The organism is Thiocystis violascens DSM 198 (assembly GCF_000227745.2).
Classification (GTDB): Bacteria; Pseudomonadota; Gammaproteobacteria; order Chromatiales; family Chromatiaceae; genus Chromatium; species Chromatium violascens.
The window spans coordinates 2092501-2323186 of sequence record NC_018012.1 but is presented as its reverse complement, the minus strand read 5'-3'; the positions used below and the strand labels follow the sequence as shown (position 1 = coordinate 2323186).

General features: G+C 62.2%; 206 protein-coding genes, 1 tRNA gene and 5 pseudogenes (2 of these 212 running past the window's edge). 121 read left to right on the top strand and 91 right to left on the bottom strand.

Features of this window, described 5'->3' with window-relative positions; genetic code table 11:
* From THIVI_RS10255 to THIVI_RS10220, 8 genes are all read right to left on the bottom strand, one after another.
* A protein-coding gene (locus THIVI_RS10255) for a prephenate dehydrogenase (protein WP_014778527.1) crosses the window boundary here: on the bottom strand, window positions 1-293 show its 5' portion. It extends 574 nt beyond the left edge of the window; 293 of the gene's 867 nt are visible here — the first part of the coding sequence; the start codon lies at window positions 291-293; its stop codon lies off the left edge, out of view.
* Window positions 290-1402, bottom strand: coding sequence for a histidinol-phosphate transaminase (hisC, locus tag THIVI_RS10250; protein ID WP_014778526.1), 1113 nt, complete (start codon window positions 1400-1402; stop codon window positions 290-292). Before hisC ends, THIVI_RS10255 begins: the two co-directional genes overlap by 4 nt.
* Window positions 1403-1723: 321 nt before the next feature.
* Window positions 1724-2818, bottom strand: coding sequence for a prephenate dehydratase (gene pheA / locus THIVI_RS10245; RefSeq protein ID WP_014778525.1), 1095 nt, complete (start codon window positions 2816-2818; stop codon window positions 1724-1726).
* A 16-nt stretch (window positions 2819-2834) separates the two neighbouring features.
* Window positions 2835-4004, bottom strand: a complete 1170-nt coding sequence (locus tag THIVI_RS10240; RefSeq protein ID WP_014778524.1) for a phosphoglycerate dehydrogenase — start codon at window positions 4002-4004, stop codon at window positions 2835-2837.
* Window positions 4004-5086: a 3-phosphoserine/phosphohydroxythreonine transaminase gene (serC, locus tag THIVI_RS10235; RefSeq protein ID WP_014778523.1), complete on the bottom strand. Its 1083-nt coding sequence runs from the start codon at window positions 5084-5086 to the stop codon at window positions 4004-4006. Before serC ends, THIVI_RS10240 begins: the two co-directional genes overlap by 1 nt.
* A gap of 128 nt (window positions 5087-5214) precedes the next feature.
* Window positions 5215-7872, bottom strand: a complete 2658-nt coding sequence (gyrA, locus tag THIVI_RS10230) for a DNA gyrase subunit A (RefSeq protein WP_014778522.1) — start codon at window positions 7870-7872, stop codon at window positions 5215-5217.
* Window positions 7873-8266: 394 nt separating this feature from the next.
* A complete protein-coding gene (locus tag THIVI_RS10225) occupies window positions 8267-8473 on the bottom strand; it encodes a hypothetical protein (RefSeq protein WP_041446939.1) in 207 nt (68 codons plus the stop codon).
* Window positions 8474-8779: 306 nt separating this feature from the next.
* A complete protein-coding gene (locus THIVI_RS10220) occupies window positions 8780-9889 on the bottom strand; it encodes an IS5 family transposase (protein ID WP_041447215.1) in 1110 nt (369 codons plus the stop codon).
* A gap of 80 nt (window positions 9890-9969) precedes the next feature.
* Here THIVI_RS10220 and THIVI_RS10215 point away from each other — a divergent pair, with 80 nt between their 5' ends.
* The 5 genes from THIVI_RS10215 (at window position 9970) to THIVI_RS10195 (ending at window position 18441) form a co-directional block, all read left to right on the top strand.
* A complete protein-coding gene (locus THIVI_RS10215; protein WP_014778521.1) occupies window positions 9970-10365 on the top strand; it encodes a phospholipase A2 family protein in 396 nt (131 codons plus the stop codon).
* A 115-nt stretch (window positions 10366-10480) separates the two neighbouring features.
* The gene (gene recQ, locus THIVI_RS10210; RefSeq protein ID WP_041446938.1) at window positions 10481-12697 is read left to right on the top strand and encodes a DNA helicase RecQ; all 2217 of its coding nucleotides are present in this window, start codon (window positions 10481-10483) and stop codon (window positions 12695-12697) included.
* Between the two features lie 71 nt (window positions 12698-12768).
* Window positions 12769-13377, top strand: coding sequence for a Uma2 family endonuclease (locus THIVI_RS10205; RefSeq protein ID WP_014778519.1), 609 nt, complete (start codon window positions 12769-12771; stop codon window positions 13375-13377).
* 74 nt (window positions 13378-13451) lie between these two features.
* Window positions 13452-15839 (top strand): phosphoketolase family protein, encoded by a 2388-nt coding sequence (locus THIVI_RS10200; RefSeq protein WP_014778518.1) that lies wholly within the window; start codon window positions 13452-13454, stop codon window positions 15837-15839.
* 106 nt (window positions 15840-15945) lie between these two features.
* A complete protein-coding gene (locus THIVI_RS10195) occupies window positions 15946-18441 on the top strand; it encodes a glycogen/starch/alpha-glucan phosphorylase (RefSeq protein ID WP_014778517.1) in 2496 nt (831 codons plus the stop codon).
* Between the two features lie 195 nt (window positions 18442-18636).
* On the opposite strand, the gene THIVI_RS10190 is transcribed toward THIVI_RS10195, so the two are convergent.
* Window positions 18637-20700: a putative bifunctional diguanylate cyclase/phosphodiesterase gene (locus tag THIVI_RS10190; protein ID WP_014778516.1), complete on the bottom strand. Its 2064-nt coding sequence runs from the start codon at window positions 20698-20700 to the stop codon at window positions 18637-18639.
* A gap of 121 nt (window positions 20701-20821) precedes the next feature.
* Entirely contained in the window at window positions 20822-22318 is a 1497-nt protein-coding gene (locus tag THIVI_RS22755; protein WP_052315005.1) for a sensor histidine kinase, read from the bottom strand.
* A 92-nt stretch (window positions 22319-22410) separates the two neighbouring features.
* Between THIVI_RS22755 and THIVI_RS10180 the strand changes: the two genes are divergently transcribed.
* From THIVI_RS10180 to THIVI_RS10155, 6 genes are all read left to right on the top strand, one after another.
* Window positions 22411-22611, top strand: a complete 201-nt coding sequence (locus THIVI_RS10180) for a hypothetical protein (protein WP_014778514.1) — start codon at window positions 22411-22413, stop codon at window positions 22609-22611.
* Between the two features lie 12 nt (window positions 22612-22623).
* A complete protein-coding gene (locus THIVI_RS10175) occupies window positions 22624-25401 on the top strand; it encodes a sensor histidine kinase (RefSeq protein WP_014778513.1) in 2778 nt (925 codons plus the stop codon).
* Entirely contained in the window at window positions 25398-25772 is a 375-nt protein-coding gene (locus THIVI_RS10170) for a response regulator transcription factor (protein ID WP_014778512.1), read from the top strand. Before THIVI_RS10175 ends, THIVI_RS10170 begins: the two co-directional genes overlap by 4 nt.
* Before the next feature lie 50 nt (window positions 25773-25822).
* Window positions 25823-27283: a DUF294 nucleotidyltransferase-like domain-containing protein gene (locus THIVI_RS10165; RefSeq protein ID WP_014778511.1), complete on the top strand. Its 1461-nt coding sequence runs from the start codon at window positions 25823-25825 to the stop codon at window positions 27281-27283.
* Between the two features lie 72 nt (window positions 27284-27355).
* Window positions 27356-27964 (top strand): hypothetical protein, encoded by a 609-nt coding sequence (locus tag THIVI_RS10160; protein ID WP_014778510.1) that lies wholly within the window; start codon window positions 27356-27358, stop codon window positions 27962-27964.
* Between the two features lie 227 nt (window positions 27965-28191).
* The gene (locus tag THIVI_RS10155; protein ID WP_014778509.1) at window positions 28192-28770 is read left to right on the top strand and encodes an isochorismatase family protein; all 579 of its coding nucleotides are present in this window, start codon (window positions 28192-28194) and stop codon (window positions 28768-28770) included.
* On the opposite strand, the gene waaA is transcribed toward THIVI_RS10155, so the two are convergent.
* From waaA to hldE, 3 genes are read right to left on the bottom strand one after another with little or no spacing between them, the layout of a single operon-like run.
* Window positions 28763-30097 (bottom strand): lipid IV(A) 3-deoxy-D-manno-octulosonic acid transferase, encoded by a 1335-nt coding sequence (waaA, locus tag THIVI_RS10150; RefSeq protein ID WP_014778508.1) that lies wholly within the window; start codon window positions 30095-30097, stop codon window positions 28763-28765. The two genes, THIVI_RS10155 and waaA, sit on opposite strands and share 8 nt — an antisense overlap.
* Window positions 30097-31731, bottom strand: a complete 1635-nt coding sequence (locus tag THIVI_RS10145) for a methyl-accepting chemotaxis protein (protein WP_014778507.1) — start codon at window positions 31729-31731, stop codon at window positions 30097-30099. Before THIVI_RS10145 ends, waaA begins: the two co-directional genes overlap by 1 nt.
* Window positions 31732-31740: 9 nt before the next feature.
* Complete coding sequence (hldE, locus tag THIVI_RS10140; protein WP_014778506.1) at window positions 31741-33198, bottom strand: bifunctional D-glycero-beta-D-manno-heptose-7-phosphate kinase/D-glycero-beta-D-manno-heptose 1-phosphate adenylyltransferase HldE; 1458 nt, start codon at window positions 33196-33198, stop codon at window positions 31741-31743.
* 333 nt (window positions 33199-33531) lie between these two features.
* Between hldE and THIVI_RS10135 the strand changes: the two genes are divergently transcribed.
* Window positions 33532-35157, top strand: coding sequence for a methyl-accepting chemotaxis protein (locus THIVI_RS10135; protein ID WP_014778505.1), 1626 nt, complete (start codon window positions 33532-33534; stop codon window positions 35155-35157).
* Between the two features lie 161 nt (window positions 35158-35318).
* Here the strand turns inward: THIVI_RS10135 and THIVI_RS26055 are convergent, their stop codons facing one another.
* The 7 genes from THIVI_RS26055 to THIVI_RS10095 all read right to left on the bottom strand — a co-directional run bounded on the left by THIVI_RS26055 (window position 35319) and on the right by THIVI_RS10095 (window position 48847).
* A complete protein-coding gene (locus THIVI_RS26055; RefSeq protein WP_217160980.1) occupies window positions 35319-43397 on the bottom strand; it encodes a beta strand repeat-containing protein in 8079 nt (2692 codons plus the stop codon).
* A gap of 543 nt (window positions 43398-43940) precedes the next feature.
* Window positions 43941-44663, bottom strand: coding sequence for an IS1 family transposase (locus THIVI_RS23655; protein ID WP_014776653.1), 723 nt, complete (start codon window positions 44661-44663; stop codon window positions 43941-43943).
* 107 nt (window positions 44664-44770) lie between these two features.
* Window positions 44771-45493, bottom strand: a complete 723-nt coding sequence (locus tag THIVI_RS23650) for an IS1 family transposase (RefSeq protein ID WP_014776653.1) — start codon at window positions 45491-45493, stop codon at window positions 44771-44773.
* A gap of 45 nt (window positions 45494-45538) precedes the next feature.
* Complete coding sequence (locus THIVI_RS10110; RefSeq protein WP_014778503.1) at window positions 45539-46324, bottom strand: DUF4347 domain-containing protein; 786 nt, start codon at window positions 46322-46324, stop codon at window positions 45539-45541.
* Between the two features lie 54 nt (window positions 46325-46378).
* Window positions 46379-46672: a hypothetical protein gene (locus THIVI_RS25725; protein WP_014778502.1), complete on the bottom strand. Its 294-nt coding sequence runs from the start codon at window positions 46670-46672 to the stop codon at window positions 46379-46381.
* A gap of 198 nt (window positions 46673-46870) precedes the next feature.
* Window positions 46871-48262: an FAD synthase family protein gene (locus THIVI_RS22750; RefSeq protein ID WP_014778501.1), complete on the bottom strand. Its 1392-nt coding sequence runs from the start codon at window positions 48260-48262 to the stop codon at window positions 46871-46873.
* A 96-nt stretch (window positions 48263-48358) separates the two neighbouring features.
* The gene (locus THIVI_RS10095; RefSeq protein WP_014778500.1) at window positions 48359-48847 is read right to left on the bottom strand and encodes a peptidylprolyl isomerase; all 489 of its coding nucleotides are present in this window, start codon (window positions 48845-48847) and stop codon (window positions 48359-48361) included.
* A gap of 446 nt (window positions 48848-49293) precedes the next feature.
* Between THIVI_RS10095 and urtA the strand changes: the two genes are divergently transcribed.
* From urtA to urtD, 4 genes are all read left to right on the top strand, one after another.
* Window positions 49294-50592: an urea ABC transporter substrate-binding protein gene (urtA, locus tag THIVI_RS10090; RefSeq protein ID WP_041446935.1), complete on the top strand. Its 1299-nt coding sequence runs from the start codon at window positions 49294-49296 to the stop codon at window positions 50590-50592.
* A gap of 161 nt (window positions 50593-50753) precedes the next feature.
* Window positions 50754-52382 carry an urea ABC transporter permease subunit UrtB gene (gene urtB / locus THIVI_RS10085; RefSeq protein WP_014778498.1) on the top strand — a complete coding sequence of 543 codons (1629 nt, stop codon included), beginning with the start codon at window positions 50754-50756 and terminating at the stop codon, window positions 52380-52382.
* 3 nt (window positions 52383-52385) lie between these two features.
* The gene (gene urtC, locus THIVI_RS10080; protein WP_014778497.1) at window positions 52386-53468 is read left to right on the top strand and encodes an urea ABC transporter permease subunit UrtC; all 1083 of its coding nucleotides are present in this window, start codon (window positions 52386-52388) and stop codon (window positions 53466-53468) included.
* Entirely contained in the window at window positions 53468-54277 is an 810-nt protein-coding gene (gene urtD / locus THIVI_RS10075; protein WP_014778496.1) for an urea ABC transporter ATP-binding protein UrtD, read from the top strand. Before urtC ends, urtD begins: the two co-directional genes overlap by 1 nt.
* A gap of 30 nt (window positions 54278-54307) precedes the next feature.
* Here the strand turns inward: urtD and THIVI_RS10070 are convergent, their stop codons facing one another.
* Complete coding sequence (locus THIVI_RS10070; protein ID WP_014778495.1) at window positions 54308-54598, bottom strand: type II toxin-antitoxin system TacA family antitoxin; 291 nt, start codon at window positions 54596-54598, stop codon at window positions 54308-54310.
* A gap of 481 nt (window positions 54599-55079) precedes the next feature.
* On the opposite strand from THIVI_RS10070, the gene urtE reads away from it, so the two are divergent.
* The 9 genes from urtE (at window position 55080) to cysS (ending at window position 62231) form a co-directional block, all read left to right on the top strand.
* Window positions 55080-55775: an urea ABC transporter ATP-binding subunit UrtE gene (gene urtE / locus THIVI_RS10065; protein ID WP_041446934.1), complete on the top strand. Its 696-nt coding sequence runs from the start codon at window positions 55080-55082 to the stop codon at window positions 55773-55775.
* 10 nt (window positions 55776-55785) lie between these two features.
* Window positions 55786-56610, top strand: a complete 825-nt coding sequence (locus THIVI_RS10060; RefSeq protein ID WP_014778493.1) for an urease accessory protein UreD — start codon at window positions 55786-55788, stop codon at window positions 56608-56610.
* A 35-nt stretch (window positions 56611-56645) separates the two neighbouring features.
* Window positions 56646-56948: an urease subunit gamma gene (gene ureA, locus THIVI_RS10055; RefSeq protein ID WP_014778492.1), complete on the top strand. Its 303-nt coding sequence runs from the start codon at window positions 56646-56648 to the stop codon at window positions 56946-56948.
* Between the two features lie 27 nt (window positions 56949-56975).
* Entirely contained in the window at window positions 56976-57296 is a 321-nt protein-coding gene (locus THIVI_RS10050) for an urease subunit beta (protein ID WP_014778491.1), read from the top strand.
* Window positions 57293-58996, top strand: a complete 1704-nt coding sequence (gene ureC / locus THIVI_RS10045; protein ID WP_014778490.1) for an urease subunit alpha — start codon at window positions 57293-57295, stop codon at window positions 58994-58996. Before THIVI_RS10050 ends, ureC begins: the two co-directional genes overlap by 4 nt.
* Window positions 58996-59463 (top strand): urease accessory protein UreE, encoded by a 468-nt coding sequence (gene ureE, locus THIVI_RS10040; protein WP_014778489.1) that lies wholly within the window; start codon window positions 58996-58998, stop codon window positions 59461-59463. Before ureC ends, ureE begins: the two co-directional genes overlap by 1 nt.
* Window positions 59450-60127 (top strand): urease accessory protein UreF, encoded by a 678-nt coding sequence (locus THIVI_RS10035; protein ID WP_014778488.1) that lies wholly within the window; start codon window positions 59450-59452, stop codon window positions 60125-60127. The genes ureE and THIVI_RS10035 overlap by 14 nt, the downstream gene beginning before the upstream one ends.
* Window positions 60128-60146: 19 nt before the next feature.
* Entirely contained in the window at window positions 60147-60776 is a 630-nt protein-coding gene (ureG, locus tag THIVI_RS10030) for an urease accessory protein UreG (protein ID WP_014778487.1), read from the top strand.
* A 66-nt stretch (window positions 60777-60842) separates the two neighbouring features.
* A complete protein-coding gene (gene cysS / locus THIVI_RS10025) occupies window positions 60843-62231 on the top strand; it encodes a cysteine--tRNA ligase (RefSeq protein WP_014778486.1) in 1389 nt (462 codons plus the stop codon).
* A gap of 4 nt (window positions 62232-62235) precedes the next feature.
* On the opposite strand, the gene THIVI_RS10020 is transcribed toward cysS, so the two are convergent.
* From THIVI_RS10020 to THIVI_RS25720, 3 genes are all read right to left on the bottom strand, one after another.
* On the bottom strand, window positions 62236-62634 hold the full coding sequence (locus THIVI_RS10020) for a hypothetical protein (protein WP_014778485.1): 399 nt from the start codon (window positions 62632-62634) through the stop codon (window positions 62236-62238).
* Between the two features lie 175 nt (window positions 62635-62809).
* Entirely contained in the window at window positions 62810-63631 is an 822-nt protein-coding gene (locus THIVI_RS10015; RefSeq protein ID WP_245537423.1) for a transposase, read from the bottom strand.
* Window positions 63625-63864, bottom strand: a complete 240-nt coding sequence (locus THIVI_RS25720) for a hypothetical protein (protein WP_245537422.1) — start codon at window positions 63862-63864, stop codon at window positions 63625-63627. Before THIVI_RS25720 ends, THIVI_RS10015 begins: the two co-directional genes overlap by 7 nt.
* Window positions 63865-64165: 301 nt before the next feature.
* Between THIVI_RS25720 and THIVI_RS10010 the strand changes: the two genes are divergently transcribed.
* The gene (locus tag THIVI_RS10010) at window positions 64166-64705 is read left to right on the top strand and encodes a hypothetical protein (RefSeq protein WP_014778484.1); all 540 of its coding nucleotides are present in this window, start codon (window positions 64166-64168) and stop codon (window positions 64703-64705) included.
* Here the strand turns inward: THIVI_RS10010 and THIVI_RS10005 are convergent.
* From THIVI_RS10005 to typA, 7 genes and pseudogenes are all read right to left on the bottom strand, one after another.
* Window positions 64693-65592, bottom strand: a complete 900-nt coding sequence (locus THIVI_RS10005) for an AAA family ATPase (RefSeq protein WP_174284509.1) — start codon at window positions 65590-65592, stop codon at window positions 64693-64695. The two genes, THIVI_RS10010 and THIVI_RS10005, sit on opposite strands and share 13 nt — an antisense overlap.
* Window positions 65550-65963 (bottom strand): AAA family ATPase, encoded by a 414-nt coding sequence (locus THIVI_RS25230; protein WP_174284508.1) that lies wholly within the window; start codon window positions 65961-65963, stop codon window positions 65550-65552. The genes THIVI_RS10005 and THIVI_RS25230 overlap by 43 nt, the downstream gene beginning before the upstream one ends.
* Before the next feature lie 49 nt (window positions 65964-66012).
* Window positions 66013-67275, bottom strand: coding sequence for a DASH complex subunit SPC34 (locus tag THIVI_RS10000; RefSeq protein WP_014778483.1), 1263 nt, complete (start codon window positions 67273-67275; stop codon window positions 66013-66015).
* Window positions 67276-67489: 214 nt separating this feature from the next.
* On the bottom strand, window positions 67490-67927 hold the full coding sequence (dtd, locus tag THIVI_RS09995) for a D-aminoacyl-tRNA deacylase (RefSeq protein ID WP_014778482.1): 438 nt from the start codon (window positions 67925-67927) through the stop codon (window positions 67490-67492).
* A gap of 31 nt (window positions 67928-67958) precedes the next feature.
* Window positions 67959-68921, bottom strand: coding sequence for a prolyl aminopeptidase (gene pip, locus THIVI_RS09990; protein WP_041447491.1), 963 nt, complete (start codon window positions 68919-68921; stop codon window positions 67959-67961).
* A gap of 42 nt (window positions 68922-68963) precedes the next feature.
* Window positions 68964-69260 (bottom strand): annotated as a pseudogene (locus tag THIVI_RS25715) (nucleotidyltransferase family protein); the annotation flags it as partial.
* A 134-nt stretch (window positions 69261-69394) separates the two neighbouring features.
* Complete coding sequence (typA, locus tag THIVI_RS09985; protein WP_014778480.1) at window positions 69395-71209, bottom strand: translational GTPase TypA; 1815 nt, start codon at window positions 71207-71209, stop codon at window positions 69395-69397.
* Between the two features lie 771 nt (window positions 71210-71980).
* On the opposite strand from typA, the gene THIVI_RS09980 reads away from it, so the two are divergent.
* From THIVI_RS09980 to THIVI_RS09940, 9 genes are all read left to right on the top strand, one after another.
* Entirely contained in the window at window positions 71981-72940 is a 960-nt protein-coding gene (locus THIVI_RS09980) for an AAA family ATPase (protein ID WP_041446933.1), read from the top strand.
* A 101-nt stretch (window positions 72941-73041) separates the two neighbouring features.
* Window positions 73042-74769, top strand: coding sequence for a GIY-YIG nuclease family protein (locus THIVI_RS23645; RefSeq protein WP_014778478.1), 1728 nt, complete (start codon window positions 73042-73044; stop codon window positions 74767-74769).
* A 141-nt stretch (window positions 74770-74910) separates the two neighbouring features.
* Complete coding sequence (locus tag THIVI_RS09970; protein WP_014778477.1) at window positions 74911-75441, top strand: REP-associated tyrosine transposase; 531 nt, start codon at window positions 74911-74913, stop codon at window positions 75439-75441.
* A gap of 52 nt (window positions 75442-75493) precedes the next feature.
* Complete coding sequence (locus THIVI_RS09965) at window positions 75494-76411, top strand: DUF58 domain-containing protein (RefSeq protein ID WP_014778476.1); 918 nt, start codon at window positions 75494-75496, stop codon at window positions 76409-76411.
* A 10-nt stretch (window positions 76412-76421) separates the two neighbouring features.
* On the top strand, window positions 76422-76970 hold the full coding sequence (locus tag THIVI_RS09960) for a DUF4381 domain-containing protein (protein WP_245537421.1): 549 nt from the start codon (window positions 76422-76424) through the stop codon (window positions 76968-76970).
* Complete coding sequence (locus tag THIVI_RS09955) at window positions 76963-78003, top strand: VWA domain-containing protein (RefSeq protein WP_014778474.1); 1041 nt, start codon at window positions 76963-76965, stop codon at window positions 78001-78003. The genes THIVI_RS09960 and THIVI_RS09955 overlap by 8 nt, the downstream gene beginning before the upstream one ends.
* Window positions 77996-79072, top strand: coding sequence for a VWA domain-containing protein (locus tag THIVI_RS09950; RefSeq protein ID WP_014778473.1), 1077 nt, complete (start codon window positions 77996-77998; stop codon window positions 79070-79072). Before THIVI_RS09955 ends, THIVI_RS09950 begins: the two co-directional genes overlap by 8 nt.
* An 89-nt stretch (window positions 79073-79161) precedes the next feature.
* Window positions 79162-80844, top strand: coding sequence for a tetratricopeptide repeat protein (locus tag THIVI_RS09945; RefSeq protein WP_014778472.1), 1683 nt, complete (start codon window positions 79162-79164; stop codon window positions 80842-80844).
* Complete coding sequence (locus THIVI_RS09940) at window positions 80838-82493, top strand: DUF3824 domain-containing protein (RefSeq protein ID WP_014778471.1); 1656 nt, start codon at window positions 80838-80840, stop codon at window positions 82491-82493. Before THIVI_RS09945 ends, THIVI_RS09940 begins: the two co-directional genes overlap by 7 nt.
* Window positions 82494-82694: 201 nt before the next feature.
* Here THIVI_RS09940 and THIVI_RS09935 read toward each other — a convergent pair whose 3' ends face one another.
* Window positions 82695-83465 (bottom strand): hypothetical protein, encoded by a 771-nt coding sequence (locus tag THIVI_RS09935; protein ID WP_014778470.1) that lies wholly within the window; start codon window positions 83463-83465, stop codon window positions 82695-82697.
* 66 nt (window positions 83466-83531) lie between these two features.
* Between THIVI_RS09935 and THIVI_RS09930 the strand changes: the two genes are divergently transcribed.
* Window positions 83532-84479 carry a hypothetical protein gene (locus THIVI_RS09930; RefSeq protein ID WP_014778469.1) on the top strand — a complete coding sequence of 316 codons (948 nt, stop codon included), beginning with the start codon at window positions 83532-83534 and terminating at the stop codon, window positions 84477-84479.
* A gap of 98 nt (window positions 84480-84577) precedes the next feature.
* Here the strand turns inward: THIVI_RS09930 and THIVI_RS09925 are convergent, their stop codons facing one another.
* From THIVI_RS09925 to THIVI_RS09915, 3 genes are all read right to left on the bottom strand, one after another.
* Entirely contained in the window at window positions 84578-85687 is a 1110-nt protein-coding gene (locus THIVI_RS09925) for an IS5 family transposase (RefSeq protein WP_041447215.1), read from the bottom strand.
* A gap of 526 nt (window positions 85688-86213) precedes the next feature.
* Window positions 86214-87416, bottom strand: a complete 1203-nt coding sequence (locus tag THIVI_RS09920; RefSeq protein ID WP_014778468.1) for a TraB/GumN family protein — start codon at window positions 87414-87416, stop codon at window positions 86214-86216.
* Between the two features lie 9 nt (window positions 87417-87425).
* Window positions 87426-87875 (bottom strand): hypothetical protein, encoded by a 450-nt coding sequence (locus tag THIVI_RS09915; protein ID WP_014778467.1) that lies wholly within the window; start codon window positions 87873-87875, stop codon window positions 87426-87428.
* Between the two features lie 311 nt (window positions 87876-88186).
* Here THIVI_RS09915 and THIVI_RS09910 point away from each other — a divergent pair, with 311 nt between their 5' ends.
* The 4 genes from THIVI_RS09910 to THIVI_RS25705 are packed head-to-tail and all read left to right on the top strand — an operon-like array spanning window position 88187 to window position 89785.
* Window positions 88187-88378 (top strand): CopG family ribbon-helix-helix protein, encoded by a 192-nt coding sequence (locus tag THIVI_RS09910; RefSeq protein WP_014778466.1) that lies wholly within the window; start codon window positions 88187-88189, stop codon window positions 88376-88378.
* Window positions 88375-89118, top strand: coding sequence for a PP2C family protein-serine/threonine phosphatase (locus THIVI_RS09905; protein WP_245537420.1), 744 nt, complete (start codon window positions 88375-88377; stop codon window positions 89116-89118). The genes THIVI_RS09910 and THIVI_RS09905 overlap by 4 nt, the downstream gene beginning before the upstream one ends.
* Window positions 89115-89537 carry a hypothetical protein gene (locus tag THIVI_RS25710; RefSeq protein ID WP_014778464.1) on the top strand — a complete coding sequence of 141 codons (423 nt, stop codon included), beginning with the start codon at window positions 89115-89117 and terminating at the stop codon, window positions 89535-89537. The genes THIVI_RS09905 and THIVI_RS25710 overlap by 4 nt, the downstream gene beginning before the upstream one ends.
* Window positions 89534-89785: a hypothetical protein gene (locus THIVI_RS25705; RefSeq protein ID WP_014778463.1), complete on the top strand. Its 252-nt coding sequence runs from the start codon at window positions 89534-89536 to the stop codon at window positions 89783-89785. The genes THIVI_RS25710 and THIVI_RS25705 overlap by 4 nt, the downstream gene beginning before the upstream one ends.
* A 152-nt stretch (window positions 89786-89937) precedes the next feature.
* Here THIVI_RS25705 and THIVI_RS09890 read toward each other — a convergent pair whose 3' ends face one another.
* Complete coding sequence (locus THIVI_RS09890) at window positions 89938-91047, bottom strand: IS5 family transposase (RefSeq protein ID WP_083845819.1); 1110 nt, start codon at window positions 91045-91047, stop codon at window positions 89938-89940.
* A 177-nt stretch (window positions 91048-91224) separates the two neighbouring features.
* Between THIVI_RS09890 and THIVI_RS09885 the strand changes: the two genes are divergently transcribed.
* The 18 genes from THIVI_RS09885 to THIVI_RS09805 all read left to right on the top strand — a co-directional run bounded on the left by THIVI_RS09885 (window position 91225) and on the right by THIVI_RS09805 (window position 105828).
* Window positions 91225-91839: an FHA domain-containing protein gene (locus tag THIVI_RS09885; RefSeq protein ID WP_014778461.1), complete on the top strand. Its 615-nt coding sequence runs from the start codon at window positions 91225-91227 to the stop codon at window positions 91837-91839.
* 324 nt (window positions 91840-92163) lie between these two features.
* Complete coding sequence (locus THIVI_RS22740) at window positions 92164-94332, top strand: serine/threonine protein kinase (protein ID WP_014778460.1); 2169 nt, start codon at window positions 92164-92166, stop codon at window positions 94330-94332.
* A gap of 71 nt (window positions 94333-94403) precedes the next feature.
* Window positions 94404-95327 (top strand): FRG domain-containing protein, encoded by a 924-nt coding sequence (locus tag THIVI_RS23635; RefSeq protein WP_014778459.1) that lies wholly within the window; start codon window positions 94404-94406, stop codon window positions 95325-95327.
* 139 nt (window positions 95328-95466) lie between these two features.
* Window positions 95467-96651, top strand: a complete 1185-nt coding sequence (locus THIVI_RS09875) for an ISAs1 family transposase (RefSeq protein WP_014778458.1) — start codon at window positions 95467-95469, stop codon at window positions 96649-96651.
* Window positions 96652-96871: 220 nt separating this feature from the next.
* Complete coding sequence (locus THIVI_RS09870) at window positions 96872-97153, top strand: toxin-antitoxin system TumE family protein (protein ID WP_014778457.1); 282 nt, start codon at window positions 96872-96874, stop codon at window positions 97151-97153.
* Window positions 97150-97494, top strand: a complete 345-nt coding sequence (locus THIVI_RS09865) for an HVO_A0114 family putative DNA-binding protein (protein ID WP_014778456.1) — start codon at window positions 97150-97152, stop codon at window positions 97492-97494. Before THIVI_RS09870 ends, THIVI_RS09865 begins: the two co-directional genes overlap by 4 nt.
* 224 nt (window positions 97495-97718) lie before the next feature.
* A protein-coding gene (locus THIVI_RS23630) for an IS630 family transposase (RefSeq protein ID WP_086013615.1) occupies window positions 97719-98851 on the top strand; the annotation gives its coding sequence in 2 pieces (ribosomal slippage) (window positions 97719-98154 and window positions 98154-98851; 1134 coding nt in all).
* A gap of 60 nt (window positions 98852-98911) precedes the next feature.
* On the top strand, window positions 98912-99058 hold the full coding sequence (locus tag THIVI_RS25320) for a type II toxin-antitoxin system HicB family antitoxin (protein ID WP_217160979.1): 147 nt from the start codon (window positions 98912-98914) through the stop codon (window positions 99056-99058).
* A gap of 31 nt (window positions 99059-99089) precedes the next feature.
* Window positions 99090-99296: a type II toxin-antitoxin system HicB family antitoxin gene (locus THIVI_RS22735; protein WP_041446929.1), complete on the top strand. Its 207-nt coding sequence runs from the start codon at window positions 99090-99092 to the stop codon at window positions 99294-99296.
* A gap of 8 nt (window positions 99297-99304) precedes the next feature.
* Window positions 99305-99655, top strand: a complete 351-nt coding sequence (locus tag THIVI_RS09840; RefSeq protein WP_245537419.1) for a nucleotidyltransferase family protein — start codon at window positions 99305-99307, stop codon at window positions 99653-99655.
* Entirely contained in the window at window positions 99642-99947 is a 306-nt protein-coding gene (locus tag THIVI_RS09835) for a HepT-like ribonuclease domain-containing protein (RefSeq protein WP_014778453.1), read from the top strand. The genes THIVI_RS09840 and THIVI_RS09835 overlap by 14 nt, the downstream gene beginning before the upstream one ends.
* A gap of 52 nt (window positions 99948-99999) precedes the next feature.
* Window positions 100000-100893 carry an N-acetylmuramoyl-L-alanine amidase gene (locus tag THIVI_RS22730; RefSeq protein WP_014778452.1) on the top strand — a complete coding sequence of 298 codons (894 nt, stop codon included), beginning with the start codon at window positions 100000-100002 and terminating at the stop codon, window positions 100891-100893.
* A 163-nt stretch (window positions 100894-101056) separates the two neighbouring features.
* Window positions 101057-102652 (top strand): FHA domain-containing protein, encoded by a 1596-nt coding sequence (locus THIVI_RS22725; RefSeq protein ID WP_014778451.1) that lies wholly within the window; start codon window positions 101057-101059, stop codon window positions 102650-102652.
* Window positions 102649-103647, top strand: a complete 999-nt coding sequence (locus THIVI_RS09820) for a PP2C family protein-serine/threonine phosphatase (RefSeq protein WP_014778450.1) — start codon at window positions 102649-102651, stop codon at window positions 103645-103647. Before THIVI_RS22725 ends, THIVI_RS09820 begins: the two co-directional genes overlap by 4 nt.
* Window positions 103644-104057 carry an FHA domain-containing protein gene (locus THIVI_RS09815; protein ID WP_014778449.1) on the top strand — a complete coding sequence of 138 codons (414 nt, stop codon included), beginning with the start codon at window positions 103644-103646 and terminating at the stop codon, window positions 104055-104057. The genes THIVI_RS09820 and THIVI_RS09815 overlap by 4 nt, the downstream gene beginning before the upstream one ends.
* Entirely contained in the window at window positions 104054-104518 is a 465-nt protein-coding gene (locus THIVI_RS09810) for a hypothetical protein (protein ID WP_014778448.1), read from the top strand. The genes THIVI_RS09815 and THIVI_RS09810 overlap by 4 nt, the downstream gene beginning before the upstream one ends.
* Window positions 104515-104667, top strand: a complete 153-nt coding sequence (locus THIVI_RS25700) for a hypothetical protein (protein WP_245537418.1) — start codon at window positions 104515-104517, stop codon at window positions 104665-104667. Before THIVI_RS09810 ends, THIVI_RS25700 begins: the two co-directional genes overlap by 4 nt.
* A gap of 246 nt (window positions 104668-104913) precedes the next feature.
* On the top strand, window positions 104914-105828 hold the full coding sequence (locus tag THIVI_RS09805) for a methyltransferase domain-containing protein (protein WP_014778445.1): 915 nt from the start codon (window positions 104914-104916) through the stop codon (window positions 105826-105828).
* Window positions 105829-105867: 39 nt separating this feature from the next.
* Here THIVI_RS09805 and THIVI_RS09800 read toward each other — a convergent pair whose 3' ends face one another.
* Together THIVI_RS09800 and THIVI_RS09795 are read right to left on the bottom strand one after the other, a co-directional pair.
* Window positions 105868-107229 (bottom strand): DEAD/DEAH box helicase, encoded by a 1362-nt coding sequence (locus THIVI_RS09800; RefSeq protein WP_014778444.1) that lies wholly within the window; start codon window positions 107227-107229, stop codon window positions 105868-105870.
* A 148-nt stretch (window positions 107230-107377) separates the two neighbouring features.
* Window positions 107378-107891: pseudogene (locus THIVI_RS09795) on the bottom strand (AAA family ATPase); the annotation flags it as partial.
* Between the two features lie 149 nt (window positions 107892-108040).
* Here THIVI_RS09795 and recC point away from each other — a divergent pair.
* The 7 genes from recC to THIVI_RS09760 all read left to right on the top strand — a co-directional run bounded on the left by recC (window position 108041) and on the right by THIVI_RS09760 (window position 123173).
* Entirely contained in the window at window positions 108041-111667 is a 3627-nt protein-coding gene (recC, locus tag THIVI_RS09790; protein ID WP_014778442.1) for an exodeoxyribonuclease V subunit gamma, read from the top strand.
* On the top strand, window positions 111664-115647 hold the full coding sequence (gene recB, locus THIVI_RS09785) for an exodeoxyribonuclease V subunit beta (RefSeq protein WP_014778441.1): 3984 nt from the start codon (window positions 111664-111666) through the stop codon (window positions 115645-115647). The genes recC and recB overlap by 4 nt, the downstream gene beginning before the upstream one ends.
* Complete coding sequence (recD, locus tag THIVI_RS09780) at window positions 115647-117947, top strand: exodeoxyribonuclease V subunit alpha (protein ID WP_014778440.1); 2301 nt, start codon at window positions 115647-115649, stop codon at window positions 117945-117947. Before recB ends, recD begins: the two co-directional genes overlap by 1 nt.
* The gene (locus tag THIVI_RS09775) at window positions 117928-118902 is read left to right on the top strand and encodes an ADP-ribosylglycohydrolase family protein (protein WP_014778439.1); all 975 of its coding nucleotides are present in this window, start codon (window positions 117928-117930) and stop codon (window positions 118900-118902) included. Before recD ends, THIVI_RS09775 begins: the two co-directional genes overlap by 20 nt.
* A gap of 347 nt (window positions 118903-119249) precedes the next feature.
* Window positions 119250-120749 (top strand): phytoene desaturase, encoded by a 1500-nt coding sequence (locus THIVI_RS09770; RefSeq protein WP_041446925.1) that lies wholly within the window; start codon window positions 119250-119252, stop codon window positions 120747-120749.
* Entirely contained in the window at window positions 120742-121809 is a 1068-nt protein-coding gene (locus THIVI_RS09765; protein WP_245537416.1) for a phytoene/squalene synthase family protein, read from the top strand. The genes THIVI_RS09770 and THIVI_RS09765 overlap by 8 nt, the downstream gene beginning before the upstream one ends.
* Before the next feature lie 98 nt (window positions 121810-121907).
* Window positions 121908-123173, top strand: coding sequence for a glycosyltransferase (locus tag THIVI_RS09760; protein ID WP_014778436.1), 1266 nt, complete (start codon window positions 121908-121910; stop codon window positions 123171-123173).
* Between the two features lie 74 nt (window positions 123174-123247).
* Here the strand turns inward: THIVI_RS09760 and THIVI_RS09755 are convergent, their stop codons facing one another.
* Entirely contained in the window at window positions 123248-124558 is a 1311-nt protein-coding gene (locus tag THIVI_RS09755) for an ABC1 kinase family protein (RefSeq protein ID WP_014778435.1), read from the bottom strand.
* A gap of 415 nt (window positions 124559-124973) precedes the next feature.
* Here THIVI_RS09755 and THIVI_RS09750 point away from each other — a divergent pair, with 415 nt between their 5' ends.
* The 3 genes from THIVI_RS09750 to THIVI_RS09740 all read left to right on the top strand — a co-directional run bounded on the left by THIVI_RS09750 (window position 124974) and on the right by THIVI_RS09740 (window position 127323).
* A complete protein-coding gene (locus tag THIVI_RS09750) occupies window positions 124974-125267 on the top strand; it encodes a hypothetical protein (RefSeq protein ID WP_014778434.1) in 294 nt (97 codons plus the stop codon).
* Between the two features lie 43 nt (window positions 125268-125310).
* Window positions 125311-126180 carry an SAM-dependent methyltransferase gene (locus THIVI_RS09745; protein WP_014778433.1) on the top strand — a complete coding sequence of 290 codons (870 nt, stop codon included), beginning with the start codon at window positions 125311-125313 and terminating at the stop codon, window positions 126178-126180.
* A 174-nt stretch (window positions 126181-126354) separates the two neighbouring features.
* A complete protein-coding gene (locus tag THIVI_RS09740; RefSeq protein ID WP_014778432.1) occupies window positions 126355-127323 on the top strand; it encodes an SDR family oxidoreductase in 969 nt (322 codons plus the stop codon).
* A gap of 47 nt (window positions 127324-127370) precedes the next feature.
* On the opposite strand, the gene THIVI_RS09735 is transcribed toward THIVI_RS09740, so the two are convergent.
* Window positions 127371-128129, bottom strand: coding sequence for an NAD(P)-dependent oxidoreductase (locus tag THIVI_RS09735; protein ID WP_157174419.1), 759 nt, complete (start codon window positions 128127-128129; stop codon window positions 127371-127373).
* A 347-nt stretch (window positions 128130-128476) separates the two neighbouring features.
* Here THIVI_RS09735 and THIVI_RS09730 point away from each other — a divergent pair, with 347 nt between their 5' ends.
* Window positions 128477-128953: a DUF2269 family protein gene (locus THIVI_RS09730; protein ID WP_014778430.1), complete on the top strand. Its 477-nt coding sequence runs from the start codon at window positions 128477-128479 to the stop codon at window positions 128951-128953.
* Between the two features lie 213 nt (window positions 128954-129166).
* Window positions 129167-130288: a carotenoid 1,2-hydratase gene (locus tag THIVI_RS09725; RefSeq protein WP_014778429.1), complete on the top strand. Its 1122-nt coding sequence runs from the start codon at window positions 129167-129169 to the stop codon at window positions 130286-130288.
* Between the two features lie 201 nt (window positions 130289-130489).
* Here the strand turns inward: THIVI_RS09725 and crtD are convergent, their stop codons facing one another.
* Window positions 130490-131986, bottom strand: coding sequence for a 1-hydroxycarotenoid 3,4-desaturase CrtD (gene crtD, locus THIVI_RS09720; protein WP_014778428.1), 1497 nt, complete (start codon window positions 131984-131986; stop codon window positions 130490-130492).
* A 117-nt stretch (window positions 131987-132103) separates the two neighbouring features.
* Between crtD and THIVI_RS09715 the strand changes: the two genes are divergently transcribed.
* The 10 genes from THIVI_RS09715 (at window position 132104) to THIVI_RS25105 (ending at window position 142643) form a co-directional block, all read left to right on the top strand.
* Complete coding sequence (locus THIVI_RS09715) at window positions 132104-132973, top strand: polyprenyl synthetase family protein (RefSeq protein WP_014778427.1); 870 nt, start codon at window positions 132104-132106, stop codon at window positions 132971-132973.
* Between the two features lie 85 nt (window positions 132974-133058).
* Window positions 133059-134153 carry a methyltransferase gene (locus THIVI_RS09710; protein WP_342610591.1) on the top strand — a complete coding sequence of 365 codons (1095 nt, stop codon included), beginning with the start codon at window positions 133059-133061 and terminating at the stop codon, window positions 134151-134153.
* An 809-nt stretch (window positions 134154-134962) separates the two neighbouring features.
* Complete coding sequence (gene bchC / locus THIVI_RS09705) at window positions 134963-135931, top strand: chlorophyll synthesis pathway protein BchC (RefSeq protein ID WP_014778425.1); 969 nt, start codon at window positions 134963-134965, stop codon at window positions 135929-135931.
* Window positions 135928-136881 (top strand): chlorophyllide a reductase iron protein subunit X, encoded by a 954-nt coding sequence (locus THIVI_RS09700; protein WP_014778424.1) that lies wholly within the window; start codon window positions 135928-135930, stop codon window positions 136879-136881. The genes bchC and THIVI_RS09700 overlap by 4 nt, the downstream gene beginning before the upstream one ends.
* A gap of 19 nt (window positions 136882-136900) precedes the next feature.
* On the top strand, window positions 136901-138376 hold the full coding sequence (gene bchY / locus THIVI_RS09695) for a chlorophyllide a reductase subunit Y (RefSeq protein ID WP_014778423.1): 1476 nt from the start codon (window positions 136901-136903) through the stop codon (window positions 138374-138376).
* Window positions 138377-138558: 182 nt separating this feature from the next.
* Window positions 138559-139314: a hypothetical protein gene (locus THIVI_RS24670; RefSeq protein WP_169315568.1), complete on the top strand. Its 756-nt coding sequence runs from the start codon at window positions 138559-138561 to the stop codon at window positions 139312-139314.
* 23 nt (window positions 139315-139337) lie between these two features.
* Window positions 139338-140060 (top strand): IS1 family transposase, encoded by a 723-nt coding sequence (locus THIVI_RS23625; RefSeq protein WP_014776653.1) that lies wholly within the window; start codon window positions 139338-139340, stop codon window positions 140058-140060.
* A 245-nt stretch (window positions 140061-140305) separates the two neighbouring features.
* Window positions 140306-140428, top strand: a complete 123-nt coding sequence (locus THIVI_RS26050; protein WP_014778421.1) for a hypothetical protein — start codon at window positions 140306-140308, stop codon at window positions 140426-140428.
* Between the two features lie 14 nt (window positions 140429-140442).
* Complete coding sequence (locus THIVI_RS22720; RefSeq protein ID WP_014778420.1) at window positions 140443-141711, top strand: IS701 family transposase; 1269 nt, start codon at window positions 140443-140445, stop codon at window positions 141709-141711.
* A gap of 758 nt (window positions 141712-142469) precedes the next feature.
* The gene (locus THIVI_RS25105) at window positions 142470-142643 is read left to right on the top strand and encodes a hypothetical protein (RefSeq protein ID WP_169315567.1); all 174 of its coding nucleotides are present in this window, start codon (window positions 142470-142472) and stop codon (window positions 142641-142643) included.
* Between the two features lie 120 nt (window positions 142644-142763).
* On the opposite strand, the gene THIVI_RS23615 is transcribed toward THIVI_RS25105, so the two are convergent.
* Window positions 142764-143021, bottom strand: coding sequence for a type II toxin-antitoxin system Phd/YefM family antitoxin (locus THIVI_RS23615; RefSeq protein WP_014778419.1), 258 nt, complete (start codon window positions 143019-143021; stop codon window positions 142764-142766).
* Window positions 143022-143290: 269 nt separating this feature from the next.
* On the opposite strand from THIVI_RS23615, the gene bchZ reads away from it, so the two are divergent.
* The 24 genes from bchZ (at window position 143291) to pufA (THIVI_RS23600) (ending at window position 157575) form a co-directional block, all read left to right on the top strand.
* On the top strand, window positions 143291-144727 hold the full coding sequence (bchZ, locus tag THIVI_RS09675) for a chlorophyllide a reductase subunit Z (protein ID WP_014778418.1): 1437 nt from the start codon (window positions 143291-143293) through the stop codon (window positions 144725-144727).
* 720 nt (window positions 144728-145447) lie between these two features.
* The gene (gene pufB / locus THIVI_RS09670; RefSeq protein ID WP_014778417.1) at window positions 145448-145591 is read left to right on the top strand and encodes a light-harvesting antenna LH1, beta subunit; all 144 of its coding nucleotides are present in this window, start codon (window positions 145448-145450) and stop codon (window positions 145589-145591) included.
* A gap of 83 nt (window positions 145592-145674) precedes the next feature.
* The gene (pufA, locus tag THIVI_RS09665) at window positions 145675-145872 is read left to right on the top strand and encodes a light-harvesting antenna LH1, alpha subunit (RefSeq protein ID WP_014778416.1); all 198 of its coding nucleotides are present in this window, start codon (window positions 145675-145677) and stop codon (window positions 145870-145872) included.
* A gap of 117 nt (window positions 145873-145989) precedes the next feature.
* Window positions 145990-146826, top strand: a complete 837-nt coding sequence (gene pufL, locus THIVI_RS09660) for a photosynthetic reaction center subunit L (RefSeq protein WP_014778415.1) — start codon at window positions 145990-145992, stop codon at window positions 146824-146826.
* 16 nt (window positions 146827-146842) lie between these two features.
* Window positions 146843-147817, top strand: a complete 975-nt coding sequence (gene pufM, locus THIVI_RS09655; RefSeq protein WP_014778414.1) for a photosynthetic reaction center subunit M — start codon at window positions 146843-146845, stop codon at window positions 147815-147817.
* Window positions 147814-148911: a photosynthetic reaction center cytochrome PufC gene (gene pufC, locus THIVI_RS09650; RefSeq protein WP_014778413.1), complete on the top strand. Its 1098-nt coding sequence runs from the start codon at window positions 147814-147816 to the stop codon at window positions 148909-148911. Before pufM ends, pufC begins: the two co-directional genes overlap by 4 nt.
* A 166-nt stretch (window positions 148912-149077) precedes the next feature.
* Window positions 149078-149221 (top strand): light-harvesting antenna LH1, beta subunit, encoded by a 144-nt coding sequence (gene pufB / locus THIVI_RS09645; protein ID WP_014778412.1) that lies wholly within the window; start codon window positions 149078-149080, stop codon window positions 149219-149221.
* An 83-nt stretch (window positions 149222-149304) separates the two neighbouring features.
* Window positions 149305-149439 carry a light-harvesting antenna LH1, alpha subunit gene (gene pufA, locus THIVI_RS23610; protein WP_014778411.1) on the top strand — a complete coding sequence of 45 codons (135 nt, stop codon included), beginning with the start codon at window positions 149305-149307 and terminating at the stop codon, window positions 149437-149439.
* A gap of 133 nt (window positions 149440-149572) precedes the next feature.
* Window positions 149573-149716, top strand: a complete 144-nt coding sequence (pufB, locus tag THIVI_RS09640; protein ID WP_014778410.1) for a light-harvesting antenna LH1, beta subunit — start codon at window positions 149573-149575, stop codon at window positions 149714-149716.
* 87 nt (window positions 149717-149803) lie between these two features.
* Window positions 149804-149998 (top strand): light-harvesting antenna LH1, alpha subunit, encoded by a 195-nt coding sequence (pufA, locus tag THIVI_RS09635; protein WP_014778409.1) that lies wholly within the window; start codon window positions 149804-149806, stop codon window positions 149996-149998.
* Window positions 149999-150076: 78 nt separating this feature from the next.
* Window positions 150077-150505 (top strand): secondary thiamine-phosphate synthase enzyme YjbQ, encoded by a 429-nt coding sequence (locus THIVI_RS09630; protein WP_014778408.1) that lies wholly within the window; start codon window positions 150077-150079, stop codon window positions 150503-150505.
* A gap of 3 nt (window positions 150506-150508) precedes the next feature.
* On the top strand, window positions 150509-151861 hold the full coding sequence (locus THIVI_RS09625; protein WP_014778407.1) for a RuBisCO large subunit C-terminal-like domain-containing protein: 1353 nt from the start codon (window positions 150509-150511) through the stop codon (window positions 151859-151861).
* The gene (idi, locus tag THIVI_RS09620) at window positions 151858-152430 is read left to right on the top strand and encodes an isopentenyl-diphosphate Delta-isomerase (protein WP_014778406.1); all 573 of its coding nucleotides are present in this window, start codon (window positions 151858-151860) and stop codon (window positions 152428-152430) included. Before THIVI_RS09625 ends, idi begins: the two co-directional genes overlap by 4 nt.
* Window positions 152431-152518: 88 nt before the next feature.
* Window positions 152519-153493: a lipoyl synthase gene (gene lipA, locus THIVI_RS09615; RefSeq protein WP_014778405.1), complete on the top strand. Its 975-nt coding sequence runs from the start codon at window positions 152519-152521 to the stop codon at window positions 153491-153493.
* Window positions 153494-153545: 52 nt separating this feature from the next.
* Window positions 153546-154367: a YdcF family protein gene (locus tag THIVI_RS09610; RefSeq protein WP_014778404.1), complete on the top strand. Its 822-nt coding sequence runs from the start codon at window positions 153546-153548 to the stop codon at window positions 154365-154367.
* Between the two features lie 38 nt (window positions 154368-154405).
* Window positions 154406-154837, top strand: a complete 432-nt coding sequence (locus tag THIVI_RS09605) for a hypothetical protein (protein WP_014778403.1) — start codon at window positions 154406-154408, stop codon at window positions 154835-154837.
* Window positions 154838-155051: 214 nt separating this feature from the next.
* A complete protein-coding gene (gene pufB / locus THIVI_RS09600) occupies window positions 155052-155198 on the top strand; it encodes a light-harvesting antenna LH1, beta subunit (protein ID WP_014778402.1) in 147 nt (48 codons plus the stop codon).
* A 20-nt stretch (window positions 155199-155218) separates the two neighbouring features.
* Window positions 155219-155440: a light-harvesting antenna LH1, alpha subunit gene (gene pufA / locus THIVI_RS09595; protein WP_014778401.1), complete on the top strand. Its 222-nt coding sequence runs from the start codon at window positions 155219-155221 to the stop codon at window positions 155438-155440.
* A gap of 93 nt (window positions 155441-155533) precedes the next feature.
* Entirely contained in the window at window positions 155534-155674 is a 141-nt protein-coding gene (gene pufB, locus THIVI_RS09590; RefSeq protein WP_014778400.1) for a light-harvesting antenna LH1, beta subunit, read from the top strand.
* 50 nt (window positions 155675-155724) lie between these two features.
* Complete coding sequence (gene pufA, locus THIVI_RS23605) at window positions 155725-155886, top strand: light-harvesting antenna LH1, alpha subunit (protein WP_014778399.1); 162 nt, start codon at window positions 155725-155727, stop codon at window positions 155884-155886.
* A gap of 853 nt (window positions 155887-156739) precedes the next feature.
* Window positions 156740-156886, top strand: a complete 147-nt coding sequence (gene pufB / locus THIVI_RS09585; RefSeq protein WP_014778398.1) for a light-harvesting antenna LH1, beta subunit — start codon at window positions 156740-156742, stop codon at window positions 156884-156886.
* 21 nt (window positions 156887-156907) lie between these two features.
* A complete protein-coding gene (pufA, locus tag THIVI_RS09580) occupies window positions 156908-157129 on the top strand; it encodes a light-harvesting antenna LH1, alpha subunit (protein ID WP_041446920.1) in 222 nt (73 codons plus the stop codon).
* 96 nt (window positions 157130-157225) lie between these two features.
* Entirely contained in the window at window positions 157226-157366 is a 141-nt protein-coding gene (gene pufB / locus THIVI_RS09575) for a light-harvesting antenna LH1, beta subunit (protein WP_014778396.1), read from the top strand.
* Window positions 157367-157416: 50 nt separating this feature from the next.
* On the top strand, window positions 157417-157575 hold the full coding sequence (gene pufA / locus THIVI_RS23600; RefSeq protein WP_014778395.1) for a light-harvesting antenna LH1, alpha subunit: 159 nt from the start codon (window positions 157417-157419) through the stop codon (window positions 157573-157575).
* Here pufA (THIVI_RS23600) and THIVI_RS25100 read toward each other — a convergent pair.
* Entirely contained in the window at window positions 157516-157887 is a 372-nt protein-coding gene (locus tag THIVI_RS25100; protein WP_014778394.1) for a hypothetical protein, read from the bottom strand. The two genes, pufA (THIVI_RS23600) and THIVI_RS25100, sit on opposite strands and share 60 nt — an antisense overlap.
* A gap of 31 nt (window positions 157888-157918) precedes the next feature.
* Here THIVI_RS25100 and THIVI_RS09570 point away from each other — a divergent pair, with 31 nt between their 5' ends.
* Window positions 157919-159349, top strand: a complete 1431-nt coding sequence (locus THIVI_RS09570) for a BCD family MFS transporter (RefSeq protein ID WP_014778393.1) — start codon at window positions 157919-157921, stop codon at window positions 159347-159349.
* A 393-nt stretch (window positions 159350-159742) separates the two neighbouring features.
* Here THIVI_RS09570 and THIVI_RS09565 read toward each other — a convergent pair whose 3' ends face one another.
* The 5 genes from THIVI_RS09565 to THIVI_RS09545 all read right to left on the bottom strand — a co-directional run bounded on the left by THIVI_RS09565 (window position 159743) and on the right by THIVI_RS09545 (window position 165131).
* The gene (locus THIVI_RS09565) at window positions 159743-160777 is read right to left on the bottom strand and encodes a M14 family metallopeptidase (RefSeq protein ID WP_014778392.1); all 1035 of its coding nucleotides are present in this window, start codon (window positions 160775-160777) and stop codon (window positions 159743-159745) included.
* 116 nt (window positions 160778-160893) lie between these two features.
* Window positions 160894-162315 carry a glutamate-cysteine ligase family protein gene (locus tag THIVI_RS09560; RefSeq protein WP_014778391.1) on the bottom strand — a complete coding sequence of 474 codons (1422 nt, stop codon included), beginning with the start codon at window positions 162313-162315 and terminating at the stop codon, window positions 160894-160896.
* A gap of 29 nt (window positions 162316-162344) precedes the next feature.
* On the bottom strand, window positions 162345-162581 hold the full coding sequence (locus THIVI_RS09555) for an ATP-binding protein (RefSeq protein WP_207188677.1): 237 nt from the start codon (window positions 162579-162581) through the stop codon (window positions 162345-162347).
* 129 nt (window positions 162582-162710) lie between these two features.
* Window positions 162711-163373: an N-acetylmuramate alpha-1-phosphate uridylyltransferase MurU gene (gene murU, locus THIVI_RS09550; RefSeq protein ID WP_014778389.1), complete on the bottom strand. Its 663-nt coding sequence runs from the start codon at window positions 163371-163373 to the stop codon at window positions 162711-162713.
* 3 nt (window positions 163374-163376) lie between these two features.
* Window positions 163377-165131: a SulP family inorganic anion transporter gene (locus THIVI_RS09545; RefSeq protein ID WP_014778388.1), complete on the bottom strand. Its 1755-nt coding sequence runs from the start codon at window positions 165129-165131 to the stop codon at window positions 163377-163379.
* A gap of 299 nt (window positions 165132-165430) precedes the next feature.
* On the opposite strand from THIVI_RS09545, the gene xthA reads away from it, so the two are divergent.
* On the top strand, window positions 165431-166249 hold the full coding sequence (gene xthA, locus THIVI_RS09540) for an exodeoxyribonuclease III (RefSeq protein WP_014778387.1): 819 nt from the start codon (window positions 165431-165433) through the stop codon (window positions 166247-166249).
* Between the two features lie 26 nt (window positions 166250-166275).
* On the opposite strand, the gene THIVI_RS22715 is transcribed toward xthA, so the two are convergent.
* From THIVI_RS22715 to THIVI_RS09525, 3 genes are all read right to left on the bottom strand, one after another.
* Window positions 166276-166806: a hypothetical protein gene (locus THIVI_RS22715; RefSeq protein ID WP_014778386.1), complete on the bottom strand. Its 531-nt coding sequence runs from the start codon at window positions 166804-166806 to the stop codon at window positions 166276-166278.
* A 237-nt stretch (window positions 166807-167043) separates the two neighbouring features.
* Window positions 167044-167592 carry a cache domain-containing protein gene (locus tag THIVI_RS09530; protein ID WP_014778385.1) on the bottom strand — a complete coding sequence of 183 codons (549 nt, stop codon included), beginning with the start codon at window positions 167590-167592 and terminating at the stop codon, window positions 167044-167046.
* A 51-nt stretch (window positions 167593-167643) separates the two neighbouring features.
* The gene (locus tag THIVI_RS09525) at window positions 167644-168210 is read right to left on the bottom strand and encodes an acetate uptake transporter (RefSeq protein WP_014778384.1); all 567 of its coding nucleotides are present in this window, start codon (window positions 168208-168210) and stop codon (window positions 167644-167646) included.
* 220 nt (window positions 168211-168430) lie between these two features.
* Between THIVI_RS09525 and THIVI_RS09520 the strand changes: the two genes are divergently transcribed.
* Entirely contained in the window at window positions 168431-168994 is a 564-nt protein-coding gene (locus THIVI_RS09520) for a retropepsin-like aspartic protease (protein WP_245537415.1), read from the top strand.
* Between the two features lie 317 nt (window positions 168995-169311).
* Window positions 169312-169782: a hypothetical protein gene (locus tag THIVI_RS09510; protein WP_014778382.1), complete on the top strand. Its 471-nt coding sequence runs from the start codon at window positions 169312-169314 to the stop codon at window positions 169780-169782.
* Between the two features lie 140 nt (window positions 169783-169922).
* Here THIVI_RS09510 and THIVI_RS09505 read toward each other — a convergent pair whose 3' ends face one another.
* The 10 genes from THIVI_RS09505 to THIVI_RS09460 form a co-directional block, all read right to left on the bottom strand.
* On the bottom strand, window positions 169923-171062 hold the full coding sequence (locus THIVI_RS09505) for a DUF4340 domain-containing protein (RefSeq protein WP_014778381.1): 1140 nt from the start codon (window positions 171060-171062) through the stop codon (window positions 169923-169925).
* Window positions 171059-172444: a GldG family protein gene (locus tag THIVI_RS09500; protein ID WP_014778380.1), complete on the bottom strand. Its 1386-nt coding sequence runs from the start codon at window positions 172442-172444 to the stop codon at window positions 171059-171061. The genes THIVI_RS09505 and THIVI_RS09500 overlap by 4 nt, the downstream gene beginning before the upstream one ends.
* On the bottom strand, window positions 172441-173178 hold the full coding sequence (locus tag THIVI_RS09495) for an ABC transporter permease (protein WP_014778379.1): 738 nt from the start codon (window positions 173176-173178) through the stop codon (window positions 172441-172443). Before THIVI_RS09495 ends, THIVI_RS09500 begins: the two co-directional genes overlap by 4 nt.
* Window positions 173175-174092, bottom strand: a complete 918-nt coding sequence (locus tag THIVI_RS09490) for an ABC transporter ATP-binding protein (protein ID WP_041446916.1) — start codon at window positions 174090-174092, stop codon at window positions 173175-173177. Before THIVI_RS09490 ends, THIVI_RS09495 begins: the two co-directional genes overlap by 4 nt.
* A 254-nt stretch (window positions 174093-174346) precedes the next feature.
* Window positions 174347-174568 carry a FeoC-like transcriptional regulator gene (locus tag THIVI_RS09485; RefSeq protein ID WP_014778377.1) on the bottom strand — a complete coding sequence of 74 codons (222 nt, stop codon included), beginning with the start codon at window positions 174566-174568 and terminating at the stop codon, window positions 174347-174349.
* A gap of 14 nt (window positions 174569-174582) precedes the next feature.
* Window positions 174583-176922: a Fe(2+) transporter permease subunit FeoB gene (feoB, locus tag THIVI_RS09480; RefSeq protein ID WP_014778376.1), complete on the bottom strand. Its 2340-nt coding sequence runs from the start codon at window positions 176920-176922 to the stop codon at window positions 174583-174585.
* Window positions 176923-177156: a FeoA family protein gene (locus tag THIVI_RS09475; protein ID WP_014778375.1), complete on the bottom strand. Its 234-nt coding sequence runs from the start codon at window positions 177154-177156 to the stop codon at window positions 176923-176925.
* Window positions 177153-177488 carry a FeoA family protein gene (locus tag THIVI_RS09470; protein ID WP_014778374.1) on the bottom strand — a complete coding sequence of 112 codons (336 nt, stop codon included), beginning with the start codon at window positions 177486-177488 and terminating at the stop codon, window positions 177153-177155. The genes THIVI_RS09475 and THIVI_RS09470 overlap by 4 nt, the downstream gene beginning before the upstream one ends.
* A gap of 238 nt (window positions 177489-177726) precedes the next feature.
* On the bottom strand, window positions 177727-179085 hold the full coding sequence (locus THIVI_RS09465; protein WP_014778373.1) for a four-carbon acid sugar kinase family protein: 1359 nt from the start codon (window positions 179083-179085) through the stop codon (window positions 177727-177729).
* 186 nt (window positions 179086-179271) lie between these two features.
* The gene (locus THIVI_RS09460; protein ID WP_014778372.1) at window positions 179272-181497 is read right to left on the bottom strand and encodes a phosphoketolase family protein; all 2226 of its coding nucleotides are present in this window, start codon (window positions 181495-181497) and stop codon (window positions 179272-179274) included.
* Window positions 181498-181812: 315 nt separating this feature from the next.
* Here THIVI_RS09460 and THIVI_RS09455 point away from each other — a divergent pair, with 315 nt between their 5' ends.
* Both THIVI_RS09455 and THIVI_RS09450 read left to right on the top strand, forming a co-directional pair.
* On the top strand, window positions 181813-182610 hold the full coding sequence (locus THIVI_RS09455; RefSeq protein ID WP_014778371.1) for an IclR family transcriptional regulator: 798 nt from the start codon (window positions 181813-181815) through the stop codon (window positions 182608-182610).
* Window positions 182611-182742: 132 nt separating this feature from the next.
* A complete protein-coding gene (locus THIVI_RS09450) occupies window positions 182743-183348 on the top strand; it encodes a glutathione S-transferase N-terminal domain-containing protein (protein WP_014778370.1) in 606 nt (201 codons plus the stop codon).
* Window positions 183349-183739: 391 nt separating this feature from the next.
* Here the strand turns inward: THIVI_RS09450 and THIVI_RS25695 are convergent, their stop codons facing one another.
* Both THIVI_RS25695 and THIVI_RS09440 read right to left on the bottom strand, forming a co-directional pair.
* Window positions 183740-184240 carry a CCDC90 family protein gene (locus THIVI_RS25695; RefSeq protein WP_245537414.1) on the bottom strand — a complete coding sequence of 167 codons (501 nt, stop codon included), beginning with the start codon at window positions 184238-184240 and terminating at the stop codon, window positions 183740-183742.
* Window positions 184241-184385: 145 nt separating this feature from the next.
* On the bottom strand, window positions 184386-184589 hold the full coding sequence (locus THIVI_RS09440) for a hypothetical protein (protein WP_014778368.1): 204 nt from the start codon (window positions 184587-184589) through the stop codon (window positions 184386-184388).
* A gap of 291 nt (window positions 184590-184880) precedes the next feature.
* On the opposite strand from THIVI_RS09440, the gene THIVI_RS09435 reads away from it, so the two are divergent.
* Complete coding sequence (locus THIVI_RS09435) at window positions 184881-185420, top strand: REP-associated tyrosine transposase (protein ID WP_014778367.1); 540 nt, start codon at window positions 184881-184883, stop codon at window positions 185418-185420.
* A gap of 229 nt (window positions 185421-185649) precedes the next feature.
* Here THIVI_RS09435 and THIVI_RS23595 read toward each other — a convergent pair whose 3' ends face one another.
* The 7 genes from THIVI_RS23595 to THIVI_RS09415 all read right to left on the bottom strand — a co-directional run bounded on the left by THIVI_RS23595 (window position 185650) and on the right by THIVI_RS09415 (window position 188772).
* Window positions 185650-185898, bottom strand: a complete 249-nt coding sequence (locus THIVI_RS23595) for a DUF2442 domain-containing protein (protein WP_014778366.1) — start codon at window positions 185896-185898, stop codon at window positions 185650-185652.
* Window positions 185882-186124: a DUF4160 domain-containing protein gene (locus THIVI_RS23590; protein WP_014778365.1), complete on the bottom strand. Its 243-nt coding sequence runs from the start codon at window positions 186122-186124 to the stop codon at window positions 185882-185884. The genes THIVI_RS23595 and THIVI_RS23590 overlap by 17 nt, the downstream gene beginning before the upstream one ends.
* Window positions 186125-186514: 390 nt before the next feature.
* Window positions 186515-186775: a CCDC90 family protein gene (locus THIVI_RS09430; protein WP_014778364.1), complete on the bottom strand. Its 261-nt coding sequence runs from the start codon at window positions 186773-186775 to the stop codon at window positions 186515-186517.
* Between the two features lie 103 nt (window positions 186776-186878).
* The gene (locus tag THIVI_RS25690) at window positions 186879-187415 is read right to left on the bottom strand and encodes a hypothetical protein (RefSeq protein ID WP_342610611.1); all 537 of its coding nucleotides are present in this window, start codon (window positions 187413-187415) and stop codon (window positions 186879-186881) included.
* Window positions 187330-187935 carry a hypothetical protein gene (locus tag THIVI_RS25685; protein ID WP_245537412.1) on the bottom strand — a complete coding sequence of 202 codons (606 nt, stop codon included), beginning with the start codon at window positions 187933-187935 and terminating at the stop codon, window positions 187330-187332. Before THIVI_RS25685 ends, THIVI_RS25690 begins: the two co-directional genes overlap by 86 nt.
* Before the next feature lie 312 nt (window positions 187936-188247).
* On the bottom strand, window positions 188248-188493 hold the full coding sequence (locus THIVI_RS09420) for a DUF2442 domain-containing protein (RefSeq protein ID WP_014778363.1): 246 nt from the start codon (window positions 188491-188493) through the stop codon (window positions 188248-188250).
* 9 nt (window positions 188494-188502) lie between these two features.
* Complete coding sequence (locus THIVI_RS09415; RefSeq protein WP_041446915.1) at window positions 188503-188772, bottom strand: DUF4160 domain-containing protein; 270 nt, start codon at window positions 188770-188772, stop codon at window positions 188503-188505.
* A gap of 355 nt (window positions 188773-189127) precedes the next feature.
* On the opposite strand from THIVI_RS09415, the gene THIVI_RS09410 reads away from it, so the two are divergent.
* Complete coding sequence (locus THIVI_RS09410) at window positions 189128-190183, top strand: transposase (protein WP_014778361.1); 1056 nt, start codon at window positions 189128-189130, stop codon at window positions 190181-190183.
* Between the two features lie 818 nt (window positions 190184-191001).
* Here THIVI_RS09410 and THIVI_RS09405 read toward each other — a convergent pair.
* From THIVI_RS09405 to THIVI_RS09395, 3 genes and pseudogenes are all read right to left on the bottom strand, one after another.
* Complete coding sequence (locus THIVI_RS09405; RefSeq protein ID WP_014778360.1) at window positions 191002-194511, bottom strand: beta strand repeat-containing protein; 3510 nt, start codon at window positions 194509-194511, stop codon at window positions 191002-191004.
* A gap of 634 nt (window positions 194512-195145) precedes the next feature.
* Entirely contained in the window at window positions 195146-195571 is a 426-nt protein-coding gene (locus THIVI_RS25225) for a hypothetical protein (protein ID WP_014778358.1), read from the bottom strand.
* 145 nt (window positions 195572-195716) lie between these two features.
* Window positions 195717-196827: pseudogene (locus tag THIVI_RS09395) on the bottom strand (IS5 family transposase).
* Window positions 196828-197694: 867 nt separating this feature from the next.
* On the opposite strand from THIVI_RS09395, the gene THIVI_RS09390 reads away from it, so the two are divergent.
* From THIVI_RS09390 to THIVI_RS09380, 3 genes are all read left to right on the top strand, one after another.
* Window positions 197695-199419 (top strand): type I secretion system permease/ATPase, encoded by a 1725-nt coding sequence (locus THIVI_RS09390; protein ID WP_014778357.1) that lies wholly within the window; start codon window positions 197695-197697, stop codon window positions 199417-199419.
* A gap of 584 nt (window positions 199420-200003) precedes the next feature.
* Entirely contained in the window at window positions 200004-200303 is a 300-nt protein-coding gene (locus tag THIVI_RS26310) for a GIY-YIG nuclease family protein (protein WP_014778355.1), read from the top strand.
* Between the two features lie 57 nt (window positions 200304-200360).
* Window positions 200361-201701, top strand: a complete 1341-nt coding sequence (locus THIVI_RS09380) for an HlyD family type I secretion periplasmic adaptor subunit (RefSeq protein WP_014778354.1) — start codon at window positions 200361-200363, stop codon at window positions 201699-201701.
* A gap of 434 nt (window positions 201702-202135) precedes the next feature.
* Here THIVI_RS09380 and THIVI_RS09375 read toward each other — a convergent pair whose 3' ends face one another.
* From THIVI_RS09375 to rsxA, 7 genes are all read right to left on the bottom strand, one after another.
* On the bottom strand, window positions 202136-202915 hold the full coding sequence (locus THIVI_RS09375) for an electron transport complex subunit E (protein ID WP_014778353.1): 780 nt from the start codon (window positions 202913-202915) through the stop codon (window positions 202136-202138).
* Window positions 202915-203568 carry an electron transport complex subunit RsxG gene (gene rsxG / locus THIVI_RS09370; protein WP_014778352.1) on the bottom strand — a complete coding sequence of 218 codons (654 nt, stop codon included), beginning with the start codon at window positions 203566-203568 and terminating at the stop codon, window positions 202915-202917. Before rsxG ends, THIVI_RS09375 begins: the two co-directional genes overlap by 1 nt.
* Window positions 203565-204605, bottom strand: coding sequence for an electron transport complex subunit RsxD (gene rsxD / locus THIVI_RS09365; protein ID WP_014778351.1), 1041 nt, complete (start codon window positions 204603-204605; stop codon window positions 203565-203567). Before rsxD ends, rsxG begins: the two co-directional genes overlap by 4 nt.
* 543 nt (window positions 204606-205148) lie before the next feature.
* Entirely contained in the window at window positions 205149-205562 is a 414-nt protein-coding gene (locus tag THIVI_RS24660) for a hypothetical protein (RefSeq protein WP_157174418.1), read from the bottom strand.
* Window positions 205563-205764: 202 nt separating this feature from the next.
* Window positions 205765-207360 (bottom strand): electron transport complex subunit RsxC, encoded by a 1596-nt coding sequence (rsxC, locus tag THIVI_RS09360; protein ID WP_014778349.1) that lies wholly within the window; start codon window positions 207358-207360, stop codon window positions 205765-205767.
* Complete coding sequence (gene rsxB / locus THIVI_RS09355; protein ID WP_014778348.1) at window positions 207360-207932, bottom strand: electron transport complex subunit RsxB; 573 nt, start codon at window positions 207930-207932, stop codon at window positions 207360-207362. Before rsxB ends, rsxC begins: the two co-directional genes overlap by 1 nt.
* An 11-nt stretch (window positions 207933-207943) precedes the next feature.
* The gene (gene rsxA / locus THIVI_RS09350; RefSeq protein WP_014778347.1) at window positions 207944-208525 is read right to left on the bottom strand and encodes an electron transport complex subunit RsxA; all 582 of its coding nucleotides are present in this window, start codon (window positions 208523-208525) and stop codon (window positions 207944-207946) included.
* 936 nt (window positions 208526-209461) lie between these two features.
* Between rsxA and THIVI_RS09345 the strand changes: the two genes are divergently transcribed.
* The 3 genes from THIVI_RS09345 to THIVI_RS09335 all read left to right on the top strand — a co-directional run bounded on the left by THIVI_RS09345 (window position 209462) and on the right by THIVI_RS09335 (window position 215356).
* Window positions 209462-210838 carry an MFS transporter gene (locus tag THIVI_RS09345; protein ID WP_014778346.1) on the top strand — a complete coding sequence of 459 codons (1377 nt, stop codon included), beginning with the start codon at window positions 209462-209464 and terminating at the stop codon, window positions 210836-210838.
* 174 nt (window positions 210839-211012) lie between these two features.
* The gene (gene glmS, locus THIVI_RS09340) at window positions 211013-212845 is read left to right on the top strand and encodes a glutamine--fructose-6-phosphate transaminase (isomerizing) (RefSeq protein ID WP_014778345.1); all 1833 of its coding nucleotides are present in this window, start codon (window positions 211013-211015) and stop codon (window positions 212843-212845) included.
* A gap of 216 nt (window positions 212846-213061) precedes the next feature.
* A complete protein-coding gene (locus THIVI_RS09335; protein ID WP_014778344.1) occupies window positions 213062-215356 on the top strand; it encodes a DUF1631 domain-containing protein in 2295 nt (764 codons plus the stop codon).
* A gap of 399 nt (window positions 215357-215755) precedes the next feature.
* Here the strand turns inward: THIVI_RS09335 and THIVI_RS09330 are convergent, their stop codons facing one another.
* Window positions 215756-217894, bottom strand: a complete 2139-nt coding sequence (locus THIVI_RS09330) for an ATP-binding protein (protein ID WP_014778343.1) — start codon at window positions 217892-217894, stop codon at window positions 215756-215758.
* 331 nt (window positions 217895-218225) lie between these two features.
* On the opposite strand from THIVI_RS09330, the gene THIVI_RS09325 reads away from it, so the two are divergent.
* Window positions 218226-219116: a phosphoribulokinase gene (locus THIVI_RS09325; RefSeq protein WP_014778342.1), complete on the top strand. Its 891-nt coding sequence runs from the start codon at window positions 218226-218228 to the stop codon at window positions 219114-219116.
* Between the two features lie 64 nt (window positions 219117-219180).
* Here the strand turns inward: THIVI_RS09325 and THIVI_RS09320 are convergent, their stop codons facing one another.
* The 7 genes from THIVI_RS09320 to THIVI_RS09290 form a co-directional block, all read right to left on the bottom strand.
* Window positions 219181-219642, bottom strand: a complete 462-nt coding sequence (locus tag THIVI_RS09320) for a hypothetical protein (RefSeq protein ID WP_157174417.1) — start codon at window positions 219640-219642, stop codon at window positions 219181-219183.
* Between the two features lie 30 nt (window positions 219643-219672).
* The gene (locus THIVI_RS09315) at window positions 219673-221109 is read right to left on the bottom strand and encodes an SPOR domain-containing protein (protein ID WP_014778340.1); all 1437 of its coding nucleotides are present in this window, start codon (window positions 221107-221109) and stop codon (window positions 219673-219675) included.
* A gap of 140 nt (window positions 221110-221249) precedes the next feature.
* Complete coding sequence (locus THIVI_RS09310; protein ID WP_014778339.1) at window positions 221250-221678, bottom strand: FKBP-type peptidyl-prolyl cis-trans isomerase; 429 nt, start codon at window positions 221676-221678, stop codon at window positions 221250-221252.
* Window positions 221679-221838: 160 nt separating this feature from the next.
* The gene (locus tag THIVI_RS09305) at window positions 221839-222618 is read right to left on the bottom strand and encodes a trypsin-like peptidase domain-containing protein (RefSeq protein ID WP_014778338.1); all 780 of its coding nucleotides are present in this window, start codon (window positions 222616-222618) and stop codon (window positions 221839-221841) included.
* 124 nt (window positions 222619-222742) lie between these two features.
* Complete coding sequence (locus THIVI_RS09300; protein ID WP_014778337.1) at window positions 222743-223960, bottom strand: D-alanyl-D-alanine carboxypeptidase/D-alanyl-D-alanine-endopeptidase; 1218 nt, start codon at window positions 223958-223960, stop codon at window positions 222743-222745.
* 128 nt (window positions 223961-224088) lie between these two features.
* Window positions 224089-224164 (bottom strand) — tRNA-Ala (locus tag THIVI_RS09295).
* A 115-nt stretch (window positions 224165-224279) separates the two neighbouring features.
* The gene (locus THIVI_RS09290; RefSeq protein ID WP_014778336.1) at window positions 224280-225086 is read right to left on the bottom strand and encodes a cytochrome C assembly family protein; all 807 of its coding nucleotides are present in this window, start codon (window positions 225084-225086) and stop codon (window positions 224280-224282) included.
* A gap of 143 nt (window positions 225087-225229) precedes the next feature.
* Between THIVI_RS09290 and ffh the strand changes: the two genes are divergently transcribed.
* Together ffh and mepA are read left to right on the top strand one after the other, a co-directional pair.
* A complete protein-coding gene (gene ffh / locus THIVI_RS09285; protein ID WP_014778335.1) occupies window positions 225230-226636 on the top strand; it encodes a signal recognition particle protein in 1407 nt (468 codons plus the stop codon).
* Between the two features lie 11 nt (window positions 226637-226647).
* A complete protein-coding gene (gene mepA, locus THIVI_RS09280; protein WP_014778334.1) occupies window positions 226648-227520 on the top strand; it encodes a penicillin-insensitive murein endopeptidase in 873 nt (290 codons plus the stop codon).
* Between the two features lie 61 nt (window positions 227521-227581).
* Here mepA and THIVI_RS09275 read toward each other — a convergent pair.
* From THIVI_RS09275 to THIVI_RS09265, 3 genes and pseudogenes are all read right to left on the bottom strand, one after another.
* A pseudogene (locus THIVI_RS09275) lies at window positions 227582-228692 on the bottom strand (IS5 family transposase).
* Between the two features lie 122 nt (window positions 228693-228814).
* Window positions 228815-230008, bottom strand: coding sequence for a twin-arginine translocase subunit TatC (gene tatC, locus THIVI_RS09270; RefSeq protein ID WP_014778333.1), 1194 nt, complete (start codon window positions 230006-230008; stop codon window positions 228815-228817).
* A 458-nt stretch (window positions 230009-230466) separates the two neighbouring features.
* Window positions 230467-230686, bottom strand: a pseudogene (locus THIVI_RS09265) (IS5 family transposase) (it continues 893 nt past the right edge of the window).

Here is a 230686-nt window from a genome sequence, read left to right as displayed (position 1 = left end):
ACGCTGCCCCCATCGGTGATCACGGTCTCCGGCTGGAGATGCTCACGAATCGCGTCGAAGACGCCGCGCATGGCCCCGAGCGGCACGGCGACAAAGACCAGGTCGGCATTCCGCACGGCCTCGGCGGGATCCTGGGTGAAACGGTCGATGACGCCGAATGCGCGCGCCTTTTCAAGATTCGGCAGGGCGCGGCCGCAGCCGACGACCTCGCGCACCGCGCCGGCGGCGCGTAGGGCACGGGCCAGCGAGCCGCCGATCAGCCCGACCCCGATGATCGCGAGCCGCTCGATCATGCCGCGAGCACGTCTTCCAGGGCATCGATGAAGCGCGCGTTTTCCTGCTCCAGACCCACGCTGATCCGCAGATGATTGGGCAGACCATAGTTGCCGACGGGGCGCACGATGACGCCACGATGCAGCAGGGCGTCGTTGATCGGACCGGCGGGGCGTCCGAGGTTCAGGGTGACGAAATTGCCGACCGAGGGGATGTAGTCGAGTCCTAGCCGGACGAACGCCTCGGTCAACTGACGCATGCCGGCGCGGTTCAGTTCCACCGAGGCGCGCACATGCTCGCGGTCGGCGATGGCGGCGGCGGCGGCGGCCTGGGCCATGGCGTTGACGTTGAAGGGCTGGCGGACCCGATTCAGCAGATCCGCCACGCGCGGATCGCTGATGCCATAACCGATCCGCAGCGCGGCCAGACCATGGGCCTTGGCGAAGGTGCGGGTGACGATCAGGTTCGGGCAGCTTTCGATCCAATGGGTGGTGTCCGGGAAATCCGGCTCGGACACATATTCGGTGTAGGCTTCATCGATCACCACCACACAGGTTTTCGGCAGTGCGCCGAGAAAGGATTTGAGCGCCTGTGCGGACAGCCAGGTTCCGGTCGGATTGTTGGGGTTGGCGATCCAGACGACGCGGGTCTGGTCGGTGACCAGCGAGGCCATGGCGTTAAGGTCATGACCATAATCGCGTGCCTTGGCAACCCGCGCGGTGGCACCGACGGCCTGGGTCGCGATCGGATAAACAGCGAAGGCGAATTCGGAAAACAGCGACTCGACGCCGGGCTGCAGAAAGGTGCGCGCCACCAGATCCAGCACGTCATTGGAGCCGTTGCCGAGCGTGATGGATGCCGGCGAAACGTTGTGGAAATCGGCCAGCGCGCGGCGCAGTTCGAAACCGCCGCCATCGGGATAGCGGCCGATCTCATCCAGCATGGCCGCGATGGCCGCCCGTGCCTTGGGTCCGGGTCCGAGCGGGTTTTCGTTCGAGGCCAGTTTCACCGAGTCGCGGATCCCGAGTTCGCGTTCCAGTTCCGAGATCGGCTTGCCCGGCACATAGGGCGTGAGCCCGGCGATCCAGGGGGCGGCAAGCGCCAGAAAGGGGTTGTCAGCTTGGCTCATAAGGCATCGAAAGAGTGTTAGTAACGAGTAAAAAAAGTTTCACGCGGAGACGCGGAGCACGCGGAGAGTCGGAAGATGTCTCACGGCTCACGCCGAGAGATTGCCATCGGGATACCCCTTGGATGCCGTCCCAATCATTCATCATTCTTTATGTCCGCGCACTCCGCGCCTCCGCGTGAGATCGTTATTAAGAAACTGTCCATTTTCGACGTCCCGATGGCTGCCGGACAGTACCGATCAAGTCGGGAAATAGTTGATGGACACTTCACTGACCGCTGACCGCTGACCGCTGACCGCTGACCGCTGACCACTGCTCCCGGATTACAACACGGCCACCGGATAAGAGCCAAGGATCTTGAACAGCGGCGCGTCCTTCTCCAGATGCTCCAGGGCGGCGGTGACCGCCAGATCCTGGCGATGACCGAGGATATCGATAAAAAAGACATAATCCCAGATGCCCCGGCGCGAGGGGCGCGATTCGATCCGGGTCATGCTGATCCCGTGCGCGGCCAGCGGCATCAGCAAGGCGTGCAGACCGCCCGCCTGGTTGCGGCAGGAGAGCAGCAGACTGGTCTTGTCCTGACCGCTCGGCGGCGAATCCGCTTTGCCGATGACCAGAAAGCGGGTGGTGTTGCCGGGATCGTCCTCGATCCGTTCGGCGAGCACCGTCAGGCCGTAGATCTCGGCCGCCTGCAAACCGGCGACCGCCGCCGATCCCGGCTCGCTCGCCGCGGTGCGCGCGGCGTCGGCGTTGCTGCCGACGGCAATCCGCTCGGCGTGAGGCAGGTAGCGGTCGAGCCAGCCGCGGCACTGGGCCAGCGATTGCTGATGGGAGTAAAGCACGCGAATCGCGCTCGGATCCGCCTCATGACTCATCAGATGGTGATGAATCCGCAGCGTCACCTCGCCGGTGATCCGCAGCGGCGAACTCATGAACAGATCCAGGGTATGACTAACCACGCCCTCGGTCGAGTTCTCCACCGGCACCACGCCGAAATCGCAGGCCCCGGATTCGACCTCGCGAAAGATCTCGTCGATGGTCGCCATGGCGCGGGTCACGACCGAATGGCCGAAGTGCTTGATGGCTGCGGCCTGGGTGAAGGTGCCTTCCGGTCCCAGAAAGGCGGCGTTGAGTGGGCGCTCCAGCGCCAGACAGGCGGACATGATCTCGCGGAACAGGCGGGCAACCTCCTCGCTGTCCAGCGGCCCCGGATTGGCGTCCTTGATGCGGCGCAGCACCGCGACCTCGCGCTCCGGTCGATAAAACTGCACCTGTTGGCCGTTGGACTCGGTCTTGAGATGCGCGACCTGCTGGGCGTAGCGGGCGCGCTCGCTGATCAGCCGCAACAACTCCTGATCGATGGCATCGATCCGGTTGCGCACCCCGTCAAGTCCGTCGCTGCTGTCTGTCGCCATGACGCAAGAACCCCGTTCAGCCGCCGAGATGACGAACCGAAAGCACGCCCGAGATGGATCGAAGCTGGGCCAGCGTGTCCTCGGGACAAGGCTTATCGATATCGATGAGCGTCACCGCCACGTCGCCGCGCGAGCGGTTGAGCATGTCGAGAATGTTCAGCCCGGCATTGGCAAGATCGGTGGAAATCTGACCGACCATGTTCGGCACATTGCTGTTGACGATGGCCAGCCGCGGACCGCCATTGAGCGGCAGACAGATCTCCGGGAAGTTGACCGAATTGGTCACGTTGCCGTTTTCCAGATACTCGCGGATCTGATCGGCGACCATGATGGCGCAATTGTCCTCGGCCTCGCGGGTGGAGGCGCCCAGATGCGGCAGGGTCACGACGCGCGGATGGTTCTTCAGCAGGTTGCTCGGAAAATCGCAGCAATAGGCGTAGAGATGACCCTGATCCAGCGCGGCAACCACGGCGGCGTCGTCGAGGATGCCCTCGCGGGAGAAGTTCAGCAGCACCGCGCCCTTGGGCAGGGTGCGGATGCGCTCGGCGTTGATCATGTGCCGGGTCTCGTCGGTGAGCGGCACATGGAAGGTGACGAAGTCCGAGCGCGAGAGCAGATCGTCGATGCTCAGGGCCGGCTGGACATCGCTGGCAAGCTGCCAGGCACGATGGACGGTGATGGTCGGATCGTAGCCGACGACCTTCATCCCCAGGGCGCGCGCGGCGTTGGCGACCTTGACGCCGATGGCGCCGAGTCCGACCACGCCGAGCGTGCGACCGGGAAGCTCGAAGCCGCCGAATTGTTTCTTGCCGGACTCGACCGCCTGATTGATGGCCGCATCGTCGCCTTCGAGCCCGCGCGCGAACTGCCAGGCTTGCGCGATGTTGCGGGCCGCGATCAGCATGCCCGCGATCACCAACTCCTTGACGGCGTTGGCGTTGGCGCCGGGGGCGTTGAAGACCGCCACGCCGCGTGCCGTCATGGCCGCCACCGGCACATTGTTGGTGCCGGCGCCGGCGCGACCGATGGCTTTGACGGTGACGGGGATCTCCATGTCGTGCATCTTGGCCGAACGCACCAGGATGGCGTCCGGATGGGCGATCTCGGAGGCGACTTCGTAGCGGTCGCGCGGCAGGCGCTCCAACCCGGCCACGGAGATGTTATTCAGCGTTTGGATTTTGAACATTAGGCGTGCCTGCGCTCGAATTCCTGCATGAAGGCGACCAGCGCCTGAACGCCTTCCTCCGGCATCGCATTGTAGATACTGGCGCGCATGCCGCCGACTGAGCGATGGCCCTTGAGCGTGGTCAGATTCGCCGCCTTGGCTTCCTTGAGGAACGTCTCGTCCAGGTCGGAACTGGCCAGCGTGAAGGGCACGTTCATCCAGGAACGCGAGTCCGGCTGGACCGGATTGGCGTAGAAACTGGACGCATCGATGGTGTCATAGAGCAGCTTGGCCTTGCGCGCGTTGATCACGGCCATCGCGTCGAGACCGCCTAGGTCTTTCAGCCATTTGAACACCAGCCCGGCCAGATACCAGGCATAGGTGGCCGGGGTGTTGTACATGGAATCGTTGTCGGCGTGGATCTTGTAGTCGAACATGGTCGGCGTGCCCGCGATCGGCTGACCGAGCAGATCCTCGCGCACGATGACGATGGTCAGTCCGGCCGGGCCGATGTTCTTCTGCGCGCCCGCGTAGATCAACCCGAAGCGCGAGACATCGATCGGACGCGACAGCAGGGTCGAGGACATATCGGCCACCAGCGGAATGCCGGCAGTCTCAGGCACGTAGGGGAATTCGACGCCCTCGATGGTCTCGTTCGGGGTGTAGTGGACATAGGCCGCGCCATCGGCGAGCTTGAGTTCGTCCTGGGACGGCGCGCGGGTGAATTTGCTGTCCTCGGTGCTCGCGGCGACGTTGACGGTGCAGTAACGCCGCGCCTCCGAGATCGCCTTCTTGGACCAGGAGCCGGTGTTCAGATAATCGGCCGCGCCGCCGCCGCGCAGCAGATTCATCGGGACCGCCGCGAACTGGCTGGAGGCGCCGCCCTGCAGGAACAGCACCTTATAGTTGGCCGGAACCTTCAACAGCTCGCGCAGATCCGACTCGGCCTGGGCGGCGATGGACATGTATTCCTTGCCGCGGTGGCTCATCTCGGCCACGCACATGCCGCTGCCCTGCCAGTCGAGCATTTCATCCTGGGCTTGGCAGAGCACCGACTCAGGCAGCATCGCCGGACCGGCGCTGAAATTAAAGACGCGAGCCATATTGACCTTCCTCATGCGAATTGCAGTTGTTCATTCTATTTTCGACCCTTCGGCTCCGCTCGGGATTCAGGACGAACGGAAAATCAGTCAAGTTTTTACCTGAAATTAAATCTTTTGGCGCAAACCGCCTAATCGTCCGCGTCGGTTTCCGAATCGCTGTCGCCTTCCGGATCCGGTTCGCCGTTTTCAATGGGATCGTCTTCCGGTGCGCGATTCTGAAGCGGATCTTCGGTCTCGCCATTCTCTCCGTCGCTCTCCAGGGCCACGATTCGCTCGACATAGACCAGACGCTCGCCGTCGCCCAGGTTGATGAGTTTAACGCCCTGTGCGCTCCGACCGACGACCGGAATCTGATCGACGGTGGTCCGGATCAGGGTACCGCCCTCGGTGATCAGCATGATCTCGTCGCCGGGACGCACCAGCACCGCGCCGACCTGGGCGCCGTTGCGCTCGGAGGTGCTGATGCCGATCACGCCCTGAGTGCCGCGCCCCTTGGTCGGGAAATCCTCGACCCGCGTGCGTTTGCCATAGCCGTTTTCGGTCACGCTGAGCACGGTTCCGGGCTCCGGCACCAGCAGCGAAATGACGCGCTGACCGTCCTGCAGGCGGACGCCGCGCACGCCGTGCGCGGTGCGTCCCATGACGCGCACATGGTCCTCGGAGAAACGCACCGCCTTGCCGTTGGACGTAAAGAGCATCAGATCCCGCTTGCCGTCGGTGATGACAACCCCGACCAGCACCTCGTCCTCGCGCAGATCGATGGCGATGATGCCGCGCGACAGCGGTCGCGAGAAGTCCGTGAGCGGGGTCTTTTTCACCGTCCCGGCGCTGGTCGCCATGAACACGAACAGCCCTTCCTCATACTCGCGGATCGGCAGGAGCGCATTGATGCGTTCGCCCGGTTCCAGCGGCAGCAGGTTGACCATGGGGCGACCGCGCGCGCCCCGCCCGGAATGGGGCAGTTCGTAGACCTTGAGCCAATAGACCCGGCCGCGGCTGGAAAAACAGAGCACGGTATCGAGCGAGTTGGCGACGAAGATCCGATCGATGAAATCCTCCTCGCGGAACGAGGTCGCGCTCTTGCCCTTGCCGCCGCGCCGCTGGGCCTGATAATCGCTGATCGGCTGGGCCTTGACATAGCCCTGATGCGAGAGCGTCACCACCACGTCCTCGGGAGTGATGAGATCTTCCAGGGTTAGGTCCGTATGGTCGACCTGGATCTCGGTGCGCCGGGCGTCGCCGAACTGTTCGCGGATGGCGACGAGTTCCTCGCGAATCACCTCCATCAGACGATCCGGATCCGACAGGATCAGCAGCAGCGCGGCGATTCGGTCCAGAATTTCCTCGAACTCCTTGAGAATTTTCTCCTGCTCCAGACCGGTGAGACGATGCAACTGCAGATCCAGGATCGCCTTGGCCTGACGCTCGCTCAACCGATAGCCCGCATCGGTCAGACCGAACTCGCGTTCGAGATCCTCCGGGCGGGTCTGATCGGCCCCCGCGCGCGCCAGCATCCCGGTGACGGCACCGAGCGCCCAGGCCCGCGTCATCAGACGCTCGCGCGCATCGCCCGGACTCGCCGACGCCTTGATGGTGGCGATCACCTCGTCGATGTTCGCCAGCGCGATCGCATAGCCTTCCAGGACATGTGCCCGATTGCGCGCCTTGCGCAGTTCGAACAGGATGCGGCGCGTCACCACGTCCCGGCGATGGCGTAGGAAATACTCCAGGATCTGCTTGAGATTGAGCGTCAGCGGCTGACCGTCCACCAGCGCGACCATGTTGATGCCGAACACCTGCTGCATCTGGGTGTGCTGATACAGATTGTTCAGCAGCACCTCGGCATGGGCATCGCGCTTGAGTTCGATGACGATCCGCATGCCGTCCTTGTCGGACTCGTCGCGCAACCCGTCCTGCGCGATGCCGTCGATCTTTTTTTCCTTGACCAACTCGGCGATGCGTTCCAGCAGGCGTGCCTTGTTGACCTGATAGGGAATCTCGGTGACGACGATCGCCTCGCGTCCGCTACGCTTCTGCGCCTCGGTGATGGTGCGGGCGCGCATCACGCAACGCCCGCGCCCGGTGCGATAGGCTTCGCGGATACCGCGTACCCCATTGATGAGCGCCGCCGTCGGGAAATCCGGCCCCGGCACGATCTCCATGATCTCCTCGATGGTGATCAGCGGGTTCTCGATGATCGCCAGGCAGGCATCGATGACCTCGCGCAGGTTATGCGGCGGGATATTGGTCGCCATGCCGACCGCGATCCCGGACGATCCGTTGACCAGCAGATTCGGAAAGCGCGCGGGCAACACCGTGGGTTCGTGCTCGGTGTTGTCGTAGTTCGGAATGAACTCGACGGTTTCCTTGTCCAGATCGTCCAGCAGCGCATCGGCGAGGCGCATCATGCGCACTTCCGTGTAACGCATGGCCGCTGGTGGATCGCCATCGACTGAGCCGAAATTCCCTTGGCCATCGACCAGCAGATAGCGCAGCGAAAAACGCTGGGCCATGCGGACCATGGTGTCGTAGATGGCCGAGTCGCCATGCGGGTGATATTTACCCATGACATCGCCGACCACGCGGGCGGACTTGCGATAGGCGCGGTTCCAGACGTTGCCCTGCTCGCTCATGGAGAACAGCACCCGTCGATGCACGGGCTTGAGACCGTCGCGGACATCCGGCAGCGCCCGCCCCACGATCACGCTCATGGCGTAATCGAGATAGGACTTGCGCATCTCGTCCTCAAGATTGATGGGTATGACTTCTCTGGCGAAATCTGGCATGGGCGTGATAAACCGACTGTAAGCGTACCGCGCGGCCCCCGGACAGGGACAACGTTATGCGTGTTTGAACCGCGTGATTCTATCACGCCGAGGGCCATATGGCCCTGAGTGACGTGCATCGCCAGCAATTCTCAGGATTGCCCGATGGAGCGAAAAACCAGGCGAATCATGCAAACAGTGAAGGGTTTCCCACTCGTCCCGAGTCTTTAGCCATTCGGCTCCCTTCGACTTCGCTCAGGACAGGTTTGTCGAAGGGGCGAAGGGGAAAGCCTCGGACTCGGAGCGTGAAGCCATTCGTGGTTCGAGAGCCTCACCACGAACGGCTTCAGGATCGCCACGAACGGCTTCAGGATCGACACGAACGGCTTCAGGATCGCCACGAACGATCGCAAGTTCACCGCCGCTTCGGCACGAGTCCAGGCGGATTCATCACTTCCATGAGCTGATTGCCCGTTGCCAGTGCGAGAAATCCGGTCTTGATGGCATGGTTCAATACGCTTTCATCGATCCACAAGCTTGCGAGGATGCCCACGACCGGCGTCTCGCGATACTCCGGAAAGAAGACCCGGAACAGTTCGATTTCCTCGCTGAAATCATCCACGGCCGCGACGAAGAAACCGGGTGCTACGGCTGGTCGGTTTGGATGTGCGCCATGGGTCCGAATGTGGACTGAAGAGCGCCAACTAGATTTTGAAAACGAGCGAACATCCGGTGCAATCGGATACTATCCAGACAGCTCGTTTCATCCTGCTTTTCATCGCAATCCTCCGGTTGAAACCTCGACCTTCAGGGGGATAATGCGCACGGGAGAGGGGGTAACCTCTTCCGTGCAGTGTCGCCCGGCCAGACCGGGCGCGGATTGAAACATCCTGCCTTTACATTGCGACCTGAGAGGGTGTAGACAAAATCAAACCGTTGTGGTCAACCGCCGCAGCAGGATGCGCGCCTCCGCCAGCCAAACCCAGGTTTCGGAGACCGCTGGCAGACGGTCATGATGCATGATCAATCGACGGGCACGCTCATTCCACGCATGGGTGCGCTCGACAACCCAGCGCTTCGGCAGCGGAACGAAGCCGTCGGCGTTGGCGATCACCACTCGGTCAGGCGCCCCGTCCACGTGCCAGGAGCCAACGCTTTTGTTGGCTGGATGGCGCACGACTTCCACGCGGATCGCGTGGGTCTGCTCGGTGGTTTGGGCAAATTGACCGGCGTAGGCGCTATCGACAAACAGCGTGTTGATCTGGGGGTACTTGGCGGCCGCGTCAGCGACGGCGCCCGAGGCGGCATCGCGGTCCTGAAGATTGGCCGCGACCACGCTCACCGCCAACACGAACCCCAAAGTATCGACCACCAGGCTGCGCTTGCGCCCCTTGACCTGCTTGCCCGCATCAAAGCCGCTCGGTCCACCCTGCGGCGAGCCGCGGGTCGATTGCGCATCCAGCACCGCCGCCGTCGGCGCGATCTCACGCCCCTCGCGTTCGCGCCATTGCCCCCGCAGTCGATCATGCATCTGCTCAAACTTCCCAGCCGCACTCCAACGGCGAAACGTCTTGTAGACATTCTGCCAAGGCGCGAAATCGTGCGGCAGCATCCGCCACGCGCACCCCGTGCGCACCACGTAGCAACACGCCTCCAGGATGCTCCGGCGCGACACGCGGGGCGGTTGACCCCGCCCGCCCGGCATCTCAAAGAGAGCGGCGACCAAGTCCCACTCCGCATCGGTCAGACAACTTGGGTAGCTTTGGTCGGGGTCGTGGCGACGATGCGCATCCGTATACCCATACCGACGCGGCGTTGCGCGCGCTTGCGCCTCGAGACCACTCTCGCCCCGGAGGCGCGTGACGCCCGCCTCCCGCAAGGACTTGCGAATCGTTGCTTCATGAGCCTCGATTCCCGTCCGTGCCGCGAGTTCCCGGGCAATCTCTGACAGCGTGGAGGTCGGGCGATCCGTGACAATTTGACGCAATACCGCTTGCTCCGCCTCGTGAATCTTGGGGGGACGACCAGCTTTCGACATCAGCGCACACCAGCTCAGTTGTAGACTGGTATACAAATAGCAGCTCAATTATTTTTGTCTACACCCTCTGAGGAGGTTCCATGACCCGCTCAAGGATTCCGACCTGTCTGGCCGGCGCGCTGCTGGCCATCCTCGCCACCGATGCCGCCGCCTTTAAATGTATGCCGCTCTATGGCAACTGGTGCGGCGTCGGCCATCCAAGTCACGGCTTTCCGCCGCCCGTCGATGCCTTCGACGCCGCCTGCATGCGTCATGATCTTTGTACGGGCGCGCCGGGTTCCGAAACCGCGTGCGACATCGCTTTTGTCACCGAACTGCATGCGATTGCCGCCCAGGTCGGTTATCTGCCGCGTCCGCTGCAATGGGCCGAGTATGCGATTCGCGTCAAGTCGGGCGGCCCCTGGGGCGGCATGCCGATGCCGACTCCCTGGGACGCCTTCGGCGCGATGTCGAGCGTCGCGGCGCCCTGCTGGTGAGGCGAGGACCATTGATGCCATTTGGCCTGCCGGGCCGTGCATCGAATCCTCTTGGGAACGCCGTCCTGGGAGCGCGGACCGAGCCACTGTGGCCGCAACGATGACGAACGCTCGGATGGACGAAACGCCGCTGCGCATCCTGAACCGGGTCTTCGGTTTTGATCGCTTTCGCGGCGCTCAGGCCGAGATCATCGATCTGGTGATCGATGGCGGCGATGCGCTGGTGCTGATGCCGACCGGCGGGGGCAAGTCGCTCTGCTATCAGATCCCGGCGCTGTTGCGTCCGGGGACCGGGATCGTCGTGTCGCCGCTGATCGCGCTGATGCAGGATCAGGTGGACGCGTTGACGCAGCTTGGCGTGCGGGCGGCCTTTCTGAACTCCTCGCTCACCCCCGATAAGGCGCGTGCGGTCGAGCAGGCGTTGCAGGCGGGCTCGCTGGATCTGCTCTATGTCGCCCCGGAACGCCTTCTGACCGAACGCTTCGAGGATCTGCTCGACCGCATCCCGGTCGCGCTCTTCGCGATCGACGAGGCGCATTGCGTGTCCCAATGGGGGCACGACTTCCGACCCGAATACATCCAGCTCGACCGGCTGCACACGCGTTGGCCGCAGGTGCCGCGCATCGCGCTCACCGCCACCGCCGACACCCCGACTCGCAACGAGATCGTCACCCGTCTGAGCCTGGGCCAGGCGCGTCAGTTCGTTTCCAGCTTCGACCGCCCGAACATCCGTTACCGCATCGTCGAGAAGGCCAATCCGCGTCAGCAACTGCTAGCCTTTCTGCGCCGCGAGCACCCCGAGGACGCGGGCATCGTCTACTGTCTGTCGCGCCGCCGGGTCGAGGAGACCGCGACCTTTCTCCAGGATCACGACTTCCCGGCGCTGCCCTATCACGCCGGTCTGCCCGCCGACACGCGCCGCGCGCATCAGGCCCGCTTTCTGCGCGAGGAGGGCGTCGTGATGGTGGCGACCATCGCCTTCGGCATGGGCATCGACAAGCCGGACGTGCGTTTCGTCGCCCATCTGGATCTGCCGAAAAGTCTCGAAGCCTATTATCAGGAGACCGGGCGCGCCGGGCGCGACGGTCAGCCGGCGGATGCCTGGATGACCTACGGGATCGGCGACGTGGTGATGCTGCGCCGGATCATCGAGGATTCGGACGCGGACGAGCAGTTCAAGCGCATCGAACTGCACAAGCTCGACGGTATGCTCGGCTATTGCGAGACCACCGAGTGCCGGCGTCAGGTGATGCTCAATTATTTCGGCGAGACCCTGCCCAAGCCTTGCGGCAACTGCGATACCTGTCAGGAGCCGGTGGAGACCTGGGACGGGACGCTCGCGGCCCAGATGGCGTTGTCGTGCATCTATCGCACCGGCCAGCGCTTCGGCAGCGCCTATCTGGTGGATGTGCTGCTCGGCAAGAGCCTGGAACGCATCCGCCGTTTCGGACACGACCGGGTGAGCACCTACGGGATCGGCAAAGCGGTCGAGGGCAAGCCCATGAGCGCCGATCAATGGCGTTCGGTCTACCGGCAATTGGTGGCGGCGGGTCTGATCGCGGTGGACATGGAGGGCCATGGCGCGCTCAAGCTGACCGAACAGAGCCGTCCGCTGTTGCGCGGCGAGCGCGCCATCCGACTGCGTCGCGATCCCGAGCGCAAGAGCGGTACCTCGTCGCGCACCCCGGTGTCCGCGGCCCCGACCGATCCGGAGGCGGCGGCGCTGTGGCAGGCGTTGCGCGAGCAGCGCCGCCTGCTGGCGCTGGCGCAGAACGTGCCGGCCTATGTCATCTTCGCCGACGCCACGCTGCGCGAGATGCTGACCTATCGTCCGCGCACGCGGGACGAACTCGCTCAAATCATGGGGGTTGGACAGGCCAAGCTGGAGCGCTTCGGCGCGGAGTTTCTGCGGGTGTTGTCCGAGCACGCGGCGCGGCATGGCCGTCCGTCGGGGCTGCCGCCGCTGCCGTCGCGATCCGTCTCCCGTTCCGCGCCGTCTTTGGAGTCGGGAGGTCTGAGCGACACGCTCGTGGAAACGCTGGGGCTGTTTCGCAAAGGGATGGATCCGGAGGCGATCGCCCTGCACCGAAACCTCAAATCCACGACCATTTACACCCATCTGTCGCGCTGTATCGAGGAAGGCGAGCTTGCGGTCGAGGACGTGGTCACGCTGGACGCGGAGACCCGGCGACGTATCGAGTTCGCCTTCGACCAACTGCCCGATGGCGCGATGATGGGGCTGAAGCCGGTCTTCGATGCCTTCGAGGGGCGTTACGATTACGGACTCCTGCGCTGCGTGCGGGCGGGGATGGGGAGACTGTCGGAGGATTGATTCCGGGACACCGCTGCTTATACAGTGATGTTCAAACATCAAATCGATCGCCGCTCGCCGAGGAAATCGCCATGCTGAATACCGCCGCATGCCAGACTATCAGCGTCCAGGATTATCTGGAAGGCGAGCAACGCACTCCCATCAAACATGAGTACATCGCTGGCCAGGTGTTCGCCATGGCCGGTGCCAGTGAATCGCATGTGACGGTCGCGGGAAACCTGTTCTCAATGCTCCGCGCCCATGTCCGTGGCAGCCCCTGCCGCGTCTATATCTCGGACATGAAGGTGCGGGTGGACACCGCCGACAGCTTCTTTTATCCGGATGTTTTTGTGACCTGCAACCCCGGCGACGCGGGCGAGCCGCTGATGAAGCGCAACCCGACCCTGATCGTCGAGGTGCTGTCGGAGTCCACCGCCGCCTATGATCGTGGCGCCAAATTCGCCCATTATCGGGAACTGCCCTCGCTCCGGGAATATGTTCTGATCGAACCCGAGCGCATGGCGGTGGATGTTTTCCGACGCAATGACGCTGGACAGTGGGTGCTCTATCCCTTCGGCGAGGGAGGGCGATTGGAACTGGCGTCCGTGGATTTTCGCTGTCCCATGGAGGCCATTTACGAGGATGTCGTCTTTCCGGAGACCGCGCCAACCCCGCAATCGCCGATGATCGAGGAAGGCTGAAAGCATCACATGAACGTCACCTGACGGATTTACTATCCTTATTCGATTGCACCGCCAACGACGAGGAGACCGCCATGACCGCCACTGCAACGCTACCGACCGCGACGCCACTGTCCCCGGAACAACTCGCTAAACTCGACGCCTACTGGCGCGCTTGCTGCTATCTGGCGGTGGGCATGATCTATCTGCGCGACAACCCGCTGCTCAAGGAGCCGCTGCAGGAGGCGCATCTGAAGAGCCGGCTGCTGGGTCATTGGGGCGCGAGTCCTGGTCTTTCCTTCATGTACGTGCATCTCAACCGGATCATCGATCAGCACCAACAGTCGGCGATCTTTCTCGCTGGCCCCGGCCACGGCGCGCCCGGCGTGCTCGCCCCGGTCTATCTGGAAGGCACCTATTCCGAGATCTATCCCAACAAGAGCGAGGACGAAGAGGGTATGAAAGCCTTCTTCAAACAGTTCTCCTTCCCCGGCGGCATCGGTTCGCATTGCACACCCGAAACCCCCGGCTCCATCCACGAGGGCGGCGAGCTGGGTTATTCCATCTCGCATGCCTTCGGCGCCGCCTTCGACAATCCCGACCTGCTGGTCGCGGTCGCGGTGGGCGATGGGGAGGCCGAAACCGGACCGCTCGCCACCTCCTGGCATTCGAGCAAATTCCTCAATCCGATCCGCGACGGCGCGGTGCTGCCGATCCTTCATCTCAACGGCTATAAGATCAACAATCCGACCCTGCTCTCGCGCATCCCCAACGCCGAACTGGCCGATCTCATGCGCGGCTACGGTTGGGTACCGCACTTCGTCGAGGGCGATGACCCCCTGACCATGCACCAAACGATGGCCGCGACCCTGGATGCCTGTCATGCCGAGATTCGCGCCTTCCAGCAACAGGCCCGCGCCAGCGGACAGGCGACCCGCTGTCATTGGCCGATGATCGTGCTGCGCACCCCCAAAGGCTGGACCGGACCGGCGGAGGTCGATGGCAAGAAGGTCGAAGGTTTCTGGCGCGCGCATCAGGTGCCGCTGTCCGGAATGCACAACAACCCGGCGCATCTCAAGCAGCTCGAAGACTGGATGCGGAGCTATCGACCAGAGGAACTCTTCGACGAGACGGGCCGATTGATCCCGGAACTCCGGGAACTCGCGCCCCAGGGCACCCTGAGGATGAGCGCCAGCCCCCACGCCAACGGCGGACTGTTGCGCAGGGCGCTGCGCCTGCCGGATTTTCGCGACTACGCCATCCCGGTCGACAAGCCCGGCACGATCCGCGCATTCAATACCAAGCCAACCGGCGCGTTGCTGCGCGACATCATGGCGAAAAACATGGACAACTTCCGGATTTTCGGCCCGGACGAGAACAGTTCCAACAAGCTTGACGATGTCTACGCGGTTAGCAAGAAGCTCTGGCTGTGCGACTACAAGCCCGAGGACGCCGACGGCGGCGAACTGTCGCCGGATGGCCGGGTGCTGGAAATGCTTTCCGAGCACACGCTCGAAGGTTGGTACGAGGGCTATGTCCTGACCGGCCGCCACGGCTTCTTCGCCACCTACGAAGCCTTTGTGCATGTGATCGACAGTATGTACAACCAGCATGCGAAATGGCTGGCGATCTGCGAGGACATCCCCTGGCGCGCCCGCATCTCCTCGCTGAATCTGCTGATCACGTCTACCGTCTGGCGGCAGGACCACAACGGTTTCACCCACCAGGATCCCGGTTTTCTCGACGTGGTGGTCAACAAGAACCCGGAGGTGACCCGCATCTATCTGCCCCCGGATGTGAACACATTGCTCTCGACGGTCAATCACTGCCTGAACAGCCGCGACGACATCAACGTCATCGTTTGCGACAAGCAGAATCATCTCCAGTACCTGGACATGGACGCCGCCATCAAGCACTGCACCAAGGGCATCGGCATCTGGGAGTGGGCGAGCAACGATCAGGGTAGCGAACCCGACGCGGTACTGGTCGGCTGCGGCGACATCCCCACCAAGGAAGCGCTGGCAGCCACCGCCCTGCTGCGCGAGCATTTCGAGGACATCCGGATTCGCTTCATCAACGTGGTGGATCTGTTCAAGCTCCAGCCCGCCGGCGAGCACCCGCACGGACTGACCGACGCCGACTTCGACAGCCTCTTCACCCGTGACAAGCCGGTCATCTTCAACTTCCACGGCTATCCCTGGCTGATCCACCGGCTCGCCTATCGGCGCACCAATCACAAGAATTTGCACGTGCGCGGTTACAAGGAAAAGGGCAATATCAACACCCCGCTGGAACTGGCGATCAGTAACGAGATCGACCGTTTCAGCCTGGCCATCGACGTCATCAACCGGGTGCCGCGCCTCCAGGTGGCCGGTGCGCATGTCAAGGAAAAGCTTAAGGACATGCAGATCGACTGCCGCAACTATGCCTATGAGCACGGGATCGACAAACCGGATGTCGATGACTGGATCTGGCCGTTTTAGATCGCGTCCAGCATGGCGTGCGTCGTTTCGAGCAAGCGGCTGGGTTGGTAAAATCCCCAGCCGCTGGAGCGGACGCAATTCCAGCGATTTATTACGAGACGTCACCATGACCAAGGCGCAACCCTCCGAACCTCTGTCTCCAGCTCGTGAACACACCCGCACAGGCATGTCCAAAACGGCCTTGAAACAGGCGTATATCGACAACCTCTTTTATATCCAGGGCCGTTTCCGGGAAGTGGCGACGCCGCACGACCTGTACATGGCCGCGGCCTTCACCGCGCGCGACCGCCTGCTGGCGCGCTGGGTCAAGTCCGCGCAGTTCTACAAGACCAGCCATGCGCGCACGGTCTGTTATTTGTCCGCCGAGTTTCTGTTGGGACCGCATCTGGCCAACAACCTGGTCAATCTCGGGATCGCCCAGGTCTCGCGCGAGGCCGGCGAGGAACTGGATCTGGACTTCGCCGCCATCCTGGAGGAAGAAGAGGAGCCGGGCCTGGGCAATGGTGGGCTCGGACGACTCGCGGCCTGTTTCATGGACTCGCTGTCCACCCTTGGCATCCCGGCCATCGGCTATGGCATCCGATACGAATTCGGCATCTTCGATCAGGCTATCGAGAACGGCTGGCAGGTGGAGAAGAGCGATACCTGGCTACGCAATGGCAACCCCTGGGAGATCCCGCGTCCGAAGATCTGTTTCCCGGTACGCTACGGCGGTCATACCGAGCAATACCGCAATCACGATGGACAGACCCGCACGCGCTGGGTGCCGGACATGGAGATCTGCGGGATGGCCTATGACACGCCGATCCTCGGGTACGGGGTCGGCAACGTCAATCTGCTGCGACTCTGGAAGGCCGAGGCATCGCAGTCCTTCGATTTTCAGGCGTTCAACGTCGGCGACTATTACGGCGCGGTGCATGCCAAGATCGAGGCGGAAACCATCTCCAAGGTGCTGTATCCGAACGACGAACCCGAGGCCGGCAAAGAGCTGCGGCTGAAGCAGCAATACTTTTTTGTCTCCTGCTCGATGCAGGACATGATCCGGCTACATCTGAACACGGTCGGCCCGCTGGAAACCTTTGCCGAGAAGTTTGCCGCCCAGCTCAACGACACCCATCCCGCGCTCGCCGTCGCCGAACTCATGCGGCTGTTCATGGACGACCATGACATGACCTGGGAGCAGGCATGGGACATCACCCGCCGCACCTTCTGCTACACCAACCACACCCTGCTGCCCGAGGCGCTGGAGACCTGGTCGGTCAGTCTGTTCGAGCGACTGCTGCCCCGTCACCTGGAGATCGTCTACGAGATCAATCGCCGCTTCCTCGACGAGGTGCGCGTGTATTTTATCCGCGACGAGGAACGGGTCGCGCGCATGTCGCTGATCGCCGAGGGCGACGATCGCCGCATTCGCATGGCCAACCTGGCGGTGGTCGGCAGTCACGCGGTCAACGGCGTGGCGGCGCTGCATTCGGAACTGATCAAGACGACCATCCTCAAGGATTTCCACGACCTCTGGCCGGAGAAATTTCACAATGTCACCAATGGGGTCACGCAGCGGCGCTTCGTGGTGGTCAGCAACCCGCGCCTATCCGATCTGATCACCGAGATCTGCGGCAGCGACCGCTGGATCCGGAACCTGAGCTGTTTGCGCGATCTCGAACGTCATGCCGACGACCCCGACCTGCAAGCGCGCTGGCGCCGGGTCAAGATCGCCGCCAAACGGGATCTGGCCGCCTGGCTGGGACGCAACGCCGGGGGCGTGCTGGATCCCCAGGCCCTATTCGACGTACAGGCCAAGCGGCTGCACGAGTACAAACGCCAGCACCTCAATCTCCTGCACATCGTCCGCTTCTATCAGCGCATCAAACTCAACCCGAATCAGGATTTCGTCCCGCGCGCCTTCATCTTCGGCGGCAAGGCCGCGCCCGGCTATTACCTGGCCAAGCTGATCATCAAGCTCATCAACTCGGTCGCCGAGGTCGTCAATCACGACCCCCAGGTCAACGGCTTCATCCGGGTCGCTTTCCTGCCCGATTTCAACGTCAAGAACGGGCAGCGTCTCTATCCGGCCGCCGATCTCTCCGAACAGATCTCGCTCGCGGGCAAGGAGGCATCGGGCACCGGCAACATGAAATTCTCGATGAATGGCGCGCTCACCATCGGCACCCTGGATGGCGCCAATGTCGAGATTCGCGAGGAAGTCGGCGCGGACAATTTCTTTCTCTTCGGCATGACCGCCGAGGAGGTTCGACAGAAGCAGAGCGAGGGTTATCGGCCCTGGGACTACTACCATGGCGATCACGAACTCAAATCGGATATCGACCTGATCAATTCCGGGCTCTTTTCCCACGGCGACACCAATCTCTTTCGTCCGCTCACCGACCATCTGATCAACCATGATCCCTTCATGGTGCTGGCCGATTATCGCGCCTATCTGGAGTGTCAGGATCGGGTCAGCGAGGCCTGGCGCAATCCGTCGAATTGGGATCGGATGTCGATTCTGAATGTCGCGCGGATGGGTAAATTTTCATCGGACCGGGCCATCCAGGAATACGCCGACAACATCTGGAACATCAAGCCGGAACCGGTCGATCTTTGATCCTGTTGATTCAGTGCCGGTCAAGCGAAACTCCTTCGGAAGCCGAACGGCCTGACTGCCTCCGGATTTGAAAATGCGTGCGGTATCCATTTCGATGCTCCTCGGGCGACGATAATCATCGTTTGGAAGAAAGTAGCCTTCCCGTGTCGCGGCTCGCCTGGATCGCCAACCGGATGCCGACAACCGACAATTCACTCAATCCCGTCGAAAACACATTGGAAAGCTCAATGCCTCAGCAGGCAAGGGACGGCTGTAAAGATAGCCTTGAGCGAGATTGCAGCCTTCCCGCAACAGGAATTCGGCCTGATGCGCCTCCTCCACCCCCTCGGCGACGGTCTCCAGCCCGAGACTGCGCGCCAGGGCGATGATGGCGCGCACAATGGCCTCGTCATTGCCGTCGCGGCCGATGTCGCGCACGAAGGACTGGTCGATCTTGAGCCGGTCCAGCGGCAGGAGTTTGAGGTAAGCCAGATTGGAATAACCGGTGCCGAAGTCATCCACCGCCAGTTCCACGCCGAGTGATTTGATCGCATTCAGGGCGGCGCGATTCGTTTCGGGCACGCCCATCAGCATGGATTCGGTGACTTCCAGTTCCAGTCGATGCTCGCCCAGCCCGGCCTCGCGTAGCGCGCTGGCCACCAACTCCGTCAGACCCGCGTCGTCGATCTGCTTGACGGAGAGGTTTACGCCCATGCGCGGCACCGCGAAGCCTTGCGCGTCCCAGTCGGCGAGCTGGCGGCAGGCGGCGCGCAACACCCAGGCGCCGATATCGCCGATGATGCCAATCTCTTCCGCCAGGGGGATAAAGCGCCCCGGCGGAACCAGACCCAGTTCGGGATGGTTCCAGCGCACCAGTGCCTCGAAACCCATGAGACGCCCGCTGGCCAGCGCGATCTGGGGCTGATAATGCAGCACCAGTTCGCCGCGGCCGACCGCGCCGCGCAGGACGTTTTCCATCACCAGGCGCTCGAAGGCGCCATCGGTGAGCGCTTGGGTGAAAAACTGGAAATTGTTGCGGCCCCGCTGCTTGGCCTCGTACATGGCCCGGTCGGCATGCCGGATGAGGGTGTCGGCGTCCTCGCCGTCGGTGGGATAGAGACTGATCCCCAGGCTCGCGGTGACGGTCAGTTCGTGTCCCGAGACGCGCATGGAACTGGCCAGACACTCCAGCAGCTTGCGCGCCACGGTGGCCGCCCGCTGGGCGCTGTCGGCATCCTCCAGAAGCAGCACGAACTCGTCCCCGCCGAGCCGCGCCAGCGTGTCGTCTGCGCGGATCGCCTCGCTCATGCGGCGGCTGACCTGTAGCAGCAGTTCGTCGCCGACCGGATGGCCCAGGGTGTCGTTGACGGTCTTGAAGCGATCCAGGTCGATGAACAGGACCGCCAGGGTTCGGGTCTCGCGGCGGGCGTGGGCCAGCGCATGGACCAGACGGTCGCGGAACAGGGTGCGGTTGGGCAGATGCGTGAGCGCGTCGTGGTAGGCCAGAAAATCGATCTGTTTCTGCGCCTCCTTGAGGTGCGTGATGTCGCTGAACACCCCGACATAGTGGGTCACCCGTCCCTGGTCGTCCGGGACCGCGCTGATCGTGAGCCACTCCGGGTACACCTCGCCGGATTTGCGCCGGTTCCAGATCTCGCCGCGCCAGTGGCCCGTTTCCAGCAAGGTCGCCCACAGATTGCGATAAAAGGCCGCGTCATGGCGCGCGGATTTCAGAAAGCGGGGGTTGCGTCCCAGTGCCTCCTCCGCGCGATAGCCGGTGATGGTCTCGAAGGCGGCATTGACCGAAACGAGATTGCCCGCGGCATCCGTCACCTTGATCCCCTCGGCGGTGTTCTGGAACACCCGCTCGGCCAGTCGCAACTGTTCCTGATCCCGATCATGCACGTCGCGCAGTCGTTTTTCCTCCAGCACCCGGCGTACCGCCTCGCCCAGACGGGCCGGGCGATCCTTCATCACATAGTCGTTGGCACCCAGGCGCAATGCCTCGACGGCCGCCTCCTCGCCGATTCCGCCCGAGACGATGATGAAGGGAATGTTCAGGCCCCGCTCCCGCAGCAGTGCCAGCGCGCGCTGGCCGCTGAAACGGGGAAGGTGCCAGTCGCATAGGATCAGATCCGGACCTTGCTCCAGCCCGAGGAGGTAATTTTCCTGGTTCTGCGCGCGCGTCCATTGCGGATCGAACCCCTCCTCCTGAAGACGCAGGGCCATTAGCTCGGCATCCAGGGGAAGATCCTCGACGATCAGAACGCGCAGTGGCATGGCAGAGATCCAGGGTCGGCCAACGGGAGACAGGCGAATTCGTTCATCGTCAAACGCGCCAACGAAAACATTTGCGGGTGCGGGCCAAGGCGCAAACGACGCATATCATCGCTGGCGCGCTTTAATTGTACGGATCTTCCTCGCACGCGGCGAGGCTGACGCTGAAACGGCTTCCCTGTCCGGGGACGGATTCCAACCCGATCTCGCCGCCCATCCGATGTGCCGCCTTGGTCACGATCGCCAGCCCGATGCCGGTGCCGGGATAGTCTTCCTGACTATGCAGACGCTGGAAAACCTGAAAAATTTTTTCTGTGTCGTCCGGATCGATGCCGATCCCATTATCGCTCACGCCGATCACCACCCGGTCGTCCTGGCGCCGCGCCTCCAGCACGATGCGGGGAACGCCCTCCCGACACCGGTACAGGAGCGCGTTGTCGACGAGATTGTTCAGGATCTGCCCGATCAGGGTGGCATCCCCGAGCGGAGTCGCCAGCGGTTCGCGGATCTCCAGGATGGCGCCGGCCGCGGCGATGCGCTCGCCGAAGGTCGAGTGCAGACTCGCTAAGATCGGCCCCAGCGCCACCGGCTGGGCACGCACCGCGCCCTGTCCGGTGTGCGAATAGTCCAGCAGATCCTCGATCAGGGTCTCCATCCGCTGCCCGGCCTCGACCACGTTATCGAGATAATGCCGACTCTCCTCGTCCAGGCGCTCGCGCTCGCGGCGGGCCAGGATCCGGGCGAAGCCGTTGATCGCCCGCAGGGGCGCGCGCAGGTCATGGGAGACCGAATAGGAGAAGGAGGCCAGATCGCGATTGGCCGACTCCAGCTCGGCGGTCCGTTCCGCCACGCGCCGTTCCAGCACTTCGTTGAGCGCGCGATAGCGTGCCTCGCTCTCGCTCAACGCCCAGCGTGCCACCCGCTCGTCCTTGATCAGGCGCTGTAAGTGGCGCTTGGCGGTTTCGGCCTGGGCCAGCAGACGCATGGTCTCCGCTTGGGCGGTTCGCAGGCTGGTCTCGGCCTGGCTTTTGCGCAGATTCCCCGCCATCAGCACGATCAGCAGCAGGGTGGCGAGGGGATAGATCGCCAGCACCGGCAGGCCGATCCGCGCGAGCACCTCCAGCGCCATGGGCAGCGGCAGGATCAGCATGAGAAGCAGCATCGCCACATGTACGACCAGACCGAAGACATAGGCTTCGCGCAGCGACAGCTCGGCGAGCGAGAGACGACGCCGCATTAGCCACCGGCGCCAGCCCAGACCGATGAGGCCGGAGGCCAGAATGACCGCGATGCCGACCCCCGCGCCAACACCGCCCTGGACGAGACGAAAACCGCCCGTCATGGTCATGGCCACCAGCGTCGGCACGCCCCCGAAAAACAGGCCGGAGGTCGCCAGCAGGATCGAGCGGGTATCGAAAAACAAGCCCGGCAGGAGTTCCCAGCGCGTCAGCATGACCGCCATGCCGATGGCACCAAGCAGCACGCCGACCAGAATCCGGATGGACAGGCCGGATCGTTCCCAGCCCTGGCGCGCCAGCATCTCGAACATCAGCACCATGGACAGCAGGAGTGCCGCGTTATGGATCAGCGCGAGCAGGCCCGCGTCAGTCACGACGGTCACCCGCCTGCGTCTCGCCAACCAATAGCATCCTCAAGTCGCTCCTGCTACATTCCGAAAATCGCTCACAAACCGCTCGCCTGTCGCGCACCGCCATGATCCGCGCCACCCTGGTTCGACAACGTCTGCTGACCCTGTTCCTCGCCGGGCTGCTGCTGTTTTTTTCGCCCCTGGTTCCGCGGTTCGAGACGCTGGGCCGGTGGCAGGGGGTACCTCTGCTGCCGATCTATCTCTTCGCGGCCTGGGCCGCGATCATCGCCCTGGCCGCCTGGATTCTGTCTCGGAGCCGGGACTGAGCGACGCGCGGCATGACCGGTCCGCTCATCGTCGGCGCCTCTTTCGCCTACCTCGGACTGCTATTCGCGATCGCCTACTGGGCGGACCGCCGCGCCGACCGGGGCCGGCCCGTCATTGCGCGTCCGACCGTCTATGCGCTCTCGCTCGCCGTCTATTGTACTGCCTGGACTTTCTACGGCAGCGTCGGACGCGCCGCCGACAGCGGCCTTGGTTTCCTGCCGATCTATCTCGGTCCGACCCTGATCGCCCTGCTTTGGGGTTCGTTGCTGCTGAAGATGGTCCGGGTCAGCAAGTCCGAGCGCATCACCTCGATCGCGGACTTCATCGCCTCGCGCTATGGCAAGAGCCAGGCGCTGGCCGGGCTGGTCACCGTCATCGCGGTCATCGGCGTTGTGCCTTATATCGCGTTGCAACTCAAGGCCATCGCCTGGAGCTTTACCATCCTGCAGCACTATCCCGAGGTGCGGATGCCGGATCATACCGCCTTGCCGCTCTGGCGCGACACCGCCTTCGTCGTCGCCCTGCTGCTCGCGGCCTTCACCATCCTCTTCGGTACCCGCCAACTGGACGCGAGCGAGCGGCACGAGGGAATGGTCGCCGCGATCGCCTTCGAGTCCATCGTCAAGCTCGTCGCCTTCCTGGCGGTCGGGCTGTTCGTCACCCTCGGTTTCCTGGGTCTGGGCGGCCCCGAATTGCCAAACATCGAGGATAACGAACCTCTCGCAGCCCTGCTCAAACCTCTTCTGGAACCCAGTCTCGCGCCTTTCCAGGACTGGTTCGCCATCTCGCTGCTGGCCGGTCTGGCGGTCATGTTGTTGCCCCGGCAATTTCAGGTCGCGGTGGTGGAGATCAGCGACGAGCGCCATCTGCGCCGCGCCATCTGGCTGTTTCCGCTCTATCTGCTGCTGATCAATCTGTTCGTGATCCCGATCGCCATCGCCGGTCTGACGACCTTCCCGGATGGCCGGGTCGACGCCGATACCTTCATGCTCACCCTGCCGATCGCCTTCGCGCAACCCTGGCTGGCCCTGCTGGTCTTTCTCGGCGGTTTGTCGGCCGCGACCGGGATGGTGATCGTGGAGACCATCGCGCTCTCGACCATGGTCAGCAACGATCTGGTGCTGCCCGCCCTGATGCGCCACTGGCGCCGGCAGCCGCCCGCCGCCGACCTGGGCCGGCTGTTGCTCGACATCCGCCGCGGCGCCATCGTCCTGATCCTGCTGCTCGGCTATCTCTACTATCACTTTGCCGGCGAAGCCTACGCGCTGGTCAGCATCGGGCTGATCAGCTTCGTCGCCGTCGCTCAATTCGCGCCCGCCGTGATCGGCGGACTCTACTGGCGCGGCGGTACCCGCGAGGGCGCGCTGGCCGGACTCCTGGCCGGCTTCCTGGTCTGGATCTATACCCTGCTGCTGCCCTCGTTCGCCCGCTCCGACTGGCTTCCGCCGGCCTTCATGGACTCCGGGCCGGGCGGCATGGATCTGCTGGCGCCGCTCGCCCTGTTCGGACTGGTCGGCTGGAACGAGATCACCCACGGCCTGTTCTGGAGCCTGACCGCCAATCTCGGCGTCTTCCTGCTAGTCTCCTCGCTGCGCGAGCCGAACGCCGTCGAGACCACCCAGGCGCGCATCTTCGTCGATGCCCTGCGTCAACGCCATCCCACCAGTTTGCCGCTCTGGCGTGGCCGTGCCGAGATCGCCGAGTTGATGGCGCTGACCGAACGCTTCCTCGGGGTCGCGCGCACCCGCGATGCCTTCGCCCGCCATGCCCGCGCGCGCGGGATCGCCGACCCCGCTCGCCTGCCGGCGGATGCCGAAACGGTCGCGTTCGCCGAGACCCTGCTGTCTGGTGCCATCGGCGGCGCCTCCGCGCGGGTGATGGTCGCCTCGGTCACCGAGGAGGAGGCCCTGGGTCTGGACGAGGTGCTCGATATTCTCGACGAAGCCTCCCAGATCCGCGCCTACAGCCACGAGCTGGAGCAGAAGTCGCAGGCCCTTGAAGCGGCCACCGCTGATCTGCGGGCGGCCAATCTGAGTCTGACCGAACTGGATCGGATGAAGGACGATTTCATCTCGTCGGTCACCCATGAACTGCGTACCCCGCTGGCCTCCATCCGCGCCTTTTCGGAGATCCTGTTCGACGATCCGAGGCTCGATCTGGCGCAGCGCAAGCGGTTTCTCGGCATCCTGGTCAGCGAGACCGAGCGTCTGTCGCGCCTGGTCAATCAGGTGCTGGATCTGGCCAAGATCGAATCCGGTCATGCCGACTGGCGCACCGAGGCGGTCACGCTCCAGGAGGTCATCGAACAGGCGGTCACGGCCACCGGGCAACTCGTCGAGGATCGCGGCATTCAGGTGCGACTCGACCTGCCCGCGCAACCGGCGCTCGTCTGGGGCGATCGCGACCGCCTGATCCAGGTGCTGGTGAATCTGCTATCGAACGCCGCCAAGTTCGCCCCCGCGGGGAGCGGGCGGCTGGAGGTCCGGCTGTCCCAGTCGACCGGGCGCGGAACCGATCCGGGCGATCCGACGTGGCGGGTCTGCGTGAGCGACAATGGACCGGGGATCCCGCCGGACGAACTGGAGCTGGTTTTCGAGAAATTCCGCCAGGCGACGATCGATGGCGCCAAACCCCTGGGCACCGGGCTGGGATTGCCCATCAGCCGCCAGATCGTCGAGAATCTGGGCGGACACATCTGGGCTGAAAACGCGCCCCAAAAAGGTGCTAACCTCTGCTTCGAGCTTCCCGCCCATCCCGTGGATTCTTTCGACCATAAGGCACCCTTATGAGCAAGCGCATTCTGATCGTCGACGACGAGCCCAACATCGTCATTTCACTCGAATTCCTGATGATGCGCGAGGGCCACGAGGTGCGCGTGGCGCGCGATGGCGAGGCCGGTCTGGCGGCGGTCCGCACCCATCGACCGGACCTGGTCGTGCTCGATGTCATGATGCCCAAGCTCGACGGCTTCGCGGTGCTGGAGGCGGTGCGCTCGGATCCGACCCTCGCCGGAACCCGCATCCTGATGTTGACCGCCAAGGGGCGCGAGGCCGAGCAGAACAAGGGCCTCGCGCTTGGTGCCGATGCTTACATGCCCAAACCCTTTTCGACCAAGGCGCTGGTGGAGAAGGTCAAGGAACTGCTCGCGAGCACCGATTAACCCCCGTTTTCATGTCGATTCGCGGCAAGCAAGAGACGAGCGGAGTGCCCATGATGACCGAGAGCGAGCGCGAAACCCAACCCAACGCGAGCGGACCCGATGACGCCTCCCTGCGGGCATTGGCGCACAACCAACCGCTGGTCGTCACGCCCGCGACCACCCTGCGCGAAACGCTCTATCGGATCAGTCAGGGCCGGGAGGACGCGGCCGTCATCGTCGATGACGCGACCGGACTGCCGCTGGGGCTCGTCACCCTGCGCGAAATGCTGCATGTCATCAGCTTCGAGGGCGGCGACCTGGAGGATCCGGTCGCGGTGCACATGGTCGGCGCGCCGCTGACCCTGGCCGCCGATGCGCCCAGCCATCGCGCCAAGGTCATGATGGCCAAGCAGGGTGTCGGCCATCTGCTGCTGACCGAGTCGGATGGCCGTCTGTTCGGCCTGATCAGCCCGGCGGACCTGCTGGGTCTGCGTGCCGGCGGCGCGGAGGCGCTGATCGCCGAGATCGGCGCCGCCCGCGATCTGGACGCCATGACGGTCGCGGCGGATCGGGTGCGCCGGCGCGGCGCCGAACTCTTCCACGCGGGGATGGGCGTCGAGTCGCTCTGTCAGTGGATGTCGGGGCTCAACGATCTGATCGGCATGCGCATTGTCGAACTCATCGAGGATGAGTTCGAGCTGCCGCCCGTCCCCTGGTGCTGGCTGGTCTTCGGCTCCGAGGGACGCCTGGAGCAGACCTTCGCCACCGATCAGGACAACGGTCTGCTGTTCGTCCCGCCGGATCCGGAGAGCACGGAAGCGCTGCGCGAGGCCTTCCTGCCCTTTGCCCAGGCGGTCAATCGGGCCTTGCATCATTGCGGTTTCGAGCGCTGTCGGGGCGACATCATGGCCGGCAATCCCAACTGGTGCCTGAGCGCGGCGGAATGGCAGCAACGCTTCGCCGACTGGTTGTGGACGCCGGACCCCGAGGCACTGCTGCACAGCACCATCTTCTTCGATTTCCGCCCGCTCTACGGCAGCAGCGAGCCGGTGGACCGGCTGCGCGCCTGGCTGATCGCCGAGGCCCCGAGTCACGGCCGTTTCTTTCACGCGCTCGCCGAACTGGCGCTCGGCGCCGCGCCGCCGCTCGGCTGGGCCGGTCAGTTCACCTTCGACCGCAATCGCGACTTCCCCCATACCATCGACCTCAAACTGCAGGGCGCCCGTTATTTCATGGATGCCGCCCGACTCTGGTCGCTCAAACACGGCATCTGGGCCACCAGCACCGCCGAGCGGCTGCGCGCGGCCGGCGAGGCGCGCGGACGCCGCCGCGAAGACACCGCGGCCGAGGTCGAGGCCTTCCATCTGATCCAGCGCTTTCGTATCAACCAGCAGCTCCAGAGCAAGGATCCCGACGCGGTCAATCGCGTCGATCCGGACGATCTCAACGAACTGCATCGGCTGATGCTCAAGGAAGCCTTCCGGCAGGCGCGCAAACTTCAGACCCGGTTGCGTCAGGAGTTCGGACTCTGATCCCACTGGACCCGGCTCCACGGCCCGATCGCCGAGTCCACGATTTCTCAAGCAACCGAAGGTAGCAAGACCATGATGACAGGCAGACACACCCTTCTCGCCTTAGCCGCCGCGCTGACTCTCAGCGGCGCGGTCCGTGCCGATGACGTCACCGACCAACTGGAGAGCGCGACCAAAGCCTATGAATCCGGCGAGCTGCGCACGGCGGTGGAGACGCTCAATTTCGCGATCGCCAAGATTCAGGAACAGATGACGGTCGGTCTTCTGAAGTTGCTGCCCGAGCCGCTGGCCGGCTGGCAGGCCGATAGTGGCGAATCCCAGTCCGGCGGGATGGCGGCGATGATTACCGGAACCACCCTGAGCCGGCGCTATTTCCGGGAGGATGGCGCGGAGGTCACCCTGAGTCTGATGGCGGACTCGCCCATGATGCCGATGCTGACCATGGCGATGTCCATGCCCTTCGTGATGCAGGCGAACCAGGACATGAAAACCTATTCGCTCAAGGGTAATCGCGGCATGCTCGAACATGCCGCCGACAGCGACGCCTACGAGATCACCGTCATGGTCGGCAACCGTCTCGTGATCCAGGGCAAGGGCAGCGGGCTTCAGGATCCCAAGGCGGTCGAGCAGTATCTGGAGACGCTGGATCTGGACGCCATCCAGAAGGCGCTCACCAACTGAAGACAGGTTTTCGACCTCCCGGTCGAAAGCCTGTCTTCGGGATTGTTAGGGTCATGTACCAGACTCCAACTCCGCGGGTTCGACACCCGCAGCCGCCAAGTAACCGATTGAGACGTTCCAACTCCTCGCGCGATTTGAGGAATCCTTGATCCTGTTAGGGGGAATAGCGCAAACTCCAACGACCCCATGCGGGACATCTAAAAATAACGTATCCGAGGACTTTCCCAATGAGCACCCATCAGGCCCAGATGCCGCTGTGTCAGCGGACCTTGTCGCAACTCTTGATCATCGACGCCCAGGAGCGGCTCGCCGCCGCCATGCCCCAGGATGAGCTGGATCTGGTCGTCGACAATATCAACCGGCTGGTGACCGCGGCCAAGATCCTCGGGATCCCGGTCATCGCCACCCAGCACAACTCCAAGGGGCTCGGCCCTGTCATCGAGGCGATTGGCGTCAACATGCCGGAGGCGGCCGTACCGACCGAGAAGACCGCTTTTTCCTGCTGCACCGCGCCCGGTTTCGAGCGCAATATCTCCGCGCATCCGGAGCGCCGGCAATTGATTGTCGTCGGTATGGAGGCTCATATCTGCATCGCGCAGACCGTCTCCGGCCTACAGCGCTGGGGGTATCAGGTCTTCGTACCCGCCGATGGCATCATCTCGCGCAAGCCGTCCTATAAGGCAAACGTGCTCGAACGCATGCGCGCTTGCGGCATTCAGGTCGTCTGTACCGAATCGGTCGGTTTCGAGTGGATCGGCGATTCGACCGACGCGCAGTTCCGCGAGGTCTGGTCGCTCTTCAAATAATCGCTTGAGGGGGATCGCCAGAATCTGGGGATTTCCCGACCACCCCCTCGATCAGGTCGATCAGTCGCACCAGCGCGCCCCGGTTGCGCGCTATCACACGTTGGCCCCGCGCGCCGATGTTCGCCCGCCGTTCCGCATCCGTCAGCCATTCGATCAGGAGATCGGCCAGGGCATCCGCGCTCTCGATCCGCGCGGCCGCGCCCTCGCGCACCAGCAGATCCATGATCGCCGCGAAGTTGAAGGTGTGCGGCCCGGTCGCCACCGGCACACCCGCGGCGGCGGCCTCCAGCGGGTTGTGACCGCCAGTCGGCACCAGACTGCCGCCAATAAAGGCCGCATCTCCGGCGGCCAGAAAGATCGGCAACTCGCCCATGGTGTCGCCGAGAAACACGGCGGTTTCGTCCCGACAGGCGTCATGACGGCTGCGCCGGACCAGGGACAGTCCGTGCCGCTCGACCAGCGCGGCGACGTGCTCGAAACGCTCGGGGTGACGCGGCACCAGCACCAGGAGCGCGTTCGGAATCCGCTCCAGCACGCGCCGATGCGCCTCCAGCAACGGCCCGTCCTCGCCCTCGTGGGTGCTGGCCGCGACCCAGACCGGACGGCGTTCGCACCACAGCCGACGCATTTCCCGCGCCCGCGCGGGCAGATCGGCGGGCTGGCTCAGATCGAACTTGATGCTACCCATGACGCGCACCCGTCGCGGATTGGCTCCGAGTGCGATGAAGCGTTGCGCGTCCGCGTCTGCCTGGGCTGCGATCAACGCGAAGCGCTCCAGGGTCGCACGGGTCAGACCGGCGAGCCGGGCGTAGCCGCGCGCCGAGCGTTCCGACAGACGGGCGTTCGCCAGCACCACCGGAATCCCCCGACGCGCGCAGAGGTTCAGGGTGTTGGGCCAGATTTCGGTCTCCATGACGATCGCCAGTCGTGGTCGTATCCGATCGAGAAAGCGTTCCAGGATGCCGGGTAGGTCGAAGGGCGTATAGCGATGCGAAACGGCGTCCCCGAACAGCGCGCGCAGACGTGCCGCCCCGGTCGGAGTGGTGGTTGTGACCAGAATCCGGCGGGAGGGGGCGCGTTCGAGCAGAGACCGGATCAGCGGCTCGGCGGCCTGGACCTCGCCGACCGAGACGGCATGAATCCAGATTCCGGCGCGCGGTGCGGGGGCACCCCAGGCCAGCCGCTCGCCGACGCGATGCCGGTAGGCAGGCACGCGCAGACCGCGCCAGTAAAGCCGCGCCAGCGCCAGCGGAAGCGCCAGGCGTAACAGCAGGGTGTAGAGGATGAGTGCCGCGGTTGGAGACGGGCGGACGAAGCGCGACACCATCACTCGTTCAACCGGTCCAACAGAACCTGCAACCGGGCCGATGCCTCAACCATTGCATGGTAATAGCGTTCCGCTTCTTCCCGTTGTCCGGCCAGATGGGCCTGAGCCGCCTGCTTGCTGAGAACGTGCACCCGTTGGTGATGTGAGTCGATCTCCACGAACGCTGGATGCCCCTGGAAACGTTCCAGGCCGGCGCTGGCATACCAGATGCCGAAGGCGCAGGTGCGATGCGTGGGCAGCGCCTGAACATCCAGGTGACCGGTTCCGCGAAGATGCTGCTTGATCGCGCGGACAAAAACCAAATGCGCGATCTTGGCCCTGTGCAGGACGGCACTCAGATTCTCGTCATGATGGAATTGCCCCAGCGACGCCTGCAATTCCTTGAAGATATCCATCATCTGACCAGCCGTCGCCTCGGTGCGTCTGGACTGGTCCAGCGAAACCTGGGTCAGTTCGCTGATCCGCTGAAGATTACTGGTGACCTCGTTGTTGGTCGCGGCCAGCTCCTCGGCGGCGGTCGCGATCTGCTCGATCTCCAGGGACACCGCGCCGGCACTCTCCAGAATCGCTTTCAGCGCGTCGCCCGAGCGGGCGGCCTCGGCGGAGCCCTGTTCCGCCTCGCTCACCCCCTGATGCATGGACGCGACCGCCCGACTCGTGTCCTGCTGAGTCGCCTGGATCATCTCGCCGATCTCGCGGGTCGCGCGGTTGGTGCGTTCCGCCAGTGCGCGCACCTCGTCGGCCACCACCGCGAAGCCGCGTCCCTGCTCGCCCGCGCGCGCGGCTTCGATCGCCGCATTGAGGGCCAGCAGGTTGGTCTGGTTGGCGATCGCCTGGATGGCCCCGACGATGGCGCCGATCTGATCGGAACGCGCCCCGAGATCGCGCACCGTCTCGGCGGACTCCTGGACCATCCTGGCGATGGCATGCATGGTGCCGATCGTGCGCTGCACCACGTCGGCCCCTTGGGAAGCGATCCGGCTGGCCTCGCGGGAGCATTCGACCGCATGACTGCAACTCTGGGCGATGCTCTCGGTGGTCGCCGTCATCTCCTCGCTGGCGGCGGCCACGGCCGCGATCTGATCGGCGGATTGCGCCACCCGCGCCTGCGTCTCTTCCGAGTCGTTCTCCAGGTGAAAAGCGGCGCTCACGGCATCGGAGCTGTGATGGTGGATACGCGCGATCACTGGCTGGAGGCTGTCGGTGACGTCACGGAAGGCTTGCGCCACGCGCCCGAACTCATGACGATCCCGAACCGGGAGGCGGCGCTTCAGTTCGCCATCGCTCGCGGCAAGCGCCGTCATCAACTCATCGAGCGGTCGGGCGATGGAGCGCGCGATGGCCAGCAGGATCAGGGTCAGGAGCGCCACGTAGATCGGCATGACCGTGTTCACCGTGCTCGCCAGACGCGCGTATCGGCGCATAGCGTCGTTCGGCGTCTCGCCAGGGTGACGCCCGTCGGCGAGGGGCTGGGCGGAAACCGGCGCCCCGGTATCCTGGTCGGAGAGCGGCATCCGTTCAAATTCGTTGAGCGACAGCATCAGCAGGGCATACAGGGCCAGACTGAACAGCATGGTGATGCCGCACATTAGATAAAGACGCTGCGAGACGTTCAGAGAGGCGAAAGGATTCATGCGGTTTCCTTATGAAAGCGAGGGTTGGCGTTTGGCTTTGCGAATGGCTCCGAGGATCCGGCTGGTGGAGCGCCCTGGCAGAAAATCGAGGACTCGCACCTCGCCCCCGTTGGCGCGCACGCAGTCCGCGCCAGCGATGTCGTCGGGCCGATAATCGCCGCCCTTGACCAACAGATCCGGCTTGACCCGGCAGATGAGTGCCGCCGGGGTCTCCTCGCCGAAGGCGCAGACCCAGTCCACCGAGGCCAACCCGGCCAGCACCGCCATACGCTGTTCGACGCCATTGATGGGTCGACCGTCGCCCTTGAGCCGGCGCACCGAGTCATCGTCGTTCACGGCAACCACGAGTCGGTCGCCGAGACGCCGAGCCTGCTGAAGATAGGCGACATGGCCCTCGTGCAGGATGTCGAAACAGCCGTTGGTCATCACTACCCGTTCGCCGCGCGCGCGGGCGGTCGCGACCGCCGCGACCAGCGCGTCCTGCTCCAGAACGGTCTGCCATTCGGTCCCGCGATAGGCCCGCTCCAGTTCCGGGGCGCTCACGGTGGCGGTCCCCAGCTTGCCGACCGCGAGGCCCGCCGCGCAATTGGCCAGCGCGCAAGCTTCGGCGAGATCCACCCCGGCGCCCAGCGCGGCGGCCAGGGTCGCGATCACGGTATCGCCGGCGCCGGTCACGTCGAAGACCTCACGCGCCTGGGTCGGCAGATGCAGCGCCTCCGCCGACGGACGCAGCAGCAGCATGCCGCGTTCGCCCAGCGTTACCAGCAGGGCATCCAGATCGAGTTCGACACGCAGCCGCTGACCTTTTTCGATCAGCGCCACGTCGTCTCTACAGACCCCAACGATCTCCTCCAACTCGCCCCGGTTGGGGGTGAGGAGTGTCGCGCCCCGATAACGGGCGAAATCCCGCCCCTTGGGGTCGACCAGGACCGGGATCCCCGCGGTCCTGGCCAGCGCGATCAGGGCTTGCGGATCCGCCAGCGTTCCCTTGGCATAGTCCGACAGCAGCAGCAGATCGACGTCGGCGAGCCGTTCCGCGAGCAGCGCCGGCAGCGGATCCGCGTCCCCGTCGCGGGGCGCGAGCGATTGCTCGAAGTCGAGCCGGATCAACTGCTGATGGTGGCTCAGAACCCGCAGCTTGGTGACGGTCGGCACATCGGCGCGCCGGTGCAGTCGTGCCGTAATCCCCACGCCGGCGAGCCGCTCGGCCAGGAGATCCGCCGCCTCGTCCGCGCCCGTGATGCCGACGAGCGCGGTACGCACCCCGAGCGCGGCCAGATTGAGCGCGACATTGGCCGCGCCGCCGGGCCGCTCCTCAACCCGGTCGACCTGCACCACCGGCACCGGCGCCTCCGGCGAAATGCGTCGGGTCGCGCCGCTCCAGTAGCGGTCGAGCATGAGGTCGCCCGCCACCAGAATGCGCGCGCGGGTAAAGTCGGGGAAGGTTGGCGAGTGGATGAGGCTCAAGGTCGGCTCCAGGGATGGCAAGAACGCGAGTCTAGCCGGAACCCCCGCGGCATGGCGACTTTTGCGGTCAGGAAGCGCGGTCCAAGGGGGCTTTCGGCTAACCTGGCGGGCGAAACCGCCCGTCCCCCGGCGGTTTCGCTTGCGTGCGCGGAGGCGATTCATCGCAAGCAACCCCGATCTCGACGGAAATAGCGTGCGTCATGTCCCGGAACGCGGTTTAGAATGCAAGCATTGCTGTATAACCACTGTTTTCGCGATCCATTTTCGCTCTCAATCAAATTCTCTGTTGCTGGATGCGGTTTATCCTGTTTTTTGTAAAACTTTGGAGAATCCATGTTTTTCAAGTACTTGAAAGTCGCAACCCGCATCCGTCTGCTGGCCGCCCTGATGCTGCTGGGCATGCTGGCGATCGGACTCGTCTCACTGTTTCAATTGAAGGAAAACATGCTGGAGGACCGCAAGGACAAGACCCACAACCTGGTCGAGGTCGGAATCGGCATCCTCGCCCACTACCATCGACTCGCACAGGAAGGCAAGCTGTCCGAGCAGGAGGCGCAACAGGCCGCGCGGGAGAGTCTGCGCGAGATTCGCTATGCCGAGAACGACTACTATTTTATTTTCGATACCAATCACGTTTATGTGCTGTATCCGTCCAAACCTGAATTCGAAGGACAGAACAAGAAAGATCTGCAAGACTCCGACGGCAAATACCTGATCCAGGAACTCGTCACGACCGCCCGCCAGGGCGGCGGCTTCGTCGACTACCGGTTCCCCCGCGCCGGACAACGGCAGGCCGAGCCCAAGCTGTCCTATAGCGCGCTCTTCGCCCCCTGGGACTGGGTGATCGGCACCGGCATCTATATCGACGACATCGACAGACAGTATCGCGCCGTCGCCATCCTCCTCGGCGGTCTCTCGGGCGCGCTGCTGATCGGGCTGGGTCTGTTGGGATGGCTGATCGGCAACAGCGTGCTGGCTCAACTTGGCGGGGAACCGGCCGCGGCGCAAGCGACCATGCGGCAGGTCGCGCAGGGCGATCTCGCCGTCTCGGTGGGCGATCCGCCGCCGGACAGCCTGCTGGACTCGCTGGGCACCATGATCGCCTCGCTGCGCGCACTGGTGATCGAGATCGACAGCGAAGCCGACTCCCTCGTCAGCGATGCCGCCGAGATCAAGCGCGCCTCCAGCGAGGTGTCCGCCGCCGCCAGCCAGCAATCGGATGCCACCTCGTCGATGGCCGCCGCCATCGAACAGCTCACCGTCAGTTCCTCGCATATCTCCGAGAATGCCCGCGAAACCGAGAGCAATTCAAGCAACGCCATGGAACTGGCCAGCCAGGGACGCGAGCGCGCCGATCAGGCGAGCCATGCCATTCAGACCATCGCGATGACCATGACGGACGCCTCGGATCGCATCCGCGTGCTGGAAGGCCGCGCCAACCAGATCTCATCCATCGCGGGCGTCATCAAGGGAATCGCGGGCCAGACCAATCTGCTCGCGCTCAATGCCGCCATCGAGGCGGCGCGCGCGGGGGAGCAGGGTCGCGGCTTCGCGGTGGTGGCCGACGAAGTCCGAAAACTGGCCGAACGCACCTCCACCGCGACCATGGAGATCGAGCAGATGATCGTGGGCATTCAAAGCGACACCACAGGCGCGGTCGAGGCGATGAACAAGGCCCTGCCGGAACTGGAGGTCGGCGTGACACTGGCCAACTCCGCATCCGAATCCCTGCGGACGATCGAGGACGGAGCCGGCTACACCCTGAAGCGGATCCACGAGGTGGCCGACACCACCCGCGAGCAGGCCTCCGCGTCGAACTCCATCGCCCGGCATGTGGATCAGATCGCGCGGATGGTCGAGGACACCACGGTCACGATCCGGGGCACGGCGGACACCGCCAATCGGCTCGAGGCCATGGCTCTGAATCTCAAGCGGCAGATCGCCCGCTTCCGGGTTTAATCGACGATCTCGGCCTGTTCGATGACGACATCCGCCTCTCGGCAACCCGCGCGCAAACGCATCCTTTTCATCTCACCTCCAGCTAAAACCCCTCCGGCGACGGAACGTGGTTCCCGATCGCCGTTCTCACGGGCGAAGCCCACGGCACCCAACGCTCGCGCTCAGTCCACGAGATCCATCTCAAGCGGTGACTGACCGAGCAGCATCAGACCGTCACCGTTATCGGGCGCGGTGAGCGCGGCGGTGGCCAACACCAAGGCGCCGCCAATCCCGGGGTCGCGGCCTTCAGCGGCGCCAAACAGGATGTAGTGCTGATAGCCACTACTGAAATGCCCTGCCTCGATGGCGGCCTCCACATCCTCATTGACCGAGCGGTAGGACGCCTCGTCGAAGGCGTCCGCCCCCGGTTGGCGCCGCTCGCCAGCGCCGAACAGTTCGTAGTGCTGGAGCGCGGTGCTGAAATGCACCCCCTCGCTCACCGCCTTGAGCACGTCGGGATTGGCGCAGAGATAGCCCCGGGGGTTGAAGACGTCATTCGGCAGGCGGCCCTCGGATTCGCCGAACCAGACATAGTGCTGCTCGCCACTGACGAAGTGTCCCTTGGCGATCGCGACCGCGACATCGGCGTAACGGGCCAGATACGCTTGCTCATTAAAGGTCGAATGCGGGGCGACGTGGCGCCCGAGGTAGTCGATCGAGTCGGGACCGCAGCCCGGCGCGCCGGGATCGAGAATCTGGCCGTTGACGAGGCCATCCTGATCGAAGGGTCCGCCGTCCTCAATGACGAAATCCAGCCGGGTCTTGCTGCCGTCGCTGACGGTCTGTCCGCCAAAGGCGGCGCTGGCCAGATTGACCCAATCGCCCGCGGCGTCCTGTTTCCAGAAGCCGTTGACCGGGATCTCGCCGTCGATGTAGAGGCTGAAGGCGGCCTGGGTCTGCCCGGTTTCCAGGCTGGCGTCGAAACCGATCAGGCCGAGCGGCATCAAAATATCCGCCGGCTTGTCCAGCGGGGCGCCGAGTTGGCGCAGGGCAGTGATGCGCACGCCAGTGTCCGGCGTGGGTGCATCCGCGCTCGCCCCGCCGACCAGGGTGACGAAAACCAGCGGGGCATCGGGGTTCTCGGACACCTGATCGGTGTTGCGGATCGGTACCGAGGCGACGTTCTCCTGAAACCTATCCAATAGTCCGTCGCCATTGCCATCCCCGGCAACGCCGCCTGTTTCGAGCGGCGGCACGAAATCCTCGACCACTTCGGGAACGCCGTCGCCATCGTCATCGGGCAGGTCTTCCCAGTCCTCGATGGGCGGGATGTCGGGCTCGGGTTCTGGCTCGGGTTCTGGCTCGGGCTCGGGCTCGGGCTCGGGAGGCGGGGGAGGCGGGGGAGGCGGGGGAGGATTACCGCCCCCGCCGCCGCCCTCGCCGACATCGGTCACCGTCACCGTTAGGGTCTGAGTATCGATGCCGCCATTGCCGTCGCTGGCCCGAACCTCGACGACGTAGGTGTTATTGCCAGTCGTGTCGCCGATGTCGGTCGGGGCCTCGAAGTCGGGGGCGGTGACGAAGGTCAGCGCGCCCGAGTTCGCGTCGATGCTGAACTTGCCGGCATCGGCGCCGCCGCCGAGGCTGTAGGAGATCGTGTCGCTATCGCCATCGGTGGCGGCGACGGTGGTCACGGCCGTGGTGTTCTCGGCGACACTGAGCGAGGCGGAGGCGCCTCCGCCGGGACTGTTGATGACCGGCACCTGATTGGCTGCCGCCGTCAGGACCACATCATTGTTGTCTGTACCGCCAGCGTAGGAAATTGTGAAGGAGGAAGCGCCGACGGTCAGGCTCGCGCCCTCGGCGAATCCGTTGAAGGTGCCGCTGATCGCATCGCTACCGTCGTTGTCGATCAGGATGAAGCTGTTACCCGCTGGGGTGAAGCCGTTGATGAGCGACAGATCCAGGGTCGCGCCGTCGAGCGTGACGCTGCCGGTGACGTCGAGCTGATCGTAGCCCGTGCTGGCGGCGGTGCCGCCGAGTTCGATGGCCAGGGTGGCGCCGCTGGTCAGGCTGAGATGGCCGCTGCCCAGATCGCCCGCGCCGCTGGCCGTGGCGCCGGGGGCGAGGATGCCGCCCGCGTCGATGGTCAGCGTGTTGTAGAGCGTGGCGGACCCCGCCAGCGTTGCGCCACTGTTCACCGTGATGGCACCGTCGTAGGTGCCGCCGCCGGTCAGCAGCAGGGTGCCGGCCGACACCGTGGTGGCGCCGGGATCGGGGCTCCCGCCGGTGGCGAGGGCCAGCGTGCCGGTGCCGGTCTTGGTGAAGCCGTTGAAGCCCGTCAGGGTGCTGATGGTCGCGGTCACGCCCGTGTCCACCGCGATGGTGCCCGCCCCGTTGCTCTGCTGGAAATGGTTGGTGAAGGTGCCAGTCGTGGCGAAGCCGAGCGTGGTTCCTAGTTGGTATTCGACGTAGGCGCTGCCGAGCGCCTCCGTCGATCCGATCTCCAGCGTTCCGCCGGTGAGGTAGATTTCGCCGATCGTGTTGGCGCCCGACAGCGCCAGCGTGCCGGTTCCGGTTTTGGTGAGGACGCCGCCGCCGCTGCTGATCGTGCCGGAGAACGCCGTGTTCTGGTCGTTGCCGCCGGCGGTCAGGGCGTTGCCGCCCAACGTGATCGTGCCGGCCCCGGCGATCGACCCGACCGTGTCGTTCTGCGACACCGTCAGCGTCGCCCCGCTCGCCACCGTCACCGCCGTGGTGTCGGCCAACGCCCCGCCCGACCGGTTGAGCGTCAATTCGCCCGCCGACACCGTGGTCGAGCCGGTGTACGTGTTGTTGCCGGTCAGCGTCAGCGTGCCGGTGCCGGTCTTGACGATGCCGCTGGTGTTGGTCGACGAAATCACGCCGGAGAACGTGGTGTCGGCGTTGTTGCCGCCCATGGTCAGCGCGTAGCTCAAGGAGACGGTTCCGGCCCCGGTCAGCGAGCCGATGGTCTCGGCGCCGCCGGTCAGCGACAAGGTCGCGCCGCTGTCCACCGTCACCGCCGCCGAGTCCCCGATCGACGCGCCGCCGGAGAGCGCCAAGGTCCCCGCCGACACCGTCACGGCGCCGGTGTGGGTGTTGGTCGCCGACAGGGTGAGCACGCCGGCCCCCGACTTGGTCAGCGCCTCCGACCCGGAGATCACCCCGGACAGCTCGACGGCGGCACTGTTGGAAATGGTCGCATCGCCGTTGACCGCGATGTTGTTCGTGAAGGTCGTGTCGTTGCTGATGACGAGCGTGCCGCCGTTCAACGTCACCGTCCCCGCATATCCGAGACTCTCGTTTGCTGACTGTGCATTAAGCGTGCCATTGTTCAGCGTCACGCCGCCGTCAAACGAATCGTTGTCGTTCGATAGGGTCATGCTGCCGCCGCCGCTCTTGGTCAGCAGCGCGCTCCCGGAAACTTGACTAGAAAGCGTCAGGTGCCCGCTGCCGGTCTGGTTGAAGGTTGCGCCGCCGGTCTCGATCGCGAATGTGTTTGTGGCTTCGAGCGTGTTGCCGACGGTGGCGAAGGTGACGCCGCCGCTCAAGGTCACGCCGTCGGTGCCGAGGTTGGTGGCGGCGATGATCTGCAACGTGCCGGCGCTCGCCGTGAGGGTGTTCAGCCCGGTGCCGGCGGTGTTGTTGGTGCCGCCCAACGTTAGCTTGCCGTCCCCGGTCTTGGTCAGCGCAGAGGTGACGCTGCCGTCGTCGGCCAGATTGGAATCGATGGTCAGGGTGTCGCCGGTCGCCACGCTCATGCCGAAGGCACCGTCCAGCGCGAACGATTGCCCGGTGAGGGTGATCGTGCGGTTGTTGGTGTCGCTGTCCATGGCGAGGCTCACGCCGTCGCGCACCGCATAGGCGCCGCCCAGGGTGATGGTGCCGGATAGCGTGTCGGCGAAGCGGACGGTGATCGGGCCGGTGGCGGCGTTGGCGTAAGCGAGGGCCTCCCGCAAATCCAGGCCGCTGCCGTCGGCCGCGTCGGCGGCGTAGTTGGAGGGCGCATCGGAGTCGATGGTCGTCGTCGTCACCACCAGATCGTTCGAGACGGTGATCGTGACCGCCTGATCGAAGGTGCCGCCCGTTTCCCCATCATCCGCCCGCACCGTCACCGTGTAGGTGCCGGCGGCGAGGCCGCTCGGGTTGACCGCACGCAAGTTCGCGCTGGCGACGGCGCCCGCCGTGCTTTCCGACCCGTCCGTCCCCAGATCGAACACCGCGCCGTTGGTGTTGATGACGGAGTTCGCACCCAGGGTGACCGACTGGATCGAGAAGGTCCAGGCGGCGTGGTCGGCGTCGGTCGCCGCCAGCGTCGCCACGGTGGCGTTAGTGCTGTCGAAGGTATTGACGCTGCCGGAGGTGGGAGAGATGGCGGTCGGCGCGTCGTTGACCCCGATGATGTTGACCGACGCCTGGTTGGTGCCGGTGCTGGTAGTGCCGTCGTTGAAGGTCCAGTCCAGCGTCACGCTGGCCGGCGGCGCGTCGGACGAGTTGCTGTAGGTGATGGCCTGCAGCACGGAGTCGACGATCGCCGAGGTGGCGTTGCCGTTGAAGGTGAGCCCCAGCGTGCCGCTGGAATGGGTGGTCACCGTGCCGACGGTGGTGCTGTTGAAGGTCAGGTTTCCGCTTTCGGTCAAGGCACCGAGATTGCCGCTGCTGCCGAACACGTCCTGAGCATTGGCGCCGCCGTTGCGGACGATGGTCAGGGAGGCGCCGTTGTAATCGCCGGCGCCCGAATCCAGCGCGTCCAGTTCGGTATCGGCCACCGTGACGTCGCCGTCGATCACCACCGCGGCCCCGGCCTCGGTGAAGGTGTTGCCGCCGTTCAGAGCGGTGAAGGTGGGGGCGGCGTTGGGGACGCCCGACACGGTGATGCCGTTGCCCGTCAGATCGGCAACGTTCACGGCCGTGTCGGAGCCGAGGGACCAGTCTTCAGCCGCCGCCAGATTATAGGTGGTGTTCTGCGCGCTGCTGGTACCGTTCAGGTTCAGCAGGGCATCGACCGCGGCCTTGTCATTGGTGCCGAGCGTCAGGGTGAAGCTGGTGGTGTTGGTCACCTCCACATCGATCGAATCGACCAGGGTCCGGGTGCCGCCATTGCCGCCGGTGACGGTCAGCATGTGGACGTCGATATCGTTGGGGCCTCCCGACTGCCGAACAAAGCCGGTTCCGGCCACCGTCAGCACGCCGGTGGTGGCATTGTAGGTGGCCGAGGTGATCGCCGGCACCGGCACGTTGGAAACGGTAACGACATTGCCGCTATCGACAATGTTCGCTGCGGCACTGGCGCCCGCCGCCCAGTTGTCGGATGCGTTCAACTGATAGAGGCTACCGTTCTTCGAGTTCGTCCCGTTCTTGCCGGTGATGAGGTCGATGGCATTCCGGTCGGTGGCGCTCAACACGACGCTGAAGCTTGTCGCGCTGGTGATTTCGACATCCGGCGTGTCGGTCAAGGTATAGAGGCTGCTCATCCCACCTTCGCCGCGGATCGCCAAAAGCGACACGTCGATGTCGTTGTTGGCCCCGGCCAAGGCAGGGAAGTCGGTGCCGTTCACCACCAGCGTGCCGGTTGCGACATTATAGGTGGCGGAAGTGATGGTCGGATTGGGCACGTCATCATTGGTGATCGTGCCGGTGGCCGTGGCGTCGGCGATGGTGGCGTTGCTGGCGTTCGACAGGGTGACGGTGAAGGTTTCGTCCGACTCCGTCGTCGTGTCGCCGGCGATGGTGACGTCGAAGGTCTTGCTGGTTTCGCCGGGGGCGAAGGTCAGGGTGCCGCTGGCGGCGACATAGTCGACGCCGCTCGTCGCCGTGCCGTTGGAGGTGGCGTAGTCGACCGACACCGTCTGGCCCGACGCGGCGCTCAAGCTGACCGTGAAGGTCATGTTGGAGGTGCCGCTGTTGCCCTCGTTCTGGCTGACATCGGCGATGGAGAGGGTGGGGGAGGGATCGTCGTCGGTGATGGTGATCGTCTGCTGCTGCGCCCCGTTCTCCGTCGCCCCGCCGCCGCCCGACACGCCGGTGATGTCGAGGATGACGGTTTCATCGGCTTCATACAGCGCATCCTGCACGGCGGTGACGGTCGCGGTGCCGGTGGTATCGCCGGCGGCGATGGTGATGCTGGTGCTGGAGAGGCTGTAGTCGGTGCCGCCGTCGGTCGCCGTGCCGGACGGGGTGAGCGTGACCTGAGTGTCGGTCGAGGCGGCGGCGCTCAGGGTGGCGGTGACGGTGCTGGTACCTGCCGCTTCCGCGATGCTGGCGTTGTTCACCGAGAGGCTGACGGTGGGCGCGGCGGTGGTGAAGTTGTAGGTGGTGTCGTCGCTGATGGCGGCGAGCAGATTGGGCGAGGTGGCGGTATCGACGATGGAGCCTGCAGAAAACCGCACGCTGTATTGGGTGCCGGCCAGCAGGTTGCCGCTCGTGTTGATAGTCAGCTTGTCGGCGCTGATCGTCATCGTGGAGCCGCCAGACCCGGTGACGGTCCCGCTCGACACGGTCGCGACGTTGAACGTCTCCACATCCTCGCTCGTGGAGACGTTGCGCAGGGTGATGATGCCGCTGCTGCCGAACTGCACGTTCTCGCTGAAGTCGACGACGATGTCACCGGTCACCGCCACGCCGGTGGCGTCGTTGAGAGGGTTGGAAGCGGCGCCGTCGATGGTGGGCGGGGTGGTGTCGGCGGCTGACGTGCTGATGTTGGCAAGCTCGAAATGATCCAGTTCCATGAACGCGCCGCCGGTGGGCGCGGTCACCGTGAAGCTGGTGATGCCTTGGAAGGCCGCCGTGTCCGGCGCCGTCGCCGTAACCGCCGCCAGGGAGGTGCCGGCATCGACGGTGAAGGAGCCACCTTTGTTCGTCGTGATCGTGAAGGTCTCCAAACCGTTGCCGTTCTGGTTGCTGAGCAGGAACGACACCAGATCGAACGCCTTGCCGGATTCAATGGAGACGGTAACGGCGGTCTCCCGTGCCGAATCGCCGAAATACAGCCCCTCGGCACCGTCTCTCGCCGTCGCATCACCAAGAACCGACGACAGCTTCACTTCGCTGGCGGCGGCCACGATCGTGAAATCTGAGCTGGACGCTGTGTGCGCAAAGGTCGCGCTGTTCGTGTCGACGCCGGAGAGCGTGCCGTTGCCAGTCTCGAAGGTCAAAAAGGCGGTGTTGGAGGCAGATTTGATATCCGCAATTTCAAAATCTTGAAATTCACCATAAGCCAAAGCCCAGATGCGAACTTCAGTGACATCATTAACGGCATGGGTACTTGGGATAATTAGATTGTAATATCCCGATTGCCCATCAGATGACAAGGCATAAGTATCCTCATAACTACTTCCCCCGGATGTGAAGCGCACCTTGACCGAATCCGTATTTTGTGAAAAGTCAGGCGCAAACTTGAAACTTGTCAAGTCGAAGGTATAACCACTCTGAACAGCAATTATGAGCTCTTGCTCAGAATCAGTTCCAGAGTATGCATATATCCCACCTGGGAATCCCGCATTTTCATTGGGTGCATAGTAATCAAAATAAGATGCCGCAGAAAAGGTGATATTCGCCGTTCGTCCAGCAGTAACAGATTTTGTTAGTGAATTACTGGCAATAGATGCATCGTCTGCCGATGCAAAATTGACATCACTCTCATTAGTTACGGTAATGGCGACTGCTTGATCAGTGAAGCCATTATCGTCTGTGGCACGAATAATAACGTCATAGACATTATTGGTTCCGGTGTCGGTGGGTTGCTCAAAATCTGGTGCACCCTTGAATGTCAAAACGCCAGTGCTTGTGTCGAGATTAAATTTTGATGCATCCACACCGCTTAATGAGAAAGTGACTGTCCCATTAGAGCTGCTGAGCTCGGCATCGTAAACTGTGCCTGCAACATTTTCAGCAAAATTGACGGCACCATCAGATGAAAAAATAGGTGGACTGCCGACTGTCGTAACATCCACTTTTGTGGCAGTTGCCATCAGGTTGGGCGTGCCCTCGTCATCCTGCGCGACGACATAGATGTCGTAGGCGGTGCCGGCGGACAGGCCGGCGATGTTGTCGAAGCTGGCGGTGAACGGCGACGAGCCGACCGCCTGGTTGCCGCTGGCGACAATGGTGACGCCGCTGTAGGTCGTCCCCGCGACCACCTGTGCCGAAGTCGGGGCGGTGGCGCCATCGGCCACCACGACGTAGTAGACCGTGCCGCCCTCATCGATGCTGGCCGATAGGTCGACCGTGGTCTGCTGCACGTCCGATGTGGCCGGCGCCTCGTCGAAGGTGGGGGCGGTGGTGTCGGCTACGGGAAATGTAAAATTACCAATCAGTGATAAATCATAAGGCGTTGTATTATCACCAATCCAATTCGCAGGGTCGCCTATAGCTGCTAATAACTGAGCTTTTGTACCCGTGGTTATACCGTTGTATCGCATATTATCAAAACCATAAACAGCCCCCGAACCACTAGTACCGTCAGAAGTAGATGCTAGCGTATTGGTTAATGCGACAGCCGAAGTTCCATTGGTTAGACCAGGAGGCAGTTGAGAGTTCTGCGGACCAGTTCCTGTGTTGTTCCATGTACCTTTCTGTGAATATGAGACTGCAGCCGCGTCGTTGAATCCGTACACAAAAGTCGCACCGGTTGCATTTCCCGCTGTTCCTTGATAAACGATGATTTGGTCGCCCGCTGTCGAGAAGCCACCGATTTGCCCCGTCTCTCCCGAATGGCCTTGAATATCACTGGCATTGGCAACAATAAGAGTTCCTGCGGCGGTAGTGCCCTTCTCTATATGATTTCACGAATGAGCTTTAACTGAGAGAGTGCTATTATAATGATGGACAAAATGCCAAATAGCTCCAATATGGTTCTCAAGCTTTTTTGAGAAAGAAAGTGCTTTTCGTACGAGCCTGGAAATACGTTGCCTGAGTGTGCAGTTGTATCGTTCGATATGATTTGTCTTTCCCGATTCCTTACCGACAGCGTAATGACGGAATTCTGGAAAAACGGATTGATAAGCTTCCCAAAAATCGGTGTAGAAATCGGCCAATTCTTGATAATCGCGTGGCAATGAATTCCATAATCCTTGCGCACCCTTAATGCCACGAGATCCGATATAAAGTCCGACAACATATCCAGAGTCACGATCTTTCGCGATCCAAACCCATTGTTTTTCATCTTTTTTCAAAACAAATGACCACAGTTCGTCGCACTCGACAACCAGTCGAAAATCAGACAACTTTGGCACGTTTAATTGGCGCGGAACGCCCTCGTATTTTTGATTGACATAGATTTGCAACCAGGATTCAGAGACATTTGCAACACGCGCGATACCAGCAAGCGCAATCCGTTCAAGAAGCAGTCGATCGATCAGCGATTTGGTCTCTTCAGAAATCGCTGAAACTAAGGGGTCAATCACGAATTGACGGCCACATTCCCGACAAAGATGGTTTTGCTTTCCGGTTGCATTAAATCCATTCTTCACGATCTTGGTGGTGTTGCAAGTTGGGCAGTGATTCATGTTTGAATAAATCCAGTCAGATTTTAGATCCTATAGATTGGGGCACTACCCCTGCGGCAATATCACTTGGAACAGTCCAAGTTGGTAGTGCCCTTCTCTATATGATTTCACGAATGAGCTTTAACTGAGAGAGTGCTATTATAATGATGGACAAAATGCCAAATAGCTCCAATATGGTTCTCAAGCTTTTTTGAGAAAGAAAGTGCTTTTCGTACGAGCCTGGAAATACGTTGCCTGAGTGTGCAGTTGTATCGTTCGATATGATTTGTCTTTCCCGATTCCTTACCGACAGCGTAATGACGGAATTCTGGAAAAACGGATTGATAAGCTTCCCAAAAATCGGTGTAGAAATCGGCCAATTCTTGATAATCGCGTGGCAATGAATTCCATAATCCTTGCGCACCCTTAATGCCACGAGATCCGATATAAAGTCCGACAACATATCCAGAGTCACGATCTTTCGCGATCCAAACCCATTGTTTTTCATCTTTTTTCAAAACAAATGACCACAGTTCGTCGCACTCGACAACCAGTCGAAAATCAGACAACTTTGGCACGTTTAATTGGCGCGGAACGCCCTCGTATTTTTGATTGACATAGATTTGCAACCAGGATTCAGAGACATTTGCAACACGCGCGATACCAGCAAGCGCAATCCGTTCAAGAAGCAGTCGATCGATCAGCGATTTGGTCTCTTCAGAAATCGCTGAAACTAAGGGGTCAATCACGAATTGACGGCCACATTCCCGACAAAGATGGTTTTGCTTTCCGGTTGCATTAAATCCATTCTTCACGATCTTGGTGGTGTTGCAAGTTGGGCAGTGATTCATGTTTGAATAAATCCAGTCAGATTTTAGATCCTATAGATTGGGGCACTACCTCCAAGTTAAATGGTATTCCGTTGCATTGACTGTGATAAAAGCACCGTTAGTATCTATACCAACATCAGTAAAATGAATTACCGTTCCGCTACCAATATTAACCAACGGTACAAAAGCCCAGTATTGTGCATAAGTGCCTGAGTCAGCATTCATGCCCACGACAGCAATATCCCCTGCCGAAAGCGTAGTTGCTGGCAATACTCCATCGTATTCTTTCTCTTCAATACTGGGCTGGCCGATTAAACCAGTAGCGGATTCCAAAAACCAATCCCCACCTTTGTTCGCCGCCCCCGTCGCATCCTCCGACGCCGCCACATCCGCCCCAGTCGCACGCGCCAGCTTCTGCACAAAATCCACCCCGGCCTGCCCGGCGGCCACATTGCAGCCGTACAGCAGCACATCGCCCGCCTCGGTGAGCGCCGCGCCCAGCGCCGTCAGTTCCGCCGCACGGGCTGATAACGCCGCGTTGTCCAGGGTCGCCGTGCCCAGCCGCACCTGACCCACCGCGCCGTGGCTCAGCAGATGAATCGCGTCATAGCCGCTCTTGCCCTCTGCCCACGCAGCCATCTGCGCCAGCCCGTCCTGGCTGCCATCCAGCAGCACCACCTCCACCCCAAGACGGACGCCCTTGGCCAACACCTCCCAGTCGACCAAGCTGGTGTCGATGAAGACGACCTCGCGCCGCCCGGAGTTTTGGCTGGGATCGGCCTCGCGCAACACCTGATAGGCGGAGTTGAGCGTGGTGGAAACGGAGTCGGACGGCAGGCGGGCGGCGGTCATGGAAGGAACTCCACAGATGAGCAGGGTTGTTAGGGGTCAGCGATGCCGGTTAAATCAAATATAACGCCGAAACGGCGGTGCTTTACCAAAGGGCGAGGGGCTTGATGCTGGGGGCCAGGAATCGGGGTCGAACGACTGTTCCAGACGGTAGAGGATGTCCTCCGGGAATCGATCGGGATCGGGATCGAGACCGGTCTCGCGGATGGCGAGATCGCGACCATCATCCCAAGCGCTTGCCAGCGCGGAGATGATCAATTGCTCCTCGAAGCGGCGCGCGCGCAGCAGTTCGGCGTTGCGCTGTGCCCATTGGGCATAGTCGGTCTGATAGAGGGTGGCGAGGTGCGTCATGATGAGCCTCCAGGATAGCGCCCGGCACGGGCGGCCAGCACGTGGGGTCGAAGCAGATTTTGACTCGCTCCCACGCTCCGGCGTGGGAATGCCGTTGCACCGCTCTGGCGGTGCGGATGATGACGCGACGCTGGAGCGTCGGGACTTGCTCCCACGCTGGAGCGTGGGAGCCAGAGGTAAACCTTGGCGATGGCTTCGTCAAGCGCCGGGTTCAGGCCGCGCGATGCAGGCCACAGCGTCGGGCCGGTCGGCGGTCTTGAGTTGCGCGCGGATCAGGGTACTGGAAACGCCCCCCGTATATGGCAGCCAGACGCAGCGGATGCCGCGCGCGCCGAGCAGCGGCTCCAGCGCCAGCCAGCGCGGCGAGCCGGCCCAGTCCTCGCTGACGAACAGGCCGTCCACGCCCCAGGCTTCGATCCAGTCGGCGGCGGCCCGGGTCTCGGCCAGGGTGCCCTCGAACAGACAGGCGTCGTCGACGCAGGCCAGGCCACGGATCAGTTCCAGGCGCTGTTCCTGCGGGATGGTCGGGCGGCATTGCTTGCTGCGCCAGGCCCCGCGATCGGTGCAAACGCCCACCTTGAGCGTCGCGCAGCCCTTGCGGGCGGCTTGCAGAAAGCGCAGGTGGCCCACATGCAGCAGATCGAAGCAGCCGACGGTGCCGCCGATCCGGATGGCGGGCGGCGATGGCGCGCCTGGCCCACGCCAGGCGGGCAGGATCGGATCCCGGGGGTCGCGGCGCGTCAGGCTGTCGAGCAAGCGGTCGACGCGTGTCCGATGACCGCCGAGCCAGGCCTCGAGCAGGCGCAGATAACCGATGGCACGGGTGAAGTCGGTGAAATTCACTAGCGCCGGCGCACCGAGATAGCCTTCGTAGTCCGGGTCGGGCTGACGCCAGCCGGGGCCGTACATCTCCGCGAGTAGGGTTTCGGGTGCCTGCGGCGTCCAGAATGGCCCCGAGGCGCTTTGGCGCCGCACCAGCGTGAAGTCGGAGAATTCCAGCACTCGGCCCTCGGCGATCGGCCGGCCGGTCGGCCACCAGCCGCCGATGACCTTGTGGCGCTGGGCGTCGAAGGTATAGCCGAGGATATCAAGCGTGACGCCGGTTTCGCGATGGACGAAGGCGCGGAAATTGCTGGCATTGAGCGGGATCCAGGCCGGTTGCCAGCCCAGAGTGGGCAGCAGGGCGAGGGTCCGCTCGAAGTCGGTGATGGGCACGATAACGTCGAGGTCTTTATCGTTGGCCAACAAGCGGCCCTCCCGCACCAGCCCAAGCAAGGTGCCAAAGGCGGCGAAGGCGTGGATGCCGGCGGCGCAGAGGGCGACGAGCAGGCGTTCGAGCAATGCCTGAGCCTGTGTGGCATCGAAGTGGCCGGGAACCGGCGGGGCCTGAGATGGCCAGGGCAGCGTGGCCGCCAATTGCAGCGCCGGACGGGTGGCGGTCAGGCACTGGGGAATCTGGTTCAGCGCATAGTGCGCCAATCCCAGACAGAGTCCGAGCTGAACCCGCTGCTGCGACGTGGGCACGGAATCGGGTGCGTCCTGATGCAGCGCGGCGCTGAAGTCAGCGGCCGCCTGTTCGGGATTGCGCATGAGGCGCGCCTGCGCGGTCTGCAACAGGGCGTGCAGCGCCTCCCGCGACTGATCCGGGTGTCTGTCCGCTGAGATATTTATGCGGGGCTTGCGGGTTTAATCGACGATCTCGGCCTGTTCGATGACGACATCCTCGACCGGTACGTCCTGGTGGCCATTGCGGGTGCCGGTGCTCACGCCCTTGATGGCCTCGACATGCTCCATCCCCTCGACCACGCGCCCGAAGACGCAGTAGCCCCAGCCGTCCTGACCGGGATAGTCCAGGAAACCGTTGTCGGCCACATTGATGAAAAACTGCGAGGTGGCTGAATGCGGATCCATGGTGCGCGCCATCGCGAGCGTTCCGGTCAGATTCTTGAGACCGTTCTTCGCCTCGTTCTCGACCGGCGCGCGGGTCGGCTTGGGGATGAAATCCGGGGTCATGCCGCCGCCCTGGACCATGAAGCCATCGATGACACGGTGGAAAATGGTGCCGTCATAATGACCGTCGCTGACATACTGCTCGAAGTTGGCACAGGTCTTGGGTGCCTTTTCGGCGTCCAGTTCGACGAGGATATCGCCATGGCTGGTGGTGAATTTAATCATGCGGCTACTCCGGATGTTGCTGGCGCGTGCCTGGGATGGGCACGCGTCTTGTAAGGGTATGGAATGGTTCCACGCATGGTACGGACTTTGCGGCATCCATAAAAGCCCTTCGACTCCGCTCAGGACAAAGCCCTTCGCCTCCGCCGTCACCTTACGGAACCCCTGCATTCTTAATGCGTGCGCCAGATCGGACGGCTTGCACTATGACGGTGCGTCCAGGCCGAATTGCGCATGATCGCTCGTTCCGCTTTGTGACCCTTCATTCCAAGCCATTGGTGCTGAAAAAGGTTGGCGTGAGTTCGATGTTCGGGCATTTATGGCCGCAGGCTGAGGAGGCTGTCGTAAAAATAACCAAATAAAATATTTGGCTTGATATCTGCTTGAAAGCGAATCGACCGTCACGCTGGCGGTTTTCTTCCATGATTCGCCACTATGGGGTTACATCGATGCGAAACAGCGGTTTGATCAGGCAATTCGTGCTCGGCTCCGGGCTGGCTCTGGGACTTGGGCTCGCCGTCCCCGGACAGGCCGCCGAGGACACCATCAAGATTGGTGTGCTGCACTCACTCTCGGGCACCATGGCCATCAGCGAAACGACCCTCAAGGACACCATCCTGATGCTGGTCGACGAGCAGAATAAGAAGGGCGGACTGCTCGGCAAAAAACTGGAGGCGGTCGTCGTCGATCCGGCCTCGAACTGGCCGCTGTTCGCCGAGAAGGCGCGCGAGCTGCTGGAGAAGGACAAGGTGGCCGCGGTCTTCGGTTGCTGGACCTCGGTATCGCGCAAATCCGTCCTGCCTGTCTTCGAGGAGCTGAACGGGCTGCTCTTCTATCCGGTCCAGTACGAGGGCGAGGAATCCTCCAAGAACGTCTTCTACACCGGTGCCGCGCCCAATCAGCAGGCGATCCCGGCGGTCGACTATCTGATGGATCTGGGCGTGAAGCGCTGGGTGCTGGCGGGTACCGACTACGTCTATCCTCGTACCACGAACAAGATCCTTGAGGCTTATCTCAAGCTGAAGGGCGTGGCCGACGCGGACATCCTGATCAACTACACCCCCTTCGGTCACTCCGACTGGCAGTCGATCGTCAGCGACATCAAGAAGTTCGGCTCGGCGGGCAAGAAGACCGCCGTGGTCTCCACCATCAATGGCGACGCCAACGTGCCCTTCTACAAGGAATTGGGCAACCAGGGTATCTCGGCCGAGAACATCCCGGTGGTGGCCTTCTCGGTCGGCGAGGAAGAGCTGTCGGGCATCGACACCAAGCCGCTGGTCGGCCATCTGGCGGCCTGGAACTATTTCATGAGCGTCGATACCCCCGAGAACGCCGCCTTCATCCAGACCTGGCATGACTTCATCAAGAACCCCAAGCGCGTCACCAACGACCCCATGGAGGCCCATTACATCGGCTTCAATCTCTGGGTGCAGGCGGTCGAGAAGGCGGGCACGACCGACACCGACAAGGTCGAGCAGGCGATCATCGGGCTTGAGACCCCCAATCTCACCGGCGGCATCGCCAAGATGCTCCCCAATCATCACATCACCAAACCGGTGCTGATCGGCGAGATCCAGGACGACGGCCAGTTCGCGGTGGTCTGGGAGACCGAGGGCACGGTGCCGGGCGACGCCTGGTCGGATTACCTGCCGGGCTCCAAGGATCTGGAGGCCGACTGGACCACGCCGATCAAATGCGGCAACTACAACACCCTGACCAAGACTTGTCTGGGGGCGTCCGCTCCGTAGATACAAGGGTACGCATCGCGCACCGACGACTGCCTGAGCGTTAAGCCGCTCATGGTTCGATGGCCTCACCACGAACGGCTTAACTTCATGGCAGTGACGCATCGCGTACCCTTTTCCCCACCGCGCGCGGCCACGCAGCGCTCTCGCCAGCGAGGAAATCCATGTCGTTTTCATCTCCAGGCACTCGCCACGGCGCTCCCATCATCGCAAGCCTGCTGCTTTGGCTGGCCTGCCTGATACCGGCGGGAGACACGGTGGCGGAAACGCTCGAAGAGACGCTGCCGCGTCTGGCCGACCGATCCTTTGCGGTCAAACAAGCGGCGATCGAGTCAATCGCGGCCAGCCCGGACGAGCGGGCGCTGAACATCCTGGTCGCGCTTGCCGCCGGAGATCTCTACACCCGAACCCAGACCCCGTCGGTGGTTCTGGGACTTGCCACGAGTGCCGGACGACGACTCACCGATCCCCTGACGGGCGCCGACCTCGGCGAGGCCACTCCTGGAGCGGCCAAGAAAATCATCCTCAACAACGCGATGCGGGTGGCGCTGCGGGTTGCCATCGCGTCACGCCGTCTGAGCAGCCCGGACCCGGCGGAACGCCTGAGTGCCGCGCGCGAGATGCGCGGCGACACCAGTCCGGCGGCGGTCGCGGCCCTGAGCGCCCAACTGGAGCGCGAGCAGGACGCGGAGGTCCGCGCGGCCATTACCCTGGCCCTGGCGGTAGCGCGTCTAGGCTCATCGGAACCCTCGACCCGGCTTGAGGCCGTCGCCGCCCTGGAGGACAGTCTCTACCCCGAGGCGCGCAATGCCCTGCGCCCGGTCGCCGAATCCGACCCCGATCCCGAGGTTCGCAAGGCCGCCGCCAAGACCCTGACCGGAATCGAACAGCGGCTGGCCTGGAACGCTCGCGCCGAAACCCTCTTCTTTGGACTCAGTCTGGGCTCGGTGCTGGTGCTGGCGGCCATCGGGCTGGCCATCACCTTCGGTGTCATGGGCGTGATCAACATGGCCCACGGTGAGCTTATGATGCTCGGCGCCTATACCGCCTATCTGGTCCAGTCGGCGCTGCCGGGTTGGATCGATTACTCGCTGTTTCTGGCCATCCCGGCGGCCTTCATCGTCTCGGGGCTGTTCGGCATCGCCATCGAGCGAACCGTGATCCGGTTTCTTTACGGTCGGCCGCTGGAGACGCTGCTGGCGACCTTCGGCATCAGCCTCATCCTCCAGCAACTCGTGCGAACCCTCATCTCCGCTCAGAATGTCGTGGTCCAGAACCCGAGCTGGATGAGCGGCGCCTGGTCGATCAATCCGGCGCTGGCCCTGACCTACAACCGGCTCTTCATCCTGCTCTTCGCCCTGCTGGTCTTCGCCGCGCTCCTGCTCATCCTGAAGCGCACCGCGCTGGGGCTGGAGGTGCGCGCCGTCTCGCAGAATCGCGCCATGGCGCGCGCCATGGGGGTGCGCTCGGAGCGCGTGGACGCACTCACCTTCGGTCTGGGCGCCGGGATCGCCGGGGTGGCGGGCGTGGCCCTGTCCCAGCTCACCAATGTCGGTCCCAACATGGGACAGGCTTACATCATCGATTCCTTCATGGTCGTGGTTTTCGGTGGGGTCGGTAATCTCTGGGGCACCCTGGTCGCCGGCATGAGTCTGGGCGTGGCCAACAAATTGATGGAACCCTGGGCCGGCGCGGTGCTGGCCAAGATCCTGGTGCTGGTCTTCATCATTTTGTTCATCCAGAAACGTCCGCGCGGGCTCTTCCCGCAGCGCGGGCGCGCGGCGGAGGGCTGAGGCATGGTCCTGAATGCCATGAAGGGCGACACCGGGGGCCAGATCATGCTGGCGGTGCTGCTGGCGGCGACCCTGCTGGTGCCGATCCTGAGTCTGGCCGTGCCCGAGTCGAGTCCGCTGCATCTGTCGACCTATACGGTGACCCTGCTCGGCAAGTATCTCTGCTACGCGCTACTGGCGGTGGCGGTGGATCTGGTCTGGGGCTATCTCGGGATTCTCAGCCTGGGGCACGGCGCCTTCTTCGCCCTCGGTGGCTATGCGATGGGCATGTATCTGATGCGCCAGATCGGTGACCGGGGCGTCTATGGCGATCCGGTCCTGCCGGACTTCATGGTCTTCCTCGACTGGAAGGAACTGCCCTGGTTCTGGCAGGGTTTCGATCTGTTCTGGTTCGCGGCCCTGATGGCGCTGCTGGTTCCGGGCGTGCTGGCCTATGTCTTCGGCTGGCTGGCCTTCCGCTCGCGGGTCACCGGGGTCTATCTGTCCATCATCACCCAGGCCCTGACCTATGCCCTGATGCTGGCCTTCTTCCGCAACGAGATGGGCTTCGGCGGCAACAACGGGCTGACCGACTTCAAGGATCTGCTCGGCTTCAGTCTCCAGAGCGACGCCACGCGGGCGGGGCTCTTCGTCGCCTCGGCCCTGGCGCTGGCCTTTGGCTATCTGGCGTGCCGGGTCATCGTGACCTCGCGCCTGGGTCGGGTGACGGTCGCCATCCGCGACGCCGAGTCGCGGACCCGCTTCATCGGCTACCGGGTCGAGCACGTCAAGGCCGCCATCTTCACCTTCTCGGCCATGCTGGCGGGGCTGGCCGGCGCGCTCTATGTGCCTCAAGTCGGCATCATCAACCCCGGCGAGTTTTCGCCCCTGAACTCGATCGAGATCGTCATCTGGGTCGCGGTCGGCGGACGCGCCACGCTCTATGGCGCCGTGGTCGGCGCGCTCATGGTCAACTATGGCAAGACCGTCTTCACCGCCGCCTTCCCGGATGCCTGGCTGTTCGCCCTCGGCGGCCTCTTCGTGCTGGTGACACTGCTCCTGCCGCGTGGCGTGGCGGGTCTCTTGCGTCGAAGGAGTCGCGGCTGATGGGTGCTCAAGTCGAACGCTGGCAATATCTCAATCCAGGCAAGACACTCGCCGAAACCCTGGACATCTCGCACAAGATCCTGCTCTACGTGGAGGGGGTCTCGGTCAGCTTCGATGGCTTTCGCGCGCTGAACGACCTCTCCTTCTATGTCGACGTGGGCGAGCTGCGCTGTGTCATCGGCCCCAACGGGGCGGGCAAGACCACCATGATGGATGTCATCACCGGCAAGACCAGGCCCGACTCGGGTCATGTCTTCTTCGGTCAGACCATCAATCTGCTGGAACTCGACGAGCCGCGCATCGCCCAGGCCGGGATCGGTCGCAAGTTCCAGAAACCGACGGTGTTCGAGAGTCACAGCGTGCTCGAAAACCTGGAACTGGCCATGGCCGGCGACAAGCGCGTCTGGTCGATCCTGTTCGCCCGTCTGAGCGGCGAACAGCGCGACCGCATCGACGAGGTGTTGGGGATCATCGGTCTGCGCGAACAGGCCGGGGGACTGGCTGGGGCGCTCTCGCACGGTCAGAAGCAATGGCTGGAGATCGGCATGCTGCTGATGCAGGATCCGCTCCTGCTGCTGGTCGACGAGCCGGTCGCCGGCATGACCCATCAAGAGATGGATCGCACCGCCGAGCTGCTGCTCTCGCTCGCCGGCAAGCACTCAGTGGTGGTGGTCGAGCATGACATGGACTTCGTGCGTTCCATCGCCAGGCGCGTGACCGTGCTGCATCAGGGGTCGGTGTTGGCCGAGGGGTCGATGGACGAGGTGCAAAACGATCCGCGCGTGGTGGAGGTGTATTTGGGTGAGTAGGGCGAGCGATGCTTGATGGCGGAGACGCCCTCAGGCCGAAGCCGATGGATCGAAGTGGGTCGGCTCGCGAAAGAGACAGTCCAGACGCGGTAGGGATCTTGGCGGGGCATCAAGGGCGGCGAGAAAGGCGCTCCAGCGTTCGGCGTCCAGAATGAAGCGTTGCCGGGAAGCGAGCGTTTCGTCCGCGCGTTCGAGGGCGCTACTCAAGACGAACTCGCTCACGGACTGATGGCGCTGATCGGCGGCGGCTACCAGCCGCGCCTTCACCTCGGGCGAGAGACGCAAATCGAGCTTGGCGGTTCGCGGGGATGGGGTCGGCATGATGGCCTCCAAGCGGAAAATAAGTCACGAATACAGTCGTTGTCGTTGCGACAACGACAATGGCGCAATAAGGTGATTTACGGGAATGACTTTAACCGATTTCCGTTCGTCCTGAGTCCTGAGCGGAGCCGAAGGGTCGAAGGGCGGGCAGAAATCGCGCTCCTAGGCCGAGATTGCATCCGTTCGTGGTGAGCTTGTCGAACCATGAACGGATGCAATGTCACCACGAAAGTGGGTATGAGCTTTTCCGGAAGTCGCCTAAGGTATTAGCGAGTGTGCTTATTTTACCGATTCATGAACCTTTCCTAACGACTTTAGGCGGTTTCAGTGAAAGATCTTACCCGTAGGAGCCCGCTTGCGGGCGACGTGACCCGCCAGGATGTCTTCTGCGTGCCCCACCCGTCGCCCGCAAGCGGGCTCCTACGGGGCTCAACGCTTGGTAAAGTCATTTCCGGAATTCGCCTTAATTGTCATGATAAGCATGCTGAACATCCAAGGTCTCAACCAATTCTACGGCCAGAGTCACACCCTCTGGGATCTCGACATCCAGATCCCGGCGGGGCAGTGCACCTGTGTCATGGGCCGCAACGGGGTCGGCAAGACCACGCTGATGCAGTGCATCATGGGACTGCTGCCGCTCAAGTCGGGCGCAATGCTCTATCAGGGGCAGGATCTGGCCCGGCTCGCGGCCGAGCGTCGCGCCGCGCTCGGGATCGGGTTCGTGCCCCAGGGCCGGCAGATCTTCCCGCTGCTCACGGTGGAGGAGAATCTGCGCATCGGTCTTCCGGCACGCCCGGACGGCGCGCGCCAGGTGCCGGATTTCATCCATGAGCTGTTCCCTGTGCTCAAACAGATGCTCGGGCGCCGGGGCGGCGACCTCTCCGGCGGTCAACAACAACAGTTGGCGATCGGCCGTGCCCTGGCGATCGACCCCAAACTTCTGATCCTGGACGAGCCGACCGAGGGGATCCAGCCCAACATCGTGCAGGAGATCGGCGAGATCGTCCGCCGTCTGGTCGACGAGCTGAATCTGACCGTGATCCTGGTCGAGCAGAAACTGCCCTTCGCGCGTCGCGTGGCCGATCGCTTCCTGATCCTCGATCGCGGACGCCTGGTGGCGCAAGGCGACATGGATTCGCTGGACGACAATCTGATCAAGCAATACCTGACCGTGTAGACCCTGACCGATGACCGCGATGCCTCCAGGTTGGAACGCGCGTCTCGCGCTCGGATTCGCCGAGCGCGCGGGTCGCACCCGGCTGGTCGAGCGCCACCAGCGCGGCCCGCTCGCGGTTCAGCGTCCCTTCCATCCCGAGGGCGCGCCCTGTCATTGTTATCTGCTGCATCCGCCGGGAGGCCTGGTCGGCGGCGACCGGCTGGAGATCGCGGTGTCGGTCGACTCGGGCGCGCATGCGCTCCTGACCACGCCGGGGGCGACCAAGCTCTATCGCAGCAACGGCGCCGAGGCGCATCAGACCCAGCATCTGCGCGTGGCGGCGGACGGGATCCTCGAATGGCTGCCCCAGGAAAACATCCTGTTCGCGGGGACGCACGCGCGGCTTGCCACCCAGGTCGATCTGGATCCCGGCGCGCGCTTCATCGGCTGGGAGGTTCAGGCGCTGGGTCGACCGGCCAACGGCGAACGTTTGACGACGGGCACGGCCGACCTGTCGCTGGCCATCCAGCGCGCCGGACGGCCCCTGCTGCTGGATCGGCTGCGGATCGATGCTGGCACAGGGCTGGATGGCCCGGCCGGTCTGCGCGGCTTCGCGGTGACGGGTACCCTGGTCGCGACCGGCATCGACCGCGAGGATCTGGCGGCGGTGCGCGGGCTCGCCGCGACCGACTCCGACATTCTTTGGGGCGCGACGCTCTTGGACGATCTCCTGGTGGCGCGCTGTCTGGCGCCCTTTGCCGAACCCGCGCGTCGCCTGTTCGCCGCGATCTGGGGCATACTGCGTCCCAGACTCCTTAGCCTCCCCGCCTGCCCGCCGCGCATTTGGGGAACTTGACCGACCTTGTATCCAGCCCATTTCCGGAGCGCTCCATGGACCTGAGTCCCAGAGAAAAAGACAAACTCCTGCTGTTCACCGCCGGGTTGCTCGCCGAACGGCGCAAGGCGCGCGGCGTCAAGCTCAACTACCCGGAGGCCGTGGCCTATCTGAGTTGCGCCATCCTGGAGGGCGCGCGCGATGGCCGGAGCGTCGCCGAACTCATGGACTATGGCCGCACCCTGCTGACCCGCGAGGACGTCATGGACGGCATCGCCGAGATGCTCCACGAGGTGCAGGTGGAAGCCACCTTCCCCGACGGGACCAAGCTGGTGACCGTGCATGACCCCATCCTCTGATCGTCCGTCATTAAGGAGACGCGCTCCATGATTCCTGGCGAAATCCTGGTGGAACCCGGCGACATCGAACTCAATGCCGGGCGTCCGGTGCTGACCCTGGAGGTCGCCAACACCGGCGACCGTCCGATCCAGGTCGGCTCGCACTACCATTTCTTCGAGACCAACCGCGCCTTGGTCTTCGAGCGCGCGCGGGCGCGCGGCTGGCGGCTCGACATCCCGGCCGGCACCGCCGTGCGCTTCGAGCCGGGCCAGACCCGCACCGTCGATCTGGTGCCCTACGCGGGCGCGCGCCAAGTCTATGGCTTCAACGCCCAGGTCATGGGCGCCCTGGATGGAGATCCGTCATGAGCCGCATCGATCGCGCCGCCTATGCGGCACTCTATGGCCCCACGGTCGGTGACCGGATCCGTCTGGGCGACTCCGAGCTGCTGATCCAGATCGAGGCCGATCAGACCGTCCACGGCGACGAGGTCTCCTTCGGCGGCGGCAAGGTCATCCGCGACGGCATGGGCCAGAGCCAGCGTCCGGCCGCCGAGGTCGCGGATCTGGTCATCACCAATGCGGTGATCCTGGATCACTGGGGGATCGTCAAGGCCGATGTCGGGATCAAGGACGGGCGCATCGCCGGCATCGGCAAGGCCGGCAATCCGGACACCCAGGCGGGCGTCGACATCCTCATCGGTCCCGGCACCGAGATCGTCGCCGGGGAGGGCCAGATTCTCACCGCCGGCGGGATCGACGCGCATATCCATTTCATCTGCCCGCAGCAGATCGAGGACGCCCTGATGTCGGGCGTGACCACACTGCTCGGCGGCGGCACCGGCCCGGCGACCGGCACCAATGCGACCACCTGCACCCCTGGCCCCTGGAACATCCATCGCATGTTGCAGGCCGCCGAGGGACTGCCGGTCAACCTCGGCTTCCTGGGCAAGGGCAACGCCAGCCAGCCGCGCCCGCTGGAGGAACAGGTCGAGGCCGGCGCCATGGGGCTCAAGCTCCACGAGGACTGGGGCACCACGCCCGCCGCCATCGATTGCTGTCTCGGCGTGGCCGAGCGTCACGACGTGCAGGTCGCCATCCACACCGACACACTCAACGAGTCGGGTTTCGTCGAGGACACCCTTGCCGCCTTCAAGGATCGCACCATCCACACCTATCACACCGAAGGCGCGGGCGGCGGTCACGCCCCGGACATCATCAAGGCCGCCGGTCTGCCCAACGTGCTGCCGTCCTCGACCAACCCGACCCGACCCTACACGGTCAACACGGTCGACGAACATCTGGACATGCTGATGGTCTGCCATCACCTATCCCCGTCGATTCCGGAAGATGTGGCCTTCGCCGAATCGCGCATCCGCCGCGAGACCATCGCCGCCGAGGACATCCTGCACGACCTGGGTGCCTTCAGCATGATCGCCTCCGACAGCCAGGCCATGGGTCGGGTCGGCGAAGTCATCACCCGTACCTGGCAGACCGCGCACAAGATGAAGGTCCAGCGTGGCGCCCTGGCCGGCGATCCGGCCACCCACGACAACGCGCGCGCCAAGCGCTATGTCGCCAAGTACGGCATCAATCCAGCGATTGCCCACGGCATCGCCCACGAGGTCGGTTCGGTCGAGGTCGGCAAACTCGCCGATCTGGTGCTCTGGCGCCCGGCCTTCTTCGCCACCAAGCCGAGCCTGATCATCAAGGGCGGGATGATCGTCGCCGCGCCAATGGGCGACCCGAACGCCTCCATTCCGACCCCGCAACCGGTCCACTACCGCCCCATGTTCGGCGCGCTCGGCGGGGCGCTCGCCGCCACCTGCATGACCTTCCTTTCGGGGGCCGCCATCGCCGCGGAGATTCCGGGGCAACTCGGACTCCGGCGTCTCGTTGGCCAGGTGCGCGACACTCGCTCGGTGCGCAAGTCCGACATGATCCACAACCACTGGCAGCCGTGCATCGAGGTCGATCCTCAGACCTACGAGGTCCGCGCCGACGGCGAACTCCTGACCTGCGAACCGGCGGCCGTGCTACCGTTCGCGCAACGGTACTTCCTGTTCTGATGATTCGATTCATTCGCAAGCTAGCGGGGCCTCCACCGGAAGCCCTCGCCCTGACCATCAACCTGACCTGGGAGCAACGCCAGCATAGCCGGCTGCTCGTCGCGCTGGACGACGGACGCGAGGTCGGCCTGCTGTTGCCGCGTGGCACCCCGCTGCGCGATGGCGATGTCCTGCAAGCCGAGGACGGCCAGGCCGCGCGCGTGGTTGCCGCGCCCGAGACGCTCTCATGCGTCGACTGCCCGGACGCCCTGAGTCTCGCACGCGCCGCCTATCATCTCGGCAACCGGCACGTCCCGGTACAAATCGACTCCAACGGTCTTCGCTACCCGCACGACCATGTGCTCGACGACCTGGTACGCGGTCTGGGGTTGGCGGTGCGCATCGAAGAGCAGCCCTTCGAGCCAGAGCCGGGCGCCTATCGGAGCGGCGCGTCTGGGCATTCGCATCATCGCCATGCCGACCACTGATCCCGGACTGGTCCGACTGCTGCAACTCACGAGTCCATCCCTGCCGATCGGCGGTTTCACCTATTCGCAGGGGATCGAGTGGGCGGTCGAGGCCGGCTGGATTCGCACCGCCGCCGATCTGGAAGCCTGGGTCGCGGATCAACTCACACAGGTGCTGGCGCGGGTCGATCTCCCGATCCTCGCGCGCCTGTACGATGCCGTCAGGGAAACCGACGCCACGCGCCTGGAGACGTGGATCGACCGCCTGATCGCTGCCCGCGAGACGGCTGAACTGCGTCTGGAGGAGGCGAATCGCGGGCGTGCGCTGGCGGATCTTCTGGTGGCCTGGGGGATGACTGGCGCGAGTGATTGGCGCGCCCGGTTGAGCCGGAGTCAGGCGGCGGGCCTAGCCTTCGCGGCAGTCGCCTGGACGATTCCGCGCGAGTCCTTGGCGCAGGGCTACGCCTGGTCCTGGGCCGAAAGTCTGGTCCTGGCCGGGATCAAGTGCGTCCCTCTGGGACAAACCGCGGGCCAGCAGCTTCTGGCGCGAGTGGCTGGCCGGATTCCAGCAACCGTTGAGTACGCTTTGAGTCTGGATGACGCAGCCATCGGTGCTTCAGGCCCGGCCTTGGCCATTGCCAGCAGTCGGCACGAAACTCAATACACGCGTCTTTTTCGATCATGACCTTCCGACAGAGATTCCGATGACCGATTCGACACCCTTGCGCGTGGGCGTGGGCGGACCCGTGGGGTCCGGCAAGACCGCGCTGCTCGACGCGCTCTGCAAACAATTACGCGATCGCTACGAGATCGCCGTGGTCACCAACGACATCTACACCCGCGAGGACGCCGAGTTCCTCATCCGCTCCCAGGCCCTGGCCCCGGAGCGCATCATCGGGGTCGAGACCGGCGGCTGTCCGCATACGGCCATCCGCGAGGATGCCAGCATGAACCTGGCGGCGATCGAGGATCTGCAAGCGCGTTTTCCGCGTCTGGACCTGATCTTCGTCGAGAGCGGCGGCGACAACCTGGCCGCCACCTTCAGCCCGGAACTCGCGGATCTGACGATCTATGTCATCGACGTCGCCGAGGGCGAGAAAATCCCGCGCAAGGGCGGCCCCGGCATCACGCGCTCGGATCTGCTGGTGATCAACAAGATCGACCTGGCCCCCTATGTCGGCGCCTCGCTGGAGGTCATGGAGCATGATTCGCAACGCATGCGCGGCCGGCGGCCCTTTGTCTTTACCAATCTGCGCACGGGTCAGGGCGTCACCCGGATTGCCGACTTCATTGAATGCGAAGGGCAGCTGACGATGCCGGACAGGAATCGCTGACTCTGAAAGCGCCGCCTTTGTTACCATGGGCGCTTTATTACGGTCGTCGTCAAGAACCCTCCCAAGATGCTACAGATCCACAACACCCTGACCCGCCAGAAAGAAACCTTCCAGCCGATCGAGCCGGGCAAGGTGCGCATGTATGTGTGCGGAATGACCGTCTACGATTACTGTCACCTCGGGCACGCGCGGGTGCTGGTGGTGTTCGACGTGGTGTATCGCTATCTGAAGGCATTGGGTTACGACGTGACCTATATCCGCAATATCACGGATATCGACGACAAGATCATCCGCCGCGCGGCCGAGAACGGCGAGCCCTTCCCGGCACTGACCGAGCGTTTCATCCAGGCCATGCACGAGGACTCGGAGACGCTCGGGATTCTTCCGCCCACCGACGAGCCGCGCGCGACCGCGCACATGGACGACATTCTGGACATGATCCAAACCCTGATCGACAAGGGATTCGCCTATGTCGCCGACAATGGCGATGTCTATTATGCGGTCAGCCGCTTTCCGGACTATGGCAAGCTTTCGGGCAAGAATCCGCAGGATCTGCGTTCGGGCGCGCGGGTCGAGATTGGCGAGGCCAAGCGCGACCCGCTCGATTTCGCGCTCTGGAAGGCCGCCAAACCGGACGAGCCGGCGTGGGACTCGCCCTGGGGCGCGGGGCGGCCCGGCTGGCATATCGAATGCTCGGCCATGAGCACCTGCGCGCTGGGCAACCATTTCGACATCCACGGCGGCGGGGCCGATCTTCAGTTCCCGCACCACGAAAACGAGATTGCCCAGTCCGAGGGCGCGACCGGCGAGCCCTTCGTGAATGTCTGGATGCACAACGGGTTCGTGCGCGTGAACGAAGAAAAGATGTCCAAATCGCTGGGCAACTTTTTTACCGTGCGCGAGATTCTGCAACGCTATCGGCCCGAGGAAATCCGCTATTTCATCCTGACCAGTCAGTACCGCAGTCCGCTGAATTACGACGATGAGCACCTCCAGAATGCCCGGAGCGCACTCACTCGCTTCTACACGGCGCTCCGCGGTCTACCCTCGGTCGAACCGGTCGGCGGCGAGACCTTCCGCGAACGCTTTCACGCGGCTATGGACGATGATTTCAATACGCCGGAAGCCCTGGCGGTCCTCTTCGATCTGGCGCGCGAGATCAATCGGGTACGCGCCGACGACCTAGAGCGCGCCGCAGCCCTCGGTGCCGAGTTGCGACGAATGGGCGAGGTGCTTGGCATCCTCCAGGACGACGCCGAGCGCTATTTGCGGGGCGACGCGACGGCTGGCGGACTTGCGAATGCCGACATCGACGACTTGATCGCACAGCGCATCGCCGCCCGCGCCGCGAAGAATTGGGCCGAGGCCGACCGGATTCGCGCCGTCCTGACCGAGGCTGGGATCGTGCTGGAGGACAATCCGCAGGGCACGATCTGGCGCCGGGCGTCCGCGTAGTTCATCAGGAACGGCTCGGCGGCCGACAGGCTCGCTCGCATTCGCGAAAACGATTCGTGCAGTAACCAAAGCGATTCTCGGCGCAGGACCACCAGGGATAGCCGCATTCGCCCTGCTCGCTCGCGGACGCGAGACACCAGCGGTAGACGCGGAACGACGAGCTGTAGCCGGCCTGGCATTGACGGTACTCGTCACGAGCATCCGCGTTGCAGACGTTCCGTATCGCGCGACACTCGCCGATACAACCGAGTTCGGCGATCTGCTGGGGCAGGGTCGCGTCGGGCGCCAGCGGTCTGGTGCAGGAGGTCAGCAGCAGCAGGGACAGCAGACCGAGACCTGCGCGAATGCCGGTCTTTTGGACGGACTCGCGGCGGGAGAGTAAAAAGCGGAAATCGAACCTCATCAGGGTCACTCCGTGTCATGAAGGACAACATGAACGCCGCGTCCCATGACGCGCCACCCCGAACTGTAGCCGGAAATCCTGGCATTGTGCGTGTCCGTGGTGGCGCTCTCATCACCTATCAGTTACTCACGGGCATGAAAAGCGGGCAACGGGAGGTCGTTTTGAAGGCACCGCTTCAGACGGCGCAGGCCGCGCGTGAACCACGAGACCAGGCTACGATAGAGTTTCCTGAAGCTCCAATGCGCGGGGTCGTTCTGCGCCTGGACTTTTTTTCGAGTGGTGTCGGATCGTTCAGCCCCTCGTCTCGGCCGGCGCGAACACACCAGTACATGACCAAGGCCATGATGAGCACCAGTCGCTCCAAACGCTCGGCATGCTGGAGTTGCGAATCCTCCAAGTCGAAGCCCCGGCCCTTGACGTCGGAGAACATCGGTTCGATGGCCCAGCGAGCAGCGTCGTCAAGCACGCTTGCCCGTGTCGGGGCGGCGTCCATGGCAATGATCCACGGCTCGGGGTGGCCATCCTCGTGCAGGATCCCGAGGTTCGTGATCACCCCCTGCGCAAACAGGCGCACACCGGTGAAGTAACGTTCCGTCACCCCGTGTGCCAACGCGCCCGTCGTCGTCTCATCGCCCTGCCCGGTATCCGTTAGCACGTTGCTCTTCAGGCGCAGCCGGTCGCTCCAGCCCCGGGCTTGGAGCCACCCGAACAGGCCCGCCGACGGATAGAACCGGTCCGCCGATAGCAGCACGCGCGCCCCGGACGGCAGCCAGGCCAGGAGCGGCTCCAACACCACCTGCTGGCCCGCGAAGCCGAGATTGGCCGCCCCTTCCTCAGCCCGCCACGCCAGCGGTATCGCGCGATCACCCACCCGCAACGCCACCATCAGCAGCGCCATCCGATCACCCAAATCGGTTTGGTCCAGGCTCAACAACACCGTCTGACCATGGCTGGCCGCCTTCGCCAACTCCGCTCGTGCAAAGGGCTCAATCACCATTCCCGGACCAACCGCGGATTCTTCAGCAAACGCCTCAGCCATTGCTCGCGCATGTCCTGCCGCTCGGTGTCCAAGGGCAGCAGATTGGCCAACTCCACCGTGTTCGGGGTTTGGCCTTCGATCATCGCCCCGACCGCCAACGCCAGCTTGCTCACCACCGTCTTGCGCAGACGCGGGTGCACCTCGCGCAGCCCGCACGCCACTTCATCAGCCAATCGTTTGACGCTTCCCATGATCCTCAATCACCTCAACATCGACTGAGCGGCAGTTTGCCAGAATGTGATAGGTGATGAGGGTGGCGCTAAATTCTCATGTCGACGTAGGAGCCCGCTTGCGGGCGACATCTATCCTGACACGGGGGAGTCTGCCAAGATATCCTTGAGTCTGCCCACTCGTCGCCCGCAAGCGGGCTCCTACGGCGGTGGTTTCCAGCATCGCACCGCGGACGGCGACCGGGCTAAACTGTAAACCCTGTTCGTGCTTGATACGCCAGCACACCTGCCGCGCCGAATGCGGTTTCAGCGGAGAAAGTCGATGTCTCGATCGCTCGTCATCGTCGGTTTATCCCTCCTTTGCGGGGGCTGCGGACTGATACCGCCCAGCCATCTGGGCGGTATCGCCACCACGGTCACGCCCGAGGATTACGGTCAGCGACTTTGCGGGCACCTGGATCTGGAGGACTATCCGTCCTGTCTGAGTCAGGTGTTCGACTATTTCGAGCAACCGCGCGCAGATACGCTGCCGACGGGCCACTCCACCTCAGGCCCCTTCGCGGTCATGATGGAGCGGGATGTCTATCTGGGTCACTACCAGTCGGATATTTCCCAGGCAAGTTTCCGCGTGTCCAACGGTCGCAATGGCTGCCGCGGCAGCTATAACGCCTTCGCGGGATCGCCGGATGCGATCTTCGATGTCTATTGCGACGATGGACGCAATGGCTGGGCCGACATCATTCGCGACACCGACGGGCGCAACGGCATCGGCAAGCTCGCGCTCGACGATGGCACCCAGGGCGAGATCGTCTTCGGGTATGTCCCGCTGGGGCAGGCGGATCCTTATCCCTATCGGCCCTGAGATGTCGGTTGGTCGGTCTGGTACATCTGCTTGAGCCATTCGCTGCACAGCTTGCGAAAGGATCTGCTGCGATCAAACGCCTGCTGTAAATCCATGCGTGCCGGATCGGGAGCCAGTTGATTCAGACGCAGCAGCTCGCCAGCGGAAAAAAGCTGCTCTCGCATGACCTGGCGCGAGGCATCGTCCAGGGGCGCGATCCGCGTCTCCCCCTTTTCGGAAACGACCGCGAGCAAAGCCTCTGGGCTCAGACCGCAATCATTCAAGAGATCCGGGCTGTGGCTCGTGACGATGACCTGTGTGTGCCGTGACGCCCTGCTCAATGCCTCGCGCAGTGCCGCGCTCGCGGCGGGGTGAAGCGCGGTTTCGGGCTCCTCGATACCGATCAGCGATGGCGCATAATCGCGGTTGCCCTGGAAGAGGGCCGTCAAGACGCCGAGTGCCCGTAGCGTGCCGTCCGACATGTTCTGAGCCAAAAAACGCCAAGGGTGTTTCGCCCCGGCCATTTCCTGCTTGAACTCCAGTGTCTCCATCGGCCCGATCTGCTTGCGTTCCACGCCATGTACCATGGGGACAACGGTTTGCAAGTATTCCTGAATCGTCGCCATCTGATCGCTGGCGACGCGCTCCAGATGTCCGATCACATTGGCGATGTTCTCGCCCCCAGGTTTGAGCAACCGGCCGTCCTGCGATTTCTGTAAGTCGCGCATCACCTTCGGATTGAGATTGTAAAAACCCATCGCCGTGAGTGCGTCGAAGACAGGGCGAAACGCCGTCAAGCCAGAGACGGCGACCAGTGCCAGGCGATCAGATGTCAGGGTCGGGAAGGTTGGTTCGCTGCTTGCCTTCAGTTGACCGCGCTCGATCTGATAGAAAGGCCCCTTTCCCATCCCGCCGATCGCGCATTCCTCGGTCTGAACCTCATATCCGCGCCCCGACAGCGCCCCGACAGCGCCCCGATGTTGAAGGCATAGTGACCGCGCTGCCCCTGACCTAACGAAAATTCCAACCGGATACCGAAATGCGTGGGGTGACCGCTGGAACGCCGCCGCACCTCGGAAAGACCGCCACGTTCGTTCAAGGCGTTGTCTAGCGAGCCGGCCAGCGCATCCCGCACCAGATGCAGCGCATCCAGGAAATTGCTCTTGCCCGAACCGTTTGCGCCAACCAAAAACGTCAGGGGTTGCAATCGCACATCGCAGTTCCCGATGCTCTTGTAATTTCGCAGCACCACGCGGGTCAGGAAAACGGAATCGCTCATGCGCTGGACATCCTTGGCTTCGTTGTTTTGGAGGCAGTCCAAACGCGGCTTAACGCCCCGCTGGCCCGCGTAACTGCTGGGTCAACTTCTGAAACTCGCGCTGCATCTCCAGATTCTCGAAGGGACGCAGCGTCGGGATCTGGCGATTCATCAAGCTTTCCAGCAACTGTTGACTGGATTTGACCAGACCGACCAACTCCCCGGAGACGCGGACCGTTTCGTAGGTGTTCCAGGCTGCGTCGATGTCCCGATCCAGTTCCTGCCGCGCCTTGCGCACCTGTCTGGCCTGCTCGTCGAGATACTGCCGATAGACGCCGGCGGCCTCGATGGTGAGTTGTTGCGCCTCCAGGTTGGAGGTTAGCAGCGCCTGCTTGTCGGGGGAGACATGCAGCAGGCGCCGGGTCTCGCCGGAAAGCGCCTGCGCCTGGGCGACGATGCCGTCGATCTGGGGCAGATATTGCTCGCCGATCGCCTCCTCGATCTGGATGTGCATGCGCTGGAGCGCCCGTAGCAGCACCACATAGAGACCGTAATAGCGCCGCGCGCTCTGGAGATCCTCGCCGCTCTCGGCCACGAGCCGTTCGAGCTGCTGCGTGATGGACTTGACGTTGTCGAACAGGATACCGAGATCGACCAGATTGTCGCCGACCACGGTGGAGAGCAGGAATTCGACCTGCTCGTCGCCGAGTTCGAGCCCCATGGCGCGAAGCTCTTGCGCGAACTCCCGCTTGACGCCGTCCGCCTCTCGACTCAAGCGTTCGATGTCGTCCTCGCGGATCTCGATCAGGCGGTCGTAATCCGCGACCGTCTTGCCGATCGTCGACTCGCTCGGCGCCGACACCCGTTTCTGGCGGTAGTCGGCAATGTCCGCGCGCGCTTTTTCGATCTCGGTCTGCACCGCCTGGATGCGGTCGCGATGGCGGAGCGCGGGCGACACCGAGAGGATGTCCACCGCCTGATCGAGCAGTTTGTCGATCTCGGCGCGATTGGACGCCTGATCGGCGCCGAACCAGGCCGATTCGGGCAGTTCCGACTGACGCTCCTCCAGGGTCAGCGCACCTTCCAGCTTCGGGATGGCCGCATCCCAGACACGCCCGAAATCCCGGTCGTCGGAGAGCAGACGGCGGGCATCCTCAAGCGCCTGCCCCGCGTACTCGCGGGACTGCTCCCACCATCCGGTCGCCGTCTCGCGGGTCAGGCTCCAGACATCGCCGGCTGGCGGGGCCGCCGCGTCTTCCGCCCACAGCGGACCGATGCCGCCAATCAGCAGGGAAGCGATGAAGATCGGAACAAGGAAGGAATGTAGGCGCATGAGAGACCGCTTCAGGATGAACGTTTAAACCGCGCCCAGAGCGAGAAACGTCGTTTCGTGGCTCTTCAACTTGCTTTGCGTCACCATGGACGGTCGGCGGTGCGCGGTTTAAATATTTAAAAATGAATGAGTTAAACCGCGTCGACTCGGATTCTACAGGTGAGTGCAAACACGGCAGGCGACTCAAAACGAGGCAGACCGTCATGGACGCGGTTCAAGCCTCCAGCCAGAACGTCACCGGCCCCTCGTTGACCAGCGCCACCCGCATGTCCGCGCCGAACCGCCCGGTCGCGACGCGCGGATGGGCGATCCGCGCCTGTCCGACCAGGTACGCGAAGAGTCGTTCCCCGTCGGCGGGCGGAGCGGCCGAGGTAAAACTCGCGCGCGTCCCCTTGCGCGTGTCGGCGGCGAGGGTAAATTGCGGCACCAGCAGCAGCCCGCCGCCAATGTCACGCAGACTTAGATTCATGCGGTCATCGGCATCGGGAAAGACGCGATAGCCCAACAGACGCTCCAGCAGTCGGTCGGCACGCGCCTCGGTATCGCCCGGCTGCACGCCAACAAGCACCAGCAGACCGCGCTCGATGGCGCCGATCGACTCGCCCGCCACCTCGACTTGCGCCTGACTCACCCGTTGCAGAAGACCGATCACCGTCCGCTCTCCGTGCCTTTGCGATACCGCCTCATCCGAGTTCGTGCGCGAAACGGTCGGTCGCCGCCACCAATGCCTGACGGATGCCCGGCTCGAAGGCCGAATGCCCCGCGTCCGCGATCACCTGAAAATCGGCCGTCGGCCAGGCCTGGTGAAGATCCCAGGCCGAGCGCATGGGACAAATGGCATCGTAGCGGCCCTGCACGATGACGCCGGGAATCGGCGCCAGGCGGTGGGCGTTGCGCAGCAACTGATCGGGTTCGAGAAAGGCACGATGGACGAAGTAGTGGCACTCGATCCGCGCCAGACTGAGCGCGACATGCGGATCGGCGAAATGCGCCTGAATGCCGGGGTTGCCCAACAGGGTCGCGGTGCGCCCCTCCCAGACCGACCACGCCTTGGCCGCCGCCATCCGCGCCACCTCGTCCGCGCCGGCGAGCCGCCGGTGATAGGCCGCCAGCAGATCGCCCCGTTCGTCCGCCGGAATGGGCGCCAGATACTCTTCCCAATAATCGGGAAAGATCCAGTTCGCGCCCTCCTGATAAAACCAGCGAATCTCCGCGTCCCGGCAGAGAAAGATCCCCCGCGCCACCAGCGCGGCGACTCGCTCGGGATGAGTTTCGGCATAGGCCAGGGCCAGGGTCGACCCCCAGGAGCCGCCGAAGACCAGCCAGCGCTCGATGCCGAGCTGCTCGCGGATGCGTTCGAGATCGGCGACCAGATCCCAGGTGGTATTGGCCGTCAGCGAGGCATGGGGCGTGGAGCGGCCGCAACCGCGCTGATCGAACAGCACCGCTCGATAGCGCTCGGGATCGAAGAAACCACGATGCGCCGCCTCGCACCCGGCGCCGGGACCGCCGTGCAGGAAAATCGCCGGGATACCGTCGGGACGCCCGCATTCCTCGACATAAAGACGGTGACCGTTGTCCACGACCAGTTCATGGGTCGCGAAGGGTTCGGTGATCGGATAAAGGTCTTGTCTGTTGGTGTCCATTCGGTTGTCAGTCGTCAGATGCGCGATGGCGAAAAAAGGTTGGCCCTCGTCCAGGATTTTGTCTTTGAGGCGCTCATTGGACAAACGATCCCAATGCAGCAGGTCGATCTTGAACACGATGGGCAAGTCATCGATGTCATTCCACAAACGGCTAAACTGCCGATCGCTCATCCTGGGCGCGAAAACCGCCAGATCGATGTCCGAGCCGTCCTTGAACGTGCCCTTGGCGCGCGAGCCGAAGAGGAGCACCCGCTCAACCGTCGTATAACGGGCAAAGACCCGCGCGAAGGCATCGCGAATGTCAGGCGACAGCCCGAAGATCAGGGCGCGTTCCGCCATGGACCGGCCTCCCGCGCCAGTTCCTGAAAGCATTGCAGCGCCTGCTCGCGGATGAAGGCGTGGACTGCGTCGGCCAGTTTTTCATCGTGCCGATGCGTTCGTTCAGGCGTTCGATGTCCATGGCTGCCCCGGTCTCACCCGCCGCGACTCGCCCGCTTGCGCTCGTTCTCGGTGAGATGACGCTTGCGGACCCGAATGAACTTGGGCGTGATCTCGACCAGTTCGTCGTCCTCGATGAATTCCAGCGCCTGCTCCAGGGTGAACTTGACCGGCGGTGTCAGCAGGATGTTTTCGTCCGAGCCGGCGGCGCGGATGTTGGTCAACTGCTTGGCCTTGAGCGGATTGACGGTCAGGTCGTTGTCGCGCGAATGGATGCCGACCACCTGGCCCTCGTACACCTCGTCGCCGGGCGAGACCATCATGCGGCCGCGCTCCTGAAGCGCGAAAAGCGCGTAACCCAGCGCCTTGCCGGTGCCGTTGGAGATGAGCGCGCCGTTGCGCCGGGGGGCGATGCCGCCCATGTTGGCCGGACGATAACGGTCGAAGACATGATACTTGAGCCCGGTGCCCGAGGTCAGCGACATGAACTCGGTCTGGAAGCCGATCAGACCGCGCGAGGGGATCTCGTAATCGAGCCGCACCCGGCCCCGGCCGTCCGGAACCATGTCCTTGAGTTCGCCGCGCCGCTCGCCGAGCGCCTGCATGATGGCGCCCTGCGAGGTCTCGTCCAGATCGACCGTGAGTTGCTCGTAGGGCTCGCAGATCTTGCCGTCGATCTCGCGGAAGATGACCTCGGGACGCGAGACGGCCATTTCGTAGCCCTCGCGGCGCATGTTCTCCAGCAGGATCGACAGATGCAACTCGCCGCGCCCGGAGACGCGGAATTTCTCGGGATCGTTGCCTTCCTCGACCCGCAGCGCGACGTTATGGATGAGTTCGCGCTCCAGCCGATCCTTGAGCTGACGCGAGGTCAGATATTTGCCGTCGCGACCGCAGAAGGGCGAGGTGTTGACCTGGAAGGTCATGGTCACGGTCGGCTCGTCGACGGTGAGCGGCGGCAGTGCGTAGGCATGGTCCGGGTGACAGAGCGTGTCGGAGACATTCGGCGCCTCGATGCCGGTCAGGGCGACGATGTCGCCCGCCGAGGCCGATGGCACCTCGTAGCGCTCCAGTCCCAGATAGCCGTAGACCAGGCCGATCTTGGCTTTGTAGCGCGTGCCGTCGTTCTTGACGACCACGATCTGCTGATTGGGCCGCACGCTGCCGTGACGAATCCGTCCGACCGCGATCGCGCCGACGAAGGAGCTGTAATTCAGCGTCGAGACCTGCATCTGGAACGGCGAATCCGGGTCGACCTCGGGCGCCGGGCAGTGCTTGACGATGGCCTCGAACAGCGGCGTCATGTCGCCCCCGCTGACGGTGTCCTCAAGCCCGGCGTAGCCGTTGATGGCCGAGGCGTAGACGATCGGGAAGTCCAACTGCTCGTCGGTCGCGCCGAGCCGGTCGAACAGCTCGAACACCTGATCGATGACCCAGTCGGGACGCGCGCCAGGACGGTCGATCTTGTTGATGACCACGATCGGGCGCAACCCATGCTCGAACGCCTTGCTGGTCACGAAGCGCGTCTGCGGCATCGGGCCTTCCTGCGCGTCGACCAGCAGCAGCACAGAGTCGACCATCGACAGCACGCGCTCGACCTCGCCGCCGAAATCGGCATGGCCGGGGGTGTCGACGATGTTGATGCGGTAATCGTTCCAGCGGATCGCGGTATTTTTGGAGAGGATAGTGATCCCGCGCTCCTTCTCCAGCGCGTTGGAGTCCATGACCCGTTCGACCGGACCGAAGCGGTCGCCGAGGGTGCCGGATTGCTGCAAGAGCTTGTCCACCAGCGTGGTCTTTCCATGATCGACATGGGCGATGATAGCGATATTGCGAAGTGTCTCGATCACGAGGGGTCAAGCTCCAGGGGGATAGCGAAATGAGGATTCAAGGGTGTGGGTCGGCGATCAGGATCGCGTGCCGCGGTCGGAGCCGGGCGAAACGAATGCGGCCGGTGCGTTAAGTATATACCGAGAGAGGGGTGAATTTTTCTTCGCTCGGTCAGCCGCGCCCTGGGGAGCCCATCGACTTGTTATCGCGGTCGTCGTTCGAACTCGAAAAGTTAGCCGCCAATATTGCGTCTCCGGATCGTCATATCGTCGCAACATCTTTTCCCAATGGAAGTTTTCCGATTCGCCAACAATTTCTGTGGATAAGTTTGTGCATAAGGTCTGTTCAAAGCATCGGAGCGCGCGCGGTTGTTGGGGTTCGATTAGATTGGGCGGATTTTGATCGATCAAAATAATCGAAATATAAACAAAGGCTTAAAATAAAGTGGCGATTCCGTTACGCGCGTTGACGGCGCGCTCATACGCGTCCTGTTTAAGCCATTGACCCATGTGAACAAATTCGGTTGCCGTCGTTCGGCGCCGTCCACGGCGCCAGCGCGGGTTCTCGCCTCCGGTCCATCGTCGGCCCCTGAAAGCCATCGCTCAAGAGTTGCATTGATATTTGAATATGCTGATAAATCAATGCGCTTTGCGACCCGCCCCAGACTTGCGCTCACCCCGGAAAAGAGACAGCATAGTTCGCCAACACGGGAGACGATCCGCGACATGCTCGCACCGCCCGCCCGACCAGAATCGACAACCGCCCACGGAACGCACGGAAACCATCCCAGCATGACAACCCCCTCCGAACTGCAACCCGTCCGCGATCACATCGCCTCGCGCATCATCGGTCAACAACCCTTCATCGACAGCATGCTGGTGTGTCTGTTGAGCGACGGACATTTGTTGGTAGAGGGCATGCCGGGGCTGGCCAAGACCACCGCCGTCAAGGCGCTGGCCGAGTCGCTCGAAGGCGACTTCCATCGCATCCAGTTCACCCCCGACCTGCTGCCCTCCGACCTGATCGGCACCGACATCTACCGTCACGAAAAGGGCGAGTTCGAGTTTCGGCAGGGTCCGCTGTTTCACAATCTGCTGCTCGCCGACGAGGTCAACCGCGCCCCGGCCAAGGTCCAGTCGGCTCTGCTGGAGGCGATGGCCGAGCATCAGATCACGGTCGGCCAGCGCACCTATCCGCTGCCTAAGCTGTTCATGGTGCTGGCGACCCAGAACCCGGTCGAGCAGGAAGGCACCTATCACCTGCCCGAGGCCCAGCTCGACCGCTTTCTGATGCAGGCCGTGGTGACCTATCCGACCCGCGACGAGGAGATCAAAATCCTCGAACTCGACAGCCAGCAGCAGACACAGAGTCACGCACCGCCCATCAAGCCGCTGACCCAGGAAGAACTCTTCGCGATGCGCCGTGACGTGGCCGGACTCTATCTGGATCCCAAGCTGCACAGCTACATCGTCGATCTGGTCCAGGCGACCCGCCAGCCGAAACGCTATGACCGGGATCTCGGCCGCTGGTGCCGCTTCGGCGCCTCGCCCCGCGCCAGTATCGCGCTGGCTCGCTGCGCCCGCGCCCGCGCCTGGCTCGACGGCGACACCTTCGTCACGCCCCAGCATATCCAATCCGTCGCGCCCGAGATCCTGCGTCACCGGATTTTGCTCACCTTCGAGGCCGAGGCCGAGGGCGTGACCACGGATGCCTTTGTGAATCGGTTGCTGACGTTGGTGGCGATTCCTTAAATGGCGAGAGTTAGACGGATTCTGTCTATTACGTCAAATGTGGAATCTGTCTAGCGCCATAATGACGGATTCTGTCTAACTTACTCTTGGACTTCATAGAAATGCCATGTAAAAAGTCACAGGCTGACGTCGTGCAAAATTTTCAAGCTGTGCATGGCGACCGTTATGACTACTCAAAAGTCCACTACAAGAATAGCGGAACCAAAGTTGAAGTTGTTTGCAGGGTTCATGGCTCATTTTTCATCTTACCCGGCCACCATATAAACGGTGTTGGCTGCGGAAAGTGCTACTTCGAATCTCAAAAGTTAACGAAGTCGGAGTTTGTTGCCCGATCTAGAAAACATTTCGGAGAAAGATACGATTACAGTCTTTTTGATGAGCTGCCTCCTTTCGGTGAAAAAGTTGAAATCCAATGTGTTGCTCATGACGTAGTCTTCTTACAAGAGCCGCGCAACCACCAACGAGGCCACGTAGGGTGTCCCCAATGCAAATCTCTCAAGCATGCTTTGCGTCTTGTACAACTGGAGGCAGAGTTCGATGAATCTCATCTCTTTGAGAAATTCTGCAAGCGAGCGAGAGATGTCCACGGCGTTAAGTATGATTATGATGATTTTAGATACGTAAACGCTGCTACAAAGGGAAAAATTACGTGTCCCCAACATGGACTATTTCTTCAGAGTCCCAGCAATCATCTCAGGGGTAGCGGTTGTCCTCAGTGTGCAAGGGAACTACTAGCCGCCGGTAGCTTCAAGCAGCAATGTGAGGAATTGGGGATTGATTATTGGCGTGCTCTCAAGCGGCGCCAAGCCGGGATGACTGAGGAGCGGATTCTCAGTAAGGGCTACGTAAAATCCTCCCGCGAGGTCGGAGGTTTAACGGTACATGGAGTGTCGTATCCGAACATGGAAGAAGCCGTTCGGGTACTTAATCCTCCGGCAAGCTCGGCGACAATAAAGCGATGGATCGAATCTGGTATGCCGGCAGAGGATGCCTTTTCCCGCGTCCCGAATCCAGGCTATGGCGAAGGGATTGTCTATCTAGTGACGCATCTAATTAGCGAAAAGAAATATGTAGGAATTACAGTCCAGTCGCTTGAGAGGCGGTGGGAATATCACGTCGAGCAGGCAAAAGCCGGCCATATTAAGAACAAAAAATCACTTCATGCAGCGATCAGGGAGTTCGGTGCTTCCGCATTTACCGTCGACGAGATCGATGTTGGAAACAGTAAGGGAAGCCTAGAGGCAAAGGAAAGGCGATGGATTGAGTGGCTTGGCACACTAGCGCCAGATGGTTTTAACATTTCAACCGGCGGTACAAGCGGAGGGTCGAATTCTCGTAAAGTAGATGTTGATGGCATCAGGTTTCCAAGCGTCAAGGCCGCAACAGCGTATATTGCTGAAACACGCGATATCAGCATGCATGCAGCGGCAGTGCGTCTTCGCAAGGGAAGGATTGATGTTAAGAAGCCTGCTCGACCCGGCGAAAGTTTGGTAAAGACACCTGCATACAAAGCCTGGAGCCGGTTTGTGCATGGCGTGATTAATCCTAATTCGAGAGAGTACATTGCAGGTGTTGAGGTGTGCGAAGCGTGGCGGGATTTCGAAAGATTTCTTGCTGATGTCGGGCAACCCCCAAAGCCTGGAATGGCTTTTGCGCGAAAAGACAAGACAAAGGGTTTTGTTCTCGGGAATTGTTCATGGATGTCAAAAAGTGAAGCGAGCAAGATCAACGCAGCGCATATGAAGAAGCATGGCTTGTTGGTAGGAAGGGCAGCCCGCGTAGGATGCGGTGAGGAACGAACCGCATCGCTCGAGACGCCGAATCATTGATGAGGCAGGGTCATCGAGCAGCTTTACGAATCAATACTTTACAGTGCTGACTTAACACTCGCCGAGTCGCGTAAAGCATTGACAAATAAGCCATATAAGCGTTTTTGATGCGATCGCCCTGATTGATGAGACATCTCTGCAATGACGGAATACCGACGAGCGAAGATCCCCGGCGCCACCTTTTTCTTCACCGTCAATTTGGCCCAGCGCCGCGGAAATCGCTTGCTGGTGGACAAGATTGACCTTCTGCGCCGGGCATTTCGCGAGGTCAAGGATCGACATCCCTTTGTGATCAACGCCATCGTCGTGCTGCCCGAACACCTGCACACTGTATGGACGCTGCCGGAAGGCGATTCCGACTACAAGACGCGGTGGTCACTGATCAAGGCGGGTTTCTCTCGTCGAATTCCCGCTGGCGAGCGACGATCAGACAGCCGCGTGAAGCGGGGCGAGCGGGGAATCTGGCAACGACGCTATTGGGAGCATGTGATTTGCGATGATGGCGACTTGGAGCGGCACGTTAACTACATTCATTGGAATCCCGTCAAGCATGGCTGGGTGCAGCGCGTCGCCGATTGGCCTTATTCCAGCTTCCATCTTTACGTTCAGCGTGGTGTGTATTGCTTGGATTGGGCATGCGATTCCGAGTTTACAATTAAAGGTGGGGAGTGACGCGAGCGATGCGGTTCGTTCCTCACCGCATCCTACCGGGCTTTGATTAAGCATGAGCCTCTACCCTCGACTCGATGATCTGCTGGAGCTGCGCCATCAGGCCCACACCCTGGGTCTGCCCTCGCATCATCTGGTGAACTCGACCTTTGCCGGGCTCTATGCCTCGGTCTTCCGTGGCGCCGGGGTCAATTTCGAGGAGGTGCGCGAGTACCGCGAGGGCGACGATATTCGCTATATGGACTGGAAGGTGACGGCCCGCACCAACCGACCGCATCTAAAAATCTTCCGCGAGGAACGCGAGCGTTCGGTGGTGCTCTGTGTCGACAAGGGGCCGCACATGAGTTTCGGCACGCGCGGCACCTTCAAGTCGGTGCAGACGGCGCGGGCGGCGGCGCTGATCGGCTGGGCCGCCAGTCGTCTGAACGATCGCGTCGGCGGCTTGGTGTTCGGCGATCCGCGGACCGGACTCCAGCATTTCCGGCCCTCGCGCGGACGGCGGGCGCTCTGGCAGTTGCTGCGCACGCTGACCGAACCGGGCGCCGACCTGGACCCGTCCATCGACTGTCTGGGCGGTGCCTTGCGGCGGGCCTGCTCGGGTCTGCCGACCGGATCGCTGGTGTTCGTGATCGCCGATCTGAACCGCGATGCGCTGGGGCTGGAGCAGGTGCTCGGCGATCTCAGCCAGCGCAACACGGTTGCGCTGATCCCGGTGGACGATCCGGCGGACTGGGAGATCCCCGCAATGGGCGTGACCACTTTTACCGGCACCGATGGCACGCTGATCGAGATCGATACCGACGATTCCCGTGCCCAACGGCTCTATCGACAACGCTGGGAGGAACGCCGCGACCGGCTTCAGGCCATGGCCCATCGTCTGCATATCGTGCTGCTGCCGGTGCGCACGGATACGGAAATCCACCTCACCCTGATCCGCGATCTCGAACAGCGCGCGCGCTCGCGGGCGGTCTGATATGGAACCGATGACACCCATGCAACAGCTTCGGGATATCCACGATATCCAATCGGTTCCCTGGTGGCCGCTCGCGCCCGGCTGGTGGCTGCTGGCACTCGCCATCCTGCTGCTCGCCTTCGCCCTCTGGCGCTGGCGCGCCTTCCTCAGTTTGCGGATTCCGATCCCAGGACTCACGCTCGGAAGCTGGCGCTGGGACGCCGCGGGCGCGCTGCGCGATCTGCGACGGCGCGCGCGTGCCGGGCAGGCGTCCAAGACGACCGCCGGCGAGCTGTCCGAATTGCTGCGCCGCATCGCCATGGCGCGGCTCGGACGCCCCGCCTGCGCCGGTTTGACCGGAAACGACTGGCTCGACTGGCTGGAGACGCACGATCCCCAGGGCTTTCGGTGGCACGAGCGCGGGCGGATTTTGCTGGACGCGCCCTATGCGCCAGCCGGCCAGATCGGCGACGCGCGGTTGCTGGACTTGATCGAGGCGGCCGAGGGCTGGGTGACGACCCGCGAGCCCACGGCCATTCCCGTCCGTTGGTTCCGTGCGAGGACGTCATCCGGTGTTTGAATTCCACTGGCCCTGGGCCGCGCTCCTGCTTCCGCTGCCGCTGTTTCTGCCGTTTCTGTGGCCCGAGCCGGGGGGACAGAGCGAGGAGACTCTGCAAGGTCAGCGTCAGACCCTGCTGCACCCGCATCTGGACGATCTGAAGGCCGCCTTCAGTCTGCGCAAGCCACGCCTGCAACTCGGCGGCTGGCTCTATTGGGCGCTGCTGTTTCTACTCTGGATCGGTCTGATCCTCGCCCTGATGCGCCCGCAGTGGCTGACGCCCTACACCGAGATCAGCACGCCGGGCTACGATCTCATGATTGCCGTGGACGCCTCGCATTCCATGGAGGCGCTCGATTTCACCGTCGAGGGCCGCCAGGTCAACCGCATGTCGGTGGTCAAGGGGGTCATGGGCCGCTTCATCGACACCCGCGCGGGCGATCGCGTCGGACTCGTCCTGTTCGGCAGTCAGGCGTTCGTCCTCGCGCCCCTGAGTCTCGATCGACATGCCGTGCGTCTGCTGCTCGACGGCGTGATCCCCGGCATCGCTGGTCCGGCCACCGCGCTGGGCGACGCCATCGCGCTTGGCGTCAAAAAACTGCGCGACCGCCCCGAGGGCTCCCGAGTGATGATCGTCATCGCCGACGGTGACAGCAATGCCGGCGGTTTCGCCCCGAAGGAAGCGGCCCAACTCGCCCGTCTCGCGGGGGTGCGAATCTATGTCATCGGGGTCGGCAGCCAGCAGACCAGCATCCCCATCCTGGAGAATGGCGTGGTGCGGTTTCGCGACGACCTCACCATGGACGAGACCACGCTCCAGCAGATCGCCGATCTGACCGGCGGCGGCTATTTCCGCGCCACCAACACCCGCGCGCTGGAAGAGATTTCCGAGCGCGTCGGTCAGTTGGAAAAGACCGAGGCCGAGTCACGCACCGCCTATCTGCCCCGGCCGCTCTATCGCTGGCCGCTGGGGGTGGCCCTGCTGGCTCTGCTGTGGCTGGGACTCTTCCCGGAAGGACGCAAACGCTTCGTGCGCAGGCTCGCCAGTGACTAATCCCATCGTCGATCAAGTCTTCCACTTCGAGCAGCCATTTTGGTTTCTGGGTCTGCTCGTCATCCTCCCGGTGGCGTTCTGGCTGATGCGCAGCGCCGCCCGCGCCGCGCGCGGTCCCATCCACCGGTACGCGGATCCGCATCTGCTCCCGCACCTCAGCGGGACGCGCGATCTTAGGACCACCGAGCGCTGGGGGCGTTTTCTGCGCTGGTCTCTGCTCTGGACGCTGCTGCTCACGGCGATGGCCGGCCCGCGCTGGGATTCGACCGATGTGCGACTCTTCCATCCTGGCAACAATCTGCTGGTTCTGCTGGATATTTCGCGCTCCATGCTGGCCCAGGACGTAAGCCCGAGCCGACTCGGACGCGCCCGCCAGGAGTTGCAGGATCTGATCGCCAGGGATCAACAGGTGCGACTGGGTCTGATCGTCTTCGCCTCGACGCCGCATGTGCTCTCGCCCATCACCGAGGACATCGGCAGCCTGCTCAATACCCTGCCCGCGCTGTCGGCGGATCTCGCCAGCCCTAATCTGCAAGGCAGCAGCCTGACGCGCGCGCTGGACCGTGCCGAAAGCCTGCTCGCCGGTCTGCCCGAGGACAGCGCGCGGGCCATTCTGCTGATCTCGGATGGCGATTTCGATGAGCCCGGCCTGACGGAGCGGGTCGCGCGACTGGCCGAGAAGGGCGTCCGACTGCATGCGCTTGGGATGGGGACAACGGACGGCGCGAGCGTCCCGGCGCCGCAGGGCGGGTTCATCCTCGATCCCGCCGATCCGGACCGTCAGCCGGTGCGCTCGCGTCTGAACGAAGCGCAGCTTGAAGCCCTGGCCCAGTTCGGCGGCGGACTCTATCGTCGCGCCGATTATCGCGACGCGGACACCGACGCCATTCTGAAGGCCGCCGCCGTCAGCCGTCTGCCCCCGGAGGCCAGCGACACGCGCACCCGGATCTGGAACGAGCGGTATTGGCTGCCGGTGCTTCTGGTGGCCGGGCTGCTGCTGCCTCGGTTCCGTCGGCTGCCGCGTCGGCAAGGCGCGCGCCGCCAGACTCGCGGAGATTTATCTTCATGAGCAAATACCAGAACGCAGGATGGGCAAAGCGTGCCCTTCAACTTCGCTCAGGGCAAGCTTTGCCCATCCTAACCACGCCGAGGAAAAAGATGGGCACGCTGCGCTTTGCCCATCCTACGCTGGCCATTTTTTGCGGCTTGATCCTGCTTCCTGCCGCTCCGGTGAGCGCCGATTGGTTCAAAAACAAGGAGCAGGCGGCCTATGAGACCTATCGCGCCGGCGACTATGAAACCGCCGCCAAGTCCTTCGATGATCCGTACCGTCAGGGCGTCGCGCTCTATCGGGCCGGGCAGTATCAGGAAGCCACGCAAGCCTTCGGCGAGGCCGCGAGCGGCAGTCAGGCCGAGTCCGCCCGCTACAATCAGGGGAACGCCCGCTTTCAGCTTGGCGATTACACCGGCGCGGCTCAAGCCTATGAAGAAGTCCTGAGCGCCGATCCCACGCATGAGGATGCGGCCCAGAATCTGGCGCTCACTCGCGCCCGGCTGGCACGACTGGAGCAGGAACAATTCCGCGATCAGTCTGAACAGAAAAAGGACACGGAAAAGGAAAAGGAAAAAAGCAAAGACAAGCAGGAGCCATCCAGCAAACAGAAGCCGTCGGACCAGCAACAAAAGTCCAGCGAGCAACAGTCGGAACAGCAGAAATCCAGCGAGCAGAAAGACTCGGATCAACAGCAACAGTCCAGCGAACAGCAGCAATCCGGCCAGCAACAGGAGAGCGAACAACAGGAGTCCGGCGAAGGCGACTCAGAGGAATCATCCTCCGAAGGGTCCGAATCCAAGGATCAGGCCGGTGGCAAGGATTCGTCACAGACCGGCAAGGGCGAGGATTCGAGCGAGCAGGACGAACAGACTGGTAAGAGCCAGTCGGATCAGACCTCTGAAGGCTCGGGCACCGAGCAGGACAGCGCCCAGGGTGCCAAGCAAGGCAAGGACGAGAACGCTGGTCAGGGTTCGCAAGATCGCAAGGAATCCGGTTCGGGCGGCAGAGCCGGCGAACAAACCGATTCGGGTAAAGGCGATGACGAGCCGTCGTCCGAGGATCAACAGGGGACGCGAACATCGCGCGACCGGAAACCATCCGAGGAGAGCGGATCGTCGCAGGAAACGCGCGATCAGGGTGAAAAGGGCGAGAAATCGCGCCCGGAGACCGAAGGCGGCAAATCCCGCGAGACGTCTTCCGAGCAGCCCGATCAGTCGACATCCGGCGATCAGGGCGAAGACTCCGGCGAGCGGGAGTCGAAAGAACAAGACGCGGATACCTTGGCCGGCGGCGGGGAGCAACCGCGCGACCAACCGACCGGCGGCGATCAGGACAATGCCGACAAGGGTGCTGGTGATCGTCAGGATCGCGACCGCTCGGACGCGGGCACCGGCGGAGACCGACAGGAGAGCGACGCCGGCGATGCCGACCGAGATCGGCAGACCGACACCCCGCCCGAGCGCAGCGGTCGCGCGAACGGGCGCGGCCGGGCGGAGGTTCCGCCTCCCGACGCGGCGCTAAAGAACCGTCAGGCCGAGGCGGTCGAAGACTTCGACCAACTCGGTCGTCAACCCGGCGCGGACCGTGAGTCCGAGACCAAGGAAGGTCAGATACCCGCGCTGGACGGTCCGACCGCGATGGGCGGGGCGGGCATGGCCGTGATGGAACAGCGGCTGCAACAGGTCGAGGGCGATCCGACCCTGCTCATCCGCAATCAATTTCGGCTCGAAGAGATGCGCCAGATGCAGGGTTTGACCGGCCCCTGGCGGGAGAATCGACCATGGTGATCTGGAAAACCGCCCGCTTGGCGACCGCCCTACTCTGGCTCTGCATCGGTGGCGTCGAGGCTCAGCCCTATTATGGTCAGCCCCAAGCTCAATACGGCCAGACTCCGCCGCAGGCGACCCAATGGGGATTCCGGCCCATTCCCCCCACGAATGCCCAAGGCGTTCCGCCGAGTGACCAGTTCGCGCCCAATCCAGGCCAGAGGCCCTACCCGATGCCCGGCTACCAACCCTCTTGGCCGCCAGGCTATCCGCAGGGTTACATGCCGCCCGCGCAAACCGCGCCGCCGCGACTCGAATGGTCACTCGACGAGAACCAGCCCTATCTGCAACAGCCCGTCATTCTGCGGCTGGATCTGATCAGCCGCGGCAACCTCAGCACGGCAAACCTGGAGTTGCCCGGCAGCAACGATGTTCTGATCAAGCAAGTGGGCGAACCCACCACCAGTTCCCGCACCACCGGCGGTCAGAGAGAGATCGTCAACGCCTTCGTGCTTAGCGTCATCCCATTGCGCTCGGGAAACCTGGATTTGCCGCCGCTCAAAATCACCGGTACCCAAGCCGGCGGCGGCATGGCGCAGCGCTTCGAGTCCGTCACCGCGCGGCCGATCGGTCTGCGCGTGCGTCCTCCACTGAGTTCGGTGCAACCCTGGCTGCCGTTGAGATCTTTGACCCTGAAATCCAGCATCGACCGCGAAGGGACGCTGGAGCCGGGCCAGCCCGTCACCCTGATGCTGGAAATCGCCGCGGTCGGCGCGACCGAGGCCCAGTTGCCAAGCCTCGAAAGTCAATTGACCGGACCGGGTTTTCGCCTCTATCGCGAGCAGACGCTGACGGAGAGCGGCCTGTCGCCGGAAGGGCGCGACTTGTTCGCCCGGCGCACCGAGTATTACACCCTGGTGCCCCAAACCGGCGGCCGGCTCAACCTGCCCGAGATGAGCATCGCCTGGTGGAATGTCGATCGGGATGTGCGCGAAGTCGCCCGCCTGCCCATCAAGACACTGAACGTGCGCGGCGGCGGACCGCTGGGGCTCTCGGCATCCGCGCTGTCCGGGCCGGGACTGGGCGTCTTCTGGCTACCGCTCGCCGGTCTGCTGCTCCTGCTCGGCGGGTATTGGGGCGGGGTCTATTATCGCGAACGTGTCCGGCAACCCGGACTCGCGTTGAAGATCGCCCTGAGCCGCCGACTGCGCACCGCCCTGTCGAGCGCCTGGAGACAATTGCGACGCGCGCTGACCCGACTGAGTCCCCAACCCATCCTGGCCAGGGCGCGTGCGAGCTGGTCGCGCAGGCTTCCGCCGAGCCGTCATTTCCGTGCCTGTCTGCATCGCGCGAATCGGGCCACGACCCCTGGCGAATGGCGCGAACGCTTCGAGCGGGAGGCGCGGGCGCGACTCTGTGTCCAGGGCGATCTCACGCCATCCGCGTTGGCTCAAGGCATCCTCGCGCTACGCCCCGGCGCGGATCGCGAGACCCTCGCGCGTCTGATCGCGGAGTTGGACGCCGCGCTCTATGGCCGACGGACGCTCGACTTCCCCCGCTGGAAGCGCGAGCTCATGCGTCAGGCTGGACGGGGGGTTGGATTCCGCAACCGAACGAACAACCGCGGCAAGGTCCGCTGGGCGGCCCTGCCAGCGTTGAATCCTGGCTGATCTCCGGGCAAGTTTTGGAATAATTCATACCCAGTCACACGATGATGTTGGGTCGGCAATCCCGCGGCAATTCTTATTTTGACGTAGGAGCCCGCTTGCGGGCGACTTGCCGGTTGGCTTCCGGGCGACGGGGTTCGTCAAACTTCCAGGCGGCTGGTGGGGCGTGTCGCCCGCAAGCGGGCTCCTACGATGGCGGACCGCTCAACGACGATCTTCGAGGTGGAACCCAAAGAGTTCGAGCAGGAGACCGGTCAAGGCGCCGCCGAGCAGGCCGCCCAGCAAGCCCGGCGGGATGTCATGCAGAACCTGTCCGATCGCATCCTGGGTGCTGGCATCCAGCATGGCGGAGGTGGTTCCTCCCACGATCCAGATGCTGGCGCCAACGACCGCGGCAATCAGCCCCGCCACCACGGGTGCCGACAGGCTGCCGGGCAGCCAGCCAGCGGTGCGTGTGACCAGCCAGCGCTCCGAGATCTGAAAGAAGGTGCCGACCAGGGCCACCACCCCTGCCGCCAGCACGAACATCCCGACCGCTTCGCCGGTCATCGCCAGGGCCAACGCGAGCGAACCGCCCGCCAGCAAGCCAGCGACGAGCCCGGTCAGGGTCTCGGCGAGCGGTTGGCTGCCGCCTTTCACCATCCAGGCGTAGAAGCTACCCGCCACGATACCGGCGCTTCCGGCAATGCCGACGATCATGAATAATTCGATTTCTTGATCGGTCGCAATCAAATAGCCGATCGAGGACAAAACACCGGCCATGGCGCCTACCAGCGCGACGGGCATCGCGCTATAAAAGGCCGCTGTCGTCATGGCCGCCGCCGCTGCGGCCACGATCAAGGGTTGCCAGCCCGAGAGACCAAGAACCTGTAGAACCTGATGGAGACCGGCGAAGAGGGCTCCGAATAAAGCCCCGGCAAAGCCCCACACAAACAGTGTCATCACAACGGCGGCAAACTGATCCTTGGTGCGCATTCTTCTTTTTCCACTCATTCTACCCTTGGTGGTCATAGTCTAGCCTTTCTCGGGATGCCAGCGGATATGTATCAACCACCAGTCAATGGCAGCAGGCGCAGGATCAAAGGCGTCGAGCGCGTCTTTTACGATGGGTATTGGATCAAATATTACGAGCCGCCGCAGGATAGCTTCGAGGTCAGGCGGCATCTGGTTCAGGCGTTGACACGTCGTTTATTCAATCATGTCGAACACGGGATCAACATTCCGGGTGTGCGGCTCAAGGAAGCGCGCGCCGCCTACGAATCCGAAAACGATACTGCACGCAAACGGGTCAATGGCGCCATGCTCGCCGGTGCGCTGTTCAATCGTGCCGCGGATATTTTCCACTGTCTGGTGGATCTCCAGACCGCCGGGGTCGAGATTACCCCTGACCACGCGCTGATGCGAGAGTGCGGACAATGCCTGCTGGATGCGCTGGAACTCGGCAAGATGGTGCGTCACCGCGGTGGCGACGAAGGTATCGACGAGCTTTGGGGCGAGCCGTTCAAGGCGTTTTCCATGCCGATCAAGGATTTCTATGCGAGCCGCTATCTGAAGATCGCCATGACCATGCACGCGGTCGACCGCATTGCGGCCGCGCTGAAAGATACCTTCGCGGACAGCCAGCAAATCACTGACAGCGACACCCGTCTCGACGAACTCGCCGAGGCAGCCAAGCGCAAATGCGAAACCCTCCGCACCGATCCGGCGGTGTTCGATGTCTGGCCAGCGTATGTCGTGGCGAGCGAACGGTTACGCCGTCTCGATCCCAGGCTCCCGAGCGTCCCCACCGCCACGGACATCCGGGAGGCGCTGGAAGGCATCGGTCTGTTACGCGAGGGGGCCGATCTCATCTGTTTCATCGTGCGCGCCCGTGTGCCGATGCCCAAGAGTACCCACGAATTCATCGATCGCTGCCAACAGTATCGCCGGACTTTTTTCGAACCGGAAACGATTCTGCCCAGCGGCAGCCTGGAGGCGATTTCGGCATAGACCGGAACCGCCAGCCCTCCCGCGCGCACGGCAACTGCTATTCACTTAGGTGATTTACGGGAATTACTTTACCGATCACTTAGAGGGTGTAGACAAAATCAAACCGTTGTGGTCAACCGCCGCAGCAGGATGCGCGCCTCCGCCAGCCAAACCCAGGTTTCGGAGACCGCTGGCAGACGGTCATGATGCATGATCAATCGACGGGCACGCTCATTCCACGCATGGGTGCGCTCGACAACCCAGCGCTTCGGCAGCGGAACGAAGCCGTCGGCGTTGGCGATCACCACTCGGTCAGGCGCCCCGTCCACGTGCCAGGAGCCAACGCTTTTGTTGGCTGGATGGCGCACGACTTCCACGCGGATCGCGTGGGTCTGCTCGGTGGTTTGGGCAAATTGACCGGCGTAGGCGCTATCGACAAACAGCGTGTTGATCTGGGGGTACTTGGCGGCCGCGTCAGCGACGGCGCCCGAGGCGGCATCGCGGTCCTGAAGATTGGCCGCGACCACGCTCACCGCCAACACGAACCCCAAGGTATCGACCACCAGGCTGCGCTTGCGCCCCTTGACCTGCTTGCCCGCATCAAAGCCGCTCGGTCCACCCTGCGGCGAGCCGCGGGTCGATTGCGCATCCAGCACCGCCGCCGTCGGCGCGATCTCACGCCCCTCGCGTTCGCGCCATTGCCCCCGCAGTCGATCATGCATCTGCTCAAACTTCCCAGCCGCACTCCAACGGCGAAACGTCTTGTAGACATTCTGCCAAGGCGCGAAATCGTGCGGCAGCATCCGCCACGCGCACCCCGTGCGCACCACGTAGCAACACGCCTCCAGGATGCTCCGGCGCGACACGCGGGGCGGTTGACCCCGCCCGCCCGGCATCTCAAAGAGAGCGGCGACCAAGTCCCACTCCGCATCGGTCAGACAACTTGGGTAGCTTTGGTCGGGGTCGTGGCGACGATGCGCATCCGTATACCCATACCGACGCGGCGTTGCGCGCGCTTGCGCCTCGAGACCACTCTCGCCCCGGAGGCGCGTGACGCCCGCCTCCCGCAAGGACTTGCGAATCGTTGCTTCATGAGCCTCGATTCCCGTCCGTGCCGCGAGTTCCCGGGCAATCTCTGACAGCGTGGAGGTCGGGCGATCCGTGACAATTTGACGCAATACCGCTTGCTCCGCCTCGTGAATCTTGGGGGGACGACCAGCTTTCGACATCAGCGCACACCAGCTCAGTTGTAGACTGGTATACAAATAGCAGCTCAATTATTTTTGTCTACACCCTCTGACAGCGTGGAGGTCGGGCGATCCGTGACAATTTGACGCAATACCGCTTGCTCCGCCTCGTGAATCTTGGGGGGACGACCAGCTTTCGACATCAGCGCACACCAGCTCAGTTGTAGACTGGTATACAAATAGCAGCTCAATTATTTTTGTCTACACCCTCTTAGGTGATTTACGGGAATGACTTTACCGATTTCCGTTCGTCCTGAGTCCTGATCTCTTCGGCTTCGCTCAGGACAGGCTTGCCGAAGGGTCGAAGCCTGTCATGAGCTTGTCGAATGGGACGGGCGGAAATCGCGCTCCGAGGCCGACATTGCATCCGTTCATGGTTCGACCCTTCGGCTGCGCTCAGGACTCACCACGAACGGATGCAATGTCACTACGAAAGTGGGTATGAGCTTTTCCGGAAATCGACTTAATGGCAGTGTCGCGCGCGACGGGAGGACAAATCGATTCCACGTCAGGATGACGAGAGCAGGAGTTTTTCCGCGATCCGAAAACCCGCCACATAGGTTCCGGCGGCCGCGCCCAGATTGCTCAGCAGAAAGACGACCAAAATCCGGGAGACCCGATTGCGCCACCAGCCAGTCCATTTCGCGACATCCGCGCGTAGCCGACCGAAATCGCCGACGCTGGGCTTGCGCAGATAGAGTTCCACCGCGCCCGTGACCATCCCGGCGCCAATGGCTGGATTCAGGGTGGTCAGCGGCGCGGCCAGGAAGGCCGACAGAATCGTGAGCGGATGTCCCGCCGCGATGAGCGTGCCGAGCGCCGACAAGCCGCCAGTGATCAACGTCCAGGTGATCACTAACTCCCAACCAAGATCGGGGTTCATCGCGAAACCCCAGGCGAATCCACCCAGAATGAAGACCAGCACGGCCCATGCCGCCACCTTGGGCCAGCGGCTGGGCGGTGGGATCCGCTCAAGCTCGGCAAGGATGGGGCCAGGTTCCGCGCGATCCTGCTCCAGCGCGTCGGCAATTCCCTTGAGATGCCCGGCGCCGACCACCACCAGCACCCGTCTGACGTCCAGTTGCGCCACATCCAGCCGCAGCTTGGCGGCCATATAGCGATCCCGTTCCTCGATCAGCGGCACGAACAGGTCTTTGCGATCCGTGGCGAATTCGGCAAACGTGGTTTCCAGCACATCGCCTTCCTTGAGTCGCTCCACCTCTTCTTCGGTCACCTCATTCGAGTTCAACATGGCCCCAAGCAGACCGGCAAAGAGCGAAGAACGCTTCCACCAGCCGAGATTGGCCGAGATCCGCTTCAGCGTCATGCCGATTTCGCGGTCGATCAACAGAATCGGCAACGCGCGCTCCTTCGCCAGCCGAATGGCCATGCGCTGTTCCGCGCCAGGTTCGATGCCGAATTGATCGGCGAGCCGTTGCTGATAGGCCGATAAGGCCAGGCTGGCGACCACCATATAGACACGGTTCTGGCGGATGACGGAGAAGAGATCCATCTGGGCGAGCGACCGCGGATCCATCAAGGCGTTGAAGCGACTCCGGCACAGTTCGACCGCCACGGCGTCATAGTCGCCAGTCTGGAGCATCCGCTCGACCTGCTCGGCACTGGCGCGCGACACATGGGCGGTCCCGAGCAGGGTCGCTTGGACCCGATCCAGGACGATCTCGCGGCAGGGTTCTGGTGACTCGATCATAGGAATTGGCTATTCGTCGAACGTGGGCAGACCGGATTGCAGCCACCAGGAATCCAGCTTCTCGTCCCAGCGCCAGAGCTGGCGGTCGGAGAGGCGCTTGACGACTTGCCGATCTTCGTGAAGGTACTCGATCGTGACGATCTGCGTCGCGCTGTCCTTGTCCTGCAGCGTGGGCGGCTGGACGACATCATAGCCGGTGAGACGCAGTCCATTAAACCGATCGTTCAAAGGCTTATCCTTTCGCAGGTCCGGATGTACGAAACCATAGGCGGTTTCGTAGTATCCCCAGCGCAGCGCGGATTGATAGCCGTGGGTTGCGGCCTGCAGGCCGATGGCCCGTTTATCCTTTTCCACCGTACCGCAGCCAGTCAGCAGGAAGGCGGCGACAATCGCGCACCAGAGACCGGGCGAGCGCGCCGACCGGAAGGCATGCGTTGGTTGACGCGTCGAAATCCCCATGGGAGCGATCCTGGGCGGGTTTCTTGAGAGTTGTCGCGATGATACGGCATCCAGGCGCGGCGACCAACGCGCGATGCCCCGATGCCGCCATTCTCAGTATGGCTTGACGTTTGCCGTCTCCCGAAGCCGTTATCCTGAAGCCGTTCGTGGTTCGACCCTTCGACGGGCTCAGGATTTACCACGAACGGCTTAACTTAATGGCAGTGTTGCTCTGCCCGGAAAGCCGGATCGTGGGCGATGACGCTTCTTGATTTCTCTTCCGCTATGCTGCGCATGCGCGTGCATCCAAAGCAATCACACCGAGGTGCGACATGGCCGAAACCAGCATGACCATCCGAACCGATCATGACCTGATCGACAAGGTCGCCGCCCTCGCAACCGCCATGGATCGTTCGCGCCATTGGATCATCGAAGAGGCGCGTCGGCAGGCTGTCGAGGCACAGGCATGGCAGGGCGAGAGCGTCTATTGCTCCGCCAGCGCATGGCCGGAGTCCTTCGCGTGATCCCATTCAGATTCCAAACCGCGACCCTCAGCCACCCCGGAGCGCGCGCGAACAACGAGGATGTCCGCGGCCATCGCGACGGCTGTTGGGTGGTCGCCGACGGTTTGGGCGGACACGGCGGCGGCGAGGTCGCGGCCCAACTCGCGGTAGACAGCCTGCTCGCGACCGTCGATCCGGCCGCGCCCCTGTCCGCCGAGTCCCTGATGCAGGCGCTGACGACGGCAACCCAGGCCATTCACGCGCGCCAGCGAACCGAGCCGCGTCTGTCCGGAATGCGCACCACCGTGGTGATGCTCGTCAGCGACGGAACGCAAGCGCTGTGGGCGCATCTGGGCGACAGCCGGCTATACGGGTTTCGCGCGGGTCGGATCGTCGTTCAGACCGCCGATCATAGCGTCCCGCAGGCGCTGGTCCGAGCTGGCGAACTGGCGCCCGAGGCGATCCGTTTTCATGAAGACCGTAACCGTTTGTTGCGGACCCTGGGCGACGATAAACCGCTGCGCCCCACCCTGACCGAGACGCCCTGGCGGCTCCAGGCGGGCGATGCCTTTCTGTTGTGCACCGATGGCTTCTGGGAGTCGGTCACCGAGGCCGAAATGGAGATCGCGCTCGCCAAGTCCGCCGATCCCGCGCATTGGCTGGCGCTTCTGGAACGCGGCCTGCAACGTCAGGCCCGCGCCGATCAGGACAACTACAGCGCCATCGCCCTGTTCGTCGAGTCCGCTGGGTCCGCGCCATGAGGCGGCGCAGTCGCGAGATCAACGTCTTCAATCTCTCGATGCTCGATGTCATCGCCGGGGCGATGGCCGCCTTCCTCATCCTCATGGTCATCCTGCTGCCCTATTACGACAAGGACGCCATCGACCAGCAGGCCGTCATCGCCGAACTGCGCCAGACCCTCGCCCAACGACAGACCGCGCTCCAGGCGGCGCAATCCGAGGCGGATGCCGCCCGCGCGCTGGCCCAGGAGTCCGACACCGAGACCGCGCGTCAGCGGCAACGCGCCGAGTCCCTGGCCCAGCAGCTCGCCCGGACTTTTCTGGTGCTCTATGTGCGTTGGGATACCTTCGACGATGTCGATCTGCATGTCGTCGATCCCAGCGGGACCGAGTTCTGGTGGAATGAACACAAAACCCTTCCGGGACGCCCGGCGAATTGAGCGAGGACGCCATCATCGGCCCCGCCAACGAAGTCTGGGAGATTCGCGACGCCCCGCCGGGCGAGTATCGGATCGAGGTCGAACTGTTCGCGATCCGCGACGCCCGCAAGCCGGTGGTCGTCAAGGGACGCCTGTTCCATCGCGACGGCAGCGACGTCTTTGACGAGATCCGGCTTGAGCGTCTCAAGCAGCGCGCACGCATCGCGACCATTCGGGTGGATGAAGCGGGGCGGGTGAGCGTTCGTTGATGGGGTTGTTGGGAAAGCTCATGCCAAGATTGCATCCGTTCGTGGTGAGTCCTGAGCGGAGCCGAAGGGTCGAACCATGAACGGATGCAATGCCGGCCTCGGAGCGCGATTTTCCGTCCGCCCTTCGACCTGCTCAGAGGGTGTAGACAAAATCAAACCGTTGTGGTCAACCGCCGCAGCAGGATGCGCGCCTCCGCCAGCCAAACCCAGGTTTCGGAGACCGCTGGCAGACGGTCATGATGCATGATCAATCGACGGGCACGCTCATTCCACGCATGGGTGCGCTCGACAACCCAGCGCTTCGGCAGCGGAACGAAGCCGTCGGCGTTGGCGATCACCACTCGGTCAGGCGCCCCGTCCACGTGCCAGGAGCCAATGCTTTTGTTGGCTGGATGGCGCACGACTTCCACGCGGATCGCGTGGGTCTGCTCGGTGGTTTGGGCAAATTGACCGGCGTAGGCGCTATCGACAAACAGCGTGTTGATCTGGGGGTACTTGGCGGCCGCGTCAGCGACGGCGCCCGAGGCGGCATCGCGGTCCTGAAGATTGGCCGCGACCACGCTCACCGCCAACACGAACCCCAAGGTATCGACCACCAGGCTGCGCTTGCGCCCCTTGACCTGCTTGCCCGCATCAAAGCCGCTCGGTCCACCCTGCGGCGAGCCGCGGGTCGATTGCGCATCCAGCACCGCCGCCGTCGGCGCGATCTCACGCCCCTCGCGTTCGCGCCATTGCCCCCGCAGTCGATCATGCATCTGCTCAAACTTCCCAGCCGCACTCCAACGGCGAAACGTCTTGTAGACATTCTGCCAAGGCGCGAAATCGTGCGGCAGCATCCGCCACGCGCACCCCGTGCGCACCACGTAGCAACACGCCTCCAGGATGCTCCGGCGCGACACGCGGGGCGGTTGACCCCGCCCGCCCGGCATCTCAAAGAGAGCGGCGACCAAGTCCCGCTCCGCATCGGTCAGACAACTTGGGTAGCTTTGGTCGGGGTCGTGGCGACGATGCGCATCCGTATACCCATACCGACGCGGCGTTGCGCGCGCTTGCGCCTCGAGACCACTCTCGCCCCGGAGGCGCGTGACGCCCGCCTCCCGCAAGGACTTGCGAATCGTTGCTTCATGAGCCTCGATTCCCGTCCGTGCCGCGAGTTCCCGGGCAATCTCTGACAGCGTGGAGGTCGGGCGATCCGTGACAATTTGACGCAATACCGCTTGCTCCGCCTCGTGAATCTTGGGGGGACGACCAGCTTTCGACATCAGCGCACACCAGCTCAGTTGTAGACTGGTATACAAATAGCAGCTCAATTATTTTTGTCTACACCCTCTCAGGACGAACGGAAAATCGGTAAAGTCTTTCACCTAAATCGCCTAAATCGCCTAATGCGGTTGAAGGTTTAACGGCTATTCGTGGAAATCGCACTGAAGGAAAAACTGATGAGCATGGTGTCTTGCGGGAACGGTCATTTTTACAACGACGAAGAGCACTCAAGTTGCCCCTTTTGCGGCGTGGGTCTGGAACTGCACGCCACCCGTCCGCTGGCGGGGGAGGGCGGCAGCCCGCGACCAGTCGCCGAGAGCGGTCACACCCGCGCCGCTGGCACCCCACCGCCCGCCGGACTGGGACGAGACGCGGGCGAGACCCGCCATGTCTGGGCCGGGCGCATGGGCGGCGTCGATCCGGTGGTCGGCTGGCTGGTGTGCGTCGCCGGCCCCGAGCGCGGTCGGGATTATCGACTCCACACCGAACGCAACTTCATCGGTCGTTCGCCAACGATGGATGTCGCCATCACCGGCGATGCCACCATCAGCCGCGAGAATCACGCCATCGTCAGCTATAACCCCAAGCGCCACACCTTCCGACTCGCCCCCGGCGACAGTCGCGGACTGGTCTATCTGAACGAGGAGGAAGTGATCGCCCCGGTCGAACTGGCGCCCTATGACCTGATCGAGCTGGGTGAAACCAAACTGCTGTTCGTGCCCTTCTGCGGCGAGCGGTTTGTCTGGCCGGTAGACGCTCCCGCCTCCCCGGATCAGCACGGGACTCGCTGATCGACGCGTCGAGAGATGCCTAAACTCGATGAATCCAACCATTATCAATAGCCTGATTTCACCGACGCGGCTGCAGCCGTTCTCGTTTTGGCGTCATCCGCCATCGTAGGAGCCCGCTTGCGGGCGACATGACCTGCCAAAAGCCTTTGGGTCCACCTACCCCCGTCGCCCGCAAGCAAATGCAGCAGGCCCGCAAGTCGCCCGCAAGCGGGCTCCTACGTCAAAATGAGAATGGCTGACTCAGCTTCGCGCCGGATCCCTCCAATCATCCTGTGTGCTACAGTCTCGGCGCCGACCGATTCGAGTCTTCGCGGAGTACGCTTCATGGATGCCCACGCCGAGCCCCACTGTCCCTCCTGTTTCAGTGCAACGACCGCCAAACCCTGTCCAACCTGCGGCTGGCAACCCGGCGCGGAAAACCCGCCCCCGGCGCTCGCGCTCGGCACGCGGCTCGACGGACGCTACCGCCTCGGTCGGGTACTCGGGCACGGCGGCTTCGGCATCACCTATCTGGTCTGGGACGAGAATCTGCAACTGCGTCTCGCGATCAAGGAATACCTGCCGCGCGACAGCGCCAGCCGCGCGCCCGATGGGGTGAGCCTCGCCGTCTATTCCGGCCCGGCCGCCGAGCAGTTCGCTTACGGACTTGAGCGGTTTCTGGAAGAGGCGCGCGCCCTGGCGCGTTTCGATCAGCATCCCGGCATCGTCACCGTCAAGAGCTTCTTCCGCGCCCACGGCACCGGCTACAGCGTGATGGATTACGTCGAGGGACTGACGCTCAAGCAGTATCTCGAACAACAACCGGGCGGACGGCTGCCGTTCGACCAAGCGTTACGACTGTTGCTCCCGATCCTGGACGCCCTGCGCGCAGTGCATCAGGAAGGACTGCTGCATCGCGACATCGCCCCCGACAACATCTATGTCAGCGCCAACGGGCGGATCAAGCTGCTCGACTTCGGCGCCGCGCGCTTTGCCGCCGGCGAGCACAGCAAAAGCCTCTCGGTCATCCTCAAACCCGGTTATGCCCCGGAAGAGCAATATCGGACCAAAGGCAAGCAAGGCCCCTGGACCGATGTCTACAGCCTCGCCGCGACGCTGTATCGCGCCGTCACCGGCATCCTCCCGCCCGAGGCGCTGGATCGGGTGGAACTGGATGAGTTGATTCCGCCCTCGCGGTTGGGGATTGCGATCACGCCGGCGCAGGAGGCGGTGTTGTTCAAGGCGCTGGCGGTGCGGGCGGGGGAACGGTATCCGAGCGTGGCGGCGTTGCAGGAGGCGTGGCGGGAGGCTGAAACGCCCGCGCAGCCGACCGAACAGCCAATGCCAGCGCCATCGAGCGTGTCGCAAGCCAAAGCGGCAGCCGATCAATCATCCTCACCAGTCAAACCCCGTTCCCGGATGTTGACGGCCGTCTTGTTCATCGCGCTGTTAGCGATGCTGGGGTTTGGCATGATTGTGTTGATTCCTCCCCCGTTGGAGCCGACATTGCCGCCGCTGGCTGTTCAACCTCCGCCGGTCGCGCATCCCGAACCGCAATCCTCACTGATGAGCGAAAGCGATGGTCGGGCGGATCAATTGGCCGAGCGCCAACGGCAGCAGCGGGGAGAACAGAACCGACTGGCCGAGCAAAAAGCCGCTCGTGGTCGAGAAATCGCCGCGTTGGAACAGCGGTTTAACGCCCATTTGGCAAGCAATGCGTTAACGATGAGTCCGGATGGCGAGTACGCGCTGAGGGTTTTGCAGCAAGTTCTCGACAAAGTGGAACCCGATGAACGCTGGCCTTGGAATGGAGAAGAACGTGATTCTCATGGTATTGAAAACGATGCGCGGCGCAGGATCGTGGACCGCTTTTTAACCAAAATAGATGTCAGCATTGAGAATGGCGATGTAGAAGAAGCTGAAAAATTTATTGAGGTGCTCTACCGCCTAAATATCGAAAACGAACAAGTTGATCTGAGAAAGAAAAAACTGAAAAATCTGAAATTAAAAAAAGAAGATTATAAGAAAAAGGCTGTTGCTACAATAAAAGCGCTTGAAGATCAGCTCCGATGCATTAAGCCTCCAGACCCAGCAAAAGCTATCAGGATAATGTTAAGGAACGGTTTTATTAAGCATTCCGTTTGGCATGATGACGAATTAGCTCAAACCCCTTTTAGCCCTGATGGTATACCGGTGTTCGAGCCAACGATTGATATGAAAGTATATGGTCAAAAAGTCATGTATATATCGGGTTGGGCGCGTGACAAAGACGGGGAGGCGCGATATCCGTTTGCGAGAGGACCTGGAACTGCTCCGAGCGTATTTATATCTATATTATTAGATGCCAGCATTGATGATGTAAGCTATACTCCTGTTAAAATCAGAAACAATGATGGAAAGATCATCGCTCGGTCAACAATCCATTCTTCTTCAGATTATGGAATGTGGCCAAGATCAGAAAAGGGTAAAGTTGAAATTGAGTGCGAAAATACAACAGATCTTTATGTGTACTGATTCTCTGCGCGGAGCGTCTGCCAGAAAATTTTGCAGGTAACAAAAAGTAAAACCATTAACGGAAGTGTTATATGGCACCTTGGTACGAGCAGAAATTTAGTACGGCAGATGAATTGGTATGGTTTTTTCAGAACAATAAATTTTTCCGCACCAACCTTATTTGGGAAGCAAATGGAACTGGCAGAAACGGTTATATTTTCAGAGGACAAGCAGACGCGAAATGGAAGCTGACGCCTGCTGTGTTTCGAGAAAATGTTCGATTAGAGGATTTTGCTCCCCAGCTACCTTCTGTGCATGACAAAACGATGATACGGCTTGGGACTCATATGCATGCGGAACTTAGATCAGTTTTTATATTCTTAGAAACGGCAGACAAACTTGGAATTGAGACGCCAATTAATTATTCAAAAATCGAAGGTCGCCATAAAATAACAAATAGCGTTCTAGCTAATAATGATTGTAGCTTGATAGAAGATTTTCCAAACAATGAAGCACTGGAAGAGATGGCCTTGGCACAGCATCATGGAGTGCCAACTCGTCTTCTTGACTGGACAGAATCACCGTTAATTGCTTGTTTTTTTGCGGCGCTGGAAGCGTCAAGCATAACGCCGGAAAAGGATCGAATGAAATCAGAATATATAGCTGTATTTTGCCTTGACACGCGCCATTTCTCTAAGTCAAATCAAATAGTGAAGGTTAATGCGCCGCGACATAGAAATAATTTTCTTCTTGTGCAGCAGGGCGTCTTTACGCATTTGCCGGAAGCTAACACTTATTTTTCAAAAAATGAAAAATGGCCTTCGATAGAGGATGTTGTAGAACAAGCAAAGGAATTAAAAGGATCACTCAAGAAATTTTTACTTCCCGCAGCCGAGGCAGATAATATGTTAAGGATCTTGTTCGACTATGGGATTTCTTCCTATCAATTGATGCCGACGCTTGACAATGTTGCTAAAGCTTATTTATATAGGTCAATTTTATTTAAGAAAAAATAGATGGCTCCATCGGTCTGAATCGCGACGAAACAGCCAGGTAGCCAGGGCAATCGCATCAACGCATTAGCGCATACTGTTAGACAATCCGTACTGCGGCCCCAATGATTTGAGTCTTTAGAATCTTGGGGAGATCTCGCCGATGTGCGACTTGAGTGTGGAGCGATCGATTGCGCACCATTTTGCCCCGCTGGACGAGCCGCGCAGCGCGATCCAACGACGGCACCTCTTAAGTGAGATGATCGTGATCACCATCGCGGCGTCCTTCAGTGGCGCCGACGGTTGGGTGGGTGTCGAGACGTTCGGACAGGCCAAGGAGGCGTGGCTGCGCACGTTTCTGAAACTGCCCGCGGGCATTCCGTCGCACGACACCTTCGGGCGGGTGTTTGCGCTCATCGATCCCGCACAGTTTGCCGCCTGCTTTCGCCAATGGAGCGCGTCGGTGGCCGAACTGATCCCCGAAGAGATCATTGCCGTCGATGGCAAGACCCTGCGCCGCTCCCACAGCCGCGGCAAGGGCTTGGCGGCGTTGCACCTGGTCAGTGCCTGGGCGACGGCCAATCGGGTGGTGCTCGGACAGGTCGCCACCGACGCCAAATCCAATGAGATCACGGCCATTCCACGTCTGCTGGAGTGGCTGAAGCTGGAGGGCTGCATCGTCACCATCGACGCCATGGGCTGCCAGACCAAGATTGCCGCGCAGATCATCCACCAGGGAGGGGACTATGTGCTCGCGCTCAAAGGCAACCAGGAAACGCTGGCCGCCGAGGTCGAGGAGGCGTTCATCGACGCCGACGCCAGAGGCTACGCCGGTGTCGATTCGGCATTCCTCGAAACCGTCGAGCGAGGGCATGGTCGTCTCGAAACCCGTCGCTACCAAACCTTGGGCGATCTTTCCGGCGTGCCGCACAGCGCCTCGTGGGAGGCAATGAACATGATCGGCATGGTTGAATCGCGCCGTGAGGTCGCCGGCAAGGTCTCGGTCGAGACCCGCTATTTCATTGGCAGCGTCGGCACCAGCGCCGCGCGCTTTGCCCACGCAGTACGCGGTCACTGGGGCATCGAAAACGGGTTGCATTGGAATCTCGATATCGCCTTTCGTGAGGATGAGTGCCGTGTCCGCGATCCGGTGGCGCGCGAGAATCTTGCCGTCCTGCGTCACCTCGCCCTCTCGCGCCTCAAGAATGACGGCACCAAGCTCGGCATCCAGAACAAACGCTTGAAAGCCGGTTGGGACGAGTCCTACCTGTCGAAATTGCTCTTCGAGTCGCCTCAGAGGAAGGGCGACGCTGATACATCGGTACCCGCTAATGTTAGCAGCGCTTGATGCGATTGCCCTGGCCAGGTAGCCAGGTAGTACCTTCTTCGGCTGACCAACCGCACAAACGCTGGTTGCCAACACCTCACCGCCCCGCTTCGTGATGAAACGAGGCGGTTTTTTCGATACGCCGAATGGTATGCGGTGCATACCCTACTTTGGCTCAGATGGCGACTGGCCGTGAAACAAATCGGTTGCATGCCGGAAATCCACCGTTAAGATTCAAGGCATGAAAGCCAAGCCACTCACGAATCGTTGTGAACGTCGTGACGACGGTAGCCGAGTGCATCTCGTGATCTGGGAGACGCCCGAGCCGGTTCCCCCTTGCCAACATCGCTTTAAATACCGGCTTGCCTATGTGATCGATGGCGTTTGCGTGGTGCGCGATGACAATGAACGTGGCAAGGGGGATCACCGACACCTTGGCGATTGTGAAGAACCCTATGATTTTACGACCCCGGAGCGTCTGATCGCGGACTTCCGGGCGGATGTGTCGAGGTGGATCAAATGAAGGCGATTATCGAGATTGCGCATGCAGGCAGGGTATTCGATGCGGCCCTGGCCGATCTGGCGGCGGGCGGCAACGCAGACTATGTTCTCAGCTTTGAGTCAGCACACACATTATTTTCTGACATCACGCCAGTGCGCCTGGATCTGCTCAATGCGCTGGCGCGTCTCGGACCATGCCGCGTCGAGGCGCTGGCGCAGGCAATCAGGCGCAGCGAGTCCAGTGTGCAGTCGGATAGCCGGCGTTTGGTCGAGCTTGGCTTGATTGAGCGAGGGGATGACGGCAGGCTTCAAGTGCCGTTCGAGACGCTGGAAATTCACATGACGTTGGCGAGCGCAGCTTAGCCGGGTAGCCGGCAAGCCGGGGACGCATCGCGTATCTTTCACCCTCTCAAACGGCATGGATGCCGCTTGGACAAACGGATTGGCCGATCGAACCGCCACGTTGCTTCCCGGAACGCGGCGGTTTTTCGATGCGCCGAATGATACTACTACCTCTTTCCGCTTAATCTTGCGCAGATATGATCGTAGGAGTATTTCTTAAGGCTGGTTATCAAGAGAGACTCCCTATGGTCAAGTATGTTGTGCGGCTCACCGAGGAGGAGCGAACGGCACTGACGGAGGTGATCGGCAAAGGCAAGGCAGCGGCCCGAAAGATCAAACATGCGAACGTCCTGCTCAAGCTCGATGCCGGTGGGCCCGGTTGGAGCGATGCGCAAGCCGCAGACGCCTTCGACTGCAGCGCGCGCACGGTCTTCAGCATCCGACAACGCTTTGTCGAGGCCGGCTTGGAGGCGGCGCTGGAGCGCAAGAAGCGCGAGCACCCGCCGCGTGAACGACTTCTGGACGGGGACGGCGAGGCACAACTGGTGCGCCTCGCCTGCTCCGCACCGCCTGAAGGACAGGCACGCTGGACCCTCACGCTCTTGGCCGAAAGCCTCGTCGAGTTGCAGGTCGTGGAGACGATCTCGCCGCAAACCGTCATGCGTACGCTCAAAAAAACGTTCTGAAACCGCACCTGCGCACGTGCTGGGTGATTCCGCCCGAGCACAATGCCGAGTTCGTGGCCTGCATGGAAGACGTTCTGGAGGTCTATCGCCGTCCCGATGATCCGCAGCGCCCGGTGATCTGCCTCGACGAGCAGCCGACACAGCTGATCGGCGAAACCCGCACGCCGATTCCGCTGCAACCCGGCCAAGCACAACGCTACGACTACGAATACGAACGCATCGGCACCGCCAACAACTTCATGATCGTCGAGCCACTGGCTGGCTGGCGCAAGGTCAGCGTCCGCGCCACCAAGACCGCGCTTGATCTCGCCAATGAGCTCAAGGAGCTGCTGGACGTCGATTACCCTAAGGCTGAAAAGGTCGTTCTGGTTTGGGACAATCTCAACACCCATGCGCCGGCGTCGCTGTACAAAGCCTTTCCGCCGCAGGAGGCGCGTCGACTCTTGGACCGCCTGGAGATCCACTACACCCCCAAACACGGCAGCTGGCTCGACATCGCCGAGATCGAGCTCAGCGTCTTCACCAAGCAGTGTCTCGATCGGCGCATCGACAACATCGACACCCTGCGCAGCGAGGCCAAGGCTTGGGAGGATCGCCGCAATGCTTCCGGGGCTGTTGTCGACTGGCAGTTCACGACCGACAATGCACGCATCAAGCTCAAACGCCTATATCCGCAACTTAATGAGGAATGAGGTACTACCCGGCTAACCCGGCTAACCCGGCTAACCCGGTAGGAACGCATGAAATTCATCATGGCCATTGAACCCGGCACATCGACGACGGCTTTCGGTGTGGTGGTGCCGGATCTGCCCGGCTGCTTCTCGGCTGGCGACACGCTGGATGAGGCGGTCGATCAGGCGCGGGAGGCGATCGATCTTCTGGTGCGAGACCGTCATTGAAGACGGCGGCGATCTGCCAATTCCGAAGACTTTGGCGGAACATCAGGCGAATCCCGATTTCGCGGGTTGGGTTTGGGCCGTGGTCGAGGTGCCGGTCGAGCGTTATTTCGGACCGGCCGAAAAGCTCAATATCACCTTGCCGCGCTTGTTGCTGGCGAAGATCGACGACGACGCGAAGGCGCACGGGGCGACGCGCTCCGGCTTTCTGGCGGAGGCGGCGCGGGCGGCCATGCGATAGGTCGATCGTTGTGGGAGCCAGATTGCAACAACCAATCATCAAGAGAGCCGGTGATGCACGCTGCCTTGAATCTCGATGAAGACACCCTCGCTGACTTCTGCAAACGGCATCGCATTCGCCGTTTGTCGCTGTTCGGCTCGCACTTGAAGGGCGCGGCGCGACCGGATAGAGACCTTGATCTGTTGGTTGAATTCGAGCCGCAACAGGTTCCGGGCTTGCTGGGAATTGCCGGCATGGAAATCGAATTATCGGAGATGCTGGGTGGCCGAGAGGTCGATCTGCGCACGGCGGGCGATTTGTCGCGCTATTTCCGGGACGAGGTATTGCGCACGGCCGAGGTGCAATATGCTCGCTCATGATCGCGTCCATCTGCGTCATAGGATCGAGGCGGCGGAAGAGGCGCGGCGGTTTGTCGCCGGACGCCAACGATCGGAACTGGACACCGACCGGATGCTGCTGTTTGCGCTGGTGCGTGCCGTCGAGATCATCGGCGAAGCAGCCAGTCAGGTGTCGGATGAAACCCGAAGCGTTGCTTGGGGCATTCCCTGGAAGGCCATCGTTGGGATGCGCAATCGCCTGATACATGCCTATTTCGACGTGGATGCGGAGTTCTCTGGGTGGCTGCAACGGTGGAGATTCCCGCGTTGCTGATACAACTGAAGGCACTCGCCAAGGTGCCGTAGAGCCATCATGATCCCGGAACATGCGGATTCCTCCTTACGCACTCTTTCTGCTCATGACCGCCGCCATCCAGGCCGAGGCGGCGCCGTGTGAGGTGCCGGTCTCGGGACCGCCGCGGGCGGAACCGGTCCGGCAGGTGGTGATTCACGCGACGGGCGGGCCGGATTGCGATCCTGCCCGCCGTTTTCGCGGCGGTACCCTGGACGGCATCGTGGCGCACTTTCTGCGCCATCAGGGCACGATCAGCATCCATTATGTGATCGGCCGGGACGGCAGCGTGGTGAGCATGGTGCCGGAGTCGCGGGTGGCTCATCATGTGCGCGGTCGGAATGCGGATTCGATCGGCATCGAACTCGTCAACGATGGGGACGGTCTGGATCCGTTTCCGGACGCGCAGATCGCGGCGCTTGCCAGCGTCTTGCGGGGGATTCTGGATCGGCATGGATTGCGGTTTTCCAGCGTCAAATCGCACGCGGAACTGGATACTTCGTCCCTGACCTGTGAGGGCCAGCGGATCAAGCGCAAGCAGGATCCAGGGGCGGCGTTTCCCTGGAGCCCGCTGCAACGTGCGGTCGAGTCGCGCACGGTGGAGGTGCCGACCGTGCGAAAGGAGGAGCGCGCAACCGCCCCGGACGAGGCGGCAAGCCAACGGAATCAGCGTCAAGAAGAACTCCGCGAGCGGCTCAGGCAAAACGCGCTGGATCAGGAGGACGCACGAACGGCGCTCCGTTTGAGCCGACAGCAACGCGCGCGAGACCCGGAAGCCGCCGCCCTGGCGATGCGGCAGGGAGCCGACCAAATCGGCTCCATGGAAGAGGCGATCAGCCAACTGGAGCAACGTGAAAAGGAACTGCGAGCGGAACTCAAGGCGATCGGGCAGGCGCGGGAACGCGCGACCGTCGACGACTCGCGCTGAAGGCGGTTTCCGGGAAAGTTTCTAACGGAATCAAGGCATTAAATGGGCAGGATTCACAGGATTTTTCAAGATTAACAGCCTCTCCGTGGGTCGGTTGTTTTTAGGAAATCACCTGAAGCCCCGGAACCAGCCTAACCCCGCACACCAGCAGGAGCACGATGTGATGTCTTGGTTACCCTGGCGGTTACTCGCCCTGTCCGCCGTTCTGGGCGCCACGTTGGCCGTCCACGCCGGCCCGCCAGCGGCGATCGCTATTTCGCAGGCACTGGCCGAGGGCACGGCGGTCACCGCCTATGTCGCGATCCGCGACGAGTCGGGCGAGCCGGTCAGCGGTATCGAGGCCGGACAACTGCACGCGACCCTGGGAACCCAGGTGGCGGAGGTGACCTCCGTCACGCCCTTTGCCGCGACCGGCGAAGGGGTGCTCTATGTCTTTCTGGTGGATGTTTCGCGCTCGCTCGATGCGGCCCAGTTCGCGCGGATCCAACAGGCCCTGCGAGACTGGATCGCGGCGCTCGGCGAGCCGGATCGGGCAGCGCTCCTGACCTTCGGGGAGAATGTGCGCACCGCGGTTGCACCGACCGCCGACCGTGCCGCGCTGATCGCCGCCATCGCAACCCTGGCCCCGATGGACCTGCGGACCGCGCTGCATCAGGCGCTGGCACAGGGTTTGGCGCTCGGGCGTCAACAGGGGGAGGGTCTGCCCTCCCGGCGCGCGCTAGTGATCCTGAGCGATGGCATTGACGATGCGCCGGGCGGGATGACGGCGGAAGAGGTCGAGACCCAAGTCGCCGAGGGCGCGGTGCCGATCTATGCCATCGGCTTAAGCCGGGTGCGCGAGCGCGCGGCGCGGGAGTTGGGGCTGGCGGCGCTGGGACGTTTCGCGCGACGCTCGGGCGGGATGTTCAGCGACGCGGGCGCGACGGATCCGGGCGCGGCCTATGCGACGATGCGCGAGCGGATTCGGACGGTCGAGCGGATCGAGGTGCGCTGTGCGAGCTGTGTGGCCGATGGCAACCGCTATCGTCTGCGCATCGGTCTGACCCAGGCCGGTCTGACGCTGAACGATGGAGTGGACGTGCGGCTGTATCCAGTCGTGATGCCAGCGCCGGTCGCGCCGGTTCCGGTTGCGCCGACGCCAGCGATCCCGCCAGACGCGGCGGCCAGCGAGGAGCCGCCGACCGCGCCTGACCCCGTCGCGGCAGCGCCCGCCGATCCCGCCCGCGTGCTCGCCGGGCTGTTGGCGTCTTGGTGGCCGGGTCTGGCGGGCGTGCTGGTCGTCGCGCTCTTTGGCGGCTGGCTGTTCCGGCGGCGTCGTCGCGTCGCGCCAGACACGAACGACATCCCCGCCGTCGCTCCCAAGACCCTGGCGCCGAACGTCTTGCCCATCGACAATCTCGCTCCCACATCCTCTGCCCGGCCCGAGCCGGCGCAACAATCGCCCGCCACCGGCCCAGCATTGATCCTGACATTCATGAACGGCGCGCGGCGGGGCGAGACGGTGCGACTCGTCCTGAACCCGGCGGCGCTGATCGGGCGCGCCGGGGCCTGCTCGCTGAGGCTGGCCGAGGACGATGAGGTGTCGACGCAGCATGCGCGTTTGAGCCTGCAGGGCCGGCAGGCGATCCTTGAGGATCTCGGTTCCACCAATCAGACCTGGCTCAACGGCGTGCCGTTGTCCGCGCCGCATCCGGTGCGCGACGGCGATGTGCTGCGCGTCGGTCAGACCGAGCTGCGTCTCGGCGGGAGCGGGCGTTGAGTAGGCTGACCTTGCAGCCGGGCAATGCCCAATGGATCGGCACGCGCCCGGAGCAACAGGACGCCTTCGGCTTTGCCGGGTGTTCGGCCCAGGGCGCCAATCCGCCGGGCGGGGTGCTGGTGGTTCTGGCCGATGGCATGGGCGGTCTGCGCGAGGGGCGCGCGGCGAGTCAACTGGCGGTCAAAACGATGCTGGAGACTTATGCCGCCCAGCCGCCCGCCACGCCGGTTCCCGAGGCGCTGGCGCTTGCATTGCGGGCGGCGAATCGGGCGGTTTACGCACTGGCCGAGACAACGGCGGGCGTGGGACAGGTCGGCACCACGCTGGTCGCGGCGGCGGTGCGCGACGCACAACTCTTCTGGATCGGCGTCGGCGACAGCCGGTTGTATCGCTATCGCGCCGCCGACGGTTCGCTCACGCCCTGTACCGAGGATCACACCCTCGCCAACGAACTCTGGCCGCAAGTCGTCGCCGGGACGCTGGACGCGGATGATCTCGCGAGCCATCCCGACCGCGACGCGCTGACCAGCTTTCTGGGACTGGCCGAGATTCCGCTGGTGGACGCCAGTTGTCGGCCCCTGACCCTGCAACCGGGCGACCGCCTGCTGTTGTGCAGCGACGGGGTCGATGGCGTGCTGTCGCGCGACGCGCTGAAACGCCCACTGGCCGCCGCTCCGCAACACGCCGCCGAGACCTTGATCGCCGCGCTGCGAGAACGGGCGCTGACGCATCAGGACAACGCCACGGTCGCGGTGCTGGCCTGCGAGGCGTCCCGTGAGACATCGTCGATGGCGTCGTTGACGAGCCGTCCGTCGCGTGGCGTTCGGGTCGCGGTCCTGTCGGCGGTTCTGCTGCTGACGCTTGGCGCCGCCGCCTGGTTCGGTCTGTCGGGATGGTGGGATCGGCCGCCCGAGGATGTGCCGTCGTCGGTGACGCGCCCCCTTCCGCCGCCCGCCGAGGATCAACCGGGCGTGCCCGCGCCGGAGACGACATGAACGCACCGCCACACAAGTTCACCATCGGGCGGGATGCGCACTGCGATGTCCCGCTCGCGGACGACTCGGTGAGCGCGCGCCATGCCGAATTGAGCGTCTCCGCCCCCGGCACGTTGCTGCTGACCGATTGCAAGAGCACCAACGGCACCTTTCTGATCGGCGCCGACGGTCTCGCGCGCAAGATCCGACAGGAACTGGTCTCGCCACTGGATCGCGCGCGGTTCGGCGCGGTCACCTTGGAAATCCGCGATCTGCTGGAGGCATTCGGTCGCCGGTTTCCCGACCGCGTGGCGCCGTTTCTGCCCGGCGTGGACGCCGTTCAACCCTGGGTGCGGGGGCGGCAACTGATCCGCTGCGTCTGCGGCAGCGTGAAATCCGCCGACGCGCCTTGTCCGGAGTGCGGTCGATGAGCGTGCTTCGTGAAATCCTGTGGGAGCGGCCTCGACGCGCGCGGATCTTCCTCGTCGCGATCGCGCTGGCCGGGATGTTCGTCGCCCTGCTCACGCTGGTTCTACCGGCGGGCAGTCCAGCCGCCGTGCTGTGGCTCGATCATCACGCGATCCCGCCGTCGAATTATCCCTTTCTCTATCCCTTCACGATCCAGAATCTCACGCACCTGATCCTCTTCATCGGCCTGGGCGAGAGCTTCTGCCGCTGGCGCAGCGCGGTCCGCGAGCGCGCCATGCTCGCGGAAGGACTGCTGCCGCAGGCGTATGAAGTCGTCCTCCAGGCGCATGACCTGCCGCCGATCCGCGCCCGTGTCGCCCAGCGTCACGATGGCGAGCAGGGGTTTCTGCCCGGACTGATTGACCTGTGCATCCTGCAATTCCAGGCCAGCCGCTCGGCGAGATCGCCCGCGCGCTGGGCGTGAGTTTCAACACCACGCTGGTCGCCCTGGCCGAAAGCGCAGCGCTGGTGCTGCTGCTCCATCTGGTGCAGGCACAAGAAGAACTGGCCGTCAATCAGGCCGGACATTACACCCTGATCAATCTGATCAATCGGTTGTATGCGGGGCGGTAGGCTTGGCGGCACTGCCCGAAACGCGGATCGTCCGCGCCGTCGGCGACGCGACACCTGATCGCGACAGGCGCAACAGGACTGTCGTCCGTACCGGTTGGTCCTTGCAATTCCGTCGGACGAGACGGATCTATCCGCAATGCTCGCCGCCAGGAAACCGGGCGCGCGGCCACTGCTCTATCGCCGCCGCGGGACGTACCGCGAACCGCCGGTGGAATCGCCCGCCGAACTCTGACCCGGATCGCACTCATGTCGACATCCATTCCAACGACCGGCGCGTCGCGCGACCGCCTCGGCTATTTCAACTGGCTCTACAATCCCTTCCAGCGTCTGAAGGTGACCGAGGTTTACGATCTGCTGGGGACCGACGTGGCGACCGAGAACGCCTTTTATCTCAATCTTGGGTACTGGAACGAAGGCGCCCTGGCGGACGGCCGCTCGCTCGACGACGCCTGTCAGGCGCTGGCGGCGCTGGTGGCGGACAGTGCCGGGATGGGGCCGGGGGACCGGGTGCTCGATGTCGGGTTCGGGTTCGCCGATCAGGATCTGTTCTGGCTCGATGCCTATCGTCCGGACGGCATCGTCGGCTTGAATGTCACCGCCTCTCAGGTGGAGGTGGCGCGCCGACGGGTTCGCGAGGCCGGTCTGGAGGATCGTATCGATCTGCGGTTGGGGTCGGCCACCGCGATGCCGCTGGAAGACGCCTCGGTCGATAAGGTGGTGGCGCTGGAATGCGCCTTTCATTTCGAGACCCGCGAACGCTTTTTCCAGGAGGCGATGCGGGTTTTGCGCCCCGGCGGGCGGCTGGTGCTGGCCGACATCATCCCCATGCCGACCGAATCCGGCTGGCGGGCGCGATTGGCGCAACTCTGGTCCTGGCGGCAGGTCGCGCGCAAATTCGCGATCCCGGCGGGCAATGTCTATCCGCTCCCCGAGTATGTGGCGAAGCTCAGGGCCGCTGGATTCGAGAACGTGCGGGTAGAGTCCATCCGCGAGCGGGTCTATGCGCCCTTGCATGAGTACCTGCGCCGTCACCCCGAGGCAGTCGCGCGTTTGCATCCGTCGACCCGTCTGCCGATCGCGCTGGCGCTCAAACTTGACGCGCGCACGGTTTATCGCGGGCTCGACTATGTGCTGACGGTGGCCGACAAGCCATCGGCCTGAATCCAGCCGTTTGAATCGCGAAGGCGCAAAGAACGAAAATCAACCACCCGTTTTCGTCGGATCGCCTGGTCGCTTGGCGAGCGGCGCATGGCCGGCCTCGACGCCATGGGCGCTGGTCGGCACGCGCCGCTTGCCGATGTTCTTGCGATCGCGCAGCCGCTCCTTGACCTTGGGCGCTTCCGGTTTTTCGGCGGCCGCCCTGGCCTTGCGCATGGCCGGCGTCGGCTTGCCGGGGCCTTTGCGTTTGGTCGGTCCCTGGAATTTGGCCTTCAGACCCTCGATGGCGCGCGTCTCGGCGGTCAGGTTGAGATAACGTACGATGCTTTCCATGCGATTCCATTCGCTCTTGCCGACCAGCGACAGGGCGACGCCCTGTTCCCCCGCGCGCCCGGTGCGCCCGGTGCGGTGCAGATAATCGTCCCCCGAGCGTGGCAGATCGAAATTAATCACCCGCTGCACGCCCGGTACGTCCAGGCCGCGCGCGGCCAGATCGGTGGCGATCAGGATGTTCACCCGCCCGCTGTGCAGCAGGCCCATGACGCGGTTGCGCTCGCGCTGATCCAGTTCGCCATGCAGCACCGCCACCCGCTGCTGCTGGCCCATCAGAAAATTGCCGAGCGCGACCGCGCCATCGCGGGTGTTAGTGAACACCAGCGCCTTCTCGAAGGTTTCGTGTTGCAGCAGCCAGAGCGTCTGACGCTGTTTATGTTCCAGGCCATCGCTCAGCAGGAGTTGATGGGCGATATCGGGATGCTGCTCGCGCACCGGATTGATCGCCAGCACCTGAGGGTCGCGCAGCAGTCGGTCGGTGATGTCTTTCAGACCCCGATGATGCAGGGTCGCCGAAAACAGCAGCGACTGACGGTTCGGGCGACAGTGACCGAGGATCGCCAGCACGTCATCGGCGAAGCCCATGTCCAGCATCCGATCCGCCTCGTCGAGCACCAGAATCTCCAGATCGCGCAGATCCGCCTGACCGCTTTGCAGCAGTTCCAGCATCCGGCCCGGCGTCGCGACCAGAATCTCCGGGTTTTTGCGCAAGGTGGCGATCTGATGGGCCTTGGACTCGCCGCCGGTGATCACCCCGGCGGTCAGCCGCGTGAAACTGCCCAGACGCATGAAATGGATATAGATCTGACGCGCCAGTTCGCGGGTCGGCAGCAGGATCAGCGCGCGGGTGCCGCCGGCGTGCGCGGGGACCGCCAAAAAGCGCTGCATGATCGGCAGCAGAAAGGCCGCCGTCTTGCCCGAGCCGGTGGCGGCGGAGACCAGCAGATCCGCGCCGTCCATCGCGAGCGGAATGACCTGGGACTGCACCGGTGTGGGGGTCTCGTAGCCTTCGCTGGCGAGACCGCGCAGGAGTGCGTCGGGGAGTAGGAATTCAGAGAAATGTGCGTTCATGGCGGGCAAGATACAACAAATCGGAGTGCGGGGAGGGATTGGAATCGTACCATGGTCCGCCGATGCGTCCGGCAGCCGTGCTCATGTTGACGTCATCCGCCACCGTAGGAGCCCGCTTGCGGGCGACGGGTCACCGGAACAGACAAGGCCGGGACGAACTAAGCCCCGAAAAGATGCTGGCCTTGCTGAATTTGCTCACCCCGGTGATGAAGACGAACCGGACGTAGGCGTCCTGGTCCTTGATGACCGAGTAGAGATTGCGCAGCCCGTCGCGCAGCTCGCGGGCAATCGCCGGTTCGGTCAGGTTGTCGAGGATCCGGCTTGTCGTATTCGTCGACCAGGATGACGGCGCGCTGGCCGGTGGCGGTATGGGCGAGTCGGATCAGTTCGCCGACACAGGCCGTGACGTCGGTTTCGGTGCAGGTCACGCCCAGTGCCGCTTGGTTGATGCGCCGTTGTTCGCCGATCTTGCGCGCCAGGGCGGCGGCATCGTGCAGCACCCCGCCGCCGAAGCTGAGACGGATCACCGGATAAGGGATCGACCAGTCCCAGCCCGGATGGATCGCCAGTCCCCGGAACAGCGGCTCGTTGCCGGCGAAATGATCGTCCTCGCGGATCTTGGCGAAGGTCTGGATGCCGATGGGGAATCTGCGACGGTGCATGATGGGCCTCGGTCGGTGGCGATCCTGCCCGGCATTGTAGCGGCACCCGTGTCTGGCCGCGCGGCGCGCGCTGAAATCCTTTGTATTCCTGGCGTCTTTGCGGTTCAAATGCGCGCTTGGGATCATGATTCCTCGATATGGAGTGACTGATGGACGCTCGGAAAGTCGCGGGCGCTGGAGACTGGCCAACCGGTTTCATGCTGATCCAGGGCAACCGCCTGGAGGCGTTGCGCGGGCTCATGGTCGCCTGGATGCGGCGCCATCCGCTGCATCCGCTGGAGAACGAGGTGGTGCTGGTGCAGAGCAACGGCATCGCCCAATGGCTCAAGCTGGCCCTGGCCGCGAATCCAGAGGACGATCTCACGGGCGGCTGCGGGATTGCAGCCGCGCTGGAGGTGACCCTGCCGGGGCGTTTCATCTGGCAGGCGTATCGCCGCGTGCTTGGCGATCTGCCGGAGAGTTCCGCTTTCGACAAGGCCCCCATGACCTGGCGGTTGCATCGACTGCTGGGTGATCTCGCTGCTCTCGCCGCGCCGCTGCCGAACCCCGACTGTCTGGCGCCAATCCAGGGATTTCTCGACGGCGACGCCGACCCGCGCCGTCGGTATCAACTGGCCCTGCGTCTCGCCGATCTCTTCGATCAGTATCAAGTCTATCGGGCGGACTGGCTGGCCGCCTGGCAGGCCGGCGAGGATGTGCTGATCCGGCCGGACGGTCGCCGCGAGCCGCTGCCCGACGCGCAGCGCTGGCAGCCGGCCCTCTGGCGCTGTCTGCTGCGGGATGTCGCGGGGGAGGCGGGCGCCGCCGCGGGTGCGTTCGGCCATGCCAGTCGCGCCGAGATTCATCGCGCCTTCCTGGAGCGGGCCACGACCTACCCGGACGCATCGTTGGACGCCACCCAGGACCGCCTGCCCCGGCGGGTTATCGTCTTCGGCATCTCATCGCTGCCGCGCCAGTCGCTGGAGGTGTTGGAGGCCATCGCGCCCTTCTCGCAGGTCATGCTGTTCGTGCACAACCCCAGTCGGCATCACTGGGGCGACATCGTCGAGGGTCGGGAGCTGTTCCGGCGCGAGTATCGGCGTTATTCCGCCCGCGGGGCCTGTCCTGAGCGGAGTCGAAGGGTGCCGATGGATGTCGACGAAACCCAACTCCATCTGCACGGTCATCCGTTGCTGGCGGCCTGGGGCAAGCAGGGTAGGGACTATATCCGACTGCTCGACGAGCACGACCGGCGCGAGGACTACGAGGGGCATTTCCAGGCCGCGAGCATGGACATCGATCTTTTCGAGTCCCCCAGCGAATTCCCCGGCGAAGCCACGCTGCTGCAACAGTTACAAGATGACATCCTGGAGCTGCGCCCGCTGCACGAACGTCAGGCGTTGGCCGTCGCCATCGACCCCCGGACCGATCGCAGTCTCGAATTCCTGATCGCCCACGGCCCGCAGCGCGAGGTCGAAATCCTTCACGATCAACTGCTGGACGCCTTCGAGCGTGCCGCCAAGTCCGGCGCTCCGCTGCACCCGCGCGACGTGCTGATCATGGTCCCGGACATCGATCCCTATGCCCCGCACATCGAGGCGGTCTTCGGGCGTCTGGCGCCGGACGATCCGCGCCATATCCCGTTTCATCTCTCGGATCAGGGGCAGCGTCATCGCAATCCGCTGTTGATCGGGCTGGAGACCCTGCTCAATCTGCCGCGCTCGCGCTTTGCCGTTAGCGAGCTGTTGGATCTGCTCGATCTTCCGGCCCTGCGCGAGCGTTTCGGCATCGACGAGGCCGATTTGCCCCGACTGCGCCAGTGGATCGGCGGGGCCAACATCCGCTGGGGGCTGGATGCGCCGCAGCGCGCCAGTCTCGGGCTGCCCGCCGGGCTGACGCAAAACACCTGGGGCTTCGGTCTGCAACGCATGCTGCTCGGCTTCGCCACGGGGCAGAGCGGTCCCTGGCAGGCGATCGAGCCTTATGATGAAATCGGCGGTCTGGAAGCGGCGCTGGTCGGTCCGCTGGTGCAGTTGCTGGAGACGCTGGAACGCTATTGGCGCCAACTCCAGATCCCGCGCGCGCCGGACGCCTGGACGGCGCTGATCGGCGAACTGCTCGATGACGCCTTCGCGGCGGACGGCGAGACCGATCTGCTCGCCATTGCCCAGGTCCAGCAGGCGCTGGAGCGCTGGGCGCTGGACTGTCGGCGGGGCGGCGCGCGCGCGGAGACCCTGCCGCTGGAGGTGGTGCGCGACGCGCTGCTGTCCGCTCTCGACGAGCCGACCCTGACCCAGCGGTTTCTGGCCGGCGCGGTGAATTTCGCGACCCTGATGCCGATGCGCGCTATCCCGTTCCGTCAGATCTGGCTGCTGGGCATGAACGACGGCGACTATCCGCGCAACCGCCGTCCGGCCGATTTCGATCTGATGGCGAACGACTATCGACCGGGCGACCGCTCGCGTCGCGAGGACGACCGTTATCTCTTCCTGGAGGCGCTGTTGTCGGCGCGCGAGCGGCTGGTCATCAGTTGGGTGGGGCGCGGGATTCGGGACAACTCGATCCGTCCGCCCTCGGTGCTGGTCGGTCAGTTACGCGATCATCTCGCCGCCGGCTGGCGACTGGCCAACCCCGAGCAGGGCTCGACGCTCCTCGACGCGCTGACCACCGAGCATCCGTTGCAGCCCTTCAGTCGCCGCTATTTCCAGCCGGATCGTCCGCCGCGTCTCTTTACCTACGCGCGGGAATGGCGGGCGGTGCATCGGGATTCCAGATCCGATCCTGATGGCGATCCCGGAATCGAGCCGGCGGCCTTTTCCGACACCGAACCGGAGCGTCCGCCGACCCTTGATCCGCCCGACCTGGATGCCCCCGTGCGACTGTCCGCGCTGGGGGGCTTTCTGCGTCATCCGGTCAGGACATTTTATACCCGGCGCCTTGCGCTCTATCTCACCGAGGACGCGGATGCCGTCGAGGATGACGAGGTGTTCGATTTCGACGGCCTCGGAAGCTGGGGCATGCGCGACGCCATGATTCAGGCGGTGCAGCACACCCTGGCCCAGCAACCCGACGCCGATCCGCAAGCCTGTCTGCGCGCGACGATCCGGCAGCTCGCGCGCGCCGGCCGTTTGCCCCTGCCGCCGTTCGATGGCGTCTGGACCGATTCGCTGGTCAAGGATCTGGAAGCGCCGGTCGAGACCTATCGGTCGCTTCTGCAACAGTATCCGCTGGTCTGTCCCGCCCGGACGATCCGGCTGGCGGGGATCGGCATCGATTTGGACGATAGCCTGAACGATCTGCGCCAGGACGACGCGGGCAACCGCGTGCGGCTGCATTTGCAGGCCAGTCGATTGCATGAGGGTAAAGACTTGAAGTGGTATCACCTCGCGCGACAGTGGCCGTTCCATCTGGCCGCCCAGCTTGAGGGGCCGGTCACGACGCATCTTCTCGGACCGGACACCGATTTCAGGCTTGCGCCGCTGGACGCCGAGTCCGCGCATGATCGGCTGATCCAACTTCTGGAGTCGTTTCTGGAGGGGCTGACGACCTTGCCGCCGCTGGCCTGCAAGACCGGCTTCGCGGTGCTGCGGGCGCGCGAGGATGACAAGGGTTGTCCGTTTTCGACCTACGAAGGTGGCTTCAACCGCGCCGGCGAGCGGGAAGACCATCCCGGTTATACCCGCTTCTGGCCGACCTATGCGGAACTCAGCGCGGACGCGGGCTTCGAGCCGCTGATCGACCGGCTTTACCGGCCGCTGTTTCGCCATTGTCTGGATCAAGAGGGACCGTCATCATGAGCCAAAGGCTCGATCCGCTCGCCTTTCCGCTCCGGGGCAGCCGACTCGTCGAGGCCAGCGCCGGCACCGGCAAGACCTTTACGCTGGCTCTGCTCTATACCCGTCTGGTGCTTGGGCACGGCGGGGAGGGGATGGCCTTCGAGCGTCCGCTGACGCCGCCCGAGATTCTGGTCGTCACCTTCACGGACGCGGCCACGAAGGAATTGCGCGACCGCATTCGGCAGCGTCTGGTCGAGGCGGCGGTGTGTTTTGAGGCCGCGCCCGACACGGCGCCGAAAACCCAGCATGGCGAAAATCCCCTGCACGATCTGCGCGTGACCTACGCGCCGCAAGATTGGCCCGGCTGCGCGCGCCGGCTGCGTTTGGCCGCCGAATGGATGGACGAGGCGATGATCTCGACCATTCATGGCTGGTGTTACCGCATGCTTCAGGAACATGCCTTCGACACCCGCGGTCTGTTCGACCGGGAACTGATCACCGATCAGACCGATCTGCTGGCCGAGGTGACGCGCGATTACTGGCGTGTACATTTCTACTCGCTGCCGCCGGCGCAGGTGCGCTGCGTCCTGGACGTCGTCAAGTCACCCGATGCCCTGCGCGGTAAGCTCGCCACCTGGCTCCAGCGCCGGGAAGCCATCCTGTCCTACAAGGGCGAGCCGCTGCGCGTCGATTCGCTCGATGCCCCGCTGGCCCGCTACTGTCAGTGGCTGGACCAGCGGGACGGCGTGGAAGCCGAACGTCAGCGTCTGGACGCGGAACGCGCGGTCCTAGAACTGGCGGCCCGTGATCTGTGGCGCGCGGATCGCGAGACGCTCGAAACGCATCTGCGGGAGTTGCGCCCCCATCTCAACGGCACCACGCACGAGAGCACCCACGCCGACAAGTTCGACGCTCTGCTTGCCGACATCGCGGCCTGGTCCGAGGGAGGCGCGGCTCCAACAAAACTCAAGACCTTCGGTCAGGGCGCATTCAAGTTCAAGAAGACCGCGAAAGTCACGACCGAAATGACGCATCCGGCCTTCCGTTCGATCGCCGACTGGCAGGCGGCGGGCGCCAAACCGCCTCTGCCGGAAGAGCCGGAACCGTCCTTCGAGGCCTGTCTGATCGCCCATGCCGCGCGCTGGGTTGGGCGCGAACTGGAGCGCCGTCTGCTCGTCCAGGCCGAGATGGGATTCGATGACCTGCTGCGTCAGCTCGACGCGGCGCTGAATCCCAGCGAGGCAGGGGATGGCGGTCACGCGCAACGTCTGGCCGAGACCATCCGGCGTCAGTTCCCGGTGGCCCTGATCGACGAATTCCAGGATACGGACCCGGTCCAGTACCGCATCTTCGACCGCATCTACCAAGTGGCCGAGCCGCCCGAGGACACCGCGCTGATTATGATCGGCGACCCCAAGCAGGCGATCTATGGCTTCCGGGGGGCCGACATCCATACCTATCTCGACGCCCGCCGGGCGACTGCGGGGCGGCATTACACCCTGGGCGTCAATTACCGTTCGACCGAGCCCATGGTGGACGCCTGCAACCGGCTGTTTCAACAGGCGGAGATGCAGGCGCGCGGCGCCTTCCGTTTCAAGACCGACACCGAGCATCCGATTCCCTATCAGACCGTCGAGGCCAGCGGCCGCGCCGAGCGTCTGATCCTGGATGGCCAGGCGGCGACCGCGCTGACCTTCTGGACCCTGGACAACGGCCCCGATCCGATCTCGCCCGACGACTATCGTCGGCGGATGGCCGAGACGACAGCGACCCGGATCGTCGACTGGTTGCGTCAGGCCGAGGCGGGGCAGGCCGGTTTCGAGCATGAGGGCGAGCGTCGCCCCCTGTGCCCGCGGGATATCGCCATCCTGGTGCGCACCGGCACGGAAGCGGCCGCGATGCGCGAGGCGCTGGCGGCTCGTCGCGTTCACAGCGTCTATCTTTCGGATCGGGAGTCGGTCTTTCAGACCCAGGAAGCGGGCGATCTGCTGCATTGGCTGCGGGCCTGCGCCGCGCCCACCGACGAGACTCTGGTGCGCGCGGCGCTCGGCACCAACACCCTGGCCGTGCCGCTGGAACAGCTCGCGCAATTGCAACGCGACGAGCTGGCCTGGGAAGCGCAAATCGAGCGTTTTCGCGGCTACCGGCAGGTCTGGCGGCGTCAGGGCGTGCTCGCCATGCTGCGGCGTCTGATGCAGGACGTCGCGTTGCCCGCGCGGCTGCTCGGACGCGGCAACGGCGAGCGCATTCTGACCAATCTGCTGCATCTGGCCGAATGGCTGCAACAGTCGGCGACCGCGCTCGACGGCGAACAGGCGCTGATCCGGCACCTGTCCGAGCATGTCGGCGCGTCGGGCGACGAATTCATCCAGCGTCTGGAGAGCGATGCCGAACGGGTGCGGATCGTCACCATCCATAAAGCCAAGGGGCTGGAATATCCGCTGGTGCTGCTGCCCTTCATCTGTTCCTGGCGGGCAGTGGATGGTCATACCCGGCAGGTTCCCTATCGCGCCGCCCCTTCGACTCCGCTCGGGACAGCCCCTTCGACTCCGCTCAGGACAGGCCCGCGAACCCTGCTCGAACTGGCGCCAAAGGCCCGCTTCGGCGAGGCTTGGGCCGCCGCCGACGATGCGCGTCTGAGCGAGGATATGCGCCTGCTCTATGTCGCCGTGACCCGCGCCCGGCATGCGCTCTGGCTCGGGATCGCGCCGCTCAAGAGCGGCAACGCGAAAAAGCCCCAGTTGGAGAAGTCGGCCATCGGTCATGTGCTCAATGGCGGCAAGCCGTTCGAGACCCCGGAGGACATCCTGGAGGCGCTGGCGCGGCTGCGGGGGGATTGTGCGTCGATGCGGATCGAGTTGGCTCCATCCTCATCGGTGACGCGACTGGCCCCGGTGTCGGCGGTCGCGCTGGAGCCGGCGCGCCGGGCCCCGAAGACTCGTCCACCGCCCTGGTGGATCGCCAGTTATTCGTCCCTGCGGATCGTGGCGCGGGACGAGACCGGGTCGGAAGAGGCCACGTCGGCGCTTCTGTCCGATCAGTCACAAGGATCCGAGCCGGGACCGTCGGTGGAGACGGCCACGCAGGAAACCGCTATGGAAGAAATCCATCAGACGATCCGAGCGGCTGACGCGGATGACCTCGGTTCGGCGCGCTCGGCAAAGCCCCTGAAGGATCGCCATCTGCACGCCTTCCCGCGCGGCAGCCGCCAGGGAACCTTTCTGCATGGCATCCTGGAGTGGGCCTCGGACCAGCGCGCGCGCGACGACCGGGGGCTGGGTTTGCGCGGCTACGCGGCAACGGCCCAAGCGCGAACGCTGCGCCTGGAAATGCTGGGACAGCGCTGCAATCTGCGTGGACTCACCGCCTGGATCGAGCCGCTGGACGCCTGGCTGGCGGACTTCCTCGTGCGGCCCTGGGTGCTCGATGGACTGCCGGATGCCGACGGCCAACCGCCCACGCTGGCCCTGTGCGATCTGGCGCCCGAACAAATCCAGGTCGAGATGGAATTCTGGCTGGAGAGCCGCGCCGTCCAGACCCAGACGCTGGATCGGTTGGTCCAGACGCACTGTCTGGCCGGATACCCGCGTCCCGGCATCGGCGCCAATCGACTCAACGGCATGCTCAAGGGCTTCATCGATCTGGTGTTCGAGCACCAGGGCCGCTACTACGTCGCGGACTGGAAATCCAACTGGCTGGGACCGGACGACGCGGCCTATACCCCGGAGGCCATGCGCGAGGCTATTCTGAACGCCCGCTACGATCTGCAATACGTGCTCTATCTGCTGGCGCTGCACCGTCAGCTTCGCGCGCGCCTGCCCGATTACGACTATGACCGGCATGTCGGCGGGGCGGTCTATGTCTTTTTGCGCGGCGGTTACAGCGCCAGTCAAGGGCTCTTCATGGACAAACCGCCGCGGATTCTGATCGAGACGCTGGACCGGCTGTTCGCCGGAGAAAAAACGGCTGGCGAGACGACGGCTGGCCGGGAGGTGGCCTGATGGACACCCGGACGTCCCATCCGTTTGCCCTGAGCGGAGTCGAAGGGTTTGCGCCTGTCGAGGCCGAGGATCTGCTCGCCCGTCTGCGCGCCTGGGCGGATGCCGGCGCGCTGCGCGCGCTGGATCTGGCCCTGACCCGCTTCATTCATCGACACGGACCGGAGACCGACACGGCGGTGCTGCTCGCTGTCGCCCTGACCAGCGAGCGCAATGGACACGGCCATGTCTGTCTCGATCTTGCCGGCGCGCGGGAGCGTCCGGACGCCCTGCTCACCCGACTGCGCGACGATGTGGACACCGCCGCCGAGGTGCGTGCCGACTTGAGCGCCCTTCTGCGCGGACTGACGCTGGCGGACTGGGTCGGACGCCTGAGCCGCAGCCCGGCGGTCCACAACCGGCTGGACCGCGACGCCACCGACGACGCGGCATCCCCCCTCGTCCTGGAAGGCACGCCCGCGCGACCGCTGCTCTATCTCCGGCGCTACTGGCGGTACGAGTCGCGCATCCTCGACGGCATCCGCGCGCGTCTCGACCAGCGGCTCGAACTGCCGGAAACGGACCTGCGCGCGCTGCTCGACGCGCTGTTCGTCGTCGACCAGGACGCGGCGTCCGATCCCTGCGACTGGCAAAAGATCGCCTGCGCGCTGGCGGCCCGCAGCGCCTTCGCCATCGTCACCGGCGGTCCGGGCACCGGTAAGACCACCACTGTGGTGCGTCTGCTGGCGCTGTTGCAGGGCTTGGCCATCGGGCGCGGCCAGCCGCCGCTGCGCATCCGTCTGGCCGCGCCCACCGGCAAGGCCGCCGCGCGTCTGAACGAATCCATCGCCGCGCGGGTGGCGGACCTGCCGCTCGACGCCGTTCCGAATGGCGAACAGGTTCGCCGCGAGATTCCCACCGAGGTGACGACCCTGCACCGGCTGCTCGGCTCGATCCCGGACAGCAGGCATTTCCGCCATCATGCCGGCCATCCGCTCCCGGCCGATCTGGTGGTGGTCGACGAGGCATCGATGGTGGACGTGGAGATGATGGCCCGTCTGCTGGAGGCGTTGCGTCCCGATGCGCGCCTGATCCTGCTGGGCGACAAGGACCAACTGGCCTCGGTGGAGGCGGGCGCCGTGCTGGGCGATCTCTGTCAGCGCGCGCGCGCCGCGCACTATCTCCCGGTCACCCGCGACTGGCTGCGCCGGGTCACGGGCGCGACCATTCCCGACACGTACCTCGACGACGCCGGCGAGCCGCTAGATCAGGCTATCGTCATGTTGCGCAAGAGTTATCGCTTCAAGCCCGAAGGCGGCATCGGGGCGCTCGCCGCGCTGGTCAACGACGATCGACGTCACGACGATACACCGGAGCGCCAGCCGCCGACCGCGCGTCTGAGCGCCGTGCTGAGTCTGTTCGAGCGCCAGCGGAGCGTCAGCGACGGGAAACTGGGCCGGATCGACGCCATCCAACTGCGCGACACGGGTAGCCCGGAATTCGCCGCCCTGGTTCGCGACGGCTATCGCGCCTATCTGACCCGGATGCGCGACGAGGATCCGGGCGACGACGCCACCCGCGACGCCTTGGATCGGTGGGCGCGCGCCGTCCTCAAGGCGCAGGAAGGATTCCAGTTGCTCACCGCGCTGCGTCAGGGACCGTGGGGCGTGGAAGGGCTGAACCGACGGATCGTCGAGGTGCTCAAGGACGCCGGATTGCTGAGTGGGGGCGACGCCCTCGGGACGGCGGGCGCGGATCGTCACTGGTTCGCCGGCCGCCCGGTGCTGGTCACCCGCAACGACTATGGCCTGCACCTGATGAACGGCGACATTGGCATCACGCTCGCGCTGCCGCTGGCCCCGCGCGGCGTCGAAGGGCCTGCCCTGAGTGGCGTCGCAGGGCCTGTCCTGAGCGGAGTCGCAGGGCCTGTCCTGAGCGGAGTCGAAGGAGCGGAGCTTGGCGGTCAGGAGATTGGGGCAAGACGTCGTGTGTTGCGCGTGGCCTTTCCCGCCGGCGACGGTTCCGGCGGCATCCGCTGGATCCTGCCCAGCCGTCTGCAAGCGGTGGAGACCGTCTTTGCCATGACGGTGCACAAATCACAGGGCTCGGAATTCGATCACACCGTGCTCATTCTGCCGGATACCTCAAATCCGGTCCTCACCCGCGAGTTGGTCTATACCGGTATCACCCGTTCGCGACACGCCTTCACGCTGCTCTATCGCGAACCGTCCGTGCTGGGCGATGCGCTGGAACGCCGGGTTCGGCGCGTGAGTGGGATCGGTCTTTCCAGGGGACAGACGCTCGATGAATGCAATGACGCTTGAAACGGAACTGTCGCGCCGGGATCGCACGCGCGGCGCCTTGATCGGTCTGGCCGTGGGCGATGCGCTCGGGACCACGCTGGAATTCACGCGACCGGGAGCCTTCGCCCCGATCGACGACATGCTTGGCGGCGGTCCTTTCCGGCTCGCTCCAGGGCAGTGGACGGACGACACCTCCATGGCGCTCTGTCTTGCCGAGAGTCTGATCGCCCGCGACGGTTTCGACGCCGAGGATCAGATGCGCCGCTATCTGCGCTGGCGCGACGAGGGCTACTGGAGCAGCAACGGACGCTGTTTCGACATCGGCAATACGATTGCCGCCGCGCTGACGCGGTTCGAGAACGATTGGAATCCCTTCGCGGGATCCACCGATCCGCATACCGCGGGCAACGGTTCGCTGATGCGTCTGGCGCCCGTGCCGCTCGCCTTTGCCCACGCGCCGGCCGAGGCCGTCCGGCTCGCGGGCCGGATGTCGCGCACCACCCACGCCGCGCCGGAGGCGGTCGACGCCTGCCGCTATCTGGCGGGTCTGATCGTCGGCGCGCTCCAGGGAATTGCTCGGGACGAACTGCTCGGTCCCCGCTTCGCGCCGCCTGGGGTGGACTGGACGACGCATCCGCTCAGCCGCCAGATCGACGCCGTCGCCGCCGGGCGGTTCAAGGAACGCGAGCCCCCCATGATTCGCGGCACCGGCTACGTCGTCCAGTCCCTGGAGGCGGCGCTCTGGGCCTTCTGGACGACCGACAATTTCCGGGACGGGGCGCTCAAGGCGGTCAATCTTGGGGAGGATGCCGACACCACCGGGGCGATCTATGGGCAACTCGCGGGGGCCTATTATGGCCACGCGACCATTCCCGAAAGCTGGCGCGTCCGGATCGCGTTGAGCGACGCAATCCTCGATTTGGCCGACCGTCTCCTGGATCTGTCGGAACGTCGCCGCTCGCCGAAGGACGCGTGAGTCGTCTCGCGGCCATGGTCTTTAGACAATCGGATGACTGCCATTCGGTGAAGCCGTTCGTGGTTCGACGAACTCACCACGAACGGCTTCGACGAACTCACCACGAACGGCTTCACCGAATGGCCGTGCGGCAATCGGATGCGATGATCTTCGAGGGCGAGGAGGCCGATCATCCTTGTCCGTTCTCCGCTGTTTTCAACACCGCAATGCCCCGGCGCCTGATTCCTGTCAATCTTTGGTCTGTACGCAGGGTCTGACACGGCAAGGATCCTGCTATACTGTCAATCTGTATTGACATAGACTTAGGTAATGCAGACTTGACACTCGCCGCCCCCCACATTTCTGAAATGAATTCCGATTTGACCAAACCACGCGCGGTCGTGATCGGCAGCGGTTTTGGCGGCCTGGCCGCCGCGGTGCGGCTTGGCGCGCGCGGTTATCGGGTCACGGTCCTCGAACGTCTCGATGCCCCTGGCGGGCGTGCCTACGTTCACAAGCAGGACGGCTTCACCTTCGACGCCGGGCCGACCATCATTACCGCGCCCTTTTTGCTCGACGAACTCTGGGGCCTCTGCGGTCGCGTGTTCTCCGACGAGATCGAACTCAAGTTGATGGATCCCTTCTATCGGATTCGTTTCGACGACGGCCGGATCTTCGATTACAACGGCGACGCGGAGGCGGTCAAGGCGCAGATCCGGCAGTTCTCGCCCGCCGACGCGGATGGCTATGACCGCTTCATGAAAATGAGCGAGTCCGTCTTCAAGGTCGGCTTCGAAGATCTGGCGCATGTGCCCTTTACGTCTTGGACGGACATGGCGCGGATCGTGCCCGAGATGGCCCTGCTGCAGAGCTATCGCACGGTCTATGGGATGGTCTCCAAGTACATCAAGGATCCGTTCATCCGGCAGGTGCTCTCCTTCCATCCGCTGCTGATCGGCGGCAATCCCTTCACGGTCACGTCCATCTATGTTCTGATCTCCTTCCTGGAGCGCAAATGGGGCGTGCATTCGGCCATGGGCGGCACCGGATCGCTGGTCAAGGGAATGGTCAGTCTGATCGAAGGGCAGGGCGGGGACATCCGTTACAAGGAAGAAGTGTCCGAGATCCTGGTCAAGGATCGCCGAGCGACCGGGGTGCGTCTGGCGTCCGGCGAGGAGATCGCGGCCCCGGTCATCATCTCCAACGCCGATGCCGCGACCACCTACCGTAAGCTGCTGCCAGCGAGCGTTCGCAAGCATTGGACCGACAAGCGTCTTGAGCGCGCCAAGTATTCCAATGGTCTGTTCGTCTGGTATTTCGGCACCAAGCGCCAGTACCCCGACGTGAAACACCACACCATCATGCTCGGCCCGCGTTATCGGGAACTGCTGGACGACATCTTCAAGCACAAGACGCTGGCTAAGGACTTCAGCCTCTATCTGCATCGCCCGACGGCGACCGATCCGAGTCTGGCCCCGGAGGGTTGCGATACCTTCTATGTGCTGGCCCCCGTGCCGCATCTTGGCGGCGGGACCGACTGGGCGGCCGAGGCCGAACCCTATCGCGCCCGGATCGCCCGTTATCTGAGTGAAACGATCCTTCCAGGGCTGGAAGATCAGATTGCGACCTCGCTCGTCACGACACCCCAGGATTTTCAGGATCGCCTGCTGTCTTATCATGGGGCTGGATTTAGTCTTGAGCCCATCCTCATGCAGAGTGCGTGGTTCCGCCCGCACAATCAAAGCGAAGAGGTGGATGGTCTTTACTTGGTCGGTGCGGGGACGCATCCGGGCGCGGGTGTGCCCGGTGTCCTATCGTCGGCCCGTGTCCTCGATACGGTGGTGCCCGATGCCTCAACCTATGTCTAATTCGATGGGTCCAGTGACCTCGCATGCGTCGGCGGCGGATATCGCCGCTTGTCGCGACCTGCTGCGCGACGGCTCGCGCTCGTTTTATGCGGCTTCCTTTTTGTTGCCGCAGCGCTTCCGCGATCCGGCCATCGCGCTCTATGCCTTCTGCCGCATTGCCGACGATGCCATCGATTGCGTCGAGGGTGATCCGGTGGCGCAAGCCGCAGCCCTGACCATGCTCCATAAGCGGCTGGACCGGATCTATGACGGCTGTCCGATCGACGATCCGGCCGATCGCGCGCTGGCCGATGTCGTGGTGAATTTCGCCATGCCGAAGCGTCTGCTCGAAGCCCTGCTGGAGGGCTTCGAGTGGGACGCGGAAGGACGCCGCTACGAGGATCTTTCAGGCATTTACGACTATTCGGCGCGGGTCGCCGGCACCGTCGGCGCCATGATGGCAACCCTGATGGGCGCGCGCTCGGCGGAACTCGTCGCCCGTGCCTGCGATCTGGGCGTGGCCATGCAGCTCACCAACATCTGCCGTGACGTGGGCGAGGATGCGCGCAACGGTCGGCTCTATCTGCCCCGGCAATGGCTGCGCGAGGTGGGGATCGACCCGGACGAGTGGCTCAAGGAACCCGTTTTCAACGAGGCGCTGGCGTCCGTGGTCCAGCGTCTGTTGCAGGCGGCGGAGATGCTCTATCAGCGTTCGGATGCCGGCATCGCCGGGTTGCCCATCAACTGTCGGGCGGGAATCAATGCCGCGCGTTATCTCTACTCCGAGATCGGGCGTCAGGTGGAGCGGCACGGACTGGATTCCATCTCCCGTCGCGCCGTGGTGCCGCCGCAGCGGAAGTTGCAACTCTTGGCGCCCATCCTCGGCAAGGCTATCCTGACCTCGCGTTATATCGCCGCCCCCGCCCTCGAAGAAACGCGCTTCCTGGTCGACGCCGTCGTTGCCGCGACACCGCAACTGAAGAGGAGCCCAGCCTTGGGCAGCGGCGGCAGTCGCGTGATCTGGGTGCTGGAGTTGTTCGAGCAACTCGAAGAACGCGAGCGCGCGGTCAGCATGCGTTAACGAAACCGCGTCCAGAGCGAGCAGCGCTGTTTCAGTGTTCACGCCCGCCGTGCCACGCACGGCCCCTGGTGCTGGACGCGGTTTAGAGTGAGAGAGCCATGGCCCGTCTTCTCTTTTCGACCATGGGGTCTCTCGGAGATCTTCACCCTTACATCGCGGTGGCCAAGGCCCTGCTTGAGCGCGGACACGGCGCAGTGATCGCCACCAACGGGGAACACCGGCAATCCGTCGAGCGCGCGGGGGTCGGGTTCGTCGAAACGATCCCAACGGCAAGCGTTCAGGGCGACGGTCAGGCGGCCATGGAGCGGATGCTCGCCGTGCTCACTGCGCGCGGGGGCGAAGAGTTCCTGGTGCGCGAGCTGGTGATGCCCCAACTGCGCGAGACCTACCAGGTGATGGTGGAGGCGGCGAGCGGTGTCGATTTGCTGGTCTCGCAGACCCTTGGCATGACAGTGCCCATCGTCGCCGAGCAGCGTCGGCTGCCCTGGGTGGCGACCCTGCTGACACCGATGTCCTTCATGTCGACCTACGACCCGCCGCTGATCCCCTCGGCGGCCTGGCTGTTTGGATTGCGTCGGCTCGGGCCGAGGTTCCATCGCGCGGCGTTCGCCATGGGCAGGAAGCAGGTCTTCGCCTGGGAGGCCCCGCTGCACGCGCTGCGTCGCGAGCTTGGCGTCTCGGCATTGGCCGGTCCGGCCCTGTTCGAGGGGCAGTATTCACCCTATCTGAACTTGGCGCTGTTCGACCGGGCGCTCGCTGCACCGCAGCCGGATTGGCCGGCACGCACCGAGATCACCGGGAACCCGGTTTATGACGGTGAGGCCGATCCGGATCAACTCGCCGAGTTCAGGGCCTTTCTCGCCGAGGGTGAAGCGCCGCTCGTGTTTGCGCTGGGATCCTTGGCCGTGTTGGTTGCCGGTTCGTTCTGGGAACACGCGGTGTCGGCTGCGGTGCGGCTGGGGCGTCGGGCCGTGCTGCTGACCGGGCCGACTCAACTCGGCGAGCTTCCTCCCGGGATCAGGGCGTTCCCCTATTTGCCCTACTCAGCGGTTTTCCCGCATGCGGTCGCGGTCGTCCATCAGGGCGGAATCGGAACCTTGGCGCGGGCCATGCGCTCCGGGCGCCCACAGGTGATCGTGCCCCTGGCCTTCGATCAGCCGGACAATGCCCTCCGCACGACCAAACTCGGCGTCGCGCGCGTGATCCCGTTGCGCAGGCTCACCGCCCCCAAACTGGTTCGAGCCTTGGAACGCGTCCTGAGCACGCCCCGGTATGAGCAGGCCGCGACCCGACTGACCGCTGAACTGGAGCCTGTCGACGGCGCCGCGCGCGCGGCGGAGAGGCTCATCGCGATGCTCGCGTAAGGCTGTATCGATGAACTGGGCGTGAAAGCCGGTCACCTATGCTGTGCCAACATGATTTCATCCGGTCGATTGCCTTACAGATAGGGTTCGAGCAGACGTGGCAGATCCACCCGCGCGCGCAGTCGGCGGCAGAGCATGAAGGCGCCGAGGAACTTGCGGTACAGAAACATGCTGGATGGATCGGGCAACTGGCTGAAGGCGCCCTCCTCGTGAAGTTGCCGACCGCGCTCGTAGATGCGCTTGAACAGGTCGGAGGCGCCGAAATCATAAGGCCCCTGGTGGCGCATCATTTCGCTCGACAGGCGCATGAGATCGAGCATGGCCTCGGTCTGCTCGAGCGGCGTGTCCTCGCGGGCGAAGCCCAGCGCGATGGCGCTCTGGTACATGGCCGCGCGGTCGTCCGCCATCGCGGCCCGGATCAGATCGCGATAGCCGGAGACGATGGCGGGCGGAACCGGGTGGGTGGAGCCGAAATCCAGCAGCACGACGCGGCCGGTGTCGATTTGATAGAGAAAATTGCCGAAGTTCGGATCGGTCTGCACGAGGCTGAACTGGAACAGCTCAAGCAGGACGATTTCCATGACGAGGTTGGCGGCGCGATCGCGGTCATGCCGGGTGAATTCCGGCGCGGCCAGTCGATCGATCGCGATGCCCTCGGCGAAATCCATCGCCAGGATACGCCCGGTACTGAAGTCACGATGCACATCGGGGACGAAGAAATCGGCGCCCTCGCCGACCAGGCCGCGATAGGTCTCCAGCGCGTTGGCTTCGGCCTCGTAGTCGGCTTCCTGGTGCAACTGGCGGCGGGCCTCCGCGAACATCGGTTGCAGATCCATCCCCTTGATGGCGCGGCTGATGAAGACGAGATTATCCATGTCGCTATCGATGCTCTCGCGCACGCCGGGGAACTGAATCTTCAGCGCCAGATGACGTCCGTCTGCGGTCTCCGCGCGATGCACCTGGCCAATGGAGGCGGCCGCGACCGGCGTGAAGCCGAAACGCCGGAAGCGTCGATTCCAGTCCTTGCCGTATTCGGTCTCAAGCAGGGGCGCGAGTTGGCTGAGCGGCATGGACTCGGCGCGATCGCAGAGCGTGCCCAGGATGGCGGCGGCCTCGGGCGTGAGGACGTCCGACCCGTCCATGGACATGAGCTGCCCCATCTTCATCACCGCGCCGCGCATGTGCGCGAGCCGACTCGTGACGCGCTGAAGGGCCGCCGGACTCAGTTGAACGCTGTTCGATGCGCCATTGCCCCGCGCGAGATCGATCAGGCCCCGCACGCCGATGCCAGCCGCGAGGTCGGTGGTCGCGCGCCCGAGATGCCAGAGGCGGTTGACGCGCGTGCTTGGGACGGCGCGACCGCCCGTTAGAGGAGCCTGTGTCATGACATATCCTGAACAGATGTCGAAATTGCTCGCAGGTTTCGCTTTCGTCGCCGGGCTAGAGCCCGGTGGGAAACGCTTGAGACTTGAACCGGGCGATGAAAGCGCTGGCGGCTGAACGCAAGCCTAGCGACGCTCGCTGGTCGGGGGCAATGACAAAACCCCATGACAAGACTGCTGCATGGGCCATGCTTTGTAGCAGGCATCTACTGCGGTGGTTCACCCCTGCCAGCCAGTCCGCCGCTCTTCCGGGCTGCTCCAGACCACCGCGGATCCGCCTTCCTCTGCCATCGACCGCCTTGCCCTCGCACTGACCGGGGGCTTAGTATTGAACCAATACCCGGTCGCGAGCGGTTGAATTTCCTCTTCGGTATCGTTTCGGCACAATGATCGCTTAATAAGGCAGAAGGAAGAGACCATGACTGAATTCTTTACAAGCGGGCGCTCCATCGACTTGGTCCTGTTACTGATTGGCCTGGAGGCGATCCTACTCATGGTGCTGTGGCGGATGGGCCGCTGCCCCTTGCCGCCGCTCTCAACCCTGCTCATCCTCGCCCCCGGTACCTGTCTGTTGCTGGCCGCGCGCGCGGCCCTCTCTGGTGCCGCCTGGGTTTGGATCTCATCCCTGTTCCTCGTTGCGCTTGTCATACACCTGGTCGATCTGCGGCAACGCTGGCAAGAGCGGAGTCGCCTGGACTCGGCCAAAGGTTGACGAGGCAATTGGTTTTCCAGGCCGCCAGTCGAAGGAGGCTGCCATGAGCGAATCCAAGGGTGCATTCAGTGGCGGTGCCGGGCTGATCCCGACCCTGCCGGCGCGCTGGCTTTACCGGATCGCGTCGACCCACGCCTTCACCGAGCGCGGGTTGTACCTGAACCTGGGCTACTGGGACGGGGCGCGGACCATCGACGAGGCCTGCGAGGCGATGGTCGATCTGGTTGGTCGGACGGCCGGCCTCACGAGTGCCGACGAGGTCGTGGATGTCGGCTTCGGGTTCGCCGACCAGGATATCCACTGGATCCGACACTTTTCCCCGCGGCGGATCATCGGCCTGAACATCACGCCTAAACAGGTGCGGGTAGCACGGGAGCGCGTCCGGGAACTCGGCCTGGAGGAGCGGATCGATCTGCGCGAAGGCTCGGCCACCGCGACCGGACTGCCGGACGCCTGTTGCGACGTGGTCATCGCGCTTGAATGCGCCTTCCACTTCGAGACCCGCGAGCGCTTTTTTGCCGAGGCCGCTCGCCTGCTGCGGCCGGGCGGGCGCCTGGTGCTCGCCGACTCGATTCCGACTGGACCCGCTGTCGATCCGTGGCGCCATCCGTTGCGGGCGTTGCTGAACGATGCCGTCCGCGCCGCGCTCTCGGTGCCGCGCGCCAATGTCTACCCGCGCGAGGTCTACGCCGCGAAGCTCGCCGCGGCCGGGTTCGAGGCGGTGCGGGTGAACTCGATCCGCGATCAGGTGCTCCCGGGCTGGTCTCGCGCCCTGGTTGATGATCCGGGGCTGCGCCGGCGGCTTGGCCCCGTGGGCTGGCTGCTTCGCCGCATGTCCAAGACGTCGCTGCATGACGGGTTCGATTACGTCCTGGCCGTGGCGCATCGGCCAACTGCCGGGGCGGTTACATGAGATCCAGGGTGTCGGCGTCCGGCAAGCGAGAGCCAAACCGGCATGTGCGGGAGCGGGTCATGGATGAAACGCGACTCCGCATGCGGGGCCGACTCCAAAAATGTCAATGCAGTGCCTAGGCGTTCCCCGTAACTTGACGCGCATCTACCTCTATTTACTGGAGATCAATGGACGATGGGCTGGACAACTGTCGACATCCCGTCACAACGCGGGCGGCTGGCCGTCGTCACCGGAGCTACCGGCGGGCTCGGTTACGAGACGGCGCTCGCGCTGGCGGGAGCGGGTGCCGATGTCGTGCTGGCGGGCCGCAACGAGACCAAGGCCGCGAATGCCCTGGCGCGCATCCGCGCTGCTCATCCTGGCGCGACAGTGCGCTTCGAGCGGCTCGACTTGGCCTCGCTCGACTCGGTAGCCGCCTTCGCGGAGACGCTGCTTGTCGTGGGTCGTGGCATCGACCTACTCGTCAATAATGCCGGGGTCATGGCGCTTCCCAAACGGCAAGTGACGGTCGACGGCTTCGAGCTTCAGTTCGCCACCAACTATCTCGGTCATTTTGCCCTGACGGCCCGGCTGCTACCGCTGCTGCGGCGCATCCCCGGCGCGCGCGTGGTCAACGTCAGCAGCCTTGCCGCGGATTTGGATTCGATCGATCTCACCGACCTGCAATCGGAACAAGCCTATGTCCCGTTCCGGACCTATGGGATGACCAAGCTGGCGCTGCTGATGTTGGCATTGGAAATCCAGTGCCGCAGCGAGGCCGCTGGCTGGGGGATCGATGGCATGGCGGCCCATCCGGGCTATGCCCGCACCGACATCATCGGCAACGGACCCGCCTCGCGCGGTTTGCGAGCGGTGCTCTGGCGGATCGCGAAGCCGGTCTTGCTTCCGTTCAGCCCGCCGGCTGGGCTAGCCGCCTTGCCGATCCTGTTCGCCGCGACGTCGCCGGATGCGCGAGGCGGCGGGTTCTACGGACCCTCGGGATGGCACGAACTCAAGGGTCCGCCCGGAACGGCCAAGATTCCGACCAAGGCGCTGGACGGCCCGGCCGCCGCCCGTCTCTGGGAGATATCGGAACGGCTGGCCGGGGTGAGGTTCGAGTCAGTGATGCGGCGTTCGGAGCGATCGGCGGCGCCGGTCGCGTGAAAGAATGCCAACGGGTTATCGTCGCGATGGCGAAAGAACCAGAGAGATCAAACCGCGTTTGTCGCAAAATCTCGTTCCGATATGGCGAGTTGCGACAAGACGACCGTCTCCCGCACGTAGCCGCCACCCTCTAGGACTTGGGCAATGAAGTCAGCGAGATCGACCCGGCTGACGGTTCGCTTGCGCCGATCGCCCGAGGTGCTGGCCAGCCAGCGTCCGGTGGCGGCGCCGTCGGTCAGGCCGACCGGTTGGATCAGTGTCCAGTCCAGGCCGCTGTCCTTGACCAGCGTCTCTTGCCGCTCCTTGTCAGCCAACTGCTCGCCCAACTGCAGGACGCGGAACCACAGCCTGAACAATGGCGACAACCTGTCGCGCGTGTCGCCGACACCGTAGGCGGTGGTGCAGATCAACCGCTTGACCGAGGCGGCCGCCATCGCGGCGATCACGTTGGCCGTGCCGACCTCGCAGATGTTGGGATGGGTGTTGCGTTTAACTCCCAGCCTGGCTCCCAGCTTCAGGACAACGGGGTTGAGGGAATCGCCCAGGCTGACCACGACGGCATCCTGACCGGCCACGGCGGACGCCACATCGACGGCGTTCATGGCATCGCCCACGATCATGGAGATTCCTTTCTGTGCGGGGAGCTTCGCCGGACTGCGTCCAAAGGCAGTCACCTGATGTCCCGCCGCCAGCAAGGTCAACGCGACCGCGCGCCCGGCCTTGCCGGTCGCGCCGAAAACAACGACTTTCAAAATAAGCCTCCTGATATCGGGTTGATTCGCAGGGACCAAGACCGCTTCGGCCATCGCCGAAGCCAATCCCAATTGGCCCGCGTCGGCGCAAACGGATTTTTGCGGAGGTGCAGTTTAGCACAACGACGCCGACAGTCGCCCAGTCGGTACCGTATAAATACCTATGCAGGGCGCCTGTCCGACACTAGAATAACTCGCCAGCGGTGCGGTTTTAGGCCCGTCCAGCGGTGTGTTTCGCCGCATCGAGGTTGACGATGTCTTCCTGAGCAGGCCTGATAGGCTCCCGAATCATCCGATCATTCTCCAGCCACCGACGCATATTCATGACAATACTGCCCGCGTCAGCGCCCTTGGGGGATCGGTACCCTTCTCTCCTCTAAACTTTGCGGTGAGTGTCAATTATGTTGTATGCATTTTTCAAATCCATACATATTCTAGGGCTTGTCTTGATGGCTGGAAATGTCACGGTCACCGCCCTCTGGAAGGTGTTTGCCGATCGCACGAACAAGACGCAAATCATGGCGTTCGCCCAATGGTTGGTGACGGTGACTGACTTTTCGTTTACCCTCTCGGGCGGTTTTTTGATGGTTGTCGGTGGCTACGGCGCGGCTTACGTGGGTCACATGTCGGTGATCGAAACCCCCTGGATCGTCCTCGGCCAACTCATGCTGGCGTTGGCGGGGGCCGTTTGGCTGGGTATTCTCGTGCCGATTCAGGTCAGGCAGGCACGTTGGGCGCAGGATTTTGCGGTCATCGGCGAGGTGCCGCCAGAGTATCGAAAAGACAGCCGCACCTGGCTGATCTGGGGCCTTCTCTCGACGGTGCCGCTGCTCGCCGGTCTGTATTGGATGGTGGCCAAGCCGATGAGCTATTGGTGACGCGAAACTGCGTCCAGCGCGATATGCGTAATTTTCAGTTTGTGTTTAGCACTGGGGATTTCACCAGCCTCAGTGGAGACGCGGTTTGAAATTTTATATTATTTAATATCTTAAACCGCGCCAACTCTGGTGATCGTCGATGGTGCCAAGGCCGACCCAATCTAAAAACATCGCATACCGCACCGGGCGCGGTTTAAATTCGGAGATGGCTTTATGCGAGGAATAGACTTTCGGCAACCTGGCGCGCCGCTGGCTGACGATGCATCGCTAGCTGGAGGCAATGAAGGCAGCCAGACCCACGGCGTTCGAGATGACGCCTCCCCGCAAGGGGCTGGGCGCGCCCCTGGTGCCGAGGGTATCCATGGCGACGAACTCGCGCTGGCGGGTGGCTGCGAGCCTGGCTGCGGACCGCGCTTCGACGCGCCGGTCATGCCGGAGGGCTATCTTTGGTGGTATGTCGACGCCTTCAGCGACGACCGGCGGCATGGGATCACGCTGATCGCGCAGGTCGGCAGTTGCTTTTCCCCCTACTACGCCTGGGCGCGCCGGCGCGGCGACAGCGATCCGCTGAATCATAACTCGCTGAATGTCGCGCTCTACGGCGCGTGCAAACGCTGGAGCATGACCGAGCGGGGCCGCTCCGCGCTACGGCGGGACGCTTCCCGGCTGGAGATCGGGCCAAGCGCGCTGTCCTGGGACGGCACCTGTCTGACCATCCGGATTGAGGAAATCGCGGTGCCGATTCCCCGGCGCATCCGCGGCACGGTCAAGCTGTATCCGCGCACGGTGGCCGGCCAGCCGTATTTTCTGGATGGCGCGGGGCGCCATCGCTGGGCACCGATTGCCCCAGGCGCGCGCGTCGAGGTGCAACTCGACCAGCCGGCCCTGAGTTGGGCGGGCCACGGCTATCTCGATTCCAACTGGGGCAGCGAACCGCTGGAGAAGGCGTTCCGCTACTGGGAGTGGTCGCGCGCCGAGCTAAAGGATGGCGGCACCGCAGTCCTCTATGACGCGGCGCGGCGCGATGGGCACCGGACAGAGCTGGGCCTGCACTTCGATCCGGCGGGCGACGTGGAACGGATCGATGTGCCGCCGCACGCGACGTTACCGACCACGGCCTGGCTGATGCAACGCGGCACCCGGGTGGACCCGCAACAGACCGCGCGCGTGACCGAAACCCTGGAGAACACACCATTTTACACGCGGTCCGTGCTGGAGACGCACCTGCTCGGCGAGCCGGTGACCGCGATGCATGAGAGCGTGTGCCTCGACCGCTTCGACTCGCGCTGGGTGCAAGTGCTGTTACCGTTCCGGATACCGCGGGCATTGCGCTGAATGAAGGTCAGGGCTCCGCATGGATGGAAAAGGATCGTGAGCTGGCGTGGCTGGATCAATACCGTAGGAGCCCGCTTGCGGGCGACGTGACCCGCCTAAATACCTTACGTGTGCCCCACCCGTCGCCCGCAAGCGGGCTCCTACGGGTTTAGCGCTTGGTAAAGTCATTTCCGGAATTCGCCTAATTGCCAGGTATGACTGTCAGGTCGAACCGATGTCCGCAAGCAGGCTCGCGGCCGCCAGCCGACCCGACAGCGCCACCATTGGCACGCCCGCGCCAGGATGCACGCTGCCCCCCGCCAGATACAAGCCCGGGATCTTGCCGCGGGAAGCCGGTCGCATGAAGGCTGCCGTCCAACCGTGGGTCGCTTGACCGTACAGGGCACCCCCGGTGGCCGGGAAGAGGCGATTAAATACTTCGGGTGTCGTGACCAGGCTGTTCTCGGGGTGTCTGTGCACCCGCAGACCACAGCGTTGCAATAGGGAGAAGACCCGCTCCTCGCAGTGCTCGATCTCCGAAGCGTCGAATGCATGCCTATCGCCGGTGGCAGGGGCGTTCAACAGGCATAACAGTCGCTCGGGTTTGCTCGGGACCGTCTCGTCGCGGTCGCCGCGATCCTGAGCACAGACGTAGACTGTCCCCTCCCGTGGGGTGCGGGAGCGGTTGAAGAGATCATCGAATTCGGCGGCGTAATCCCGCGCGAAAAAAACATTGTGCCGAAGTAACGGGAAACCCTCGGTCTCGGCCACCAGATTCCAGGTGATCGCCGAAAGGGATCTGCTGTTGGGCCGGGCTGGGGTGACCGCCTTCGCGACCCGTGCGCCGAGTTGACCCTTGGACAGGGCGGCGACGTCGCCATTGAACACGACGGCATCGGCGGCGATGGTTTCTCCGTTGGCAAGCCGGACACCGGCCGCTCGCCCACGTTCGACCAGGATTTCCGACACGTCCATCTCGTATTGAATGGTCGCGCCAAGTGCTTGAGAGAGCCGTGCCAGCGCGACGGCGGTTTGATGCATCCCGCCCTCCACTAGCCAAACGCCTTGCTGTTCCACATGGGCGATCAGCATCAGCGTCGCCGGGGCCAGGAACGGGGACGATCCGCAATAGGTGGAGTAACGGCCGAACAACTGGCGCAGTCGCTGGTCTTTAAAGTACACGCCCAATGTCCGCCACAGGCTATCGTAGGGCTTGATGTTGCCCAGACTTGCGAATCCGTTTAGCCCGCAGCGACCGAGCAATCCCAACGGGCTGGGTCGCGAGGCGCGGATGAAGGGCGCGTCCAGGGTTTCATGGATGGCCCGGGCCTGCTTACAGAAGGCGCGATAACCTTCGGCGGCGGCGGCGCCGGCGAAATCCCCGATGGCGTTGACGGAGCGCTCCTGGTCGGCGAACAGGTCCAGACGCTCATCCTCGCTCCAGGCGTGGCGTGCTAATATCTCAACCGGTCGGAGTTGCAAATAGTCGGCAAGCGAGACGCCGGCCTCCGCGAAGATCTCCTCGAACACCCAGCGCATGGTAAAGACCGAAGGCCCGGCGTCGATCCGACGACCGCCAACGATGACCTCGCGCATCTTGCCGCCCGGTGTTTCCGCGCGTTCGAGCACCCTGACCTTGAGGCCGTGCGACGCGAGCTGAACGGCGGTCACGAGACCTCCGATCCCGGCGCCGATGACGATCACGCTTTTTGTGGGCATCTGGCTACGGCCTCTTTTGATTCGCATTGACGCCTAGGGCGTTGATGTCTATTGTAGATGACACTATTAAGTGTCAATCATTTCTTACATATGAAAGCGGTTACCGGGGGATCACCGATGGATGCCACCACGAGAATCGAGCGGGCCTTGGCCGCTGCAATAGACACGGTGGCCATCGCCGGCTGTCCGCCTCGCTTGGCCGAGGCGGTTCGCCATGCGGTGTTTCCCAGTGGTGCGCGGGTCCGCCCGCGCCTCTGTCTCGCGGTCGCCGCCGCGTGCGGAAGCCGCGATTTCGCGGCGGCCGATGCCGTCGGTGCGTCGATCGAGCTGCTGCATTGCGCCTCGCTGGTGCATGACGATCTGCCCTGTTTCGACGATTCTCCCTTGCGTCGCGGCATGCCCTCCGTGCATCGCGCCTTTGGCGAGCCGCTGGCCGTGCTGGCGGGCGATGCCCTGATCATCCTGGCTTTCGAGCATCTGGCGCGCAGTCTCGCCGCGACGCCCGAGCGCCTCGGGCCTCTGCTGCTGACCGTCAGCCGCTCCGTGGGCATGCCCTTCGGGATCACCGCGGGTCAAGCCTGGGAGTGCGAGCCGCGCGTGTCGGTCGAGGATTATCACCGCGCCAAGACCGGCTCCCTGTTCGCTGCGGCCACCGCCGCCGGCGCCCAAGTGGCGGGCGCGGACGCGGATGCCTGGCGGGTGGTCGGCGATCGCATCGGCGAGGCCTATCAGGTCGCGGACGATCTGCGTGACGTGGCCGCGAGCGCCCAGGAAGTCGGCAAGCCGGTTGGCCGCGACGCCCTGCTCAACCGTCCGAGCGCGGCAGGCGAACTGGGTGTCGACGGCGCCATCGATCGGCTCCGGCAACTGGTCAAGGGCGCCATCGACGCGATTCCGGCCTGTCCGGGCCGCGATCAGTTGGCCGAGGTGCTGATGGCGGAGTCCCGGCACATCATGCCGAAGAACCTGGCTCAGCGGGCGGCCTGACCGTTCCTCCTGTCTCCTTGAACGCCGCGGGCTGTGTTGTGCGTGTGTCATAGGTAACCTCTCCGTGCGGATTCCCGATCGCTGGTTGACCCTTCGTAATCGTGTGCTCGCGAATCCCCGCTTTCAACGGTGGGCCGCGAGTTTTCCCCTGACGCGACCCATCGCCCGTCGTCGGGCGCGCGAGCTGTTCGATATTGTGGCCGGGTTCGTCTATTCCCAGATCCTGTTCGCCTGCGTGCGTCTGCGTCTGTTCGATCTGTTGTCCGAGGGGCCGCAAACGGCCGATGAGGTGGCGAAACGTCTCGCTTTGCCGCCCGATGGCGCGCGCCGGCTCCTGCGCGCGGCGGCCAGTCTGCGTCTGGTCGAATCGCGGGGCGCGGATTGCTATGCTTTGGGCGAACTTGGCGCGGCCATGATGGGAAATTCCGGTATCACGTCCATGATCGAGCATCATGCGATGGTCTATGCCGATCTGAGCGATCCCGTTGCGCTGCTGCGCGGCGAGGCCGAGCGGCACGATCTCAAGGATTACTGGGCCTATGTCGGCGCCGATGCGCCGGCGTCCGCGCGAGATCAGGCCGTCGGCGGCTATACCGACCTGATGGCCGACTCCCAGCAGCTCATCGCTGGCGAAGTGCTCGATGTCTATTCGCTGAAGGATCATCGCTGTCTGCTCGATCTGGGCGGCGGCGACGGTACCTTCCTGGTCGCGGCGGCCAAACGCTGGCCGCATCTGCGCGTCATCCTCTTCGATCTGCCCGCCGTGGCGGACCGTGCCCGCGCGCGTTTCGAGCGTGAAGGGCTGGCGGATCGCGCCACGGCGGTCGGTGGCGACGTGCTGCGCGATCCCCTGCCGGAAGGCGCGGATCTCGTCTCGCTGGTGCGGGTGCTCCACGATCACGATGACGCGGTCGCGCAGGCCATCATGGTCGCGGCCCGGCGCGGTCTGCCGCCTGGTGGGACGCTGATGGTGGCGGAACCGATGTCCGGAACCCCGGGCGCCGAGCCGATCGGCGATGCCTATTTCGGTTTCTATCTGCTGGCGATGGGGAGCGGACGTCCGCGGACGCCGCGCGAACTGGAACAGATGCTGCTGGTTGCCGAATTCGATCGGGTACGCGCGGTGTCGACGCGTCAGCCGATCCTGACTCAATTGCTGCTGGCGCGGCGGGCGGGGTAGAAGGTCTCGTTTTGACGTAGGAGCCCGCTTGCGGGCGACTTGCGGGCCTGCGGGTTTGCTTGCGGGCGACGGGGGTTGGCAGACCTAAAGGCTTTTGGCGTGTCATGTCGCCCGCAAGCGGGCTCTACGATGACGGATAACGCTAAGGTGATTTTTGGCAAAGTTCATACCTAAATTGCAACCGTTCGTGGTGACATTGCAGCCGTTCGTGGTGACATTGCAGCCGTTCGTGGTGACATTGCAGCCGTTCGTGGTGAGCTTGTCGAACCATGAACGGCTGCAATGTCAGCCTCGGAGCGCGATTTCCGGTCATCCTTCGACCCTTCGGCTCCGCTCAGGACTCAGGACGAACGGAAATCGGTAAAGTCTTTCCCGGAAATCACCTAAAATGAGAACGGCTTGGGCAAGGGACGATCGCGGAATCCAATTGATTTCCGGGATAGACTCCACCGATTTTCTGTTCGCGCCCAGCCTTTCGCTCACGATCCGGAGATCCTTCTTGAGAGAGTACATGACGGTTGCTCAGTCGATCTGAATGGTCCATACCGGATTGTCTACGAGGTGCGGGACGAGGATTTGCGGATCCTGGTGATTGGTAAACGCAACGACGATGAGGTTTACAGACAACTAGCGAGAAAATAACCGCCAGCCGATCCTGACGCGACTCAGTGAAGAGCAGCGCTTTTCCATCCTCGACGCGCGCGGCTTTTTATCAATCCAGATCAATATCCCGCCCTGTCACCCTAGACTGACACTCAACTTTCGTTAAACTGGCGAATCCGTCAGATTCAACTTGTCGAGCCCACATCTTGAACCCCGATACGCCGACTCTCGAAGCACTCGCCGTCGTCCTCGAACAACCCGAACGTCTCTCGCTCCAGCGGCTCGCGCTCACGCCGCCGGGCGACGCCGATGTTGTGGTCGATATCGAATGGAGCGGCATCAGCACCGGCACCGAACGCCTGCTCTGGTCGGGTCGCATGCCGGACTTTCCCGGCATGGGCTATCCGCTCGTTCCCGGTTACGAATCCGTCGGTCGCGTCATCTTCGCCGGCCTGCAGGCCGGGCTGACGGTCGGGCAGCGGGTCTTCGTCCCTGGCGCGCGTTGTTATGGAGAGGTACGCGGTCTGTTCGGCGGCGCGGCCTCGCGCGTGGTTGCGCCGGGCAGTCGGATGGTGCCGGTCGACGAAAAATTCGGCGAACAGTCCGTGCTGATGGCGCTGGCGGCGACGGCCTATCACGCCATCGCCGGTCCCGCGTCGCCGCATGTCGAATTGATCGTCGGGCACGGCGTGCTCGGGCGTCTGCTGGCGCGCATCGCGGCGCTGGGGGAGGGCACGCGACCGGTGGTCTGGGAGACCAACCCCGAGCGCCGGCAGGGTGCCGAGGGCTACGGCTACGAGGTGCTGGCGCCGGACGACGATCCGCGCCGGGACTATCGCTCCATCTGCGACATGAGCGGCGATTCCGCCATCCTCGACAGCCTGATCGCCCGCCTGGCGCGCGGCGGCGAGATCATCCTCGGCGGCTTCTACAGCCAACCGGTGGCGTTCACCTTTCCGCCCGCCTTCATGCGCGAGGCGCGTTTCCGCATCGCGGCCGAATTCCAACCGGCCGATCTGGCGGCGGTGCGCGCGCTGCTGGATTCCGGGCGTCTGTCGCTCGACGGTCTCATTACCCATCGCCTGCCCGCGACCGAGGCCCACGCGGCCTATCGCACCGCCTTTGGCGATCCTTCCTGCCTGAAGATGATTCTTGATTGGAGAAACCTATCGTGAATGTACCCCTCAACGGTCCCGCGTCCAGCGCGTCGCCGGCGATCAAGGAGACCCAGATCATCGCCATCTATGGCAAGGGCGGCATCGGCAAGAGCTTCACGCTCGCCAACCTGTCCTACATGATGGCGCAGCAGGGCAAAAAGGTGCTGCTGATCGGCTGCGATCCCAAAAGCGATACGGCAAGCTTGCTCTTTGGCGGGCGTTCCTGTCCGACCATCCTGAGCACCTCCAGCGAGAAGAAGCGCGCCGGGGAAGCGGTCACCATCGGCGATGTCTGCTTCAAGCGCGACGGCGTCTTCGCCATGGAACTCGGCGGTCCCGAGGTCGGACGCGGCTGCGGCGGGCGCGGCATCATCCACGGCTTCGAGTTGCTGGAAAGCCTGGGCTTCCATGAATGGGACTTCGATTATGTCCTGCTGGATTTCCTGGGCGACGTGGTTTGCGGCGGCTTCGGCCTGCCGATCGCCCGCGATCTGTGCCAGAAGGTCATCGTCGTCGGCTCCAACGATCTGCAATCGCTGTACGTGGCCAACAATGTCTGCTCGGCCGTGGACTATTTCACCGGGCTGGGCGGAAACGTCGGCGTGGCGGGCATGGTCATCAACAAGGACGATGGCACGGGCGAGGCAAAGGCGTTCGCCGAGGCGGTCGGCATCCCGATCCTGGCGACCATCCCCGCCCACGAGGAGATCCGGCGCAAGAGCGCGAATTACGAGATCGTCGGTCGACCGGGCGATGCCTGGGGACCGCTGTTCGAGGAACTGGCCACCAATGTCGGACTGGCGCCGCCGGTGAAACCGAAACCGCTCGCGCACGAGGCCTTGCTGAATCTCTTCAAGGGCGACGAGGTGGGTCGACACGTCACGCTGGAGCCGGCAACGCCGGCCGATATGTGCAATGCCTCGGCGATCGTCAAGCCTTCGCTTGAAGTCGTTTACGATGATGTCTGATTCGCGGCGGGAGACTCCGATGGCAAACGACTTATCCCGGCAGCCTTCCGAGATACCGGAAAACCTTGAAGCCGGCGGCTGCTCTAGCGCCGAGACGCTGAAATCCGCCACCGCCAAGGCGGGGAATGCCGAGTTGCTGAAGCGGTTCGCCGCCGACTATCCGGCTGGCCCCCATGATCAGCCGCAGACCATGTGTCCGGCCTTTGGCGCGCTGAGGGTTGGTCTGCGCATGCGCCGCACGGCCATGCTGCTGGTCGGCTCCGGCTGTTGCGTCTATGGCCTGAGTTTTACCGCGCATTTCTACGGTGCCCGGCGTTCCATCGGCTACGTGCCCTTCGATTCCGAATCGCTGGTCTCGGGCCGGCTGTTCGAGGACGTGCGCGAGGCGGTCCAGAAACTCGCCGATCCCGACCGCTACGACACCATCGTCGCCATCAATCTCTGCGTGCCGACCGCCTCGGGCGTGCCGCTGCGACTGCTGCCCAAGCAGCTCAACGGGGTGCGTATCCTCGGGATCGACGTGCCCGGTTTCGGCGTGCCGACCCATGCCGAGGCTAAGGATGTGCTGTCGGGCGCCATGCTCCATTACGCCCGTCACGAGGCGGAACAAGGACCGGTCCAGGCGCCGCGCGGCGGACGCAGCGAACGGCCCACGGTGACCCTGCTCGGCGAGATGTTCCCGGCCGACCCGGTCGGGATCGGCATGATGCTGGAGCCGCTGGGTCTGGCGACCGGTCCCGTGGTGCCGACTCGCGAATGGCGCGAACTCTATGCCGCGCTCGATTGCGCCGTCGCCGCCGCCATCCATCCGCAATACACCGCCTCCTGTCGCGAATTCGCCGCCGCCGGTCGGCCCATCGTCGGCTCCGCGCCCGTGGGTCGGGATGGCACCGCGACCTGGCTGGACGCCATCGGTCAGGCGTGCGGGATCGCCCAGGACAAGGTCGACGCCGCCAAGAACAAATTCCTCCCGGCCATCGGCGGGGCATTGGCGGCCATGCCCATCAAGGGTCGCGTCATCGTCTCCGGCTACGAAGGCTCCGAGCTGCTGGTCGCGCGTCTGCTGATCGAATCCGGGGCCGAAGTGCCCTATGTCGGCACCGCCTGTCCGCGCACCCCCTGGAACGAGAGCGATCTCGCCTGGCTCGACGCGCATGGTGTCCCGGTTCAGTTCCGCGCCTCGCTGGAGCAGGATCTGGCGGCGGTCAAATCGCTGGAGCCGGATCTCGCCATCGGCACCACGCCGGTGGTGCAGGCGGCCAAGGAACGCATGATCCCCGCGCTCTATTTCACCAATCTGATCTCGGCGCGTCCGCTGATGGGGCCGGCCGGGGCGGGTTCGTTGGCGCAGGTCATCAATTCGGCACTGGCGAACAAGGAGCGGTTCGTCGCGATGCGGGGCTTTTTCGAGGGTGTCGGGACGGGCGAGACCAGCGGGGTTTGGCAGGGGATGCCGGTCAAGCGAGGGACGGAACGCGCCGCCAAGTCGGTTTAAGGTCAGGTTGCGGGCCGATGAGTTAATCGAGTTGTCGGCTGGGGTGAGGATACTTCCCATACTAGGCTGAATGCAGCCTAGTACATGGATTTTTGCATGCAATCTAGAACACGTTATGCAATTTAAGGAAGAGAATGAGTCGCAAATATTATCCATCGGAACATAAGGACGAGACACTTGGTTTGTGGCTCGAAGCCCACATCCATCAATTAGACAGTCACGTTTTATGGTCTGCTAAGTTAAATACGCGCGTTGAAAATAATGATGAAATAAGATCCAAATGGCTCTTTAACAATTACTTCTGCGATTCCGAGATATTACACGAATTTATCAAACGTGGCATCGTGGCAAACGTAACTAAGGATGTAAAAAAACATATTACTGAACACGCATGGAACGAGTTGAGCGAAGTAATCGATTGCTGCAAGCCATATATTTCGATACCTCTAAATGAAGAAACAGAGAATCATTATAAAAAATATCGTACATTAAATGAAATAATGTGGTTTGAGATTGTTGTTGAGCAGTTTTCGGAAGCCCTTGTACAGTTCTCTTTGTCTTTGTTTGGGTATAAATACATTCTGAAAAACTTAGAGCTAAACAAGCAGGAATTTTATGAATTTGCAGATAGGCTGGAAGGGAAGATTCGTTTTAACAATGATTGGTTTCCGCTTGATGCAATGCGTAATAAGTTATTATCTGTTTCTAACAAAGGTGCGTTGTCTTGTATAAGCAGAGATTTGGCTCATGAGTTGGAATTGCTGAAAAAACCAACAAGCAGACAAGTAGTATCCTCTTGTAGAGCGATTTTTCCATTGTTGGAGCGAACATTAAGAGAGCATGTAGGCAAAAAAGAGTGGAAAGGGCGAGCTGATAATATGGATTTGTTGGTAAATATGCATGAAAAAAACGGTAGTGCCCCAATCTATAGGATCTAAAATCTGACTGGATTTATTCAAACATGAATCACTGCCCAACTTGCAACACCACCAAGATCGTGAAGAATGGATTTAATGCAACCGGAAAGCAAAACCATCTTTGTCGGGAATGTGGCCGTCAATTCGTGATTGACCCCTTAGTTTCAGCGATTTCTGAAGAGACCAAATCGCTGATCGATCGACTGCTTCTTGAACGGATTGCGCTTGCTGGTATCGCGCGTGTTGCAAATGTCTCTGAATCCTGGTTGCAAATCTATGTCAATCAAAAATACGAGGGCGTTCCGCGCCAATTAAACGTGCCAAAGTTGTCTGATTTTCGACTGGTTGTCGAGTGCGACGAACTGTGGTCATTTGTTTTGAAAAAAGATGAAAAACAATGGGTTTGGATCGCGAAAGATCGTGACTCTGGATATGTTGTCGGACTTTATATCGGATCTCGTGGCATTAAGGGTGCGCAAGGATTATGGAATTCATTGCCACGCGATTATCAAGAATTGGCCGATTTCTACACCGATTTTTGGGAAGCTTATCAATCCGTTTTTCCAGAATTCCGTCATTACGCTGTCGGTAAGGAATCGGGAAAGACAAATCATATCGAACGATACAACTGCACACTCAGGCAACGTATTTCCAGGCTCGTACGAAAAGCACTTTCTTTCTCAAAAAAGCTTGAGAACCATATTGGAGCTATTTGGCATTTTGTCCATCATTATAATAGCACTCTCTCAGTTAAAGCTCATTCGTGAAATCATATAGAGAAGGGCACTACCAAAAAAACAACTCACTATCTAAGGATGTTATTGAGCTACTGAGGTTTGTTGCTAAACCATTAAGAGACTATACGGGGCATGGAAGAGACATAGACGCGACTGTGGCAAAGGTTGTTTTAGCCACGGCACTTGAATTGCTAATTCTACTTTGTTAGCTTGACATAAGCTTATGATTTTCAAATATTATTTTCAGGGAAAATTTTATTTGGAAATGGCAGATCATGGCTAACGCGATTGGTAGCGAAACCGATGCGATGTTAAAAAACATGGTTGGTAACCTCTCCGCTCATCTGGAGGATTATCACGAATTTTTCAAAACGAAACAGCTGATGGTCATGAACTGAGTCGAGCTTACATCATGGGTCTTCTCAAAACTGAAGCCGGAAAACGGAATCTCGAACGCATCAACGAAGAAATTGATGTGTCCGGTGGTGATGGTTATCAACGGATCCAACAGTTCATCACAGATTCACCGTGGTCGGCGGGAAACCTCATCGGTGCGATCGCCCAAGACACCTCAAGTCTGTATGCGAATCAGCCGAATTATCGCGGTCGGGATGTCGGCTACATCATTGATGAGTCAGCGCATCTCAAGAAAGGCAAGTATTCCGTTGGCGTCGCGCGGCAATATGCCGGTGTCATTGGTAAGGTTGAGAATTGCCAGGTGGGCGTTTATGCCAGCTTAGTTTGGGAATCACAGAGCACGTTAATTAATGAGCGGTTGTTCCTTCCAACGTCCTGGACCGCTGATTTAAAGCGATGTGACCAAGCGGGTATTCCTGAAGAGGCACGTCAGTTTAAAACGAAGATCGAACTCGCACTGGAGATGATTCAATCCGATCTGGCGGCGGGCGTAGACATTGGTTGGGTGGGCGGTGATGGCCTGTACGGACACGGGTTAGAGCTTGGTGTTTCTTTAGATAACATAGGGTTAAATTTTCTGCTTGATGTTCATTGCGATCAGATGATCTATCCCCTCAAACCCATTCTATCGGTTCCGGAATCCGCTGGGCGAGGACGAAAGCCAACCAAACTTCAAGCTGATCGCGACCCCACGCAAGTGAGATGGTATGCCGACCATCTTTATCCTTTCCAATGGCGCACGATGGCCGTTCGCAATGGGGCCAAAGGGCCGATCACGCTGTCCGTTCATACCGCTCCCGTGTGGGTTTGGGATGGCAAGTCGGAGCGCGTGACCGAGCGGGTATTGGTCATCAGCCGAAATCACGCGGACAACAAGATCAAATACTCACTCAGTAATGTCGATTATCGGAGCACCCCGATCGAAAGGCTGGCTTACATGCAAGCACAGCGCTATTGGGTTGAACGGGCATTTCAAGAAGCCAAAAGCGAATTAGGAATGTCAGATTATCAAGTCAGAAAATGGAATGCCTGGCACCACCATATGGCGCTGGTGATGTTGTCGCTGTCCTTTATTGTTAAAGAGCGTCTTTTGCACAAAACCGATTATCCATTGGTGAGTTGCCGTGATCTTCGGCTTCTCATCATCGCTTTACTACTCAACGATCCGGATGCGGTCGAAAAAAGAATCCAGCAAATGCGGGTCAGGCATGAGCAAAGGCGCAAGGATATCGAGCGTTATTACAAGCTGACCGCGACGGGATAGTCAATGCGTTTGAATTAAAGTAACAAAGTAGAACTAATTAGGCTAAATGATGAATTGCAGAGCAAGTAGCAAGTAGCAAGGTAGCAAGGTAGCAAGGTAGGATGGGTAGAACGGCCACGCGATGACATTGATCTTTGCCATCGACGCCGATTGGCCGTGAAACCCATCGAATACTGTGCCAACGCTTGATGAATGACCTCGGGCAAGCGGTATTTATGAATATTACAGCCGGGTAGCAGCTATCGGGGTCACGTCTTGCAATCACGCAATAATGATCCATCAAGCGGTTAAAACGCAGACCCCGCAGACCGTACGGCGCTCATTCTGAAAGTTCGTGCAAGCGGGGCCGCTAACGTATTCATCAGCTCAACATTATCTACAATTTCGATGCAATTTGACTGGGGCCAGCGGAAAGTTGCACCAACGAAGATCGAAAAATATGAAACCACAGTGGCCTATATCGAATCTTCGGTCATCAGTTACCTTGCCTCACGTCCTAGCGTGACATTGTGATTGCCGGTCGTCAGGCAATAACGCTTGATTGGTGGGAAAACGAGAAAGGACGCTTTGAGCTGAGATGAATCGAAGACGACGCTCTTCATATCGGATTGCGGCAACCCAGGGAGCGGATTATTTGCTCACATGGAAATTCAAGCATATCAACAACGCTGAAACCAAGAAATCTATTGTTCTGGTTGTGGAATTCTTTGGCTACGTATGCCCTCAGTTATGTTCTCCAGAAGAACTTGGAAGTAGTCATGACGAAAGATCCTATTGTTGACGAAGTTCGTAAATACCGTGAAGAACATGTTGCGGCTTATGGTCATGATATCAAACGCATCGCTGCCGCTCTTCGCGAGCGTGAAGTAAAATCTCAAAGGCCCTTATTGAATCCAGGTCCAAAGTATTTACTAAAAAAGACTGGGGGCTAACACGTCTGTCAAGCGAACAAGTCTTTATCTTCAACACTCTGAAGCCAAGACACGACGATACCATGAGGTTTCTGGCGTCGATGCTCGGAAATACTTTTCGTATCAAGAAAATATACGAAATTATTCCAAACCTTGGTCGTGACAACGACGCGTATGACCGCGCGTAGGAATCACCAAATCTGCTCGCCCAACGTCAGACAACAAGAGTTGCTTTAAGGAAGGTTGCGCAGCATTTTGCAGCCGCCGCCAAACATCGACAGAAACGAGAACCACAGCTTCAGAGCCACGTTTCGTAACCATTTGTGGCCCTTCTGAAATGCACGCATCTAATAATTTACTAAACCGCGCTTTCGCGTCTTTTACAGGCCAAGCTTGCATGACATACCTCGCAAAAAACTAAGTCATTACTTCGACACAGTCGGACTCGATAACGTGAGCAACCCGTCTCGATAACGTGAGCAACCCGTCTCGATTGCAGGGGCTGCTGTTCGCGTCTTGCCGCTGGAGACAGGGTTTGGCAATCTGATTTCATTAACTTATTCGAATCGCGTTTAGTGTCGTGTTATACCCGCCAAGTCTGATCCCTGGCGAGGGTGTTAAGTTCACGCTCAGTCAAGACGCGGTTTGAATCGAGAGGGCGCTTTGCAATGTTGATCAATGACCTCGACCGCGCGGGCGGTTATTGGGGCTCCGTCTATGCCTTTGCCGCCATCAAGGGGCTTCAGGTCATCATCGACGGCCCGGTGGGTTGCGAAAACCTGCCCGTGACGGCCGTTCTGCATTACACCGACGGTCTGCCGCCGCATGAGCTGCCGGTGGTGGTGACCGGGCTTGGCGAGGAGGAGCTCGGCCAGCAGGGGACCGAGCAGGCGATGCGCCGCGCCTATCAAACCCTGGATCCCAAGCGCCCGGCGGTGGTGGTGACCGGTTCGATCGCCGAGATGATCGGCGGGGGCGTGACGCCCGAAGGCACCAATATCCTGCGCTTTCTGCCGCGCACCATCGACGAGGATCAATGGCAGAGCGCCAACCGCGCCATCTATTGGTTGTGGACGCAGTTTGGCCCAAAAAAGGGTGTTGTCCCCCAGCGCAAGCCGCGTCAACCCGGTGAGCGACCCCGCGTCAACATCATCGGCCCGATGTACGGCACCTTCAACTCGCCCTCCGATCTGGCCGAGATTCGCCGGCTGGTGGAGGGGATCGGCGCCGAGATCAATCTGACCTTCCCGCTGGGCAGTCATCTGGACGAGGTGTCGAAACTGGCGGACGCGGAGGTGAATATCTGTCTGTATCGCGAGTTCGGGCGGACCCTGTGCGAGGCGCTGGAGCGTCCTTTCCTTCAGGCGCCGATCGGGCTGCACAGCACGACCAAGTTCCTGCGCACGCTCGGCGAACTGCTCGGGCTGGATCCCGAGCCCTTCATCGAGCGCGAGAAACACACGACCATCAAGCCCATCTGGGATCTGTGGCGCTCGGTCACCCAGGACTTTTTCGGCACCGCCAGTTTTGGCGTCGCCGCGACCGAGACTTATGCCCGCGGCCTGCGTCATTTTCTTGAAGACGAACTGGGGCTGCCCTGTCATTTCGCCTTCGCGCGCAAGGCGGGCGTCAAGCCGGACAACGATCTCATCCGTCAGACCATCCGCGACAAGACGCCGCTGATCGTCTTCGGCAGTTACAACGAACGCATGTATCTGTCCGAGATCGGCGCGCGCGCGACCTATATCCCTGCGTCCTTCCCCGGCACCGTGATCCGGCGCCATACCGGAACGCCGTTCATGGGCTATTCCGGCGCGACCTATCTTGTCCAAGAGGTCTGCAACGCGCTGTTCGACGCACTGTTCAACATCATTCCGCTCGGTACGGATCTCGACAAGGTTGATCCCACCCCGGCACGGATGCACCGCGAACTTCCCTGGGACGAGGACGCGCGCGCGGTCTTCGATCAGATCGTCGATGCACAGCCAGTGTTGGTGCGGATTTCAGCCGCCAAACGCCTGCGGGATGGCGCCGAACGCGCCGCGCGCAATGCGGGCGAGGAACGGGTGACCGCCGAGCGGGTCGTCGCAACTCAGGACGTTTGATCGCGACCGTTGACTCCCTGTCTGCCGATCCTTTCGGCACGCACCTCAAACGACCATCGAATCCACGGAGATTGCCGAGTTGCTTGCGGTCGCTGCGCATCGGCGTGGCGGCCGGGAGCGCCGACTGCAAATCGGCGATCGCAGGTGACGCGAACCCATCAAAATCCCATGTGGCGACTCCCCCGAGCCGAGAGGCGATTCGGGCATTCATGATCGCCATTTTTCTTTGAACGAGGGCAGGGGCGTCGCGGGTCGCTGAGGGGCGGCCTTGCGGGTGGCGTCTTCCTGTTCCCGGTCATGTCCCGCAAAATCAGGTGTAAATGTAGGTTGACATCCGTGTCAGTCAAGCTAGACTGACACCTAATCCAGGCACCCGCTAATTAGGTCTTTTTCGCCAAGTCCGCGCATACCGATTCGAACAGCAATGGGAAGGGCGAAGAGTCTCAGACTCAGACTCTGCCTCTGGCCTTGGCTCCGATCAAACGCGCATTCAGCGGAAAACCCCGGGCTCGTCGAGCGGACGTGAACGCTCTGATGTGTGGTGAGGAAGAGTCGAGATAAAGGTTTTTCGCGGTTCCCGTTAAGGGGTCGCGTATCGAGAATTTGCCCGTGTATCGGGTGGCTTCTCTGCCGTGGCGGGTTGGCTGCGGCGCACCCCCCGCCGCACGGGCTGAGTGCGGCATAACTGAGGTTTAACTCCTAATTTCGGAGGATTGATCGATGGCTGACAATACCAGCATGACCGGGTTGACCGACGCTGAAGCTCAAGAGTTTCATGGCATCTTCACGCAGAGCATGACGATGTTCTTCGGTATCGTCATTATTGCGCACATCCTTGCCTGGCTGTGGCGCCCCTGGCTGTAGTCGTTGTTGGGTGATGGGCTGGCATTCAGCAATGAGCCGGCCGTAAGCGGAACCCATTACTTAATGATTCGTGGAGAAAATCAATGATTTCATCTGATCTGTGGAAAATCTGGCTGCTGATTGACCCCCGTGTGGTTTTGATTGCGCTGGGCGCTTTCCTGATCGTTCTGGGCCTTGCTATTCACATGATTCTGCTCAGCACCGCCGAGTTCAATTGGCTCGAAGATGGCGTTCCAGCCGCTTCGGTCCAACAAGTGACGCCGGTTGTACCGCAACGGTAATCGCGTCCTTGACGGGGGTGGCGGGCGAGGCAATACCCCATGGCAAGCCTCACCTACCGCCGACAGTGCTAAGAGGAGGCATCCGGCCAGGCTGCCTCCCCAGCAGAGGGTTTTACAATGGCCATGCTCAGTTTTGAGAAAAAATACCGCGTCCGTGGCGGGACGCTGATAGGGGGAGACCTATTCGACTTCTGGGTGGGGCCGTTTTATGTCGGCTTCTTCGGAGTGTCGGCGTTCTTCTTCGCACTGCTAGGAACGCTCCTGATCGTCCTGGGCGCCACCATCGGTCCAAACGCGGAACTTCAAACCTTTAATCTCTGGCAGATCAGCATCGCTCCCCCTGATCTCAGCTACGGCTTGCAAATGGCTCCGATGACCGAAGGCGGTCTATGGCAAATCATTACGCTTTGCGCAATCGGTGCATTTGTTTCCTGGGCGCTGAGAGAAGTTGAGATCTGCCGCAAGCTCGGTATCGGTTTCCACGTTCCTTTCGCATTCTCCTTTGCGATTGCCGCCTACCTCGTGCTCGTGGTGGTTCGGCCAATCCTGCTCGGCGGTTGGGGTCATGGTTTCCCCTATGGAATCCTGAGCCACCTCGACTGGGTCTCGAATGTCGGATACCAATTCCTGCATTTCCATTACAACCCGGCTCACATGCTGGCGATCACCTTCTTCTTCACGAACGCCTTGGCGCTGTCGATGCACGGCTCCCTGATTCTGTCCGTGACGAATCCTCAGGAAGGCGAAACCGTCAAGACCAGCGAGCACGAGAACACCTTCTTCCGGGATATCGTTGGCTACTCCATTGGCGCGCTTGCCATCCATCGCTTAGGTCTGTTCCTGGCCCTTAGCGCCGTATTCTGGAGTGCGGTGTGTATCGTTATCAGTGGGCCTTTCTGGACGCGCGGATGGCCGGAATGGTGGAACTGGTGGCTTGAGCTCCCGCTCTGGTAGGATCTAGGAGACTACAATGCCTGAATATCAGAATATTTTTAACAGTGTGCAGGTACGCTCTCCGGCCTATCCCGGGGTTGACCTGCCCAAAGGCAGTCTGCCGCGGATTGGTAAGCCGATTTTCTCCTATTGGTTAGGGAAGATCGGGGATGCGCAGATTGGACCGCTCTATCTCGGGTTTACCGGTACCTTGTCGTTGATCTTTGGCTTTGTGGCGCTTGGGATTATCGGCTTTAGCATGCTGGCATCCGTGGACTGGAGTCCGATCGAGTTCGTGAAGAACTTTTTCTGGCTCGCGCTTGAGCCGCCCGCCCCGGCGTATGGCCTGAGCATTCCGCCTTTATCCGAAGGTGGCTGGTGGTTGATGGCGGGTTTCTTCCTGACCGTGTCGATTCTTCTCTGGTGGGTTCGTACCTATAAACGTGCCGAAGCCTTGGGAATGAGTCAGCATCTGTCTTGGGCATTCGCTGCGGCAATCTTCTTCTATCTAAGTCTGGGTTTCATTCGCCCGGTCATGATGGGAAGTTGGGCAGAAGCCGTGCCTTTCGGGATTTTTCCACATCTCGATTGGACAGCAGCTTTCTCGATTCGCTACGGAAATCTGTATTACAACCCGTTCCACATGCTGTCGATCGCGTTCTTGTATGGTTCGGCTCTGCTGTTCGCAATGCATGGCGCAACGATTCTTTCGGTCAGTCGATTTGGTGGTGATCGCGAGATCGACCAAATCGTGGACAGAGGAACGGCAGCTGAGCGTGCCGCGCTGTTCTGGCGCTGGACCATGGGCTTCAATGCCTCGATGGAGTCGATCCATCGCTGGAGTTGGTGGTTCGCGGTACTGACGGTCATCACCGCTGGCATCGGCATCCTGTTGACCGGCACGGTCGTCGATAATTGGTATCTCTGGGCAGTAAAGCACGGTGTTGCGCCGAGCTATCCGATTGACGTGCTCGTCCAGGATCCATATACGCTGCAGGGGGTGTCGCAATGAATATTGGAAAGCACGCAGCAGTCCCGTTGGTTGCGGTTGTCGCTTCCATGCTCCTGCTAGGTTGCGAGCGTCCGCCGCCGGAAGTGGTGCAGATCGGATATCGTGGATTGGGGATGGAGCAGAATTACAATCCACGCCTCCTTGAGGCGAGCGTGAAGGCGAATATTCCGCCCGAGGCGCTTCCAGCGGCTGCACCGGGTGGCCCCAAGGTAACGGACGTTTATAAGAATGTGCAGGTGTTGAGCGACCTCAGTGTCGCGGATTTCACCCGGCTGATGGTGGCGGTGACCCTGTGGGTTTCGCCGAAGGAAGGCTGTAATTACTGTCACGTTCCCGGCGATTTCGCGTCCGACAACATCTACACCAAGGTGGTTTCGCGTCGGATGTTCGAGATGACCCAGCAAACGAATGCGAACTGGAAGGATCACGTGGCGGATACAGGCATTACCTGTTACACCTGCCATCGCGGCAATCCGGTTCCAAAGTATGTGTGGGTGACGGATCCGGGTCCGGGTCAGCCCTCTGGCGTGAAGCCGACGGGTCAGAACATTGCGGCATCCACCGCAGCCTACTCGGCATTGCCTTATGACCCGTTCACGCCTTTCCTCGATCAGGCAAACGAGATTCGGGTGATTGGAACGACGGCGCTGCCCGAGGGGAATACGACGTCCATCAAGCAGGCGGAGTGGACCTATGCGCTGATGATGCAGATCTCCGATGCCTTGGGCGTCAACTGCACCTTCTGCCATAACACCCGTTCGTTCTTCGCCTGGGATCAGAGTACGCCGAAACGGACGACGGCCTGGTATGCGATCCGTCATGTACGGGATCTCAACCAGAACTATATCTGGCCGCTGAATGACGTGCTCCCAGCCTCGCGGAAAGGTCCATATGGCGATCCCTTCAAGATCAGCTGCGTGACCTGTCACCAAGGCGCTTACAAACCGCTGTATGCGGCAAAGATGCTGAAGGATTATCCGGCATTGGCCGGCCCCACCAAGGCGGCTGCGCCTGTGGAGCAGGCTCCGGTAGCGCCGGCTCCGGTGGAAGCCGCTCCAGTCGAAGTGGCGGAGCCAACCGCGCAGAAGTTATAACTGGTTTGCCGGTTGGCATGGATGGCGCCGGGTGTCTATCCGGCGTCAGGAAACAGAAAGAAGGCCGTAGCGATTGTCAAATGGCAAAAGCTGCGGAATGTGAGATAGGATTGGCGTGGCTGGTGTAGCCAGTTCGCCAGCCTGACGATCAACGAGGAACCATCCAATGGCTGAAAACCGCTCGATGTCTGGACTGAACGAAGACGAAGCTAAAGAGTTTCACGGTATCTTCGTGTCCAGTTTCGTCGCGTTTACGGGGATCGTGGTCGTCGCACACATCCTCGTGTGGTTGTGGCGTCCCTGGCTGTAATGGCTTGGGGTTTTTCATGTTCGTGAGCGATAAGGCGATTGTTGTGTTCAGCAGCGCCTACCTTAAAAGACCGGAGAATACACATGCACAAACTTTGGCAGATTTTTGATCCGCGTAGAACCCTGGTTGCCCTCTTTGGGTTTCTGCTCGTGCTGGCACTGTTGATCCACTTCATCCTGCTCAGCAGCCCAGCTTTCAATTGGTTGAGTGGCGCTTAAGTCTCCACTTCAGGTTATCGGCAGCGTCCAAGGGCATGTATTGCAAACCTGTCGGACGCGCTGAGAATAATCCCCGCCGCGGGGTAGATCGCGGTAATTGCCGACTGGCATAATTTAATAAGAGGATAATTCAATGGCTGACCAAAAAAGCATGACCGGGCTGACCGATGCAGAGGCTCAAGAGTTTCATGCCATCTTCACACAGAGCATGACCATGTTTTTTGGTATCGTGATCATTGCTCATATCTTGGCATGGCTCTGGCGTCCCTGGCTGTAGCAGTTACAGTACAGCCACGCAACGGATAAAGACGGGAAGCCGGCAGATATCTGCCGCATCCCGTGTCATGATTCAGGAGATGACTCGATGAATGCGATGTATAAACTCTGGCAGATCTTCGATCCGCGCAGAACGCTTGTTGCCTTATTTGGGTTCCTGTTTGTGCTTGCCCTGCTGATCCACTTTATTCTGCTCAGCAGCCCGGCTTTCAACTGGTTGCAAGGTTCGGAGGCGACTCCTGCGGCTGTCTCGCAGATGGCCCCTTTGCCGGCTGGAAAGTAGGACAGTCAGTAGTCCATATACCGACGGGCGGGGGAATGCCGAACATTCGCCTCGCCCGTGGTTGTTTAAGTCCTACCTATGTTTTTTCATCATGAACGTCTTGCGTTGCCGACCCGCACGCCGATCGAGATCATCGATATCACCGAGCGGATCCAGCAGATATATTCTCGTCATCGGGTGCGAGATGGCCAGTTGACGATTTGCTCGACTCATTCGACTGCATTCGTTGCACTGAACGAACGGGAGCCGAAGTTGCAGCAGGATATGCTCGATTTCCTGAATCGGCTCGCTCCGAGCGATGCGGACTACCGACACAACGACAATCCTGTCGATGGCCGGCTCAATGCGCACTCCCATCTACTGGGTCTGTTCATGAATTCCTCTGCGACTATTTTAGTATCAAACGGCGAACTCCTCCTTGGCGGTTGGCAATCCATCTTTTTTCTTGAACTGGACGGCCCCCGCGATGAGCGAACACTTGCGGTGCAGGTTTCTGGAGTTCGTTAGCGCATGAAGGATTCCGATTGGTCGGGGTTCTTCGCCGATGCGGCCGCGTTGAACCCGGATGCCTATATCATTCTCGATTACTATCTCGAATGTATCGGCGATCCACGGATCGCGGCGGCGCATTTCTGTTCCGAGCAGTCGACGGCTCAATGGCGGCGCGTCGGTTCATCCGAAGACCTCAGGCCGCGTTTTGCCGCGCGGGTCGTCGACCTGACCGTTCTGGAATCGGGTCGGCCCGGATTCAGCTACGGAATCGCTCATTCTCAGGGTGGTGACGTGCAGGCTTGCCGGGTGACGATCGCTCATCCGCATGGGAATTTCGGTCCCCGCTTGCCCAATCTCTTGAGCGCCGTCTGCGGAGAAGGCACGTTCTTTTCGCCCGGAGCACCGGTCGTCAAACTGCTGGACATTCATTTACCGGATGCCTATCTGGCCGAGTTCGAGGGGCCGCGTTTTGGGGTCGAAGGACTCCGTGACCTGCTTCAGGTCTATGATCGGCCACTCTTCTTTGGCGTGATCAAGCCGAATATCGGGTTGCCACCAGAAGCTTTCAGCGACCTGGGTTATCAAAGCTGGCTGGGCGGACTGGATATTGCTAAGGACGACGAGATGCTGGGCGACACCGAATGGTGTCCGCTGGCGCGGCGCTCGGAACTCTTGGGCGCGGCACGGCAACGGGCAGAGCAGGCAACGGGATGTCCAAAGTTCTATCTCGCAAACATCACGGATGAAGTGGAGCGTCTGATCGACTTACATGATATCGCCGTCGCGAATGGCGCGAACGCCCTGCTGATCAACGCGATGCCCGTCGGTTTGAGCGCGGTCCGCATGCTGCGTCGACACGCGCGTGTGCCGCTGATTGCGCATTTCCCCTTTATCGCCCCGTTCAGCCGTCTTCCCAACTTTGGCGTTCATTCCAGGGTTTTTGCCAAACTCCAGCGGCTCGCGGGGTTCGACGCGATTATCATGCCGGGGTTTGGGGAGCGAATGCATTCGTCGGATGACGAAGTGAGAGAGAATGTTGCCGCCTGTCTTGCACCCATGGGCGCGATCAAGCCTAGCTTGCCTGTCCCTGGCGGGAGCGATTGGGCCGGGACATTGAAGGGCGTCTACGATAAGGTTGGTACGATCGATTTCGGATTCGTTCCGGGCCGCGGCGTCTTTGGTCATCCGATGGGGCCCCGAGGGGGGGCGGCGAGCATCCGTCAGGCATGGGATGCGATCGTTGCCGGCGTTTCCCTTGGCGAACAGGCCGCGAAGCATGTGGAGTTGCGTGCGGCGATCGAGACATTCGGGCGGAATGACATCGCACCGCCCGACGAAGCCGCTGGGAAATGCACGGGAGACGAATCGTGAGCGCCCAAATTGTTCGCCCCCTTGCCGCCGACGAGTTGGAACGCACCGCGCAGCGCGACGCACTGGAGGAAGTGATCGTCGTGGACCAGGAGGATCGCATGCTTGGCGCGGCGGGCAAGCTCGATGTTCACCGGACCGGAGATCTCCATCGCGCCTTTTCGATTCTCGTGTTCAATGCCGACGGAGATTTGTTGTTACAGCGTCGCGCGGATGTGAAATATCATTTCGCGAAGCGGTGGTCCAATACCTGTTGCGGGCACCCTCGGCCAGGCGAATCGACCTCGATGGCCGCGGGACGACGCCTGAAGGAAGAATTCGGGATTCGCGTCCCGCTCACCGAGCGTGCGCAGCTGATTTATCGGGCCGAGGATCAGGATTCGGGTTTGATCGAGCACGAATACCTGCATATTTTCCATGGCGTTTATGCGGGAGTCCCTCATCCGGATCCGGCCGAAATCGGCGCCTGGCGCTGGATGGGGGTGCCGGTCATTCCGCGTGCCCTGCGGGTGCATCCGGAGTGGTTCACGCCATGGTTTCCGTTATTGATCGGTCGCCTCTTGACCGAATGATCGTCAATGGCCTCCGGCATGGCATGCATCGTTTGACCGCCGCCTTGCGGTTTCAATCGTCCGTTTTTTCTGACTCGCGAGCCCATGCATGTCCGATCCCAGTCACCTGATCACGCCTTCGCGTTCCACCCCGGACACCCATCAACGCGGCAAGGATAAGCTTGCCCGTATCCCGGTCAAGGTGGAGACGGGCGGAGAGATCCCGCGCAAGCCAAGTTGGATTCGCGCCAAGGCACCGATCGGGCCTGGCGTGGCGCGCATCAAGAGCCTGCTGCGACAAAGCAAGCTGACCACCGTGTGCGAAGAAGCCATGTGTCCCAATCTCGGCGAATGCTTCAATCATGGCACCGCCACCTTTTTGATTCTGGGCGATATCTGTACGCGCCGCTGCCCCTTTTGCGATGTCGCGCACGGACGGCCTAAACCGGTCGATACAGAGGAGCCACAGCATTTGGCGGATTCCGTCGCGACCATGGGTCTGCGCTACGTTGTCATTACCTCGGTCGATCGGGACGATCTGCGCGATGGCGGGGCAGGTCACTTTGCCGACTGCCTGCGAGCGGTCCGCGCCAGGAATCCGTCCACCAGACTGGAAGTGCTGGTGCCGGATTTCCGCGGTAGGGAATCTATCGCGCTCGACCAGTTCTCAGGCGATGGTTTGCCGGATGTATTCAATCACAATCTGGAAACCGTACCGCGACTTTATCGTCAGGTCAGGCCCGGCGCGGACTATGCCGGCTCGCTGCGACTCCTCCAGGCATTCAAGTCTCGTCATCCCGCGATCCCGACCAAGTCGGGTCTCATGCTCGGGCTTGGGGAAACGCACGAGGAAGTGTGTGCGGTCATGCAGGATTTGCGCGATCATGATTGCGACATGCTGACCATCGGGCAGTATCTTCAGCCGAGTCGCGATCATCTTCCGGTGACACGCTACTGGACTCCCGGCGAGTTCGACGAATTGCGTGTCATGGGGGAAACAATGGGGTTCTCCAATGTCGCCAGCGGCGCGATGGTGCGCTCCTCGTATCATGCCGATCGCCAGGCGAGCGCCGTCATCGCGTAATTCCGCAAGCAACGGCACGTTATTCAACCCCTTCATCGTCGCTTTCGGGATCATGGTTTACAGCGTTCTGAAAAGCTTGCTGCTCCCGCCCGGCATTTTGATCGTGATGCTGATTGCGGCCTTTTTTCTGGTCCGCGGCGTTCTTGGTCGTCTGCTGCTCTTCACGGCCGTCACGGTCCTGACCCTGATGAGCCTCTCGCCAGTCGGCACCCGTCTCATGGAACCGCTGGAGAGGTATTCCGCCCTGGGTACGCCCGCCACGCCCTTTCCGTCGACGGCTCAGGCGATCGTCATTCTGAGCGCGGGTCGCGTGACCGGCGCGCCGGAATACGGCGGCGACACACTCGACGATGCCAGTCTGAGACGGGTGCGCTATGGGGCGAAGGTCGCTCGGACGACTGGGCTTCCACTCTATGTCACGGGCGGCGCCCAGCCCGGCGAGTATCCGCCGATGGGCGTGTTGATGGCCAACCTGCTACGCGAGGATTATGGCGCGGTCGTCGCGGGGGTGGAGTCGGAGAGCCGAACGAGTTGGGAAAACGCCGCTTATACCGCGCCATTGCTGTCACGGGATGGCATCGCGCACATCCTGCTGGTCAGTGATGCCTGGCATCTGCCGCGCGCCGTCGAGGCGTTCGAGTCGGCCGGCCTGACCGTCACCCCAGCTCCAACCGCCTTTGCGCATCATCCGGGCTGGGAGACGGAACTGACCTTGCGCGATTGGTTGCCGTCCGCGAGCGCCTTCAAATTGAGTTACCTGGCCATTCACGAACACCTGGGGCGTGTCTGGTACCAGATCAGAACCTGGAAACAAGGGCCGCCGCAGGTTACTCAGGCCGCGCCGAGGCTCCAGCAGACAAGTCCCAATCAATAAGCACCAACGCGCGTTGGTCCATCCAAGAGGAATTGCGAGTGAAATACGCGGCAAAGCGAACCTGGCCCGAAAAACAAAAATCCTGGGAATTCCTCGACGAAGCCGATACCCCGGAGGCTTTTGCACTAGAGTTTGCGGCGAGACGAAAGCTCGATCTGGAAACCGAGTTCGTCATCATGGAGAAAGAGGGCGATGATGCGGAAATCCAGTTTTTTCGCGTCACCGGCTGCGCTCCTTATCAAGTCGGCGCTGCCGAGCCAAGGGCGGCCGGGGATGCGTCAGACAGCGCGAGCAAGGATGCGGGCGCTACGACACACGCTCAAGGAGATGACGATTCCGAATCCGTGGGAGCGCCGAATCTCAGTCCAGTCATCTCCATGCTTCTTTACATGGCGAAGGTTGGGTTTATCGCGACTGCCTCGATCGCGGCTATGGGTTTTATCATCAAGTATCTCAGAAGCGTATTGTGACTCGTCGTGACGTCGTCGCCGTGTTGGAATTTGGATGTAAAATCTACTTGACATCTAGCGGTGTCAAGCTAATATGACACTCAGGATCACAGACGGATCCTACTGTTTTAAGTCCCTTTTGAAGGGCCGGTGTGCAACTGAGGGCCTGCTGACGATCGGAAGGCCGTCTAGCGTACAAATACAAAGCTCATAATCCTTGATTAAGGAGGCCAATATGGCTGAAGCAGCAAAAAGTCTGTCGGGTTTGTCCGAGCAGCAGGCGAAAGAATTCCACGAGCAGTTTAAGGTCACCTATACCGCATTTGTCGGTCTGGCCGCGCTTGCGCATCTGTTCGTCATTGCGGCGAATCCTTGGTGGTAATTTAGAGTCGAGGTATTGCAATGAATATCGAATTCATGGGTTACAAGCCGCTTGAGCAGGATTACCGTTTTTGGCTGGTCGTCAATCCGGCTACCTGGTTGATCCCGACGTTACTGGCCGTTCTGGTCGTTGCGCTTCTGGTTCACGCCGTTGCCTTCTCGCTGCCAGGTCAGGGTTGGTCCGCGCCTGCGCCTGCCGCTGTTGAAGCCGCGCCTGCTGTCGAGGCTGCGCCCGCTCAGTAAAGTTTTGTGTTGCCGGGGCAATCAGCTGCGGCAAGAAAATAGCCAACTGTTTCGGCAGTGGCAATGTCATTCATCCCAATGGGAGGTATAACGATGGCCGAGCAATCCTTGTCGGGTCTGACCGAACAACAAGCAAAAGAATTCCATGAGCAGTTCAAGGTCACCTACACCGCATTCGTCGGTCTGGCCGCGCTTGCGCATCTGTTCGTCATTGCCGCGAAGCCTTGGTGGTAACAATCCCTGGTTTCATCCGGTTCTAGTCCATAATTTACGAGGATAATACAATGAGCGAAGTTGCAAAGCCGAAAAATCCAGAAGACGATTGGAAAATCTGGCTTGTCGTCAATCCAGCTACCTGGTTGATGCCAGTTCTGTTTGCTGTCCTGCTGGTTGCGATCGCCGTCCATTGGGTCGTGTTTGCAATCGGGCTTGGCTGGGGGGCTTGATCCCTTCGGATCTGGTTTGCGTAAGCGTTATGTTTTCGTAAAGCCATGGGCGTGCCTCCCGCGCGCCCTAAAGCCAGAAAGGATGAGACACATCTAAACATGTGTCTCCCTTTTGCGACACAGAAGTAGTTAAAGTGTCGTGATGCAAGTATCGCTACTGCCAAGTGTCGATGTGCAGTTCCGTGGTTAAAGTATAAAAATCATAATCCGCTCTACTGTTGCTCCCCGCTTATCTGTGGTTTTCTCTCTGTCCTTCGTGCCGTTTTCTCTCTAGTCCTTCGTTCTGTCGAGTTTGACCAACTCGCTGGAAGCGTTTGTCTTGGCATCTGCTCTGTTTTACGCAGGATCACGCGATCATGAGGGTGTTATGCGTCGCGCGCCAGCCAACGGTGAACTGTCGGCTGTGCGACCGACTGAGGCAGCACATAGACGGAACCGTCCTCGAAACCCCAAGCGCTGTCAGCGCTGGAAGCGATCCTGTCTGATGCGCGCATGGCGTCCAGAAGGGATTCGCATGGTTGCGCTCGGTTTCGTTGGCGGAAAGCGCTGATCGACTTCGTTGGAAAAGCTAAAAAAATAAATCACTTAATACGTGTCAAACGCGACGTGCGTCGATGCCCGGGACGCCAGAGTCAACGCATGCCGTACTGATCCTGCTTAGTCTCAACAATCAAAATCAGGTTTTTTGTCTTGAAAGGTTGACATTCCATGATGTCAAGCTAAGATGACACACAGGATCTCCGGAGTGACATGGGGCTCCAAGATAGGCAGACGGAATCATTCGGATCGGAAGACCCTGTTTGTTTTCGCTGTCAGTCGCAATCACACGAATCATTTTAAAACGGAGGCCAACATGGCTGAAGCAGCAAAAAGTCTGTCGGGTTTGACCGATCAGCAGGCAAAAGAATTTCACGAGCAGTTCAAGGTGACCTATACCGCATTCGTCGGTCTGGCCGCGCTCGCGCATCTGTTCGTGATTGCAGCGAATCCTTGGTGGTAATTTAGAGTCGGGATGAATGTTATGAATATCGAATTCATGGGTTACAAGCCGCTTGAGCAGGATTATCGGTTTTGGCTGGTCGTCAATCCAGCCACTTGGCTGATCCCGACGCTGCTCGCCGTCCTGGTCGTTGCACTTCTGGTTCACGTCGTTGCCTTCTCGCTGCCGGGTCAAGGTTGGTCGGCTCCCGCGCCTGTCGCTGTTGAAGCCGCGCCTGCTGTCGAGGCTGCGCCAGCTCAGTAAGATTTTGTTTCGTCGTGGCATATTCAGCCGCGACAGAAAAATAGCCATCTGTAACAACAGTGGCATTGTTAAATCATCCCCTTGGGAGATACATCGATGGCCGAGCAATCCTTGTCGGGTCTGACCGAGCAGCAAGCGAAAGAATTCCATGAGCAGTTCAAGGTGACCTATACCGCATTCGTCGGTCTGGCTGCCCTTGCGCATCTGTTTGTCATCGCCGCGAAGCCTTGGTTCTAAGAATCTCGCCTTCGACCGGTTTCTAGTCCATACATTTAGAGGTCAATACAATGAGCGACGTCAAAAAGCCAAGCAATCCGGAAGACGATTGGAAAATCTGGTTGGTCGTGAATCCGTCGACTTGGCTGATGCCGATTTTCTATGCGCTCTTAGTGCTTGCGATCGCTGTCCATTGGGTTGTGTTCGCGGTTGGTCTTGGCTGGAATTGATCCAGGTTGTTGGATGAGGGTCTCCGTATAGGCGACCTCAACATCCTTGAGCGCACAAGTCAGTGTGTTAAGGATTGACGGTAGATGGGATGCGGAAAACTGGTATTTCCATCTGCCGTCGAAATCCCTTTCAAATTCTCGAAATTGATTTTCCGCACCGCCAAATTCATATTTCTGGTTCAATGATTCGGGTGATTCTGGCTGATCCGCAACGTAAGGGTGGATTGGCTTTTTTTGTTTAAAAAATGTTGGAGTTGCCATTGCCAGATCGTGTCTGGCTTGCCTTTGGAATGTCAGGTACAGTTTCTCCATCTCACTTTCCTGTTTCGGAGATGAAAACGGCATGAGTCGCCCGGATGAACAACAGTTACTCGCCTGGCGTCAGCTTGTGCGAAGGATTCTTCCTTTCGCCGATGTGGCGACGGCCGATCTGCCGCTGAAGCGTTTATTACGATTGTCGCTGTTCCAGGTCTCGGTGGGCATGGCCATGGTTTTGCTGACCGGGACGCTCAATCGCGTCATGGTCGTCGAGTTAGGCGTTCCGACCTGGCTGGTTGCGACCATGGTCGCCTTACCCCTGGTTTTCGCGCCCTTTCGCGCGCTGATCGGTCATCGCTCCGATTATCACCACTCGGCCTTTGGCCTGCGCCGCATTCCCTACATCTGGATGGGGAGTATGTTGCAGTTTGGCGGCTTCGCCATTATGCCGTTCGCACTGCTGTTGTTGGCCGATGCCGACAACGCGCTCAATGTCCTAGGGAAAATCGGCGCCGCGCTGGCCTTTCTGCTGGTGGGCGCGGGTTTGCATACGACCCAGACCGCTGGATTGGCATTGGCGACGGACTTGGCTCCTGTCGACAAACGCCCGCGCGTCGTTGCCTTGCTCTACGTGACGCTGCTGCTTGGCATGTTGTTCAGCGCCTTACTGTTCGGCCAACTGCTCACGAATTTCTCCCAGCAATTACTGATTCAGCTCATTCAAGGCGCTGCGGTGGCGACCATTGTTCTGAATGTCGTGGCGTTGTGGAAGCAGGAGGCGATCGATCCCAAGCGTGCCGCCGCCCCGGAAAAGCGTCCTCCGTTCATGGAAACCTGGCGCGATTTCTCGCAGGGCGGGCGCGCGAGCCGTTTGCTGATTGGCGTTGGCTTTGGAACGGCCGGCTTTACCATGCAGGATATTTTGCTGGAGCCCTACGGCGGCCAAGTTCTGGGCATGACGGTTTCTCAAACCACGGCACTCACCGCATTGCTGGCGGCCGGGACGCTGGTGGCGCTCGCGTTCGCGGGGCGTTTCCTGAGTCGCGGGGGCAGTGCCTATCGACTCTCGGTTCTTGGGGCGACGATTGGCCTTGTGGCATTCGCGTCGGTGATCCATGCGGCATCGATCGAGTCGGTCCTGGTGTTTCGGATCGGCACCGGGCTGATTGGATTTAGCGCCGGTCTCTTTGCTGTCGGCACCTTGACCGCCGCCATGGATCTGGCCGAAGGCGGTCACAGCGGTCTCGCGCTGGGTGCCTGGGGCGCGGTTCAGGCAACCGCGAGTGGGGTCGCGATGGCGTTTGGCGGAGCGGTCCGCGACCTGGTTTCCGGTCTTGCGCAGTCCGGATCGCTTGGTCCCGACTTTACCGGCCCGGTGGTCGGCTATGCGTTCGTCTATTTTGTCGAGATTCTGTTGCTGCTTGGGACGCTGGCGGTGATGGCGCCGCTTGCGCTCCGCGCGGTGGATAAAACGATACGTACCTCGTCCAATATCCGGCTGGATCAGCTTCCCTAGTGCAAACTGTGCGAAAGTTCCAGGACCGTCTCAGGTCGTTGTCGTAGTCGAATATTCGCCATGTCGAGACCGCGGTCACGATTACGACAACGAGGAGGCTACGGTCTCGGACTTTAGGAACTTGTTTCCCGATTTGAACTGTACTCTGTGCGTGGCGACCTTGAATCCGTTCATGGTTCGACAAGCTCACCACGAACGGATTCAAGGTCAACCTCGGAGTGCGATTTTCCGTTCGTCCTGAGCTTGTCGAAGGACGAACGGAAAATCGGGAAATCGGAAAATCCTATGTGGACAGTTACTTAGGAAGGGCAGCGCTCGCCTGCGTTCGCTTAATGATCGACTCATCGCTTGAGAGCCAAGACGCGGACCTTGAAAGCCGCTGGCTGCAGGCGATCAGTTTCGCTGCGGCAGATGCTCGCGATAACGTTCCATCAGATAGCAGAGACAATCCTGGCGGATGACGGTCTCGTCGCGGGTGAGCATGGATGGCATGGCGGGCTGACGGAGGCGCAGTTCGAAGTCCTCGGCGTGAAAATACCGTTCGCTCACGTCCAGCCCCTGTTCGTCACGGACCTCCAATCGGGCCGCCTTCCCATTCAGTCGTCGGCCGAAGGCCGTACCGCGCGGCAACTCGCAGAAATTCCAATGCTCCAGGGCTGGATTCAAGAGTAGGTCGACCTCGTCAGACGAAAAGCTGAAGCGAACCTCGGCAGGTACCGTGACCTGCGCGACGGAGTGGAAGAGGTCGATGTCCTGAGCCGGTAGCGCATGATCGGGGATGTCGTTCAGATGCAATGCTGCGTCGATGAAGTTCCGCGCATGCTCGATGCCATGTTGCTCGCCCACCTTGCCGCACTCCACGGTGACGGCCGGACAGAGCCGCGCCATGGCCATCGACTGGACGCCGGTCGGGCGTTTGAAATAGACGACTGTGCGGCTGAAGAGTGTCGCAAGCTGAAGGATGCGATTGTCGATCTGATCGATACAGGCATAGTGGGGATTGGAGCCGGTGTTGTTATGCAAATCCAGACTCGCGAAGAGCCTCCGTTCGGCCATGATCTCGACGACGCGCGCCATGATGTCGTGTTCGGGCGTGTGGGGCGTGACGGAGCCGGGCCAGACGCGGTTGTAATCGGGTTGCTCGGGAAGATGGCGCGCACTGCTGGCCGCGGCGGCGACATTTCCGATGAAGATCGTGAGCGAACGGGGTAGGCGCGACTCGCCGAAGCGGGCGAGTCGCGCTTGCAGCAGATTCCTGATCGCGTCCCAGCCGACCGTCTCGTTACCGTGCATCAACACGGAGACGAAGAGCGCCGGTTCGCGCGCGCCGGATAAATGAATCAGCGTGGGCGCGCCGAGCCAGGCGTTTAGTTGGTGGCTCTCCGCGTCCAGGAGTCCGTCGGGCAGGGCGTCGAATTGCTTGAGCATGGAGGGTGTTCGGAATCCGATGGCTGTACTGATGAAACCGCGTTCATCGCATGATACGCGCCGCTTCGAGCGAGTGGGTTTCAAACTCGCCCCACGGTCATCGATATGGGGTCGCGCTAGTCTAACGTCCACCGGTGAGCTGGCTGGCCGCTTTCTTGATGTGCGAGATAGGCCGCGGTCAGGCCGACCATGTCCGGCTGATGCCGTTCCACCCAGGCGCGCTGCCAGCGCGCGCCGGTCTGACCGGTTTCCAGGCGCTCGGCGATGATCCCGAGCCAATGCTCGCGCTCCGCCGGATCGATCCCCAACTCCGCCAGCCCCTGTCGGGCGCGGGGTAGCAGATCGTCCTTGATGATCCGCGTCACGGGCAGGGTCTGGCCGTCCAGCCAGGGGATCCGCGCGGCCAGTCCCGCGCGGGCGCAGGCATAAAATCCCTTCTGCGCATGTAAAAACAGCAAGCGCGACTCGGGTGGTCTTTCATCCCGCGCCAGATTCCGCATCAGACCGAAATAGAACGCCGCATTGGCGATCGCATCCGCCACCGAGGGGCCGGCGGGCATCACCCGATGCTCGATGCGCAGATGCGGACGGCCGCACGCATCGAAGCCGATCAGCGGACGATTCCAGCGCCAGATGGTGCCATTGTGCAGGCAGAGATGGGCGAGTCGCTCCGGCGGGGAATCCATCAGATGAGGGAGCAGCACCGGATAACGGTCGAAATTGGCGCGGAAGGTTTCCAGGATCGAGCGCTCGGCGTAGCGAAAACCGAAATTGGCGCGCTCCTGCAGAATGGGACCGCCCACCGAGACGGCTTGCTCGAACAGCGGGATGCGGGTCTCGTCCCAGAGATCGCGCCCGAAAAGATAGGGCGAGTTGGCGCTGATCGCCACCATCGGACCGCTGACCACTTTCGAGGCATTATAAACGCGCGCCGATTCCTCCGGCTTGACCTTGAGATGGAGTTGGAAGGAGGTGGCCGCCGCCTCCAGCATCACGTCGCGCCACTCCAGATCGAGACGGTCACGCCCTTCGATGAGGAGTTGCAGTGGGCGTCCGTGGCGCAGTTCGAAGATCCGGGCGTTGAGTGCGCGAAAGCGATCGCGGGGGGTCATGAAGTCAAGGGCGAGATGCTCCGGGCGCACCGTCGGCAGGATGCCGATCATGGTCAGGCGACTTTGAAGACCCGAGCCCGCGCGGTTGGCTTGCTCCAGCGTCGCGGTCAGTTCTCCCGCCAGACGCGAGAGCGCATTGCCCTGCAAGCGGGTCGCGGTCCCATTGAACTCGACGTTAAAGGTGGCAAGTTCGGGGACGACCAGCGGATCCGCCACCTGTTTCAGTAAGGCGTCGACCTGTGGCGCGGGGAGCATGTCGGGCGCGACCAGACAGGCTTCCAACTCGTAGCCGACGGTTGGCTCCCCATCTTCCAGCGTGCCGTCCGCGAACCAGCGCTCCAGCAAACGGGTCTCCTGGCGCAGACGCTTGGAAAACTCGTCGAAGTCGTGTTGCGTAAACTGCGAAGCGGCGATTGCCTGACCCATGCGCGCGTGCGAGCGGCGGCAAAATCGCGTTACAGCCCGATCAACTCGGCATGGATGCCTTGCGCGGTCGCGGCCTCCAGGATGGCCGCGCTGCTTGTTTTCTCGGGGTTGTATCCGACAATCATGAGATGGGGGCGGTCCGTTTGGGCATGAACGCTGACCACGCCATCGACGGCGCGGATCGCGGTTTCGATGCGCGCGCGGTTTTCGGCATCCAGGGACTCATCGATGTGCAGGGTAATGTCGGCAATCTGAATGTTCATCATGATCCTCTATCGATTCGTGAATGACGTTCGCGAGAGATGAAGATGCTTTCGGATGGCGCGCGCGGTTGCTTCGCCGTTGCCTGAATCCAGTATAGCGCCCGGTTCGATCTTCGCTCCCGGGATCGCGGTTTACTGACGCCCGAGCAGCCGATCCAACTCGCCCAGTCGCTCCGGAGTGCCGATATCGAACCAACGCCCGGCATGCCGCCGACCGCCGACCCGTCCCGCCAGCATCGCGTTGCGTAAGAGGGGCGCGAGCGGGAAGGCGCCCGCTGAGCAGCCGTCGAACAGCTCGGGGCGGTAGAGTCCGAGACCGCTGAAGGTATAGCGCGGCGACCCTTCAGGATAGACCCGCCCATTGGCAAGCGCGAAATCGCCCGTCGGGTGATGCGGCGGATTGTCCACCAGGATCAAATGGGCCAGGTCGTCCGCGTCCAGCTTCAGATCGGTCAGCGCGCAATCGGTCCAGACATCGCCGTTGACGACCAGAAAAGGCGCGGGGCCAAGCAGTGGGAGCGCCTTGAAAATACCGCCGCCGGTTTCGAGCGCCTGTGCCTCGGCCGAGTAGCGGATGCGCACCCCGAAGTCGGCGCCATCGCCCAGGGCCGCCTCGATTCGCTCGCCCAGATGGGCATGATTGATGATCAGATCACGGAAGCCGGCCGCCGCCAGGCGCTCGATGTGATAGACGATGAGCGGCTTGCCGGCCGCTTCAAGCAACGGTTTGGGCGTGTGGTCGGTCAACGGCCGCATGCGGTTGCCGCGTCCCGCGGCGAGGATCATCGCTTTCATGGTTCAGGCGTTGCACTCGCGGAAGATCCGCTTGTCGCAGGTGGCGCAGACACTCTTGTCCAGCTTCTGGTAGATCCCACGGATCGCTGCCGTCTTGGCCTGGAAGACATTGCGCGCGCCGGTGGCGTCCAGACAACCGCAGCGTTCCAGTTCCTCCCACAGACCTTGTTTGACGTTGATCAGATACATGCCGCCGCCATCCGTCCGGCGCCGCTCGGCCTCCAGCGCCAGCGTTTGACCGCCCTGAAGATCGACGAAGTTGATGCCGTTGGCGATCAGGGCCAGGTGTTTCTGTTCGGGGTGTTCCGCGCGCAGCCGGTCGAAGAACTGTTCGACATGGGCGACCGAGCCGAAGAAGAGCGAGCCGTCGATGCGCAGAATGCGCAACTGCGGACATTGGGGCAGATCCGGGTCGCTGGAGAAGGCGTGATTGGGCAGGAGAGGATTCGGCGCGAGGGTCACGATCCGCGGCTTGGAGGTGCGGTCGAGATACAGCACCAGCGACAGCAGCACCCCGGAGAAGATGGCGAATTCCAGTTCCAGGAAGATGGCGGAGAAAAAGGTCACCGCCAGCACGCCGGTCTCGCGCCGGGAGGCATGCAGGATATGGCCGATTTCCTTGAAGTCGATCAAGCCCCAGGCGACCAGGAACAGCACGCCGGCCATCGCGGCCTTGGGCAGATAGCTCGCGAAGGGCGCCACCAGCAGCACGATGGCCATCAGCATGAAGGCGGCGAAGATCGATGCCAGCGGCGTGCGCGCGCCGGCCTCGTAGTTCACTCCGCTGCGATTGAAGGAGCCGGTCGCGACATAGCCCGAGAAGAAGGAGCCGGCGATGTTGGACAGCCCCTGGCCGATAAACTCCTGATTGCCGTCGATGCGATAACCGCCGCGCGCGGCGAGCGAACGGCCGATGGAGACCGCCTCGGTCAGGGCGAAGAGGGTCACGGCCAGCGCCGTTGGCGCCAGTTGGCGGATGTGATCGAGCGTCAGCGAGGGCGAGGAAAGCGGCGGTAGGCTCGCGGGCAGGGCGCCCACGGTGGCGATGCCAGTTTGGTCGACCCCCAGCCAGAGATCCAGGGCCACGGCCAGCAGACTGCCGCCGATCATGGCGACGATCATGTAGGGGATGCGCGGCAGCCAGCGTTTGCAGACGATGCCGATCCCAAGCGTCACGGCGGCGACCAGCGTGGCGAGCGGGTTGATCTCGACGATGTGCTGACCGAACTGGAACAGGATGTCATGCAGATGGCCGCCGCTGTCCATCTCGATGCCGAAGAAATATTTGAGCTGCTTGGCCGCGATCAGGACCGCCGCGCCGGCGGTAAAGCCGACGATCACCGAATGCGAGATGAAATTGACCAGCGCGCCCATGCGCGCAAATCCCAGCGCCAGTTCCATTACGCCGACCATGAAGGTCAGGGTCAGGGCCAGGGTCACATAATCGGGCGTGCCCGGAATGGCCATGATGGAGAGCGACGAAAAGAGCACCACCGAGGCGGCCGTGGTCGGCCCCGACACCAGATGGCGCGACGAGCCGAACAGCGCGGCGATGATGGCTGGCACCATGCCGGCGTACAGACCGTACTCGGGCGGCATTCCGGCGATGGTGGCGAAGGCGACACCCTGCGGCAGCACCACGATGGCGCCAGTCAGCGCCGCGACCAGATCGGCCTTGAGTTCGACGCGCCCAACCCCCGGCAGCCAGGTCATGAAAGGCAGCATCCAGGACCAATTGGGCGAGCGGGCGGTTTTCATGGCGAGTCGAAGTCCTGGGCAAAATAGACAGAGGGGAGAGAATCGATGCCGCTGGAGGCGGTTGCGACGGACCGGATTGGCTTCGGTCATAGCCGGTTCCTTCGCGGGCAACCAATATTAAAGATTTATAATGTGATTGAACAGTTTGGATGTCCTGCCCGGCGATGCTCAATGCCGACGTAGAAGCCCGCTGGCGGGTCGCGTCAATATCAACCGCGCGAGTGTCAGCGACATGTAGTGGAATCGCGTTCCGGCGTGCTAGCCTTCCGACGCATTCGAATCACCGGAGGCTGCCTGAATTGTTCAAGATCGTCTCGTTCAACATCAACGGAATTCGCGCCCGGCCGCATCAGGTCGAGGCGCTGAAGGCGGCGCATGCCCCCGACGTGGTCGGTCTTCAGGAATGCAAGGTTGTCGACGAACAGTTTCCGTTCGACTGGGCGCGGGGACTGGGGTACGCGACCCACGTTCACGGTCAGAAAGGCCACTATGGCGTGGCCCTGCTAAGTCAGATCGAACCGCGTGCCGTGACCCGTGGGTTTCCAAACGACTCCGAAGACGCCCAGCGACGCCTCATGACGGGACGCTACCCCTTGTCGAACGGCGATGAAATCACGGTCATCAACGGCTATTTCCCCCAAGGCGAGAGCCGCGACCATCCGCTGAAATTCCCCGCGAAACGCAAATTCTACGCGGATCTGCTGGACTATCTGCGCGCGGACTTCGCGCCGGACCAAAATCTGGTGGTGCTCGGCGATATGAACGTGGCCCCCCTGGATCTGGACATCGGAATCGGCGCGGATAACGCGAAACGCTGGCTGCGGACCGGCAAATGCAGCTTTCTGCCGGAAGAGCGGGACTGGCTCAAGGCGATCACGGACTGGGGACTGACCGACGCCTATCGGGCGCTTCACCCCGAGGCCGACGACCGGTTCAGTTGGTTCGATTATCGCTCTCGGGGGTTCGAGCGCGAGCCCAGGCATGGGTTGCGGATCGATCATCTGTTGGTGACGGCGCCACTCCGAGAGCGTCTCCTTGGCGCCGACATCGACTATGCCATCCGTGGCATGGAGAAGCCCTCCGATCACTGTCCGGTGTGGGCCAGCTTCGACCTGTGACCGGAACGGCGATCATCCGCTTCGATCTACTCATTCCACCTCATTTCGCCCATGCCGGAGGAGGCTCCGGTGGACTTGCATGGCGCGCGCTCCATCGGCTCGGATTCGAAGGCGGAGAATTCGCTTCGCTCGTCGATGTTGTTGGGCCAGGCGTAAGCGACATGGCGGTGCGTCTTGCCAGCGACGTTGACGGTCTTGATCAGCGGATTGCCGGCAACGTCCGCCCGCACCCGATAGCTGCCGGCGGGTAGATCGACCAGCAGGATCGGCCCGGAAACAATATCCAGGATGGTGTCGCCGCTCCGATCGGCGATGTTGACCTTGACACCGGCGAGATAGGCGCCGCTACGCTCGGCAAAGGTCAGCATGAGGTCGTAACGACCAGCCGCCGCCTTCATCGCGGTGGACTCGGGCTGGCCGATACCGCCGGTGATATAGGTGATGCCATTGTGCATTTGAGCCGGCGGCAGGGCGCCGAGATCGGCCGTCAACGCCGGAGTCGCCTGCAGCATGCCGATCGCGAGCAGGCTCAGCGTGAGATTGCCTACGGTTTTCATCTCGATACCTCCCAGGTGGGACAGGATTCGTGCCGCGATGTCCGGTGACCGAGACGGTTTGACCCGCGTCCCGTCACCCACGGCACTTGTCACAATGTTCGAGTTCAGGGTAGCGCGGCGAGTTCCGAGTAAAACCGATGTGAATTTTGGGCTTGATTCGGTCGCTTGCGAACGACAGGCCATGGGCTGCCGGGGCCGATGGATGGCCCCGGTCGAACAACCCGCGTTCCGTTCAGGTCAGGGCACAGCCTTCTGGGGCTTGGTCGAATCCTCGATGATCTTGCTCAGATCGGCGGGCGTGAGCCGACCGTCATAGATCCCTGCGCCGACCTGGATATCCGACTTGAACGAGACCGCGGCGCTGTGGGCGTAGGAAATCTTGCGCGAAGCCTTCGCCTCGCCGGGTTTCGGCCACCAATACTCGACCCAGCCGCCATCCTTGTTCGCGCCGGCCTTGCAGAGATCCTGAAACAGCGGGTGATCCTGATCGTCGCGCATCTGCAGGATGGGCTTGCCCACCAGATCGGGACGCAGGGGATGGGCGATCATGACATCCTCGCGGCAGCTATAGACGAACACATAGCTGTCTTTCCACACCCAGCGGGCGTCCTTGTTATTGTTGAAATCCGAGAAACCGGCCAGACCCTTTTCGTTCAGGTAGTGGACGGCCTCGCGCACCTTCGCCACCACTTCCTCGGCGCTGGCGGCGTCCGCGGCCCAGCTCATGGCGGGCGCGGTGCTCAGTGTCAAGGCCAGGCCGGCCAAGGCAAATCTGTGTTTTCCCATCGTTGAATCCTCTTTTAGCGAGCGGTTCGGAAGGCGTGATCGCCGGGGCGCTCAATTCACCCAGGGCTTTCCCGCGGGCAGCAGCTCGCGCTCATAGACCTCGTTCAGGATGATGCGCGCCATCATGTACCAGGCCGTCAGGGCACAGGCCATCAGGACGTAGCCGGCAACGACCGTCAGGCCGGGATAACCGAAGTGCGCCAGATCCAGCAGGATGAAGCCGGCCAGCAACAGGGTGAAGGTCATGGCCATGGCGCCGTGAATGCGTAGCGAGCCGACCCAGAGAATCGCCGTGAACAGGGTCCAGGCGACCAGGAACCAGCCGACGTCCTGCGTGCTGGCCTTGAAGAGATCGTAGTTATTCGCGATCAGCATCAGCGCCAGCGCGATCCAGAAAGCGCCGTAGGAGGTGAAGGCGCAGTAGCCGAAATTGTTGCCGGTTTTTTGCTCCTGAAGTCCGGCGAAGAATTGCGCCGCGCCGCCGAAAATCAGCCCGAGCCAGATCACCGGCCCAATGCTGGACATCCAGCCGACGTTATGGAATTGCAGCACCATGGTGGTGAGTCCGAAGCCGGCCAGGCCGACCACTGCTGGATTACCGAGTTTTTGTTCCGCCATCGATGTCTTTTCCGCGTACTCATGATTAAGGAAGAATGAAAGCCCCGCGCGAGGACGGGGCGGGGCATGCTAACCCAGAATCCGCGGTTAGCACGGAGATTCGGACGGCGCTGCCGATCGACGTCGGCAAGAGCGACCCGACCGCCGGTATCGCATCGACGACCAAACAGTGACGCCCGTCACGGAATATTCATTTTCTTTCAGGATAGACTCTGGGCTAATGTGCACTTTCACCTCTTTCAAAGGAAAGCGTCCCATGCGATCAAGGTTGTTTTTTGTGCCTTTGGCAGTACTGTTATTGGCCCTGAATCCAGCCTTGGCGGCGGAGTTCGGCACCCACATCGCGATGCGGGAGAAGGCGGCGGCAACCTTCTATGTTTCTACCCATATCCAGGGTTTTGGCGATACGGAACTGATGGTCGACACCGGTTCTGGCTATGTCACGATCAACGAGGGCACGCTTCGCACACTCAAGCGCCAGGGCGGCGTTCGTTATGTCAAACGGCTCCAAGGCATCCTCGCCAATGGCAGCGAGATGGAGGTTTCGGTCTATGCCATCGGCGCGCTGAACATCGGCGGCAATTGCTGGATTCACGATGTGGAAGCGGCGGTATTCCCTGCCGGGACGCGCCAGATCCTGGGCCTGAGCGCTCTGCGCAAGGCCGCCCCCTTCATCTTTTCGGTGGATCCGCCGTCGCTGGTGTTGAGTCACTGCGCGGCCACGGCCGCCGCCGTGGCGTCCCCGTCCCCATCGGCGATTGCTTTTAACGTCGCCACCGACTGATTCCGAGCCTGCCACCGCAAGGGCGGGGCAGGTCGCGTTCATGTCGCGGGCGTTCGCCGCCTGAAAATACCCCTTGCTGTTCCCTCCTCGATCACCGCCGCAATCCGCCAGGAGCGGTGACAACATGGCGTAACCGACCGCAAAATAAGCTAAAAACCGCGCGGTTTTTTTTCTGGAACTCGCTATCCATACTTTTAATCGAGTTGACCATCCTGTGTTAGGGGCGGCGCGGAGGCGATTGCTCGCGGGTTCTGCCGTTCGGGCACAGAGGCCAAGGTACGCATGGTATTTCGTATTTCCAATGTGGAGGTATCGAGATGAAGACGAAAAACGGTTTCGCGCTAAGCCTGCTTGCGGTCGGTCTGTTGCAGACGGGTCTGGTGTCATCCTCAAACATGCCCGAGTACGGCGGAGCGGAGCGGAGCGGCGTCGAGGTGTGGAGTGGTTGGCGAACCAACAACTTCCTCAACTACGAATCGCCCTATCTTGGGACGAGCGGGGAGCGGGCCGAATTCTCCGCCTTTGAACCGAAGTACGGCGGCGGGTTGAATCCGCGTGGCGCCGGTGGGTGGAGTGGTTGGCATACCAACAACTTCCTCAACTACGAATGGCCTTACAATCAGACGAGCGAGGAACGGGCCGAGTTCTCCGCCTTCGAGCGCATGCCGATGGGATCGTCATCCGCCGGCATTTATGCATCCGGCACGGGCGCGGGCATGGGATCGGATGGGAGCGATTTTTGGCGTCGAGATTCCGACAGCAACATCTTCTTGCGCTATGAGGACTAACGCGCGTCCAGCGTGAGATTTGGCTCCGGGGCGGTCATCGATCGCCCAGGGGGGCAGGCTGGCGGTCGAGGCGCGCACCCGCGTCCTGGTCGAGAAAGTCGATAGATTGGATCGCGCATCCTTGATGTCAGAATCCTTCCTTATTCCTCGCCGTACTCGGGATCGGGCGCGAAGGGATCCTCTCCGAAACCGATAGGCGCGGCCTTGTCCGGTTCGCCGCGAAGTTGGCTTCTGCGCCGAACGTCGGCCGGCGCCTGACCGTCGGGCGTCAGACGGACCTCCGGGGGCCGGCCCAGTTCGACATCGCCGGGCAGGATGGCGTTCGGATCCGGTTCGTCGAAATTCGACTCCTCCAGATCCGACGGTGGCGCGAACGGATCCTCACTCTCGTCCTGCGTCTGCTCGGAGAAGGGGGCAGACTCCAGAACCCGATCCGACGGCGGAACCTCGGGCGCGGGCGGCGTGGGATCGATGGCGCTGGGATTCTCGGTCAGCACGGGTGCCGTGGCGAGCACATAAAGTAGGGAGGAGGGCGGCGCGGCGCCGTCTTTCGGTCCCTGTTGTAGCGTGCTGACCGGCAGGCTTCGACTCCAGCGCCGACGATCCTCGGAGACCAGAAAACGTAACGCGGTGCCATCCTCGGACTTGAGTTCGACCGGCGAACCGGATGGCTCGCCGGTCAGCGGTTCGATCCGCTCCGCGACCACTTCCACCAGTCCGTCCAGCGCGTCGGCCGCCAGCGGCACCCCGGCGAGGCGTCCGAAAACCGGCACGAAGCCGCGCGGCAGCAGGCGACGCGAGACATAGTCGAGCGGCGGCGCGATCAGCAGCGGATAGAAGCGGTCGTCGATCAAATGAATCAGACCTTCGCTCGCCACATAGCGGTATTGACTGATCGGATCGATGCCGCCGAAGGCCAGTTCGAGGGTGTTGAGCCGCAGCCGGATGCGGGGCGACGCCAGACCGAGTTGGTCGAGCGCCGCTGAGGCTTGCGGGATACTGCGATGCACCGGAGTGTCCAGAATCGCGAGCAGTCTGTCGATCCGCTCCGGATCGGCGTCCGCCTCCATCGGCGCTTCCAGCCGCCAGCCCTGAAGCGACTGGCCAAGCTGAATGGCCGGCTCGCCCTCGCGGGCGATCTCGATCAACAACAGATCGGACGCGATCAGATCCGAGAGGGTCGGCGGCGTGCGCCCCCGGCTCAGATCGCGCTGGATCAGCGAGACCAGCACGAGCACCAGCGCCAGCAGCAGACCATTGATCGCCCAGCGCACTGTCATCGGCCCCTCCAGCGCTGCCAGCGCACCGTCAGCCCGATACTCAGAAAGAGTCCCGGCAACAGGAACAAGGCCCCGAGACCCAGCAGCATCCGCCGGGTGTCGTCCAGGATCAGGGGCGCGACGGCGCTCGGAGGCGGGGGCAGTTCCAGCAGCGCCTCGCCGCGACTCAGCCAGCGCAGCATCCGGATCCCGAGCGCTCGGTTGCCATGGCTGCCAAGCTGGGCGTTGCCGATGAAATCGCCATCGCCGACCACCAGCACCCGCTGCTCGCGGTCGGCGCCTGTCTCCGTCTCGGGGAGCGTCCGCGTCAGGGCCAGGACGACGGGCAAGGGGCCGGGCTGTTCGCCGACCACCTCGTCACGGTCGATTTTACCCTCGATCCGGCCGGTTTCGTTCCAGCTTTGCGCCCCCGTCGCGAGGTAGGAGTCAAGCGTCCAGCCCGGCGCGACCTGGGTCTCGAAGGCGAGACTCCCCGGCAGCAGCGCCGGGTCGCTGAGTTCGCCCGCCAGCTCGTCGTCCGGATACTCGGTAATCACGGCGGCAGTCGGCGTATCCACGCCCAGACCGGCTGCGGCGGCATCCACGACGATGCCCGGCAGGATCGCCAGACCCAGTTGCTCCGCCAAGGGCTCCAGCCCGTTCAGCGGCCCCGGATCCAGCAGCCAGAGCAGGTTTCCGCCGCGATCCAGATAGCGGTTCAAACCCTCGACCTCGCCCGGAAAAAATGGAATGGTCGGCGTCGAGAGCACCACCAGACGGGTGTTGTCCGGCACGTCCTTGAGAAGCGCCAGATCCAGTGGACGCGCCAGATAGCCCTGTTCCCTGAGTTCCTGCCCGAAACGGCCCAGATCCGTGCCGCTCTCGCCGAGGATGGCGCGTTCGCCGTGACCTTCGATGACCGCCACCCAGGGCGCGCGGGTCTCGGACAGACGGGCAATGGCGGCGGAAATGGCGCGCTCGCTCAGTTCGTTCAGGGTCTCGCGCCGGCCGCGGTATTCCAGCAGGATCTGACCGACCAGCGACACGTCCGCGTCGCGCGCCTGCTCGGGAAAGCGTTGCGGATCCAGATACTCGATCCGCAGGTCGGGCAGGGCCTGCGAATAGGGAGTCAGGAGTCTGTCGATCGCCTTGCCGAGCGGCGTGTCCGCATCGGCAAAAACCGTGGCGCGCAACGGAGCCTCCAGGCGTTCGAGGATCGCCTGACTTTCGCGGGTTAGGGTGTTGCCGGCAGTGGCGGTCCAGTCCCAGTAACGATCATGCCGTGCCACCAGCCAACCGGCGGAGATCGCCAGAGCCAGGAGCAGCACGACGAACGCACCATCGGCCAACTGGCGTTCCAGACGGCGCAAGCGACTCCGGATCGCGTCGTTCAACCCTTTCATTGCAGACGCCGATTGGCGAGCCGGCGATGGGTCAGGGCCAGAAAGACGCCGGTAAAGAAGATGAAATAGGCCAGATCGCTCAAGCGCACGGCCCCCAGCAGAAACCAGAACAGATGCTCGTTCCAGGACAGCCAGCCGAACAGCGAGAGTGTCCGGTCCGTGAGCGATTCGGCACGCCCAATGATGGAGAACAACAGCAGGATCCCGAACGCGACGAACACCGATGCCCCCGGCTGGTCGGTCAGACTGGAGGCATAGAGCCCGATGGCGCAGAACAGCAGGGTCGCGAGCCAGAGCCCCAGCGTCGCCGCGGCCACCTGTCCGACATCCAACTCGGCCGCGCCGGCCAGCATCAGCAGATTGACGGCCGGCAGCAGACAGAGCGGGGTCATCAGCAGCGCCAGACCCAGAAACTTGCCGATGGCGACCTCCGCGAGTCGCACCGGCGCCGCCTCGATCAATTGATAACTACCGTCGCGAAACTCGCCGCTCAACATCCGCATCGCCATCAGCGGCGCGGCGAGCATGGCGATGACGGCGGCGAAGCCGAACAGGTTCAGCGCCAGTTCCTGGGTCAGGCTCGCGACCCGTTCGTCCGCGCCCAGACCGCTGAAGTTCTCGATCACCCGCAGAAAGATCCAGGCGAGCACCACCTGTCCCGCCCCCAGCAGGATCCAGGGCAAGGGCGTCACCAGCCCGCCACGCCACTCCCGCCCGACAATGGCGCCGATCATGCGTCTTCCTCCACCCCGATCAGGTCGAAAAAGGCGCGTTCCAGATCGCTATGCTCCGGTACCAGTTCGCGCAGTTCGAGACCCGCCTGGACGATCTGACGTGCCAGCTCCGCCGAATCCGCGCCATCGGCCAGCAGCACCCGATAGCGATCCTCGCCCATATCCACGGCACCGAGGAGACAGCTCAGATCGGTCAGCTTGACGAGCGTTGAGCGCGGCCCCAAGCGTACCCGCCAGCCGTAGGTCGGCTGTTCCTTCATCAGATAATCGTTGAAGCGGATCCGCCCCTGGTCCAGGATCACCGCTCGATCGCAAACCGACTGGATCTCGGGCAGCAGATGGCTGGACAGGATCACGCCACAGTCGCTCGCGAGTTCGCGGATCAGACCGCGCAGCTCGCGCATCTGGAAGGGATCGAGTCCTTCGGTCGGTTCGTCGAGGATCAGCAATCGTGGGTGGTGCAGGATGGCCTGCGCGATCCCGAGCCGCTGCCGATAGCCTTTCGAGAGCTTGGCGATCAGTCGGCGTCCGCTGTCAACCAGACCGCAGCGCTGTTTGACCTCATCGATGGACTCGGCGATGCGTCGGCGCGGGATGCGATGCAGCCGGGCGCAGAAGGTCAGATATTCGTTGACCCGCAGTTCCGGATAGAGCGGCGGGCGTTCGGGCAGATAGCCCAGATGGCGCTTGGCCTCCAGCGGTCGGCGCGCCAGGTCGATGCCCTGGATTTCGATGCGACCGCTCGTGGGCGCGAGCATCCCGCCGAGCAGACGCAGACAGGTCGTCTTGCCCGCGCCATTGGGGCCGAGCAGACCCAGCACCTCGCCGCGTTCCAGGCACAGGTTGACCTCGGAGAGGGCCGGATGGCCGCCGAAGGATCGGCTGAGATCGGTGACGCGAAGGAGTGTCTCCATGGGGATAAGAAGATAACCCGTCGGAGCCGTGTTGCCAAACGCGGGGGTTGGCAGTTTTTGGAATGCCCGAACGTGAAAAGCTCCGGACGCCCCCCGCCCGATGACAAAAAGTCTGACACCCGATATGGCCATTCGAGGCGATTGCAGGGCAAACATCGTGCAGCCGGCTCCCAGCCGGCGCAGATTTTGATGCCTGGATATCCGTTTGGACGGCTATAACGACCACTGACCACTGCCGTGTGAAAACAGATCTCTCACTCCACCCACTCATAAATCTCCACCGAGGCCATGTCGCAACTGCTGCAACCGCCCCCGCAGGGGGTATTCGCGGGCAGCAGGCGCACCCGGCCCTTGCGCTCCAGGGTGCCGAGCATGCCGCGCAGGGCGTCGGGGTCGGCGTCGAAACGGTAGGACAGATCGCGTAGCGCGGCGCGGCGGTTGTCGCGCAGATACTGCGAAAGCTCGGAAACGATCATGTTGTCATTTTCCTTCAGAGACTGTCGCGCGCCAGGGCGGGCGCGACTGGACCGCGCCGCGCCCAAGCGCGCATTCCGATGGTCGTGGCGATCAAAATTGCCAGCATCCCGCCGATCCAGGCCGCCGAGCTGGCCGGGTCACGCGCGAAGATGGCCGTCTGATAGAAGACGGTCGCGGTCAGATAGCCCAGCCCGGTGGTCCAGGCGGCGGCGAAGATCGCCCAGCCTGTCGAGGTCTCGCGAGCGATGGCGGCGATGGCGGCCACGCAGGGCGCATACAACAGGATGAACAGCAGATAGGCGAAGGCTCCGGCTGCTCCGTCGAAACGGGATGCCATGGCCCCAAAGGTGCCCGTGGTGACGGCCTGTTCCGCGGCGGCTGTCTCCAGGTCGCTGACATCGCCGATCCCAAGCCCCATGGGATCGGTCCAGCCGCCGAGCGCATCGACCAGATTGACCGGGACGGTCGCGAGCGCCGCGCTGAGTCCGCCGAGCAGACTGTAGGGCTCGGCCTCGGTGTCGGCGTCGTCCGGCGAGTTTCCGAGCGCCGAATAGGTCGCGTCCAGGGTGCCGACGACCGCCTCCTTGGCCAGGATGCCGGTGAAGATGCCGACGGTCGCCGGCCAGTTTTCCGCGTCCAGCCCCATGGGTGCGAAGGCCGGGGCCATGGTGCGACCGATCGAGGCGAGCACCGAGCGTTCGCTGTCCTCGTTGCCGAAGCTGCCGTCCGTTCCGGTGGTGTTGAGCACGTTGATCACCAGCACCATGGGCACGATAACCGAGCCGGCGCGCACCACGAAGCCGCTGGTGCGATCCCAGGTCCGCAGCAGCACGCCTTTGATCGTCGGCAGATGGTAGGGCGGCAGTTCCATCACGAAGGGCGTCGTCTGACCTTCGAGCAGGGTGCGCTTGAGAATGAAGCCGGTGAGCATGGCGGCGGCGATGCCGATCAGATAGAGCGCGAAGACGATGTTCTGACCGCCGACCGGGAAGAAGGCCGCGGCGAAGAGCGCATAGACCGGCAGTCGCGCGCCGCAGGACATGAAGGGCGCCATCAGCACGGTGAGGATGCGGTCGCGCGAATTCTCCAGAGTGCGCGCGGCCATGATCGCCGGCACGTTGCAGCCGAAGCCCACCAGCAGCGGGACGAACGACTTGCCGGGGAGCCCGACCGCGCGCATGAAACGATCCATCACAAAGGCGGCGCGTGCCATGTAGCCCGAGTCTTCCAGCACCGACATGAAGAGATAGAGGAAGGCGATGATGGGGATGAAGGTCGCGACCACCTGGATGCCGCCGCCGATGCCGTCGGCGAGTCCGACGATCAGCCAGTCCGGCGTGCCGAGGGCCGCCAGTACGAACGCCGTCCCGTCGACGAAGATGGTCCCGGCGGCCTGATCGAAGACATCGATGAAGGCGCCGCCGATGTTGATGGTGAACATGAACATCAGATACATCACGACCAGGAAGATCGGGATGCCGAGCGCACGATTGAGCATGACCCGGTCGACCCGGTCGGTGAAATTCCGCGAGACCGTGCCGGAGTGCGATACCGCCGCCTGGACCACTGCGTGGGCGAAACCGTAGCGGGCATCGGCGAGCAGGATGTCGACGTCATCGGCGACGTCTCCCAGCAGCGCGCGAATCTCGTTCTGGCCGATCCGGTCGCCGACCAGACTCCGGGCGAGATCGTCGCCTTCGAGCAGACGCGAGGCCAGCCAGCGCGGCGGATCGGACTGGGCGACGGCGATGGGCGTCAGGCGCGGGAGCAGCGCCGCGATGGCGTCCTCCAGCACTTGGCCATAGTGGATGCCGACGGGTTGCGCCACGTCCTTTCCGCGCGCTGCGGCGGCCGTCTCCAACAGGGTCTGACGCAGCGCATCCAGGCCCTTGCCGCTGGCGGCGACGATCGGCACCACCGGGCAGCCGAGCCGCGCGGAGAGCGCCGCGACCTCGATCCGCAGACCGCGCTCGGCGGCGGTGTCCATCATGTTGAGCGCCAGCACCAGCGGGCGGCCCATCTCGATCAGTTGGGTGGTGAGATAGAGATTGCGCTCCAGACTGGTCGCGTCGAGGATGTTCAGGATCAGGTCCGCCTCGCGGGCGTGGACGAAATCGCGCGCGATCCGCTCGTCGAGCGAGACCGACTGCTCCGAGACATCCAGCGAATAGGTGCCCGGCAGATCGACCAGGGTGAATTCGGTGTCGCCGAAACGATAGCGCCCGGTCTTGCGTTCGACCGTGACGCCGGGCCAGTTGCCGACCCGTTGGCGGGCGCCGGTCAATGCGTTGAAGAGGGTCGTCTTGCCGCAATTGGGATTGCCGACGACACCGATGGTGTAGGTCTGGTTCATTCAGGTGCGCTCCACTTCAAGGACCGACGCCTCGTTCCGGCGCAGGCTGAGCGCGGTGCCGCGCACCCGCAGTTCCACCGGATCGCCCAGCGGCGCGACCCGCGTCACCTGAATTTCCACGCCTGGGGTGAGGCCCATGGAGAGCAGCTTGCGTCGATAGGCACCGCCCCCGGACTGAAACCCGAGCACCCGGCCATGATCGCCGACCACGAAATCGCTCAGAGTCATGTTCATGGCGCGACCGCCATCACCAGGATCTTCGTCGCCATCCCGCCGCCGAGCGCGATCCGGGTCTCGCCCCGCGCGACCACCAGACCGCCGCCCTGACGCTGCACGACGCGCAGCTCGGCGCCCTGATTCAGACCCAATTCGGTCAGACGCAGCATCAGACCCTTGCCGCCCTGGAGCGACTGAATCCGTACCCGTTCGCCGTCGGTTGCCATCGCTAAGGGGAAGGGTTTGGCACTGGTTTCGGCGGTTTGCGTGGCCGGATCCCGCATCGGGCCGACGGCGAAGACGGGCGCCAGATCGCGCGGACAGTCCTGGAGAAGGATGGCTTGGTTCATGGAAAACTGGTCCTGACAGATCAAATAACAAGAATGATTCGCATATTATGGCGGTCGCTTTTCAAATGCAAATCCTTCTTATCCAATGATCGACGGCATCGCAAGTGTTTTTAAAAATCCTCGGTGACGTGACGTGACGTGACGTGACGTGTTTTGTAAAACGCATTGCCCGCGCCCAAGCCCGGCGGCACAGGGTCGGCGTTCGGTCCGATGCCTGGCTGGCACGCGGAACAATCCATCAAGACGCGGTCGCCGACCGTGCCCGCGCCTGCGTCCGCGCGAGAATCCCGTACACCTCGGCGAGGGCATCGTCGCCGCCGACATTCCCCGGAAAGATCACCACCGGCAGATCGGGAAAGCGGGGATGGTCCGCCGGACAGCGCACCACCGAGCAGCCGGCATGCACCTGACCGAGCACGCGCGCCGTGCGTAGCGCCAATCCCTTGCTGAGCGTGTCGTTGGAGGTGATGCCGCCCTTGCTGACGAGAAAGCCGATCTCGCGCGGCAGATCCCGCGTGAGCCCGACCAGGAAGGCGGAGACCCGCTCGCCGAACGCGAGCCGTTCCGCCTTGCTCGGAAATTGGCGCTCGCCCCGGCTGGTATAGAGCACGGCGCCGCGATTCCCGCGCTGCGCGCTCGCGAGCCGTTCCAGCAGATCCTGGCGCAGGGACGCCTCGTCGTACATCAAACGCTCCAGATCGATTTCGAGCGGAACCACGTCGGTTTTTTCGATCAGCGACTCCAGTTGCCGGGTCGATTTCGCCACATGCGAACCCATCAGCACCACGCCAGGGCGTCCGTCGCGGACGAATGCGGACATGGCGTCTGGCGCCACCGGCTGCGGCGGCAGGCCGGCGAAGGCTGTCAACAGACTGGCCGCGCTGCGGAACAGAAACCGTTTTCCGTCGCCCGCTGCCGCGAGCACCTGACGGGCGAAACCGTCGAGATCGGATTGACGCTCGGCGTCGACCACACAGCAGCGGTTGCCGTGCAGTGCGTGCAGACGCGCGCCGAGGTCGCCGCGAATGTCCGCGAGTCCGAAGCGTTCGACCTGATCCGCGGTGATCCGTCCGGCGGTCTTTTCTTCCACATAGTCGGGCAGGAAGGCGTGGCTGAAGCCGAACACCGAATCGCGCGCGAATTCGGTTTCGTTGACGGGCACGGGCACGCCATCGACGATCAGATAATGCACGCCGTCGCGGGTGATGCGTCCGCCCTCGAAAAAGGCCGGAACCAGGAAATGGGCATCGAAGGGGCCCAGTTCCTCGGCGATGATGTCGGTCTCGACCGGATAATGACCGCGCAGGGTCGAATCCGAGCGGCTGACCAGAACGGGATGGATGATCGTGCCAGCGTCGGCAAGCTGCGCCAGGGTCGCGCGGAGGTTGACGCAAATCTCGCGGGTGACGGACGCCGCCTCGTTGGCGCTCATGCCGCGCGTGTTGCTCAACACGAAGAAGAGCGGCGAGTCGTCGGTCAGTGCCTCGCGCAGGGTGTCCCGATCCCAGCGTGTCAGCAGCAGGCAGGAATGCACCGTCTGCGAGCCGGTCGGGTCGTCGTCGATGGCGATGATCTTGGTGGTGGGTGTCTGGCTCATGGTGCGGGTGCTCGAATGATTTTTTTCTCGTCAGGTTGCGATGCTCGCGAGACCGCACCGCTGGCAACATGCCGGCGGTCCCAGGGGCGCCGACCCTCTGGGAGCGCCGACTTGCTGTCGGCTCTTCGGCGGTTAGGCCGGAGCGAAGAGGTCGAGTGCAACTCGACGATCCCGGAGGAGTTGTCCTTAAGCCGCGTGTCGCATCAACTCCTCCGCGCGTCCCGCCAGCCCCTCTGGCGTGATGCCGTTGAACGCCATGATCTCGGTCGGGCTGGCGGTCGTCTCTCCGCGCTGCCAGCCGAAGAGATCCCGCGCCGCCGCACGCGAGCGCAGCAGCACCGGCTCCAGCGCCACCGTGCCGCCGCCGCTCACGCCGATCAGCGCATCGCCATGGAAGAGCGCCTGAAAGTCCGCGTCGCTCATGAACCGGTCATCGGCTTCGGCACTGTGCGACCAGGCCACCTCGTGCGGGCGATAGAGCCGGCGCGGGTTGGCCACGGCCACGATCCGCACCCGATAACCGGCGCCTTCCAGCCGCTCCTTGGCGGCGAACACCGGCAGCAACACCATGTCGCCAGTCACGGCGAACACCACCGTGCCCTTGGAGCCGCTCGCGGACTCATAGAGACAGATCGCTCCCTGCTCGATCGCCGCGCGCGCCTGATCGGGCGTGGTGTGCACCGGCAGGGCGGACTTGGAGGCGACGATGCTGATGCACTTGTTGGACTGCTCCACCGACCAGGCATAGGCGGCCTGGATCATGTTGGCGTCCGCCGGATAGAGCAGATAGACGTTGCCGTTGCGCACCTGCCCGCCGATGTAGTTCTCGATCTCCGGGCGCTGATGGGTCCAGCCGTTGCGTCCCTGCTCTAGCGCGCCAGCGGTGAACATGGTCACCACCGCCGGGGTGCGATGGCGCAGTTCGGCCATCGCCTGACCCACGGTCTGCACGATCGGCCAGCCGTTGATGGCGAAGCTCTCGTAGGACAGCCATAGCGAGCGCCCGCCGAAGAGCGCGAGGGCCGCCGCGAACCCGGCGCAGGCGTCCTCGTTCAGCGGCTCGTAGACCTGACCGGTTGGCATCTGGTTGTAGAGCGGATCCTCGGTCGGATGGCGGATCTTGAGCGCATCGTTGATGGCCTTCATGTTCGACGCCTCGTTGCCGTCGGCGTTGGTCACCACGAACTCTGGATCGCGCTGACCCAGCGCGGCCACCATCTGGGCCATGGCGCTCGCCGGCACCGCCTGCTCGCCGGGCGCGAACGCCTGCATCGGCAAGGTTCCGATGTCGGCGAGCGGGCGCTCGAATTCGGTCACCACGGTCTTGCCCGCCGGGCCGCCGCCGGCGCGGCTCAGGTTGGTCCGCACCAGTCGCCAGATCTCGGGCGCCAGCGCGCGGCGCTCCAGTGCGGCGGCGATGTTCGGCTTCTCGGGCGTGTCGCCGGGATAGAGGTTGTGCGACTTGGCACCAACGGTATGCACCCCGGCACCCTTGAGCTGCTTGACGATCACGGCGGTGAGGGTGCCGCTCAGGGCCGAGTCGGCGGCCTCCTGCATGCCTTCCAGAATCGCGCGACTGAAGGCCAGACGCGCCTCGGGTCCGAAGCGGGTGCTGTCGACATAGGCGCCCTCCTGTCCGGCGTCGTCATAGGTCTTGGCGTCGATCAGGATCACGCGCGCGAAGTCATGCGCCGTCCAGTAGGCCGTCATGGCCGCGTTGTCCATCAGCGACACCATCGAATGATGTTCCTGACTGAAGCCGTTCCAGATCAGCACCGGCAGGAAGTTGGTCACCTCCGGATAGGCGGTATGGAAATGCTTCATCGCCGAGAGTATGTAGGGTTCGCCCAGACCGCCGTCGCCGATGGTGCAGGGAAAGAGCTTGCCGCGATTGAGATAGGCCCCGGCCATGGCGAAGTGCTGGCCCTGACCGAGCGGACCGGCCGGCGCCAACAGGCCCGGAATCGCGCCCGAGAGATGCCCGAGCAGACCGCCGCGCTCGCGGAAGCGGGTTTGCAGCTCGCTCAGATTCCGGATGCCCATCGCCTCCAGCGAGCCGTCGAGGAACATGGCGCTATAGAAGCCGGGCGCATGATGGCCCACTTCGGTCACGATATTGGTATGTCCCAGCATCGCCAGCGCGGCATAAGCATCGGCGGCACTGGCGAAACCGCCCGGGTGGCCGGATTCCTTCGAGGCGCAGAGTTGCAGGGTGAGATAGCGCAGCGCATCCGCCGCCAGTTGGGTCTGATAGATAGCGGCCGTATCGATCCGGTCGATACCGTTGCGTCCTTCCGCGATGACTGGTTCCGCGCAGAGCGAGGCGAACTCCGTGGGCAGCGCGCCGAAATGCAGCATGCCTTCACAGAAGTCTGGGGTGGAATCGAGCCTGGTGTGTGCCGAGTCGGTCATGATGGTCTCTCCAGTGGGATAGCGTTCTCAGCCGGCCGGTTGTGTGTGGCCGTGCGTTGGGTGAACTCTACGGAGAGGCGTCATTTTCCGCAATAGTGAATAAATTTCATAATGCGGAAAATCGAAGCGTGCGACGCGGTATCCCTGTAGGGGCGAATTCATTCGCCCCGACATCCCCTGGATCCGTGCAACCGTGCAACCGACGCGGCGAATGAATTCGCCCCCCTTCATCCGCGCAACCTCGGAACGAATCGGAAGACAAAATCCCTCGGACTATGATTTCATATCCTGAAATAAATTTCCGATCCTCGTAATATGACCCAGGAAAACACCCCCACGGCATCCCGCATCCAGGTCATCGACCGGGCGGCGGCCCTGCTCGACGCTTTCGCCCGCTACCCGGATCCGGTCAGCCTCAAGATCCTGGCCGCCGAAACCGGGCTGCACGCCTCGACCGCGCATCGCATCCTCGCCTCGCTGATCCAGAACCAGTTCGTCGAGCGCGACGGCGCCGGCCATTACCGGCTCGGATTGCGGCTGCTGCAACTCGGAGTACGTCTGCACGGCAACGTGGACGTGCGCGCCATCGCCCGGCCGATCATGGAGGAACTGCGCGACCGGCTCGGCGAGACCATCAATCTCACCATCCGCGAGGGCGATTCGGTGGTCTATATCGAGAAGGCCACGCCCAACCGCATGATCCATGTGCAGCAACTAGTCGGCTCGCGCGCGCCGCTGCATGTCACCGCCGTCGGCAAGCTCATGCTCGGCGCGGCCGGCGAGGATGCCATGCGCGCCTATGTGCAGCGCACCAATCTGCCCGCCTATACCCGCAACACCATCACCACGCTGCCCCGACTGCTGACGGAATGCCGGGAATCGCTGGCGCGGGGTTACGCGCTGGACAACGAGGAGGCCGAAATCGATGTCGGCTGCATCGGTGTGCTGATCCATGACAGCACCGGCAACGTCAGTGCCGGTCTGTCGGTCTCGGCGCCGATCGAACGGCGGCGGCTGGACTGGGTCGCGGATCTGGTGGACGCGGGCCGGACGCTCTCCGCGCGGCTTGGATATCGGTCGACCCCTGTCGGCAGTCCAGCACCGGACGATTGACTGTTGCCATCCCAGCCGGTTGCTCGAAATGACAGCGGCGATGCTGGAAGCGGTTTCAGGATGAAAGACCCCGCTAGCCGAGTGGGAGTAGACTGTCCATTTCAGATCGATCTTCATTGCCGAGGGAATCCAATGCTGCTCCGTCATTCCCATACCTCGCCCTATGTCCGCAAGGTGACCGTGCTGTTACACGAAACCGGCTTGTTCGATCAGATCGACATCGAGACGGTCGACGGGTGGTCCGAACCCGAGTCACTGATCGCTGACAATCCGCTCTCAATGGTTCCGACCCTGGTGCTGGACGACGGTCAGAGTTTGTTCGATAGCCCGGTCATCTGCGAATACCTCGATCGCTGCCATGTCGCTCGGCGCATGATTCCGCCGACCGGCGAAATGCACTGGCGGGTTCTGCGCGATCAGGCGCTGGCCGATGGCATTCTCGATAGCGCGGTGCTGATTTTCATGGAGTTGCACCGCCGGCCAGAAACGCTGCGTTGGGACTGGTGGCTTGAGCTGAAACGTCGCGCCATCCAACGCGCGCTCGACGGCTGCGAGCGGAACATCGCCGAACTGCTGGACCGGGTCGACCTCGGGGCAATCTCGATCGCCGTCGCGCTGGGGTATCTCGATCTGCGCGGCGCCATCGGCGAATGGCGCGCGACATGCCCCGCGCTGGCCGAGTGGTATGAGGTTTTCCGTCAGCGTCCGTCGATGGTCGCGACCGCTCCGCCGGGTTAGTTCAATGCAGTACGCATCGCGTACCGTTCGGCGCATAAAAAACCGCCGTGTTTCGGGAAGAAACACGGCGGTTGAATCAAGCGATCCGTTTATCTAAGTGGCGTCCGTGCCGTTTGAGAGGGTGAAAGGTACGCGATGCGTACCCTTGCTACGGGCCGAAGCGAAAAAACGCTTTTAGGCGATTTTTGGAAAAGATCTTACCCAGACTACATCCATTCGTGGTGACATTGCATCCGTTCGTGGTGAGTCCTGAGCGCAGTCGAAGGGTCGAACCATGAACGGATGCAATGTCGGCCTCGGAGCGCGATTTCCGCCCGTCCCATTCGACAAGCTCATGACAGGCTTCGACACGCTCAGGACGAACGGAAATCGGTAAAGTCATTCCCGTAAATCACCTTAACACCAAAGCCACGATTCCGCCCAAGACCAAACCAACCATCCATTTCACAACCAGCATTTCACGTTCCACTCGATTGATATCCGCTTTTAACTCGCGCTCCAAGCGATTGATGTCTGCTTTCGTGGCAAGCTGAGAATCCATCGCTTCGGAAAATGCGGAGACCAGCGCTTCGGCTTCTGCTTTCGTATGTTCTTCTGCAATGCCCGCTGATTTCAGTTTTTCAACAAATTTCAGCGTATCCAATGTAATCGTCGCCATCACGTTGATCCATTGGTAAACATCAATGGATTGAATACAGCATTCCGGCCCCCGCAACAAAACATCCGGGTTTACGTAGGATGGGTAGAGCGAAGCGAAACCCATCGAATCCACGCGCCGACGTTTCAGATTCGCGCCCAACAAAAAAACGCCCCCGGTTTCCCGAGGGCGTTCAAGTTTTACATCAAGCGCGGTGGTTCGATGGGTTTCACGGCCAATCGGCGTCCGTGCCAATCATGACGCGTCGTGCCATGGCCGTTCTACCCATCCTACCTTGCCAATCAATGGCCAGGCGGGTGATGTTTGAGGTACCAGATCAACGCACCCCCGATAACATTGACAATCAGCAAGAGCATCAAGAGAGAGATCACTGAACTCGTCATGGCGGATTCCCCGAGTCACGAACGTAAGACCACACCCAAACGGCCACAAATTCGATGTTGAAAAAACCGATGATTGACAGCGTGAGTTGCACCCAGGCAACAGGTTGAGCGATCAACGCGGTGTAGCCAAAGACCGCAAACTGCGCCAGGGCAATCGCGTGCAAGGCGGCGGCAATATGTTTGAGTTGCTCTTTGTTCATTGGTTTGATCGTAACACCCCAAAAGGTGACGAACAATCAATGAAATCAGTGTTTCAGAGGGTGTCGGTGTAGGATGGGTAGAGCGAAGCGAAACCCATCGAACCCACGCGCCGACGTTGCAGAATCGCGCCCAACAAAAAACGCCCCCGGTTTCCCGAGGGCGTTCAAGTCTTCCATCAAGCGCGGTGGTTCGATGGGTTTCGTGACCGGCGGGCGTCCGTGCCTAATCTTCAATGTCGTACCGCAGTCACTCTACCCATCCTACTTTGCTAATTTTAAGGGCAAACGAACATGCCAAATTATCGACGATTACGGGTGGCTGGCGGGACGTATTGGTTTACGGTGAAGTTGCGCGATCCGGAAAGTCGGTTGTTGGTGGAGCAGGTGGCGGTGTTGCGGGCGGCGTTTCGTTCCGTGATGACGGCGCATCCGTTCACCATCGATGCGATCGTGATCATGCCCAATCATTTGCATACGTTGTGGACGTTGCCGCCGGGGGATAGCGATTACAGCCTGCGATGGCGTCAGATCAAGGCGGCATTTTCGCGCGCCATTCCCAAGGGCGAACGGATTTCGGCCAGTCGGCAATCCAAGGGCGAACGCGGAATTTGGCAGCGGCGGTTTTGGGAACACACCGTCCGCAATCAACGCGGATTCAACCATCGATTCGATTACATTCATTACAACCCAGTCAAACATCGATACGTCGCGCACCCCCACGAGTGGCCGTATTCATCATTCCATCGCGCCGTGCGCCAAGGCGTTTATCCCGCCGATTGGCATACCGACGACAGCAATCCATTCACGCTCCCCCCCGACGAAGACGATTGACCCGTTCGATCGTAGGGTGGGTAGAGCGATAGCGAAACCCACCGATCCCACGCGCCGAGGTTGCAAATTCACGCCCAACAAAAAAACGCCCCCGGTTTCCCGAGGGCGTTCAAGTCTTTCATCAAGGTCGGTGGTTCGATGGGTTTCGTGACCGGCGGGCGTCCGTCCCAATCTTCAACGTCGTACCGCGGTCACTCTACCCATCCTACCTTGCTACCTTGCTACCTTGCTACGCGGCTTCACGGCGATGATGGGTCATATCTCCCTCGCCGTTGAGCAACCCCTCAATTGAAATATCTTCATTCAGCGTGTCCCAATGAATTCCCTGCGGGCTGAGTTCAAAATCATTACGTTGTTCGGGAGTCGCCGCAAGCAAGCGAGGAAACCATGCCAGCGGAACGCCAAGCGTGCGCCCGTCATGCAATTCAACCCATAGGTTGTTTTCATCGGTTCGAGCAGATTTAGGTAAAGTATTCATGCCAATTTCTCTTTAATTGCGTTTGATGGCTTGCCACGAATCCAGCGATGCGCCGCAATGTTGGGGCATCGAAACCGTCATTTCTAGCGAGTTGTACTTGAGGTTCTAGCCAAAACTTCGCTTCAGCGCCGGACTTTCTGATGTGAATATGAGCAGGCTCGCGTGGATTACCCTCGTTTGCATAGAAGAAAAATTTGAATCCGTCCAAACGTAAAACGACTGGCATCAATCAATCCCATGCGAATGATCACGAAATGACGATGCGAGGTTGATCATGACGAGCAATCTCAAGCAATCGATGAAGCAGGATGCGTAAAGTATAGCCGCGTTAGAAAGGTCGTGCATGAGTTTGCTGGATTCGTCTAGGGATTAAGTAAACTGTCCCCGGAACTGCCGGAACTGCCGGAACTGGAACTGTCCGGAACTGGGAACTGCTCATGCGCCGACGCATCGGATTCACACCCAACAAAAAACGCCCCCGGTTTCCCGAGGGCGTTCAAGTCTTTCATCAAGGTCGGTGGTTCGATGGGTTTCGTGACCGGCGGGCGTCCGTGCCCAATATTCAACGTCGTACCGCGGTCACTCTACCCATCCTACCTTGCTCACAGATCTCCCGTTAAAGAAATTTCACCAGTGCCGCAATAGAAAAAACGGCCGCCATCATCATGGCGCCCATTTTAATAATCAAGCGATATTCAAGCTCACGCAAACGCATTTCGAGTTCACGCAAAGGCATATCCAAGTGGTCTTTTGTGACCAACGTGTCATCAACAATCCGCCGATGCTCAGTGGCAAATACCTCGGCTTGTTCTTGCGTAAAACCCACGGATTGCAGTTTTTTCACAAATTCATGAGTGTCGAAGGAAATCGTTGTCATGATGTCGAGTCCGTCAAGATGCAATGTCGTCCAATCTCATCACCTATCAGTTACTCACGGGCATGAAAAGCGGGCAACGGGAGGTCGTTTTGAAGGCACCGCTTCAGACGGCGCAGGCCGCGCGTGAACCACGAGACCAGGCTACGATAGAGTTTCCTGAAGCTCCAATGCGCGGGGTCGTTCTGCGCCTGGACTTTTTTTCGAGTGGTGTCGGATCGTTCAGCCCCTCGTCTCGGCCGGCGCGAACACACCAGTACATGGCCAAGGCCATGATGAGCACCAGTCGCTCCAAACGCTCGGCATGCTGGAGTTGCGAATCCTCCAAGTCGAAGCCCCGGCCCTTGACGTCGGAGAACATCGGTTCGATGGCCCAGCGAGCAGCGTCGTCAAGCACGCTTGCCCGTGTCGGGGCGGCGTCCATGGCAATGATCCACGGCTCGGGGTGGCCATCCTCGTGCAGGATCCCGAGGTTCGTGATCACCCCCTGCGCAAACAGGCGCACACCGGTGAAGTAACGTTCCGTCACCCCGTGTGCCAACGCGCCCGTCGTCGTCTCATCGCCCTGCCCGGTATCCGTTAGCACGTTGCTCTTCAGGCGCAGCCGGTAGCTCCAGCCCCGGGCTTGGAGCCACCCGAACAGGCCCGCCGACGGATAGAACCGGTCCGCCGATAGCAGCACGCGCGCCCCGGACGGCAGCCCAGGCCAGGAGCGGCTCCAACACCACCTGCTGGCCCGCGAAGCCGAGATTGGCCGCCCCTTCCTCAGCCCGCCACGCCAGCGGTATCGCGCGATCACCCACCCGCAACGCCACCATCAGCAGCGCCATCCGATCACCCAAATCGGTTTGGTCCAGGCTCAACAACACCGTCTGACCATGGCTGGCCGCCTTCGCCAACTCCGCTCGCGCAAAGGGCTCGATCACCATCCCCGGACCCAACCGCGGATTCTTCAGCAAACGCCTCAGCCATTGCTCGCGCAGATCCTGCCGCTCGGTGTCCAAGGGCAGCAGATTGGCCAACTCCACCGTGTTCGGGGTTTGGCCTTCGATCATCGCCCCGACCGCCAGCGCCAGCTTGTTCACCACCGTCTTGCGCAGGCGCGGATGTACCTCGCGCAGCCCGCGCGCCACTTCATCAGCCAATCGTTTGACGCTTCCCATGATCCTCACTCCACTCAACATCGCCTGAGCGGCAGTTTGCCAGAATGTGATAGGTGATGAGGTCGTCCAATATAGCATTTCCGCACGGCAACAACCCACTCCGGTTTGCGTAGGGTGGGTAGAGCGATAGCGAAACCCACCGATCCCACGCGCCGAGGTTGCAGATTCACGCCCAACAAAAAACGCCCCCGGTTTCCCGAGGGCGTTCAAGTCTTTCATCAAGGTCGGTGGTTCGATGGGTTTCGTGACCGGCAAGCGTCCGTGCCCAATCTTCAACGTCGTACCGCGGTCACTCTACCCATCCTACCTTGCTTAACCCAACGGGATCGAGCGGTCATACAGCGTTTCAGGCGCAATATCGATGTCGCCCGGCCAGACCACCGTTCCGTAATCGATCGAAGCACAAGCAAAAAGCGATAATGGTTTCAATCGGATAAACGGTTTTTTATCCATGTAAGAAGACATATCGAAAAGGCGGCGCTCGCCGTTTTCGAATACCAGTTCGAGATGATAATCGGGTTTTACCCGCACAGACGTTACGTCAAGTAGCTGATCCATGGCGTTAACTCACTGAAGGGGTGCGATTTTAAAGGGGGGGTCGCCCTGGACGGCAAGCTCCCAATCCGCCAATAACTCATCGCGATGGATTTCCACCCAAGCCTGGACCATTCTCAGTTGTTTTCGTGGAAAATCTCCGGCAAGAATACGTCCGTCTTCAATGGCGATGGACGCTTTTTGACCCTGATAACGAACATGAATATGAGGTAAATGATGGCGGTCGTTATCCTCGAAAAGGATTGTGACAAGAATTCCGTAAAACATGCTGATTGTCGGCATCTTCTCAATCGTCAATCTCTTGGTTTGTCGAGAGTATAGCCATGTTCTCAACAAAAAACGCCCCCGGTTTCCCGAGGGCGTTCAAGTCTTTCATCAAGGCCGGTGGTTCGATGGGTTTCGTGACCGGCGGGCGTCCGTGCCCAATCTTCAACGTCGTACCGCGGTCACTCTACCCATCCTACCTTGCTTGTTCTTGCGTAAAACCCACGGATTGCAGTTTTTTCACAAATTCATGAGTGTCGAAGGAAATCGTTGTCATGATGTCGAGTCCGTCAAGATGCAATGTCGTCCAATCTCATCACCTATCACATTCTGGCAAACTGCCGCTCAGTCGATGTTGAGGTGATTGAGGATCATGGGAAGCGTCAAACGATTGGCTGATGAAGTGGCGTGCGGGCTGCGCGAGGTGCACCCGCGTCTGCGCAAGACGGTGGTGAGCAAGCTGGCGTTGGCGGTCGGGGCGATGATCGAAGGCCAAACCCCGAACACGGTGGAGTTGGCCAATCTGCTGCCCTTGGACACCGAGCGGCAGGACATGCGCGAGCAATGGCTGAGGCGTTTGCTGAAGAATCCGCGGTTGGGTCCGGGAATGGTGATTGAGCCCTTTGCACGAGCGGAGTTGGCGAAGGCGGCCAGCCATGGTCAGACGGTGTTGTTGAGCCTGGACCAAACCGATTTGGGTGATCGGATGGCGCTGCTGATGGTGGCGTTGCGGGTGGGTGATCGCGCGATACCGCTGGCGTGGCGGGCTGAGGAAGGGGCGGCCAATCTCGGCTTCGCGGGCCAGCAGGTGGTGTTGGAGCCGCTCCTGGCCTGGCTGCCGTCCGGGGCGCGCGTGCTGCTATCGGCGGACCGGTTCTATCCGTCGGCGGGCCTGTTCGGGTGGCTCCAAGCCCGGGGCTGGAGCTACCGGCTGCGCCTGAAGAGCAACGTGCTAACGGATACCGGGCAGGGCGATGAGACGACGACGGGCGCGTTGGCACACGGGGTGACGGAACGTTACTTCACCGGTGTGCGCCTGTTTGCGCAGGGGGTGATCACGAACCTCGGGATCCTGCACGAGGATGGCCACCCCGAGCCGTGGATCATTGCCATGGACGCCGCCCCGACACGGGCAAGCGTGCTTGACGACGCTGCTCGCTGGGCCATCGAACCGATGTTCTCCGACGTCAAGGGCCGGGGCTTCGACTTGGAGGATTCGCAACTCCAGCATGCCGAGCGTTTGGAGCGACTGGTGCTCATCATGGCCTTGGCCATGTACTGGTGTGTTCGCGCCGGCCGAGACGAGGGGCTGAACGATCCGACACCACTCGAAAAAAAGTCCAGGCGCAGAACGACCCCGCGCATTGGAGCTTCAGGAAACTCTATCGTAGCCTGGTCTCGTGGTTCACGCGCGGCCTGCGCCGTCTGAAGCGGTGCCTTCAAAACGACCTCCCGTTGCCCGCTTTTCATGCCCGTGAGTAACTGATAGGTGATGAGATTGGACGACATTGCATCTTGACGGACTCGACATCATGACAACGATTTCCTTCGACACTCATGAATTTGTGAAAAAACTGCAATCCGTGGGTTTTACGCAAGAACAAGCCGAGCAAGGTAGCAAGGTAGGATGGGTAGAACGGCCACGGCACGACGCTTCATGATTGGCACGGACGCCGATTGGCCGTGAAACCCATCGAACCCACGCGCCGACGTTTCAGAATCGCGCCCAACAAAAAACGCCCCCGGTTTCCCGAGGGCGTTCAAGTCTTCCATCAAGCGCGGTGGTTCGATGGGTTTCACGGCCAATCGGCGTCCGTGCCAATCATGAAGCGTCGTGCCGTGGCCGTTCTACCCATCCTACCTTGCTACCTTGCTCGGCTTGTTCTTGCGTAAAACCCACGGATTGCAGTTTTTTCACAAATTCATGAGTGTCGAAGGAAATCGTTGTCATGATGTCGAGTCCGTCAAGATTCAATGTCGTCCAATATAGCATTTCCGCACGGTAACAACCCACTCCGGTTTGCGTAGCGTAGGGTGGGTAGAGCGATAGCGAAACCCACCGATCCCACGCGCCGAGGTTGCAGATTCACGCCCAACAAAAAACGCCCCCGGTTCCCCGAGGGCGTTCAAGTCTTTCATCAAGGTCGGTGGTTCGATGGGTTTCGTGACCGGCGGGCGTCCGTGCCCAATCTTCAACGTCGTACCGCGGTCACTCTACCCATCCTACCTTGCTACCTTGCTACCTTGCTAAGCTATAACATCGAAATTCGTACCGACGATGCCGGTAAGACCAGCAAGTGTCGTGATGTTATCAAGGGTAGCTAGCTGTTCTGGGGTCACGCCACCAACGGTGGTCATATTTGCCTCATAATACACTTCAGCGCGACTTGTAGTCGTGTTGAAGAATACAAGAACCGTACCATCCGCCTCAGCAATCGCCGTCGATGCATCTAAGGCATTGATCGCTGCGACAGCGCTTGCATAGCCCAGGTCAGTAATTACAGCAACATTGACGTTATTAGCGTCAACACCTAGCTGCGTAGCCACTTGCGCGGTCGTCCCAATTGCAGCAACCAATGTGTTGACTCCCGCAACTGCCGTAAGCGCTTCACTGATTTGGATTCTATCTCCACCGACTCCTACAGTGAAGTCTAGGATCACATCAGATGTAGCGCCTGCGTCATCTACTCGGAAGGTGTCAATTCCTGTACCACCGGTCACCGAATCATTCGTTTGCCCGAGGATGATCGTGTCTGCACCAGTGCCAGTTGTAATCCTATCCGCCCCCGCACCGCCTGTGACAATGTAGGCGGTCGCACCGGTACCAGTAAATGTCTGCCCACCCGTTCCGAGAGTGAAAGTACCACCAGCCGAAGCAGTAGTTGTCACAGTCGCGCCATTTTCGATCGTCAAACCAGTTTGGACAGCGGTCACATTGACTGTTGTTGCTGCGCCAAAGACATAATTGCCGGCTGTGGCGTTCATGTCGTAAGCTGCTCCGAAATTGGCCGCGATGTTCAGGGTGCCACCTGCCGCCATGTTCAAAATACCCACGCCATCGGTAATTGAAACATTTTGAGTAACAGTGTCAGCCCCCGTACCACCCAAGGTGACCTGCGCTCCACCAGAGCCTGCATTGAAAGTCACGGTATCGAGGCCATCACCGCCGGTGACCGTATCGGCCTGCGACAAGGTAAAGGTGTCGTTGTTGTTGGTGCCAAGCACCGCCTGTGGCCCAACCCCGGAGGTAAAGACAATCCCCGTCGCCCCGGCCACATTCGCCGCCGACCCCATCACATCCACTCGACCGACAGCATCGTTGCCATTCAGCACCGCAGCGGCCCCAACAGTGGGTAATGCGGCTGTCAAGGCGGCAAGGGTGGCATAGGTCACGCCGTTGTAGACGTAATTCACTGTCACGCCAGCGCCGGTCAAGACATTGGTATCGATCGAACGTGCAGCGACCGATGCCTTGACCGCATTCGTGGCCGTGTTAAAGAGGTCGGTCACGTCGATGGACACCACATCGCCCGCTTCCAATGCATTTCCGTTGGCGGCATTGTTGGTGCCGATCTGGAACACGGTGTCATTGATGCTCGTCGTTGCGAACACGAGATCACTTGCCTTGGTGTTGGCCAGCAGGAAGGCTTCGGTCATTTCCAGCGAGAAGGTCGTGTTGCCCGTGCCGCTTTCGACCAGCACCAGTCCCTCGAAATTACTGGCATTGGCAATGTCGGTCCGGTCCAGCACGGCATTATCGATCACGGTGAGAGTATCGTAGTCGCCCGCCACATTGCCGACGGAGGTCTCTTCGGTGCCGCCGTTCAATTCCATGTTCTGGTTGAACGCCGCGTTATCGAGCACGAGCCGATCGGAGCCGGAGCCGCCGACAAACTTCACGCCTTGACTGCCGCTCAGGTCGGTCAGGTTAATGACGTTGACCAGTGCGTCCTCAGTGCCATTGGTGGTGCCAGCGGCTGGGTTAAGCGCATTATCCACCGCCGTGCGAACCACACGGTCAGTGTGAATCTCGAACTTGCCGGCATCCGCGCCATCGACGAGCGTGCTCGAGACGGTGACGGTATTGACAGCGCCACGCAGATCCAACACGTCAATCCCCGTGGTGTTTTGGAACTCGGTGGTGCTCAACGTGTAGGTGCCGACCCCGTTCATGCCGAGCAACAGGGTGTCGGCGCCATCGCCGCCATCGATCGTGTCGCCAGAACCGTAGGTGGAGTTGGTGACACCCGCCGCCCGCGTGATGAAGGCGAAGGTGTCAGCACCGGCATTGCCGGTCGCGGTAACGTTGCCCAGCTCGAACTCGGCATAGTCGCCGGCTTCGCCGCCCTTGAAGGTGACGTTGGTGGCCGCGCCATCGGTCTTTGCCGTGAAGCGCACGTTGGCCGCCGCAGTCATGGTCGTGGCATCGATCTCGGTCACGCGCGAGCCGACCGACAGCAGGTTGGACGAGGAGGCGGCGGTGGTGAGACCCAGGTCGCCATCAACAAGACCGGCAGCAGGGGAGGCAGCCCAGACGCGATTGGTCAGACCATTGGTCGCGCTGACTACGCCCGCGACGCGGCCGATGGCGGTGTCGCCTTCCAGCACGACCTTGGTCAGCGTGCCGTTGGACAGCACGTCGGCTCTGACGTTGTTGTTGCCGGTGCCAACGTCGTTGTAGATCACGCCATTGAGGACGCCAGCGTTCACCGCCTGAACGTTATTCAGGGTGTTCTGGGCGACGGTGCCGGAGGAGGTGATGGTGATCGTTTCCATGCCGCCCGCGATCAGCAGGGTGCCGTCATCGGTGCCTTGGGAAAGCGGTTGCGCCGCATCCACGTTTCTCAGCTCGACCGCTTGGTTGTCGGCGGTGCCCGCGATGGTCGCTTGACGATAAGTGGTTGCGATCGTGCCTGCCGCAGAGCCGGCTTCATTGGCCCACACCAGCGTCGGGGAAACCCCGCCCGCCGCGACCGGCACGACATTTTGTACCACCAGACGCTCGTTGGTGGTGATCTGGTCGTAGGTGAGCGTGTTGACGCCCGTCACCTCGAAGGCCCCTTGGTTGACGTTCATGTCGAACGCGGTCAGGGCATCATTTGCCAGGTTGGTACCGATCTGCAGGGTTTCGATGTTTTTGACAGTGGCGCCGCCCAGGTACTGCGGGCCGGTCATGTTGACCACCAGGCTGTCGTCGCCCGCGCCGCCGTCGAGGATGTCGGAGGAATTCAGCGTGGTCTGGTCCTGCTGACCGACTTGGACGCCCGCGACGCCGCGGATGATATCGGCGTTGGCGCCGCCGTTAAAGATGTCCTGATTGGTCGTGAGCGTGAAGGTCTGCCCGCCGGTGCCGTCGTCGACGACGCCGTTCGGGCGACCCTCGGCTTGGCCATAGAGGACGAAGTGCTCGTAGCCGCTGGTGAAGATGCCTGCGGCGACGGCGTCGGCGACATCGGTGTTGGCGGCCAGGTAGGCGGCTTCGTCAAAGGTGTTGGCACCGGGCGCGCGGCCCTCGGTGACGCCGTACAGCTCGAAGTGCTGGAGATAGGAGTTGAAGACGGAGGGCACCGCGCCGACCACATCGAGGTTGGCGGCGACGTAGCCGGCGGTATTGAAGACGGCGTTCGGGTTGCGTCCCTCGAACTGGCCGTACATCAGGTAATGCTGCTCGGCGGTGAAGAACCCGGCGTTGACTGCTTGCGCAACATCGCCGTTCTGGGCCAGGTAATAATTTGCGTCGAAGGTCTGGAGAGCCATGGTGTGGATTCCTTAAAGGTTGGGTGACAAAGAGACCTGAAGACCGGGTCGGCCGGCGTCCCCGGAAGCTACCAGCAACCGGGATCGTGCACAAGCGTAAGCATAGGGAAAACACTCGGATGCAAGCATGATTTGGGTACTGAGTGTCTCTACTTGGTTGTGAGCAGTCGGCGACTGCCTGGTTGAGCCAATACCACGAGCAGACGCCTCCGGAGCCAGCCTGTGGCAAAAAACACTACGAGACGGCGCGTGCCTGAGTGGTATTTTACCCAAGTGTTGCCAGAAAGCAAGTTATGTGTTGCGCGTGATGATATTTCTTCATCTTTTGGCCTGTGGGCACTGTCGTTCTCCGGGGACAGAGGGCGATGCTGTTGTATTTTTATCGCAAATGGCCGGTGCGGGAGGTTGGCTGGCGGTGGCTGGGACGCGGCGGCTTTTTCAAGGGCTGGATTATAGGGTTGGGATGGAAGGTGGGCAAGGGATGGGCGGGAAATCCTTAGAGTCGATGTGTGAACTCGGTCTTGGTTCGAGGGGGGCGGGTGGAGTGGTTGTGGGGTTTTCGGGGATCAAGGGTCTCTGAATCAGGTCTTCGATGGCGATGACGCGATCGGTGCGTGTCAGTTGGTCCGACAGTTCATGCAACCTCGATCCCGAAGTCAACGCCCACCGAGGGGTCCAGCGGTGCGTGCGGGTTGTACGCCTCGGTGTCGACCAGGGCGGAGGCGAAGAAGCGCCCGGCGCGCTTGCTGATTGGTGTGGCCGGCGAATCGAAGCGGCTGACGCCGCGCTTCACGCGCCGAAAGAAGCCTTGGAACGCCGAATCGAGATCGTCGATGGCATTGCGCGCCACCCGGCTTGAGGCCTCGCGAGACCAGGGGAATTCGACACGCAAGACCGTGATGTCATCTTGATACGCCGCCGCTTTCGACCACGTGACGCTCGGCTGACTAAGCGGCGCAAGGGGCTGGTTGTGACACTGCCGCCGCGTCCCGCACGCCCGATCGAGATCATCGGCTTGATCCGGCGGCGGGCGCGGTTCGATTTTATGGGCGATCGGCATGCGCGGAGTTTGCAGCAGGCGCGCGAGGCGATACGCTGAATTGCGTGTGAAAATCGCTGTAATTTGTCGGTAAATAATTGGTTTTGATGGGATTTTTAATGAGCTGTTAAAACCTTTTGGCTTCGCTTAGAGGGTGTAGACAAAATCAAACCGTTGTGGTCAACCGCCGCAGCAGGATGCGCGCCTCCGCCAGCCAAACCCAGGTTTCGGAGACCGCTGGCAGACGGTCATGATGCATGATCAATCGACGGGCACGCTCATTCCACGCATGGGTGCGCTCGACAACCCAGCGCTTCGGCAGCGGAACGAAGCCGTCGGCGTTGGCGATCACCACTCGGTCAGGCGCCCCGTCCACGTGCCAGGAGCCAACGCTTTTGTTGGCTGGATGGCGCACGACTTCCACGCGGATCGCGTGGGTCTGCTCGGTGGTTTGGGCAAATTGACCGGCGTAGGCGCTATCGACAAACAGCGTGTTGATCTGGGGGTACTTGGCGGCCGCGTCAGCGACGGCGCCCGAGGCGGCATCGCGGTCCTGAAGATTGGCCGCGACCACGCTCACCGCCAACACGAACCCCAAGGTATCGACCACCAGGCTGCGCTTGCGCCCCTTGACCTGCTTGCCCGCATCAAAGCCGCTCGGTCCACCCTGCGGCGAGCCGCGGGTCGATTGCGCATCCAGCACCGCCGCCGTCGGCGCGATCTCACGCCCCTCGCGTTCGCGCCATTGCCCCCGCAGTCGATCATGCATCTGCTCAAACTTCCCAGCCGCACTCCAACGGCGAAACGTCTTGTAGACATTCTGCCAAGGCGCGAAATCGTGCGGCAGCATCCGCCACGCGCACCCCGTGCGCACCACGTAGCAACACGCCTCCAGGATGCTCCGGCGCGACACGCGGGGCGGTTGACCCCGCCCGCCCGGCACTCTCAAAGAGAGCGGCGACCAAGTCCCACTCCGCATCGGTCAGACAACTTGGGTAGCTTTGGTCGGGGTCGTGGCGACGATGCGCATCCGTATACCCATACCGACGCGGCGTTGCGCGCGCTTGCGCCTCGAGACCACTCTCGCCCCGGAGGCGCGTGACGCCCGCCTCCCGCAAGGACTTGCGAATCGTTGCTTCATGAGCCTCGATTCCCGTCCGTGCCGCGAGTTCCCGGGCAATCTCTGACAGCGTGGAGGTCGGGCGATCCGTGACAATTTGACGCAATACCGCTTGCTCCGCCTCGTGAATCTTGGGGGGACGACCAGCTTTCGACATCAGCGCACACCAGCTCAGTTGTAGACTGGTATACAAATAGCAGCTCAATTATTTTTGTCTACACCCTCTGAGGCAGGCTTGTCGAGGGGGGCGGGATAGCTGGCATCGGCGCGTGAAGCCGTTCGTGGTTCGAGGGCCTCACCACGAACGGCTTCAGGCTCACCACGAACGGCTTTGGGGAGACCGCGAACGGCTTTGGGGAGACCGCGCATGGCTTTGGGGAGACCGCGCATGGCTTTGGGCGAGGGCGTCGGTTCGTCGGGTGGTTGGGCCTCGGCGCGTGAAGCCGTTCATGGTTCGAGAGCCTCACCACGAACGGCTTCAAACTCACCACGAACGGCTTTGGGCTCGCCACGAACGGCTTTGGGCACACCGCGAACGGCTTCAGGCACACCGCGAACGGCTTTGGGCTCGCCACGAACGGCTTTGGGCAGAGGGCGTCAGACGGACGGTCGGTCAAACGCTCGGTGGATTTCCCGTTCGTCCTGAGTCCTGAGCTTGTCGAAGGGTCGAAGGACGGACGGGAAATCCGGGCCTCGGCGCGTGAAGCCGTTCATGGTTCGAGGGCCTCGCCACGAACGGCTTCGGGCAGAGGGCGTCGGACGGGCGGGCGGCTCGGCGCACACCTTTTGCCCTGACGGGCGCGTGGGGTTTTGGTATGATGCCCGGCATTCGTGAGCGCGGTCAGGTGCCGTGCCGTTCCTTACGGTACGCTTCCCTTAAGGAAACTCGGGACGGAGGCCGATTGCCGCTTGGCTTTGGGATGGCGGGTTTTCGCCGATTCCGCCTTTTCCTCTCCGGGTTGCGGGGTCGCCCGCAATCCGTGAACGCGCTCGCTTGTCTTTACATAACCTCTGGTATCCCCTCGTGAACAAGCATTCCCGTCCTGTCGACGAACTGCGCGCCGTGTTGCAGGCGAGCCGTAATTCCTTCATTTATACCGGTCTGTTCAGCGCCTTCATCAATCTGCTGCTGCTGGTGCCGGCGCTGTATATGCTGCAGGTCTATGACCGGGTGCTGGCGAGCGGGAGCGCGATGACGCTGCTGGTGCTGACGCTGCTGGTGGTGGGGCTGTACGCGATGATGGGGGCGCTGGAATTGGTGCGCTCGCGGATTCTGGTGCGGGTGAGCGCGCGGCTGGATATGGCGCTGAACGGACGGCTGTTCGCGGCGATGTTCGATGCGAATCTGCGCGGGGGCGGGCAGACGGGGATTCAGCCAATCCAGGATCTGACGGCGCTGCGACAGTTTCTGACCGGACATGGGCTGTTCGGGTTTTTCGACGCGCCCTGGATTCCGGTCTATATGGCGGTGCTGTTCCTGATGCATCCGATGATCGGCTGGCTGGCGGTGGGCGGGGCGCTGATCCTGATCGGGCTGGCGATCGCGAACGAGTTGACGACGAGCAAGCCGCTGGCGATGGCGAATCGGCAGGCGGTGGCGAGCAATAATTATCTCCAGGGCAATCTGCGCAACGCGGAGGCGCTGGAGTCGATGGGGATGCTGGGCAATGTCCATCGGCGCTGGCTGGCGCAGCATGTGGCGATGCTGAAACTGCAGTCGCTGGCGAGCGATCGGGCGGGGCTGCTGATCAATGCGAGTAAGACGATTCGGATTACGCTGCAGTCGCTGATTCTGGGCGTCGGCGCCTATCTGGCGATTCAGCAGATCGTGACGCCGGGCGTGATGATCGCGGGCTCGATCCTGATGGGGCGGGCGCTGGCGCCGATCGATATGCTGATTAATTCCTGGAAAGGGTTTTTGACGGCGCGCACGGCCTATGACCGGCTGCGGAATCTGTTGCAGTCGGTGCCGGCGCGGGCGGTGAATATGCGCCTGCCGGATCCGACCGGACAGGTCAGCTTCCAGGAGGTGGTGGCGGCGCCGCCGGGGTCGAACGTGGCGGTGTTGAAGCGGATCAGTTTCGAGGTGGAGCCGGGCGAGGTGATCGGGGTGATCGGGCCGAGCGCGGCGGGCAAGTCGACCCTGGCGCGGGTGATGCTGGGGGTGTGGCCGTCCGCGGCGGGCGCGGTGCGTTTGGATGGGGCGGAGATCAGCCGCTGGAATCGGGAGGATCTGGGGCCGCACATCGGGTATCTGCCGCAGGATATCGAGCTGTTCGACGGGACGGTGAGCGAGAATATCGCGCGTTTCGGAACGGTGGATGCGCAGAAGGTGGTGGCGGCGGCGCAGCGTGCGGGGGTGCACGAGATGATTCTGGGTCTGCCGAAGGGCTACGACACGCCGGTGGGCGTGGGCGGGGCGGTGCTGTCGGGCGGGCAGCGGCAGCGGATCGGTTTGGCGCGGGCGATGTATGGGCAGCCGGTGCTGGTGGTGCTGGACGAGCCGAATTCCAATCTGGACGAGCAGGGCGAGGCGGCGCTGGTGCGGGCGATCGCGCAGTTGAAGTCGGAGGGGTCGACGGTGTTCATCATCACGCATCGTCCGAGCGTGTTGAATGGGGTGGATAAGATTCTGGTGTTGCGCGAAGGGATGTTGCATTTGTTCGCGCCACGCGAGCAGGTGTTGCCGCAGTTCGCGCGGCCGACGGCGGTGAGTAGCGTGCCGGGGACGAGTATGGCGGTGGGGTGAGGGGGTTTGGGGTTTGAGGTTGGTTGGTTTGCCTGAAGCCGTTCGTGGTGAGCCCTGAGCGGAGTCGAAGGGTCGAACCATGAACGGCTTCACGCTCCGAGGCCCGGATTTCCCGTCCGTCCTTCGAGTGCCTCAGGACGAACGGGAAATCCTACGGATGTTCTGCTGGTTGGCTGGTTGGCTGGTTGGCTGGCTGGTCTGAATCCCGTGCAAGGCTTGCCTGAAGCCGTTCGTGGTGAGTTTGTCGAACCATGAACGGCTTCACGCGCCGAGGCCCGGATTTCCCGTCCGTCCTTCGAGTGCCTCAGGACGAACGGGAAATCCTACGGATGTTCTGCTGGCTGGTTGGTTGGCTGGTTGGCTGGTTGGCTGGTTGGCTGGTCTGAATCCCGTGCAAGGCTTGCCTGAAGCCGTTCGTGGTGAGTTTGTCGAACCATGAACGGCTTCACGCGCCGAGGCCCGGATTTCCCGTCCGTCCTTCGAGTGCCTCAGGACGAACGGGAAATCCTACGGATGTTCTGCTGGCTGGCTAGTTGGTTGGCTGGTTGACTGCAATTTCACATCGCAATCAAGGAGGCTGCTCGATGAGTTTTTGGGTTTACATTCTCCGATGCGCGGATGGCAGCTATTACACCGGTCATACCGATCAATTGGAAAGACGGATCGCTCAACATGTGACGGGGGCGATTCCAGGTTGCTATACCTTTTCCCGCCGTCCGGTCGATCTGGTGTTTTCGCAAGATTTTCCGAGCCGTTTGGAGGCACTTGCCAGCGAACGGCGGATCAAAGGGTGGAGCCGCCGGAAGAAGGAGGCGATGATGCGCGGCGATTGGGCTGAAGTGTCACGCCTCGCTCGGTCATCCCGCTCGACGGCACCCCAATAGATCGCTCAAGATTGCAGTATCACCCAGAATTTTCGATTTTTCAGGAGGCGCATTGCCTTGGATATTAACGTTGTTCCCAAAACCCTGGCGCCGGAACCGGCGATTCCCGATCTGCGCACGAGCGATGGGCCGGAGCGTATGCTGGGCTTGCTGGTGCTGCTGGCGGGGCTGGGCGGTTTCGGGGTGTGGGCCGCGTTCGCGCCGATCGATAGCGCGGCGGTGGCGCCTGGGGTGGTGACGGTGGAGTCGTCGCGCAAGACGGTGCAGCATCTGGAAGGCGGGATCGTGAGCGAGATCCTGGTGCGCGAGGGCGACGCGGTCCAGAAGGGCGCGGTGTTGCTGCGCATCGACGATACCGAGTCGCGGGCGCAACTGGAGATCGCGCGCGGGAAGTTTCTGGCACGCCGGGCGGAGGAAGCACGCTTGATCGCGGAGCGGGATGGGGCCGAGAAGGTGGCCTTTCCGGAGGATCTGCTGGCGGCGAAGGATGACCCCAGGGTCGAGGAGGCGATGACCGGTCAGGAGCGGGTCTTCCAGGCGCGTCATCAGGCAATGGCGGGCGAGGTGGGCGTGTTGGGACAGCGGGTCGAGCAGTTGGAGGAGCAGATCCGCGGTCTGGAAAGCCTGGCAGCGAGCAAGGCGAAACGGATCGGGTTGTATCAGGAGGAGATCGACGGTCTGAAGTCGCTGTTCGCGAAGGGGCTGGGCGATAAGAGCCGCTTGCGCGAGTGGGAACGTCTGGCGGCCGAGCTGGAGGGCGAACGGGCGGAACATCTGTCGTCGATCGCCGCGTCGCGGGTGAAGATCGGCGAGACGCAATTGCAGATCGCTCAGGTGCGCCGCGTGTTCACGAGCGAGGTGGTGGAGCAACTGCGCGCGGATCAGACCGAGCTGTCGGATCTGCGCGAGCGGATGCGCGCCCTGGAAAGCGCGCTGGATCGCACCGTGGTGCTGGCCCCGACGAGTGGGGCGGTGGTGGGGATGAAGATCCATACGGTGGGCGGGGTGCTGCGTCCTGGCGATCCGATTCTGGATCTTATTCCGGAGGGCGAGCCGCTGATCGTCGAGACGCGGGTGCAGCCGCAGGATATCGATCAGGTGATTCCGGGGCTGAAGGCGGAGATTCGGTTTTCGGCGTTCAATGCGCGGGTGACGCCGACGGTGTTCGGGACGGTGCAGACGATCTCGGGCGACCGGCTGACCGATCCGCAGACGGGCATGCCCTATTATCTGGCGCGGATTCAGGTGACGCCGGAGGGGATGGAAACCTTGCGCGGGCTGACGCTGCTACCGGGGATGCCGGCGGATGTGATGATCAAGACCGGCGAGCGGACGTTTTTCGAGTATCTGATCCGGCCGATTACCGATCGCATCGCGTTGGGGTTGAAGGAGGAATAGGAGTTTTTTTGGGGTTATTGGAAGCGCGGCGCGGCAGATGAAGGTGTTCGTGGTGAGGGCTAGAAGCCGTTCGTGGTGAGGCCCTCGAACCACGAACGGCTTCGCGCGCCAGCGTCCTGGATTTCCCGTCCGTCCTTCGAGAGCCTCAGGACGAACGGGAAATCCTCCTGCCATCTCACCGTCCCATCCTTCGAGCGCATCAGGACGAATTTGAAGCCGTTCGTGGTGAGGCTCTCGAACCACGAGCGGCTTCACGCGCCGAGGCCCGGATTTCCCGTCCGTCCCATTCGACCGGGCTCATGACAGGCTTCGAGAGCCTCAGGACGAACGGGAAATCCACCGTCCAACCGACCGACCGACCGACCGACCGACCGTCCGACGCGCCGATGCATCTGATCGCTTGGCCGCATCCCCCGTCGCCCGCAAGCGGGCTCCTACGGGGTTTGCCCCCTGATCAAGCGATTTCCGAAATTCGCTCTATTCCTGACCCGCGGGCAATCCGAGCGGGCGGGGGGGGCGGGGACGAAGCCTGTCATTGAGCCCGGTCGAATGGGACGGGAACGCGAACGCCGTTTGAGCCGCTGGTCGATCAGGTTCTTAAACGCGATCATCAACCCTAATCCAATGAAGGCGCCGGGCGGTAGGATCGCGATCAGGGCGCCCTGAAAGTCGTCGCCTAGCCGTAGCGTCAGCCCGCGGGCGCCCTCGCCAAGCAGCAGATGGATCTGGTCGAAGAGCGTGCCTTGCGCGGCTAGCTCGCGCAGACCGCCGAGGGTCGTCAGGACCAGCGTCGCGCCGAGGCCCACGGCGAGGCCGTCGAGCAGGGCGCGGTCCAGCCGGTTTTTCGAGGCGAAGGATTCGGCGCGGCCGATGATGATGCAGTTGACGACGATCAGCGAGATAAAAAGCCCTAGCACCAGATATAGCTCGTAGAAAAACGCCTGCATGAGGAGTTCGACGAGGGTGACGAAGGAGGCGATCACGAGGACGAAGACCGGAATCCGGACCTCTGGGCGCACCAGATGGCGGACGAGCGAGACGGTGCCGTTGGAGCAGGTCAGGACGGCGGTGGTGGCGATGCCCATGCCAAGTCCGTTGGTGGCCGAGGTGGTGGTGGCGAGCAGCGGACAGAGTCCGAGCAGCGCGACCAGCATCTGGTTGTTGCCCCAGAGCCCCTCGCCAAGGATGGCGTCATAGCCTTTGTTGTCTGACATCAGGATTCCTCCGGTGAGGGTGATGTCGGCGCGGTGGCCGCGCTGGGGGCGAAGAGCGCGTCGCCCTGGCGCTCGACATAGAGCAGGGTGTTCTTGACCGCGCCGACGATGGAGCGGGGCGTGATGGTGGCGCCGGTGAACTGGTCGAACGCGCCGCCGTCACGCTTGACGGCCCAGCGTTCGCGGGGCGGATCGGTCAGCGATTTGCCCTTGAAGCTCAGAATCCAGTCCGATTTGGCCTCTTCGATCTTGTCGCCAAGACCGGGCGTTTCGTGATGCGAGAGCACGCGCACCCCGCCGAGCGAGCCGTCGCGCAGCACCGAGACCAGCAGCCGGATCGGGCCGGCGTAGCCGTCGGGAACCACGGGTTCGAGGACCACCGCGACCGGCGCGTCGGCGTTGCGCACGCGATAGATCTGGGTCTTGGCGGCGCCCAGAAGATCCTTCGCCTGGACCTCTAGGGTGTCGCGCAGCGGATCGTTATCCGATTGTCCCGCCGGCAGGATGGTCGCGAGTTTGCGCTCCATGGCCTGGCGCTGGTTGCCGGCGATCCGCGCGTCGACGGCCTCGTGGGTGACCGACACCAGGGCCACGCCGGTGACGGCGAAACTGCCGAGCACGACGCCGGCGAGCAGAATGGGGTGGGTCTTCATCGGGGTTCTCCGCCGTGCCCGAAGACACGGGGTTGCGTGTAGTAGTCGATGGTCGGGGCGGCGATGTTCATCAACAGGACCGCGAAGGCCACGGCGTCCGGATAGCCGCCCCAGGTGCGGATGATAAAGAGGAGCGCGCCGATGCTCGCCCCGAAGATCAGTTGGCCCTTGCGGGTGGTGCAGGCGGTGACCGGGTCGGTGGCGATGAAGAAGGCGCCCAGAATGGCCGCGCCGCTGAAGAGATGGAAGGCCGGAGAGGGATGCGTTTGCGGATCGACGAGCCAGAAGAGTCCGGCGCAGACCGTCAGGGCGAGCAGCATCGACACCGGGATCTGCCAGGGAACGATCCGCCGCCACAGCAGATAGAGCCCGCCGAGCAGGAACCCGTTGGCGACCCACTCCCAGCCGCGACCGCCGAAATCGCCCCACAGCGGGCTTTGGCGAATCGCGTCGATCGTCATGCCGAGATCGAGTTTGCCGCGCATCTCGTCGAGCGGCGTCGCCGAGGTGATGGCGTCCCAGGTCAGTCCAGCCGGCGGGCTGCCGTCCAGGATCAGCCGCAGTGATTCCAGGAACGAAAACGTATGTTCGGCCAAGAGGTTGGGCGCGGTCCAGGCGGTCATGGCGACCGGATAGGAGATCAGCAGGAACACATAGGCCGCCATGGCGGGATTGAAGGGGTTGTAGCCGATGCCGCCGTAGAGTTGCTTGACCAGCACGATCGCGAACAGCATCCCGATCAGGGTCAGCCACCAGGGCAGGGTGGGCGGCACCGAGATGGCGAAGAGCACGGCGGTGACCACGGCGCTGAGATCGCCGATGGCGGGCAGGGCAGGACGTCCGCGCGCGGTCATCACCGCGGCTTCGGCGAGGACGGCGAAGGTGACGGCCAGCGCGATGTTGATCGGCAGGCCCCAGCCGAAATACCAGGTCATGGCCAGGATACCCGGCACCAGCGCCAGCAGCACGTCCAGCATGACGCGGTCGACCCGGTTGACGCGGGGGACATGGGGGGAAGAGGCGATGGCGGGTTTCATTTGGTTTTTTGGGAGTTGGTCGTTTTCAGTGTTCAGTTGTCGGCCTTGATCAGATCGCCGAACGTCCGAAGGATTTCCCGTTCGTCCTGACGTCCGAAGGATTTCCCGTTCGTCCTGAGTTTATCGAAGGACGGGCGGGAAATCCGGGTCTCGGCGCGTGAAGCCGTTCATGGTTCGAGAGCCTCACCACGAACGGCTTCAGGCATACCACGAACGGCTTCAGGCATACCACGAACGGCTTCAGGCATACCACAAACGGCTTCAGGCATACCACGAACGGCTTCAGGCATACCACGAACGGTTTCGGGGGCGCCACGAACGGTTTCAGGCGAGCCTCGGCGCGGGCTTCAAGCCAGCCAACCAGTCCGCCAGAAAAACATCCGTAGGATTTCCCGTTCGTCCTGAGTTTATCGAAGGACGGGCGGGAAATCCGGGCCTCGGCGCGTGAAGCCGTTCATGGTTCGAGAGCCTCACCACGAACGGCTTCAGGCATACCACGAACGGCTTCAGGCATACCACAAACGGCTTCAGGCATACCATGAACTACTTCAGGCATACCACGAACGGCTTCAGGCATACCACAAACGGCTTCAGGCATACCACAAACGGCTTCAGGCATACCACAAACGGCTTCAGGCACACCACGAACGGCTTCAGGCATACCACGAACGGTTTCGGGGGCGCCACGAACGGTTTCAGGCGAGCCTCGGCGCGGGCTTCAAGCCAGCCAACCAGTCCGCCAGAAAAACATCCGTAGGATTTCCCGTTCGTCCTGAGTCCTGAGCTTGTCGAAGGGTCGAAGGACGGGCGGGAAATCCTGGGCCTCGGCGCATGAAGCCGTTCATGGTTCGAGAGCCTCACCACGAACGGCTTCAGGCACACCACGAACGGCTTCAGGCACACCACGAACGGCTTCAGGCACACCACGAACGGCTTCAGGCACACGGCTTCAGGCACACGGCTTCAGGCATACCACGAACGGCTTCAGGCACACGGCTTCAGGCACACCACGAACGGCTTCAGGCATACCACGAACGGTTTCAGGCACACCACGAACGGCTTCAGGGGAACTACGAACTACGAACGGTTTCAGGTTCAAACCCTTGCCCCTTGCCCCTTGCCCCTTGCCCCTTGCCCCTTGCCCCTTGCCCCTTGCCCCTTAATCCCCCGGCGTGGCGGCCTTCTTCGCCGCAACCCGCTGGCGGGCGGCTTCGATCATGGCCTTGCGCGGATCCTCGCTAGCCGCGTCCGGCGACGGCTTGGCTTCAAGCGCCGCTTTCTGCCTGCGCAGACGGTCTTGGCGCTCGTGTTCCTGCCGTTCCAGTCGCGCCTGTTTGGCCTCGTGACGGGCGCGGGCCTGTTCGGCCTTGCGTTTTTCCTGCTCGCGCGCATACACCTCGGTCTTGGCGTAGCGGTAATACTGGACCAGCGGGATGTGACTCGGGCAGACCTGGGCGCAGCAGCCGCACTCGATGCAGTCGAACAGGTTGTAGTCCTGGACGCGGTCGAGATCCTTGGCGCGGGCGTGCCAATATAACTGTTGAGGCAACAACTTGGCCGGGCAGACATCGGCGCAGCGACCGCAGCGGATGCAGGCCAGCGGGGGGCCAGGATCGGGGCTCTCGGCGGCGGTCAGGGCCAGCAGACAGTTGGTTCCCTTGGTCAGGGGAGCCTCGGGATGACTCAGCGCGAAGCCCATCATGGGGCCGCCGCAAATCAGTTTGCGAGGTGTCTCGCGGTAGCCGCCGCAGTGCGCGATCAATGCGCTGGCGGGCGTGCCGATGCGGACCTCCAGGTTACGCGGGGCGGCGATGGCCCGACCCGTCACGGTGACGATCCGCGAGATCAGCGGGCGCCCTTCCAGTACCGCGTCGGCGACCGCCGCCGCCGAGGCGACGTTCTGGCAGACCATCCCGATGTGCGCCGGAAGTCCCTGGGTCGGTACCTCGCGGCCGGTCAGGATGCGGATGAGCTGCTTCTCGCCGCCGCTCGGATAAAGCGTGGGGATGGGGACGACCTCGGTGGCGTCGCGCAGATCCGTCTCGGAGAGGGCGTCGCGCAGGGCCGCGATGGCCTCCGGTTTGTTGTCCTCGATCCCGATCAACACCCGCGCGGCTCCGAGCAGATGACGCATGATCCGCGCGCCCTCCAGGATCCGATGGCCATGCTCGCGCATCAGGCGGTCATCGCAGGTGATATAGGGCTCGCACTCGGCACCGTTGAGGATCAGGGTCTGGATCTCGCGGTCGGTTCCGGGGCTGAGCTTGACGTGGGTCGGGAAGGTCGCGCCGCCCATGCCGACCACGCCGGCCCAGCGGATGCGCTCGCGCACGATTTGCGGATCGAGCCGGGGGTAGTCGGGCAGGGGCGGCGGAAGCTCGGCCCAGGTGTCCTCGCCATCGGTCTCGATCACCGCGCACAGGGCGGAGAGCCCCGAGGGATGCGCGACCGGACGTTCCTCGATCGCGATCAGGATGCCCGAACTCGACGCATGCACCGGGGCGCTGATGTAGCCGTTGGCTTCGGCGATGGTCTGGCCCTTAAACACACGCTCGCCGACGCCAACCAGGGGGCGGGCCGGGGCGCCAAGATGCTGTTGCAGCGGGATGACGAGAAACCGGGGTAGTGGCGCAAGCTCGACCGGCGCGGCATTCGACAGCGCCTTTTCGTCCGGGATATGGATGCCGCCATGGAAGGTCCAGAGCCGGCGGTTGGCGCCGAACCAAGGCACGGAGCGCAGGCGCGCGAGAGCCATCAGGCAGCCTCCCGCCGTTCGGGTTGCGCGTCGGATTCCACATCGGGCGGTTCGCCGGGATAGGGCCAGCGCCAATGGGGGATATCCTCGGACACCGGAACCATGCGGATGCAGTTCACCGGGCAGGGCGGCAGGCAGAGTTCGCAGCCCGTGCACTCGGAGGCGAGGACGCCATGCAGCTGCTTGGCCGCGCCAATGATGGCGTCCACCGGACAGGTCTGGAGACAGAGCGTGCAGCCGATGCAGGATTGCGGATCGATGACCGCGACGGCCGGGTGTTTCTTCCGGGTGCTGGGGGCGACCGCCTCGCGTCCGAGCAGGTCCGCCAGCGCCAGTGTCGTTGCCTCGCCGCCGGGCAGGCAGAGATTGAGATCGGCCTCGCCCCGGGCGATCGCCTCCGCGTAGGGGCGACAGCCGGGATAGCCGCATTGTCCGCATTGGGTCTGGGGCAGCAGCTTGTCGATCTGATCGGCGATGGGATTGCCCGCGACCTGAAAACGGATCGCCGAATATCCGAGCAGAACCCCGAAGACGACGGCAAGCGCGGCGATGGCGAGGATGGCGGTCAGCATCCGGGCGCGGCTCAGTTCGCGACCAGTCCGGCGAAGCCCATGAAGGCGAGCGACATCAGACCGGCGGTGATCAAGGCGATGGCGCTGCCCTGGAAGGGTTCGGGCACATCCGCGACGGCGACCCGTTCGCGGATTCCGGCAAACAGGGTCAGCACCAGCGAGAAGCCCACGGCGGCGCCGAAACCGGACAGGAGCGCCTCGACCAGGGTGTGTTCCGACTGCTGATTCAGCAGCGCGACGCCGAGCACGGCGCAGTTGGTCGTGATCAGCGGCAAAAAGATGCCCAGCACCTGATAGAGCATCGGGCTGGTCTTGCGCATGACCGTCTCGGTGAATTGGACCACGGCGGCGATGACCAGGATGAAGGCGATGGTGCGCAGATATTCGATGTCGAGCGGGACGAGCAGGTAGCGATCGACCAGCCAGGCGATGAACGAGGAGAGGGTCATCACGAAGGTCGTCGCCAGTCCCATCCCGGTGGCGGTTTCCAGTTTCTTGGAGACGCCCATGAAGGGGCAGAGCCCGAGAAATTTGACCAGCACGAAGTTGTTGACCAGGACTGTGCCGACCAGGATGAGCGCGTATTCAGTCATGCGGTCTCGTCAGATACGGGGCGGTTTGGAGACAGGGGTGAGGTCGGTCGGGTTCCTGGGCGATTTCCGGTCGATCGCGCTCCTGGGGGTGACATGGAAGCTGTTCATGGTTCGACCCTTCGACAAGCCTGTCCTGAGCGAAGCCGAAGGGCTCAGGACTCACCACGAACGGTTTCAATGTCGCCACGAATGGCTGCAGGGTCGCCGCGAGCGCCAGCAATGTCGCCGCGAACCGAGGCAATCCGGTTATGGCTTTCCCAAAAATCGCCTCAGGAGAATACGCCACGCGCTTTCTTGCTACAACCGAGGTGCGGTAGGGTTATCGAAACGCTCGGAGGATTTCCCGTTCGTCCTGAGTCTTGAGTCTTGAGTCTTGAGTCCTGAGTCCTGAGTCCTGAGTCCTGAGTCCTGAGTCCTGAGTCCTGAGCCCTTCGGCTTCGCTCAGGACAGGCTTGTCGAAGGGTCGAAGGGTCGAAGCCTGTCATGAGCCCAGTCGAATGGGACGGACGGGAAATCCGGGCCTCGGCGCCTGAAGCCGTTCATGGTTCGACAAACTCACCACGAACGGCTTCAGGCAGGGGGCGGTGGGCGGTCGGTCGGTCGGTCAAACGCTCGGAGGATTTCCCGTTCGTCCTGAGTCCTGAGCCCTTCGGCTTCGCTCAGGACAGGCTTGTCGAAGGGTCGAAGGACGGACGGGAAATCTGGGACGCTGGGCGTGCGAAGCCGTTCGTGGTTCGAGGGCCTCACCACGAACGGCTTCAGGGCCTCACCACGAACGGCTTCAGGGCTTCACCACGAACGGCTTCAGGGCCTCACCACGAACGGCTTCAGGATCTCACCACGAACGGCTTCAGGCAGGCGGCGTCGTGTAACATAGCGCCATCCAAAAACCGCTGGCGGGCGGGCGTACCTCCCGGTCCAGACCAGAGGCCCGTCATGCCTATCGAATCCGCCGACTCGAGACGCTTCCGGCGTCTGCGCTGGAGCATCTTCGCCATCCTGATCCTGGCCTATATGACGGTGTATTTTCACCGCATGGCGCCGGGCGTGGTGGCGGCGGATCTGATGGCCAGCTTCCAGACCAGCGGGGCGGCGCTCGGTTCGCTGGCGGCGATGTATTACTACATCTACACCGCCATGCAGATCCCCGCCGGGGTGCTGGCGGATACCCTGGGGACGCGCGTCGGGGTGGCGCTGGGCTGTCTGGTGGCGGGGGCCGGTTCGATCCTGTTCGGGGTCGCCGAGACCTTCGATGCCGCCGCGACCGGCCGCTTTCTGGTCGGGCTCGGGGTCTCGGTGGTCTTCGTCGGACTCATGCGCTCCAACACCCAATGGTTCAGCGAACGCTCCTACGGCGCGATCAGCGGGCTGACGCTCCTGCTCGGCAACATCGGCTCCATCCTGGCCGCCGGTCCGCTGGCGGTCCTGCTCGTCGCCGCCTCCTGGCGTCATGTTTTCGTCGGGATCGGTATCCTGTCCGTGCTCATCGCGCTGCTGACCGCGCTATTCGTGCGCAGCCGGCCGGAGGACGCGGGTCTGCCCTCGGTGCGCGAGTTGGAGGGATTGCCGGCACATCCCGCGCGCCATCGTCACTGGCTGCACGATCTGCGCGGGGTCTTTGCCACGCGCGCGGTCTGGCCCAGCTTCTTTATGATGTTCGGAGTCACCGGCAGCCTCTTCGCCTTCGCCGGACTCTGGGGCGTGCCGCTGATGCGCGACGGTTTCGGGCTGGCGCGGACCGAGGCGTCGCTCTATACCACCGCCGCCCTGACCGGTTTCGCGCTTGGCTGCTTCGTCATGGGTTGGCTGTCGGACCATCTGGGTCGGCGCAAGCCGGTCATCGTCGGGGCTAGCGGGCTCTCGGTGCTGGTCTGGCTGGCGCTGATTCTACTGCCCTGGGGGCCGGGCTGGAGCGGGTTGACGCTCTATGCGCTGCTCGGTTTCGCCGCTGGCGGGTTCGTGGTGGGCTATGCCGCGGCCAAGGAGGTGGTGCCGCCCGGCGTGGCGGGCATGGCCATCGCGCTGGTCAACACCGGGCTCTTTCTTGGGGCGGCGATTTTGCAGCCGGCTTTCGGCTGGACGCTGGATCTCACCTGGGACGGCGCGCTGGTCGATGGGGTCCGTCAGTACGCCCTGAGCGATTATCGCCACGGCCTGTGGCTTTCCAGCGGTTTCGCCCTGCTGGGTCTGGCGGCGGCTCTCTTCGTGCGCGAGACGCGGTGCCGGAATCTGACGACGGCATGCGCGTCCAGCATGACCGAGGCGGTTTCGGGTAAACTCGACGGCGTCCAAGCCAGTGCCCGTCGTCCTTGACCCGATGGCGATTTCCGGGAAGAACTCGACCGAGTTTCCGTGCGTTCCGAGTCCTGAGTTCGTCGAAGTGCTGAATTCGTCGAAGGGTGCACCGCGAACGGATTCCAGTTGGCGTGCTTGTTCCAGGAAATCGCCTCTCGCCCCCCTCTCGCAACATTAGGGAGACCCAATACCATGTGCGGAATCGTCGGCGCTATTGCGCAACGTCCGGTCGCGGCCATCCTGCTCGAAGGTCTGCGGCGCCTCGAATATCGCGGTTACGACTCCGCTGGGATCGCGGTGCTCGATCCCGTGGGTACGCTCAACCGTGCCCGCACCCTCGGCAAGGTCGCCCGCTTGAGCGAGGAGGTCGCCGCCCAGCCGCTGCCCGGAACGCTGGGCATCGCCCACACGCGCTGGGCCACCCATGGCGAACCGGCAACCCATAACGCGCATCCGCATATCTGCCGCGACCGCTGCGTGCTGGTCCATAACGGGATTATCGAGAATCACGAGATTCTGCGTCGGGAGCAACGCGCGGCGGGGCACCGCTTCACCTCCGAGACGGATACCGAGGTGGTGGTGCACGCGCTTTACGATGAACTCATCGCCGGACACACGCTGATCGACGCGGTTCGTCAGGCGACGGTCCGTCTGCGCGGCGCCTATGCGCTGGGCGTCATCGACATCCAGGATCCGGACCATCTGGTCGCCGCCCGGCAGGGTAGCCCATTGGTGATCGGGGTCGGCTTCGGCGAGCATTTCATCGCCTCCGATGTGTTCGCCCTGCTGCCGGTCACCAATCGCTTTATCTTTCTGGAAGAAGGCGACATCGCCGAACTGACGCGCGAACGGGTCCGTATCTGGGACCGCGACGGGCTGCCGGTCGAGCGCCCGGTCAAGACCTCCTCGGTCGCGGCGGAGTCCGCCGAGCGGGGGGAATACCGGCATTTCATGCTCAAGGAAATCTTCGAGCAGCCGCGCGCCATCGCCGACACCCTGCAGGGTCGGCTGGTCGGCAATCGGGTGCTGCCGGAAGCCTTCGGCAATCAGGCCGCCGAGCTGTTCAGCGCCATCGAGGCGGTCACCATCGTGGCCTGCGGCACCAGTTATCATGCCGCGCTCGTGGCCAGTTATTGGATGGAGGCCATCGCCGGGCTGCCCTGTCGGGTGGAGGTCGCGAGCGAATATCGCTATCGCGCGCATGTCGTCCCCCAGCATGCGCTGTTCGTGACCATCTCCCAGTCCGGCGAAACGGCCGACACGCTGGCGGCGTTGCGTCTCGCCAAGGCGTCCGGTTATGACACCACGCTCGCCATCTGTAACGTGCCCGAAAGCTCGCTGGTGCGCGAATCCGATCTGGTGCTGCTGACGCATGCGGGGCCGGAAATCGGTGTCGCCTCCACCAAGGCCTTCACGACTCAACTCGTGGCCTTGCTGTTGCTGACAGCTGTGTTAGGGCGTTTCCAGCGTCTCGATGAGGTGGGCGAGGCTCGGGTCGTGGCGCTGCTGCGTGCCTTGCCGGGGAAGATCGAAGAGGTGCTGGCGCTCGACGACCGCATCGCGGCGCTGGCCGAGCAATTCGTCGACAAGCATCACACCCTGTTTCTGGGGCGTGGCGAACAATATCCCATCGCCATGGAGGGGGCGCTCAAGCTCAAGGAAATCTCCTATATCCACGCCGAGGCCTATCCGGCCGGCGAACTCAAGCATGGCCCGCTGGCGCTGATCGACGAAGACATGCCGGTTGTCGTCGTCGCGCCGAACAATGCCCTGCTGGAGAAACTGAAATCCAATCTGGAGGAGGTGCGCGCCCGTGGCGGCCAACTCTATGTCTTCGCGGATTTTCAGGTGCCCATGGAGGAGGGCGACGGGGTCACCGTGATCCGCCTGCCCGAGACCGACGACCTGATCGACCCCGTGGTGTTCACGGTGCCGCTTCAGCTTCTGGCCTATCATGTTGCCGTGCTCAAGGGCACGGATGTCGACCAGCCGCGCAATCTTGCGAAATCGGTCACGGTGGAGTAGGCGCGGACCGCGAGGAATGTTATTGGGTTGGCATTCGCCGCCGGCACGGCCTCCTATACTCTGGCTCAGGAACGCCGCCGATGACTCATCGCCCCCGACGCTCGGTCAGGTGGATGCACCCAGCCGCCTGCCCGTTCGCCCCGCGTGAGACACCCTGGCATGCATTCCCGGCAATTTGCTGAAATCGAAGATCATCGACCCATGGCCGAGACACCGATGTCGAATGTCATCCCATTTGGAGCCCATGACAACTCTTTGCCCAAAGAGATGCCAACGGCGATGCCGGAGGATGCGCGGTCCATCCTCGCGACCTGCCGCGACCGACTGGCGCAGGGCGTCATCGCGGTCTTTGTCAAGCATCTCGGACGTGCGAACGACGAATTTCTGGGCCTGGCGGATCGCGCCATCAACCTGGAGCAGCAGCAGATCTGCTTCGCCGCCATGCACTTTATCGCCAATCGCGCCCAACCCCTGCTGGATCGGTTTCAGAAGATCTATGTCGCCGCCTTCGACGCCAGCGTGGCCGGATTGGGCGGTGAGCGTCCCCGCTCCAGTCCGCGCGGGCTTGACGAACTTCAGCTTATCGATACCGAGGAGTTCGAGCAGGATCTGGCCATCGGAAAGGTGTCCACGCGCGCCGCCTTCAATTGCTCCCAGCAACTCGTCGCGCTCGACCGTCGTCTCGCCGTTCTGCTGCGTTTGCAGCGCATCGGGCAGGACGAAAACCCACTGTATCCAGGCCATCTGTTCAGCGCCATGCTCCAGGCATTGACCGAGATGGATGTCGACCGCGAGCTTTCGCTGGCGCTGCTCCAGTCCTTCGAGCGCCAGACGGCCAACGAACTTCCCGGTCTCTATGCCGATCTCAACCGCCATCTGGCGCAGTCGGGCATTCTGCCGACCATCCCGCTGGGCGCTCCCCAGTCGCTTTCGGACGCTCCGTCCGCAGGTCAGCCGGGCGGTTCCGGCATGGCCTCTGGCGGTTCCGCCGAGCCGTATCGGGGCGCGTCGCTCGGCCAGGGTTCGGCGTCCTATGGCGCCGCGTCGGCCAATGTCCAACAGGATATCTTCAGTCAGCTGCTGCAGGCGATCCAGACGGCGAATCCGCTCCACGCGCCAGCCAATACCGGATGGCCGTCGGCTCCGAGCGCGGGTCTTGGACCGTCGCCGTCCGCGAACGTCAGCGTTCATCAATTGGTCGATGCGCTCAGCGGTCTGCAGCGCGGTCAGGCGGACCCCCAATCCATGCCAGGGCTGGGGGCGGTCAGGATCGATCCCGACCGCGGCAATGTCCTGCGGCAGATTCGCTCGACGCCGATGGCCAATTGGTCGCATCCCATGGATGCCATGACCATCGACATCGTTTCGATGCTCTTCGACGCGATCTTCAACGACCCCGATCTCTCCGCCACCATGCGCGCCGAGATTGCGAAATTGCAGATTCCGGTGCTCAAGGTCGCGCTTCTCGACAAGAGCTTTTTCTCCGACCGCAAGCATCCTGCCCGCCATCTGCTCGACGTTATCGCCAATTCCGGGATTGGCCGCGGCGAACACGACGAACCGCGATTGACCCAAAAGATCCACGCCATTGTCGAGAGCGTAGTCAGCGGCTTTGACTCGGATATCCAGATTTTCGCGACTCAGGTCCAGAAACTGGAGGAGTTTCTGCAGGACGAGGATGGCCGCGCCCAGGGCAAGGCCACTCAACAGGTCGCCAAGCTCGAACATGACGAGCGTTCGGAGATCGCGGCGAGCCGGGTCAACGAGGCCATCGCGCCGCGCGTCCAGCGGAGCCAGATTCCGCGGTTGATCGTGGCGTTTCTGGAGCGCCATTGGCGCCAGGTACTGACGGCGATCTTCATCCGTGCCGGGGACACCGGCGCGGAGTGGGCCGAGGCCATTCGTCTGATGGATGAATTGATCTGGAGCGTGGAGTCGAAGAGCGGCGCTCAGGAGCGCGACCGGCTGCTGGCCCTCCTGCCCGACCTGCTCAAACGGCTGCGCCAGGGTCTCGAACGGGTTCAGTTGGATGGCGCCTGGGACGACTTCTTCAGCGAGTTGATCCGTCTGCACATGGCGGCCCTGCGCAATGATCCCGCGCCCGACGCCGGGCCTTCCGAGGGTCAGGCGTTATCGTCGCAGCCCCTTCCCTGGCCGGGCGAGACCGGGATGACCGACAGCGTCGTTCAACCGCCGCCTGCCTCTGCTCAGGCGCCCCCCGAAGGTACGGAGGATCGTCATCTGCGGCTGGTCCAGGCACTCGAAGTTGGCGCCTGGATCGAATTCCAGAGCTTCCGCGGTACCCGCAACACGCTCCGGCTGAACTGGGTCAGCGAGTTCAAGCGTGTCTATTTGTTCACCAACCGTCAAGGCGAAAACGCCATGACTCTCGCGGCGACGAGTCTTGCCGAACACTTGCGCAAGGGAACCGCACGCCTGCTCAGTCAAAATCCGCTCACCGACCGCGCCGTCGCCCAAGTGTTGGAAAAGATCAAGCCGCCGACTCCGTGAACAGCAATTCTCGGTTTGCACGTCACGGTATGAGCCGTGGTGTCATTGAAGCCGTTCGTGGTGACTGCTTTGAAGCCGTTCGTGGTGACTGCTTTTGAAGCCGTTCGTGGTGAGGTTCTCGAACCACGAACGGCTTCAGACGCCGAGTCTCGGATTTCCCGTTCATCCTTCGAGAGCCTCAGGACGAACGGGAAATCCTCCAGCGTGTCGAGAGCTTCGGGACGAACGGGAAATCCTTAATTTCATGGCAGTGAGCCGAAGAGATCATGATTCCTGCGCCATTCGATGCGATTGTCGGACAGAAATCGTGGCGCCGGCTTCTCGCCGGCGCAGATTTTGATATATGGATATCAGTTTGGACGGCTATATCGTCACTTGCCAGCCGGGTTCGTATCGAACTCACGCTGCCATTGGCGGCTGCGGAAGCGCCAGACGCTCCACGGTCTGGCGTAATTCATCCGGATTGACCGGCTTGGCGAGAAATCCATCCATGCCCGCGTCGAAACAGGCTTGCCTGACATCCGCCGCCGCGGTGGCCGTCAGCGCGACGATCGGCAATGGATACTCCGGAGCAAGTGTCCGATATCGCTTCGCGAAGCCGATGCCATCGAGCTTCGGCATATGAAAATCGACGATGGCGATCTGATAGCCGCCGTTCAGGGCCGCCGTCAGCGCGGCCTCGCCATCGCGAAAACGCTGGTTCGCGAATCCCATCTTGGTCAGAAAGGTGGTGATGACCTTTGCCGCAATCTCATTGTCCTCAGCGACCAGGACGCGAATCGGCCGCGCCGAAGGCGGGTTTTCGCTTGGGGCAGACACGGATTCATCCTGGCGTGCCCGTGTCGCGACATCCGCCGGCGCGCGACCGAGCAGGGACTCAATGGCGTCCACCAGATCCTCGGCCAAAAACGGTTTATTCAGACAGGCCACGCCCGGCGGCGGCGCGATCAACTGGTGCCCCGGATAGCTCAGCAGGAGACAGGGCGGATGCTCGCCGATGGACTCCCGGAGGTTGGCCAGTGCGTGCCCCAGGTTATGGACCGCCGGGACATCGGAGAGGATCGCCAGGGCGATGTCGCGCTCGCCCGGAATGGTGTCCATGGGGCTGGACGCATCGATGTCCTGGATTCCCGCCACGCAGCGAACGATGGCCGCTTCGCGCTCTAGAATCGCGCCAATCAGCGCGCGTTGCATCGGATTGGACTCGATCGCCAGCACGCGCAGTCCGCGCAGTCTGGCCGCCGATGGCGTGGGGGAGGGGAGAGCGCCGTCGCCGAGCAGGGGGAGACTGACCCGAAAGCAACTGCCCCGGCCTTCCTCGCTCTCGACCGTGATGGTCCCTCCCATGAGCAGGGTTAACTCGCGGGCGATGGTCGTGCCCAGGCCTGAGCCGCCAAAGCGGCGGGTCGTGGAGTCGTCGGCCTGACGAAAGCTCTCGAACAGGGTGGGGAGTTTGTCTTGCGGGATGCCGATGCCGGTGTCCGCGATCTCCAGCAGCAGATAGGGACGCGAGAGCGTCGCGTCCGGCGCTCGGGCGCCGACCCGCAGCGAGACCTGGCCCTGTTCCGTGAATTTGATCGCGTTGCCGATCAAATTGAACAGGATCTGACGGACCCGCAATGGATCGCCGGTGGCCTGGCCGGGGACATCGGGGTCGACCTGGCAGATGAGTTCCAGGTTCTTCGACAGCGCGAGACCCACCAGGATTTCGCAGACGTTTCGCAACATGGCGCGCGGGTCGAATGGAATGCATTCGAGCGTCAGCTTGCGGGCGTCGATCTTGGAAAAATCCAGGATATCGCCGATCAGACTGTTCAGTGCCTGGGCTGAACTCGTGATCGAGTCGACATAATCGCGTTGTTCCAGGTCGAGTTGGGTACCCTTGAGTAGCGTGGCCATGCCGATCACGCCGGTGAGCGGCGTGCGTAGCTCATGCGTCATGAAGGCCAGAAAATCCCCCTTGGCCTGGTTCGCGCGCACGGCATCCTCGCGCGCCTGTTGCACCTGGCGCAGCAATGACGCCTGGTAGAGCGGCAAGAGCACCAGCAGGAGCAGAAAAAAGGCGGCCTCGAAGGTGTGCCGGCGCCATTCGTCCAGTTCGATCAGGACGAAGTTATAGGCGACGACCGCCACCACCGCGGCGACGATCAGATGCAGCTTGCCGAAGCGGGTGCCGGCGGAGATGAAGATCAGGATATAGAGCAGGTAAAAGGGGCTGATCGCCTCGCGGGTGAGAAAAATGGCGAGGCTGACCGCGATGATGTCGAGACTGAGCGCCAGAAAACACCGGGCCGGCCAGACGGGACGACGGGCCACGCTGATCAGAAACAGGAGATTCGAGATCAGGTACAGCGCGAACAGGGTCAGATAATTGGGGATATCGACTCGGTAATAATCGGTCCAGGCACCGAGTCCGATATAGAGCGCGCCGAACAGACAGGCCGTGATCCGGACGGTCGCCGATTGAAATTCCGGGTTTTTTTGTAACTCGGGCGATACGCCGAGACGCTCGCGAAACCGCGCTCCCCATCCATTCATTCGTTCTGTGACTCCATTCCAATTCCGGATGGCCCAGACCGCGAGATCCGGGGCTGAATTAGCCGCGCGAGTGGGGATCGAAACGCGCCTGGCGTTGACGATCATGAGTAACAGTACGACGACTGAGCCTGGATGTCGAACGCGACGTTGCGAAGATCCTGTCAGGAGTAGCCCATAAGGGGAATTGAAAAATCCGCTTCGAGGCGCCGCCGAATACCTTCTCGCGTCACGATGGAAGATCCCTCTCATGGTATATTAGCGCATCATTTCGCACTGGTTCTCGGGTTATGGACCCGGATGCGAAGATCACGAAGAAAACGGGGAGAGACTCATGTCCAAGAAACATCCGATTGTCGCCGTCACCGGATCCTCCGGCGCGGGCACCACGACCGTGAAGCGCGCGTTCGAACACATCTTTTATCGCGACGGCATCAGCGCCGCCGTGATCGAGGGCGACAGCTTTCATCGCTATAACCGCGCGGAGATGAAGGCCGAGATGGCGCAGGCCGCCGAAAAGCACGTCAATCTCAGCCATTTCGGTCCCGAGGCGAATCGCTTCGACCTGCTCGCGGAACTTTTCCACGATTACGGCGAGCGCGGTAACGGGAAAAAGCGTTACTACATCCACAGCGATGACGAGGCGATGCAACTGAATGCCCGTCTCGGCACCGATCTTTCTGCCGGGCAGTTCACGCCTTGGGAAGATCTCCCGCCCAACACCGATCTGCTGTTCTACGAGGGCCTGCACGGCCTGGTGGTGACCGAAGATGCCAATGTTGCCCAGCATGTGGATCTGGGCGTCGGCGTGGTTCCCATCGTCAACCTGGAATGGATCCAGAAGATCCAGCGCGATAATCTGGAGCGCGGTTATTCCGCCGAGGCGATCGTCGACACCATCATGCGCCGGATGCCGGACTATATCCGGCATATCACGCCGCAGTTTTCGCTGACCGACATCAACTTTCAGCGTGTGCCCACGGTGGATACCTCCAATCCGTTCATCGCGCGCGATATCCCGACGCCCGACGAAAGCTTCGTCATCATCCGTTTCAAGGATCCGGAAAAACTGCAAGTCGACTTTCCCTATCTCCTTGCCATGATCCACGATTCCTTCATGTCGCGCCGCAATAGCATGGTGGTGCCGGGCGGCAAGATGGGCTTCGCGATGGAGGTCATCCTGCAACCTATCATCGAGCGCATGATGGATGCGCGGAAGGTCTAAAACGAATCGCCCCTGCTCTCTCCGAGGGCAGGGGCGGCGTGAAGTGCTGGCGGACTTGGGATGGTTATCCGCCATCTTCTGACAATTGCTTTCTTAAAGCGACGATCCGTTCTCCCAAGGTTTTCATCTGATCGATCTGATCCTGAAGATAATCCACTTCTTCCTTTAGGCGCTGCATGGATTGCGATTTTTCGCGCATGCCGCGTAACTCGGCCAATGCCTGTTTGAGTTCAGTCGAGCCCTGCTCGCGACGCATCAGTACCTTGCGCGGGGTCACGGAATTGCTCGCGATGTCGGTGCGCGTGCTGGGATCGGAGCGATAGATTCGATCCAGGATCACATCCAGGTCGCGGTCAAAATGATTTGAGGATTCTGGAAACATCACTTTAGGCGGCTTGCTCGGAATTGATCGAACCATCGAGGGATGCCGGATGTCATCCAGGGCGTTCAGGACGACAAGGCGCTCGGGTTCAGTATACGCAAGGTCGCTGCCTCGATACTGTGTGTTGGTTCCAGGAATTGACATCCGTCGGCAACGCCAGCTCGCAAGCGCGATTCAATTGGAACCCGTCTTCAAAAGCGACAGGGAGTCATCGGGGGCGAGCTTGCGAACCCAGGGAGCCAGCTTGACCAATTCCGCGGGCAGTCTCGCAATCTCCTCATTTGCCGATTCGCGGCTTGCATGCAGGCTGTGAATCAAGACGAACCAGGGGCGGCCCCGATAGGTTTTTTCCTGGTGATACACTTTGGCCGGTAGCGGGAAACGCCGGGCGAAATCCAGAAGCTCTTCAAACGAAAAAAAGCCAATCAGTTGGAGCGCGTAGGGCGTTTGGCCGACATCGATCAACTCTGAGGCCGTGGATGCAGCCGGCTCGTCGCTGGCTTCCTTCTCGGTCAAGGGTAAGACGGGTTTTGGCGACGTGATTGCTTCCGTGGTTGGATGGATGTCCGGTGCCGTCGAGGATCCGTCGGGTGTGGATATGGTCTCCGGCGGAGCTGCAACCGCCGGCTTGTCGGTCGGGGCGTCGTCGGTCGACGCATCCTTCCCGCGATCGGCGATCTCCGTCTCGGCGGCCAGATCCGGCGGTTGCAGCTCCGCCGGCTCGTCGGTCGGGGCGTCGTCGGTCGACGCATCCTTCCCGCGATCGGCGATCTCCGTCTCGGCGGCCAGATCCGGCGGTTGCAGCTCCGCCGGCTCGTCGGTCGGGGCGTCGTCGGTCAACGCATCCTTCCCGCGATCGGCGATCTCCGTCTCGGCGGCCAGATCCGGCGGTTGCAGCTCCGCCGGCTCGTCGATGGGGACGTCGTCGGCCAACTCCTCTTGAATGGGCGCCGGACCGGGCTCGGTGGGAACTGGTTGGTCGATCGGTGTGGCGATGGCCGCGACCGGTACGTTCTTGAGGTTGTCCAGCGACGCGGAAATGGATTGGATCGCGATGGATAAGTGCGACAGTTTATCTTGCGTCAACCGGCTCTGCATGACGCCTTCGGGAATCTGGGTCTGGAGTTGTCCGACCATGTGCCTGAGTTCGGCAACTTCGTCGACCAGCGTTTGACGGTTCTGGTCGAAGCGGACATAAAAATAGGCCAGGGAAATCGCAACCAGAATTCCGAACAGCAAAAGGATGCCGGTCAGCATCGCCCCCTTGCGTTTCAGAAGATCAGCCATCTCATCGCGATGGCTTTGCCAGGTGCGCTGGAGTTGACTGGCGGTGAGACGTCGGTCGTCATCGACATCGGCAATCCGTGATACCAGCGCGGACTCGGCGGTCTTGAGGTCGACTCTTTGCTGTTCCAGGCTGGTCGAGAGCCTGGCCATCTGGGCCGCCTGTGTCGCCAGATGTTTCAGAATGTCGCGACCCGGCGCGTTTGGCTCGCCTGGGTCGCTGGCGAGTTTGACGGCTTCGGGCTGCAATGGCTTGGAGTGTCGCGCGGAAGAGATGTCGTCTTGGTTCGGTTGATTCCGGCGATCCAGATCTTTGTCGTGTTCCATGGAAAATTCATCCAGATGATGGCTGATGGCGAATCGGCGAGCGACGAGATCGATGCCTGCCGAACGCTTCCCCGCCATTCGTCGCGAGGATCCGGTCGGATCGGCGACCAGTCTCTATTATCCCGGATCGACCGTGACCACTAGCGAATCGCCAGCAATTCCAAGGCGAACGTCAAGTCCCGGCCGGCGAGCGGATGGTTCCCGTCGATCGTCACCAGTTCCGAGTCAAAAGACTTGACGACGAACGAGATGGGTATCCCATCGGGGCTCTCCGCGCTCAGAATCAAGCCTTCGTGGAGTTCGATGTCATCCGGGATCGCGGTGCGGGGAACCTCCTGGGTCATCTCGGCCCGATAGGGGCCATAGGCATGATCGTAGGCGATCGTCACGGTTTTGGACTCGCCGACCGACATCCCGAGCACCGCCGACTCGAAGCCGGGGATGACGTTACCCTCGCCGAGGGTGAATTCCATCGGTTCGTGGCTGACGGTCGAGTCGAAGCGCGTGCCGTCATCGAGCGTTCCGGTGTAGTGGATTCTGACGGTATCGCCGAGTTTGGCGTCGGACATGAAAAAGGCACCCGTGCAAGAAGTTGGAGTTGACCACGGATTCGCGACCGAGCGTTGGCTCCAAGGCCGGTTGCCCATGCGATCGGCGACCGATTCAGTTCACCTCTAACACTCTAGGATAGCCCGCCGACGAGTGCAAACCGGTTTTGACCGGGCGGATTCAACGACGCCCGATCATCCGACTCAGGGCCGTCCGGGCGCGGTTGCTGGGAACGGCGAAGCCGATGCCGACGTTGCCGCCGCCCGGACCGATGAGCGCGGCGTTGATGCCGACGACCTCTCCGGCCAGGTTGATCAGCGGACCGCCGGAATTGCCGGGGTTGATGGAGGCGTCGGTTTGGATCAGTTCGCCGAGCTGGTTGCCGGCGATCCGGCTGCGTCCGACCGCGCTGACGATTCCCGAGGTCACCGTCTGCCCCAGACCGAAGGGATTGCCGATGGCGATCACGAAGTCGCCGACCTCCAGTCGATCCGAGTCGCCGAGCGGCAGGGCGCGGATCCTTACGGGGGGAATCTTGAGGATGGCGACATCGGTCGCGGTATCGGAGCCGAGCAATCGCGCCCGGAAGCTGCGCCGATCCTTCAGTGTGACCATGATGGTCGTGGCGTTCTTCAGCAGATGGTCATTGGTCATCACATAGCCATGCGCCGCATCGACAATGACCCCCGAACCCACGCTCTGGCGCTGCTCGGGTTGATCCAGATCCGGAACCGTCAGACCGAAACGATCAAGGAAACGACGGAAATCGGGGTCTCGCAGAAAGGGATGGTCATCCAGCGATGCCTTGGACTCCACAGAGATGTTGACGACAGCTGGCGTGACCTGTTGCATCAAGGGGGCGAGGGAGGGATAGCTGGCGCCTGCTTTCCAATAAGGAAAGCCGCCAGGATGGGGCGCGGCCGACCGGTCGGTGGCGGTGGTGCAAGCCACCAGCAGCATGGCGAGCGCCAGTGGCCCAGATCGTATCGCCTGGATGCCGGCGCGGTGGAAATGACGCGATCCTGGGGCTGATTCTGGCACGGAGTAAAATCCTGTTGACGCGAGCGGACAAGCGGTTTGTCGATCAGCGTGCCAGGTTGCTCGCGACGCGCTGCCTAAGCGTGTATTCCACTGGCTGATTGATCAGCAGCGCGAAGGGCAACCAAGCGCTCTCGCGTCGCACATACCCAGCGTAGCAGCTCACGCCACGCAGCGTTCCAGTCTTGGCGCGCACGTTCGGGTTGCCATCCTGTTCCGACAGTAGATCACGATAAGGAGCAAAGGCATCCAGCAACTCGACGAGTTGCCGTGCGCTGAGTCGGTTGCCACGCGACAGGCCGGCGCCATCCTCAATCCTGAATTCGCGCCAACCGAAGCGGCGACGCGCGAAGTCCGTCATTTTCAGTCTGGCGGAGGCCATGCTCACGCCGGTGTTTCCCTCCGGGTCCGCCAGTCGCAGAAAGAGTGAGTTGGCAATGAAGTTATTGGAGAATTTGAGCATGGGTTCGACGATCTCCACCAGGGTGCGGCTGTTGGCGTGGCGATAGAAGCGCTTGGCGTGACGTGGCATGGGGGCGATTTTTCGCTGATCTCCGACGCGCACCCCCGTCTGTTCCAGCTTGGCGGCCAGCAATTCGCCGAAATAGCGCAGCGCAACCTCGCGTTCGCGCAGATTCACCCGCTGCTTGCCAGCGGCGCCGGCCAGTCCGAAGCGACGGGCGGTTGCGGTCAGCGGAGTTTGGGGCTCGGCACTGTGCACCTGATCGCCAGTGCGAACCAGATTGAGCGTATTGAAATTGGCCGCCAACGCGGTGACCGGCGCGTCATAAGGGTTATCCGAGGAGGACCGTCCGGCAATCTCCACGTCCGGGCCGAAAAAGCTGTCATCGATGCCGATACCGGCGACCTCGCGCAGCCCTTTGGATTTGAGCGCGGCGACCATCCGATCCAGTTCCTCCGACACGAGATAGGGGTCGGCATAGCCCTTCACCCAGAGCCCATTGGCGTCATCGCGGTGAACGTCGGTCAGGAAGCGATACTCCCGTCCCCAGGTTTCCAGTGCCGCAAAGGCCGTCAGCAGCTTCATGGTCGAGGCCGGGACGCGTGGTGTGTCGGGATGATGAGCGACCAGATCGCGCCCACGCTCCTCAAGCAGCAGACTGGCCTGGTCCATGCCCTTGACCTGAGCGACCGGGTCCGCCGCCATGGCTGGCGGGATCGATAGCGCCAGCGCAAGCAGAATCGGTAGGGCGTTAATCCAGTGACACGGACGGGAAACGAGGGGGTGGGTCAGTGGTTTCATCCTGGACTCAGCGCGTTTCGATTAAAGAACCCTGCCGAGAGCAACAAAAGCCCACAACGCTCAGGGCAATAAAAAACCCGCAATGAAGCGGGTTCGACTCTCAAGATGGTGTTGAATAGTTAGTCGTTTGGTGGAGCCGAGGGGGATCGAACCCCTGACCTCCGCATTGCGAACGCGGCGCTCTCCCAGCTGAGCTACGGCCCCATGATTGAACATCCAGTTCATGAATCGACTGGCGACCCACGAAACCGGTCGACTTCGCGACCGGTCAATTCTGCATCTTTTTGGCGCTTGGATACAAGGCCCAGTTTAAACGGAATCACGTTTTCAGAACAAATTCCAGGACCGCCTTGGTGCCGAAATAGGCGAGGATCAGGATGACGAAGCCGCCGAGTGTCCAGATAATCGCCGTGCGGCCGCGCCAGCCCTTGCGGAAGCGGCCGATCAGTAGACCGCCGAACACCAGCCAGGCGAGCACCGAGAGGACGGTTTTGTGCACCAGATGCTGGGCGAACATGTTTTCCAGAAAGGCGAAGCCGCTCAACAGTGCTAGCGTAAGCAGCACGAAGCCGGCGGTGATCATCTCGAACAGCAGGCTTTCCATGGTCTGAAGCGGTGGCAGGGTGCGGATAAAACCGCTGGCCCGACGCCGACGCAGATGGCGATCCTGTACCGCGAGCAGGATTGCCTGGACGGCGGCAAGCGTCAGCAGGCTGTAGGCGAGCATCGATAGCAGGACGTGGATCTTCAGTGCCCAACTCGCCGTGGGGCGCAGAAAACCAACCTCGGCAAAATTGGTCTCCAGGACGATGCTCAGGGCCGCCACGGGCAGGAGGATCAACCCAAGATTATCGACCGGTTTGGTCAGGCTGGAAACAAGCAGCAGGGCAATGATTGTCCAAGTGGTCAGCGCCAATGCGTGATAAAAGCCCAGATTGAGCCCCGCGCTGCTGAAGATACTATCCCACAACAGCCAGCTATGCAGGGCCAGGCCGGCGAAGCCGACGAAGATGGCGAGATTGCGTTCGGGGATCCATCCCTCCTTGCGAAACAGGCGCAAACCGATCAAGGCGGTGGCAGCCAGGTAGCTGAGGGTGGCGACGGCGGCAAGGAGGGTATGAGTCATAAGCTCGACAGCATTGTGCAAGTGAAAGTGAGGCTGAAAACGACGCGGGGCGTTTCGTGCGTCATATTATACTCGTAAGTTATACGCTACATAGCGGACGGCTACACTTTATGGCTGCCCGCTATCTTTATTGAGGTCGGATCATGTTCGAGAATCTCCAGGACCGTTTTGAAGGCGTCCTGACTAATCTGCGGGGGCAGGGTCGCCTGACCGAGGACAACATCAAGGAGACCCTGCGCGAGGTGCGCATGGCCCTGCTGGAGGCGGATGTGGCGCTGCCGGTGGTGCGCCGGTTCGTCGAGGAAGTCCGCGAGAAGGCGCTCGGCGAGGCGGTGACCCGGAGTTTGACCCCAGGTCAGGTGCTGATCAAGATCGTCAACGACGAACTGGTCAGCATCATGGGTCAGGCCAACGAGCAGCTTGACCTGACGACTCAGCCGCCAGCGGTGGTGCTGATGGCGGGCCTGCAGGGTTCGGGCAAGACCACCAGCGTGGCCAAACTCGCCCGCTGGCTCCAGGAAAAACAGAAGAAATCGGTCATGGTGGTCAGTTGCGACGTGTACCGTCCGGCCGCCATCGAACAGTTGAAGACGGTTGCCGCCGAGGTGGGTGCGGAGTTCTATCCCAGCAGTGGCGACCAGGATCCGGTCGAGATCGCCAAGCGTGCCCTGGACAGCGCCCGCAAGCATTATAAGGATGTGCTGATCGTCGATACCGCTGGCCGTCTGCATGTGGACGTGGCGATGATGGACGAGATCAAGGCCATCCATGCCGCTTTGAATCCCATCGAAACGCTCTTTGTTGTCGACGCCATGACCGGCCAGGACGCGGCCAACACCGCCAAGGCGTTCGACGAGGCGCTGCCGCTGACGGGCGTGATCCTGACCAAGACCGACGGCGATGCGCGCGGCGGCGCGGCACTCTCGATCCGCCAGATCACGGGCAAGCCGATCAAGTTTCTCGGCACGGGCGAGAAGACGGCGGCGCTCGAACCCTTCCATCCGGACCGGGTCGCCTCGCGCATCCTCGGCATGGGCGATGTGGTTTCGCTGGTCGAGGAGGTCCAGGCCAAGGTCGACCGGGACAAGGCCGAAAAGCTGGTCAAGAAGCTCAAGAAGGGAAAGGACTTCGATCTGGCCGACTTCAAGGAGCAGTTGGAGCAGATGAACCAGATGGGCGGAATCGCGAGCCTGATGGAGAAGCTCCCCGGCATGGGACAGATCCCGGAGCATGTCAAGAATCGGGCCAATGACCGAGAGATGGGCAAACTGGTCGCCATCATCAACTCCATGACCCTCAACGAGCGCCGTTTTCCGGCCGTCATCAAGGGCTCCAGAAAGCGCCGGATCGCGGCCGGTTCGGGGACTCAGGTGCAGGACGTGAATCAGCTGCTGAAACAGTTCATGCAGATGCAGAAGATGATGAAAAAGATGAAGGGCGGCGGCATGGCCAAGATGATGCGGTCGATGCAGGGCCGGATGCCGCCGGGCTTCGGGCCGGGCGGCGGCTTGCCGCCAGGTGGGATGCCGCCCGGCGGGTTTCCGATGTGAGGCCGGTTCGGATGTTCAACGCCAAGATTCCGCATCGTTCGGACAGAGCCATTCATGCGCCGGTGTTTGGCGCGCTGCTCTGTCTGTGGCTTCCCGCGTCGGACGGACTGGCTAGCCCCTGGGCGGCGGCGAGTTCTCCCAGCCGGGGGCCGGTCCAGGTTATCGGGGGCGTGTCCAACGGCTGTATCGGCGGCGCGGATGCACTGCCGGAAACGGGCGCCGGTTATGTCAGTATCCGGCGCTATCGCAATCGCTATTACGGTCACCCCGAGTTGCTCCGGTTCATCCAGGAGATGGGACGTGCCCAGCAGCGTCGGCGCGGTCTTGCGATGATGGTCGGCGATCTCAGTCAGCCGCGCGGCGGACTCATGTCGACCTCGCATCGCAGTCATCAGAATGGTCTGGACGTGGACATCTGGTTCACGCTGGCGGCTTCGCCCGCCGACGCCAGACGACGGATGGACCAGCAGCCCGACCCTCGGAGCATGGTGCGCCCCGGCGGTCTGTCCGTCAGCGATGCCTGGGGCGAGGATCAGCGCTTTCTGATCGAAACCGCCGCGCGTCACCGCTCGGTGGACCGTATCTTTGTCAATCCGGCGATCAAGCGCGAATTGTGCCGGAGCGCGACTGCCGATCGCGGCTGGCTGCGCAAGGTGCGCCCTTGGAAGGGACATGACGCCCATTTTCATGTGCGTCTGGTCTGCCCCCCCGGGAGTCCGCAATGCGAACGGCAGTCCGCGCTGCCGGCCGGAGATGGCTGTGGCGAGGAACTTGCCTGGTGGTTCAGCGAGGAGGCCCGCAAGCCCGTCAAGAAAAAGCCCGGCCAGGGTTCTGGCGCGCCCGTTCCGCCAGCGTCCTGTCGCGCGATCTTGAATGGTTCGTGAATCGTCAACCGCGCCCATGACCACAACAACAAGTCCCGCCCTTAAGAGGGTGTAGACAAAATCAAACCGTTGTGGTCAACCGCCGCAGCAGGATGCGCGCCTCCGCCAGCCAAACCCAGGTTTCGGAGACCGCTGGCAGACGGTCATGATGCATGATCAATCGACGGGCACGCTCATTCCACGCATGGGTGCGCTCGACAACCCAGCGCTTCGGCAGCGGAACGAAGCCGTCGGCGTTGGCGATCACCACTCGGTCAGGCGCCCCGTCCACGTGCCAGGAGCCAACGCTTTTGTTGGCTGGATGGCGCACGACTTCCACGCGGATCGCGTGGGTCTGCTCGGTGGTTTGGGCAAATTGACCGGCGTAGGCGCTATCGACAAACAGCGTGTTGAGTCTGGGGGTACTTGGCGGCCGCGTCAGCGACGGCGCCCGAGGCGGCATCGCGGTCCTGAAGATTGGCCGCGACCACGCTCACCGCCAACTCGAACCCCAAGGTACTCGACCACCAGGCTGCGCTTGCGCCCCTTGACCTGCTTGCCCGCATCAAAGCCGCTCGGTCCACCCTGCGGCGAGCCGCGGGTCGATTGCGCATCCAGCACCGCCGCCGTCGGCGCGATCTCACGCCCCTCGCGTTCGCGCCATTGCCCCCGCAGTCGATCATGCATCTGCTCAAACTTCCCAGCCGCACTCCAACGGCGAAACGTCTTGTAGACATTCTGCCAAGGCGCGAAATCGTGCGGCAGCATCCGCCACGCGCACCCCGTGCGCACCACGTAGCAACACGCCTCCAGGATGCTCCGGCGCGACACGCGGGGCGGTTGACCCCGCCCGCCCGGCATCTCAAAGAGAGCGGCGACCAAGTCCCACTCCGCATCGGTCAGACAACTTGGGTAGCTTTGGTCGGGGTCGTGGCGACGATGCGCATCCGTATACCCATACCGACGCGGCGTTGCGCGCGCTTGCGCCTCGAGACCACTCTCGCCCCGGAGGCGCGTGACGCCCGCCTCCCGCAAGGACTTGCGAATCGTGGCTTCATGAGCCTCGATTCCCGTCCGTGCCGCGAGTTCCCGGGCAATCTCTGACAGCGTGAAGGTCGGGCGATCCGTGACAATTTGACGCAATACCGCTTGCTCCGCCTCGTGAATCTTGGGGGACGACCAGCTTTCGACATCAGCGCACACCAGCTCAGTTGTAGACTGGTATACAAATAGCAGCTCAATTATTTTTGTCTACACCCTCTAAGGGCGGGACGTTTTACCGAGAATTGTTGAACGAATCGTCGAAGATTGGCGCTCAAGTATTGTCGAGTTGTTGGAGAATATTGCGCGCGACCCGTCGCTGGTCCGCGTCGCCTTCCTCAAGAACCTCATAAAGGATCTGGCGCGCAGCGAAATCGTTGCTCAAGTCGCGTAGCCGATTTGCGCGCAGGATTTTTTCCTCGACTGAATTGATCGCTCCCGTGCTTGAGTTCGGCGCCTTTTCCTTTTGGGATTGCGATGCGTGCGCTTGATCGGCATCCAGCAGATCCAGTTCCACTTCCATTTCCTCATCCGTCATCGGCCGCCAGCGGTCAGGGTCGTCGACATCGCCCGCGAGATCACGGCCGATCTCGCTTCCGGCCACCGTCTTGCCGGTGGATGTCCGAGCGGGGGCGTTCCTCGCGGTTTTCGATCCCGCGAATGAACTGGATAAGGCGCCGCCACCTGGTGGCGGCGGCGTCGAATCGGCCCCCTCTCCGCGATTTCCACGCTGACGTAGCAGGAGACGCGAGAAAATAATTCCGAGTTCGAACAAGAGCCACATGGGCAGAGCCAGCATCGTCTGGGAGATCACGTCCGGAGGGGTCAGCAGCATGCCGATGATGAACGCGCCGACAATGACATAAGGTCGCTTTTGGACCAGGGTTTCGGGGGTCACCGCGCCAACCGCAACCAGTAGGATCGTGGCGACAGGGATCTCGAAGGCGAGACCGAAAGCAAAAAACAGCGCCAGCACAAAATCCAGGTAGGCAGCGATGTCGGTCATCATTGCGACGCCTTCGGGTGTCGTGCCGGCCATGAAGGCGAAAACTAACGGGAACACCACGTAGTAAGCGAAGGCCATGCCTAGATAAAACAGAAGAATGCTTGAGACCAGGAGAGGAATCGCGAGGCGTTGCTCATGCTGATAGAGCCCTGGCGCAACGAAGGCCCAAAGTTGATAGAGCAGATAGGGCATGGCGAGGAAGACGGCCGCCACAAGCGCCAACTTGAACGGTGTGAGGAAGGGCGAAATCACCTGTGTCGCGATCATGGTGTTGCCTTCGGGCAACTGGGCGATCAAGGGGCCGGCAATGTAGGTATAAATGTCGTTGGCGAACGGGAACAGCAGCAGAATCACCACGCCAATGGCAATCAGCATGCGGATCAGTCGATCGCGCAGTTCGGCCAGGTGCGAGATGAATGGCTGTTCGGCGCCCGGGTCATCGGGTGGTATCGCGGAAGACATCAGGAATGCCCAATATAGAGTGACAGGAAGAACGCGGAATACCGCTTGGCCGCGAGACGAAACCGGCGGAGTATGTTTTCGGGCGATGTCCTACGCTAGGGAGTGAATCCACTCGCCACCCCTTGAGTAACGGTGCAGCATCCGAAATTCGTTTTATAAGTTCAGAGTTACGCGCCTGGCGGTCGTGAATCATAGCGTAATCACGCGGGCTCTGGCAGTTCGCCGTGGTTTGACGCAGCAATTCTCAGTTTGAACGTCACTGTATGGGTAGTGGTGTCCCTGAAGCCGTTCGTGGTGAGGCCCTCGAACCATGAACGGCCTCACGCGCCGAGGCCCCGGATTTCCCATCCGTCCCGAGTCCTTCGGCTCCGCACCTCGCGCACCTCGCGCTCCTGGTGCTGCGCGAAGTCGAAGGGAGCCGAAGCAAGGACAGACCCTGTGAGAGGGTGTAGACAAAATCAAACCGTTGTGGTCAACCGCCGCAGCAGGATGCGCGCCTCCGCCAGCCAAACCCAGGTTTCGGAGACCGCTGGCAGACGGTCATGATGCATGATCAATCGACGGGCACGCTCATTCCACGCATGGGTGCGCTCGACAACCCAGCGCTTCGGCAGCGGAACGAAGCCGTCGGCGTTGGCGATCACCACTCGGTCAGGCGCCCCGTCCACGTGCCAGGAG

Coding starts and splice junctions, on each gene's coding strand:
- hisC (WP_014778526.1), bottom strand. CDS start 1,402: ATGAGCCAAGCTGACAACCCCTTTCTGGCGCTTGCCGCCCCCTGGATC.
- tatC (WP_014778333.1), bottom strand. CDS start 230,008: ATGTCTTCCGCGATACCACCCGATGACCCGGGCGCCGAACAGCCATTC.
- THIVI_RS09865 (WP_014778456.1), top strand. CDS start 97,150: ATGAAGGCGATTATCGAGATTGCGCATGCAGGCAGGGTATTCGATGCG.
- THIVI_RS09765 (WP_245537416.1), top strand. CDS start 120,742: ATGTCTAATTCGATGGGTCCAGTGACCTCGCATGCGTCGGCGGCGGAT.
- pufB (WP_014778398.1), top strand. CDS start 156,740: ATGGCTGAAGCAGCAAAAAGTCTGTCGGGTTTGACCGATCAGCAGGCA.
- THIVI_RS10155 (WP_014778509.1), top strand. CDS start 28,192: ATGAGCACCCATCAGGCCCAGATGCCGCTGTGTCAGCGGACCTTGTCG.
- crtD (WP_014778428.1), bottom strand. CDS start 131,986: ATGCCCACAAAAAGCGTGATCGTCATCGGCGCCGGGATCGGAGGTCTC.
- THIVI_RS22720 (WP_014778420.1), top strand. CDS start 140,443: ATGGGTCTTCTCAAAACTGAAGCCGGAAAACGGAATCTCGAACGCATC.
- pufB (WP_014778417.1), top strand. CDS start 145,448: ATGGCTGACAATACCAGCATGACCGGGTTGACCGACGCTGAAGCTCAA.
- THIVI_RS09610 (WP_014778404.1), top strand. CDS start 153,546: ATGGTTTACAGCGTTCTGAAAAGCTTGCTGCTCCCGCCCGGCATTTTG.
- THIVI_RS09520 (WP_245537415.1), top strand. CDS start 168,431: ATGTGCACTTTCACCTCTTTCAAAGGAAAGCGTCCCATGCGATCAAGG.
- rsxC (WP_014778349.1), bottom strand. CDS start 207,360: ATGGCTCTCGCGCGCCTGCGCTCCGTGCCTTGGTTCGGCGCCAACCGC.
- THIVI_RS10145 (WP_014778507.1), bottom strand. CDS start 31,731: ATGAATCCTTTCGCCTCTCTGAACGTCTCGCAGCGTCTTTATCTAATG.
- THIVI_RS09625 (WP_014778407.1), top strand. CDS start 150,509: ATGAAGGATTCCGATTGGTCGGGGTTCTTCGCCGATGCGGCCGCGTTG.
- pufA (WP_014778395.1), top strand. CDS start 157,417: ATGAGCGACGTCAAAAAGCCAAGCAATCCGGAAGACGATTGGAAAATC.
- ureC (WP_014778490.1), top strand. CDS start 57,293: ATGAGCCGCATCGATCGCGCCGCCTATGCGGCACTCTATGGCCCCACG.
- THIVI_RS09750 (WP_014778434.1), top strand. CDS start 124,974: ATGACTGAATTCTTTACAAGCGGGCGCTCCATCGACTTGGTCCTGTTA.
- THIVI_RS09775 (WP_014778439.1), top strand. CDS start 117,928: ATGAATGCAATGACGCTTGAAACGGAACTGTCGCGCCGGGATCGCACG.
- THIVI_RS09420 (WP_014778363.1), bottom strand. CDS start 188,493: ATGGATCAGCTACTTGACGTAACGTCTGTGCGGGTAAAACCCGATTAT.
- THIVI_RS09740 (WP_014778432.1), top strand. CDS start 126,355: ATGGGCTGGACAACTGTCGACATCCCGTCACAACGCGGGCGGCTGGCC.
- THIVI_RS10110 (WP_014778503.1), bottom strand. CDS start 46,324: ATGACCGCCGCCCGCCTGCCGTCCGACTCCGTTTCCACCACGCTCAAC.
- pufA (WP_014778411.1), top strand. CDS start 149,305: ATGCACAAACTTTGGCAGATTTTTGATCCGCGTAGAACCCTGGTTGCC.
- THIVI_RS09415 (WP_041446915.1), bottom strand. CDS start 188,772: ATGCCGACAATCAGCATGTTTTACGGAATTCTTGTCACAATCCTTTTC.
- pufB (WP_014778400.1), top strand. CDS start 155,534: ATGGCCGAGCAATCCTTGTCGGGTCTGACCGAACAACAAGCAAAAGAA.
- THIVI_RS09315 (WP_014778340.1), bottom strand. CDS start 221,109: ATGGAACACGACAAAGATCTGGATCGCCGGAATCAACCGAACCAAGAC.
- pufA (WP_014778409.1), top strand. CDS start 149,804: ATGAATGCGATGTATAAACTCTGGCAGATCTTCGATCCGCGCAGAACG.
- THIVI_RS10005 (WP_174284509.1), bottom strand. CDS start 65,592: ATGGGAAAGGGGCCTTTCTATCAGATCGAGCGCGGTCAACTGAAGGCA.
- pufA (WP_014778416.1), top strand. CDS start 145,675: ATGATTTCATCTGATCTGTGGAAAATCTGGCTGCTGATTGACCCCCGT.
- THIVI_RS23615 (WP_014778419.1), bottom strand. CDS start 143,021: ATGCAAGCTTGGCCTGTAAAAGACGCGAAAGCGCGGTTTAGTAAATTA.
- THIVI_RS10060 (WP_014778493.1), top strand. CDS start 55,786: ATGACCGCGATGCCTCCAGGTTGGAACGCGCGTCTCGCGCTCGGATTC.
- THIVI_RS09465 (WP_014778373.1), bottom strand. CDS start 179,085: ATGAGCCAGACACCCACCACCAAGATCATCGCCATCGACGACGACCCG.
- THIVI_RS09345 (WP_014778346.1), top strand. CDS start 209,462: ATGCCTATCGAATCCGCCGACTCGAGACGCTTCCGGCGTCTGCGCTGG.
- THIVI_RS09335 (WP_014778344.1), top strand. CDS start 213,062: ATGTCGAATGTCATCCCATTTGGAGCCCATGACAACTCTTTGCCCAAA.
- recQ (WP_041446938.1), top strand. CDS start 10,481: ATGGACGAAACGCCGCTGCGCATCCTGAACCGGGTCTTCGGTTTTGAT.
- THIVI_RS09405 (WP_014778360.1), bottom strand. CDS start 194,511: ATGGCTCTCCAGACCTTCGACGCAAATTATTACCTGGCCCAGAACGGC.
- THIVI_RS25685 (WP_245537412.1), bottom strand. CDS start 187,935: ATGGGAAGCGTCAAACGATTGGCTGATGAAGTGGCGCGCGGGCTGCGC.
- THIVI_RS09555 (WP_207188677.1), bottom strand. CDS start 162,581: ATGATGAACATTCAGATTGCCGACATTACCCTGCACATCGATGAGTCC.
- pufB (WP_014778412.1), top strand. CDS start 149,078: ATGGCTGAAAACCGCTCGATGTCTGGACTGAACGAAGACGAAGCTAAA.
- rsxD (WP_014778351.1), bottom strand. CDS start 204,605: ATGAAACCCGCCATCGCCTCTTCCCCCCATGTCCCCCGCGTCAACCGG.
- THIVI_RS09460 (WP_014778372.1), bottom strand. CDS start 181,497: ATGACCGACTCGGCACACACCAGGCTCGATTCCACCCCAGACTTCTGT.
- rsxA (WP_014778347.1), bottom strand. CDS start 208,525: ATGACTGAATACGCGCTCATCCTGGTCGGCACAGTCCTGGTCAACAAC.
- THIVI_RS09490 (WP_041446916.1), bottom strand. CDS start 174,092: ATGGAGACACTCCTTCGCGTCACCGATCTCAGCCGATCCTTCGGCGGC.
- THIVI_RS09735 (WP_157174419.1), bottom strand. CDS start 128,129: ATGGCCGAAGCGGTCTTGGTCCCTGCGAATCAACCCGATATCAGGAGG.
- THIVI_RS09430 (WP_014778364.1), bottom strand. CDS start 186,775: ATGACAACGATTTCCTTCGACACTCATGAATTTGTGAAAAAACTGCAA.
- gyrA (WP_014778522.1), bottom strand. CDS start 7,872: ATGCCAGATTTCGCCAGAGAAGTCATACCCATCAATCTTGAGGACGAG.
- THIVI_RS09870 (WP_014778457.1), top strand. CDS start 96,872: ATGAAAGCCAAGCCACTCACGAATCGTTGTGAACGTCGTGACGACGGT.
- THIVI_RS09760 (WP_014778436.1), top strand. CDS start 121,908: ATGGCCCGTCTTCTCTTTTCGACCATGGGGTCTCTCGGAGATCTTCAC.
- pufB (WP_014778402.1), top strand. CDS start 155,052: ATGGCTGAAGCAGCAAAAAGTCTGTCGGGTTTGTCCGAGCAGCAGGCG.
- THIVI_RS09755 (WP_014778435.1), bottom strand. CDS start 124,558: ATGACACAGGCTCCTCTAACGGGCGGTCGCGCCGTCCCAAGCACGCGC.
- pufA (WP_041446920.1), top strand. CDS start 156,908: ATGAATATCGAATTCATGGGTTACAAGCCGCTTGAGCAGGATTATCGG.
- feoB (WP_014778376.1), bottom strand. CDS start 176,922: ATGAACCAGACCTACACCATCGGTGTCGTCGGCAATCCCAATTGCGGC.
- THIVI_RS09730 (WP_014778430.1), top strand. CDS start 128,477: ATGTTGTATGCATTTTTCAAATCCATACATATTCTAGGGCTTGTCTTG.
- THIVI_RS10015 (WP_245537423.1), bottom strand. CDS start 63,631: ATGGTGATTGAGCCCTTTGCACGAGCGGAGTTGGCGAAGGCGGCCAGC.
- THIVI_RS10020 (WP_014778485.1), bottom strand. CDS start 62,634: ATGAGGTTCGATTTCCGCTTTTTACTCTCCCGCCGCGAGTCCGTCCAA.
- pufB (WP_014778410.1), top strand. CDS start 149,573: ATGGCTGACCAAAAAAGCATGACCGGGCTGACCGATGCAGAGGCTCAA.
- THIVI_RS10050 (WP_014778491.1), top strand. CDS start 56,976: ATGATTCCTGGCGAAATCCTGGTGGAACCCGGCGACATCGAACTCAAT.
- waaA (WP_014778508.1), bottom strand. CDS start 30,097: ATGGTGTCGCGCTTCGTCCGCCCGTCTCCAACCGCGGCACTCATCCTC.
- mepA (WP_014778334.1), top strand. CDS start 226,648: ATGTTCAACGCCAAGATTCCGCATCGTTCGGACAGAGCCATTCATGCG.
- THIVI_RS10165 (WP_014778511.1), top strand. CDS start 25,823: ATGATGACCGAGAGCGAGCGCGAAACCCAACCCAACGCGAGCGGACCC.
- THIVI_RS25320 (WP_217160979.1), top strand. CDS start 98,912: ATGGCCATTGAACCCGGCACATCGACGACGGCTTTCGGTGTGGTGGTG.
- THIVI_RS09305 (WP_014778338.1), bottom strand. CDS start 222,618: ATGCTGCTGGTGGCTTGCACCACCGCCACCGACCGGTCGGCCGCGCCC.
- THIVI_RS25105 (WP_169315567.1), top strand. CDS start 142,470: ATGACGAAAGATCCTATTGTTGACGAAGTTCGTAAATACCGTGAAGAA.
- THIVI_RS09910 (WP_014778466.1), top strand. CDS start 88,187: ATGGCCGAAACCAGCATGACCATCCGAACCGATCATGACCTGATCGAC.
- THIVI_RS25225 (WP_014778358.1), bottom strand. CDS start 195,571: ATGCCGATCGCCCATAAAATCGAACCGCGCCCGCCGCCGGATCAAGCC.
- THIVI_RS09410 (WP_014778361.1), top strand. CDS start 189,128: ATGGGAAGCGTCAAACGATTGGCTGATGAAGTGGCGTGCGGGCTGCGC.
- THIVI_RS09330 (WP_014778343.1), bottom strand. CDS start 217,894: ATGAATGGATGGGGAGCGCGGTTTCGCGAGCGTCTCGGCGTATCGCCC.
- pufA (WP_014778401.1), top strand. CDS start 155,219: ATGAATATCGAATTCATGGGTTACAAGCCGCTTGAGCAGGATTACCGT.
- THIVI_RS09630 (WP_014778408.1), top strand. CDS start 150,077: ATGTTTTTTCATCATGAACGTCTTGCGTTGCCGACCCGCACGCCGATC.
- THIVI_RS10095 (WP_014778500.1), bottom strand. CDS start 48,847: ATGATTAAATTCACCACCAGCCATGGCGATATCCTCGTCGAACTGGAC.
- THIVI_RS09920 (WP_014778468.1), bottom strand. CDS start 87,416: ATGATCGAGTCACCAGAACCCTGCCGCGAGATCGTCCTGGATCGGGTC.
- THIVI_RS09915 (WP_014778467.1), bottom strand. CDS start 87,875: ATGGGGATTTCGACGCGTCAACCAACGCATGCCTTCCGGTCGGCGCGC.
- urtB (WP_014778498.1), top strand. CDS start 50,754: ATGTCGTTTTCATCTCCAGGCACTCGCCACGGCGCTCCCATCATCGCA.
- urtD (WP_014778496.1), top strand. CDS start 53,468: ATGGGTGCTCAAGTCGAACGCTGGCAATATCTCAATCCAGGCAAGACA.
- murU (WP_014778389.1), bottom strand. CDS start 163,373: ATGAAAGCGATGATCCTCGCCGCGGGACGCGGCAACCGCATGCGGCCG.
- pufA (WP_014778399.1), top strand. CDS start 155,725: ATGAGCGAAGTTGCAAAGCCGAAAAATCCAGAAGACGATTGGAAAATC.
- THIVI_RS09875 (WP_014778458.1), top strand. CDS start 95,467: ATGTGCGACTTGAGTGTGGAGCGATCGATTGCGCACCATTTTGCCCCG.
- THIVI_RS10240 (WP_014778524.1), bottom strand. CDS start 4,004: ATGTTCAAAATCCAAACGCTGAATAACATCTCCGTGGCCGGGTTGGAG.
- THIVI_RS09945 (WP_014778472.1), top strand. CDS start 79,162: ATGGGCACGCTGCGCTTTGCCCATCCTACGCTGGCCATTTTTTGCGGC.
- glmS (WP_014778345.1), top strand. CDS start 211,013: ATGTGCGGAATCGTCGGCGCTATTGCGCAACGTCCGGTCGCGGCCATC.
- ffh (WP_014778335.1), top strand. CDS start 225,230: ATGTTCGAGAATCTCCAGGACCGTTTTGAAGGCGTCCTGACTAATCTG.
- THIVI_RS10175 (WP_014778513.1), top strand. CDS start 22,624: ATGACCGGTCCGCTCATCGTCGGCGCCTCTTTCGCCTACCTCGGACTG.
- THIVI_RS09800 (WP_014778444.1), bottom strand. CDS start 107,229: ATGAACGCACATTTCTCTGAATTCCTACTCCCCGACGCACTCCTGCGC.
- serC (WP_014778523.1), bottom strand. CDS start 5,086: ATGGCTCGCGTCTTTAATTTCAGCGCCGGTCCGGCGATGCTGCCTGAG.
- THIVI_RS09965 (WP_014778476.1), top strand. CDS start 75,494: ATGAGCCTCTACCCTCGACTCGATGATCTGCTGGAGCTGCGCCATCAG.
- urtA (WP_041446935.1), top strand. CDS start 49,294: ATGCGAAACAGCGGTTTGATCAGGCAATTCGTGCTCGGCTCCGGGCTG.
- THIVI_RS09925 (WP_041447215.1), bottom strand. CDS start 85,687: ATGTCGAAAGCTGGTCGTCCCCCCAAGATTCACGAGGCGGAGCAAGCG.
- pip (WP_041447491.1), bottom strand. CDS start 68,921: ATGGACACCAACAGACAAGACCTTTATCCGATCACCGAACCCTTCGCG.
- THIVI_RS09770 (WP_041446925.1), top strand. CDS start 119,250: ATGAATTCCGATTTGACCAAACCACGCGCGGTCGTGATCGGCAGCGGT.
- THIVI_RS09450 (WP_014778370.1), top strand. CDS start 182,743: ATGCTGCTCCGTCATTCCCATACCTCGCCCTATGTCCGCAAGGTGACC.
- ureE (WP_014778489.1), top strand. CDS start 58,996: ATGATTCGATTCATTCGCAAGCTAGCGGGGCCTCCACCGGAAGCCCTC.
- THIVI_RS22740 (WP_014778460.1), top strand. CDS start 92,164: ATGGATGCCCACGCCGAGCCCCACTGTCCCTCCTGTTTCAGTGCAACG.
- THIVI_RS10170 (WP_014778512.1), top strand. CDS start 25,398: ATGAGCAAGCGCATTCTGATCGTCGACGACGAGCCCAACATCGTCATT.
- pufL (WP_014778415.1), top strand. CDS start 145,990: ATGGCCATGCTCAGTTTTGAGAAAAAATACCGCGTCCGTGGCGGGACG.
- THIVI_RS09715 (WP_014778427.1), top strand. CDS start 132,104: ATGGATGCCACCACGAGAATCGAGCGGGCCTTGGCCGCTGCAATAGAC.
- THIVI_RS26310 (WP_014778355.1), top strand. CDS start 200,004: ATGAGTTTTTGGGTTTACATTCTCCGATGCGCGGATGGCAGCTATTAC.
- THIVI_RS09435 (WP_014778367.1), top strand. CDS start 184,881: ATGCCAAATTATCGACGATTACGGGTGGCTGGCGGGACGTATTGGTTT.
- THIVI_RS09510 (WP_014778382.1), top strand. CDS start 169,312: ATGAAGACGAAAAACGGTTTCGCGCTAAGCCTGCTTGCGGTCGGTCTG.
- THIVI_RS09525 (WP_014778384.1), bottom strand. CDS start 168,210: ATGGCGGAACAAAAACTCGGTAATCCAGCAGTGGTCGGCCTGGCCGGC.
- THIVI_RS25725 (WP_014778502.1), bottom strand. CDS start 46,672: ATGACGCACCTCGCCACCCTCTATCAGACCGACTATGCCCAATGGGCA.
- THIVI_RS09440 (WP_014778368.1), bottom strand. CDS start 184,589: ATGAACAAAGAGCAACTCAAACATATTGCCGCCGCCTTGCACGCGATT.
- THIVI_RS09495 (WP_014778379.1), bottom strand. CDS start 173,178: ATGATCGGCGCCATTGTCGGGCGGGAGTGGCGTGGCGGGCTGGTGACG.
- bchY (WP_014778423.1), top strand. CDS start 136,901: ATGGCAAACGACTTATCCCGGCAGCCTTCCGAGATACCGGAAAACCTT.
- THIVI_RS09505 (WP_014778381.1), bottom strand. CDS start 171,062: ATGACAGTGCGCTGGGCGATCAATGGTCTGCTGCTGGCGCTGGTGCTC.
- recC (WP_014778442.1), top strand. CDS start 108,041: ATGGACGCTCGGAAAGTCGCGGGCGCTGGAGACTGGCCAACCGGTTTC.
- THIVI_RS09935 (WP_014778470.1), bottom strand. CDS start 83,465: ATGCGCACCAAGGATCAGTTTGCCGCCGTTGTGATGACACTGTTTGTG.
- THIVI_RS09320 (WP_157174417.1), bottom strand. CDS start 219,642: ATGTCAATTCCTGGAACCAACACACAGTATCGAGGCAGCGACCTTGCG.
- THIVI_RS09530 (WP_014778385.1), bottom strand. CDS start 167,592: ATGGGAAAACACAGATTTGCCTTGGCCGGCCTGGCCTTGACACTGAGC.
- THIVI_RS09810 (WP_014778448.1), top strand. CDS start 104,054: ATGAGCGTGCTTCGTGAAATCCTGTGGGAGCGGCCTCGACGCGCGCGG.
- THIVI_RS10195 (WP_014778517.1), top strand. CDS start 15,946: ATGACCAAGGCGCAACCCTCCGAACCTCTGTCTCCAGCTCGTGAACAC.
- THIVI_RS09485 (WP_014778377.1), bottom strand. CDS start 174,568: ATGATCGTTTCCGAGCTTTCGCAGTATCTGCGCGACAACCGCCGCGCC.
- THIVI_RS09980 (WP_041446933.1), top strand. CDS start 71,981: ATGACAACCCCCTCCGAACTGCAACCCGTCCGCGATCACATCGCCTCG.
- THIVI_RS09940 (WP_014778471.1), top strand. CDS start 80,838: ATGGTGATCTGGAAAACCGCCCGCTTGGCGACCGCCCTACTCTGGCTC.
- THIVI_RS09455 (WP_014778371.1), top strand. CDS start 181,813: ATGACCCAGGAAAACACCCCCACGGCATCCCGCATCCAGGTCATCGAC.
- THIVI_RS09560 (WP_014778391.1), bottom strand. CDS start 162,315: ATGGGTCAGGCAATCGCCGCTTCGCAGTTTACGCAACACGACTTCGAC.
- THIVI_RS09960 (WP_245537421.1), top strand. CDS start 76,422: ATGACACCCATGCAACAGCTTCGGGATATCCACGATATCCAATCGGTT.
- bchZ (WP_014778418.1), top strand. CDS start 143,291: ATGTTGATCAATGACCTCGACCGCGCGGGCGGTTATTGGGGCTCCGTC.
- THIVI_RS23625 (WP_014776653.1), top strand. CDS start 139,338: ATGAATCACTGCCCAACTTGCAACACCACCAAGATCGTGAAGAATGGA.
- pufM (WP_014778414.1), top strand. CDS start 146,843: ATGCCTGAATATCAGAATATTTTTAACAGTGTGCAGGTACGCTCTCCG.
- THIVI_RS09930 (WP_014778469.1), top strand. CDS start 83,532: ATGTATCAACCACCAGTCAATGGCAGCAGGCGCAGGATCAAAGGCGTC.
- THIVI_RS09565 (WP_014778392.1), bottom strand. CDS start 160,777: ATGCTCAAGCAATTCGACGCCCTGCCCGACGGACTCCTGGACGCGGAG.
- pufC (WP_014778413.1), top strand. CDS start 147,814: ATGAATATTGGAAAGCACGCAGCAGTCCCGTTGGTTGCGGTTGTCGCT.
- THIVI_RS09500 (WP_014778380.1), bottom strand. CDS start 172,444: ATGAAAGGGTTGAACGACGCGATCCGGAGTCGCTTGCGCCGTCTGGAA.
- THIVI_RS09470 (WP_014778374.1), bottom strand. CDS start 177,488: ATGAACCAAGCCATCCTTCTCCAGGACTGTCCGCGCGATCTGGCGCCC.
- THIVI_RS09745 (WP_014778433.1), top strand. CDS start 125,311: ATGAGCGAATCCAAGGGTGCATTCAGTGGCGGTGCCGGGCTGATCCCG.
- urtE (WP_041446934.1), top strand. CDS start 55,080: ATGCTGAACATCCAAGGTCTCAACCAATTCTACGGCCAGAGTCACACC.
- THIVI_RS25710 (WP_014778464.1), top strand. CDS start 89,115: ATGAGGCGGCGCAGTCGCGAGATCAACGTCTTCAATCTCTCGATGCTC.
- THIVI_RS09835 (WP_014778453.1), top strand. CDS start 99,642: ATGCTCGCTCATGATCGCGTCCATCTGCGTCATAGGATCGAGGCGGCG.
- THIVI_RS10190 (WP_014778516.1), bottom strand. CDS start 20,700: ATGCCACTGCGCGTTCTGATCGTCGAGGATCTTCCCCTGGATGCCGAG.
- THIVI_RS22715 (WP_014778386.1), bottom strand. CDS start 166,806: ATGAAAACCGTAGGCAATCTCACGCTGAGCCTGCTCGCGATCGGCATG.
- THIVI_RS10205 (WP_014778519.1), top strand. CDS start 12,769: ATGCTGAATACCGCCGCATGCCAGACTATCAGCGTCCAGGATTATCTG.
- THIVI_RS09890 (WP_083845819.1), bottom strand. CDS start 91,047: ATGTCGAAAGCTGGTCGTCCCCCCAAGATTCACGAGGCGGAGCAAGCG.
- ureG (WP_014778487.1), top strand. CDS start 60,147: ATGACCGATTCGACACCCTTGCGCGTGGGCGTGGGCGGACCCGTGGGG.
- THIVI_RS09805 (WP_014778445.1), top strand. CDS start 104,914: ATGTCGACATCCATTCCAACGACCGGCGCGTCGCGCGACCGCCTCGGC.
- THIVI_RS09310 (WP_014778339.1), bottom strand. CDS start 221,678: ATGTCCGACGCCAAACTCGGCGATACCGTCAGAATCCACTACACCGGA.
- THIVI_RS10220 (WP_041447215.1), bottom strand. CDS start 9,889: ATGTCGAAAGCTGGTCGTCCCCCCAAGATTCACGAGGCGGAGCAAGCG.
- lipA (WP_014778405.1), top strand. CDS start 152,519: ATGTCCGATCCCAGTCACCTGATCACGCCTTCGCGTTCCACCCCGGAC.
- THIVI_RS10215 (WP_014778521.1), top strand. CDS start 9,970: ATGACCCGCTCAAGGATTCCGACCTGTCTGGCCGGCGCGCTGCTGGCC.
- pufB (WP_014778396.1), top strand. CDS start 157,226: ATGGCCGAGCAATCCTTGTCGGGTCTGACCGAGCAGCAAGCGAAAGAA.
- THIVI_RS23655 (WP_014776653.1), bottom strand. CDS start 44,663: ATGAATCACTGCCCAACTTGCAACACCACCAAGATCGTGAAGAATGGA.
- THIVI_RS23650 (WP_014776653.1), bottom strand. CDS start 45,493: ATGAATCACTGCCCAACTTGCAACACCACCAAGATCGTGAAGAATGGA.
- THIVI_RS10035 (WP_014778488.1), top strand. CDS start 59,450: ATGCCGACCACTGATCCCGGACTGGTCCGACTGCTGCAACTCACGAGT.
- THIVI_RS22730 (WP_014778452.1), top strand. CDS start 100,000: ATGCGGATTCCTCCTTACGCACTCTTTCTGCTCATGACCGCCGCCATC.
- THIVI_RS22750 (WP_014778501.1), bottom strand. CDS start 48,262: ATGCGCAATCCCGAACAGGCGGCCGCTGACTTCAGCGCCGCGCTGCAT.
- urtC (WP_014778497.1), top strand. CDS start 52,386: ATGGTCCTGAATGCCATGAAGGGCGACACCGGGGGCCAGATCATGCTG.
- THIVI_RS23595 (WP_014778366.1), bottom strand. CDS start 185,898: ATGAATACTTTACCTAAATCTGCTCGAACCGATGAAAACAACCTATGG.
- THIVI_RS23645 (WP_014778478.1), top strand. CDS start 73,042: ATGCCATGTAAAAAGTCACAGGCTGACGTCGTGCAAAATTTTCAAGCT.
- pheA (WP_014778525.1), bottom strand. CDS start 2,818: ATGGCGACAGACAGCAGCGACGGACTTGACGGGGTGCGCAACCGGATC.
- recB (WP_014778441.1), top strand. CDS start 111,664: ATGAGCCAAAGGCTCGATCCGCTCGCCTTTCCGCTCCGGGGCAGCCGA.
- rsxG (WP_014778352.1), bottom strand. CDS start 203,568: ATGAAGACCCACCCCATTCTGCTCGCCGGCGTCGTGCTCGGCAGTTTC.
- THIVI_RS09545 (WP_014778388.1), bottom strand. CDS start 165,131: ATGAAAACCGCCCGCTCGCCCAATTGGTCCTGGATGCTGCCTTTCATG.
- THIVI_RS09375 (WP_014778353.1), bottom strand. CDS start 202,915: ATGTCAGACAACAAAGGCTATGACGCCATCCTTGGCGAGGGGCTCTGG.
- THIVI_RS09885 (WP_014778461.1), top strand. CDS start 91,225: ATGAGCATGGTGTCTTGCGGGAACGGTCATTTTTACAACGACGAAGAG.
- ureA (WP_014778492.1), top strand. CDS start 56,646: ATGGACCTGAGTCCCAGAGAAAAAGACAAACTCCTGCTGTTCACCGCC.
- THIVI_RS10070 (WP_014778495.1), bottom strand. CDS start 54,598: ATGCCGACCCCATCCCCGCGAACCGCCAAGCTCGATTTGCGTCTCTCG.
- rsxB (WP_014778348.1), bottom strand. CDS start 207,932: ATGCTGACCGCCATCCTCGCCATCGCCGCGCTTGCCGTCGTCTTCGGG.
- THIVI_RS10135 (WP_014778505.1), top strand. CDS start 33,532: ATGTTTTTCAAGTACTTGAAAGTCGCAACCCGCATCCGTCTGCTGGCC.
- THIVI_RS09290 (WP_014778336.1), bottom strand. CDS start 225,086: ATGACTCATACCCTCCTTGCCGCCGTCGCCACCCTCAGCTACCTGGCT.
- THIVI_RS09300 (WP_014778337.1), bottom strand. CDS start 223,960: ATGAAACCACTGACCCACCCCCTCGTTTCCCGTCCGTGTCACTGGATT.
- THIVI_RS09815 (WP_014778449.1), top strand. CDS start 103,644: ATGAACGCACCGCCACACAAGTTCACCATCGGGCGGGATGCGCACTGC.
- THIVI_RS22725 (WP_014778451.1), top strand. CDS start 101,057: ATGTCTTGGTTACCCTGGCGGTTACTCGCCCTGTCCGCCGTTCTGGGC.
- THIVI_RS25230 (WP_174284508.1), bottom strand. CDS start 65,963: ATGAGCGATTCCGTTTTCCTGACCCGCGTGGTGCTGCGAAATTACAAG.
- THIVI_RS10010 (WP_014778484.1), top strand. CDS start 64,166: ATGTCTCGATCGCTCGTCATCGTCGGTTTATCCCTCCTTTGCGGGGGC.
- THIVI_RS10180 (WP_014778514.1), top strand. CDS start 22,411: ATGATCCGCGCCACCCTGGTTCGACAACGTCTGCTGACCCTGTTCCTC.
- THIVI_RS25100 (WP_014778394.1), bottom strand. CDS start 157,887: ATGGAGAAACTGTACCTGACATTCCAAAGGCAAGCCAGACACGATCTG.
- THIVI_RS10000 (WP_014778483.1), bottom strand. CDS start 67,275: ATGCGCCTACATTCCTTCCTTGTTCCGATCTTCATCGCTTCCCTGCTG.
- recD (WP_014778440.1), top strand. CDS start 115,647: ATGGACACCCGGACGTCCCATCCGTTTGCCCTGAGCGGAGTCGAAGGG.
- THIVI_RS23590 (WP_014778365.1), bottom strand. CDS start 186,124: ATGCCAGTCGTTTTACGTTTGGACGGATTCAAATTTTTCTTCTATGCA.
- THIVI_RS09325 (WP_014778342.1), top strand. CDS start 218,226: ATGTCCAAGAAACATCCGATTGTCGCCGTCACCGGATCCTCCGGCGCG.
- THIVI_RS10160 (WP_014778510.1), top strand. CDS start 27,356: ATGATGACAGGCAGACACACCCTTCTCGCCTTAGCCGCCGCGCTGACT.
- THIVI_RS25720 (WP_245537422.1), bottom strand. CDS start 63,864: ATGGGAAGCGTCAAACGATTGGCTGATGAAGTGGCGTGCGGGCTGCGC.
- THIVI_RS10200 (WP_014778518.1), top strand. CDS start 13,452: ATGACCGCCACTGCAACGCTACCGACCGCGACGCCACTGTCCCCGGAA.
- THIVI_RS26050 (WP_014778421.1), top strand. CDS start 140,306: ATGGCTAACGCGATTGGTAGCGAAACCGATGCGATGTTAAAAAACATG.
- THIVI_RS09970 (WP_014778477.1), top strand. CDS start 74,911: ATGACGGAATACCGACGAGCGAAGATCCCCGGCGCCACCTTTTTCTTC.
- cysS (WP_014778486.1), top strand. CDS start 60,843: ATGCTACAGATCCACAACACCCTGACCCGCCAGAAAGAAACCTTCCAG.
- THIVI_RS09725 (WP_014778429.1), top strand. CDS start 129,167: ATGCGAGGAATAGACTTTCGGCAACCTGGCGCGCCGCTGGCTGACGAT.
- THIVI_RS09570 (WP_014778393.1), top strand. CDS start 157,919: ATGAGTCGCCCGGATGAACAACAGTTACTCGCCTGGCGTCAGCTTGTG.
- THIVI_RS23635 (WP_014778459.1), top strand. CDS start 94,404: ATGGCACCTTGGTACGAGCAGAAATTTAGTACGGCAGATGAATTGGTA.
- THIVI_RS09475 (WP_014778375.1), bottom strand. CDS start 177,156: ATGAACATGACTCTGAGCGATTTCGTGGTCGGCGATCATGGCCGGGTG.